Annotated in this window: 197 protein-coding genes, 1 tRNA gene, 1 pseudogene and 1 riboswitch (2 of these 200 only partly in view); of the genes and pseudogenes, 118 read left to right on the top strand and 81 right to left on the bottom strand. The window is 65.3% G+C overall.

Features of this window, described 5'->3' with window-relative positions:
• Both BLT40_RS10620 and BLT40_RS10615 read left to right on the top strand, forming a co-directional pair.
• Positions 1-2,603, top strand: the 3' portion of a protein-coding gene (locus BLT40_RS10620) for a M16 family metallopeptidase (RefSeq protein ID WP_090352939.1). It extends 292 nt beyond the left edge of the window; 2,603 of the gene's 2,895 nt are visible here — the last part of the coding sequence; its start codon lies off the left edge, out of view; it ends in the stop codon at positions 2,601-2,603.
• Between the two features lie 87 nt (positions 2,604-2,690).
• Complete coding sequence (locus BLT40_RS10615) at positions 2,691-3,107, top strand: DUF4156 domain-containing protein (RefSeq protein ID WP_036109595.1); 417 nt, start codon at positions 2,691-2,693, stop codon at positions 3,105-3,107.
• Between the two features lie 7 nt (positions 3,108-3,114).
• Here BLT40_RS10615 and BLT40_RS10610 read toward each other — a convergent pair whose 3' ends face one another.
• Positions 3,115-4,029 carry a LysR family transcriptional regulator gene (locus BLT40_RS10610; protein ID WP_090353875.1) on the bottom strand — a complete coding sequence of 305 codons (915 nt, stop codon included), beginning with the start codon at positions 4,027-4,029 and terminating at the stop codon, positions 3,115-3,117.
• 117 nt (positions 4,030-4,146) lie between these two features.
• Between BLT40_RS10610 and BLT40_RS10605 the strand changes: the two genes are divergently transcribed.
• The 4 genes from BLT40_RS10605 to BLT40_RS10590 all read left to right on the top strand — a co-directional run bounded on the left by BLT40_RS10605 (position 4,147) and on the right by BLT40_RS10590 (position 8,560).
• Positions 4,147-4,887, top strand: a complete 741-nt coding sequence (locus BLT40_RS10605) for an SDR family oxidoreductase (protein WP_090352937.1) — start codon at positions 4,147-4,149, stop codon at positions 4,885-4,887.
• Position 4,888: 1 nt separating this feature from the next.
• Positions 4,889-5,785 carry an SDR family oxidoreductase gene (locus BLT40_RS10600; protein ID WP_090352935.1) on the top strand — a complete coding sequence of 299 codons (897 nt, stop codon included), beginning with the start codon at positions 4,889-4,891 and terminating at the stop codon, positions 5,783-5,785.
• Positions 5,786-6,014: 229 nt separating this feature from the next.
• Entirely contained in the window at positions 6,015-7,334 is a 1,320-nt protein-coding gene (locus tag BLT40_RS10595) for an ABC transporter permease (RefSeq protein WP_090352933.1), read from the top strand.
• 11 nt (positions 7,335-7,345) lie between these two features.
• Positions 7,346-8,560 (top strand): ABC transporter permease, encoded by a 1,215-nt coding sequence (locus BLT40_RS10590; protein WP_090352931.1) that lies wholly within the window; start codon positions 7,346-7,348, stop codon positions 8,558-8,560.
• 15 nt (positions 8,561-8,575) lie between these two features.
• On the opposite strand, the gene BLT40_RS10585 is transcribed toward BLT40_RS10590, so the two are convergent.
• Positions 8,576-8,953: a VOC family protein gene (locus BLT40_RS10585; protein WP_090352929.1), complete on the bottom strand. Its 378-nt coding sequence runs from the start codon at positions 8,951-8,953 to the stop codon at positions 8,576-8,578.
• Positions 8,954-9,048: 95 nt separating this feature from the next.
• On the opposite strand from BLT40_RS10585, the gene BLT40_RS10580 reads away from it, so the two are divergent.
• From BLT40_RS10580 to BLT40_RS10560, 5 genes are all read left to right on the top strand, one after another.
• Entirely contained in the window at positions 9,049-9,471 is a 423-nt protein-coding gene (locus BLT40_RS10580; RefSeq protein WP_090352926.1) for a MarR family winged helix-turn-helix transcriptional regulator, read from the top strand.
• Between the two features lie 221 nt (positions 9,472-9,692).
• Positions 9,693-10,184, top strand: coding sequence for a MarR family winged helix-turn-helix transcriptional regulator (locus BLT40_RS10575; RefSeq protein WP_036109649.1), 492 nt, complete (start codon positions 9,693-9,695; stop codon positions 10,182-10,184).
• A 12-nt stretch (positions 10,185-10,196) separates the two neighbouring features.
• Positions 10,197-12,323: an FUSC family protein gene (locus BLT40_RS10570; protein ID WP_090352924.1), complete on the top strand. Its 2,127-nt coding sequence runs from the start codon at positions 10,197-10,199 to the stop codon at positions 12,321-12,323.
• Positions 12,313-12,510, top strand: a complete 198-nt coding sequence (locus BLT40_RS10565; protein ID WP_036109654.1) for a DUF1656 domain-containing protein — start codon at positions 12,313-12,315, stop codon at positions 12,508-12,510. The genes BLT40_RS10570 and BLT40_RS10565 overlap by 11 nt, the downstream gene beginning before the upstream one ends.
• 11 nt (positions 12,511-12,521) lie before the next feature.
• Positions 12,522-13,541, top strand: a complete 1,020-nt coding sequence (locus BLT40_RS10560) for an HlyD family secretion protein (RefSeq protein ID WP_036109656.1) — start codon at positions 12,522-12,524, stop codon at positions 13,539-13,541.
• 13 nt (positions 13,542-13,554) lie between these two features.
• Here the strand turns inward: BLT40_RS10560 and BLT40_RS10555 are convergent, their stop codons facing one another.
• Together BLT40_RS10555 and BLT40_RS10550 are read right to left on the bottom strand one after the other, a co-directional pair.
• Positions 13,555-14,151: a GNAT family N-acetyltransferase gene (locus tag BLT40_RS10555; RefSeq protein ID WP_079522325.1), complete on the bottom strand. Its 597-nt coding sequence runs from the start codon at positions 14,149-14,151 to the stop codon at positions 13,555-13,557.
• Positions 14,152-14,160: 9 nt separating this feature from the next.
• Positions 14,161-14,367, bottom strand: coding sequence for a YdcH family protein (locus BLT40_RS10550; protein ID WP_036109662.1), 207 nt, complete (start codon positions 14,365-14,367; stop codon positions 14,161-14,163).
• Positions 14,368-14,469: 102 nt separating this feature from the next.
• Between BLT40_RS10550 and ttcA the strand changes: the two genes are divergently transcribed.
• The 4 genes from ttcA (at position 14,470) to BLT40_RS10530 (ending at position 18,389) form a co-directional block, all read left to right on the top strand.
• Positions 14,470-15,342 carry a tRNA 2-thiocytidine(32) synthetase TtcA gene (gene ttcA, locus BLT40_RS10545; RefSeq protein ID WP_036109665.1) on the top strand — a complete coding sequence of 291 codons (873 nt, stop codon included), beginning with the start codon at positions 14,470-14,472 and terminating at the stop codon, positions 15,340-15,342.
• Positions 15,343-15,376: 34 nt separating this feature from the next.
• Positions 15,377-16,564: an amino acid aminotransferase gene (locus tag BLT40_RS10540; protein WP_090352923.1), complete on the top strand. Its 1,188-nt coding sequence runs from the start codon at positions 15,377-15,379 to the stop codon at positions 16,562-16,564.
• 76 nt (positions 16,565-16,640) lie between these two features.
• A complete protein-coding gene (locus tag BLT40_RS10535; protein ID WP_090352919.1) occupies positions 16,641-17,549 on the top strand; it encodes a recombination-associated protein RdgC in 909 nt (302 codons plus the stop codon).
• A gap of 72 nt (positions 17,550-17,621) precedes the next feature.
• The gene (locus BLT40_RS10530) at positions 17,622-18,389 is read left to right on the top strand and encodes a M48 family metallopeptidase (RefSeq protein WP_090352916.1); all 768 of its coding nucleotides are present in this window, start codon (positions 17,622-17,624) and stop codon (positions 18,387-18,389) included.
• A gap of 32 nt (positions 18,390-18,421) precedes the next feature.
• Here the strand turns inward: BLT40_RS10530 and BLT40_RS10525 are convergent, their stop codons facing one another.
• From BLT40_RS10525 to BLT40_RS10490, 8 genes are all read right to left on the bottom strand, one after another.
• A complete protein-coding gene (locus BLT40_RS10525) occupies positions 18,422-19,420 on the bottom strand; it encodes an alpha/beta fold hydrolase (protein ID WP_239709125.1) in 999 nt (332 codons plus the stop codon).
• 100 nt (positions 19,421-19,520) lie between these two features.
• Positions 19,521-21,371, bottom strand: a complete 1,851-nt coding sequence (locus tag BLT40_RS10520) for a M1 family metallopeptidase (RefSeq protein WP_090352915.1) — start codon at positions 21,369-21,371, stop codon at positions 19,521-19,523.
• An 88-nt stretch (positions 21,372-21,459) separates the two neighbouring features.
• A complete protein-coding gene (locus BLT40_RS10515; protein WP_143025870.1) occupies positions 21,460-24,723 on the bottom strand; it encodes a dermonecrotic toxin domain-containing protein in 3,264 nt (1,087 codons plus the stop codon).
• A 145-nt stretch (positions 24,724-24,868) separates the two neighbouring features.
• Entirely contained in the window at positions 24,869-25,618 is a 750-nt protein-coding gene (gene ubiE / locus BLT40_RS10510) for a bifunctional demethylmenaquinone methyltransferase/2-methoxy-6-polyprenyl-1,4-benzoquinol methylase UbiE (RefSeq protein WP_090352911.1), read from the bottom strand.
• Between the two features lie 67 nt (positions 25,619-25,685).
• Positions 25,686-28,895, bottom strand: a complete 3,210-nt coding sequence (locus BLT40_RS10505) for a dermonecrotic toxin domain-containing protein (RefSeq protein ID WP_090352908.1) — start codon at positions 28,893-28,895, stop codon at positions 25,686-25,688.
• A gap of 91 nt (positions 28,896-28,986) precedes the next feature.
• Positions 28,987-31,587 carry a glycerol-3-phosphate 1-O-acyltransferase PlsB gene (gene plsB, locus BLT40_RS10500; RefSeq protein ID WP_051943221.1) on the bottom strand — a complete coding sequence of 867 codons (2,601 nt, stop codon included), beginning with the start codon at positions 31,585-31,587 and terminating at the stop codon, positions 28,987-28,989.
• A gap of 32 nt (positions 31,588-31,619) precedes the next feature.
• Positions 31,620-32,591, bottom strand: a complete 972-nt coding sequence (locus BLT40_RS10495; RefSeq protein WP_090352906.1) for a hypothetical protein — start codon at positions 32,589-32,591, stop codon at positions 31,620-31,622.
• A 218-nt stretch (positions 32,592-32,809) separates the two neighbouring features.
• On the bottom strand, positions 32,810-33,727 hold the full coding sequence (locus tag BLT40_RS10490) for a 5'-nucleotidase, lipoprotein e(P4) family (RefSeq protein ID WP_090352904.1): 918 nt from the start codon (positions 33,725-33,727) through the stop codon (positions 32,810-32,812).
• Positions 33,728-33,873: 146 nt separating this feature from the next.
• Here BLT40_RS10490 and BLT40_RS10485 point away from each other — a divergent pair, with 146 nt between their 5' ends.
• Positions 33,874-34,893 carry an AI-2E family transporter gene (locus BLT40_RS10485; protein ID WP_036109691.1) on the top strand — a complete coding sequence of 340 codons (1,020 nt, stop codon included), beginning with the start codon at positions 33,874-33,876 and terminating at the stop codon, positions 34,891-34,893.
• A gap of 48 nt (positions 34,894-34,941) precedes the next feature.
• Positions 34,942-35,961 (top strand): AI-2E family transporter, encoded by a 1,020-nt coding sequence (locus BLT40_RS10480; protein WP_079522308.1) that lies wholly within the window; start codon positions 34,942-34,944, stop codon positions 35,959-35,961.
• A 28-nt stretch (positions 35,962-35,989) separates the two neighbouring features.
• On the opposite strand, the gene BLT40_RS10475 is transcribed toward BLT40_RS10480, so the two are convergent.
• Positions 35,990-36,433, bottom strand: coding sequence for a lysozyme inhibitor LprI family protein (locus BLT40_RS10475; RefSeq protein ID WP_079522306.1), 444 nt, complete (start codon positions 36,431-36,433; stop codon positions 35,990-35,992).
• Positions 36,434-36,531: 98 nt separating this feature from the next.
• The gene (locus BLT40_RS10470; RefSeq protein ID WP_036109700.1) at positions 36,532-38,526 is read right to left on the bottom strand and encodes a UvrD-helicase domain-containing protein; all 1,995 of its coding nucleotides are present in this window, start codon (positions 38,524-38,526) and stop codon (positions 36,532-36,534) included.
• A 156-nt stretch (positions 38,527-38,682) separates the two neighbouring features.
• Here BLT40_RS10470 and BLT40_RS10465 point away from each other — a divergent pair, with 156 nt between their 5' ends.
• Together BLT40_RS10465 and BLT40_RS10460 are read left to right on the top strand one after the other, a co-directional pair.
• Positions 38,683-39,336, top strand: a complete 654-nt coding sequence (locus BLT40_RS10465; RefSeq protein WP_079522304.1) for a thymidine kinase — start codon at positions 38,683-38,685, stop codon at positions 39,334-39,336.
• Positions 39,333-40,106 (top strand): hypothetical protein, encoded by a 774-nt coding sequence (locus BLT40_RS10460; RefSeq protein ID WP_043696310.1) that lies wholly within the window; start codon positions 39,333-39,335, stop codon positions 40,104-40,106. Before BLT40_RS10465 ends, BLT40_RS10460 begins: the two co-directional genes overlap by 4 nt.
• 11 nt (positions 40,107-40,117) lie before the next feature.
• Here the strand turns inward: BLT40_RS10460 and BLT40_RS10455 are convergent, their stop codons facing one another.
• The 6 genes from BLT40_RS10455 to BLT40_RS10430 all read right to left on the bottom strand — a co-directional run bounded on the left by BLT40_RS10455 (position 40,118) and on the right by BLT40_RS10430 (position 45,305).
• The gene (locus BLT40_RS10455; protein WP_090352901.1) at positions 40,118-41,032 is read right to left on the bottom strand and encodes a PI-PLC domain-containing protein; all 915 of its coding nucleotides are present in this window, start codon (positions 41,030-41,032) and stop codon (positions 40,118-40,120) included.
• Between the two features lie 95 nt (positions 41,033-41,127).
• Complete coding sequence (mutM, locus tag BLT40_RS10450) at positions 41,128-41,940, bottom strand: bifunctional DNA-formamidopyrimidine glycosylase/DNA-(apurinic or apyrimidinic site) lyase (protein ID WP_090352899.1); 813 nt, start codon at positions 41,938-41,940, stop codon at positions 41,128-41,130.
• A 45-nt stretch (positions 41,941-41,985) separates the two neighbouring features.
• Positions 41,986-42,477: a hypothetical protein gene (locus BLT40_RS10445; protein ID WP_090352897.1), complete on the bottom strand. Its 492-nt coding sequence runs from the start codon at positions 42,475-42,477 to the stop codon at positions 41,986-41,988.
• 1 nt (position 42,478) lies between these two features.
• Positions 42,479-43,825 (bottom strand): GldG family protein, encoded by a 1,347-nt coding sequence (locus BLT40_RS10440; RefSeq protein ID WP_090352895.1) that lies wholly within the window; start codon positions 43,823-43,825, stop codon positions 42,479-42,481.
• Complete coding sequence (locus tag BLT40_RS10435; protein WP_036109718.1) at positions 43,825-44,580, bottom strand: ABC transporter permease; 756 nt, start codon at positions 44,578-44,580, stop codon at positions 43,825-43,827. Before BLT40_RS10435 ends, BLT40_RS10440 begins: the two co-directional genes overlap by 1 nt.
• Positions 44,577-45,305, bottom strand: a complete 729-nt coding sequence (locus tag BLT40_RS10430) for an ABC transporter ATP-binding protein (RefSeq protein WP_090352893.1) — start codon at positions 45,303-45,305, stop codon at positions 44,577-44,579. Before BLT40_RS10430 ends, BLT40_RS10435 begins: the two co-directional genes overlap by 4 nt.
• Before the next feature lie 235 nt (positions 45,306-45,540).
• Between BLT40_RS10430 and BLT40_RS10425 the strand changes: the two genes are divergently transcribed.
• Complete coding sequence (locus BLT40_RS10425) at positions 45,541-46,734, top strand: DesA family fatty acid desaturase (RefSeq protein WP_036109723.1); 1,194 nt, start codon at positions 45,541-45,543, stop codon at positions 46,732-46,734.
• A 226-nt stretch (positions 46,735-46,960) separates the two neighbouring features.
• Here the strand turns inward: BLT40_RS10425 and rpmG are convergent, their stop codons facing one another.
• Entirely contained in the window at positions 46,961-47,125 is a 165-nt protein-coding gene (rpmG, locus tag BLT40_RS10420; protein ID WP_036109728.1) for a 50S ribosomal protein L33, read from the bottom strand.
• 11 nt (positions 47,126-47,136) lie between these two features.
• Positions 47,137-47,373, bottom strand: coding sequence for a 50S ribosomal protein L28 (gene rpmB, locus BLT40_RS10415; protein WP_036109731.1), 237 nt, complete (start codon positions 47,371-47,373; stop codon positions 47,137-47,139).
• 305 nt (positions 47,374-47,678) lie between these two features.
• On the opposite strand from rpmB, the gene secB reads away from it, so the two are divergent.
• The 3 genes from secB (at position 47,679) to BLT40_RS10400 (ending at position 52,346) form a co-directional block, all read left to right on the top strand.
• Positions 47,679-48,173, top strand: coding sequence for a protein-export chaperone SecB (gene secB, locus BLT40_RS10410; protein WP_036109736.1), 495 nt, complete (start codon positions 47,679-47,681; stop codon positions 48,171-48,173).
• 3 nt (positions 48,174-48,176) lie between these two features.
• Positions 48,177-49,214, top strand: a complete 1,038-nt coding sequence (locus tag BLT40_RS10405) for an NAD(P)H-dependent glycerol-3-phosphate dehydrogenase (RefSeq protein WP_090352890.1) — start codon at positions 48,177-48,179, stop codon at positions 49,212-49,214.
• Positions 49,215-49,373: 159 nt separating this feature from the next.
• Entirely contained in the window at positions 49,374-52,346 is a 2,973-nt protein-coding gene (locus BLT40_RS10400) for a DEAD/DEAH box helicase (protein WP_255363990.1), read from the top strand.
• 151 nt (positions 52,347-52,497) lie between these two features.
• Here the strand turns inward: BLT40_RS10400 and glk are convergent, their stop codons facing one another.
• Entirely contained in the window at positions 52,498-53,538 is a 1,041-nt protein-coding gene (gene glk, locus BLT40_RS10395) for a glucokinase (RefSeq protein ID WP_036109744.1), read from the bottom strand.
• Positions 53,539-53,763: 225 nt separating this feature from the next.
• Here glk and ugpC point away from each other — a divergent pair, with 225 nt between their 5' ends.
• The 3 genes from ugpC (at position 53,764) to BLT40_RS10380 (ending at position 57,880) form a co-directional block, all read left to right on the top strand.
• The gene (gene ugpC, locus BLT40_RS10390) at positions 53,764-54,858 is read left to right on the top strand and encodes an ABC transporter ATP-binding protein (RefSeq protein WP_090352886.1); all 1,095 of its coding nucleotides are present in this window, start codon (positions 53,764-53,766) and stop codon (positions 54,856-54,858) included.
• Between the two features lie 158 nt (positions 54,859-55,016).
• Positions 55,017-56,006 carry a porphobilinogen synthase gene (hemB, locus tag BLT40_RS10385; RefSeq protein ID WP_090352883.1) on the top strand — a complete coding sequence of 330 codons (990 nt, stop codon included), beginning with the start codon at positions 55,017-55,019 and terminating at the stop codon, positions 56,004-56,006.
• A 71-nt stretch (positions 56,007-56,077) separates the two neighbouring features.
• On the top strand, positions 56,078-57,880 hold the full coding sequence (locus BLT40_RS10380) for a monovalent cation:proton antiporter-2 (CPA2) family protein (RefSeq protein WP_043696286.1): 1,803 nt from the start codon (positions 56,078-56,080) through the stop codon (positions 57,878-57,880).
• 84 nt (positions 57,881-57,964) lie between these two features.
• Here the strand turns inward: BLT40_RS10380 and BLT40_RS10375 are convergent, their stop codons facing one another.
• Positions 57,965-61,420: an ankyrin repeat domain-containing protein gene (locus tag BLT40_RS10375; RefSeq protein WP_308846448.1), complete on the bottom strand. Its 3,456-nt coding sequence runs from the start codon at positions 61,418-61,420 to the stop codon at positions 57,965-57,967.
• A 65-nt stretch (positions 61,421-61,485) separates the two neighbouring features.
• The gene (locus BLT40_RS10370; protein WP_036109757.1) at positions 61,486-61,788 is read right to left on the bottom strand and encodes a YcgL domain-containing protein; all 303 of its coding nucleotides are present in this window, start codon (positions 61,786-61,788) and stop codon (positions 61,486-61,488) included.
• 231 nt (positions 61,789-62,019) lie between these two features.
• Here BLT40_RS10370 and BLT40_RS10365 point away from each other — a divergent pair, with 231 nt between their 5' ends.
• Positions 62,020-63,444 (top strand): OmpP1/FadL family transporter, encoded by a 1,425-nt coding sequence (locus tag BLT40_RS10365; protein ID WP_090352880.1) that lies wholly within the window; start codon positions 62,020-62,022, stop codon positions 63,442-63,444.
• A 114-nt stretch (positions 63,445-63,558) separates the two neighbouring features.
• Here the strand turns inward: BLT40_RS10365 and BLT40_RS10360 are convergent, their stop codons facing one another.
• Together BLT40_RS10360 and BLT40_RS10355 are read right to left on the bottom strand one after the other, a co-directional pair.
• Complete coding sequence (locus BLT40_RS10360) at positions 63,559-64,257, bottom strand: YecA/YgfB family protein (protein ID WP_090352879.1); 699 nt, start codon at positions 64,255-64,257, stop codon at positions 63,559-63,561.
• A 9-nt stretch (positions 64,258-64,266) separates the two neighbouring features.
• The gene (locus BLT40_RS10355) at positions 64,267-65,637 is read right to left on the bottom strand and encodes a glutamate--cysteine ligase (RefSeq protein ID WP_036109768.1); all 1,371 of its coding nucleotides are present in this window, start codon (positions 65,635-65,637) and stop codon (positions 64,267-64,269) included.
• 248 nt (positions 65,638-65,885) lie between these two features.
• On the opposite strand from BLT40_RS10355, the gene BLT40_RS20445 reads away from it, so the two are divergent.
• The 4 genes and pseudogenes from BLT40_RS20445 to BLT40_RS10335 all read left to right on the top strand — a co-directional run bounded on the left by BLT40_RS20445 (position 65,886) and on the right by BLT40_RS10335 (position 67,995).
• The gene (locus BLT40_RS20445) at positions 65,886-66,224 is read left to right on the top strand and encodes a DUF3800 domain-containing protein (RefSeq protein ID WP_218124545.1); all 339 of its coding nucleotides are present in this window, start codon (positions 65,886-65,888) and stop codon (positions 66,222-66,224) included.
• Between the two features lie 39 nt (positions 66,225-66,263).
• Positions 66,264-66,568: pseudogene (locus BLT40_RS10345) on the top strand (DUF1153 domain-containing protein).
• A gap of 20 nt (positions 66,569-66,588) precedes the next feature.
• On the top strand, positions 66,589-67,386 hold the full coding sequence (locus BLT40_RS10340) for an IS3 family transposase (RefSeq protein ID WP_143025869.1): 798 nt from the start codon (positions 66,589-66,591) through the stop codon (positions 67,384-67,386).
• A 15-nt stretch (positions 67,387-67,401) separates the two neighbouring features.
• Entirely contained in the window at positions 67,402-67,995 is a 594-nt protein-coding gene (locus BLT40_RS10335; protein WP_218124544.1) for a DUF3800 domain-containing protein, read from the top strand.
• Positions 67,996-68,217: 222 nt separating this feature from the next.
• Here the strand turns inward: BLT40_RS10335 and rho are convergent, their stop codons facing one another.
• Together rho and trxA are read right to left on the bottom strand one after the other, a co-directional pair.
• A complete protein-coding gene (gene rho, locus BLT40_RS10330) occupies positions 68,218-70,089 on the bottom strand; it encodes a transcription termination factor Rho (RefSeq protein ID WP_090352872.1) in 1,872 nt (623 codons plus the stop codon).
• Between the two features lie 151 nt (positions 70,090-70,240).
• Positions 70,241-70,567 (bottom strand): thioredoxin TrxA, encoded by a 327-nt coding sequence (trxA, locus tag BLT40_RS10325; protein ID WP_043696284.1) that lies wholly within the window; start codon positions 70,565-70,567, stop codon positions 70,241-70,243.
• A 431-nt stretch (positions 70,568-70,998) separates the two neighbouring features.
• Between trxA and BLT40_RS10320 the strand changes: the two genes are divergently transcribed.
• The 12 genes from BLT40_RS10320 to BLT40_RS10265 all read left to right on the top strand — a co-directional run bounded on the left by BLT40_RS10320 (position 70,999) and on the right by BLT40_RS10265 (position 86,843).
• Entirely contained in the window at positions 70,999-72,762 is a 1,764-nt protein-coding gene (locus BLT40_RS10320; RefSeq protein WP_090352870.1) for a DEAD/DEAH box helicase, read from the top strand.
• A 200-nt stretch (positions 72,763-72,962) separates the two neighbouring features.
• Positions 72,963-73,640 carry a cell division ATP-binding protein FtsE gene (ftsE, locus tag BLT40_RS10315; RefSeq protein ID WP_036109778.1) on the top strand — a complete coding sequence of 226 codons (678 nt, stop codon included), beginning with the start codon at positions 72,963-72,965 and terminating at the stop codon, positions 73,638-73,640.
• On the top strand, positions 73,637-74,617 hold the full coding sequence (ftsX, locus tag BLT40_RS10310) for a permease-like cell division protein FtsX (protein WP_043696277.1): 981 nt from the start codon (positions 73,637-73,639) through the stop codon (positions 74,615-74,617). The genes ftsE and ftsX overlap by 4 nt, the downstream gene beginning before the upstream one ends.
• 15 nt (positions 74,618-74,632) lie before the next feature.
• Entirely contained in the window at positions 74,633-75,472 is an 840-nt protein-coding gene (locus BLT40_RS10305) for a response regulator (RefSeq protein WP_051943227.1), read from the top strand.
• Positions 75,469-76,176 (top strand): uracil-DNA glycosylase, encoded by a 708-nt coding sequence (gene ung, locus BLT40_RS10300; RefSeq protein WP_090352868.1) that lies wholly within the window; start codon positions 75,469-75,471, stop codon positions 76,174-76,176. The genes BLT40_RS10305 and ung overlap by 4 nt, the downstream gene beginning before the upstream one ends.
• 241 nt (positions 76,177-76,417) lie before the next feature.
• On the top strand, positions 76,418-77,278 hold the full coding sequence (gene rpoH / locus BLT40_RS10295; RefSeq protein ID WP_036109786.1) for an RNA polymerase sigma factor RpoH: 861 nt from the start codon (positions 76,418-76,420) through the stop codon (positions 77,276-77,278).
• A gap of 82 nt (positions 77,279-77,360) precedes the next feature.
• Positions 77,361-78,041: a response regulator transcription factor gene (locus tag BLT40_RS10290; RefSeq protein ID WP_079522281.1), complete on the top strand. Its 681-nt coding sequence runs from the start codon at positions 77,361-77,363 to the stop codon at positions 78,039-78,041.
• Positions 78,025-79,398 (top strand): sensor histidine kinase, encoded by a 1,374-nt coding sequence (locus BLT40_RS10285; protein WP_255363988.1) that lies wholly within the window; start codon positions 78,025-78,027, stop codon positions 79,396-79,398. The genes BLT40_RS10290 and BLT40_RS10285 overlap by 17 nt, the downstream gene beginning before the upstream one ends.
• Before the next feature lie 80 nt (positions 79,399-79,478).
• Positions 79,479-82,679 carry an efflux RND transporter permease subunit gene (locus tag BLT40_RS10280; protein WP_036109790.1) on the top strand — a complete coding sequence of 1,067 codons (3,201 nt, stop codon included), beginning with the start codon at positions 79,479-79,481 and terminating at the stop codon, positions 82,677-82,679.
• Complete coding sequence (locus tag BLT40_RS10275; RefSeq protein ID WP_090352866.1) at positions 82,669-83,844, top strand: efflux RND transporter periplasmic adaptor subunit; 1,176 nt, start codon at positions 82,669-82,671, stop codon at positions 83,842-83,844. Before BLT40_RS10280 ends, BLT40_RS10275 begins: the two co-directional genes overlap by 11 nt.
• Positions 83,831-85,324: an efflux transporter outer membrane subunit gene (locus BLT40_RS10270; protein WP_254857302.1), complete on the top strand. Its 1,494-nt coding sequence runs from the start codon at positions 83,831-83,833 to the stop codon at positions 85,322-85,324. The genes BLT40_RS10275 and BLT40_RS10270 overlap by 14 nt, the downstream gene beginning before the upstream one ends.
• Before the next feature lie 97 nt (positions 85,325-85,421).
• On the top strand, positions 85,422-86,843 hold the full coding sequence (locus tag BLT40_RS10265) for a coniferyl aldehyde dehydrogenase (protein ID WP_090352864.1): 1,422 nt from the start codon (positions 85,422-85,424) through the stop codon (positions 86,841-86,843).
• A gap of 68 nt (positions 86,844-86,911) precedes the next feature.
• Here the strand turns inward: BLT40_RS10265 and tal are convergent, their stop codons facing one another.
• From tal to BLT40_RS10250, 3 genes are all read right to left on the bottom strand, one after another.
• Positions 86,912-87,865: a transaldolase gene (gene tal, locus BLT40_RS10260; protein WP_036109799.1), complete on the bottom strand. Its 954-nt coding sequence runs from the start codon at positions 87,863-87,865 to the stop codon at positions 86,912-86,914.
• A gap of 88 nt (positions 87,866-87,953) precedes the next feature.
• A complete protein-coding gene (locus tag BLT40_RS10255; RefSeq protein WP_090352861.1) occupies positions 87,954-90,128 on the bottom strand; it encodes a primosomal protein N' in 2,175 nt (724 codons plus the stop codon).
• A 371-nt stretch (positions 90,129-90,499) separates the two neighbouring features.
• Entirely contained in the window at positions 90,500-91,672 is a 1,173-nt protein-coding gene (locus BLT40_RS10250; RefSeq protein ID WP_079522271.1) for a DUF3667 domain-containing protein, read from the bottom strand.
• An 87-nt stretch (positions 91,673-91,759) separates the two neighbouring features.
• Here BLT40_RS10250 and BLT40_RS10245 point away from each other — a divergent pair, with 87 nt between their 5' ends.
• Together BLT40_RS10245 and sppA are read left to right on the top strand one after the other, a co-directional pair.
• Positions 91,760-93,148: an MATE family efflux transporter gene (locus tag BLT40_RS10245; protein WP_079522269.1), complete on the top strand. Its 1,389-nt coding sequence runs from the start codon at positions 91,760-91,762 to the stop codon at positions 93,146-93,148.
• A 146-nt stretch (positions 93,149-93,294) separates the two neighbouring features.
• On the top strand, positions 93,295-95,121 hold the full coding sequence (gene sppA, locus BLT40_RS10240; RefSeq protein WP_255364013.1) for a signal peptide peptidase SppA: 1,827 nt from the start codon (positions 93,295-93,297) through the stop codon (positions 95,119-95,121).
• A 71-nt stretch (positions 95,122-95,192) separates the two neighbouring features.
• Here the strand turns inward: sppA and BLT40_RS10235 are convergent, their stop codons facing one another.
• Positions 95,193-95,408 carry a hypothetical protein gene (locus BLT40_RS10235; RefSeq protein ID WP_036117012.1) on the bottom strand — a complete coding sequence of 72 codons (216 nt, stop codon included), beginning with the start codon at positions 95,406-95,408 and terminating at the stop codon, positions 95,193-95,195.
• Between the two features lie 47 nt (positions 95,409-95,455).
• On the bottom strand, positions 95,456-96,256 hold the full coding sequence (locus tag BLT40_RS10230; RefSeq protein WP_079523092.1) for an ABC transporter ATP-binding protein: 801 nt from the start codon (positions 96,254-96,256) through the stop codon (positions 95,456-95,458).
• A gap of 46 nt (positions 96,257-96,302) precedes the next feature.
• On the opposite strand from BLT40_RS10230, the gene BLT40_RS10225 reads away from it, so the two are divergent.
• Positions 96,303-97,085: an SDR family oxidoreductase gene (locus BLT40_RS10225; RefSeq protein WP_043696263.1), complete on the top strand. Its 783-nt coding sequence runs from the start codon at positions 96,303-96,305 to the stop codon at positions 97,083-97,085.
• 12 nt (positions 97,086-97,097) lie between these two features.
• Here BLT40_RS10225 and BLT40_RS10220 read toward each other — a convergent pair whose 3' ends face one another.
• The gene (locus BLT40_RS10220) at positions 97,098-97,742 is read right to left on the bottom strand and encodes a DUF4124 domain-containing protein (RefSeq protein ID WP_090352856.1); all 645 of its coding nucleotides are present in this window, start codon (positions 97,740-97,742) and stop codon (positions 97,098-97,100) included.
• 2 nt (positions 97,743-97,744) lie between these two features.
• On the bottom strand, positions 97,745-98,689 hold the full coding sequence (locus BLT40_RS10215) for a DegV family protein (protein ID WP_176809146.1): 945 nt from the start codon (positions 98,687-98,689) through the stop codon (positions 97,745-97,747).
• A 164-nt stretch (positions 98,690-98,853) separates the two neighbouring features.
• Here BLT40_RS10215 and BLT40_RS10210 point away from each other — a divergent pair, with 164 nt between their 5' ends.
• From BLT40_RS10210 to BLT40_RS10200, 3 genes are all read left to right on the top strand, one after another.
• Complete coding sequence (locus tag BLT40_RS10210) at positions 98,854-99,639, top strand: AMP nucleosidase (protein ID WP_036109821.1); 786 nt, start codon at positions 98,854-98,856, stop codon at positions 99,637-99,639.
• A gap of 129 nt (positions 99,640-99,768) precedes the next feature.
• Positions 99,769-100,668: an EamA family transporter gene (locus BLT40_RS10205; RefSeq protein ID WP_176809145.1), complete on the top strand. Its 900-nt coding sequence runs from the start codon at positions 99,769-99,771 to the stop codon at positions 100,666-100,668.
• Positions 100,669-101,098: 430 nt separating this feature from the next.
• Positions 101,099-101,449 (top strand): hypothetical protein, encoded by a 351-nt coding sequence (locus tag BLT40_RS10200; protein WP_090352852.1) that lies wholly within the window; start codon positions 101,099-101,101, stop codon positions 101,447-101,449.
• Positions 101,450-101,894: 445 nt separating this feature from the next.
• Here the strand turns inward: BLT40_RS10200 and BLT40_RS10195 are convergent, their stop codons facing one another.
• Both BLT40_RS10195 and BLT40_RS10190 read right to left on the bottom strand, forming a co-directional pair.
• Positions 101,895-105,008 carry a TonB-dependent receptor gene (locus tag BLT40_RS10195; RefSeq protein ID WP_143025868.1) on the bottom strand — a complete coding sequence of 1,038 codons (3,114 nt, stop codon included), beginning with the start codon at positions 105,006-105,008 and terminating at the stop codon, positions 101,895-101,897.
• 510 nt (positions 105,009-105,518) lie between these two features.
• Complete coding sequence (locus BLT40_RS10190) at positions 105,519-108,575, bottom strand: TonB-dependent receptor (RefSeq protein WP_176809144.1); 3,057 nt, start codon at positions 108,573-108,575, stop codon at positions 105,519-105,521.
• Positions 108,576-109,114: 539 nt separating this feature from the next.
• On the opposite strand from BLT40_RS10190, the gene BLT40_RS10185 reads away from it, so the two are divergent.
• Entirely contained in the window at positions 109,115-110,773 is a 1,659-nt protein-coding gene (locus tag BLT40_RS10185; RefSeq protein ID WP_090352844.1) for a Na+/H+ antiporter, read from the top strand.
• Between the two features lie 19 nt (positions 110,774-110,792).
• Here the strand turns inward: BLT40_RS10185 and BLT40_RS10180 are convergent, their stop codons facing one another.
• Entirely contained in the window at positions 110,793-111,578 is a 786-nt protein-coding gene (locus BLT40_RS10180; protein ID WP_079522770.1) for a TatD family hydrolase, read from the bottom strand.
• A 335-nt stretch (positions 111,579-111,913) separates the two neighbouring features.
• Between BLT40_RS10180 and BLT40_RS10175 the strand changes: the two genes are divergently transcribed.
• The 20 genes from BLT40_RS10175 (at position 111,914) to BLT40_RS10080 (ending at position 141,227) form a co-directional block, all read left to right on the top strand.
• Positions 111,914-113,878: a S8 family serine peptidase gene (locus BLT40_RS10175; RefSeq protein WP_090352842.1), complete on the top strand. Its 1,965-nt coding sequence runs from the start codon at positions 111,914-111,916 to the stop codon at positions 113,876-113,878.
• Between the two features lie 149 nt (positions 113,879-114,027).
• Positions 114,028-114,471, top strand: coding sequence for a post-PEP-CTERM-1 domain-containing protein (locus BLT40_RS10170; protein WP_079522768.1), 444 nt, complete (start codon positions 114,028-114,030; stop codon positions 114,469-114,471).
• A complete protein-coding gene (locus BLT40_RS10165) occupies positions 114,468-116,447 on the top strand; it encodes a PA domain-containing protein (protein WP_090352840.1) in 1,980 nt (659 codons plus the stop codon). The genes BLT40_RS10170 and BLT40_RS10165 overlap by 4 nt, the downstream gene beginning before the upstream one ends.
• A 197-nt stretch (positions 116,448-116,644) precedes the next feature.
• Positions 116,645-123,580 carry an ESPR-type extended signal peptide-containing protein gene (locus BLT40_RS20440; RefSeq protein WP_218124543.1) on the top strand — a complete coding sequence of 2,312 codons (6,936 nt, stop codon included), beginning with the start codon at positions 116,645-116,647 and terminating at the stop codon, positions 123,578-123,580.
• 207 nt (positions 123,581-123,787) lie between these two features.
• Complete coding sequence (gene gspE / locus BLT40_RS10155; protein ID WP_254857329.1) at positions 123,788-125,503, top strand: type II secretion system ATPase GspE; 1,716 nt, start codon at positions 123,788-123,790, stop codon at positions 125,501-125,503.
• Positions 125,504-125,513: 10 nt separating this feature from the next.
• A complete protein-coding gene (gene gspF / locus BLT40_RS10150; RefSeq protein WP_036109846.1) occupies positions 125,514-126,731 on the top strand; it encodes a type II secretion system inner membrane protein GspF in 1,218 nt (405 codons plus the stop codon).
• 27 nt (positions 126,732-126,758) lie between these two features.
• Positions 126,759-127,184, top strand: a complete 426-nt coding sequence (gene gspG / locus BLT40_RS10145; protein WP_081907331.1) for a type II secretion system major pseudopilin GspG — start codon at positions 126,759-126,761, stop codon at positions 127,182-127,184.
• 26 nt (positions 127,185-127,210) lie between these two features.
• On the top strand, positions 127,211-127,651 hold the full coding sequence (locus tag BLT40_RS10140) for a GspH/FimT family pseudopilin (RefSeq protein WP_079522763.1): 441 nt from the start codon (positions 127,211-127,213) through the stop codon (positions 127,649-127,651).
• Complete coding sequence (locus BLT40_RS10135) at positions 127,648-128,070, top strand: prepilin-type N-terminal cleavage/methylation domain-containing protein (RefSeq protein WP_090352838.1); 423 nt, start codon at positions 127,648-127,650, stop codon at positions 128,068-128,070. Before BLT40_RS10140 ends, BLT40_RS10135 begins: the two co-directional genes overlap by 4 nt.
• Positions 128,067-128,732: a prepilin-type N-terminal cleavage/methylation domain-containing protein gene (locus BLT40_RS10130; RefSeq protein ID WP_079522761.1), complete on the top strand. Its 666-nt coding sequence runs from the start codon at positions 128,067-128,069 to the stop codon at positions 128,730-128,732. The genes BLT40_RS10135 and BLT40_RS10130 overlap by 4 nt, the downstream gene beginning before the upstream one ends.
• A complete protein-coding gene (locus BLT40_RS10125; RefSeq protein WP_090352837.1) occupies positions 128,729-129,583 on the top strand; it encodes a type II secretion system minor pseudopilin in 855 nt (284 codons plus the stop codon). The genes BLT40_RS10130 and BLT40_RS10125 overlap by 4 nt, the downstream gene beginning before the upstream one ends.
• Complete coding sequence (locus tag BLT40_RS10120) at positions 129,580-130,824, top strand: PilN domain-containing protein (protein WP_090352836.1); 1,245 nt, start codon at positions 129,580-129,582, stop codon at positions 130,822-130,824. The genes BLT40_RS10125 and BLT40_RS10120 overlap by 4 nt, the downstream gene beginning before the upstream one ends.
• A complete protein-coding gene (gspM, locus tag BLT40_RS10115; RefSeq protein ID WP_090353862.1) occupies positions 130,811-131,407 on the top strand; it encodes a type II secretion system protein GspM in 597 nt (198 codons plus the stop codon). Before BLT40_RS10120 ends, gspM begins: the two co-directional genes overlap by 14 nt.
• Positions 131,404-132,174 (top strand): hypothetical protein, encoded by a 771-nt coding sequence (locus tag BLT40_RS10110; protein ID WP_090352835.1) that lies wholly within the window; start codon positions 131,404-131,406, stop codon positions 132,172-132,174. The genes gspM and BLT40_RS10110 overlap by 4 nt, the downstream gene beginning before the upstream one ends.
• Positions 132,175-132,213: 39 nt before the next feature.
• Positions 132,214-134,388: a type II secretion system secretin GspD gene (gene gspD, locus BLT40_RS10105; protein ID WP_090352834.1), complete on the top strand. Its 2,175-nt coding sequence runs from the start codon at positions 132,214-132,216 to the stop codon at positions 134,386-134,388.
• Between the two features lie 44 nt (positions 134,389-134,432).
• Entirely contained in the window at positions 134,433-136,943 is a 2,511-nt protein-coding gene (hrpB, locus tag BLT40_RS10100; protein ID WP_090352833.1) for an ATP-dependent helicase HrpB, read from the top strand.
• 111 nt (positions 136,944-137,054) lie between these two features.
• A complete protein-coding gene (locus tag BLT40_RS10095) occupies positions 137,055-138,362 on the top strand; it encodes a hypothetical protein (protein WP_143025867.1) in 1,308 nt (435 codons plus the stop codon).
• A complete protein-coding gene (locus BLT40_RS10090; protein WP_079522755.1) occupies positions 138,359-139,153 on the top strand; it encodes a hypothetical protein in 795 nt (264 codons plus the stop codon). Before BLT40_RS10095 ends, BLT40_RS10090 begins: the two co-directional genes overlap by 4 nt.
• Complete coding sequence (locus tag BLT40_RS10085) at positions 139,150-140,379, top strand: hypothetical protein (RefSeq protein ID WP_090352831.1); 1,230 nt, start codon at positions 139,150-139,152, stop codon at positions 140,377-140,379. Before BLT40_RS10090 ends, BLT40_RS10085 begins: the two co-directional genes overlap by 4 nt.
• Positions 140,376-141,227, top strand: coding sequence for a hypothetical protein (locus BLT40_RS10080; protein ID WP_090352830.1), 852 nt, complete (start codon positions 140,376-140,378; stop codon positions 141,225-141,227). Before BLT40_RS10085 ends, BLT40_RS10080 begins: the two co-directional genes overlap by 4 nt.
• Before the next feature lie 9 nt (positions 141,228-141,236).
• Here the strand turns inward: BLT40_RS10080 and dbpA are convergent, their stop codons facing one another.
• The 8 genes from dbpA to BLT40_RS10040 form a co-directional block, all read right to left on the bottom strand.
• Positions 141,237-142,613, bottom strand: a complete 1,377-nt coding sequence (gene dbpA / locus BLT40_RS10075) for an ATP-dependent RNA helicase DbpA (RefSeq protein ID WP_090353860.1) — start codon at positions 142,611-142,613, stop codon at positions 141,237-141,239.
• 40 nt (positions 142,614-142,653) lie between these two features.
• Positions 142,654-143,730: a hypothetical protein gene (locus BLT40_RS10070; protein WP_090352829.1), complete on the bottom strand. Its 1,077-nt coding sequence runs from the start codon at positions 143,728-143,730 to the stop codon at positions 142,654-142,656.
• Positions 143,731-143,735: 5 nt separating this feature from the next.
• Positions 143,736-144,839 carry a hypothetical protein gene (locus BLT40_RS10065; RefSeq protein WP_090352828.1) on the bottom strand — a complete coding sequence of 368 codons (1,104 nt, stop codon included), beginning with the start codon at positions 144,837-144,839 and terminating at the stop codon, positions 143,736-143,738.
• 8 nt (positions 144,840-144,847) lie between these two features.
• On the bottom strand, positions 144,848-145,840 hold the full coding sequence (locus BLT40_RS10060) for a hypothetical protein (RefSeq protein ID WP_079522750.1): 993 nt from the start codon (positions 145,838-145,840) through the stop codon (positions 144,848-144,850).
• On the bottom strand, positions 145,837-146,934 hold the full coding sequence (locus tag BLT40_RS10055) for a hypothetical protein (protein ID WP_143025866.1): 1,098 nt from the start codon (positions 146,932-146,934) through the stop codon (positions 145,837-145,839). Before BLT40_RS10055 ends, BLT40_RS10060 begins: the two co-directional genes overlap by 4 nt.
• A gap of 172 nt (positions 146,935-147,106) precedes the next feature.
• Positions 147,107-147,826: a pseudouridine synthase gene (locus BLT40_RS10050; protein WP_036109873.1), complete on the bottom strand. Its 720-nt coding sequence runs from the start codon at positions 147,824-147,826 to the stop codon at positions 147,107-147,109.
• A 4-nt stretch (positions 147,827-147,830) separates the two neighbouring features.
• Positions 147,831-148,604 (bottom strand): ABC transporter permease, encoded by a 774-nt coding sequence (locus tag BLT40_RS10045; protein ID WP_079522748.1) that lies wholly within the window; start codon positions 148,602-148,604, stop codon positions 147,831-147,833.
• Positions 148,601-149,533, bottom strand: coding sequence for an ABC transporter ATP-binding protein (locus BLT40_RS10040; RefSeq protein WP_090352826.1), 933 nt, complete (start codon positions 149,531-149,533; stop codon positions 148,601-148,603). Before BLT40_RS10040 ends, BLT40_RS10045 begins: the two co-directional genes overlap by 4 nt.
• A gap of 82 nt (positions 149,534-149,615) precedes the next feature.
• Here BLT40_RS10040 and BLT40_RS10035 point away from each other — a divergent pair, with 82 nt between their 5' ends.
• Together BLT40_RS10035 and BLT40_RS10030 are read left to right on the top strand one after the other, a co-directional pair.
• Positions 149,616-150,362, top strand: a complete 747-nt coding sequence (locus BLT40_RS10035) for an FAD-binding oxidoreductase (RefSeq protein ID WP_079522746.1) — start codon at positions 149,616-149,618, stop codon at positions 150,360-150,362.
• A gap of 65 nt (positions 150,363-150,427) precedes the next feature.
• Positions 150,428-151,654, top strand: coding sequence for a flavohemoglobin expression-modulating QEGLA motif protein (locus BLT40_RS10030; RefSeq protein WP_255363986.1), 1,227 nt, complete (start codon positions 150,428-150,430; stop codon positions 151,652-151,654).
• Between the two features lie 10 nt (positions 151,655-151,664).
• On the opposite strand, the gene BLT40_RS10025 is transcribed toward BLT40_RS10030, so the two are convergent.
• Together BLT40_RS10025 and BLT40_RS10020 are read right to left on the bottom strand one after the other, a co-directional pair.
• Positions 151,665-153,761, bottom strand: coding sequence for a reprolysin-like metallopeptidase (locus BLT40_RS10025; RefSeq protein WP_176809143.1), 2,097 nt, complete (start codon positions 153,759-153,761; stop codon positions 151,665-151,667).
• A gap of 128 nt (positions 153,762-153,889) precedes the next feature.
• On the bottom strand, positions 153,890-155,776 hold the full coding sequence (locus BLT40_RS10020; protein ID WP_090352823.1) for a reprolysin-like metallopeptidase: 1,887 nt from the start codon (positions 155,774-155,776) through the stop codon (positions 153,890-153,892).
• A gap of 196 nt (positions 155,777-155,972) precedes the next feature.
• On the opposite strand from BLT40_RS10020, the gene BLT40_RS10015 reads away from it, so the two are divergent.
• The 3 genes from BLT40_RS10015 to BLT40_RS10005 all read left to right on the top strand — a co-directional run bounded on the left by BLT40_RS10015 (position 155,973) and on the right by BLT40_RS10005 (position 161,569).
• The gene (locus tag BLT40_RS10015) at positions 155,973-158,273 is read left to right on the top strand and encodes an NADP-dependent malic enzyme (RefSeq protein ID WP_090352822.1); all 2,301 of its coding nucleotides are present in this window, start codon (positions 155,973-155,975) and stop codon (positions 158,271-158,273) included.
• A gap of 136 nt (positions 158,274-158,409) precedes the next feature.
• Complete coding sequence (aceE, locus tag BLT40_RS10010; protein ID WP_036109892.1) at positions 158,410-161,103, top strand: pyruvate dehydrogenase (acetyl-transferring), homodimeric type; 2,694 nt, start codon at positions 158,410-158,412, stop codon at positions 161,101-161,103.
• Positions 161,104-161,224: 121 nt separating this feature from the next.
• Positions 161,225-161,569: a DUF4377 domain-containing protein gene (locus tag BLT40_RS10005; RefSeq protein ID WP_176809142.1), complete on the top strand. Its 345-nt coding sequence runs from the start codon at positions 161,225-161,227 to the stop codon at positions 161,567-161,569.
• A 96-nt stretch (positions 161,570-161,665) separates the two neighbouring features.
• Here BLT40_RS10005 and BLT40_RS10000 read toward each other — a convergent pair whose 3' ends face one another.
• Entirely contained in the window at positions 161,666-161,989 is a 324-nt protein-coding gene (locus BLT40_RS10000) for a hypothetical protein (protein ID WP_036109896.1), read from the bottom strand.
• A gap of 95 nt (positions 161,990-162,084) precedes the next feature.
• Positions 162,085-162,768 carry a glutathione S-transferase gene (locus BLT40_RS09995; RefSeq protein WP_090352820.1) on the bottom strand — a complete coding sequence of 228 codons (684 nt, stop codon included), beginning with the start codon at positions 162,766-162,768 and terminating at the stop codon, positions 162,085-162,087.
• Positions 162,769-162,875: 107 nt separating this feature from the next.
• Between BLT40_RS09995 and BLT40_RS09990 the strand changes: the two genes are divergently transcribed.
• The gene (locus tag BLT40_RS09990; protein WP_036109904.1) at positions 162,876-163,184 is read left to right on the top strand and encodes a DUF3247 family protein; all 309 of its coding nucleotides are present in this window, start codon (positions 162,876-162,878) and stop codon (positions 163,182-163,184) included.
• A gap of 58 nt (positions 163,185-163,242) precedes the next feature.
• Here BLT40_RS09990 and BLT40_RS09985 read toward each other — a convergent pair whose 3' ends face one another.
• Positions 163,243-164,547: a thioredoxin family protein gene (locus tag BLT40_RS09985; RefSeq protein ID WP_090352819.1), complete on the bottom strand. Its 1,305-nt coding sequence runs from the start codon at positions 164,545-164,547 to the stop codon at positions 163,243-163,245.
• Positions 164,548-164,609: 62 nt separating this feature from the next.
• Positions 164,610-165,869 (bottom strand): MFS transporter, encoded by a 1,260-nt coding sequence (locus BLT40_RS09980; RefSeq protein WP_218124542.1) that lies wholly within the window; start codon positions 165,867-165,869, stop codon positions 164,610-164,612.
• Between the two features lie 100 nt (positions 165,870-165,969).
• Between BLT40_RS09980 and BLT40_RS09975 the strand changes: the two genes are divergently transcribed.
• Positions 165,970-166,677 carry a hypothetical protein gene (locus BLT40_RS09975; RefSeq protein ID WP_090352818.1) on the top strand — a complete coding sequence of 236 codons (708 nt, stop codon included), beginning with the start codon at positions 165,970-165,972 and terminating at the stop codon, positions 166,675-166,677.
• On the opposite strand, the gene BLT40_RS09970 is transcribed toward BLT40_RS09975, so the two are convergent.
• Together BLT40_RS09970 and BLT40_RS09965 are read right to left on the bottom strand one after the other, a co-directional pair.
• Positions 166,678-167,499, bottom strand: coding sequence for a ferritin-like domain-containing protein (locus BLT40_RS09970; protein WP_090352817.1), 822 nt, complete (start codon positions 167,497-167,499; stop codon positions 166,678-166,680).
• 70 nt (positions 167,500-167,569) lie between these two features.
• On the bottom strand, positions 167,570-167,983 hold the full coding sequence (locus BLT40_RS09965) for a universal stress protein (RefSeq protein WP_090352816.1): 414 nt from the start codon (positions 167,981-167,983) through the stop codon (positions 167,570-167,572).
• 199 nt (positions 167,984-168,182) lie between these two features.
• Between BLT40_RS09965 and BLT40_RS09960 the strand changes: the two genes are divergently transcribed.
• The 5 genes from BLT40_RS09960 (at position 168,183) to BLT40_RS09940 (ending at position 171,147) form a co-directional block, all read left to right on the top strand.
• Positions 168,183-168,644 (top strand): hypothetical protein, encoded by a 462-nt coding sequence (locus tag BLT40_RS09960; protein WP_036109922.1) that lies wholly within the window; start codon positions 168,183-168,185, stop codon positions 168,642-168,644.
• 130 nt (positions 168,645-168,774) lie between these two features.
• Entirely contained in the window at positions 168,775-169,299 is a 525-nt protein-coding gene (locus BLT40_RS09955; protein WP_043696203.1) for a peroxiredoxin, read from the top strand.
• Between the two features lie 2 nt (positions 169,300-169,301).
• Complete coding sequence (locus tag BLT40_RS09950) at positions 169,302-169,832, top strand: hypothetical protein (protein ID WP_090352815.1); 531 nt, start codon at positions 169,302-169,304, stop codon at positions 169,830-169,832.
• A 61-nt stretch (positions 169,833-169,893) separates the two neighbouring features.
• Positions 169,894-170,646: a DUF2884 family protein gene (locus tag BLT40_RS09945; protein ID WP_090352814.1), complete on the top strand. Its 753-nt coding sequence runs from the start codon at positions 169,894-169,896 to the stop codon at positions 170,644-170,646.
• 66 nt (positions 170,647-170,712) lie between these two features.
• A complete protein-coding gene (locus BLT40_RS09940) occupies positions 170,713-171,147 on the top strand; it encodes a PA2169 family four-helix-bundle protein (protein WP_090352813.1) in 435 nt (144 codons plus the stop codon).
• Positions 171,148-171,150: 3 nt separating this feature from the next.
• Here BLT40_RS09940 and BLT40_RS09935 read toward each other — a convergent pair whose 3' ends face one another.
• The gene (locus tag BLT40_RS09935) at positions 171,151-171,372 is read right to left on the bottom strand and encodes a hypothetical protein (RefSeq protein WP_090352812.1); all 222 of its coding nucleotides are present in this window, start codon (positions 171,370-171,372) and stop codon (positions 171,151-171,153) included.
• Positions 171,373-171,480: 108 nt separating this feature from the next.
• Positions 171,481-174,372, bottom strand: coding sequence for an ATP-binding protein (locus tag BLT40_RS09930; protein ID WP_090352811.1), 2,892 nt, complete (start codon positions 174,370-174,372; stop codon positions 171,481-171,483).
• 107 nt (positions 174,373-174,479) lie between these two features.
• Here BLT40_RS09930 and BLT40_RS09925 point away from each other — a divergent pair, with 107 nt between their 5' ends.
• Both BLT40_RS09925 and BLT40_RS09920 read left to right on the top strand, forming a co-directional pair.
• A complete protein-coding gene (locus BLT40_RS09925; RefSeq protein WP_036109944.1) occupies positions 174,480-175,118 on the top strand; it encodes a response regulator in 639 nt (212 codons plus the stop codon).
• A 116-nt stretch (positions 175,119-175,234) separates the two neighbouring features.
• The gene (locus BLT40_RS09920; RefSeq protein WP_176167880.1) at positions 175,235-176,071 is read left to right on the top strand and encodes a DUF2884 family protein; all 837 of its coding nucleotides are present in this window, start codon (positions 175,235-175,237) and stop codon (positions 176,069-176,071) included.
• 7 nt (positions 176,072-176,078) lie between these two features.
• On the opposite strand, the gene BLT40_RS09915 is transcribed toward BLT40_RS09920, so the two are convergent.
• Both BLT40_RS09915 and BLT40_RS09910 read right to left on the bottom strand, forming a co-directional pair.
• On the bottom strand, positions 176,079-177,023 hold the full coding sequence (locus BLT40_RS09915; RefSeq protein ID WP_218124541.1) for a D-2-hydroxyacid dehydrogenase family protein: 945 nt from the start codon (positions 177,021-177,023) through the stop codon (positions 176,079-176,081).
• A 12-nt stretch (positions 177,024-177,035) separates the two neighbouring features.
• Complete coding sequence (locus BLT40_RS09910; protein WP_079522727.1) at positions 177,036-177,425, bottom strand: VOC family protein; 390 nt, start codon at positions 177,423-177,425, stop codon at positions 177,036-177,038.
• A gap of 147 nt (positions 177,426-177,572) precedes the next feature.
• On the opposite strand from BLT40_RS09910, the gene BLT40_RS09905 reads away from it, so the two are divergent.
• Both BLT40_RS09905 and BLT40_RS09900 read left to right on the top strand, forming a co-directional pair.
• A complete protein-coding gene (locus BLT40_RS09905; protein WP_079522726.1) occupies positions 177,573-178,034 on the top strand; it encodes a MarR family winged helix-turn-helix transcriptional regulator in 462 nt (153 codons plus the stop codon).
• Positions 178,035-178,150: 116 nt separating this feature from the next.
• The gene (locus BLT40_RS09900) at positions 178,151-178,702 is read left to right on the top strand and encodes an isochorismatase family protein (RefSeq protein WP_090352809.1); all 552 of its coding nucleotides are present in this window, start codon (positions 178,151-178,153) and stop codon (positions 178,700-178,702) included.
• Between the two features lie 3 nt (positions 178,703-178,705).
• Here the strand turns inward: BLT40_RS09900 and BLT40_RS09895 are convergent, their stop codons facing one another.
• The 3 genes from BLT40_RS09895 to BLT40_RS09880 form a co-directional block, all read right to left on the bottom strand.
• A complete protein-coding gene (locus BLT40_RS09895; protein ID WP_090352808.1) occupies positions 178,706-179,236 on the bottom strand; it encodes a cupin in 531 nt (176 codons plus the stop codon).
• A 17-nt stretch (positions 179,237-179,253) separates the two neighbouring features.
• Positions 179,254-179,961 (bottom strand): hypothetical protein, encoded by a 708-nt coding sequence (locus tag BLT40_RS20280; protein WP_090352807.1) that lies wholly within the window; start codon positions 179,959-179,961, stop codon positions 179,254-179,256.
• A gap of 427 nt (positions 179,962-180,388) precedes the next feature.
• Entirely contained in the window at positions 180,389-181,048 is a 660-nt protein-coding gene (locus BLT40_RS09880; protein WP_176809141.1) for a transcriptional regulator, read from the bottom strand.
• 191 nt (positions 181,049-181,239) lie between these two features.
• Between BLT40_RS09880 and BLT40_RS09875 the strand changes: the two genes are divergently transcribed.
• From BLT40_RS09875 to BLT40_RS09860, 4 genes are read left to right on the top strand one after another with little or no spacing between them, the layout of a single operon-like run.
• The gene (locus BLT40_RS09875; RefSeq protein WP_090352806.1) at positions 181,240-181,836 is read left to right on the top strand and encodes an anthranilate synthase component II; all 597 of its coding nucleotides are present in this window, start codon (positions 181,240-181,242) and stop codon (positions 181,834-181,836) included.
• A 23-nt stretch (positions 181,837-181,859) separates the two neighbouring features.
• Entirely contained in the window at positions 181,860-182,891 is a 1,032-nt protein-coding gene (gene trpD / locus BLT40_RS09870) for an anthranilate phosphoribosyltransferase (protein WP_090352805.1), read from the top strand.
• A gap of 48 nt (positions 182,892-182,939) precedes the next feature.
• Positions 182,940-183,779: an indole-3-glycerol phosphate synthase TrpC gene (gene trpC, locus BLT40_RS09865; protein ID WP_079522721.1), complete on the top strand. Its 840-nt coding sequence runs from the start codon at positions 182,940-182,942 to the stop codon at positions 183,777-183,779.
• A gap of 7 nt (positions 183,780-183,786) precedes the next feature.
• Complete coding sequence (locus BLT40_RS09860) at positions 183,787-184,497, top strand: haloacid dehalogenase-like hydrolase (protein WP_079522720.1); 711 nt, start codon at positions 183,787-183,789, stop codon at positions 184,495-184,497.
• A gap of 9 nt (positions 184,498-184,506) precedes the next feature.
• On the opposite strand, the gene BLT40_RS09855 is transcribed toward BLT40_RS09860, so the two are convergent.
• Positions 184,507-185,253, bottom strand: coding sequence for a sulfite exporter TauE/SafE family protein (locus tag BLT40_RS09855; RefSeq protein ID WP_079522719.1), 747 nt, complete (start codon positions 185,251-185,253; stop codon positions 184,507-184,509).
• A 135-nt stretch (positions 185,254-185,388) separates the two neighbouring features.
• Between BLT40_RS09855 and BLT40_RS09850 the strand changes: the two genes are divergently transcribed.
• Positions 185,389-186,336 (top strand): bifunctional helix-turn-helix transcriptional regulator/GNAT family N-acetyltransferase, encoded by a 948-nt coding sequence (locus tag BLT40_RS09850; RefSeq protein ID WP_090352804.1) that lies wholly within the window; start codon positions 185,389-185,391, stop codon positions 186,334-186,336.
• A 45-nt stretch (positions 186,337-186,381) separates the two neighbouring features.
• Here BLT40_RS09850 and crp read toward each other — a convergent pair whose 3' ends face one another.
• Positions 186,382-187,077, bottom strand: a complete 696-nt coding sequence (gene crp, locus BLT40_RS09845; protein WP_036109985.1) for a cAMP-activated global transcriptional regulator CRP — start codon at positions 187,075-187,077, stop codon at positions 186,382-186,384.
• A 336-nt stretch (positions 187,078-187,413) separates the two neighbouring features.
• Between crp and speD the strand changes: the two genes are divergently transcribed.
• On the top strand, positions 187,414-188,199 hold the full coding sequence (speD, locus tag BLT40_RS09840; protein WP_036109987.1) for an adenosylmethionine decarboxylase: 786 nt from the start codon (positions 187,414-187,416) through the stop codon (positions 188,197-188,199).
• Positions 188,200-188,239: 40 nt separating this feature from the next.
• Here speD and BLT40_RS09835 read toward each other — a convergent pair whose 3' ends face one another.
• Entirely contained in the window at positions 188,240-189,124 is an 885-nt protein-coding gene (locus BLT40_RS09835; RefSeq protein WP_197056647.1) for a LysR family transcriptional regulator, read from the bottom strand.
• A gap of 141 nt (positions 189,125-189,265) precedes the next feature.
• Here BLT40_RS09835 and BLT40_RS09830 point away from each other — a divergent pair, with 141 nt between their 5' ends.
• Positions 189,266-190,138 carry an aldo/keto reductase family oxidoreductase gene (locus BLT40_RS09830; protein ID WP_090352803.1) on the top strand — a complete coding sequence of 291 codons (873 nt, stop codon included), beginning with the start codon at positions 189,266-189,268 and terminating at the stop codon, positions 190,136-190,138.
• A 77-nt stretch (positions 190,139-190,215) separates the two neighbouring features.
• Here BLT40_RS09830 and coq7 read toward each other — a convergent pair whose 3' ends face one another.
• Positions 190,216-190,857 carry a 2-polyprenyl-3-methyl-6-methoxy-1,4-benzoquinone monooxygenase gene (coq7, locus tag BLT40_RS09825; protein WP_090352802.1) on the bottom strand — a complete coding sequence of 214 codons (642 nt, stop codon included), beginning with the start codon at positions 190,855-190,857 and terminating at the stop codon, positions 190,216-190,218.
• 269 nt (positions 190,858-191,126) lie between these two features.
• On the opposite strand from coq7, the gene rplM reads away from it, so the two are divergent.
• The 11 genes from rplM to BLT40_RS09770 all read left to right on the top strand — a co-directional run bounded on the left by rplM (position 191,127) and on the right by BLT40_RS09770 (position 203,165).
• On the top strand, positions 191,127-191,555 hold the full coding sequence (gene rplM, locus BLT40_RS09820; protein ID WP_036109995.1) for a 50S ribosomal protein L13: 429 nt from the start codon (positions 191,127-191,129) through the stop codon (positions 191,553-191,555).
• A gap of 9 nt (positions 191,556-191,564) precedes the next feature.
• Positions 191,565-191,957, top strand: coding sequence for a 30S ribosomal protein S9 (rpsI, locus tag BLT40_RS09815; protein WP_036109997.1), 393 nt, complete (start codon positions 191,565-191,567; stop codon positions 191,955-191,957).
• 60 nt (positions 191,958-192,017) lie between these two features.
• Positions 192,018-192,091: transfer RNA gene (locus BLT40_RS09810), tRNA-Gln, on the top strand.
• Positions 192,092-192,171: 80 nt separating this feature from the next.
• On the top strand, positions 192,172-193,599 hold the full coding sequence (locus tag BLT40_RS09805) for a site-specific integrase (RefSeq protein ID WP_090352801.1): 1,428 nt from the start codon (positions 192,172-192,174) through the stop codon (positions 193,597-193,599).
• A gap of 57 nt (positions 193,600-193,656) precedes the next feature.
• Positions 193,657-194,799 carry a DNA phosphorothioation system sulfurtransferase DndC gene (dndC, locus tag BLT40_RS09800; protein WP_090352800.1) on the top strand — a complete coding sequence of 381 codons (1,143 nt, stop codon included), beginning with the start codon at positions 193,657-193,659 and terminating at the stop codon, positions 194,797-194,799.
• 28 nt (positions 194,800-194,827) lie between these two features.
• Positions 194,828-195,019: a DNA modification system-associated small protein gene (locus BLT40_RS09795; protein ID WP_255363985.1), complete on the top strand. Its 192-nt coding sequence runs from the start codon at positions 194,828-194,830 to the stop codon at positions 195,017-195,019.
• Complete coding sequence (gene dndD, locus BLT40_RS09790; RefSeq protein WP_090352798.1) at positions 195,019-197,100, top strand: DNA sulfur modification protein DndD; 2,082 nt, start codon at positions 195,019-195,021, stop codon at positions 197,098-197,100. Before BLT40_RS09795 ends, dndD begins: the two co-directional genes overlap by 1 nt.
• On the top strand, positions 197,100-198,647 hold the full coding sequence (locus BLT40_RS09785; RefSeq protein WP_255363984.1) for a DndE family protein: 1,548 nt from the start codon (positions 197,100-197,102) through the stop codon (positions 198,645-198,647). The genes dndD and BLT40_RS09785 overlap by 1 nt, the downstream gene beginning before the upstream one ends.
• A 417-nt stretch (positions 198,648-199,064) precedes the next feature.
• A complete protein-coding gene (locus BLT40_RS09780; protein ID WP_090352797.1) occupies positions 199,065-199,553 on the top strand; it encodes a hypothetical protein in 489 nt (162 codons plus the stop codon).
• 291 nt (positions 199,554-199,844) lie between these two features.
• Entirely contained in the window at positions 199,845-201,551 is a 1,707-nt protein-coding gene (locus BLT40_RS09775; protein WP_176809140.1) for a MobA/MobL family protein, read from the top strand.
• A 105-nt stretch (positions 201,552-201,656) separates the two neighbouring features.
• Entirely contained in the window at positions 201,657-203,165 is a 1,509-nt protein-coding gene (locus BLT40_RS09770; protein WP_090352795.1) for an RES family NAD+ phosphorylase, read from the top strand.
• 52 nt (positions 203,166-203,217) lie between these two features.
• Here BLT40_RS09770 and BLT40_RS09765 read toward each other — a convergent pair whose 3' ends face one another.
• Positions 203,218-204,762, bottom strand: a complete 1,545-nt coding sequence (locus tag BLT40_RS09765) for a site-specific integrase (RefSeq protein WP_090352794.1) — start codon at positions 204,760-204,762, stop codon at positions 203,218-203,220.
• Between the two features lie 541 nt (positions 204,763-205,303).
• Here BLT40_RS09765 and BLT40_RS09760 point away from each other — a divergent pair.
• From BLT40_RS09760 to BLT40_RS09745, 4 genes are all read left to right on the top strand, one after another.
• Positions 205,304-206,950, top strand: a complete 1,647-nt coding sequence (locus BLT40_RS09760; RefSeq protein WP_143025865.1) for a DUF6119 family protein — start codon at positions 205,304-205,306, stop codon at positions 206,948-206,950.
• A 124-nt stretch (positions 206,951-207,074) separates the two neighbouring features.
• Positions 207,075-208,637 (top strand): recombinase family protein, encoded by a 1,563-nt coding sequence (locus tag BLT40_RS09755; RefSeq protein WP_090352792.1) that lies wholly within the window; start codon positions 207,075-207,077, stop codon positions 208,635-208,637.
• Entirely contained in the window at positions 208,634-209,542 is a 909-nt protein-coding gene (locus tag BLT40_RS09750) for a plasmid partitioning protein RepB C-terminal domain-containing protein (protein WP_090352791.1), read from the top strand. The genes BLT40_RS09755 and BLT40_RS09750 overlap by 4 nt, the downstream gene beginning before the upstream one ends.
• Positions 209,539-210,453 carry a plasmid partitioning protein RepB C-terminal domain-containing protein gene (locus BLT40_RS09745; RefSeq protein ID WP_090352790.1) on the top strand — a complete coding sequence of 305 codons (915 nt, stop codon included), beginning with the start codon at positions 209,539-209,541 and terminating at the stop codon, positions 210,451-210,453. The genes BLT40_RS09750 and BLT40_RS09745 overlap by 4 nt, the downstream gene beginning before the upstream one ends.
• A gap of 184 nt (positions 210,454-210,637) precedes the next feature.
• On the opposite strand, the gene BLT40_RS09740 is transcribed toward BLT40_RS09745, so the two are convergent.
• Genes BLT40_RS09740 through bamE form a run of 3 tightly spaced genes read right to left on the bottom strand, consistent with a single transcriptional unit; the run spans position 210,638 to position 211,895 of the window.
• A complete protein-coding gene (locus tag BLT40_RS09740; RefSeq protein ID WP_090352789.1) occupies positions 210,638-210,931 on the bottom strand; it encodes a hypothetical protein in 294 nt (97 codons plus the stop codon).
• 59 nt (positions 210,932-210,990) lie between these two features.
• Positions 210,991-211,536, bottom strand: a complete 546-nt coding sequence (locus BLT40_RS09735; protein WP_090352788.1) for a hypothetical protein — start codon at positions 211,534-211,536, stop codon at positions 210,991-210,993.
• Positions 211,537-211,550: 14 nt separating this feature from the next.
• A complete protein-coding gene (gene bamE, locus BLT40_RS09730; RefSeq protein ID WP_090352787.1) occupies positions 211,551-211,895 on the bottom strand; it encodes a YgdI/YgdR family lipoprotein in 345 nt (114 codons plus the stop codon).
• A gap of 161 nt (positions 211,896-212,056) precedes the next feature.
• Between bamE and BLT40_RS09725 the strand changes: the two genes are divergently transcribed.
• The 4 genes from BLT40_RS09725 (at position 212,057) to BLT40_RS09715 (ending at position 214,785) form a co-directional block, all read left to right on the top strand.
• Complete coding sequence (locus tag BLT40_RS09725) at positions 212,057-212,368, top strand: helix-turn-helix domain-containing protein (protein ID WP_090352786.1); 312 nt, start codon at positions 212,057-212,059, stop codon at positions 212,366-212,368.
• Between the two features lie 67 nt (positions 212,369-212,435).
• Positions 212,436-212,867, top strand: coding sequence for a hypothetical protein (locus BLT40_RS19965; protein WP_143025864.1), 432 nt, complete (start codon positions 212,436-212,438; stop codon positions 212,865-212,867).
• A 69-nt stretch (positions 212,868-212,936) separates the two neighbouring features.
• Complete coding sequence (locus BLT40_RS09720; protein WP_143025863.1) at positions 212,937-213,923, top strand: hypothetical protein; 987 nt, start codon at positions 212,937-212,939, stop codon at positions 213,921-213,923.
• A 412-nt stretch (positions 213,924-214,335) separates the two neighbouring features.
• Positions 214,336-214,785 carry a hypothetical protein gene (locus BLT40_RS09715; protein WP_079520348.1) on the top strand — a complete coding sequence of 150 codons (450 nt, stop codon included), beginning with the start codon at positions 214,336-214,338 and terminating at the stop codon, positions 214,783-214,785.
• A gap of 49 nt (positions 214,786-214,834) precedes the next feature.
• Here BLT40_RS09715 and BLT40_RS09710 read toward each other — a convergent pair whose 3' ends face one another.
• Positions 214,835-215,788, bottom strand: a complete 954-nt coding sequence (locus BLT40_RS09710) for an MASE1 domain-containing protein (RefSeq protein ID WP_176809139.1) — start codon at positions 215,786-215,788, stop codon at positions 214,835-214,837.
• A 182-nt stretch (positions 215,789-215,970) separates the two neighbouring features.
• Between BLT40_RS09710 and BLT40_RS09705 the strand changes: the two genes are divergently transcribed.
• From BLT40_RS09705 to pnuC, 3 genes are all read left to right on the top strand, one after another.
• Positions 215,971-217,104 carry a phosphotransferase gene (locus BLT40_RS09705; RefSeq protein WP_090352783.1) on the top strand — a complete coding sequence of 378 codons (1,134 nt, stop codon included), beginning with the start codon at positions 215,971-215,973 and terminating at the stop codon, positions 217,102-217,104.
• A gap of 21 nt (positions 217,105-217,125) precedes the next feature.
• Positions 217,126-217,222, top strand: a riboswitch (TPP riboswitch).
• Between the two features lie 56 nt (positions 217,223-217,278).
• A complete protein-coding gene (locus BLT40_RS09700; RefSeq protein WP_090352782.1) occupies positions 217,279-219,462 on the top strand; it encodes a TonB-dependent siderophore receptor in 2,184 nt (727 codons plus the stop codon).
• A gap of 1 nt (position 219,463) precedes the next feature.
• Complete coding sequence (pnuC, locus tag BLT40_RS09695; RefSeq protein WP_036117052.1) at positions 219,464-220,033, top strand: nicotinamide riboside transporter PnuC; 570 nt, start codon at positions 219,464-219,466, stop codon at positions 220,031-220,033.
• 21 nt (positions 220,034-220,054) lie between these two features.
• Here pnuC and pssA read toward each other — a convergent pair whose 3' ends face one another.
• The 7 genes from pssA to BLT40_RS09660 form a co-directional block, all read right to left on the bottom strand.
• On the bottom strand, positions 220,055-220,675 hold the full coding sequence (gene pssA, locus BLT40_RS09690) for a CDP-diacylglycerol--serine O-phosphatidyltransferase (RefSeq protein WP_079520352.1): 621 nt from the start codon (positions 220,673-220,675) through the stop codon (positions 220,055-220,057).
• A gap of 239 nt (positions 220,676-220,914) precedes the next feature.
• Entirely contained in the window at positions 220,915-221,835 is a 921-nt protein-coding gene (locus BLT40_RS09685) for a hypothetical protein (RefSeq protein ID WP_079520353.1), read from the bottom strand.
• Positions 221,836-221,900: 65 nt separating this feature from the next.
• Positions 221,901-222,983: a DNA topoisomerase IB gene (locus BLT40_RS09680; RefSeq protein WP_090352780.1), complete on the bottom strand. Its 1,083-nt coding sequence runs from the start codon at positions 222,981-222,983 to the stop codon at positions 221,901-221,903.
• Between the two features lie 48 nt (positions 222,984-223,031).
• Positions 223,032-224,201, bottom strand: coding sequence for a class I SAM-dependent rRNA methyltransferase (locus BLT40_RS09675; RefSeq protein ID WP_090352779.1), 1,170 nt, complete (start codon positions 224,199-224,201; stop codon positions 223,032-223,034).
• Between the two features lie 19 nt (positions 224,202-224,220).
• Complete coding sequence (locus tag BLT40_RS09670) at positions 224,221-224,664, bottom strand: hypothetical protein (RefSeq protein WP_090352778.1); 444 nt, start codon at positions 224,662-224,664, stop codon at positions 224,221-224,223.
• Positions 224,665-224,696: 32 nt separating this feature from the next.
• On the bottom strand, positions 224,697-225,641 hold the full coding sequence (locus tag BLT40_RS09665; RefSeq protein WP_079520356.1) for a serine/threonine protein kinase: 945 nt from the start codon (positions 225,639-225,641) through the stop codon (positions 224,697-224,699).
• The gene (locus BLT40_RS09660) at positions 225,638-226,090 is read right to left on the bottom strand and encodes a hotdog fold thioesterase (protein WP_090352777.1); all 453 of its coding nucleotides are present in this window, start codon (positions 226,088-226,090) and stop codon (positions 225,638-225,640) included. The genes BLT40_RS09665 and BLT40_RS09660 overlap by 4 nt, the downstream gene beginning before the upstream one ends.
• Positions 226,091-226,105: 15 nt before the next feature.
• Between BLT40_RS09660 and BLT40_RS09655 the strand changes: the two genes are divergently transcribed.
• Positions 226,106-227,194: a 2Fe-2S iron-sulfur cluster-binding protein gene (locus BLT40_RS09655; RefSeq protein ID WP_090352776.1), complete on the top strand. Its 1,089-nt coding sequence runs from the start codon at positions 226,106-226,108 to the stop codon at positions 227,192-227,194.
• Between the two features lie 65 nt (positions 227,195-227,259).
• Here the strand turns inward: BLT40_RS09655 and BLT40_RS09650 are convergent, their stop codons facing one another.
• From BLT40_RS09650 to BLT40_RS09640, 3 genes are read right to left on the bottom strand one after another with little or no spacing between them, the layout of a single operon-like run.
• Positions 227,260-227,706, bottom strand: coding sequence for a rhodanese-like domain-containing protein (locus BLT40_RS09650; protein WP_036110059.1), 447 nt, complete (start codon positions 227,704-227,706; stop codon positions 227,260-227,262).
• Positions 227,707-227,753: 47 nt separating this feature from the next.
• Positions 227,754-228,167: a hypothetical protein gene (locus BLT40_RS09645; protein WP_079520359.1), complete on the bottom strand. Its 414-nt coding sequence runs from the start codon at positions 228,165-228,167 to the stop codon at positions 227,754-227,756.
• Between the two features lie 29 nt (positions 228,168-228,196).
• Positions 228,197-228,661, bottom strand: coding sequence for a YiiD C-terminal domain-containing protein (locus tag BLT40_RS09640; RefSeq protein ID WP_079520360.1), 465 nt, complete (start codon positions 228,659-228,661; stop codon positions 228,197-228,199).
• Positions 228,662-228,782: 121 nt separating this feature from the next.
• Here BLT40_RS09640 and BLT40_RS09635 point away from each other — a divergent pair, with 121 nt between their 5' ends.
• On the top strand, positions 228,783-229,553 hold the full coding sequence (locus tag BLT40_RS09635) for a uroporphyrinogen-III synthase (protein WP_036110068.1): 771 nt from the start codon (positions 228,783-228,785) through the stop codon (positions 229,551-229,553).
• A 46-nt stretch (positions 229,554-229,599) separates the two neighbouring features.
• Positions 229,600-230,686 carry the 5' portion of a uroporphyrinogen-III C-methyltransferase gene (locus BLT40_RS09630; RefSeq protein WP_090353852.1) on the top strand. Its footprint extends 86 nt past the window's final position, so 1,087 of the gene's 1,173 nt are visible here — the first part of the coding sequence; it begins with the start codon at positions 229,600-229,602; its stop codon lies beyond the right edge, outside the window.

Raw genomic sequence — 230,686 nt, 5'->3', positions numbered from 1 at the left:
CCTTCGAACGTGCCGGCGCCACGGATATGAACGGCACCACCTGGTTCGATCGCACCAACTATTTCGAGACCGTCCCAACCACCGCCGTCGACATGGCGCTGTGGATGGAATCCGACCGCATGGGCCACCTGCTCGGCGCCATCGGCCAGAAGGAGCTGGATACCCAGCGCGGTGTCGTCCAGAACGAAAAGCGCCAGGGCGAAAACCGCCCCTACGGCCGCGTCGACGAAAACGTCCTCGTCAACACCTTCCCGGCCAATCATCCGTATCACCACGACACCATCGGCTCGATGGCCGACCTCGACGCGGCCTCGCTCGCGGACGTCAAGCAGTGGTTCCACGATTACTACGGCGCGTCCAACACCACCCTCGTGCTCGCCGGCGACATCACGGTGGCACAGGCGAAGGCCAAGGCCGAGAAGTACTTCGGCGACATCCCGGCGGGCCCGCCGGTTCCTCGTCAGCAGGCGTGGATCACCCCGGTGCAGACATCCTCCCGGGGCACGCAGCATGACCAGGTCGCGCAGACGCGCATCGTGCGTACGTGGATCGTGCCGCAGCTGGGCACCGACGACGCCGTGCAGCTCGACCTTGCCACGACCGTGCTCGGTGGCGGCAAGACCTCACGGCTGTACCAACGCCTCGTCTACCAGGACAAGATCGCGGACGACGTGAGCCTGGGTATTTCGCCTTTCGCCCTGGCCAGTCAGGTGCAGCTGACGGTCGACGTGAAAAACGGCGTCGATCCGGCGAAGGTCGAAGCGGCGGTCGCCGACGTCTGGAAGGACTACCTGGCCAAGGGGCCGACCGACGACGAACTGCTCCGGGCCAAGGTCGCCAATCGTGCCGGCTTCGTGCGCGGCCTTGAAAAGGTGGGCGGTTTCGGTGGCAAGGCGGTCATCCTTGCCGAGGGCCAGGTCTACCGGAATGATCCCGAAGCCTATAAGAAGGATCTCGAGCGCGCGCAGAAAGCCACGACGGCCTCCGTGCTGGCGGCGTCGAAAACCTGGCTGGCCAAGGGCGACTACACGCTGACCGTGCTGCCTGCCGCGCCGGGTTTCGATCCCGCGGCCGAAGACAAGGCCGTGGTGGGTCTCGGCGACGCGCAAGGTCGTCCGGCCGCCGTCACTCCCCCCGCGAAGACGTATACCGTCGGCAAGTCCGAGGTGGACCGCAGCACGGGTGTACCCGCCGTCGACACGTTCCCCGACTTGTCCTTCCCGAAGCTGCAGCGCGGCAAGCTGAAGAACGGCATCGAAGTCGTGCTTGCCGAGCGCCACACGGTGCCGGTCACTCAGGTGCAGCTTCTGTTCAATGCCGGCTACGCGGCGGATCAGGGCCGTAAGCTGGGCACGGCGAGCTTCACCTCCGCCCTGCTGGAAGAGAGCACGAAGTCGCTCGATTCCGTGGAGGTCGCGCGCCGCAAGGAGCGTCTCGGCGCCATCGTGTCGTCCAGCTGCTCGCTCGATAACTGCAGCGTCGGCCTCAACGCGCTGAACACCGACCTCACGCCGTCGCTGGCGCTGTTCGCCGACATCACGCGCAATCCGGCGTTCAAGGCGGATGACATCGAGCGCGTGCGCGGCCAGTGGATCGCGGGCATCGCGCAGGAGAAAACCGAGCCGACCGGGCTCGCACTGCGCACCCTGCCGCCGCTGCTTTACGGCAAGGATCACGCGTACGGTATTCCGTTCACCGGTAGCGGCACCGAAAAGGCCATCGCTTCGCTCACCGCCGACGATCTCGCCGCGTTCCAGCGCGACTACCTGCGCCCCGACAACGTGCGCATCGTCGTCGCCGGCGACACGACGCTTGCCGACATCCTGCCAAAACTCGATGCTGTCTTTGGCGACTGGCAGGCGCCGTCCACCGCGCTGCCGAAGAAGAACATCGGCGAAGTCGCCGCGCAGCCCAGGCCGCGCGTCTTCCTGATCAACCGGACCGACGCCCCACAGTCGCTGATCCTGGCGGGTCTGCTGGCGCCGTCGACCAAGGCGAAGAACGCGCTCGACCTCGGCATCGCCAATGGTGCCTTCGGTGGCACGTTCACCTCGCGCCTCAACATGAACCTGCGTGAGGAGAAGCGTTGGGCTTATGGTGCGGGCAGCATGCTTTCCGACGCTCAGGGTCAGCGCCCGCTGTTGTTCTACGCGCCGGTGCAGACCGATAAGACCGCCGAGTCCGCTGCGGAAATCCTCAAGGAGGCAAAGGCCGTTATCGGACCGAAGCCGCTGACCGACGAGGAAATCGAGAAGATCCGCGCGCAGCGTGTTCGTGCGCTGCCCGGTAGCTTCGAGACCACCTCGGCCGTTCTGGGGGCGATCACGGGCATCCTGATTTACGACCGTCCGGACGACTACGTGCAGACGCTGAAGTCGCGTATCGAAGGCGTCGACCGCAAGGACGCCGAAGACGCCTTGTCAGCCGTGATCCATCCGGACGCGCTGACCTGGGTGATCGTCGGCGATCTGCGCAAGATCGAGGCCCCGGTGCGTGCGCTGAACCTCGGCGAAGTGCACGTGATCGATGCCGATGGCGCGCCCGCGAAGGACACCGTGCCTGCCAGGGCGGCCAAGGCCAAACCGGCCCCCTCGAAAAAGTGACCGGGCGCGAGGGCGCGATCGAAGAAGATCGCGCCCTCGCTTCCATCCGGCTAGCATACCCATCGAACGATCTTCCGGAGCTCTACCATGCGCAAGGCCCTTGTCCTCCTCATCCCGCTCGCCCTTTCGGCCTGCACGTGGGGCATCAAGCTCGATGACAGCGCGCGCAATGTCCGCACCGCCTGGAACGGCGACGTGTCCAGCTGCCGCGATCAGGGCAAGGTCACCGTCTCCGTACAGAGTCGTGTCGGCCCCATCGATCGCAACGACCTGAAGGTCCGCGACGAACTCGAAGTGCTCGCACGCAACGAAGCCGCGAAGATGGGCGCGGATACCGTCAAGCCGCTCGGCGATCCGAACGGTGGTTCGCAGGAGTGGGGCGCGTATTCGTGTGGGCCTCGCGGTGCCGGTCCGGGCCGTGCCAACAACCCGCCGCCGCCTCCGCCGCAGAACAACAACACGGCGCCGCAGGCTGGGTTCGAAACCGTCCCGCTGAAGAACTGAGCCTGGCTCAGATCGGTCTCACCCCTTCGCCCGCGTGCCGGGCGAAGGTCGCCGCCAGCCAGTCGATGAACACGCGCACCCGCGGCGACAGCTGCCGGTTGTGCGGGTAGAGCAGAGATACCGGCGACGGTGTCGGCGGAAACGCTTTCAGTACTTCGACGAGCGTGCCGGCCGCGAGGTCAGCGGCCACGTGGTATCTCGGCACCTGAATCAGGCCCAGCCCCAGCCGCGCGAGTGTCAGATTCGTCTCCGCGCCCGTCACCGTGACCGTCGATGGCAAAGTGACGTGCCGCACGTCGTCGCCGACGACGAATTCCAGGGGCAGCGTTCCTCCCGTCGACGTCGACAGGAAGCCGATGGCCTCATGCCCGTCAAGATCGTCCGGAGACGAGGGCATGCCACCGTGTCTTTCGAGATATCCGGGGCTGGCGCACGTCACCTCGTCCAGCCAGGCGATGCGGCGTCCCACCATCGTGCTGTCGCTGAGATCGCCGACACGTAACACGCAGTCCACCCCTTCGCGAACGAGATCCACCCACCGGTCGCCTTCGCCCACGTGGATATTCAGTGCGGGATAACGGGCCAGGAACTCCGGCAGCGACGGAAGAACGAAGTGGCGGGCGAGGGTGCCGTGTACGTCCACGCGCAATAAACCGGCCGGGCGAGCGTCCACGAACGCAGCCTCCGCATCCTCCACGTCGGCGAGGATTGATACGCAGCGGCGATGGTAAGCCTCCCCATCCAGCGTCGGACTGACATGTCGGGTGGTTCGCTGGAGCAGGCGGACGCCGAGCCTGGCCTCGAGTCGCTTGATCGCCTGCGTAACCGTCGACCGCGGCAGGTCGAGGTCCGTTGCGGCGAGCGTGAAGCTTCTCCGTTCCACGATGCGGACGAACAATCGCATGGTGTCGAAACGATCCAGGGCCATCCTTTGTTCCGTTGCAAGGAATAGTGAAGCCCAATATAGGTGGATTATCCGCCGACAGCCAACGCCCATCATGGTCTCGCCCGGCAATCGCGCCGGTAGCGGAGAACCGAGATGAACGTGAAAAACAGCAGGATCGCCATCGTGACGGGTGCCTCGCGCGGCATCGGTGCCGCGGTTGCCAAACGGCTCGCCAGCGACGGCTTTACCGTTCTCGTGAACTATTCGGGGAGCGCGCAGGCGGCGGAGGCGGTCGTCCGGGAGATCGAAACGGCCGGTGGCCGGGCGATCAGTGCGCAGGCGGATGTCGCGAACGCCGCGGATGTGCGTCGCCTGTTCGACACGGCCGAGGAGGTTTACGGCGGCGTGGATGTCCTGGTGAACAACGCGGGCGTGATGGCGCTGGCCCCGGTGGCCGAGTTGAAGGACGAGGACTTCGATCGCCTCTTCGCGATCAACGTCAAAGGCAGCTACAACACCATGCGCGAAGCGGCGACGCGCCTTCGCGAAGGCGGCCGCATCGTCAATTTCTCTTCCAGCGTGGTTGCCCTGTTGCAGCCGGGCTATGCCGCCTACGCCGCGACCAAGGCGGCCATCGAAGCCACCACGATGGTGCTGGCGCGCGAACTGCGTGGCCGCTATATCACGGTGAACGCGATCGCCCCCGGCCCGACCGGCACCGACCTGTTCCTCGACGGCAAGTCGCCCGAGCTGGTCGACCGACTGGCCAAGCTGTCACCGCTGGAGCGCCTGGGCACGCCGGACGACATCGCCGCTGCCGTGGCATTCCTCGCGGGGCCGGACGGCGGCTGGATCAACGGTCAGGTGCTGCGCGCCAACGGCGGGGTGGTCTGACATGAAGCAGATCATCCTCATTACCGGGGCATCCAGCGGTTTCGGCCTGCTCACGGCGCGCGCACTCGCGGCGGCGGGACACACGGTCTATGCCAGCATGCGCGATGTCGCGGGTCGCAATGCCGCCAACGCCGAAGCGGTCCTGAAAGAAGCGGCTGAACGCCAGGTCGATCTTCGCGTCGTCGAGCTCGATGTCACCTCCGAGGCATCCGCAGAGGCGGCCGTGAAAACCATCGTGGATCGCGATGGCCGTCTGGACGTCCTCGTGCACAACGCGGGTCATATGGTGTTCGGTCCCGCTGAAGCCTTTACGGCGGAGCAGTACGCCCAGCTCTACGACGTCAATGTCCTCGGCACGCAAAGGGTGAACCGCGCCGCGTTACCGGTGATGCGTGCGCAGGGCAGGGGCCTGCTGCTCTGGGTCTCATCGAGCAGCACGCGCGGTGGCACGCCGCCGTTTCTCGCTCCGTACTTCGCCGCGAAAGCCGCCATGGACTCTCTCGCGGTCAGCTATGCCGGCGAGCTGACCCGCTTCGGTATCGAGACTTCGATCATGGTGCCGGGCGCCTTCACCAGAGGAACCAACCACTTCGCTCATGCGGGCAAGCCCTCCGATGAGCCGCGCGCGGCCGCCTATATGGATGGTCCGTACAAGGGCATGCCGGACACGATCCTGAAGGGGTTGGCTGCGCTCGAACCGGCCGATGCCGACGCGGGTGAGGTGGCAACGAAGATCGTCGAGGTGGTCGGGTTGCCCTTCGGCAAGCGGCCGTTCCGGGTGCATGTCGATCCGTCCCAGGACGGTGCGGAAATCGTCAGTGGCATCGCGGACCGCATGCGTCGCGAGTTGTTCTGGCGCGCGGGCATCGAGGATCTGTTGGCGGTCAGGGTGGGCTGATCGCCAGCGTGCGGCTGACCCGATCAGGGAAGGCACCGGCACGGATAGGGCACGTGACCGTCAGCCCGGTCGGACACAGTCGCGGACACGGACACTGTCCGCGGACACCGGGCCGGCGTGTCACGCGGTGCCGTAACTCGCTGAGCCAGCGCGAGTTAGCGTCCTTTTGTTGGTTTGGCCCGTCTCTTGCTCTTTCGGGTATGCGAACAAGGGCAGGGGACCGACCGGGATGTTTGGCTATTACGTGGAACTAGCCGTGCGCAGCCTCAGGCGCAATCCCGTACTGACGGGCCTGATGGTGCTGGCCATCGCGGTGGGTATCGGCACCAGCATGACCACGCTGACCGTGATGCATCTGCTCTCAGGGGATCCGCTTCCGGGTCGAAGCGAGCATCTCCATTACGTGCAGGTCACGCCGTATCCCCAGGATGCAACGCCCACGCATCCCAGCGAAGTGATGGACGACCGCTCCGCGATGGATCTGTGGAAGGCGAAGCGCGCGGATCAGCAGGCACTTCTGGTCGGAAGCACGATCAAGGTCCATGTCCCGGCGTCGACATCGCCGCCACTGCTGCTGAGCATGCTGTCGACTCATGCGGACTTCTTCACCATGTTCGCGGCGCCCTTTGAATATGGTGGCGCCTGGACGGCGGAGGATGACGAGAAGCACGCTCGGGTCGCCGTGATCTCGTCCGATCTGAACCACAGGCTCTTCCGAGGCGAAAACAGTATCGGCAAGATCATCCGCCTGCGCGACAGCGACGTTCGCATCGTGGGTGTGCTGAAACCCTGGCGTCCGTCGCCGCTCTTTTACGACGTCTATGGCGGCCGCATGGCGCATGGCGACACAGCCGACTTCTACGGGAAGATCGAGGACGTAATGACGCCCTTCCAGTCCGGCCTCGAAATCAACGACGGCAATTTCGTCCAGTTCACGTGCTGGCAACTTCCTCCGTCACCGGGCCATCTGCAGAATGCGCCGTGTCTTTGGGTGAGGTTGTGGGTGCGGCTGCAGGACGATGCGAAAGTCGCGGCGTATCGCCGCTTCGTGGCCGACTATGCCGCGCAACAGAAGGCGCAAGGTCGCTTCCGTCACGACCTGACAGCCGTGCCATCGCTGATGGAATGGATGACGAGCAATCGTGTCGTACCCGGTGACGTACGCTTGCAGGTATGGCTTGCGTTCGCCTTCCTCGCCATCTGCCTGTGCAACACGGTCGGCCTGTTGCTCGCGAAGTTCCTTCGCCGTGGCGCGGACTTCAGTGTGCGTCGGGCGCTGGGGGCCACGCGCGGGGCGGTCGTCATGCAGTGCCTCGTCGAGACCGGCGTCATCGGCATCGCCGGCGGTCTGCTCGGCTGGTTGTTCACCCTGGCCGGCCTGTGGCTCGTGCGCCAGCAACCTGTGCCATATGCGGATATGGTCCGACTCGATGCATCGATGTTCATGACGACGTTCGTTCTCGCCGTGACGACCAGCTTGCTGGCGGGCGCGCTACCCGCCATCCGTGCCGGTCGGGTCGCCCCCGCGCTGCACCTGAAGACGCTGTAAGGACGATCGCCATGCGGACGCACCCCATCTTCGCCGCACTCCGGCATCACCGCCTCGCCACCACGCTCATCGTGCTGCAGATCGCGCTTGCCTGCGCCGTCATGTGCAATGCGTGCTCGCTGATCGCGGCACGCTGGCAAGCCATGCAGCTGGTGACCGGTATCGACGAGGCTTCGCTCGGCACGTTGTATCTGTCGGGTTTCGAACCGGGACGCGCCAATGACCTCAACGCGCGGATGGTGGCCGGGCTTCGTGCCATCCCCGGGGTGACGGCGGTCAACGTGGTGAACACGGTGCCCTTCAGTCACGGCGCGGGAACCGTAGGCGTGACGCTGGACGCCGCGGGGCAGCGCGAGGGTGGCGTCGTCGACGTTTATCTGGGCACCCCCGGCACGCTGGAGGCACTGGGGATACGCATCGTCGAAGGACGCGCGCCCGGCGCCGAGGACTACCGCCCGGTGGGCGACTTCTTTCCCTCCCAGGCGAATGTGCTGATTACACGCGCCGCCGCCGATCACATGTGGCCTGGGGTGAGTCCCTTGGGCAAGGAGATCTTCGTCGACAAGAACCACTTCCGTGTCATCGGCGTCATGGAACACCTCTCCATCGCCAGGCCCGGTTCCACGGGGCCGGAGGAAACGGACTGGTCGGTGTTCGCGCCGTCGCTTGCCGGGCCCACGCTGGCCGGCACTTACGTGATTCGCGCGAAGCCGGGCGATCTACCCGCCGTGATGCATAAGGCGCGCGAGGCGGTGACCGCACTGGCGCCGGATGCCGTGCTGATCCGCGAGAACAGCGACTCGCTGCCGGCGTTGCGCGCCGCCCACTTCGCCAACGACAGGGCGATGATGAGTCTCCTCGTCGGTATCATCGTGACTCTTTTGCTGGTGACGGCGCTGGGCATCGTCGGCCTGGCGAGCTTCTGGGTGCAGCGGCGACGCAAGCAGATCGGCATCCGCCGGGCGATCGGCGCGTCCCGTCGCGACATCGTCCAGTACTTCCAGCTGGAAAACTTCTTCATCGTAAGCATGGGCATCGGCGCAGGCGTGCTGCTGGCTTACGCTGCCAGCCTCACGCTCATGCACTTCTACGAAGTGCCCTTGTTGCCGCCGTGGTACCTGGCGGTGGGTGGCGCGACGCTTTGGCTGCTCGGGCAGTTGGCCGTGTTGGGCCCGGCCCTGCGCGCGGCGGCGGTCCCGCCTGTGGTGGCGACACGGGCGGGATGAGGGCGTCGCTCTTGCTCAGCCGCCGGAGTGCGCGACGGTATGCGCCGTGATCGTGTAACCGAACGGATCGACAAAGGCGAAGTAGCGGCCGAAAGGGCCATCTTTCGGTGCGAACACAATGGGCGTCCCGTGCCCGACGAGATGATCGTGCAGCGCATCGGCATCGTCGCATCCGAACCAGAGAGCGACGCCCTCACCGAGGTTGTCGTTTCGGCTGAGCTCGGCGACAGGCGTGCGCACGGCGAACGGAATGGGTCGGGTATCGAAGACCACGGCGCCGGGAGGGCTTTGGGCTGCGACCTTCAGCCCCACGACATCGGTGTAGAAAGCCCGTGCCGCATCGAGATCATGGGTTTGAATGCCGACGAAGTCGGGGCCGGTCAGATGGGGCATGACAATCTCTCCTGTGCCTGAGTTGGGTTAAGATATCAGTGTGCTGATACTAATGTAAGGGCCCTGATATGACTAGCCGTGCATCGCGACCCGACATGAGCGATCCCTACGCGACCGTCGGCTACGCGTTGAAAATGGCCCAGCAGTCGCTGCGAACGAGGATGGATGCCGGTCTGCGGGAGATCGGACTGACGACGCCGCAATACGCCGTGCTTACCTATCTGAAGAACGAAGCGGGTGCGTCGAACGCGACGCTCGCACGGCGCGCCTTTGTGACGCCACAGACGATGCAAGGCATCCTGGTCGCGCTGGAACGCGCGGACCTCATCGTGCGCACGGCCGATCCCGACCACGGACGGGTGCAGAAAACCGAGCTCACCGCCGCGGGACTCGATGCACTGGACGCCGCGTCGGGCATCGTGGCCGACGCGGAAAGACGTTTGCGCGATGCGTCGGCACCGGAGGATCCCCAGGCGGTCGCGGCGCTGTTGTTGCGGCTCGCCGAGGCATTGCGTTGAGCGTAGACGTTTCTTTGCCGATCGATGCAGCCTTCTGCGTGCAAAGTTGTCGACCCGCTCCATCCTTGCCGATGTCGTCCGTCCATCCGCCCGGCAGCAGCGAGCCGCAGCGAGTCCGCCACCTGTCGGTACGCACCGCGATTTCTTCCGGATAAATTACACCTATTGATAATACAGAAATGAACTATATACTTATGGGGTAACCGAAGACGGGACACCCCATGAGCGATTTCGCCCCCACCGAAGCACGCCTCGACGTCACCCGCGCCAAGTATCCGGCGTTTCCGCGGGAGCCGGCCGTGCTCGTTCGCCTCATCAAGCACATCTACAAGGAAGTGCACGACGAGGCCAACGCCGTGACGAAGCCGTTCGGGCTGAACCATCCCGAGTACAACATCCTGATGATGCTCTACGGTTCGCCGGACAGCGCGATGAATCCGTCGCAGCTGGCCGAGGCCGCCGGGGAGAAGTCGGCCAACATCACCCGGCTGACGACCCAGCTCTGCGACAAGGGCTACATCGTGCGGACTGGCAGCGACGAGGATCGCCGCAAGGTGACCCTGACCCTGACGCCCGAGGGCCTCGAACTGATCGAGAGCTTCCTGCCGGATATCGTCACGCTGCTTCATCGGCAGACCCGTAATCTGCAGCCATCGGAACAGGCGCTGCTGGAAGGCCTGCTGAAGAAGATGCTGGCTGGATTCGGGGAATAACCAGGGCGCGCCATGTCTGCCACCGGCCTACAAAACGCCACCCCCGGCACCCGCCAGATCGTCGTCGAGACGCTGCGCGAGGAGGTCAACGTCTGGCTGTTCGTGGTCAAGACGCTGATCGCCTTTTTCCTGACGGGCTGGCTCGCCATGCGACTCGACCTGCCGGCGCCTTCGACAGCGATGCTGACCACGGTCATCGTCGCCAACCGCCAGTCGGGCATGGTGCTGGCCAAGAGCTTCTATCGTGCGATCGGCACCCTCGCGGGCGCCACGGCGGCGATCGCCATCGTGGCCGCCTTCCCGCAGGAGCGCGACCTCTTCCTTCTCGCGCTGTCGCTGTGGATCGGCGTCTGTGCCGGCGGTGCCACGCTGTACCGTAACTTCAAGTCGTACGCGTTCGTACTGGGCGGTTACACGGCGGCCATCGTCGCCATTCCCGTCATCGACAATCCGCCCGGCGTCTTCGACTCTTCGTGGGCTCGGATCAGCGAGGTGCTGCTCGGCCTGATGGTCAGTGGCCTGGTCAACGACATCGTTTTTCCGAGTCGCATGCGTGACGTCCTGCGTCGCGCGGCCCGCGAGCAGTTCGCGAGCTTCGTCGGCTTCGTCCGCGACAGCACGGGGGGAAGCATCGCCCGTGACACCATGGAGAAAGCGCACCTGCGTTTCGTGCGCGCCGCCGTGACGCTCGAAGACCTGCGCAGCTCGGTGATTTTCGAGGACGCCGAAGCGCGTGCGCGCAGCAATCACCTGCGTCTTTTCAACCAGCGCTTCATGGCCGCGTCGACCAGCTTCCAGTCGCTGCATCACCTGATCAACCGGCTGAAGCGCGCGCAGCGCGATCTCGCCGCGGATACGCTCATCCGGCTTTACGCGCCCATCGGTGAGGCACTCGATGCACCCATCGAGGCCGGCGCCGCCGCCCGTGTCCTGCTGCCCAGGCTGGTGTCGGCGCGTGACACGATGCGCGCATCGGTTCCGGGCCTGCGCGCGTCCTTGTCCGACTCACAGGACGTGCGTGACTTCGATACGGGCGCCTCGCTGCTGACCCGCTTCGTCGATGAGCTGCACGGTTACGTCGACGCCGCGGCGTCGCTGCAGACGCCGCGGGTGATCGCCGGCTCCGCCGAGCGCGTGCGCTTCGATCGCGGCAACGACTTCCTCGGTGCGGGCCTTGCCACGTTTCGCACGACGCTGACGATGCTCGTGCTCGGTGCGTTCTGGATCTACAGCGCATGGCCGCTGGGCTCGAGCGCGATGCTGCTGGCGACGGTCTTCGCGGGCCTCTTCGCCACGATTCCCAATCCGACGCGCGTGACCTGGCAGGTCATGCTCGGCTATCTGTCGGGAATGGCGGTCGGATTTATCTGCGAGTTTCTCCTGCTGACCCAGGTCGACGGGTATGGGCTGCTCGTCGTGTGCGTCGCACCTTTCCTGGCCCTCGGGCTGGTCATGATGATGACGCAGCGTCTCGCGTTCTATGGACTCGGCTGGGCGATGGGCTTCGCCTACATCCTCTCGCTGAAGAACGTGCAGGTTTACGATCCCGCTCACTTCATCAATGACGCCATCGCCCAGGTCGTGGGACTTGGCGCCGCCGCCGTCTCGTTCGTCGTGATTCCGCCGGCCATCGGCAGCGCGTGGCTGCGCCGGCGCCAGCTGGCCCGTCTGCGCGGGCAGGTCGCGCTTGCCGCCGAAGCGCCGCTGCCGGGCCTTCGCCATCGGTTCGAAAGCGTCAACTACGATCTGGTCAGCCAGGTCGTCGCGCAGACCCAGCCGGGCAGTGCGGACTCGCGGTCCCTGATCGCCTGGGCCCTCGCGGTCCACGAGACCGGTCGCGCGCTGATCGAACTCCGTCACGACATGGCGCGCGGGGATGTGCCGCCGACGCTTCGTCCTTATCTCGACGACGCCTTGCGCACGCTGGCGCGCTTCTACGAGAAGCCCGATGCGGCCGGCTACCTGCTGGCGCGCGACGCCGTCGCGACCGCCATCGCCAGCGTGGGTGAGCATGAGGGTGTCGCTCATCTGCTCGAACACCTCCATCTCGTCCGCATGGCGCTGCTCGATGGCGAATCCGTCCTCGCCGCCTATATGCCAGACGCCCCGCTCACCAAGGACATCGCTCATGCCTCGTGAAATCGCACTCGGCGACGCGCTCGTTCCCGGCCTGCTCGTCTTCTTCGTCCTGGCGCTGCTGCTGTTGTGGCTGCTGGACGGTATTGCGGGTCGCCTGGGGTTGTACCGGCTCGTGTGGCACCCGCCGCTGTTTCGTCTCGCTGTCTTCGTCTGTGTCTTCGGCGCCTTCGCGCTGTTCATGTTCTGAGTGGAACCCTCATGAAACTCGCCAGCATCATTCGTTTCGCCGTTACCGCGGTCGTCGTGGTCATCGCCGCCTTCGTCGGACATGCCATGTGGAAGCACTACATGTATTCGCCATGGACGCGTGACGGGCGCGTGCGGGCGGAGATCGTCCGTATCGCTCCCGACGTCGCCGGACTGGTGACGGACGTCAAGGTCATCGACAACCAGACGGTGAAGAAGGGCGACCTGCTCTTCGTCGTCGACAAGGCGCGCTACCTCAACGCTGTCGCGCAGGCCGAGGCCAACCTCAATGCCGCCGAGGCGGCGGCGCGCGCCGCGGGGGCGAGCATCAACGCGGCCCAGGCTGGCGCGTTGCAGAGCCGCTCCAATTTCGAGATGTACGAGGCGCAGTCCGAGCGCCGCCAGAAACTGATCAACAACGTGATCTCGGCGGAAGACAAGGCTAACGCCATGGCCGCCGCCAATGCCGCGAAGGCAGGCTGGCAGCAGGCGCAGGCCAGCACGAAGCAGGCCAGTGCGGCGCAGCAGCAGTCACTGGCCGCCGTTGCGCAGGCTCAGGTCGAACTCGCTTCCGCACAGCTCAATCTCGACCGCACGGAGGTGCGCGCGCCGGTGGATGGCTTCGTCACCAATCTCGACGTCCGCGTCGGCGACTACGCCAGTGCCGGCACGGCCCGCCTCGCCCTGATCGACAGCCATTCCTACTGGATCTACGGCTACTTCGAAGAAACCAAGTTGCCGGGCCTGCGCATCGGCGATCCGGTGGATATCCGCCTGATGAGCGGTGGTGCGCGCCTGAAGGGCACCGTCGAGAGCATCGCCCGCGGCATCACCGACGCCGACAACCCGACCGGAAGCGACCTGCTGGCCGATGTGAATCCGACCTTCAACTGGGTGCGCCTGGCGCAGCGCGTGCCGGTCCGGGTGCGGATCGACAGCGACCACCTGCCGGCGGGCGTGGTGTTGTCGGCGGGCATGACGGCGACGCTGATCGTGCGGCCGTCGCACCCGGAGGCGGTGGCGGCGCGCTGAGCGCCGCGGTCCCTCAGGCCTGCGGCGGAGCCAGCCGCGCGAGCCGCAACTGCAGCCACTTGTCCACATCCGGCCACTCGGTGGCGAGGATGCTGTAGCAGACGGTGTCACGCAGCGATCCGTCGGGACGACGCTTATGGGCCCGAAGCACGCCCTCACGCCTGGCCCCCAGCTTCTCGATAGCTCGCTGAGAATCCTGGTTGTAGGCATCCGTGTGGAATTCGACGGCCACGGCGCCGACGTTCTGGAAGGCGTTGGACAGCAGGAGGTGCTTGCTTGCCGTGTTCACATGGCTGCGCTGCCAGCGCCGGGCGTACCAGGTGTAGCCGATGGCCAGCCGGGACGGATCGTTCACGATGTCGTAGTAGCGCGTGCTGCCGACGATCTCGCCGGAGGCATTCTCGCGGATCGCCCAGGGAGACATCCGGCCTTCTTCCTGGCCGCGCAGCGCCGCTTCGACGTAGTCGGTCATCCGGCCCGGGGCGGGCACCGAGGTGAACCAGAGGTTCCAGAGGTCACCGTCCGCCGCCGCGCGCTCCAGCGGCTCGATATGGGCCAGTTGCAGCGGCTCGAGGCTGACGTAGGGGTTTTCCAGGCGAACGGGGTCCATCGGCGTCCTTCAGGCGTCCAGATCCGGGATGAGCCGGCTTTCGATACGGGAAATGGTGTCCTTCAGCAGCAACTTACGCTTTTTCAGGCGGGTCAGCTGGAGCTCGTCGCGGCTGATGGCGGCGGCCAGATGGTCGATGGCGGCGTCGAGGTCGCGATGCTCGACCTTCAGTTCGGCGAGGCGCTGCTGGAGCTCGTGAGGATCCTGGACCTGCATGGCGTTGGGCCGGGCGAGGAGGGGAGCGACGATTGTAACCCCGGGCGCGGGGTCCCGCAGCGGCTACAATAGGGGGCCGTCCCCTCCGAATACCGCCTGAGCATGTCCGCCACGCCCGACGCCACACGCAAGCAGAGCTACGAAGCCGGCAAGCTGGCCAAACGCCTGCGTCGCCAGGTCGGCCAGGCGATCGCCGACTTCGGCATGATCGAGGACGGCGACCGCATCATGGTCTGCCTCTCCGGCGGCAAGGACTCCTACACGATGCTGGACATGCTGCTGTCGCTGCAGGCGAAGGCACCCGTCCGGTTCGAACTGATCGCGGTCAATCTCGACCAGAAGCAGCCGGATTTTCCCGCGCACGTGCTGCCGGAGTACCTGACAGGGCGGGGCGTGCCGTTCCACGTCATCGAGCAGGACACGTACAGCGTCGTCACCCGTGTGATTCCGCAGGGCAAGACCATGTGCAGCCTCTGCTCGCGCATGCGGCGGGGAGCGCTGTACCAGTGGGCGTCGGACAACGGGATCACCAAGATCGCGCTCGGTCACCATCGCGACGACATCCTGGGGACGTTCTTCCTGAACATGTTCTACCAGGGCAGCCTCAAGGCCATGCCGCCGAAGCTCCTCTCGGACGACGGTCGCCATGTCGTCATCCGCCCGCTTGCGTACTGCCGCGAGGATGACATCGAGACTTACGCCGAGGCCCGCGCGTTTCCCATCATTCCCTGCAACCTGTGCGGTTCGCAGGAGAACATGCAGCGTAAGGTGGTCAAACGCATGCTGCAGGAATGGGAGAAGTCCCATCCCGGCCGCAGCGAAACGATTTTCCGGGCGATGGGCAATATCGCGCCCTCACAGCTGACGGACCGTAGCCTGTTCGACTTCGCGGCGCTGGGCGCACGCGAAGGCGCGGCACGCGCCGACGCACATGCCTGGCTGACCGGCGGCGACGCCGGTGACGATAACGACTGATCATTTCCTCTACCCGCTTCAAGGCCTGCCGACCATGACTCTCTTCTCTTCTGTCGAACTCGCACCGCGCGATCCGATCCTCGGCCTCAACGAAGCGTTCGGCGCAGACACCCGCACCGACAAGGTCAACCTTGGCGTTGGCGTGTACTACGACGCCAACGGCCATGTGCCGCTCCTGCGCGCCGTGCGTGAGGCCGAAAAAGCCCGCCTCGAGGCGCAGTTGCCGCGCGGTTACCTGCCCATCGACGGCATCGCCCTCTACGACAGCGCCGTACAGAACCTTCTGTTCGGTGCCGCCTCCCCGCTGCTTGCCGATCGCCGCGTCGTCACGGCCCAGGCTTTGGGCGGCACCGGCGCTCTGAAAGTCGGCGCCGACTTCCTCAAGCGCCTGAACCCGTCGGTGCCCGTGGCCATCAGCAACCCCAGCTGGGAAAACCACCGCGCGCTGTTCGAAGGAGCGGGCTTTGAGGTCGTCGACTACCCGTATTACGACGCCGCGACGCACGGTGTCGACGTCGACGCCATGCTCGGCGGCCTCGCGAAGCTGCCCAGGGGCGCCATCGTCGTCCTGCACGCCTGCTGCCACAACCCGACCGGTGTGGACCTCGTTGAGGCGGACTGGGTGCGCGTGATCGAGGCCGTGCGCAAGCACGACCTCGTGCCGTTCCTCGACATCGCCTATCAGGGCTTCGGCGACGGTATCGAAGCCGACGCCATCGCGGTGCGCCTCTTCGCCGATGCCGGCCTGCCGTTCTTCGTTGCGAGCTCGTTTTCGAAGTCGTTCTCGCTGTACGGCGAACGCGTGGGTGCCTTGTCCATCGTGACCGGTTCGCATGACGAAGCCGTTCGCGTGCAGTCGCAGCTCAAGCGCGTCATCCGCACCAACTATTCCAACCCCCCGACCCACGGTGCCGCCGTCGTCTCGGCGGTGCTCAACCACGCCGAGCTGCGCGCGCAGTGGGAAACCGAGCTGGGCGAGATGCGCGATCGCATCCGCGCCATGCGTCGTGGCCTGGTCGAGCGACTGGCGAAGCACGGCGACTTCGGCTTCATCGAAGCACAGCGCGGCATGTTCTCCTATTCCGGTCTTTCGTCGGCACAGGTCGATCGCCTGCGCATCGAGTTCGGCATCTACGCCGTCGGTACCGGCCGTATCTGCGTCGCCGCGCTCAACGACGGCAATCTGGACCGCGTCGCTTCCGCGATCGCCCAGGTCGTCTGACCGTCATTCCGCGCTCCTACGCCGGCGGCGCCTCGCGCCCGCCGCGGTCCCTCATTCGCAAGAGAATCGTCGATCCATGTTCTATCGCAACCTGACACTGTTCCGTTTCTCCGAGCCGGTCGCCGCCGACCTCCAGCGCCTCGACGAGGTGCTGCCCGAGCACCGCCTTCGTTCCGTGGGTCCGATGGAAATGTCGACGCGCGGCTTTATCTCCCCGCTCGGCCGCAAGGAAGAAGCACTGACCCATTCCGTCGCCAGCAACACGATGGTCACCGTCGCCGGCGAAGACAAGCTCCTGCCGACGTCCGTGGTGAACGACGAGCTGGCCAACCGCGTGCAGAAGATCGTCGACGAAGAGGGCCGCAAGGTCAGCGGTCGCGAGCGTAAGCGCATGAAAGACGACGTCATGAACGAGCTGCTGCCGCGCGCCTTCGTGCGTACGTCGCGTATGTCCGCTTATGCCGACAAGAAGCACGGCTGGCTGGTCATGGACACCTCCAGTCGCAAGTCGGCTGAGAACACGCTCAGCCAGATCCGTGAGGCGCTGGGCAGCTTTCCGGCCGTGACGCTGGCGCCGGAGGAATCGCCGCGCATCCTCATGACTCACTGGGTGGCCACCGGAGAATTGCCGGCAGGTCTGGCTCTTGGCGACGAATGCGAACTGCGCGACCCGGCCACCGCCTCCGGCGCCATCGCGCGCTGCCGGCGACAGGATCTCGACACCGATGAGATCCGTGAGCATCTGCGTACGGGTAAGCAGGTGTTTCAGCTCGGCCTGGTCTTCGACGACCGTATATCGTTCGTGCTCGGTGAAGACCTGATTCTGCGTAAGATCAAGTTCACGGATGTGGTGCTGGACGAGCAGGGCGACAGCCCTGAATCGGCTGCCGCGGAGATGGACGCGAATTTCGCCCTGATGGCAGGCGAGTACGCGCGACTCCTCGGCAAGCTGGAAGAATGGTTCAAGTTGCCGCGCCCCGAGTGATTCAGGCGCCGCGTCGCAGGAATTGATATGGGTTGGTGGGATGTTCGTCGGGATCGAAAAGAGACTCGCGACATGGCATCGGAAGAAAGTGAGTGGCTGGAGCTGTCGACGCCGACCGGAGGCACGATCCGCGTGCTCAAGTCGGCGCACCCGCGCGCGCGTCGGCTGCGCCTGACCGTCACCCCCAAGGGTGCCCGCCTCACCTATCCCAACGGTACGCACACGGCGCAGATGACGGCCTTTCTCCGTCATCATGCCGACTGGCTCGAGCAGAAACTCGGCGAGTTTCACCTCGATGCCGAGCCGCTTCCGCGCCTGAAAGTCGGTGTGCCGACGACGTTCCCGTTCCGCGGCGAAGAAATCGCGCTTGACTGGGCCGAGGGTCCCTATCCCCGCGTGGATCAGACGGCGGACGGCCTCACCCTTGTCATTCCACGTCCGCACACGCGGGCGTTGCTCGTGGCTCGCGGCCTGCTTGCCACCCACTTCGAAGCACAGATCCGAAAGGACGTCTCGCGCTGGCTGCCGGCCTATATCCCGATGATCAACGCGGCGCCCACCGCCTTGAAGATCCGCCCGTTGAAAAGTCTCTGGGGCAGTCTGGATACGCGCGATCGCATCAATCTGGATCTCGCCCTCGCGCTGGCGCCACCCGCGGCACTACGCTATGTGCTCGTCCATGAATTGTGTCATCTGAAGGTGCGCAATCACTCGCCGCGCTTCTGGCACTGGGTCGAAGGCATTTTCCCGGACTGGAAGGAACAGCGGAACTGGCTCCGCGCGCATGGCAGCGGATTGAAGATGCAGCTGGACCGGTTGGTGGCCGACGTCGCGGACTGAATCGCCAGGCTCGCTGGCGATGACAAGCCACCTCAATGCGCCAGCGCGAAACCCGTGATGACCCGCGCCGTCTCATCGGGTTTTTCGAGCATCGGCATGTGCCCGCAACCATTCATGATCGTCACGCTGATGGCTGGCGAGCTCTTCAGACCGTTGCGCAGCGTATCCAGTGCGGAGACGTCGATGATCTTGTCGTCCCGGCACCACATGCCGAGCACCGGCATGGGCAATGTGCCGATGACGGGATCGAGCGCGTAGGCCTGCGCGGGGTCTTTCAGCTGGGCGAACGTACGTGCGATGAACTCGTGGTCCTTCGCGTTACGGTCCAGTATCGCGTCCTCGAGACGCCCCGGAATATGCGGTGGCTTGAGGAAAATCCGCGCGAGGAGGGCTTCGAGGTCGGCACGGTCCTTGAGCAGGAACGGATTCTTGCCGGCCTTCACGTCACGAACGAAGTCGTTGTCCTTGAAGGTCAGTCCGAGCGAACTCATCAGCACGAGGCTCGCGACCCGGTCCGGGTGTTCGCTTGCGTAGACACCGGCGATCGCGCCGCCCATCGACTGGCCAACCAGCAGGAAATGCTGCAGTCCCGTCGCCGCCGCGAACGCTTCGATACGTGCCGCCTGTGCGGGAATGCCGTAGTCGCCGTTGTCGTTGCGCGACGATTCGCCCCAGCCGGGCAGGTCCGGTGCGACGACATGGAAGTGATCGGTCAGGCCCTTGGCCATTTCCAGCCAGGTTTCCTTGTTGGCGGCGAAGCCGTGCAGCAGCACGATGGTGGGGCCGGTTCCCCCCTCGTAGTAAGACCAGGTCGTATCGCCCGCCACGACCTGCTTCTCCTCCATGTGTGCCGCCATCGCGAGACGCGCGGCGTCCGCCTTCAGCAACAGGGATGGCGCGAACAGGTAGACGCCTCCGGCCCCTACGCCCAGCACCGCCGCGACGACGATGAGGAACTTGAGTCGCCGCAGCAACAGGCGCTGCCAGAGGGGGCGCGACGTGGTGGTGGCCGGGATGGGGGTCTTTGCCATGAAATCGGAAGCCTGGAACGAAGGACGCCCCGCAAGATGCGGGGCGTGGGAGCAGGATGCAAGCCCCGCGGCCGCCGGAGCGGCGCGCAGGAACCTGCGGTCAGTTCTTTTTCGACGTCCCGGCGAGGATGCGCTCCACCGCCTGCTGCGTCATCGGGTGGTAGCCGCTCTTCGCCCTGGCGTAGGTTGCCTTCGCGTATGCGAGACCCTCCGGCGTCCGCGCGAACGCCCGATAGACCGGCGTCGTCAGGTACAGGCGGCCAATCCGGGTCATGTGTTCGGCCGCGGCGGTCCAGACGTCCTTGTCGCCGGCGGCGATCGCATGGGCATACCAGCGCATGCCGATTTCGGCATTGGGCGTACCGGTGAGATGCCAGGCGGCGTCCAGCTCCTTCATCTTCGCCAGCGGCGGGACGTCCGGCATGCGATCCAGGAAGTACATCCATTCCTGGGTATTCCAGGTTTTCGCCTCGAGCTTGTCCGCCGCCAGGGTGCCGCCCAGGAAAGCGTCCCGCTGCTTGTCGATGCCGTCGAAGCGTGCGGAGGTCGGCAGCGGTGCGTTCTTCGGAATGCCCGGCTGCCAGATCCACGCGCGTGCCTCGGCTTCGCTCATCTTGCCCGGGTACTTGTCGAGCAGGTTGGCCTTCAGATACGCGAACATCGTGTCGGTGTCGATGCTCTGGAAAGCGAAGTGCGCGAAGTAACCCTTCAGATAGGCATCGAAGGTGTCGCGGCCGAAACGCTGTTCCAGGGTGCGGAGGAACCACGACCCCTTGTCGTAGGCGACCGAGGAAAGGGAGTCGTCCGCGCCGACGCCACGTACGTCCGGCGTGAGCTTCTGGGTGTTGGCGGGCATGGCGCCGATCGTCTTTTCGAGTTCGCGAGCGGAAAGCAGGGCTTCCTCGTCGGCCTGCGACTTGCCGTAAACGGCCTCGGTGATGCGTCCCTGTACGTAGGTGGTGAAACCTTCGTTGAGCCAGATGTCGCGCCACGCGGCGCTGGTCACCAGGTTGCCCGACCACGAATGGGCCAGCTCATGCGACACCAGCGAGACGAGACTCTTGTCACCGACGAGCACCGTCGGCGTGGCGAAGGTCATGTTCGGGTTTTCCATGCCGCCGAAGGGGAAGGACGGCGGCAACACGAGGATATCGTAGCGACCCCACGCATACGGCCCGTACAGCTTCTCCGTCGTGGCGATCAGTTTCTCGGTGTCTTCGAATTCGTGCGCGGCCTTCCCGACGATGCTGGGTTCGGCATAAACGGCGCTGCGTGGTCCGGTTTCCTTCACCGCGATGTCGCCCGCCGCGATGGCCAGCAGGTACGAGGGGATCGGATGCGGCTGGTCGAACCGGAAGTCGCCGTTCAGCGGGTGCTTCGCGTCGTTGATCGCGCTCATCACCACGCGCACGTCCTTCGGTGCGCTGATGTGCGCGTCGTAGGTGAAGCGAATGGCGGGAGAGTCCTGTAGCGGTACCCAGGAGCGGGCGTGGATGGACTCCGACTGCGAGAACATGAAGGGCTGCTTCTTGTCCGCGGTCTGCTCGGGCGTCAGCCACTGCAGGCCCGAGGCCTCCGGCACGGTCGTATACGCGATACGCACGCTGGCGGGGTGCGCCGGTGCCTGGATCGTCAGCTTCGACCCCAGTTCCTTGTCGCGCGGTGCGAGGGCGAACTTCAGCGAAGAGGTCTTGCCGTTCGCATCGACGGCGTCGACCCTGGCGATCTTGAGGTCGCGCGTGTCGAGTACGAGATCCTTCGCCCTGGCATCTTTCCAGTCCAGGTCGAGCGTGGCGTCGCCGGCCAGTTCGCGCTTGCCGAAGTCGAGCTTCAGGTCGAGATTCAGGTGGGTGACGCGGACGGCGTCGGGCTGGGCGTACGAGTGCGGGTCGGCCGCGAAAGCCACGACGGGAAACGTCATGGTCAGGGCAAGGACGGGAAGCAGGCGCATTGCGGGATTCCGGTGGAAGGAAGCACCCAGTATGCCATTCATGCCCGGATCGATCCGGCGCGTACGCACCGGATCGACGGGTTGGCCTTCAGCGCGGAAGGCGCGGCCAGGTGCCGAGTTCGAACTCGTTCCCCCATAGCCATACGTTCGGCGGGGCCGCCCGCGGCGCGCCGGTCGGCAGTCTCGGCCGGATCGTGAGGGTTCCGGGATCGCCGATACCGTACCGCAGCAGGTCGAACGGGGGCAGCAACGACCCGGTCTGCCGTGTGGCGATCACGCGCAGGTCGATGCGCAGCCACGCTCCCTTGAGCGACCCGTACGTGGCCCCGGCGATCCCGGGAAACGCGGTGTGGGGCGAGTGTGAATAGACGGGAATCCCGGTGTGCGTGAACAGCCGATGCTGGCGTATCGAGACGGCGGCGCCCCGGAACAGGTCCGCCTGATCGCGCGGCAGGTAATACCACACGGTTGCCGGCCACTCGGACGGCGGAACGACCACCATGTTCGCGGGTGCTGTGCCCACGCTGAGGTCGTGCACGAGTTGGGATGACGCCACGAGCGAGCGGTTGATGGGGGCTCCGGGAAGGTGACGGGCAAGACGCAGCGCTTCGCGCCAGGTCGATGCGTGGGCGCCTGTCGGCACTGCGGCGGTTCCCGTACCGCGAAGCACCTGGACCGCCTCGTCCGAGCCGCCGGCCAGCCGCGACAGCTCGCGCAGGAGGATATCGCGCTGGGCCAGGTTGAGTGCGCCGACCTCCGGATCGGTAAGACCTCGGTTGCGCAGCAGCACGTGCATCTCCGGGGTGACCGCATGCGGTGCGCCGCCGAGCAGGCCGACGTCGCGCCGATACGTCCACACACCGTCCGGCGAGCGGGCGATCGCCGGCCCCGTGAAGTTCGCATCGGGTGCGCCCGCACGCGTGAGACGCCAGGTCGCGTGTTCGCGGTCGTAGCGGACGCCGTAGACCTTGTCATGCTGGCGCAGGTAATGCCGCCCGCCCGTCACGTGGAAACCTTCCGAACTGCGCGTCGCTCCCGCCAGATCGACGGTGACCTCGAAGCGTGATTCGAACACGGCGTCGGCCCGGGTGATGCTTCGCCGCGTCGGCGTAAGCAGGGTGGACGAAGCCCGTGCGCGTACCATCGCACCGGCGACGCGTGGCAGCACCGGACGAAGGCCGATGACGTTCAGCGCCGAGGTATAGCCATCGACGATGTCGAGGTAAGCCTGCGAGTAGTCGCCCGCCTTGACGTTGTCATAGAAGCGCCAGGACGCCTGGAACGTGCGCGGTACCGACTGCACGACGCTGGACACGGTGTGCGCGACGGCGCGTTCCTGCCAGCCGATGACGGACATGAGCGACGCGAGTACGGCCTGGCGCCCCTCGGCATCGGCCTCGCCGGTCGTCCGGGACCCCGCGCGCACATCGTGCAGCATGTGATCGACGGAGGCGTCGTACATGGCCTTGAGGAAATCGTCGTGAATCTCACGCTCTTCGAAGGGACTGTCCATGCGCGACTGGCCCGTATTTCCCTGCTGCGACAAGACCCAGTTCGCCAGACGCGAACCGTCGCTCATGCGGAACCGCCGGCTGCCGTTCTGCTCGGTCTGCGCGAATTCCGCGGGAAGCCGGTCGAGCAGGTAGCTTTCGAAAGTGGGATTGAGCAGGAATTCCCGTGCCGCTTCGGCGCGCGAAGCGAACTCGCGATACGTGCGACCATCCGGCGCGTCGGGTGTATAGAAAACCACACGCGACGAGGCACGGCTGTCACGCGCGGCGACGAAGACCATGTCCGATAGAGGTACGCCCTTGAACGTGAGCTGGTGAACGACGACGTCGTGACCGAGTACCTTCGCGCGCCGTCCTGGCGTGGGCGCATCGAGCGCGGCGGCGAGCAGCCGGTAGCCGAACTCGCCCTGATCGTCGTAGAAGCTTCGCGGCTCGTCCCGGCGGTAATAGGCGATCCGCGCGTCGGCGGCTTCGAACCGCATCCGCGCCTGCTGCAACGCGATCGCGAAATCGCGCGACGTCGCTCCGGCCGGTGTCGAACGCAGTCGCGATTCGAGGTACTCCGCGTAGCGCCGCCCCGCGTCGAGCTCGCGGATCATTGTCGCGAGCGCCGCACCGTTCAGGGGTACGGACAGTGGCTGCCCGTCGTCGCGCGAGACCGCGCCCACGGACAGGCCATGCGACGCGATATTGCGCAACGCCAGCGCGACCAGCGGCACCTTCCGCCCCTGCGTTCCGCCGAACAGCATGGACAGCGTGGCGATCGGATCGCCGGTCGGCATGTCCGCCATGGTGACCGAGAGGATGGATGGATCGTCCGTGATGCCCAGCGGTACGAGCCGCGCCGCGAGCTGCGCGCGAACGAAGGCGTCGAGCGAGAGGGTCTCGGTCATGCCTTCACCGCGCCTCGCTTCGCCCATGCCCTGCATCGTGTTCCGGTAATCGGCGCGGGCGCGATACCAGTCGTCGCGCACGGCGGCGGGAACGTCGCGCAGCCGTGCCTCGTCGATCGCTCCCGCGAGCCGTACGTCCCGCTGAGCGAGCACAGCGTGAACATCGACGTAGGACGACAGGCGCAAGGCCGCGGTGACATGGTCCACCAGACCGGCGACGTCGCAGTCGCCCGCGGCGAACCGATCCCATGCGCTGCCGATCTTCCCGGCCTGGGTCGCGACGATGCGTTCCGCGAGGCGCGCGAAGGGTTGTTCGCCCAGGGGACGTTCGCTTACCGCCACGCCCTCGCCGAGCACGAGCGGCGAGGCGTCGTCGACGGCGACCAGGCCATGACCCGACGCGAGTGCCTGGCGCAAGCGATGGTCGAGCACCTGCCGGAGCGATTCCACACCGTCGAAGCGTTCCCATCCACGGTCGGGCGTGAAGGCGAGCACGAGGTCGGGCCGGCTGCCGTCTTCTACGACGAAGGCGCCCGCATAGGCGCTGCCCCCGACGAGCAGCTCGCTCATCGTCACAGAGGCGGGCAGCGGGGCTCCGCCTGCGCGCGAGGCGATCATGGCGAGGTCCGCCGCCGCGGCGTCCAGGGTGCCGTCGTCGCGTAGCAGGGCGCCGTCGTCGCGAGCCACGTCGGCCATGCGCTGCGCAAGAGCGCTCACGCGCGTTCCCGGAGCCATGGCGGGCGCACCATCGACCGGGGCCTGCCAGTGCGCATGCAAGGCACCGAGAAACGCGGCCTTGCCATCCACGTCGGGAGCGTCGGGAAGTACGGGCAGGGAATCCTGCTGCGCGATCAGCCAGGCCTGCATTGCGTCGAGGCGGGCGACGGTGTCGATGCTCGCCTGCGAGGCGTCGCTGACGATCGCAGGGGGTGCCTGCGGCGGGGTCATGTCCATGTGCGTCCTTTGCGTGGGATATCACGCAAAGGTTAGGCAGTCGCCCTACGGAGATATGTCCCCGTGCTCACCGACTTCCGGTCAGTGCTGCGACAGCGACCGCGTCGGGATAAACCTCGTCAGAACGAGCCCCGCGCTTTCAGAGCTTATAAGCGCGATGGATGGCGACGATGCCGTTCGTCAGGTTGCGAACTTCCACGTGGCCGAAGCCGGCCTTCAGCATCATGCCTTTCAGGGTTTCCTGGTCGGGATGTTTGCGAATCGACTCCGCCAGGTACTGATAGCTGTCGGCATCGTTGGCGAACAGCTTGCCCAGGCGGGGCAGGATGCGGAACGAATGCACGTCGTAGAGTTTCGAGAGGACGGGACTCTGCACCCTGGAAAATTCCAGCACGAGCGCGCGGCCGCCGGGCTTGAGAATACGATGCATGTCCGCTAGCGCCTTGTCCTTGTCGGTGACATTGCGCAGGCCGAAAGCGATCGTCACCGCATCGAAGCTGTTGTCGGGAAACGGCAGCGCCTCGGCATTCATTTGCGCCCAGCGCAAGCCGGAGACGAGTCCGCGATCGGTGAGGCGATCGCGGCCGACGCCGAGCATCGCCGCATTGATGTCGCCGACCACCACCTCACCATCGTCGCCCACGACGGGTTTCAGCAGGGCGGCGATATCCCCCGTGCCACCCGCGAGATCGAGCACGCGGTCACCACGACGCACGCCGCTCACCGCCACGAAATGGCGCTTCCACAGGCGGTGGATGCCGAACGACATGAGGTCGTTCATCAGGTCGTAGTTTCGGGCGACCGAGGTGAACACCTGGCCGACGAGCCTCTGCTTGTCGGCGACAGGGACGTCGCGGAAACCAAAGTGGGTGGTATCGGTCTTTTCCATGCGGCGATGGTACCCCGGTTGCCGCCCCCCGGCGAGCGCAGGGCTCGTCGGGAAGCGGCGGGCGCGGTCACGGCAAGGCCTGGCGTCCCGCGGTGAAGTCGCCCGGCTCAAGGCCGAGGAAGTTGATGGAGAACCCCGTGTCGGGCTGGATCACATAGGTGATTTCCGCCCCACGACGATCCTCGATCACCCGGATGGCCGGCCCGCCGTTCGGTCCCGGACGGTGCCGGTAGCGGTCCAGGTGCACTTCCACCCACTCCTGTGACCGCGCACCCGGCACGTTGCCCGTGGCCATCCCGGCGACGCGTGCCGCGGGCGGTGTGCGTGTCGCCGGCAGGCCGCGCAGCCCGGTGCCCGGCGACACCTGCAGCGGAATCACCTGCGAGCCGTTGCCGAGGGCGCCGTAAAAGCCCGCCGGGTAGTGAAACAGTGAGTTCGGCCATTCGCCCGGATTCAGCACGCGCCACGAGGCGCCGGGGCCCGGTTGCGCGCCGAGGGGCAGGGGCTCGGTCGGTGCGCCGCGGGCCGTGCGGAGCGCGTCGTTCCACGCCGTCCGCTGGCGCAGCGTGACGAAGCGGGGGTGCGGCTGCGACGTGACATCCCAGACGATCAGATTGGCTTCTCCCGCGCTGCGCAGCCGTTGTGCGAACGACTGCTCGAACGTCCAGCGCTGGAAGTCGCTCAGACCGGCAAGTTCCTGGCCGGTCACGCCGCGCGAGGCGGGTTGCGGGAATGCCGCGTCGTCCACCCAGCCGCCCCGTAGCCCCATGCCCGTGCGCAGGCGCCAGCCGCCGTAGGCCAGAGGCTCGATGGCCGGGCCTGCGAACGCCGCGTCGAGGGCATTCGGGCGGGCGAGCCGCCACGTACCGGAGGCCGCGTCATGGCGAATTTCGAAGACGGACTCCTGCTGGCGGATGTAGCGCCGGCCGTGTAGCCGGTGCACGCCGAGAGCGTCGGACGGTATGCCGGAGAGATCGATATCCCGGGTCGCATAACGAGGATCGAGCCGCTGACGCGTGTCCGTCAGGCGGAGGCCGGCATCCAGGCTGCGCAGCCCGCCTGCTGGCGGACGCAGCGACAGGCGTGGACGCAGCGCCTTGCCGAATCCCGCTCCCCAGCCGGCGACATGCAGCGATGCGGTATAGGCTTCCGTAAAATCGACGAATGCCTGGTGGCGGTCGCCCGCCTTGACGTTATCGTAGAAACGCCAGGTGGCGCGCAGCGCCTGGCCGACAGCGCTGAGCGAGTCCTCGACCAGTGCTTCCGGGCCGCGAAACGCACGCAGAACGACCGCCAGCGTGTCGGTGATCGACTCCCTGTCCGCCTGGTCCGTGCTGCGACCGATCCAGGCGACGTCACGGGCCTGGCGTTCCACCTCCGCGTCGAAGAGTGCGGTACGGACGTCGCCGTCGACGTCGCGTTCCTCGAACCGGGCCTCGGTAAGGGTGCCACGGCCGTCACCGGCGGCCGAAAGCACCCAGTGCGAACGGCGGGTCGTTTCCGAGATGCGGAACCGACGTCCGCCCCCCTGGGGCACGGGCTCGCTGAATTCCGCCGGCAGCCGCTGCAACAGGTATTGCTCGAACGCCTTGGCATAGAACAGCTGCCGTCCCGCCGTCGCACGGTCGCTGAATTCGTGAAAAGGCCGGCCATCGGGTGCATCGGGGGTGTAGATCACGACGCGCGGTGAACTTGCCGGATCGTGGACGCCGATGATGAGCACATCGCTGACAGCGGCGCCGCGATAGACCAGCTGTCGCACCGTGACACGGTGACCGCCGACGCGACGGCGCGCCGCCGCGGAGGGAGCGTCCAGTACGGCTTCCACCAGGCGATAGCCGCGTTCCTCGTGGTCGTCGAGGAAGACCGGTGTCTCGCCGCGAAGGTAGGTCGCCATGCGCGCGGACGCCGCTTCGACACGTATCCGCGCCTGCTGCAGACGCATGGTCGACTGGCGGAACGCGCGTCCGGCGGGATCGCTCATGCGCGCGCGCAGATAAGCCTCATAACGCGGAGCGAGATCGAGACGGCGGGCGATATCCCTGATGGTGGCGATGTCGGGCGCTCGCACCCCGTCGGGTAAGGCGGTCGAGACGACACGAAGGCGCCGTGCATCGATGTGGCCGGTGTTGCGCAAGGCGAAAGCGGCCAGGCTCATGCGCGTAACGGGGGCGGCTGGCGCGGTCCCCAGCGCGGGGACCGTGAGCGCTTCGCTTCCGGAGGCTTCGATCCCGATATCGTCGGGGTCGATCGGGAAGCCGCGGGAAGCCAGCGCGGACGCGAGCTCCGTCCGCGTCCACGTGGCCAGCGTCGACGGTGCTTCGCCATCCTGTCGCGTGGCGTCACCGGAGAGCGTGCTGGCGTGGCGGTAGGCGCTGACGGCGTCACGCCAGCCCTGTGCCACGTCCGCCGGCACACGGGCGAGGCGCTCCTCGTTCAGCGCCACCGCGAGGCGCGTTTCGCGCTGGCCGAGGATGGCGAAGACGTCGACCGTTACCGACAGATCGAGCGCGGACGAGGTTTCGTCGGCCACCGCCGCCGGCGTGGGAGCATCGGTCGACGATGGCCACGCGTCCGTGAGTTCACTTTTCTGCAGGGCTACTAGCGATTGCGCCATCGCATCGAACACGGGACCCTCGATGGGGGCCGATCCGACGAACCGCCCGTTGGCGATCACGCGCTGCGTGTCGTCGGCGCGCAATCCCGGAAGTTTTCGCTGGGCGGCAAGCCGCTCGCGCATCATCGTCTCGGTCTGCGCGTGCAGTTGCTCGAGGCTGGTGAAGGCGTCCCACCCGCGATCGGGCAGGAAGCGAAGAACGGTGTCGGGATGGTTGCTGTCGAGCAGGACAACCGCACCGGCACAGGCGACATCGCCGATGAGCAGCGAGCGCGCCTCCATGCCGGGCGGCGGCAGGCCGTCGGCCGAGCGCGCGAAGCGCGTGGCGAGCTCGACGGCGAGCGCTCCCAGCGTGTCGTCGCTACGGCGAACGATGGCTTCGTCGCGCATGATCGCCGCAAGCCGGGTGGCGAGTGCGGCGACACGCGTCACGGGAGCCGTTCCCGGCGCATCGTCGACGGCTTGTCGCCAGTAAGCGTCCAGCCCGACGAGGTAGGCGTCGCGGCTCTCGGTCGTGAGAGACGTGGGCAGTGCCGGCAGCGCATCCTGCTGCCGGCCTAGCCATGTCTGGGCGTCTGTCATGCGCTGGAGGGCATCGATGGCCTCCTGCTGGGTGCTGCTGACGACGGCAGGCGGCGCCTGCGGCGGAGTCGTATCCATGGTGCGTCCTTTGCGTGGGGAATCCCGAGCAAAGGTTAAGCAGACCGCCCGCCGACATCTGTCCCCATTGAGAGCGACAGCGTGTCGGCGCTTACTCCGCTGGATGTTCCCGGTGGCGGATCGTTTCGTTCGCCACGTGCCGCTCGTGCAGCGACTCGGCGGTGGTTTCGCCGGGATCGCTCGGCGGGCGGGCGTCCAGATCGCGGTCGTTTTCGCCGCCGGGGGTGATCTTCAGGATCGAATGGCGCACCTCGCGAGCGAGGATGACGCGTGCGTCACGCACCATGTCTTCCAGCGCGTCGCTGAAGTCGAGTTTGCCGGCGTTGTCGGTCCATACGACCTTGACCTCGCGCAGCTTCTGGATGAATCCACGGAACAACGCCTTGTCGAAGAACTCCGGCGCGGACAGCTCATTGAGCAGGCCGAGGCGCTGAGCGGTAAGCGTACACGCGGTTTCGAGTTCGCCCGAGCTCATCGTGTGCGGACCGTTCTTCACCAGCGCGGCGATGGCGATGTAGTAACGCTCGAAGGCCTGCAACATGCTGCGTGCGATGACACGCAGCTGATAGGAGCCGTCGTCCTGGCCGGGCCCGCGTTCGAGCACGCGGCCTTCGGCGCTGGACTCGAGGATGCCGCGGCGCACGAAGAACTCGATCGTTTCCTGGATCTGCGTGGCGAAACCGTCCTGATCCCAGGGCAAGAAAAGCTCGCCCTGGATGAACGGATAAATGATCCGGCCCAGCCGGATGACCGACGAACGGGACATGCGGCGGTTGTTGAGGAAGCACGCCGCCACCCAGGCGGCGGCCGCATTGAGGTGAAGAACGTTGTTGCGGAAGTAGGAGAGCAGCACCGCCTGCTCGTCGTCGGTGACCAGCACGTCGCCAAGCGGGTGCCTGACGCGACGGATCCAGCCCATCTGCTCGCCGTACGCGATGATGCCCTGTGGATTCATGGGCGTGATCGTGACGCGATCCGAATAAGGCAGTTCGATGAACATCGCCTTGGTCAGCTCGAGCTGCGCGAGCAGGTCGTTTTCCGCCATCGCGTGCTTGGGCGTCGCCAGCAAGGCGAGCGCAAGCAGGTTGATCGGGTTGACGTCCGCTGCGCGGTTGATGTTGATCTGGATGCGGTCGGCGAGATCGTCGACCACGCTGTTCATCCATTCCGGTTTGACATCCGGATCCGCGGTCGTCGCGCGCCAGTCGGGCGCGACGGCATCGAGCATCGGGGTGAGTTCGATGGGCTCACCGAAGTTAAGCGTGACGTGGCCATAGCGCTGACGCAGCACCTTGAGTCCGCGGATCAGTCCGAGCAGCGATTCCTTTTCCTTGGGCTTGCCGGACAGTTCGCCGATGTACGACTTGCCCTCCATCAGCTTCTCGTAACCGATATAGACCGGCTGGAACAGCACGGGGCGGCGCGGCGCACGAAGGAACGCCCGCAGCGTCATCACCAGCATGCCCGCGCGCGGGGCAAGCAGCCGTCCGGTACGCGAGCGGCCGCCTTCGATGAAGTATTCCAGCGGAACGCCGCGATCGACCAGTTGCGCGAGGTATTCGTTGAACACCACGGAATAAAGTGCGTTTCCCTTGAAGCTGCGACGCAGGAAGAACGCGCCGCCGCGACGCAGTATCGGTCCGACCACGGGCAGGTTGAGATTGACGCCGGCAGCGATGTGCGGCGGCACGACGCCGGAGTGATGCAGCTGGTACGAAAGCAGCAGGTAGTCGGTGTGACTGCGATGGCAGGGCACGTAGATCACTTCATGACCCGGCGCGGCGGCGCGTGCCTTGTCGAAGTGGTGCATGGCGATGCCGTCGTAGAGCTTGTTCCAGAAGTTCGCGAGCAGGAACGAGGACGAACGCACGACGGGATGCGAGTAGTCGGCCGAGATCTCCAGGGCGAAATCCCGCGCGCGGCGCTGCGCTTTCGCCAGCGTGATGTTTTCCTTGCTCGCTGTGGCGGCGATGGCGTCGCGCACCGGCTCGGTGTTGAGCACGGCGTCGACGACGGTGCGTCGATGCGACAGATCGGGGCCGATGACCGCCGCGCGGATGCGACGGAAGTGCGTACGCAGCACGCGGGCGATCTTGCGCGTCAGACGTTCCGGCGTGAGACCGCGCGATTCGTCGAGCACCGAGCGCAGCGATACGGGCGCCGAAAAGTGCACCACCGTATCGCGTCCGTTGAGCAGCAGCGCCAGCATGCGCCGGAAACGTCCCACGACCAGCCAGTTCTCGGCGAAAAGCACGCTGAACCAGCCGCTCTCACGGTTGGGCGCGCGACCGACGTAGATGGAGACGGGGACGATCTGGATGTCGCGCGAGGGATCGTCTTCGATCGCCCGGATGAGCTGACCGATGGGCTCCTTCGGACCACGGGCATCCGTACGACCGAACAGCCAGCCATGACGGCGACTGAGCGAGAACACCGAGCGACGGCGGCGCCCCGGCAGATCGAGCAATTGCATCGGGCTCGGCAAGCCGGCCTCGCGGCACGCGCGCTCCAGGATCAGCGCGTCCGAGGTGCCATCGCGCTCGATGGCGTAACACACGGCCGCCCCGCTCCTGAGTAACACGGCGGGTTCGGCGGGCTCGCGTTTGATCCGCACCCAGGGTTCGAGAAGCCGCCCCAGCAGCTTGAACCACCAGGGCGAACGGGCGACATGGACGTGCGGATCCGCACTCATCGGAATTTCTGACATCGTGGGATTGTACGGCTTCAGCGGCCCCGGGCGACCGCGACGGGTGCGCCTGGGCTTCGCGTGGGAGGAGCGGCCGTGCTCGCCGGGGCAGGCGCGGTGGCCGATGGCGCTGGCGGCGCAAGGCGCGCGTGGTCGTCGCGGACGCGCTGCAGCAGATCGCTGTCGTACCACCGCCCATCGAGCAGAACGAGGGTCGCGTCGGTCTGGATCGGCTTGTCGAGCAAGGTGTAAGTGATCGTGACGTGCGCCGATCCACCGCTGTTTTCCAGCGTATCGATGCTAACGGAGTCGAAGCTCTTGTCGACCGACAGGCCATAGACATCGAGCAGGCGTTTGAAGCCGAACCAGGCGGTCGACCATGTCGCCATGGATTGCTCGAACGTCATCTGGTGCAGCGCGTCAGGCGTGGACAGGCCAGCCTTGCGAGCCGTGTCGACCAACACGCCGATGGCTTCCTTCGCGCGGGCCTGATCGCCCCAGGCCACCGTCTGCGTCCACGGGGCGATGACGTTGACCGCCTCCCGGAGCTGCCGCTTCTGCGGCACGGTGAGGTCCTTGGCCTGATCGATCGCCGTGAGCGCCATCGACTGGCCCACACCGGAAATCAGGGGCATCTGGTCTTTATAGTCGCGATCGAAGCGTACGAGGGTCGGACGCAGGTCGGCGAACAGTTTCTTCTCCGCGTCCGGATCGGTCAGGCGTTTCACACCGGCCTCGAACTTGGCGCGGTCGTCCGGATCCATCGGCGCCTCCGCTTCGTTTCGACGCGGCCAGTCCTTGCGCAGATTTTCGAAGTCGGCCGGCGGGAGTGCGTGCTTCCAGAACAGGTCGAACTTGCCGTCGCGGATCAGGGCGAGCGACTCGCGTGTGGCGTCTTCGGGTGAGCCACCGCCGGGCGTGCCGGCCGTTTCCGCTTTTTTCTTGTCGCAGGCGGCGACAAGCGCAAGCAGGGCCAGAAGGACCGGTACGAGCAGGAGGGGGCGGCGCATAGGGGAGGGCTTCTCGCGTCTCGGCACAGCGGGGACGGGGAGCGTACAAGAAAAAACCCCGGAGACTCATCGTCTCACGGGGTTATCCAGCCCGAAGCCGGAAAGGGAAATGGCCTTGCCCGCATTGCTTTTGGCGCCACGGGTTTCGGCAAGAGGGATGATAGTTGGACGACATTGCTAAAGCAATACGTCACAAACATCTATCTAAGTGCCTGATTTTACTTGATGCGAAGCGCGTCGATCTTCTTCTGGCGGCGCTCGGCACGGGGCAGATCGTAGTCGTTGTCGAACAAAGCGGGCTCCCACGAGCCATAGGTCGGGTTCGGCAAGACGAACCAGCGTTCGCCGATCCATGCCGTGTAGGGTGCCATGGCCCTGGTCCGGCCTTCGTCGTTGTTGCCGGGGATGCTGGTGAAATCGCCGATCTGATCGCCGAACTGCATCAGCACGCGATAGTTCTTTGCCACCAGCTGACGGCGGCAGCTCTTCTCGCTGCCGGCCTGCTCGCAGCCTTCGACGAACGTCCCGAGGCCCAGGAACGATGCCTTGCCGGCCACCGGGAAGCCGGCCGAGCGCAGGTTGGCCAGGGTCGCCTCGTCCAGATCCTTGGCACGGTTGGACACGTAGAAGACGGCGACGCCGTGGTCCGCGGCGAAACGGGTGAACTCCACGGCGCCGGGCAGCGCACGGGCGGCCGCTTCTCTGCACCAGTCGGCCCAGGCGGCCTCGTTGAATTCACCGCCGGAGCGGATGAGACGCGCCTGATAGGGTGAGTTGTCCAGCACGGTCTCGTCGATGTCGAGGATCACGGCCGGCTTCAGGCCCTTGAGCGAGGGGTGCACCGCGCGGTCGTCCCGGGGCAGGGCGTCCCAGTTTGGATCCTGCTTCGCTTTGAGAATTTTCTCTTGTGCATTGCGGAACGTCTGCACGTAGATGAAGTCGTGCTCGCTGGCGCGCTGGGACCAGGCCACCGCGTTGAGATTGTCGTCGGCGGCGACGCCGGCCGTGGCCGGTGCCTCGACGGCGGCGGCAGGCGCCGACACCGCCGTCGGTGTGGACGCGGCGGGACGCTGCGCCTGCGCGCAGCCCGCGAGAGCGAGAGCGGCCGCGAGCGCGACCGGAGCGAACTTCATCATGAAAACCCCTTGTGGATCGGGTATCGGCACCCGAGGGGCGGCGATTCTCCACGGAGTTTACGACAGCCTGACGACGAGGCGCACGCCTCTGGCGCTGTGGCCCCGCGTACTGACAGACTGCGGTCTCACACACGACGAGGTCGTCCATGGACGCTTCCACCCCACGGACCCGCGCCGTGCGCATCGCCAGTTACGTCGCCGCCGCGGTCGGGCTGTTGCTCATTCTCCTGCTGCGTCTCTTGCCGGCGTTGCTTGCCGGCCTGCTCGTCTACGAAATGGTCGTATCCACGGCGCCGCTCATGGGACGTCGCCTTCCCGGCGACCGTGCGCGCGTGCTCGCCGTCGCGGTGATAGGCGTGGTCGTGGTGGGGTTGCTCACATTGCTGATCCTGGGCGGCATCAGTTTCTTCCGCAACGAGATCGGCAACCCGCAGGAGCTCTGGCAGGATCGCCTGATGCCGCTCGTCGAACGGGCGCGCCAGCAGTTGCCGGCGGCCATCGTCGATCGTCTTCCCGACAGCGTCGAAGCGCTGCGCTTCACGGCGATGGACTGGGCGCGCTCCCACGCCGTGACACTGCAGCTGGCAGGGAAGGAGGCGGCGCGCGTACTCGTGCATATCCTCATCGGCCTGATCCTCGGCGCCATCGTCGCGCTGAGCCGCACCCGCCCCACGCATCAGGTGGGGCCGTTCGCCGCCGAACTGTCGCTCCGCAGCGCGCGCCTGGCGGACGCGTTCCACAACATCGTGTTTGCGCAGATCAAGATATCCCTGGTCAACACCGCGTTCACGGCGATCTACCTGCTCTGCATCCTGCCGTTGTGCGGTGTGCACCTGCCGCTGACCAAGACCCTGATCATCGTCACCTTCATCGTCGGCCTGCTGCCGGTGATCGGCAACCTGCTGTCCAACACGGCGATCACCATCGTCGGCCTGTCCGTGTCCCTTTACGTCGGCCTGGGTGCCCTGGTCTTCCTGATCGTCATCCACAAGCTGGAGTACTTCCTCAACGCGCGTATCGTCGGCACCCAGATCCGGGCCCGCGCCTGGGAGCTGCTGGTGGCCATGCTGATGTTCGAGGCCGCCTTCGGCCTGCCCGGCGTGGTCGCGGCCCCCATCTTCTATGCCTACCTCAAGTCTGAACTCGAAGCGGAACGCTTGATCTGACGTTCATCTCCTTGCTGGTGGAATCGCCGCCAGTTCAAGGAGTTCCGTATGATCCGCACGCCTGGAGATTCCCGCGCCGTCCGCATCGCCACCTACGTCCTCGCGGCGCTGGCGTTGTGGGGCGTGCTGATGCTGCACCTGGTTTCGGCCCTCCTGGCCGGCCTGCTGGTCTATGAGGTCGTCGAGGCGCTGACGCCGTTGATCCGACGGGTGATCCCCGGCGAGCGTGCGCGCCCGATCGCCGTGGGTGTCGTCACGATCATCGTGGTGGGGGCGATCATCCTGCTGGTGTTCGCGGCGCTCAGCTTCTACCGGCGCGATATCGGCGATCCCCAGGAACTGTGGGACAGCAAGCTGGTGCCCTTGCTCGACAAGGCGCACGAGCAGCTGCCGGCCTGGCTGACCACCCGCCTGCCGGACAGCTTCAACGATTTCCGATCGCAAGGCATGGGATGGGCGCATGAGCACGCGGGCGACCTGAAGCTCGTGGGCACGACCGCGGCGCGTGTCATGGCGCATATCCTGATCGGTCTCGTGCTGGGTGCGATCGTTGCCGTATCGCACGGGGCCGGTGGCCGTCCGGCCAAACCCCTGGCCTTCGAACTCTCGACGCGCACGATGCGCCTGGCTCAGGCCTTCCACAACATCATCTTCGCCCAGCTGAAGATCTCGGCGATCAACACGGCGCTCGCGGCGTTGTTCCTGCTGGTGGCGTTGCCGATTCTCGGCATCCATGTGCCGCTGGCGAAAACGCTGGTGGCGGTGACCTTCGTCGTCGGGTTGCTGCCCGTCGCGGGCAACCTGATTTCGAATACGCTGATCGTCGTCGCGGCGCTCTCCGTCGGACTCTGGGTGGGCGTCGCGGCGCTGGTCTTCCTCGTGGTCGTCCACAAGCTCGAATATTTCCTCAACGCGAAGATCGTCGGCGGGCAGATTCGTGCGCGGACGTGGGAGTTGCTGATCGCGATGCTGGTGTTCGAGGCGGCGTTCGGCATTCCGGGTCTTGTGGCGGCTCCTATTTACTACGCCTACCTGAAGAGCGAGCTGGAGGCGGAGCGGCTTATCTGATCCGCTCCTTCCCTGAAACCGAGGCTAGCTAGTCGCCGATGGAAAATAAATAATTTTCCAGAACGTTCGCGCGCTCGCAGTACCTGAATAGCTCGGCATTGGCTACGTCAACATTGGCGACCTGATTGGTGCCGCCGATGGCAGTCTCGGCAGCTACCGTTTTGACGTTGAAATCCAGCCATGCACGCTCGGCTACCTTGACGGCCTCCCTGGTTCTGTCGTCCAGCTTCCTCATCAACTGCCCGTAGGCCTTGTTGAGACGAGCGTCCTGGATACTTCGCTCCGATGCGAGGCATTTTCCAAGCAGTGCCTGGTCGAGGCCGGCGTTATCAACGCACGCATAGAGCGCTTCTGTGATTCCTTTCGGCGCACTGCGGCGCATTGCCTGAGCCGTACGACTTTCAGCGTCGAAGGCGGAGGTCCCAAACGTAAGAACCGTCATGCACAGGGCTAGCAAAATACCTGTCTTCATCTTTCGTTTCTTCCATGCGTTCGCCGGTTAACGTTATCTGGCAGCCATCCACGCGGTACATCGGCTTCGCCTCGAACGACCTGCCGGATTCGCAGTTGTTATCCACCGCCCGCCAGCATCGCCCTGATGCGCGCGATATGCGTATCGGCCGCTTCTTTTTTCACCTCGGCATCCGCATCCGGGTCCTTGCCATCCCAGTGCAGATCGTCCTGGGGCAGTTCGTCGAGGAAGCGGCTCGGATCGTTCGACAGCACCTCGCCGTACTTGCGCGAGCGTGCCGAGAACGACAGCGTCAGCATTTCCTTGGCGCGTGTGATGCCTACATACATCAACCGTCGTTCCTCATCGAGACGGCCTTCGTCGATCGCGCCTTCGTGAGGCAGCGTGCCGTCTTCGCAGCCGACGATGAAGACGAAACGGAACTCGAGGCCTTTCGCCGAATGCAGCGTCATCATGCGCAACGCATTGCCCGGGTCGTCGCGATCCGCGTGGCTGAGCAGTGCGAGCTGCGCGGCGATATCGCCGGTGCGGCCGCCGTCCTTGCCCATCGCGCGGAACCAGTCGACCAGTTCGCGAAGGTTGCCGAGGCGGCGCTCGCGCAGCACTTCGTCCGTGGTGGATGCCGCGATCTGCGCGCCGTAACCCGTCTTTTCGATGACGGTGTTGACGAGGTCGGCCGCGCTTTCGTGCACGGCGTGGCTGCGTAACTCGTCCATCAGGCGGGCGAAGCTGGCCAGTGCCGAAGCGGGGCGGGCCGCGATGTTCTTCAGTGCGCTGTCACTGCGCGCGGCGTCCAGCAGCGAGGCATTGCGTGCCTGCGCCATCTGGCCGAGCTTTTCGAGCGACGTGGCGCCGATCTCGCGCTTGGGTACGTTGACCACGCGCAGAAACGCGGCGTCGTCGGTCGGGTTGGTCAGCAGGCGGAGGTAGCACAGGATATCCTTCACTTCCGCGCGATCGAGGAAGGACAGTGCGCCGCTCAGGTGATACGGGACGCGCGCGAGACGCAGCGCCTTCTCGATCACGCGCGCCTGAAAGTTGCCGCGGTACAGGATGCAGAAGTCATCCCAGCGGATGCCTTTGTCTTTGTACTTTTCATGCAGGCTGGCGGCGATCGAGGCGATGCGTTCCGCTTCGTGGTCGTTGTCCTTGCATTCCAGTACCCGGATGGGCGGGCCTTCGACGTGGTCGCTCCACAGTTTCTTTTCGTGGACGTGCGGGTTGTTGGCGATCAGCTGGTTGGCCGCGCGCAGGATGCGCTTGGCGCAGCGGTAGTTCTGTTCGAGCTTGATCACGCGCAGGTTGGTAAAATCGCGCCCGAGCTGGTCGATGTTTTCGGGGTTCGCGCCGCGCCACGCGTAGATGCTCTGGTCGTCGTCGCCCACGCAGGTGAAGCGTGCCTTGGGACCGGCGATGGCCTTGAGCAGACGATACTGCGCGTCGTTGGTGTCCTGGTATTCGTCGACCAGCAGGTAGCGCAGGCGCTCCTGCCAGATCGCGCGCGCCTCGTCGTCCGTCTCGAGGATGCGAAGAGGCAAGCGGATCAGGTCGTCGAAGTCCACCGCGTTGAAGGCGGCCAGGCGCTGCTGGTACAGGTCGTAGATGGTCGCCGCTTCGATCTCGCGCGGGCTGCGCGCCGAGGCCATGGCTTCTTCGGGTGTCAGGCCACCGTTCTTGGCCTTGCCCACCAGGTTGCGGATGCCCTGGATCACCTCGGGCTTGACGCCCTTGGGCGAAAGCTCCTTGATCATGTTGGCGCTGTCGTCGGCGTCGAGCACGGAGAAGCCGCGACGCAGCTGCGCGCGATCGTGCTCGATCTGCAGGAACTTCAGCCCCAGTGCGTGGAACGTGCACACGGTGAGCGCCTTCGCCGACTGTTCGGAGATCAGCCTGCCTACGCGCTCGCGCATTTCCTTCGCCGCCTTGTTGGTAAAGGTGATGGCGGCGATCTTCTCGGCCGCCAGGTGGCGTCGCGAGATCAGGTGCGAGATTTTTTCGGTGATGACGCGTGTCTTGCCCGAGCCGGCACCGGCCAGCACGAGAAGGGGACCGTCGCAGTACTCGACGGCCGCGTGTTGTTGCGGATTGAGCATCGGGATTCGGGCCGGAGAGGACAGGCGAACGAGGACGGGGATGGTATCAGGTGCGGAGGTCGGCGGACCCCGGACTCGTCACTCTCAACGGCGGCGAGACTGCCGTGGCGGGCACTTGGCGGTACCATGGCCGGTCACGTTCCGGACCGATCCCGTATGGCCAAGCTGTATTTCTACTATTCGGCAATGAATGCCGGCAAGACCACGACGCTGCTGCAGAGCGCGCACAATTACCACGAGCGCGGAATGCGCACGCTGATCCTGACCCCGGCGCTGGACAACCGTTACGGCGAGGGCATCGTCGCCTCGCGGATCGGCCTGCAGGCGCGGGCGCTGCGTTTCGCCGGCGAAGAGGACATCTTCGCCATGGTCGAGCGCGATATCGCCGCGCGTGGACCCTTGCACTGCGTGCTGGTGGACGAGGCCCAGTTCATGAGCAGGAACCAGGTCTGGCAGCTGTCCGACGTGGTCGACCGCCTCGGCATTCCCGTGCTGGCGTACGGGCTGCGCACCGACTTCCGGGGTGAGCTGTTCGAGGGCAGCCGGTATCTGCTGGCCTGGGCGGACAACCTGGAAGAGATCAAGACGATTTGCCATTCCGGTAAGAAGGCGACGATGGTGGTGCGCGTGGATGAACACGGCCGCGCCGTCACCCAGGGGCCGCAGGTTGAGATCGGCGGCAACGACCGCTATGTCTCCGTCAGCCGCGCCGAGTTCAAGAGCATTACCGGTGGTGAAGGCCGTATCGAGCTGCAGCAATCCGTGCTGCCGCTCGGCGAATCCGATTCCGACGAAGGAAAGCCCGCGTGACCGAGACGACGACCACCGCCGCCAGCTGGCCGCGCCCCCATTGGCAGCCGAGTAACGAGGAGGCGGTCCTGCTCTTCTTCGTCTTCGGCGCTTTCCCGCAGGATCTCGCCATCCCCGCTGCCCGCTATGGCAGCCCGGGCCTGCCCGAAGGTGTGGAGTTGCAGCGTTTTCAGAACGCCGTGCTGTCGCGCTGGGAGGGCTATCCGCTGTCCGGCGCTCTCGGCGACCTGCTGCGCGAAGATAGCCCCGAGGCCTTTGCCGCCGCCAAGGCGGCGCCGCATGTGGTGGCGATCCGCGGCCGCTTCCCGGACCGCGACAATCTCGACTACCTGCGTGACACCCTCGGCGTCGTCGCCGCGCTGACCGACATCGGTGGCAAGGCCGTCGTCGATCCGCAGATCCTGACCCTTTTCGATGCCGCCGGCTGGCGCGAGCACTACCTGGTCCAGGGTGGCGCGCCGACGCGGAATCACGTGCTGATTCTCTGCAGCCCTGAGGAAACCAAGGGGCGTTCGTGGATCCGTACGCGTGGCATGCGCAAGTTCGGTCGTCCGGATATCAGCCTGACCAACGTGCCCGATCGCGACATCGACCGCGCGGGCGCCTTGTCCGAGCGCTTCGTCGACCTCGGGGCGCTGGGCGCGCATTTCGAGCAGGATCAGACCGTCGAGGTCGATGGGGTGAAAGGTGGCCTGACCGTGGCTCTCTCCGGTGACGAGAGCGATCCGCTGTTCAACAACTCGCATGCGGCGATGCGCTGGCCTGACTGAGTCAGCGTGGTTCAGCGCGCGTCAGGTAGCCGATTGAGCCAGTCGACGAACGCCTGCGCATCGCCTTCGTCGTGGAAGTCGACGGCGACGTAGTTGGGCTTGCGCTTCGCTGCCGGAAGGCAGTAGTCGAGGTAACGGCGACGCAGCTCTTCAAAGGCGTTGTCGTGACCTGCGTGGTGTGCGACCGGTAAACCGTGGAAGTGATTCATGGTGAACAGCGGTCGCCAGCCCGGTTTGCCAGGGATGGACGTGCGGTCGAGGGGCTGTACGTCCGCATCCCACCGGCTGCGGCAGCTGCGGTCGTGGGTCAGCATCGTCATGCCCAGGCTCCAGTAGTTCTCAACGGTGTAGCGGACGGTCGGCATGATGTGTACGGTCCCGTGCGCGGTGAAGATCGCACCGCTGTTCGCTTCGTTGAGGCTGAAGATCAACAGGCGCTGGCCGCGGCTGATCAGCTCGCGATAGGTCGGCCATCGTTCGGTATCCCAGGTCGTGGGATCGAAGGTGACGCTCCCCAGGCGGGGAACACGTCGCAGCTCGGCTTTGAGTTGTGCCAGCGTGCTGAAATCCTCGAGCTGGAGCGTGATGACCGCCTCCGGATGGGTATCCAGGTAGGGCAGGATGGTCGCCTCCAGCAGCGTGGCGAACCGCTCGGTGCCGGGGCCGTAGGTGCACTTCGCATGACACAGTGCCACGCGTCCCTCGAACGGATGCAGGTCGAGCATGAACGCGCGTACGCCAGCCTCGAGTTGCTCGGCGATCGTGGTCCGCTGATTCCGAATCAGTCCGTTGCTGGTGAAGGCGTTGTGCGCGGTCAGCCACGTGTAGCGGTCGAACGGTTCGTCCAGGCCGAGGGTTTCCGTCGGGCCCGCAAGGGCCATCGGTGTAGCGATCGATGTCGCCACGGCGAACAGCAGTTTTTTCATGAGGGCATTCCCTGCCGCAGTAGGATAACTGTCAGCCTAGTGGCGTGCCCACGCGCTTCGGAGTCCGCGAAACGCTCGAAACGTTGTCGTCTTTTCTAATGCTGGCATGTAGGGCAATAGAACGACGCTCGCTGTCCGAGCGTCACGACCTTGATCGGCGTCGCGCAGGTTCGGCACGGCTCGCCGGCGCGTCCGTAAGCGAACAACTCCTGAAAGAAGTATCCGGGGGCGCCATCCGGCGCGAGAAAATCGCGCAGGGTGGTGCCCCCTCGTGTGATGGCGTACGCGAGAATCCGTTTGATCTCACTGGCGAGCTTCGCGTAGCGCTCGCGTGACACCTTGCCGGCGGCGCGGCGCGGATCGATTCCCGCAGCGAACAACGCCTCGCTGGCGTAGATGTTGCCGACGCCGACCACGACCGCGTTGTCCATGATGAAGGTCTTTACCGCGGCGCTGCGGCCGCGGGACAGTCGCCACAACACGTCACCGTCGAACGCGTCGGTCAGAGGTTCCGGACCGATACCTTCGAGCAAGGCGTGCGTCTCGCCGGGCATCTGCCACAGCAGCGCACCAAACCGGCGGGGGTCGGTAAAGCGCAGCACGCGATCGGATTCGAGCATCAGGTCGACGTGGTCGTGTTTGCCCACGGGCGTGTCGGGAGGAAGCACGCGCAGCATGCCGGACATGCCCAGATGGAACAGGGCGGTCCCCGCCTGTGTTCGCAGCAACAGGTATTTGGCGCGTCGGTCCACCGCTTCGATGACCTGCCCGGGCAGCAACGAGGAGATTTCCGGTGGAATCGGCCAGCGCAGGTCGGGTCGACGCAGCACGACGCCCGTCACGCGACGCCCTTCCAGGTGAGGTGCGATACCGCGACGGGTGGTTTCGACTTCGGGAAGTTCTGGCATGGGCCGAAGATGGGGGCTGTCGCGGCGGCTGGCAACCGCTGCCGGTCAGGGTGCCGGTGAGTCGTGGGTCGGCAGCGAGGCCGTGCGTGGTGCGCGCGGCAGGGCCTGAGCGGGTACGAAGGCGATCCGGTCGCCGACTTTCGCGTAGCGCTGCTTACCCAGGGCGGCCATGTCGCCGAACTCGACGCGGACGCCGTCGAGCACCAGCACGGCGACCGGCGGTGCCAGCCCGATTTTTGCCTCATCGAACGTCGAGGCTGGATTCCACGTTGCGACCGGCGTGGCGGCCAGTGAGGCGAGTTCGTCGGCACGGCCCTGATCGGCGATCCGGGTGCCATCGGTCAGCCACTGACCGTCGTGCCGTTCGAAACGCTGGGCAGGCGACCCCTTCAGGGTCAGCTCGACATGGCTCACCGTGTCCGGATCCAGCGCGGTAAGCAGGTGCGCGCGCGCATCGCTTTCATCCGCGCGCCATTGCCAGGCCACCGCGACGATCAGCGCGAGGACGGCGAGCAGGCCGATCAGTCGCGTGCGCACGTCAGCGTCTCCGTCTGCGCCAGGCGATGCCGACGCCGAGGCCGAGCAGCGTCACCGGCAACGCGATGAGGAAGCCGAAGCTGATGGCGTTGAGCCCTTCCTGCGACAACGAGATCACCCGGTCCGGTGCACCGCGCGTCGGCAGGTCGACCAGTACGTCGTCGCCGAGGAGCCAGTCGAGCACGCGTTCGCCGAGCGCGCGATTGCCGCCATTGCCGATGTACGTGTTGGACAGGAAGTCGCCATCGCCGATCACGACGGCGCGCTGCTCATTGCGATCGGGGCTGGGTGACAGTCGGTTCAGGGCGAAGCCGAAATCCAGCGGACCCTTGAGTTCACCCGCTTCCGGGTGGAAGGCGATCGTCGACGGTCTGGCGTTATCGATACCGCCGAAGGCCGTCCAGCTGCGCTCGCCCGAACGCAGGAAAGGCACCACGGCCCAGTCGTGGTCGGAGACCTGGGCCAGTCCCGATACCTGCGGGAAAAGGGTGCTTTCCCGGAACCCGCGAGTGATGGCGTGGAACGGGTAGTCGCCGAGCACGACCATCCGGGGATCGTTGACGTTGAGGGTGCTTCCCTGACCGTCGACGAGGACGCCCGGAAGCACACGCACGCCGAGCACGTCGGCCAGCGGACCGGTGCCGAGGTCTTCGTTACCCGGCTCGGTGAGCCAGAGCAGGTTGCCGCCGCCATGCACGTAGTCGACCAGCGCGGCGACGCTGTCCGCCGGAAGAGAACTCGTGGGGCTGGCGAGCACGACCAGGTCGGTGTGATCCGGCACCCCGCGCGTCTGGCTGAAGTTGAGCGGTACGGCACGAATGCCGCGGCGCTCCACCTGGGTCATGAACGTGCCCAGGTCCGCATTGGCGCGACCGTCGGGCTGGCGTTCGCCGTCGCCGGTGACGAACGCGACCACGCGTTCGCCGCCCCGGGCCAGCCGCTCCAGGGCATTCGACAGGTTGCGTTCGTTGATCGGGCTTTCGACCCGCTGCTCGCGGCCCTGATAGCGCACCAGCAGGGCGCCGTCGCCGGCGATACCGAGCTGGCGCGAGGCCGCCGGGTCGAGGTCGGGGTCGACGAAGGACAGCGTCAGATCTTTCTTTTCACGCGTATAGCGCTCGATGACGGCGGCGATCTGCTCGCGCAGTGGCCCGGTGGGCGAGAGGTAGCCGACCACCTCGACCGGGCCGTGCAGTGTGTCGAGCACGGCCACACTTTCCGGCGCGAGGCTGGCGCGCGCGCCTCGCGACCAGTCGGCCGTCCACGTGTGACGAGTGCTGAGGAAACCGATGCAACCGATGGCGACCAGCAGGCCGAGCAGGACGAGCCAGCGATCGAGGCGGCGCATTACTGGCGCTCCCGGTCGGCGCCGAGTCGGCGGATGGCGAGGATCAGTGACAGGGCGATGGCCAGTGCGAACCAGATGAGATCGCTGGAGACCACCAGCCCGCGAAGCAGGTTCTGCAGATGCGTGGCCATGGTCAGCCAGCCGAGGAAGCCGCCACTCAGGCCTGCCGCCTGAGCGCCCCGATCGATCGTCCAGAGGACGAGCGTCACGATGAGTGCCATCGCCGCGGCAATGGCAGGGAACGACGTCGCCGCGGAGCAGGCGAGGCCGATCGCGGCCAGTGTCGCCAGGAGCAGGGCCGTGCCCAGTGTCGCCGCGGCGAGCTTGCCCCAGTCGGCGGTGGATTCGGCACCAACCAGCAGGGGCATCGCCAGCGTGGCAAGCAGCCAAAGTGCCAGCCATCCGAGCACGGCGATGTATTTGCCCAGCACGATGCGTGTCGGTGACAGGCCCGTGGAGGCCAGCAGGGCGAGGGTGCCCGCGCGGCGTTCACCGGCGAGCTGGGTCATCGTCATCAGCGGGACCACCAGAAACGCGAGCTTGACCAGTTCCGCCAGCAGCGGAATGGCGACCAGATCCGTGAAGCCCGGCGCGTCGGCGATCCCCGCCAGCTTCACCTGCGCACCGAGAAATTGCCCGAGGCCCAGGACGAAGGTCCAGGCCAGCCAGGCGATGGTGAGTGCGGCGAGCGCCCATGCAAGCGGGCGGACAGCGAGGCGGCGCCATTCCAGGCGGGCGACGGCGGCGATGCTCATGCGCCGGCTCCCGTGGCGATGCCGAAGAAGATGGATTCGATATCGCCGCCGTGGTCGTCGTGCAGCGGAGCATCGTGGCGCAGGCGCCCTTCGTGAAGGATCGCCACGCGGTCGCACACGGCGACCACCTCACCGAGGACATGAGTCGACAGGATCACAGCGGCACCGGCGGCGGCCCGCTCGCGGATCAGTCGGCGCAGCTCGCCCACCTGCACCGGATCCAGTGCGTTGGCGGGTTCGTCGAGAATGATCAGCGCCGGGTCGTGGACGAGGGCGCAGGCGAGCCCGAGTCGCTGGCGCTGGCCCTGCGACAGGACCCCCGCGAGGCGCCTGCGAAGGTCGCCGAGCTGCAGGCGGGCGACGATCGTGTCCGCCGCGCGCTTTGCCACGGCCCGGCTGGCGCCGCGGAGCTGGGAAAACGCGATCAGGTGCTCGTCGACGGACAGCTCCGGCCACAGCGGGGCGCTTTCAGGCAGCCAGCCGAGCAGACGTCGCGCCATGGCCGGTTGCCGAACGAAATCCATGCCGTCCAGCTCGATATGTCCGCTGTCAGGGCGAAGGGCACCGGCGAGCATCGAAAGCGTGGTGGACTTGCCCGCGCCATTGACGCCGAGGAGGCCCAGGACTTCACCACGGTTCAGGCAAAACGACACCCCCTCGACGGCCAGGCGCCCGGCACGGCGTCTCGTAACGTCTGCGACATTCAGCAAACGGGCCGCGCTCATGCGGCTACGTCGCCGAACACCGCGTAACGCGCACTATCTTGCGAGCAAAAAGACGCAGGGGAGTGATCATGCTGAACGAGCGAGGGGGCGGTCATCCCGCGATTGTGCGGAAAGGGGTTCGGAAACCACAACAGTGGGCTTCACATTTCGCCGAATTCCGTGCTGGTGGGTATGGAATCGGCTCGTTAGACTGGTACCTGTACGACCCCTTCACTTCCCGCGCGGTACCGACCTGATGCTCGACACCCTGCTCGATTTCCTGGCCAACGGCCTCACCCACGCAAGCTGGGGCGAGATCGCTGTCTATGTGCTCGTGGTCACCCAGCTCACCATTTTCACGGTGACGCTGTACTACCACCGCAGCGCGACCCATCGTGGTGTGGATTTCCACTGGACCCTCAACGGCTTCTTCCGTTTCTGGGGCTGGCTGACCACGGGTATGGTCGTCAAGGAATGGGTAGCGATCCATCGCAAGCATCACGCCAAGGTCGAGACCGAGGAAGATCCGCACAGCCCGCAGGTCTTCGGTATCAAGAAGGTCTTCCTGGACGGTGTGTCGCTCTATCGTGAGGCCAGCTACAACAAGGCCGACATGGAGAAGTACGGCCGTGGCACCCCCGACGACTGGTTCGAGCGCAAGCTGTTCGGCGCGCACCCGTACTGGGGCCCGGTGCTGATGGCCTTTATCGATGTCGCGCTGTTCGGCGTGATCGGCATGGCCATCTGGGCCGTGCAGATGATCTGGATTCCGTTCTGGGCCGCCGGTTTCGTCAACGGCATCGGCCACTGGTGGGGTTACCGCAACTTCGAAAGCTCCGACACCGCGACCAACATCTCGCCGTGGGGCTTCTGGATCGGCGGCGAAGAGCTGCACAACAATCATCACGCCTTCCCGAGCTCGGCCAAGTTCGCCTTGCGCAAGTGGGAGTTCGATATCGGCTGGGCGGTGATCTGCAGCCTGCGCTTCTTCCGTCTGGCCAAGGTGCTGCGTGTCGCGCCGACGCTGAACATCCGTCCGAACGTGCACCTGCCGGATGCCGAAACGCTCAAGGGTGTCCTCGCACTGCGTTTCCAGGCCACGACGGACTACTACCGCAACGTCATCCTTCCGACCATGCGCGAAGAAGTCAGTCAGGCCGGAGACAATCTGAAAGCCGTGCCGCGTCGCGTTCGTCGTGCGCTGGCCGACGGTGGTCGCTGGCTCGACAACGATGCGCGTGAGCGCATGCATGCCGCGCTGGCCAATCGCCCGGCGCTCACCACGGTGTGCGAGTTCCGCGCGCGCCTGGTCGCCCTGATGGAAGAGCGCGGTGCCGACAAGGCGCTGAAGTCTCTGCAGCAGTGGATCGTCGAGGCGGAAGAAAGCGGCATCCGTTCGTTGCAGCAGTTTGCCCAGCGGCTGAAGGGTTACTCGGCGGTCGGCGCGTAACACGATCAAGCCGATTCGAAAAAAGGGCCCGCCATCTGGCGGGCCCTTTTTTTGTCTGGCCATGCGTAAGAGCCGCAAAGCCGCTTCGTAGCCGGGACATCGGGCTCGAGGTGGCGTAAGGCCTCATTCGCACGAATGTTGTGCTGAGGGTTCGCGCACGAAGTGCGCTCCTACGCGCGGCTTGCGCCGCGTAAATAAAAAAAGGCCGCCATTCGGCGGCCAATTTTTATTTGATCTTACCTTCCTTGTATTCCACATGCTTGCGGACGACAGGATCGTACTTCATGAACACCATCTTTTCCGGCGTGTTCTTCTTGTTCTTCGTGGTCGTGTAGAAGTGACCGGTGCCCGCGGTGGAAATCAGGCGGTGCTTATCGCGCTTGCTTGCCATGGTTGATCTCCTTAGATCTTTTCGCCGCGGGAACGGAGGTCGGCCAGCACGGCTTCGATGCCGTTCTTGTCGATGGTGCGCAGCGCGTGGTTGGAAACGCGGAGCTTCACCCAGCGGTTCTCGCTGGCGACCCAGAAGCGGCGCTCGTGCAGGTTCGGCAACCAGCGGCGACGGGTCTTGTTGTTTGCGTGCGAGACGTTGTTGCCGCTCTGCACGCCCTTATTGGTGACTTGGCATCTACGGGCCATGATGACCTCCTTTAGATTCGTTGGACCGCCCTTTGGCCAGGGTGGCGACGGCCCAGCCACGACCCGGTTACGGGGCGCCATGCGATGGCTGGAGGGGGTGGAACATCCCTGACAATGAGGCCCGCATCGCATGACGGGCGTTCCCGACGGATCGGGTTGGCATAGGGAAGCCGGGCATTCTCTCAGAATCCTACGTCGTCGCGCAAGCCGGACTGTGCGGGGCGCCGGGTTGTGTGAAACAATCCCGGCTTTCGTGCCAGCGGCACGTATCCCGCCCACACGACGCCTTCTCGAGGACTTACGCAATGGCAGAAATCACCGCCAACGGCCAGGCCGGCCAGCCGCAGCTCGTGCTGCAGAAGATCTACGTCAAGGATGCTTCCTTCGAAGCGCCGAACGCTCCGCAGGTGTTCCAGGAAATGGGCGAGACCGAGGCGCAGCCGCAGGTCCAGCTCAACCTCGGCCACAAGGCCGTCGACCTCGGCAACGACCTGTTCGAAGTCGTGCTCAGCCTCACCCTCACCTGCAACCTCGGCGAGCGCACCGCTTACCTCGCCGAAGTGCACCAGGCCGGCATCTTCGGCATCGGTGGTTTCACCGATGACGACCGCGACGGCATCCTCGGTTCGTACTGCCCGAACCTGCTGTTCCCTTACGCCCGTCAGATGGTCTCGGCGATGATCCAGGAAGGTGGCTTCCCGCCGTTCCTGCTGCAGCCGATCAACTTCGACGCCCTCTACGCCGAGCAGCAGCGTCAGCAGGTCGAAGGCGGCGCCGGTACCCATACGCTCAACAGCTGAGCGATGACCTCCGCCTCCCGACCCACCGTCGCCGTTCTCGGCGCCGGTTCCTGGGGTACCGCGCTGGCTGCGCTTCTGGCGCGCAACGACGTCCCCACCCGGTTGTGGGGGCGCGACGCCGACGCGCTCGCGGAAATGGCCGCGGCGCGTCGCAACCTGCGTTACCTGCCCGACCTCGACCTGCCGCCGGAACTCGCCTACGACGGCGACCAGGCCAGCGTGCTGCGGGGGGCGGACATCGTTCTGCTCGTGGTGCCGAGCCACGCGTTCGCCGCGCTGCTCGACCAGATCGTGCCCATGCTCGAACCCGGTGTCCGCATCTCGTGGGCTACCAAGGGTTTCGAGACGGGTACGGGGCGTTTCCTGCACGAACTGGTCAACGAAAAGCTTCCCGGCAGGCCTGCCGCGGTCGTCACCGGCCCCTCGTTCGCCCGCGAGGTGACCGCCGGCCTGCCCAGTGCCGTCACGGTCCACGCCACGGACGACGCCTTCGGCAAGGAACTCGCCGTGCTGCTGCACGCGCCCAACTTCCGCGCCTACACGGGTAACGACATCCTGGGGGCCGAGCTCGGCGGTGCGATGAAGAACGTGCTGGCTGTCGCCACCGGCGTCGCCGACGGTATGGAGCTGGGGCTCAACGCCCGCGCGGGCCTCATCACCCGCGGCATGAACGAGATGCTTCGCCTCGGTGTCGCGCTTGGGGCGCGTGCCGAGACGCTCATGGGCCTTGCCGGCCTGGGCGATCTCGTCCTGACCTGCACCGGCGACCTGTCACGAAACCGCCGCCTGGGTCTGGCCCTGGGCAGGGGCATTCCGTTGACGGAAGCGGTTCGCCAGATCGGTCAGGTGGTCGAGAGCGTCGTGACGGCCGACGAAGTCGCCCGCCTCGCCGGCTTCCATGGACTGGACCTGCCCATCTCGGCCGCCGTCCGGTCGGTGCTGCATGGCGAAGTCACCCCGGAAGAGGGTCTGCGCACCCTCATGGGGCGCGAGCAGAAGGCGGAATATCCCGTCGATTTGTTCCCCCACCGCCGCGACTGACGCCGCGGCGCGTCTCCCGTCTGGCTGAACCGGGCCGGTCCGCCGGGTAAAAAGTCCTACGGGCACGTCATCCCGCCTTTGCTAAGCTTCCTGTTTTGGTCGCGCTGACAGGCTCGCATACGGATGCATCAACCGGACGACAAGCGCAGGCGTCACGCCATGGCAGAAGTGCTGCCTCTGGCGTGGCAGCGCGCATTCGACGAGCCGGCCGCTCCTCCGCTGGCCGAGCGCAGTGTGCTGGGCTTCTTCCTCGAGGGCGTCAACGACGACCACGAGCCGGCGGCCCGGCTGGATGTCGCTCCGGTCCTGCTCACGCTGAGTGCGGAGGGCCGTTACTCCCGCCCCCTGCCGCTGGATAGCCGCCACCTGCCCGAAGCCGCGCTCACGGTGGCCGAGAAGCGTCTGGCGGCCACGGTGCTCGGCCTGCCGCAGACCTTGCGCAAGAGTCGCAGCTACGCGCGTTTCGCCGGTGCGCTGGGCGACCAGCTCCTGGCTGAAGTGCTCGATGGCGCACCGTGTTTCTTCGGCGGCGTTGCCGGTCTGAAGCTGTCGCGCGGGCAGGCTCATCCCCTGAGCTGGCGCTGGAACCTCGAAAAGGACGGCAGCCAGAAGCTGGTGCCGGCGCTTCCGACCAGTCAGCGTCTTTTTCGTGTGGGCTCGCTCTGGTTCCTCGACGCGGAGCATGCCGAGATCGGTCCGCTGGAAGGTTCCCCTGACGAAGGCGCCTGGCTCGATCTTCCGCCTCTGCCGCCCGAAAGCACGGCCGCGTTCCTCGCCCGGATGGAAGGCACGCGCATGGGGCCGCGCGTCCCGCCGCCGCAGGTGTTCGGTGACATGCGTCGGGCCGAAGTCTCCCCGCGCCCGGTGCTCGTACTCCACGCCCTGACCCGGCATGCGCGGCTCGCCGCGGGTACGCCCCCCCTGGCCTATGGAAGGCTTGCCTTCGACTACGCAGGCGAGCGCCTGCCCGGGCGCGGCGGTGAGCCGCTGGTCCGACGCGTGCGCAACGGCGCGCTGCTTGAAATCACGCGACGCCGTGCTGAAGAACTCGCCTCGATGGAAACGCTGGAAGGCGCAGGCCTCAATCCCGCGGTCGATACCGAGGGCTTGCCCTGGGACATGGCCGACACGCTGCCCGATGACGCGTGGATGTTCCCGGGCAAGGGCTATGCCGGTGCGTTGGAGGTCAATACACCGGCCCGATGGCTTGCCTTGCGTCCCCGGCTCGAAGGCGATGGCTTCGTGCTGGAGTACGACCGCAGCTTCCCCTTCGAAGTGCTCGAGGGTCCCGTGCACTGGTACGGGAAGGCGCACGAAGACGACGCGGACCGTGCGTTCGATCTGGAAATCGGCATCGAAGTCGAGGGCAAGCGCGTCAACCTGCTGCCTGCCGTCGCGCAGGCGCTGGCCGAGCACCAGCTCAGTCTGAGCCCGACGCCCGGTGAGGCTGAAGACTCGGTCTGGTACGCGCCCGTCGACGAACGCCGTCGCGTCCCGGTGCGTCTGAAAGAATTGCGAGGCTTGCTCGCTCCGCTCGCCGAATACCTCGAGAAGCCGCGTCAGCAACTGCATCTGCCTCGCGTACAGGCCGGTCGTCTCGAAGAGCTCGCGCAGGCCTTGCCCAGTGGCGGCTCGTTCGAAGCGCCCGAGCGGCTGCGTGGTTTCACCAGGCGTCTGCGTGAAGCGGCCGAGCGCGCCAGCGACGTGGTTCCCGAGGCGTTGCAGGCGGAGCTTCGCGGCTATCAGCGCGATGGCCTGCGCTGGATGAACGCCCTGGCCGAAGCCGGCACCGGTGGCGTACTCGCCGATGACATGGGTCTGGGCAAGACGCTCCAGCTCATCACGCATCTGCTGGCGCTGAAGGAAAACGGCAATCTCGAGTCGCCCGCGCTCGTCGTCGTGCCGACCAGCCTCGTGCCGAACTGGTCGTCCGAACTCGCGCGCTTCGCACCGAGTCTGCGTGTGCTGGCGCTGCATGGTCCCCAACGCGCGGAAACGTTCGCGCACATCGGCGAGAACGATGTCATCCTCACGACGTACGCATTGCTTCCGCGCGACGTCGAAACGCTGAAGAAGCAGGCGTTCTCCCTTGTGGTGCTCGACGAAGCGCAGCAGGTGAAGAACCCGCGCACGCAGGCGCGCCGCGCGTTGCTCGCGTTGAAGGTGCCGCGTTGCCTCTGCCTCACCGGCACGCCGCTGGAAAATCACCTCGGCGAATTGTGGTCGCAGATCGATCTCGCCGTGCCCGGCTTGCTGGGTGACGAAGGTGCGTTCCGTCGCCACTACCGTGCGCCGATCGAGAAGCACCAGGACATCGAGTGCCAGGACCGTCTGAACCGTCGCATTGCGCCGTTCATCCTTCGTCGCACCAAAGCCCAGGTCGCGTCGGAGTTGCCGGCGAAGACCGAGATCACACGTCGTGTGGTGATGGAGCCGCGTCAGCGCGATCTCTACGAAAGCCTGCGCCTCTCGCTGGCGGAGGAATTGCGCGAGGTCATCGCGCAGCGCGGCATCGCCCATAGCGGCATCGTGGTCCTCGATGCGCTGCTCAAGCTGCGTCAGGTCTGCTGCGATCCGCGGCTGGTGAAGCTCGAGGCCGCCCGTGGCGTGCGCGAGTCCGCCAAGTTCGAACTGTTGATGGACATGCTTCCCGCGCTGCTGGCCGAAGGCCGCCGTGTCCTGTTGTTCAGTCAGTTCACGGAAATGCTCAAGCTGATCGCGGTCGAGCTCGATCGACGGCGCATCAGTTACGTGACGCTGACGGGCGAAACGCGCGATCGCGCGGAGCCGGTGCAGCGCTTTCAGGACGGCGAGGTGCCGTTGTTCCTGCTCTCGCTCAAGGCGGGCGGCGTGGGCCTGAACCTGACCAGCGCCGATACCGTCATCCACTACGACCCGTGGTGGAATCCGGCGGCCGAGGCACAGGCCAGCGACCGTGCGCATCGCATCGGTCAGGACAAGCCCGTGTTCGTTTACCGGCTGATCACAGCGGGCACCGTCGAAGAACGCATCGAGGAACTCAAAGCCCGCAAGGCCGAGCTTGCCGACGCCGTGCTCGAAGGTGGCGGAAGCCGTGAGCGACTGAGCTTCGACGAAAGCGATCTCGACGCGCTGCTCGCTCCGCCGGCCTGAACCACTCGGTCTGCGGGCTCTCCCGCCGTGCCGCGTAGGAGCGATCGCGCACTCCCGGCGGACGGGAATCCCGGGTTCTCAACGGTCATGCGCGTCATCCGCGCGCCAGGCCTTCACCTGCGCGCGCCATGACGTTTACCACTCGGCTGGCTTAACGGCGCAGCGGCGTGCCGCCGGCTTCGACGATCGCCAGCGCCGCACCACCGATGAGGCCCGGCTCCGGGTTCATGATGGCCTGGGTCGGTACCTGCTCCATGGTGTCGCGGAAGCGGCCCTTGGCTTCGAAGCGTTCGCGGAACTTGCCCTTCTGGATCCACGGCAGCAGGATCGGCGTCATGCCGCCTGTGAGGTACACGCCGTCCCACGCGCCCAGCGTGAGCACGAGGTCACCGGCCACGCTGCCGAAGATGCCCGCGAACGTTTCGACCGCGCGTGCGCACATGGGGCAGGTTTCGTCGGTGGCGCGCTTGGTGATCTCTTCCGGGGTGATGTCGGCCTGCGGCTTCTGACCGGAGATTTCGCAAATCGCCTCGTAGAGATTCACCAGACCCTGGCCACAGATCAGGCGTTCGTTGGACACGCGGCCGTAGCGAAGATTGAGCACCTTGAGGATCTCGATGTCCTCGGCGCTGTGCGCCGCGAAGCCGGCATGGCCGCCTTCGGTCTGCAGCACGCTGACCTTGTCGCCACGAATGAGCAGGCCGCCCACGCCAAGCCCGGTGCCCGGACCGACGACGACGAAGGTCTGCTCTTCCTTGGCGCCGATTTTCGGCACGGGCAGGGTGCCGACTTCCACCAGATCCTGGTGGCCCTGGGCGTCCTTGTCCGCGCTCATCAGCATCACGGCCATCGACTGCGCCGCGAAGTCGTTCACCAGGTGAACCCACTCCAGATCCAGCTCCGCGGCGAGATTCTTCGCCGAGATGGCCCAGGGGTTGTTGGTGACCTTCACCGTCTCGCCGTTATCGATGCGACCGGCGGCGGCGATGATGGCGCGCTGCGCCTCGTGGCCGGTTTCCTTGAAGTACTGCTTGGCGGCATCGCCCAGCGAAGCGTAGTCCTTGACGTGGTAACGCCGGATGCTTTCCTGGATAAGCGGTTGATCTGCTTCCGGATGCGCAATGCCGAAGCGCACGTTGGTGCCGCCGAGGTCGGCGAGCAGGGTCGGCGCCGCGGCGCTAACTTTGGACATGTTTTAAGGACCTGTCAGATCACGGAAGCCCGCAAGGTTGCCTCGCGCGGGCGCTGGCGTCTAGTGACGGTTTGCTCTGCGCCGTCTTGACATACGCAGAGCCTCCCGGTGTGACGGTGGGGACCGGCACTTTGACGTAAACGTTTACGTCGGCAGAATACCCCATCGCCCGGGTCAATGGCAGGCAGTTGCCTGCCAGGCACGGGTACAACGGGAGAGTATGTGATGGCAGTGGTTCGCCTCGAGAAGGTGCGCAAGGTTTATCCGAACGGGCATGTGGCCCTGAAGGAGGCGAGCTTCGAAATCGCCGATGGCGAACTGCTGGTGCTGGTCGGGCCTTCGGGTTGCGGCAAGACCACGCTGCTCCGGATGATCGCCGGACTCGAGTCCATCTCGGGTGGCACGCTGAGCATCGGCGACCGCGTCGTCAACGACGTGCCGCCGAAGGATCGCGACATCGCGATGGTTTTCCAGAACTACGCGCTGTACCCGCACATGACCGTTCGCGAGAACCTCGGCTTCGGCCTGCGCCTGCGCGGCGTGGACAAGGCGGAGATCGATCGCCGTGTCGCCGGCGCCTCGGAGATGCTCGGCCTCGACGAACGCCTCGATCATCGTCCCGCCGCGCTGTCTGGCGGTCAGCGGCAGCGCGTGGCGCTGGGGCGTGCGATGGTGCGCGATCCCTCCGTTTTCCTGCTCGACGAACCGCTGTCGAATCTGGATGCGAAGCTGCGCCTGTCCACACGCGTGGAGATCGCGCGTATTCACCGCCGCGTGGGCGCCACGATGGTGTACGTGACGCACGACCAGATCGAAGCGATGACGCTGGGTCAGCGCATCGTGGTGTTGAACGGCGGTGTGATCCAGCAGCTGGATACGCCGATGAATCTCTACAACAAGCCGGCGAATCTTTTCGTCGCGGGTTTCCTCGGCAGCCCCGCCATGAATCTTTTCCACGGGACGCTGCGTCGCGCCGACGGGCTTCGTCTGGAGATGAAGGATGGCTCGCTCGCGCTCGCCACCGAGGCGGCCGCACTCGACCCCTACATCGATAAGCCGCTGATCGTCGGGGTACGCCCGGAGGACCTGCTCACGGTCAGCGACCATCCCGGTGTCGACGCACGCCTGCAGGCGCATGTCGACGTGGTGGAGCCCGTGGGTAACGAAGTGTTCCTCAACATGCGTCACGGTAGCGAAGAGCTCGTCTCGCGCGTACCGCCCCATTCGACGGTGCAGCCGGACAGCGACGTCGCGCTGGGCTTCCATCTGGAGCGGGTCCACTTCTTCGATCCGGAAACCACGCTGCGAATCGACGTGTAAGCGTGGGGCGGGGCGGCCCCATGGCGGCGTTCCGCCGATGCGCTATACCCCCCGGCCGTCGTATCGGTGGGCGTGAGACGCCTGCGACGCCTTGCCACCACCGGCGCGTCGGCCGAGGCGTAAAATGGGGCGATCGCCAACCAACAGGCCGCCGTCCCATGACTTTTCCCGCCGTCCGCATGCGCCGCATGCGCCGCGACGCTTTCTCCCGCGCCCTCATGCGCGAGAACGTGCTCACCGTGTCCGACCTGATCATGGTCGCTTTCGTGGTCGATGGCGAAGGCGTGCGCGAGCCGGTCTCGTCCATGCCGGGTGTCGACCGGCTGTCGATCGATGAACTGCTGAAGCTCGCCGAGGAGTGCGTCGCCCTGGGTATACCGGCGCTGGCGCTGTTCCCGTCCGTCGGCGACGGGGTGAAAAGCGAAGACGCCCGTGAGGCGTGGAATCCCGATGCCCTGTTCCAGCGCGCCACGCGCGAGCTGAAGAAGCGCTTTCCGGAACTGGGTCTCATCGGTGACGTGGCACTCGATCCGTACACCACGCACGGTCAGGACGGCCTGATCGACGCCGACGGTTACGTCATGAACGAGCCGACCGTCGAGGCGCTGATCAAGATGTCGCTGGCCCAGGCCGAAGCGGGCATGGACTTCGTGGCTCCTTCGGACATGATGGACGGCCGCATCGGCGCGATTCGCGACGCGCTCGAAGACGCCGGCTACATCCACACCCGCATCCTTGCGTATTCGGCGAAGTACGCGTCGAGTTTCTACGGCCCGTTCCGCGACGCGGTCGGCTCGTCGGCCAATCTGGGCAAGGGCAACAAGCACACCTATCAGATGGACGTCGGCAACAGCGACGAGGCCCTGCGCGAGGTCGAACTGGATCTCGCCGAAGGCGCCGATGCCGTGATGGTGAAGCCGGGCCTGCCTTATCTGGACATCGTACGGCGGGTGAAAGACGCCTTCGGCGCGCCCACGTTCGTCTATCAGGTCAGCGGGGAGTACGCCATGATCAAGGCGGCCTCGCAGAACGGCTGGCTGGACGAGAAGGCCGTCGTCATGGAATCGCTGCTGGCGATGAAACGGGCGGGCGCCGATGCGATCCTGACCTACTTCGCGGTGGACGTGGCGCGCTGGCTGAAGGGTTGAGCGGCATTTCGTCCAAAACGGCAGCGGGATCCGCATGACATAATCCGGGACGATTTCCCGGGAGCCGCAGCATGGATGGACATCACTTTCTAGAGACGGCCGTCGTCTTCCTGCTGGCGACGGTGGTTGCCGTGCCTCTCACCAAACGCTTCCGTCTGGGTGCCGTGCTGGGTTACCTGCTGGCGGGCGTCGTGATCGGGCCGTCCGTCCTCGGCCTGGTCAGCGACACCGAGGGCGTTGCGACGATCTCCGATTTCGGCGTCGTGCTGATGCTGTTCGTGATCGGTCTCGAGCTGTCGCCGTCTCGCCTGTGGGTGATGCGCCGTGCGGTGTTCGGCAGCGGCAGCCTGCAGGTGATCACCTGTGCGCTCGCTCTCGGTGCTATCGGCTACTTCCTGTTCGGCCTGACCTGGAAGGCGGGCGTGATCGTCGGTGGCAGCCTTGCGCTGTCGTCCACCGCGTTCGGCCTTCAGATCCTCGCTGAGCGCAAAGAGGCCGGCGCCGCCTACGGTCGCCAGGCCTTCGCCATCCTGCTCTTCCAGGATCTCGCCGCCATTCCATTGATCGCCGCGGTGCCGTTGCTGGGGGGCGCGGTCGCCCACGGCGCGCACGGTCCCGACACGATGAGCGTGGTCCGGGTCGTCGGCACCATCTTCGCCGTGATCCTCGGCGGCCGGCTGCTGCTGCGCCATGTGTTCCGCTTCGTCGCCCGCGCCAAGAGCACCGAGGTGTTCACCGCGACGGCGCTGCTGGTGGTCATGGGCACGGCATGGCTGATGGAGCTGGCGGGCATCTCCGTGACGCTCGGCGCCTTCCTCGCCGGTCTGCTGCTGGCGGATTCGGAGTATCGCCACGAACTCGAGTCGAATATCGAACCCTTCAAGGGGCTGCTGCTCGGCCTGTTCTTCGTCAGCGTGGGCATGTCGGTCGACCTCGCGTTGCTGGTCGCCAAGCCGCTGCTCGTGCTGGGCATGGTGGCGCTGCTGCTCACGGTCAAGGCCTTGCTGATCGTTCCGCTGGGCCGGCTGGTCGGCTCGCTGACCACCGCCGATTCGGTGCGCCTGGCGGCCGTGCTGGCGAGCGGCGGCGAATTCGCCTTCGTCATCCTCAACCTCGCACAGCAGAATCGCCTGATCGACGACAGCCAGCGTGGCCTCATGGTCATGGCGATCTCGCTGTCGATGGCGCTGACGCCGCTGCTCGTGCTTGCCGCGTCGCGTCTCGTGCACGAGCGTGTGCGCAAGCCGGACCGTGCATTCGACACCATCGAGGCCGATACGCCCCGCGTCATCATCGCCGGCTTCGGGCGCATGGGCCAGATCGTCGCTCGCGTGCTGCGTGCGCAGGGCATCCAGTTCGTCGCATTGGAGAGCTCGGTGGAGCAGGTGGAAACCTCGCGCCGCTTCGGCGGCACATCACTGTTTTTCGGCGATCCCGGGCGTCCGGAAATGCTGCGTGCCGCGCAGGCGGACAAGGCCGAGGTGTTCGTCATCGCCACCGACGATCCCGAAGCCAACATCCGCACCGCGCGGCTGGTGAAGCGCCAGTACCCGCACCTCAAGATCGTCGCCCGCGCGCGCAACCGTCAGCATGCGTTCCGTCTCATGGATATCGGCATCGAAGATCCCGTGCGCGAGACCTTCTACTCCAGCCTGGAGATGACCCGCCACGTGCTCCAGTCGCTGGACATGTCGGCCGACGTCGTCGACAGCCGTATCGCGCGGTTCCGCAAGCACGACGAGCAGGTGCTGCGCGCGCAGTACCTGGTGTATGACGACGATGCCGCCCTCATGCAGTCCTCGAAAGAAGCCCTGCACGACCTGCAGCAGCTCTTCGAGGCCGATGCGGTGGAAGAGCGCGAAAAGGAAGCCTGACCCTGAAGAGGCGAGCGCGCTCGCTGTAGGAGCGAGCCCCGCTCGCGACAGCCCGTCGCGAGGGAGCCACAGGCGGCCGTGGTCTTAGTCCGGCTGCGCCGGCTGCCGCAACGTCTGCCTCACGCTCGGAATCGCGCCGACACGCGTTCCGAGCTCGTGCGCGATGTCCACGTAACCCAGATGCCGGGCGACATCGCCGGCGGTCCGGCCGAACGCATCGGCCGCCTGACGGTTCGCACCGCGATGGATCAGGACGCGGGCCGGGCCCAGCAGCGCATGCATCGCACTTGCGTGCAGCGCGCTGACGCCGCGATGGTCGGCGTGTTCGATCTTCGCGCCCGCGTCGAGCAGGACGGGTACCAGCGCGCCAAGGTGGGTGGCATCCGCCTCGGTACCGGGGCGCAGATGCGCACCCAGCAGCATCAGCAGCGGGGTCACGCCGTCCTTGTCCGCCTTGTTCACATCGGCACCCTTGCCGATGACCGTATCGAGCAGGCGACGTGCGCGCAGGCTGTCGCTGCTGCCGAAGCAGTATTGCGCGGCGGCATGCAGCGCCGTGTGTCCGTGCGCGTCCTCGGCGCGGGCATCGGCGCCTGCCGCGAGCAGCATCTCGGCGATCTCGGGGTAGCCGAGGGCGGCGGCGATCATCAGGGCGGTCGTATCGCCCGGCAGTCGCTGGTCCGCCGCCACGCCGCGCGCGAGCAACGCTTCGACGATCGTGTCGCGACGCGCGTTCACCGCGGCGGCGAGTGGCGTGATGCCTGAAGCGGCGGCGAGCGTGGGATCGGCGCCCGCTTCGATGAGGTGTTCGGCCACATCCCGCCTTCCGGCGCCGGCGGCACGAAGCAGGGCGGTGGCGCCTTGCGCATCGCGCGTGTCCACGGCGAAACCGAGTTCGAGCAGCCGGTCGACCGCCTGTATGTCGCCCGCGGCGGCGGCGGCGGGTAAGTCATCGGCACGCAGCGGACGGCGCGGCAGTGGCCACGCGGTCCAGCTCAGCCAGCGCTCGACATCGCCATGGCCGATGCCGAGGCCGTACGGCGTCTCGCCATTGACGTCCGCCGCTTCCGGGTCCGCGCCATGAGCGACCAGCAGGCGGACGAGGGGCAGGCTCTCGCCGCCCTGTTCCAGCGCGGCATGCAGGGGCGTACGGCCTCCCGCGTCGCGCACGTTCGGGTCCATGCCCCGGGCGAGCAAGGCACCGAGCAACGCGCTGCGGCCGGTGGCCGCCGCCATGTGTACCGGCGTGCGACCGCGCGCGTCGGCGCCGAAGGGGTCGGCACCGGCTTCGAGCATCGCGAGCGTCAGGCGTTCGTCGGCACCGTCCAGGCGGCACACCGCCTGACCGAGGAGGCCCGCACCCGCGGGGGTGGCGCCCGCGCGCATCAGCTGCAGCAGCGCGTCGGCCGACTGGGGAAGCTGGGGGAGCAGGGCGTCGAACAGCCGGCGACCGGTCGTGTCGGTTCCGTCGGCCGGGGGCGCCAGCCGCGCCTCGGCATGAAGGCCATGGTCCAGCAGCCACGCGCGTGCCGCGTCGAAGCCCGTGCCAGCCAGATCGACATACAGCGCGGCGAGTTCTTCCGCGGGCCAGGCGCGAACCTTGGCGGTGAACGTGGAAGCGACGGCCCAGTGTCCGAAGCGCAAGGCATCGTAGAGATGCATCGGCGAATCCGCCCCCGCCTCCGGTACGACCGATTCGCTCAGCGATGTCGGCAGTGGCGTCTCCGGGTCGAGCAGGGCGACGAAGTCCCAGCGGCCCGTACCGGCCGCGTGGTCGAGCGCGCTGCGTCCATCCGCGCCGGCTTCCTTCGGCTGGGCTCCCAGCGCGAGCAGCGCGCGTACCGTGGCGGCCTGGGCGCGCGGCGACTGGCAGGCCAGCGTCAGCGCGTCGCGTCCGTGGCTGTCGCGCGGCGAGGCATTGGCCTGGGCGTCGGCCAGCAACTGGACGATGCCGTGAGCGCCGGCACGCGCGGCCTCCATGAGGGCGGTGGTGCCATGCCGGTCGGCGAGGTTCGGCTGGGCGTGGGCCTGAAGCAGGGCGCGGGCGATCTGCTCATGACCTTCCGCGGAGGCGGCGATCAGGGCCGAGCGCCCGTGGGCGTCGGTGGCGTTCACCGGCGCCTTGTAGCGCAGCAGCACCTTCACGCCTTCCGCGTCGTCGTCGGCGATACCGGCGGCGGCGACCAGGGCGGGCTCGCCGCCGACGGGAGCGGGTTTGGCACCGTGCTCGAGAAGGAAACGCACGAGTGCCCAGTTGGCCGCGCGGCACGCGATGGCCAGCGGCGTGTCGCCGGCGGCGTTGACGGCGTCGACCGGCGCGCCTGCATCGAGCAGCATGGCGGCGACGGTCGGCTCGGCGCTGAGCACCGCCCCGTGCAGTGCGGTGTTGCCCTCGGCATCGGTGGCGGCGGCGTTCGCGCCGTTGGTCAGCAGGGTGAGGACGGCTTCAGGGCGACCGTGCCAGCTGTCGCGCGTCGCGGCGTGCAACGCGGTCACGCCCTGATGGGCACGGCTGACCTGCGCGCCACGCGCGATCAGCGCACGCAGCAGGCGGATGTCGGGGGAAAGGGCGGCGAGCGTCAGCACGGGGCGCTGGTCGCGATCGCCCGCTTCCGCGGCGGTGTTGGGGTCGGCACCCGCTTCGACGAGCGCCACGGCCCGTGCGATGTCGCCTTCGCGGGCCGCTGCCAGGAGCGCGTGCTCGCGTACGCCGGGCTGACTTTCTTCGGTGCTGAGTACGGGAATGGGGGGAGGCGGCGCAGCCACGTCCGGCTCGATGCCCGGCTCACGCCGGGGCTCGGCGCGGGCCGTACGGATATGCCCGCGGCGCTCGCAGAGCAGCGCACGCAGGGTGCGGTTCGCGATCACCATGCCGGCGACGGGCAGCAGCACCACGCCATAGATCGCCAGCGCGGCGATCCGCATCTCCGGGGGAAAGACGCCGTACAGGCCGGAGAGGGCCACGGCGCAAAAGGCGAGTACGAGCAGGCTGAAGGCGGCGGGCAGGAAATGCGAGAAGAAACGTTCCTCGGCGGAAAGGTGACGGCCGAAGCTGACCGAGCGGGCCACCGCGGTGAAGATCCACGAGCCGTTACCGCTGTCCTCGGGGTAGGCATCGTCCCAGAGGAAAAGAAGCCCGAACGCCGGCCACATGCGCCACAGCGCCGCCAGCGCGACCACGAGCGTCGCTGCCAGCAGCAGCGCGACGCCCAGGCTGGGCGCCTGCGTCAGCTTGAGCAGCGGCCAGGCGACGAGCACGAACACGACGAAGGTGTAGGCCGTGAAGATCACGACGTGCGCCGAACCGCGGCGCAAAGCCGTACGCAGGAAGCTCGTTTCGGGATCGAAACCGATCGCGTGACAGACGGCGGCCATCACCAGGGCGTTAGCGAGCAGCAGCGGAATCAGCGCAAGCGGCGACGCCGTGAGACCCGCGCAGGCGACAGCGGCGAGGGCGGGAAGGAACCAGGGCAGCGCCTTGATCAGCGATGGTCGACGACGTTTGGGATTGGCCATGCGCGCGAGTATACGGACGCGCATGGCATCACGCGGTAACGACGTGTTAACCCACGCCGCACAGTCTGCCTGTGCGCGGATTCGGCCGATCAGACGCGCACGAGCGTCCGGTCGGGGTCGATCTCGCGATTGTGGTTGGGCTGGTTGCAGACGGTGAGCGTGTCGCCGGGAGGCGTCTGCAGATGCCAGCCGCAACCCGCGAGGTTGATGAGCACCTGCTCAGTGTCGTTGTGCGGGAGCTTGCGCTGCGGCGTGAGTTCGAACTCCAGCACGAAGCGGAGCTCACCCAGCAGGAGGACGAGCGGCTCGGGAAGCATGTCGAAGCCGTCCCGGCGGGTCATCCAGACGTAAGTATCGGGCTTGCGAAGGCTTGCGTAGACGTAGCAGTGCATGACGGCGGTCTCGCTTGCGGATCGGCAGCATACGTTAGCAAAAGAGTGACGGCGCAAGTGTGCATAAACGTCGGATGTTTCGACTTTGTTGCACATGCACTTGCAAATTATTCGTCAAGTCGTCCAGAGTCCCACCCCAGATTGTTAAACGCGCGTATGAAAACGGCTAACTTTTCCGTTCCGCGCACGTGACATCGACCCAGAACAGAACAAAAGCAGGAGCCACCACGCATGCAGAAGTTGACCCATACCCGTTCGCTGGCCGTCGCCGCCCTTTCGCTGGCCATCGCCGGCGCGCTGGTGGCTCCGCAGGCCGCTCACGCCAGCGCCTTCCAGCTGAAGGAAAACAGCGCCGCCGCCCTCGGTCGCGCTTTCGCCGGTTCCGCCGCCGCGGGTGACGACGCCTCGGTGATCGTGAACAACCCGGCCGCCATGAGCCTGCTCAAGGGCACCACGTTCCAGGCCGACGTCACCGGCATCAACTTCAGCACCAAGTTCCACGGCACCGCGACCGACGCTCAGGGTCGTCCCATCTCGGGCGGCAACGGCGGCGACGCCGGCACCACGATCCCGGTTCCGGCGTTCTACGTCGCGACCCAGGTCAGCGATCGCTGGCACATCGGCCTCGGCCTGACCGCCCCGTTCGGTTTCAAGACCGAATACGACTCCGACTGGAAGGGTCGTTACAACGCCATCAAGTCCGACTTCAAGTCGTATGACGCGACGCTGTCGGCGTCGTTCGACGTGACGGACGACTTCGCCCTCGGCGCAAGCTTCATCGCGCAGAAGACGACCGCGGAACTGACCAGTGCGATCAACTACAACACGGTCGGCCTCGGCCTGATCCAGCGCGCCGCCGCCGCCGGTCAGCTGCCGCCCGCCACCGCCCGCGCGCTGGCCGCACAGTACGCCGCCGTGGTTCCGCCGGGTAGCGACGGCGTCGCCAAGATCAAGGGTGACGACTGGGCTTACGGCTGGCAGATCGGTGGCCTGTGGAAGCTGACCCAGAACGACCGCATCGCCCTGAACTACCGCAGCAAGATCAGCCACAAGCTGGAAGGCACCGGTAACTTCACGATGCCGAGCAACGTGACGGCCGTGCTGTCCAACCCGACCGTCGGTGCGCTGCTCGGTTCGGGCCAGCCGCCGTTCACCCACACCAACGGTACGGCTGACTTCACCACGCCGTCCGTCGCCACCGCGAGCTTCTGGCACCAGGACGTGAAGTTCGGCCTGGGCTTCGATCTGTCGTGGACCAAGTGGAACGAGTTCAAGGACCTCACGGTCAATTACTCGAACCCGAACCAGCCGTCCACCAGCGAAGACTACAGCTGGCGCAACAGCTACTTCCTGTCCGCCGGTGGCGAGTACTACCCGACCGACAAGCTGACGCTGCGCGCCGGTGTCGCCGTCGACACGACGCCGACCTACGACGATACCCGCTCCCCGCGCGTGCCGGACTCGACCCGCAAGTGGCTGGCCTTCGGTATCGGCTACAAGGCCACCGACCGTTTCGAAGTCAACGCGGGTTACGCCCACATCTTCGTTAACAAAGCACACATCGCTGGCGTCACCAATGCCACCAACGACCGTCTGGTCGGCCAGAACGACGACAAGGGCAACCTGCTGAGCGTCTCGGCCAAGTACCAGTTCTGATCGTCTCCCCGATCGGCTGATATGAGCCAGTAAAAAAACCTCCCCGGTGACGGGGAGGTTTTTTTGTGGGTGACCTTCAGGCCAGTCGAACGGGATCGTGCGTGGGGCGCGCTCCTACAGGCCTTCGGCGCCGTGGCATTTTTTGAATTTCTTGCCGCTGCCGCATGGGCAGACGTCGTTGCGGCCGACTTTCGACTCGTCGCGCTGTACGGGCTTGCCGTGCCGCGGATGGCGGCGACGGTAGAGCTGGGCGAGCTGGAACGGGATCTCGTTGAGCAGATTCATCCGCTCCTCGAACGACGGCAGGGCCACCGTCGGTGTGCCCGGGTCCGGATCGGTCTGATCCGCCGTCAAGGTCAGCAGCATGCCGACGAACGGATAGGTCTTTTCATCCAGCCACTCGGACCATTCCTCCTCCCACTCGCTGAGGGCGAAGCGAAAGCCGAGCGCCCAGTCGCTCGCGAGCGGGAAGTCGCCATCGTACGAAGCGACGTCCTCGATCTCGTCGAATTCCTCGGGCGAGTCGATGAAGGGCAGGGCGTCTTCCGCCAGTACCTTGGGATCGCCCGACACGCGTGCCTCGATCACCGCCCAGAATTCCTTGAGCAGCGTGGCGACCTCCGCGTGCACGGCCTCGGACTCCCAGGGCGTCGCCTCGTCGGTGTCGAGGATCGCCATGCAGTCGTCGATGTCGACGTCGGCCGGGCCCACGATCGCCGCCGAGAAGAGCCCGTCCAGCGTCTCCAGCGAATAGCGGTTGGTCGAGATCAGGAGGTCGTCGAGACGGCCCAGGCGCGTTTCATTCATCTGCATGGCAATGACTCAGTAAGCGTAGTCGCGGAACACGGGGTCGACGCTGCCGTTCCATTCGCTCTGGAAGAGCTCGAGCTTGGTGTCGGCCTGGGTTTTGCCGGAGAGGGCGATCTCTTCCAGCGGTTCGAGGTAGACGGATTCGTCGACGCCGCGGTGACCGGTGCGGTTGCGCCGCTTGAGGCCTTCCCGGGCGATCTTCACCGCCTCCAGTGACAGCTCGCGCACGCTGTGGTCGCGGAAGCGAAGCGCGAGCGCCTCCTTCGGTACGCCGTCACGCAGCGCATGGCGCTCGGCCTTCGTGAAGTCCTTCACGAGGTCCCATGCGGCGTCCAGCGCGGTGTCGTCGTACAGCAGGCCCACCCAGAACGCGGGCAGTGCGCACAGCGAGTTCCACGTGCTGGTATCGGCGCCGCGCATCTCGAGGTACTGCTTCAGGCGCACCTCGGGGAAGGCGGTGGTCAGGTGATCGGCCCAGTCGCGCATGTTGGCCTTCTCGCCCGGCAAGGCGGCCAGCTCACCACGCATGAACTTCTTGAAGTCCTGGCCGGACAGGTCGACATACTTGCCGTCGCGATAGCTGAAGTACATCGGCACGTCGAGGATGTAGTCGACGTAGCGCTCGTAGCCGAAACCGTCTTCGAAAACGAAGTCGAGCATGCCCGTGCGATCGGCGTCGGTATCGGTCCAGACGTGCGAACGATACGACTTGTAACCGTTGGGCTTGCCTTCGGTGAAGGGGGAGTTGGCGAACAGCGCCGTGGCGATCGGCTGCAGCGCGAGGCCCACGCGGAACTTCTTCACCATGTCCGCCTCGGTCGCGTAGTCGAGGTTGACCTGCACCGTGCAGGTGCGCGTCATCATGTCGAGGCCGAGCGAACCGACCTTGGGCATGTACTCGCGCATGATCTTGTAGCGGCCCTTGGGCATCCACGGCATCTGGTCGCGACGCCACTTGGGCTGGAAGCCCATTCCCAGGAAGCCGATGCCGAGTTCCTCGGCCACCGAGCGGACTTCCTTCAGGTGGTTGGTGACTTCGTCGCAGGTCTCGTGAATCGTCTCCAGCGGCGCACCGGAGAGCTCCAGCTGCCCGGCCGGTTCGAGGGTGATGTTCGCCATGCCCTTGGTCAGCGCGACCGGGGTGTCGCCTTCACGGGCCACGTCCCAGCCGAAGCGCGTCGCCAGGGTCTCCAGTAGCTGGCGGATGCCCGGACGGTCCCCGTCGAACGGTGGCGGGGTGAGGTCGTCGCTGTAGAAGCCGAATTTCTCGTGCTCCGTTCCGATGCGCCAGGCTTCACGCGGCTTCTCGCCCCTGGCGAGATAGGCGACCAGATCGTCACGGTCGCCGATGGGCGTGCTCTTGGCGGCGCTGGGGATGGACACGGGGCTTTCCTTGAAGAGGGGGCTTTTTGGCCGGATGCGGCCCAGATGGGGGCGCATGCCCGCCGGGAAAAGGTGGCATGCCGGCGGCGCAGGGTAGCAAATGCGTCGGCGAGTCGGTGAAAACGAGGAGGTCGGGACCTTCTGCCCTTGCCGACCCTGGCGCTCGTCAGTCGCGCAGCTATCCAGGCATGCGTCGATGCTTCCTATACTCTGGCGGCAATATGCATCGACAAGGGAGTCATGAGGCGATGACCGTCAAGCGAAGGTCAAGCAAGGAGCAAGAGCCTGAGGCGTTGCCGACCGGCCAATGGGTGCTGCCGTTGTCGCCCGGGGTCGATCACGCGGTCGATGAGGCTCTGGCCGTGGCGCCAGCAGGCCGGTTCAGTAACTACGTCGTTTACGTTGACGAGAGCGGCGATCATGGTCTTGAAACCGTAGACCCGAACTATCCTGTTTTCGTGCTGGCATTTTGTGTCTTTCACAAAGGGCATTATGCGGATGCCATCGTCCCCGCGATCGAGTCATTCAAGTTCAGGCACTTCGGGCATGACATCGTCGTGCTTCACGAACATGTAATGACCCACTGAAATCCTGCTCAGGTGTTACTTTCCCAAGGGAGCACCCCCATGAGCATCGTGATGGAAGAAGAAATTAAGCGCTGGACGGCCCGCCGCAAGTCGGCATTGGTCCTGGAAGTGATCCAGGGCAAGACGTCCATATCCGAAGCCAGTCGCCAGTTTGATCTGCCGCCTTCGGAGATCGAAGGGTGGGTTGAAGATGCGAAGCGCGGCATGGAAAACGCCTTGCGGGCCAAGCCGGAAAACAGTACGAGCGTCAATTGAAAGACCTCCAGGAAGCCTACGGCGAGGCCATGCTGGAGCTGCGCGCACGAAAAAAATTGAGCTCCCTGCTGGGCAAGGACGAGACCTGATGGTCTCCCTTCAGCAGGGATTGCTTGCCGATGGTTTCGAGGTCTCCATGGTCAAGCTATGCCACTGGTTTGGCGTGGCGAGGCGGACGGTCTATTACCGTTCGGTCAAGGCGCCTCCGAAGATCCAGGAGGCGATCGCTGCGCCGGTGAAAGCCCTTATCGAAGCGGAGCCGTCGTTCGGCTATCGTACCGTCGCCGGCCTGCTTGGCATGAACAAGAACACGGTCCAGCGCATCTTTCAGCTCAAGGGCTGGCAGGTGCGCAAACGGCCGATTGGCCAGCGTCCACGTATCCAGGCACTGCCCTCGGTCGCCACGCGGCCGGACGAGCGCTGGTCGACGGATCTGTGCCGGGTCTGGGGTGGCAAGGACGGCTGGCTCAGCTTGGCGTTGGTCATCGATTGCCATACCCGCGAACTTCTTGGCTGGCATTTGTCGCGCAGTGGCAAGGCCAGCACCGCCACCGGCGCGCTGGAGCAGGCCTTAATCAGTCGCTTCGGCACGCTGGGAAGGGTCAATGCGCCGTTCTTGCTTCGATCCGACAACGGCCTGGTCTTTACCAGTCGCAAGTACACCAGCCTGGTACGTAGCTACGGGCTGCAACAGGAGTTCATCACGCCGCATTGCCCGCAGCAAAACGGCATGGTCGAGCGGGTCATCCGCACCTTGAAGGAGCAGTGCGTGCACCGGCATCGCTTCGAAAGCCTGACCCATGCGATGCGCACGATCGGCGACTGGATCCACTTCTACAACCATCAGCGACCCCATCAGGCGCTGAAGATGAAAACACCCGCTCAAGCGTATGCTTTAGCGGCCTGACCTGTGCAGGAAGTGGTGGGTCATTACAAACACGACATACGGAAGGAAAAGGGAATCTTCCGCTTCAACAATCGCCTGGAAAAGGAAGTTTTTCTTGACGAGCTCACTGGGTTGATCGACACGAGCAACTTTATTCTGATCAGCTGCGTCATCAGCAAGGCGAGGCTCAGGGAGCGTGCTCAGCTTGAAAGCAATCCATACCATCTGGCTCTCGGATTCTGTCTCGAGACGCTGTTTGAGCTTGTTGAGGAGAAAGAACAGGGCGATCGTCCGACTCACGTCGTCGTTGAGTGCCGAGGTAAAAAAGAAGATCGTGATCTGGAGCTGGAATTCCGGAGAATTTGTGACGGCGCTAACAGGTGGGGGCGCCAGCTGCCATTCGCCATTAAATTCGCCGACAAGAAGACCAACTCCTCCGGACTGCAACTCGCCGATCTCGTAGCCCGGCCCATCGGTCTGTCGGTCCTTCGACCGCAAAGCCCTAATCGGGCATTTGAGGTGCTCAAGCGTAAGTTCTTCTGCAAAGGAGGGCGCAAAAAGCTTGGCGTCGACTTCGAAGGGTGGGGGCTCAAGCTTTTCCCTGACGCAGAAAGCGAAAAGCCCCGGTGAACTCACCGAGGCTATGACGCCGACCGGGAACCCCCAGTCCACTTAGGCGTGAAGTTTAGAACGGGGGCCGCCAGTGGCACAAGGCACCCCCCCCTTCGCCGTCGATACGTTGCAAATTCTCGCGCGAGCCTCTCACTTGCCTGACCGGCGCGTGTGCTGGCACTCCAAAGACGAAGAGGCCGCCCGATGGGCGGCCTCTTCGCAAGATCCGGTGCGGCGCGATCAGCGCTTCATCGAATTGAAGAACTCGTCGTTGGACTTCGTGTTCTTCATCTTGTCGAGCATGAACTCCATCGCGGCGAGCTCATCCATCGGGTGCAGCAGCTTGCGCAGGATCCAGATCTTGGCGAGCAGGTCCGGATCGATGAGCAGATCTTCGCGGCGGGTGCCCGAGCGGTTGATATCGATGGCCGGATAGACGCGCTTCTCGGAGATACGACGGGACAGGTGCACTTCCATGTTGCCGGTGCCCTTGAACTCTTCGTAGATCACCTCGTCCATCTTGGAGCCCGTGTCGGTCAGCGCGGTGGCGATGATCGTCAGGCTGCCGCCTTCCTCGACGTTACGCGCCGCGCCGAAGAAGCGCTTGGGGCGCTGCAGGGCATTGGCGTCGACACCGCCGGTGAGGACCTTGCCGGAGCTCGGTACCACGGTGTTGTAGGCACGGGCCAGGCGGGTGATCGAGTCGAGCAGGATCACCACGTCCTTCTTGTGCTCGACCAGACGCTTGGCGCGCTCGATCACCATTTCGGCGACCTGCACGTGGCGAACGGCCGGCTCGTCGAAGGTCGAGCTGATGACTTCGGCGCGAACCGTGCGCGCGATTTCCGTGACTTCCTCAGGGCGCTCATCGATCAGCAGCATGATCAGATGGACGTCCGGATGGTTGTACTGGATAGCCTGCGCGATGTTCTGCAACATCATCGTCTTACCGGATTTCGGCTGGGAGACGATGAGGCCACGCTGGCCGCGGCCGATGGGTGCGACCAGATCGAGAATGCGGCCCGTGATGTCCTCGGTGGACCCGTTGCCGCGCTCGAGCTTGAACGACTTGCGCGGGAACAGCGGGGTGAGGTTCTCGAACAGCAGCTTGTTCTTCGACGCCTCCGGCGGATCGCCGTTGATGTCGTCGACCTTGAGCATCGCGAAGTAACGCTCGCCTTCCTTGGGATGGCGGACGCGTCCGGTGATGTAATCGCCCGTGCGCAGGTTGAAGCGGCGGATCTGGCTGGGGGAGACGTAGATGTCGTCCGGGCCGGCCAGGTACGACTCGTCGGCCGAGCGCAGGAAGCCGAAGCCGTCCTGGAGGATTTCCAGCACGCCCTCCGCCCAGATGCCGCCGCCCGAACGGGCGTGGGCCTTCAGGATATTGAAGACGACGTCCTGCTTGCGCTGGCGGGCCACGCCCTCGCGGACACCGAGCGACTCGGCGAACTCGAGCAGTTGGATGGCGTTCTTGCGCTTGAGTTCGGTCAGGTTGATCAGGCGATCGTTGCTGCCGGCGTCGGCGTTCTCGTCATCGTCGACGGGATAACCGTTGTTGTTGTTGCGCGGGTGCTGGTAGTTGCCGCCGTTGCCGGGGTTACCGCCACCTGGGCGCTGCTGGTTGTTCCGGTCGCCACGGTCGCCGCGGTCGTTGCGTTCGTTCCGGCGACGACGGCCCCGGCCCTCGCGCTCGTTGTTCGGGTTATTCGGGTTGTTCGGGTTGTTACGGTCGTTGCGATTCGGCTGCTGGTTGGGGTTGTCGCCCCGGGCCTGCTGCTGACCGCCCTGACCCTGACCGCCGCCCTGCGAAGGGGCAGGCTGGCCGCCATCGCGCGTTTCATTCGACGGGGACGCAGGACGCGGCTCCGCCGGTGACGCCGGCGCGTTGCTCAACTGCAACTCGGCCTGCGGCGCCGGTGTCGGTACCGGAGGCAGCGGCGGCGGAGACTTGACCGCCGGCGGCGCGACGGGAGCCGGCGCGGGTGCGCTCGTCTCTACCGCGGGTGCGGCGGCTGGCGCCTTTCGGCGCGTACGGGGACGCGGTTCGGTCGCAGGCTGATCGCCGGCGCCCTTGGCGTCGATGGAATCTTTAGTTTCGATATCGGACACGGGCAAACCTCACGGGGCGCCGTTAAAAGAAGAAGGGAGAGGGTTCGCGACTGGAGGGGACAAGCGGTGTCCCGGCGAACTCCTAGAGCCTAGCATCGCGTGAGGCGCGGCGTAAAGCGCCTCACGCGGCGGCGTGGGTGAAACGGGGAATTCAGAGGGACTTTTCGATGAACTGGGTCAGCTGACCCTTGCCGACGGCGCCGATCTGGGTGCCGGCGACCTTGCCGTCCTTGAAGATCATCAGGGTCGGGATGCCGCGGACGCCGAACTGGCGGGGCGTCTGCTGGTTTTCGTCGATGTTGATCTTGACGATTTTCAGTTTGCCTTCGTACTCGCCGGCCAGTTCATCGAGCACCGGAGCGATCGACTTGCACGGGCCGCACCACTCGGCCCAGAAATCGAGCAGGACCGGGGTGTCGGAATCGAGGACTTCCTGCTGGAAGGCAGAGTCGCTCGTATGGGTGATCTTTTCGCTCACCGTGATCTCCAGAATGGGGGTAATAGGGGGTTGACGACCGTGACGCCTGCATCGGCTACACTAAGGAGCCTCATGTCGCGGGTCCAACCGGAACCGAAGGTCTTGGCCATTGCAGCCGCTGGCCCTCATTCCAACGCAACTAGGGGCGCGATTCAAGCGATTCAAGGGCGCCGACGGGATGGTTTCCGTTGACATAGGTGAAAAGGTTAATCGTTTCAAGCCTCTTCACCTATGCCAGCGGGAACCCTCGGGTCGCGCGCCGCCGCCTCCGGCCATCGTGCGCCGGGCGCGTCGTCTGGCCGCCGGACTGACACCTGGCCGCCCCCGACTCTCCCGTGACGCCGGCCGGATCACCCACCGTCCCGAGGCCCGCCCGGCCGCCGGGATGCCGTCGCGCCTCCGCGCGACGAGACGCCAGGCCATTCATACCTATGTCCCAAACCGTTCTCACCGATGTCTTCTACGAAAACCTCGACCTTCATCCGCTTCTCCATCAGGGCCTTGCCGCCGCCGGCATCACCCGCTGCACGCCCATCCAGGCGCTGACCCTGCCGCTCGCCCTGACGGGCCGTGACGTAGCGGGTCAGGCGCAGACGGGCACGGGCAAGACCTTCGCCTTCCTGGTCGCCCTGATGGACCGCCTGCTGAAGCATCCGGCCGCGCCCAACCGCCGCGACGCGGATCCGCGCGCCCTGATCATCGCGCCGACGCGCGAACTGGCCATCCAGATCGAGAAGGACTTCCAGACCATCGGCAAGGCCACCGGTCTGCGCAGCGCGCTCATCTACGGCGGCGTCGATTACGACAAGCAGCGCCAGCAGCTGCGCGACGGCTGCGACATCATCATCGCCACGCCGGGTCGCCTGCTCGACTACCACAAGCAGGACGTGTTCGGCTTCGGCTCGGTCGAAGTCATGGTCATCGACGAAGCCGACCGCATGTTCGACCTTGGTTTCATCAAGGACGTCCGCTTCATCTTCCGCCGCCTGCCGGCCCGCGAGCAGCGTCAGGTGCTGCTGTTTTCCGCCACGCTGAGCCATCGCGTGCTGGAGCTGGCCTACGAGCACATGCACGAGGCCGAAAAGCTGGTCGTCGAGACGGAAAACGTCACCGCCGACCGCGTCCGCCAGGTCGTCTACTTCCCGTCCAAGGAAGAGAAGATGCCGCTGCTGCTCAACCTGCTCGAAGAGACCAAGGCCGAGCGCAGCATCATCTTCGTCAACACCAAGGCCGCCGCCGAGCGCATCACCGATCGTCTCAAGCGCCACAACTTCCGTGTCGGCGCCATCTCGGGCGACGTGCCGCAGGTCAAGCGCCAGAAGCTGCTGCAGCGTTTCCAGGACGGCCAGATCGACATGCTCGTGGCGACCGACGTCGCCGCGCGCGGTCTGCATATTCCCGCCGTCAGTCACGTCTTCAATTACGACCTGCCGCAGGATGCCGAGGACTACGTGCACCGCATCGGCCGTACGGCCCGCCTGGGCGCTGAAGGCGACGCGATCAGCTTCGCCTGCGACCTCTACGCGATGGGCCTTCCGGACATCGAGACGTACATCAACCAGAAGATTCCGACCGCCTCGATCGAAGCGAAGATGCTGGTGATGCCGGCGCCGCGCCCGCGCGCCGACGGCGTGCAGGACGAAGTCGAGGATCCGAACGATACGGGCGGTCACATCCCGACGCGCGGCGCACCGCCGGAGAAGGGCGGTCGTGGCGGTCGGGAGGGTGGTCGTGGCGGTTCCCGCTCGGGCGAGCGCTCCGGCAGCCGCGAGCGTCGCCCGCGCCCGCCGCGCGAGGACACCCCGGTCGGTGGCTTCACCGCCGCCTCCACGGAGGTCCCGGTAAAGACCGTGATCGTTGCCGAGTCGGTCGAGGAGCTGCCGCCCGCTGCCGAGGCCATCGCTGCCGATGGCGCCCCGAAGAAGCGTCGCCGCCGTCGCGGTGGTCGTGGCCGCGGCGCGCGCGAAGGCGTGGAGAACGTCGAGGGTAGCGGCGCCACCGATCAGGCCGCAGGCCCGAAGGCAGCCGCCCCGTCGCGTCACGCGGATGGTCAGTCGCGTCAGGGCAGCCGCCCGTCGCGTCAGGTCGCAGCGAACCGCCCGACCGCTGCCGCTGCCGCTCCGGCGCCTGCACCGCATACGCATGAGAAGGTCGGTTTCTTCCGCCGCATCGGCCGGCTGTTCGGCGGTCGGTAAACCCACGACCGGTAGGAGCGCGCCCCGCGCGCGAAAAGCCAACGAAGCAATGAAGCGGCACCCCATCACCGCTTCGTAGGCCTTTCGCGCCCCGCGCGCGCTCCTGCATCCCGTCCGGCACATGCCCGGCACGTTCCACCCCGCACAACCCACCCGACATCCCTTATCCTCTGGGGTCCAACGGGCCAACAGGTAATGCGGTGATCGGTTTCGATCTGGTGAGCAAACGATACGAGGGCGGTCACCAGGCCCTTACCGATGTATCGTTCCAGGTCGCGGCCGGTGAAATGGCCTTCGTTACCGGGCATTCCGGCGCCGGCAAGAGCACCCTGCTCAAGTTGCTGGCTATGATCGAACGGCCGACCAACGGCGTCGTCACCCTCGACGGCCAGAAACTCAATACGGTCCGCTCGTCGGATATCCCGCGCATCCGCCGCAAGCTGGGCATGGTCTTTCAGGATCACCGCCTGCTCCTGGATCGCACGGTCTTCGCCAATGTCGAACTGCCGCTGGTGATCGCCGGCGTGGCGCCGGCCGACCGGTCGCGTCGCGTGCGCGCCGCTCTGGAAAAGGTCGGCCTGCTCAGCTACGAAAAACAGCTGCCCGAGGCGCTGTCCACGGGTGAGCAGCAGCGCGTCGGTATCGCGCGCGCGATCGTCGCGAAGCCGGCGGTCCTGATTGCCGACGAACCGACGGGCAACCTCGATCCACAGCTGGCCATGGAAATCATGACCCTCTTTGCGGAATTCCAGCAGGTCGGCACGGCCGTCCTCGTGGCCAGCCACGACCTCATGCTGATCAAGCGAATGAAGAAGCGGGTGGTCGTACTCGATCACGGCAAGCTGGTGGCCGACGTGCCTGCGACGGAGGTCGTATGAATACCGTTCGCGAATCCCGTCGTCCGCCGGAGCCGCCGAAGACCCAGCGCAGCGAAGGGCGCAAGGTCGGCGCCTGGCGCGAGCATCACGCCTGGAGCCTGTCGATCAGCTGGCGCCGTCTGGCGGCCCGGCCGCTCAGCACGTTGCTGACCGTCGCCGTCATGGGCGTGGCCCTGGCTCTGCCGCTCGCGTTCTACCTCCTGCTCGGCAACGTCGAGCGTATGGGCGACGCGCTGGGCCGCAACCAGTCGATCAGCGCCTTCATGAAGCCGGGCCAGAACGCGGCCATGGCGGAAACCGCCGCCTCCGCGCTGCGCGGGCGCCCGGAAGTGGCGGACGTCGTCGTTCGCACGCCCAAAGACGGGCTCGATGAGCTCGCCGAAGTCCAGGGGTTTTCCGGCTCCCTGCAGTCCCTCGACGTCAATCCGCTCCCATACGTCCTCTCGGTCCAGCCCCGGCCGGGTCTGGCGGCTGACGATGCCGGACGCCTGGTCGATGCGATGAAGGCCACGCCGGGCGTCGACATGGTTCAGGACACCGGCGCATGGCGACAGCGTCTCGATGCGCTGCTTGGCGTGGGTACACGGGCGGTGAGTCTGCTGGCGGCCTTACTGGGTATCGCGGCCCTTCTGGTGGTCGGCAACACCATTCGTGTCGATATCCAGAGCCGCAGCGCGGAGATCGGTGTGCTGCTGCTTATCGGTGCCAGCCGTCCCTTCGTTCGCCGTCCTTATCTCTACGCGGGCATCTGGCTCGGGTTTCTTGCCGGCGTTCTGGCCGTGGTGCTGGCTGTCGTGCTCGAACTTGCGATGGCCGGCCCGGTGGGACGTCTTGCGGCCGCGTACGATGGCAGTGTGAGCTTCGGCGGGTTGCCCGCGTGGTTGTTGCTTTCGGTACCCGTCGCCGCCGCGTTGCTCGGCTGGCTGGGTGCCCGTCTGGTGAGTGCACGACAGATCCGTCGCGCCGCGGCGGTCTAGACAAGGGGATTTGGGGTGGCGACTCACATCGGTTCAGGCGTTGCCGGCGCGGCGCCGCGGATTCTCCTGGTCGACGGCTCCAAGGTCGTCCGCCAGCTGATTTCGCGCGTGGTCAGCGCCGAGGTGCCGGGCGTCGAGATCGTGGGCGTCTCCACCGGCGCGGAGGCGCAAGCCGAACTGCAGCGAGGGGTCTTCGACTTCGTCACCGTGGCGCTGCGGCTGCCCGACATGGACGGGCTGGACATCGCACGCTTCGTGCGCGAATCCGCGCCGCAGATCTACATGCCGATCGTCGTCGTCTCCGGTGACGTGGAAGAGCGTCTTCATCGCCGGGAACTCGGCGAGTTCGTCACCGACTACTTCGACAAGTCACTGGGCTTCGGCGCGCTGGCCGAATTCATCCGTGGCTACGTGCGCCCGGAAGGCGGTGCCGAGGGCGAGGTGCTGTACGTCGAGGACAGTCGTGTGGTCGCCCTGGCCACGCGCCGCATGATGGAAAAGTACGGCCTGACGGTGCACCACGTGATCAGTGCCGAAGACGCCATCGTATACCTGCACGAGGCGAAGGCCCGCGGCGACATGGGCGCCGACATCGTTCTTACCGACGTCAGCCTCAAGGGTGAACTCACCGGTGGCGATCTCGTGGAACGTATCCGCAACGAGTTCGGCTACGGCAAGGGGCAGCTGCCCACGCTGATCATGACCGGCGACGAAAACCCCGCGAACCAGGCCGCGTTGCTGCGCGCCGGCGCGAACGATCTCGTCGAGAAGCCGGTGGAAGAAAAGTTGCTGATCACGAAGCTGTTGTTCCAGTTGCGGGTGGCGCTACACCTGCGCGAAAGGGCGGAAGGTTGAACGAGCGGGTCAAGCTGGAAACATCGTGGAAGGAGCGGATCGGCGATTACCTCGATCGTCCGGAGATGCTGGCGCTGTCGGCATTTCTGCGCGACGAGAAGGCGGCGGGGAAGGTCATCTACCCGCCCGGTCCCGAGATCTTCAATGCGTTCGCGCACACGCCTTTCGATCGCGTACGCGTCGTGATCCTCGGCCAGGATCCGTACCACGGTCCCGGACAGGCGCACGGCCTGAGCTTTTCGGTGCGGCCCGGCGTCCGCGTGCCGCCCTCGCTGCAAAACATGTTCAAGGAGATCGAGGCCAGCTTCGGTATACCGCGCCCCGACCACGGATGCCTCACACCCTGGGCCGATCAGGGTGTGCTGTTGCTCAACGCCGTGCTTACGGTGGAAGCGGGACAGGCCGCATCGCACCAGGGCAAGGGATGGGAAGGATTTACCGATGCGGCGATCGACGCCCTCAACCGCGAGCGCGAGGGCCTGGTCTTCCTGCTTTGGGGTAGCCATGCCCAGAAGAAGGGCCAGCTGATCGACGCCAGGCGCCACAAGATTCTGCGCAGCGTGCATCCGTCGCCGCTGTCGGCGCATCGCGGTTTTCTGGGCTGCGGGCACTTCGCCGACACGAACGCGTACCTCGAATCACGCGGGGAGGCGCCGATCGACTGGTCGCTGCCGCCAAAGGCCGCTTTGGTCTCCGCCCTTTAAAGTCAGCTTCAAGCCCCAACAACTGTAGCAACGGCGGACACATAGCCGCCGTCGACGCCTTCGGCGCCGCGTTTTCGCGGCCGGGGAGCCGTCTGCCTCCTGAACACCCCGGCACCGACTCTGGACAGGCCGGGGGTATTTCTGTACCATAGCGTACAGTTAACCGATGAACTTCGGGCTGACTTAGCACTCTCACATCGGGACTGCTAATCTGCATACAGACTTTCAGGAGGTTCCACACATGTCCCAAGCACTCGTTACCCGTAACTACGGGCTCCCGAGCGTCGTCGGCAGTCTGGATTCCTACATCTCGGCGGTTCATCGCATCCCGGTGCTCAGCCTTGACGAGGAGCAGTCGCTGGCGCGCCGCTTCCGTGACGACGCCGATCTTGACGCCGCCAAGCAGCTCGTTATGTCCCACCTGCGTTTCGTGGTCCATGTGGCCCGCGGCTATAACGGCTACGGCCTGCAGCTGTCGGACCTCATCCAGGAAGGCAACATCGGCCTGATGAAGGCGGTCAAGCGTTTCGACCCGGATCAGGGCGTTCGCCTGGTGAGCTTCGCGGTGCACTGGATCCGTGCCGAGATGCACGAGTTCATCCTGCGCAACTGGCGCATCGTGAAGGTCGCCACGACCAAGGCGCAGCGCAAGCTGTTCTTCAACCTGCGCAAGAGCAAGAAGCGCCTGGGCTGGATGAATGCCGAAGAAGTCCGTGTCGTCGCTCACGACCTGGGTGTCCCGGAAGCCACCGTCCGCGAGATGGAATCGCGTCTGTCGGGTCGTGACGTGGGCTTCGAAGCCCCGGCCGATGCCGATGACGACGACAAGCCGGCACCGGCCGCCTTCCTCGTCGACGAAGGCGCCGACCCGTACGACAACCTCGCCGAGGAAGACGCGAGCAACAACCAGATGGGCGCGCTGTCGTCGGCGCTCGGCAACCTGGATGCCCGCTCGCGCGACATCATCCAGCGTCGCTGGCTGGCGGAAGACAACAAGGCCACGCTGCAGGATCTTGCGGACGAGTACGGTGTTTCCGCCGAGCGTATCCGTCAGATCGAAGCGAATGCCATGAAGAAGATGCGCGTCGCCATCGCGGCCTGAGTGCCCCGTTCGGCGTAAGATCCGGAGCGGCCCCCTCGTGGGGCCGTTTTCCGTTGCCCCTTTGAGTCAGGAGTCGAAGCGGATGCCCAGGGCACTGGTCATCGAAGACGATGAAGTCACCGCCCGCGACATCGTCGCGGAGCTGAGCGCGCACGGCCTGACGGCCGAGTGGGTGGCCAATGGCCGCGACGGGCTGACCCGCGCGCTGGCCGATGGCTACGACATCATCACTCTCGACCGCATGCTTCCCGGCATGGACGGTATCGACATCGTGTCCGCGCTGCGTGAGCGACGTATCGATACGCCTGTGCTGATGATCAGCGCGCTGTCCGATGTCGACGAACGCGTGCGCGGTCTGCGCGCCGGCGGCGACGATTATCTGACCAAGCCGTTTTCACCGGACGAACTGGCCGCGCGAGCGGAAGTGCTGCTGCGTCGTCGCCGGCCCGCCGCCAACGAAACCCGCCTGCGTGTCGCCGACCTCGAACTCGACCTGGTCAGGCACAACGCGCTGCGCGGCGGTCAGCCGCTCACGCTGCTGCCCACCGAGTTTCGCCTGCTCGAATTCCTCATGCGCAATGCCGGTCAGGTCGTCACGCGGCAGATGATTTTCGAGCACGTCTGGGGATTCCATTTCGATCCGGGCACCAACGTGATCGACGTCCATATCGGACGCCTGCGCCGCAAGATTGACGGCACGGGGCAGGCGCCTCTGATTCGTACCGTTCGTGGATCGGGGTATCTCCTTGCGCCCGCTGACTGACGCCTGGCGTTCCGCCACCTCACGACTGATCCTCATCTACGGGGCACTGTTCGCGATCTGGTGCGTCGTGTTGCTTGGCGTGGTGCAGTGGGAGGCGTCACGCTACCTGTCGCGCGTGGTCGACCAGATGCTGGTCGCACGCATCCATTATCTGGAAGGCACCGACGCGCGGAACCTTCCAGACACGGTGGCGACGGCCAGTGCGGTCGACGTCCAGGGCTTCATGCGCGTGGGCCTGTTCGATGCCCATGGCCGGCGCGTCGCCGGCAACATCGCCCGCGTACCGGATGAACTGAGCGAGGACGGCACCGTGACCTCGGTGAAGGCCATGCTGGTGGATGCCTCGCGCGATACGCCGATGCGGGCACGCGGCATCACGCGGGAGCTCCCCGACGGACGCCGCCTGGTCGTGATCAAGGACAGCACCACGATCGACGGCCTCGGTGCGATCATCCGGCGCGGCCTGCTCTGGGGTCTGTCGCTCACGTTGATCCCGGGCGTACTGGGCGGCGTGCTCATCGCACGAGGGCCAGCCCGCCGCATCCGTGCGATTCAGCAAGCCATGGAGCCCATCCGCGAAGGCGACCTAAGCGTGCGTCTGCCCGTGAGCCGCGGCGGCGACGAGGTCGACCTGCTCGCCGCGACGGTCAACACCACGCTGGGCGAAATCGAGCGCCTCCTGGGTGAGGTCAAGGGCGTCAGCGACAACATCGCCCACGACCTTCGCACACCGCTGACGCGCATGCGCACGCGGCTGTACCGTCTGCAGCAACAGTTCGCCGACACGCCCGAAGGCGATCAGCTGGAAGCGTGCGTCGCCGAGATCGATACGGTGCTGGGACGCTTCCGCGCGCTGCTGCGCGTGTCCGAGCTGGAAGATCGCCAGCGCAGCGCCTGCTTCGAGGACCTGGACATCGGCGCGGTCCTGCGCAATGTTCATGACTTCTATGCGCCGCTCGCCGAGGACCGCGGGCAGGCTTTCGAGATCCGGCTGGACAAACTGCCGCCGCTGCGAGGCGATCCGCAACTGATGTTCGAGGCGTTCGCCAACCTCGTCGGCAACGCGATCAAGTTCACTCCGGACGGCGGGGCGGTTCGCCTCGTCGCGACCACCGACGCCGCCGGCGACGCGCGGATCGATATCGCCGATACCGGCCCCGGTATTCCCGAGGGCGAGCGCGAGGCGGTGTTCCGTCGTTTCTACCGCGGGGACGAAACCCGTACCAAGCCCGGTTGCGGTCTGGGGCTGGCCATCGTCAGCGCGATCGTTCGTCTGCACGGGTACTCGCTGTCGGTCGGTGGGGACGAAAAAGGCGCTGTGTTTTCAGTCATCTGCCCCCCGGTCGTTAGCTCATAAACAAATCTTAACTACGACGACGATCGTCATGGGCGCAAAATTCGCCGCGACGCAACATTCGCGCACGGAATCCGTCCCTCATGATTGGCATCGTCCGGATCGCACTCTCGCGACCGTATACCTTCGTCGTCCTCGCCCTGCTGATCCTCATCGTGGGTCCGCTGGCCGCGCTGCGCACGCCGACGGATATCTTTCCCGACATCAAGATTCCCGTCATCGCGGTGGTCTGGCAGTACACCGGCCTGCCGCCGGATCAGATGGTCGGCCGCGTGTCGTCGCCCTTCGAGCGGGTGCTCACCACCACGGTCAATGACGTCGAGCACATCGAGGCCAACTCGATCCAGGGCTTCGGCATTGTCAAGATCTTCTTCCAGCCGACGGTGGACATCCGCACGGCGAACGCGCAGGTCACCGCCGTGGCCCAGACGCTGCTGCGCCAGCTGCCCGCGGGCACGACACCACCGCTGATCCTCAATTACAACGCCTCGACGGTGCCGATCATCCAGCTGGCGCTCTCCGGTGACGGCCTGACCGAGCAGAACCTGGCCGATCTGGGCCTCAATATCATCCGACCCCAGCTGACCTCGGTGGCCGGCGCCGCCATTCCGTATCCGTTCGGCGGCAAGACCCGCCAGGTGCAGATCGACATCGATCCGCCGGCTTTGCAGGCCCGCGGACTGTCGGCGCAGGACGTGGCCAACGCCCTCGCGGCGCAGAACCTGATCACGCCGGTGGGTACGCAGAAGATCGGTAAGTACGAATACACCCTGCAGCTCAACAACTCGCCCTCGGTGATCGACGAACTGGGCAACCTGCCGGTGAAGACGGTCAACGGTGCCACCGTGTTTATCCGCGACGTCGCCAATGTGCGCGACGGATCGCCGCCGCAGACCAACATCGTCCACGTCGACGGCAACCGCTCGGTGCTGATGACGGTGCTGAAGAACGGTTCCGCTTCCACGCTGGCGATCATCGCCGGCATCAAGGAGCGCGTGGCGGCAATGAAGGACGGTCTTCCGGCCAATCTCAAGATCGCACCGATCGGCGACCAGTCCCTGTTCGTCAGCGGGGCTATCGAGGGCGTGGCCCGCGAGGGCATCATCGCGGCGGCGCTCACGAGTCTGATGATCCTGCTGTTCCTCGGCAGCTGGCGCTCGACGGTCATCATCGCCACATCGATTCCGCTGGCGATCCTCGGCTCGATCGCCGCGCTCTCGGCGATCGGCGAGACCATGAACATCATGACCCTGGGTGGCCTGGCGCTCGCCGTCGGCATCCTGGTGGACGACGCGACGGTGACCATCGAGAACATCAACTGGCATCTCGAGCAGGGCAAGGACGTGGAGACCGCGATCCTCGACGGCGCGGCGCAGATCGTCACCCCGGCCTTCGTCTCGTTGCTGTGCATCTGCATCGTCTTCGTGCCGATGTTCTTCCTCAACGGCGTCGCCCGCTTCCTCTTCGTGCCGATGGCCGAGGCGGTGATGTTCGCGATGATCGCCTCGTTCATTCTCTCGCGCACGCTGGTGCCGACGATGGCGAAGTATCTGCTTCATCCGCACGATCACGACGACCCCCACGGCGAGGGCAAGGCGCCGTCGCGCAATCCCCTGGTGCGTTTCCAGCGTCGCTTCGAAGCGCGCTTCGAGAAGATCCGCGAGAGCTACCACGGACTGCTGCGGCTGGCCCTGGATCATCGCAAGGCGTTCGTGATCGGATTCATGGGTTTCGTCGTGTTGTCTTTCGCGCTGGTGCCGATGCTCGGTCGCAACTTCTTCCCTTCGGTGGATTCGGGGCAGATCCTCATGCACGTCCGTGCGCCGATCGGTACGCGCGTGGAGGAGAGCGCACGTCTGTTCGCCGAAGTGACCGACGCCGTACGCCGCATCGTACCCAGGGAAGAGCTCGGCACCGTCGTCGACAACATCGGCCTGTCCTCGTCGGGCATCAACAACACGTACAACAACACCGGTACGGTCGGTTCGCAGGACGGCGACATCCAGATCGCGCTCAACGAGGGGCACGCGCCAACCGCCGACTACGTGCGCGAGATGCGCGAGAAGCTGCCGCGTGAGTTTCCGGGCGTGACCTTCTCCTTCCCGCCGGCGGACATCATCAGTCAGATCCTGAACTTCGGCTCGCCCGCACCGATCGACCTGCAGGTGCGTGGTCCGAACCTCGACGCCAATTTCGGTTACGCCAGCCGGCTGCTGCGCGATATCCGCAAGATTCCGGGCGTGGCGGATGCGCGCATCCAGCAATCGAACGCCAGTCCGACGCTGAAGGTCGACGTCGACCGCAGTCGTGCGCAGCAGGTCGGTATCACCGAGCGTGACGTCACCAGCAGCCTGGGCGTCAACCTGGCCGGCTCCAGTCAGATCGCACCAACGTTCTGGCTCAATCCGCAGAACGGTGTGTCCTATCCGATCGTGATGCAGACGCCTCAGTACAGCATCGACTCGCTGCCGGACCTCGAGAACGTTCCGATCAGCCCGAGCACGGGCAGTGGCGGCTCGCAGGTCCTCGGCGGCCTGGCCACGGTCTCGCGCACGACGTCGAGTTCGGTGGTCAGCCAGTACAACATTCAGTCGATGGTGGAGATCTTCGCGACGACGCAGGACCGCGATCTGGGTGCGGTCGCCGCGGACATCCAGAAAGTGATCGACGCGAACAAGAAGTTCCTGCCGAAAGCGTCCAGCACCGCCTTGCTCGGTCAGGTGCAGACGATGAACAGCGCCTTCTCCGGCCTGATCTTCGGTCTGCTCGGCGCGATCGTGCTGATCTACCTGCTGATCGTGGTGAACTTCCAGTCGTGGAGCGATCCTTTCGTGATCGTCACGGCGCTGCCGGCCGCTATCGCGGGCATCATCTGGATGCTGTTCGCCACGCATACGACCTTGTCGGTGCCCGCGCTTACCGGCGCGATCATGTGCATGGGTGTGGCCACAGCCAACTCCATCCTGGTCGTGAGCTTCTGTCGCGAGCGGCTCGCCGAACTCGGCGACGCGACCGCCGCGGCGCTCGAGGGCGGCTTCGTCCGCTTCCGTCCCGTCCTCATGACCGCGCTGGCGATGATCATCGGCATGGCGCCGATGGCACTCGGCATGGGCGAAGGCGGTGAGCAGAACGCGCCGCTCGGTCGCGCCGTCATCGGTGGCCTGATCTTCGCCACCACCGCCACGCTGTTCTTCGTCCCCGTCGTCTTCAGCATGATCCACGCGCGCCGTGGTCACCCGTCCCCCACCCCGGCGAATTCCGGAGAGCCCGTCCATGTCGCCTGATACCTTGCACACCCCTCCGCCGCGCCGTCTCCGTCTCGCGGGCATCATCGCCGCGATCGTGGTTCTCGCCATCGTCGTCGCCGGCGTCGCCACACGCGCCAACGACTCGCATAAGTTGCGCGAGTGGACCGACGATCAGGCCGTGCCCACGGTGAACGTGGTCAGCCCGGAAGGCGGGCAGGGCGGCGGAGACCTCAACCTTCCCGGCCGGCTGCAGGCCTATGCCCGTGCGCCCATCTACGCGCGTACCAGCGGCTACCTGAAATACTGGAAGGCCGACATCGGCCAGAAGGTGAAAGCGGGCGACGTGCTCGCCGAGATCGAGACCCCCGATCTCGACCAGCAGCTGCTCCAGGCGAAAGCCGATCTCGCCAGTGCGCGTGCCAACGAGGCGCTGGCGCAGACCACGGCGAAGCGCTGGAAGTCCATGCGCGACTCGGATTCGGTCTCCAAACAGGAAGTCGACGAGAAGACCGGTGACTACGACGCCAAGCACGCGCTGGCGACCGCGGCGCAGGCGAACCTCGAACGCATTCAGGCACTCAAGGGCTTCGCGAAGCTGACCGCACCCTTCGACGGTACGGTGACCGCGCGCGAGACCGACGTCGGCGCGTTGATCAACGCCGGTGGCGGTGGCCAGGAACTGTTCGTCGTGTCGGACACGCGCAAGCTGCGCATGTACGTCAACGTGCCGCAGAACTACGCGCCGTCGATCAGACAGGGCGCCACGGTAAAGCTCACTGTGCCGGAATACCCCGGCCAGACCTTCACCGGTACGGTCGAATCGTCGTCGTCGTCGATCAGCGCGGCGACCGGCACCACGCTCGTGCAGGTATCCGTCGACAACCAGGACGGCAAGTTGCTGCCGGGTGCGTACGCGAGCGTCACCTTCGACCTTCCCGGCAACGTGGCACTCTTCAACGTGCCGGCAAGCGCGCTCGTCTTCGACGAGAAGGGCCTGCGCGTGGCGGTGCTCGATGCGCAGAACAAGGTGAAGTTCAAGGACGTCACCATCTCGCGCGATATGGGCAAGACCGTGCAGCTCGGCTCGGGCATCGCGAAGGGTGACCGGCTGATCGAGAGTCCGCCCGACGGCCTCGCCGATGGCGACACGGTCCGCGTCAACGCGCCGAAGAAAGCGGAAGCCGACCATGCCAAGGCGTGATTCCACACGGCAGCGGACCGGCCTGGCCATGCGGGCCGTGATGGGAGCCAATCCTTTCGGTGAAGGCTCCCCGACACGATCGATCCTCGCCGGCCTCGTGGTCTCACTGGGCCTGTCAGCCTGCTCCCTCGCACCCGCGTACAAGACCCCCGACGTCCCCGTCGCCCCGCAATACGCCAACGCGGAATCGCCGTGGACCGAAGCCAGGCCCGCCGATCACCTCGATCGCGACGGCTGGTGGAAGCTCTACGGCGACAGCCGCCTGAATGACCTGCAGACAAAGCTCGTCGCGAATAACGCGTCACTCGCGGCCGCACTCGCCCACTACGAACAGTCCGAGGCGTTCACGCGCCAGGTCCGTGCGGGGCTGTTCCCGCAGATCGGCCTGAACGGTAACGGCACGCGTAACCGCGAGTCGGACACGCGTCCGCTTCGCGGCGCCACGTCGCCGACTTACTACAACTCGTACACCATCGGCGCGCAGCTCGACTACGAGATCGACCTGTGGGGTCGCGTGCGTGACACCGTCACCGCGGGCACGGCGGAGCAGGCGGCATCCGCGGCGGATCTCGCCTCCGCACGCCTCAGTCTTCAGGCGCAGCTGGCTGACAGCTACCTCCAGCTCAATGGCTTCGATCGTCAAATCAAGGTGCTGAACGAAAGCATCGACGCCTTCGCGAAGGCGCTCAACCTGACGCAATCGCGCCATGAAGGGGGTATCGCTTCCGGTCTCGACGTCGCGCGTGCGCAGACGCAGTTGTCCAGCGCTAAATCGCAGCTGACCCAGGCGCAGGCACAGCGTTCGCTGGTGTTGCACGCCATCGCCGTCCTCGTCGGTGACTCGGCGTCGAGCTTCCAGCTCGCCACCGACGATGAGCAGGTCAAGGTACCGACGATTCCGGTCGAGGTGCCGTCGGTGATCCTGCAGCGTCGTCCCGACATCGCCGCGGCGGAACGTCGTACCGCCGCCGCCAATGCGCGTATCGGTGTGGCCAGGTCGGCGTTCTACCCGCAGCTGACGCTGGACGCACAGGGCGGTTGGCAAAGCTCGGCGTGGGGCAGCATCGCCACCGCACCGAACCGTTTCTGGGCGATCGGCCCCACGCTCGCGCTCAACCTGTTCGACGGCGGTCGCCGCAAGGCGGTCGTGGCGCAGGCACAGGCAGCGACCGATGAAGCTGGCGCGCGCTATCGCGATGTCGTACTGAATGCGTTCGCGCAGGTGGAAGACAACCTGACGCTGTTGCGCGATCTCGGCTCGGCGCTGAACGACCAGCGCGCCGCCGCCGATGCGGCGCAGCGTTCGGTCGACCTGTCGCTGAACCGGTACCGTGAAGGCGCGGTGGGCTACCTCGACGTGGTGCAGGCGCAGACGACCGCGCTGGACGCACGGCGTAGCGTGATCGATCTGGAGACGCGTCAGCTCCGGGCCAGTGTGCAGCTGATCCGTGCGCTGGGTGGTGGCTGGTCGACGACCTGAGGTTGTCGGTCGGCCTGTAGGAACGCGCCCCGCGCGCGAAAAGCCTACGCAGCGGTGAAGCCGCACATCTTCATCGCTGCGCAGGCTTTTCGCGCGCATGGCGCGCTCCTACACTAGGCTGATGCACGATACCTTGCAGCGCCAGAAAGCCGCCCAGCTCGCCGAAGGCCCTCCCTCGGCGTCGGTACGCATCGATCGCCTCGATCGCGCGATCGGCTTGCTCGTCGACCACGCCAGCGACATCACCGACGCGCTCCGCGAGGACTTCGGTCATCGCAGTGTCGACGCATCGATGTTCACCGACGTCGCCGCGTCCATCGAGCCGCTGAAGCACGCGAAGCGCCATCTGCGTCGGTGGATGCGGCGCGAACGACGTCCTGTCTCGCCCGCGCCGCTGGCGCTGATCGGCGCGCGTGCCTGGATCGACTATCAGCCCAAGGGCGTCGTCGGCGTCATCTCGCCGTGGAATTTTCCGTTCAATCTCACCTTTGCGCCTCTCGCAGGCATCCTCGCAGCGGGTAACCGCGCGATGATCAAACCTTCCGAATTCACACCGCGTTCGTCGGCACTGATGCAGCGAATGATCGGCAAGGCCTTCAATGAGACGGAGGTCGCGGTGTTCACGGGCGGCTCCGACGTCGGCGAAGCGTTTTCGCGTCTGCCCTTCGATCACCTGCTGTTTACCGGCGCGACATCGGTGGCGAAGCACATCATGCGCGCCGCGGCGGAAAACCTCGTACCGGTGACGCTGGAGCTTGGCGGAAAATCTCCCGCTATCGTAGGACGCGACGCCGATCTCGAACTCGCCGCGAGGCGACTTCTGTTCGGCAAGACACTCAATGCAGGTCAGGTCTGCGTCTCGCCCGATTACGCGCTGGTGCCGCGCAAGCACGTCGATGCCTTCGTCGATGCGCTGTCACGCTCGGTCGCATCGATGTTTCCGACGCTGCGAGACAATCCGGACTACACGTCCATCGTCAACGAGCGTCACCATGGCCGCCTGCTCGGGTACCTCGACGACGCGCGTGCGAAAGGCGCGACATTGAGGGTGCTCGGCAAGGGCGACGAACGTTTCGACGATCGCCGCATCGCGCCAACGGTGGTTCTGGGCGCCGACGATTCGATGGACATCATGCGTGACGAGATCTTCGGGCCGCTGCTCCCGATTCTCCCCTATGACGATATCGATGGTGCGGTCGACTACATCAATGCGCATGCGCGACCGCTGGCCCTGTACTACTTCGGCAACGACACCGGGGAGCAGGAGCGCGTGCTGGCGAAGACGGTCGCGGGAGGCGTCACGATCAACGACACCGTCATGCACCTGGCGATGGACGATCTGCCCTTCGGCGGCATCGGTCCTTCGGGCATGGGTGCCTACCACGGGCACGACGGGTTTCTCACCTTCAGCCACGCGCGGTCGGTGTACCGACAGGCCCGCTTCGACGTGACGGCCATGCTCAGGCCGCCGTATGGCACGACGATAAAGCGGCTGCTCTCTCTCAAGATCCGCCGGTAGATACCGGGCGACGGGCAAAAAGAAGGGGCCTCGCGGCCCCTTCGTCTTACACCCGGTCGCGCGTGGCTTTACAGCTTCGCGCCCAGCAGTGCCTCGAGCTTGCGCTGGTCGACCGCGAACTTGCGGATACCTTCCGCGAGCTTGTCGGTGGCCATCGCGTTTTCGTTGTGGCCCCAGCGGAATTTGGCCTCGTCGAGCCTGGCCGGCTTGTCTTCCCTGCGGCCGCTATCCTTCAGCGCGACCGGCAGGTCGTCGTTGTTCTCTTCCAGTTCCTTCAGCAGGTTGGGCGAGATGGTCAGGCGGTCGCAACCGGCGAGGGCCTGGATCTGGCCGATATTACGGAAGCTGGCGCCCATGACGACGGTCTCGTAGCCATGCAGCTTGTACCAGTCGTAGATGCGACGGACCGACTGCACGCCCGGGTCTTCGGCCGGCTCGTAGGTCTTCTTGTCGGTATTGGCGACGTACCAGTCGAAGATGCGGCCAACGAACGGCGAGATGAGGAACGCGCCGGCTTCGGCGCAGGCCACGGCCTGCTCGAAGCTGAAGAGAAGCGTCAGGTTGCAGTTGATGCCGTCCTTCTGGAGCTTCTCCGCCGCGCGGATGCCTTCCCACGTCGAGGCGAGCTTGATCAGGATGCGTTCTTTGTCGATGCCGATGTCTTCGTAGAAGCCGATCAGGCGCTTGGCCTTCTCGATCGAGGCGTTCGTGTCGAAGGAGAGGCGGGCATCGACTTCCGTGGAAACGCGGCCCGGGACGATCTTGAGGATCTCGCGGCCCACGAGCACGGCCAGGCGATCGCTGGCATCGGTCAGCTGCTGGTCGCGGCTGTTGCTCTGGCTCTTGGCCCACTGCACGGCTTCGTCGATGTAACCCGAGTAGGTCGGGATACCGGCGGCGGCCAGCAGCAGCGACGGATTGGTGGTCGCGTCTTCCGGCTTGTACTTGGCGATGGCGGTGATGTCGCCGGTGTCGGCCACGACGGTGGTGATTTTGCGCAGTTGCTCGAGCTGAGTGGTCACGTTGAGAGTTCCGTTACCTGATGAGACCCCTATTGTCGCGCCGTTCGATGTGAAGTGACAGGCATCCGAAGGTATCGATTCAGTAATCTCAGTACAGATCGATCGGATCGACGTCCAGCGACCAGCGCACCTTGCGTGCCGCGGGCAGCGCGGTGAGCGCCTGCTGCCACGGCCGCAGAAACGCGTGAAGGCGCGCGCGTGTGCCTGCCTCGACCAGCAGCTGGCCGCGATGACGACCGGCTCTGAGCGGCATGGGGGCCGGCATGGGGCCCGCCACACGCAGGTCGCCCGGATCGCCCAGCACGGCGTTGGCCTGGCCGAGGAACTCGTCGACCTCCGCGCGGCCGTGCGCGTCGGCGCGCAGCAGCACCTGATGGGCGAACGGTGGCAGCTCGAGCAGCCGGCGCTCCTCCAGCAACTCCGTCGCCACCGCGCCGTAGCCGCCGCGAAGAAGCGCATGGAGCATCGGATGATCGGGATGGTGGGTCTGCAGCAGGACGCTGCCCGGCTTGCTTGCCCGGCCGGCCCGGCCGGCGACCTGTACCACCAGCTGTGCCAGCCGCTCGCTCGCACGGAAATCCACGCTGTGCAGGCCCTCATCCACACCGACGATGGCGACGAGCGTCAGGTTGGGCAGGTCGTGGCCCTTGGCCAGCATCTGCGTGCCGACGAGGATCGCGGGCTTGTCCTCGCGCAGGCCGTCGAGGATGTCGCCGAAGGCATCTTTGCGCCGTGTGGTCTCGCGATCGATGCGAACCACGGGCACCTCGGGAAACCGTTCGGTGAGGGCTTCTTCCAGTCGCTCGGTGCCCTGGCCCTGCGGGCTGATGTTGGCCGATCCGCAGGACGGACACACCGCCGGCACCGGCACGGTGTTGTCGCAGTGGTGGCAGATCAGGCGCCGACGGCCCGCGTGCAGCGTCATCGGTCGGTCGCAGCGCGGACAGTCCGCGTGCCAGCCACAGTCGTAGCAGAGCAGCACCGGCGCGTAGCCGCGGCGATTGCGGAACACGAGCGCCTGCTCGCCACGACCGACACAGGCGGCGACGGCGTTGATCAACGTGGGCGACATGCCGTGGTCGAGCCGCTGGGCGCGCATGTCGACGATCTGCACCCGGGTCGATTGCGTGGCGCCGGGGCGGCCGCGCAGCACCAGGCGCCTGTAGCGACCCGCGGCGACGTTGCCGAGCGTTTCCAGGGAGGGCGTCGCCGAGCCGAGCACCACCGGCACCCCGTGGGCACGGGCGCGCACCAGGGCCAGGTCGCGGGCGTGGTAACGGAAACCTTCCTGCTGCTTATAGGAGGCGTCGTGCTCTTCGTCGACGATGATCAGTCCGGCCGACGGCAACGGTGTGAACACCGCCGATCGGGTGCCCAGCACCACACGTGCGCTGCCGTTGCGGGCGCGCAGCCAGGCGCGCGCGCGCTCACCCTCGGCCAGGTTCGAATGCAGTACTTCGATAGCGACGCCCAGTCGCTCGCGCAGTCGGCGCACCGTCTGCGGCGCCAGGCCGATTTCGGGAACGAGCAGTAGGGTCTGCCTGCCCTCCGCCAGCGCGCGTTCGATCAGCGCGAGGTACACCTCGGTCTTGCCGCTGCCGGTCACGCCGTCGAGGAGGTAAGGCTGGAAGCCGCCAAAGCCCTCGCCAATGGCGGCGACGGCGGCGGTTTGTTCCTCGCTGAGGGCCGGGCCGGGGGCGGGGCTGTTCGGAGCGACGGCTTCCTCGATCTCCTGCCGTTCGACCAGATTGGCCTCGGCGAGCCGACGCGCGGCGGCCCGCCAGTCGGGCAGCGCCAGTCCCAGCTCGTCGGCGGCACGCGGGCCCCCGGCGAGGGCGTCCAGCAAAGCGGCGGAGCCACCCTTGCGCCGCTTCGCCTCGCGCGCCGCCTGCCCGTCCGGGGTCAGCGACCAGACTTCACGCCCGGTCGCGGGAAGGGCGCGCGGCTCGCGCAGGGCGAGGGGCAGGGCATTGGAAAAGGCCTCTCCCGGCGCGGCGGCCCAGTAATCCGCCGCCCAGGCCAGGGTGGCCATGAGCTCGGCATCGAGCAGAGGCGCATCGTCCAGTACCTCGCTGACCCGCTTGAGCCGTTTCACACCCACGGCGGCTTCGGCGGCCGGGTCCACCACGATGCCCACCATCTCGCCCTTACCGAAAGGCAGCCGCACGCGCGATCCCGCCCGCGCATCGCCCACCGCCGGCGGCAGGTAGTCGAACAGGGTGAGCAAAGGGACGGGTAAGGCGACGCGGAGAACGAGTGTCATGCCGGCCCTAGTTTACCGGGGTGTACCGATTTTGCTGGTCAATGATTGACCACGGCGCCATGGGTTTGGGACCTATTGAGACCTCCGGGAAGAGGAATCGCGAGTAAGTGCCCGCCGTCGGGAGGGTTTCGAGGTTATCCACAGGCTCTGTGGATAACTCTGTGGATGAGCTTCGGATGGAGGGGGTCCAAGGCGCATGGTTGGGCCCTCCGGGTTAGCTTGCGTACATTTTAACCAAGCTGAAATGTACTTATGAATCAATTAGTTGCAAATTGCTTGTCACGATCGTTCAGCGGGCGTCCGCAAAACCTTGACAAATGCGAAGGCGCCACTCCGCCTGTGCACAACCCTTCTCTGCTTAGGAAATAGTCCTAATGCGTCATGCCGATAACGAAGGCGACGGTGATGACGAAGAGCAGTAGCCAGAAATAGACGCTGCCTATCAGCCAGTACTTTACGATCGTCATGGGCCATCCCTGTCGATAGACGCGCTTTTGCATGATCAGCAGGTACAGCGGCATCCACACCCAGATGGCGAACTGGACCAGCCCGATCGCGCTGCCGCCGATCGCCAGATGCGACCGGACCGGCTCCTTCGCGAGCCCCAGCAGCGTCAGCGCAATGAGGGAGAGGAACAGGAAAGCGTGGCTGTGCAGGGCCACGATCACGTGTTCCATGTATAGCCGGCGGCGAAACGCGTAGAACACCTTCAGGATCAGGGCGAACAGCGGGACCATGACGAACATGGCCTGAGGCAGGACCGAAAAGAATCCCTCGAGGATGCGATGCATGGCCTCCTGACGCTGCGCACCGCCGTTGAGAACAGGGATCAGGTTGGCTTTGAAGTGGCTGAAGGCGGCGTCGAGGCGCCGGTTGACGGCACCGGGCAGCCAGGCGACGTCGATCTTCGCGTGGTTGCCGAACCAGCTGTCGACCCGCTCCTCGCCACTCCGTCGCACATCGGACGCCGGCTCGTCGGCCTGCCGTTCGATCGGAGGTGCTTTCAGTTCGGTCAGGCGCGTGTTGGCGGCGTTGCGAACGACGCCGTAGAGGGCGCTCATGCCCGCCCTGGCCGCGGCCGGGGTCTCCGGGTCATCCAGCGACTCATGGAGTTCGCGGACCTGATCCTTGTAGATCGCGTGCACCTCGTCCGGCGTTTTCGCCGCGGCGAAGGCGTCCATCGAATCCGCCGCGACGGGCTTGCCGTCGTTACTGCCGAACTTCGTGTCGCCGATGGCCAGGTGTAGCAGGAAAAAAGCCAGCAGGCAGAACACGAACATCAGCCGGAACGGCGCGATATAGCGCACCCGCCGCCCGGAGAAATACTCCAGGGTCAGGAAGCCGGGCTTCGTAAACAGCGGTGGCAGCGTATGGACGATGCGCTCGTCGAGGTGGAAGAAGATGTCCCCGGCATCCTCCAGCATGTGCGAGACCGGCTGGAGCACGCTTTTGATCGACTGGCCACAGTCGTGACAGAACGCGCCCCGCAGCGGCGCGGAGCAGTTCGCGCACAGCAGCGCGGGCGACGGCTCGAGCTCTTTCATTCCGTGAGTTCCCCATTGTCCCCTGACGGGGTCGGATCATCGCACGCGGCCCGGTACAATGGGCGGCCCACACGCCATTGCCCTCCCATGTCCTTCGACCGCGCCCGCGCCCGCCGCGAGATCGGCGCCACCGTCCGGTTGGCGCTGCCGATGATCGCCGCGCAGCTTTCCGCCATCGGCACCAATGTGGTCGATGCCGTGCTCGCCGGGCACCAGGGCGCGCATACGCAGGCCTCGGTGGTCACGGGTGCCAACATCTGGGTCCTGGCCATCGTCACCGGCATCGGCACCATGATGGCCGTGCCGCCCACCGTGGCCCAGCTGGACGGCGCCGGTCGCCGGGGTGAGGTCGGCGCGGTGTTCCACCAGGCGTTGTATATCGCGTGGGGTCTTGGATTGCTGCTGGGCATCGCGGTCTGGAACGCCTCGCCTTTGATGGACCTGTTCGGCGTGGTCGAATCCATGCGGGCCGACGTGCGGGCTTTCCTGCACGCCATCTGCTGGGCCGCCCCGGCCCTCACCACGTACTTCGCGTTGCGCGGACTCTCCGAGGGCCTGTCGATGCCCCGACCCTCGATGTACTTCAGCTTCGGCGGACTGCTCGTGCTGGCGCCGCTGGGCTACGTACTGATGTACGGCAAGCTGGGTTTTCCGCCGATGGGTGCGCGTGGCAGCGGTATCGCCACGGCGATCGTGCTCTGGCTGGAGATGCTTGGTTTCGGCATCTACGTCTGGCGTCACCGCAATTACCGCGACCTCAACCTGCGTCAGCGGATGGCGCCGCCCAGCGCGAAACAGATCGGCCAGCTGCTGCACATCGGCGTGCCCATGGCCGTGACCTTGCTGATGGAGGCGGGTCTGTTCGTCGCGGTGGCTTTGCTGATCGGACGGCTTGGCGAGACGGTTACCGCCGGCCATCATGTCGCGCTCAACGTGGCCTCGGTGGCCTTCATGATTCCGCTCGGCCTGTCCATGGCGATCACGGTGCGCGTCGGCAACGCGGCCGGCCGCCGTGACGCCGCGGGCGTGCGCTATGCCGGCATGTCCGGCATCACGCTGGTGCTCGTCACGCAGTTCATCTCCTCCGGCATCATGCTGTCGCTGCCCGGCCCGATCGCCCGCCTGTACACGAGCGACGCCGCGGTCATCGCCATGGCGTCCCAGCTGTTGATCCTCGCCGGGTTCTTCCAGTTCTCCGACGGTATCCAGGTGGCCTCCAACGGCGCCTTGCGTGGACTGAAGGACACCCGGGTGCCGATGGGCATCACGCTGTTCGCCTACTGGGGCGTCGGCATGCCGATCGGCTGGTGGCTCGCCTTTCCGCAGGGGCTGGGCGCGCGCGGCATGTGGATGGGGCTGATCGCGGGCCTGAGCATGGCAGCGATCCTGCTCTTCGCGCGGTTCTGGCGCAGCAGCGCGAGCGGCCGCTGGCGCGACGATCCCGACAACGCCACGCCTGTGCCAATCCACACGTGATGCAGGCCCTGCGACGCGCTACGCTGCACTCAATCATCAAGGAAATCGCTTAGATGTCGGATCGCTACGACGCCGTGCCGCCGCCCCTGCCGGATCACTCCCGTCCCGCGCCGTCGCCGCGTCGCGGTGGTGGCTTCGGTCGTTTCATGCGCGGCCTCGGCCGCGGCATCAACGTCACCCGCCTGATCATCATCAACGTGCTCTTTTTCGGTCTGCTGGCGGTGTTCCTGCTGGCGCTCTTCCTTGGCGGCCGGAACGCCAGGGTGGACGACAAGACGGTGCTGGTGATCGCGCCCGAGGGCGCGCTGGTCGAGCAGTACAGCGCCGATCCGCTGTCACGCGCGCTCAGCCGCATGTCCGGCGACGGCGTGAAGCAGGTGCAGGTGCGCGACATGGTCCGCGCCATCGACGCGGCCGCCACGGACGATCACGTCAGCCGTATCGTCCTGCGTCCGGACCGCATCCAGGCCGGCGGTTTCGCCGCGCTGCGCGAAGTCGGCGCCGCGCTCGACCGTTTCCGTGCGTCGGGCAAGCCCGTGCTGGTCTGGGCCGCCAATCTCGATCAGGGCCAGTACTACCTGGCGTCGCACGCCGACAAGGTCTACATCGACCCGCAGGGCGGCGTGATGGCCACGGGCCTGGCGAACTACCGGTTGTTCTACAAGGACCTGCTCGACCGCCTCGGCGTGCAGGTGCACCTGTTCCGCGTCGGCCAGTTCAAGAGCGCGGCGGAGCCGTTCATCCTCGATCACGCGTCGCCCGAATCGAAAGAAGCGGATGCGTTCTGGCTGGGCGGCCTCTGGTCCACCTGGATCGACGAAGTCGCCGCGCGTCGCCACCTCGACCCCGCCACGCTGCGCGATGACGTGGACGGGCTGGCTGAGCGCGTCCGCGACGCCAGGGGCAGCCTTGCCGATCTCGCCGTCGAGGAAAAACTCGTCGACGGCATCGCCACCGAGCAGCAGTTCGTGGACATGCTGCGCAAGCAGGGCGTGCCGGCCGGCAAGAAAGAGCAAGGTTTCCGCCAGGTCGACCTGGGTGGCTATCTCGCCGATCGCGGCCTGTCCAATATCGACGTGCTGCAGACCGGCGATGGCGTGACCGTGGTCGTCGCCGAGGGCGAGATCAGTGGCGGCAAGCAGGCGCAGGGCACCATCGGCGGCGATTCCACCGCGGCGCTCATTCGCAGCGTGCGCAACGACCGTCGCACCAAGGCGCTGGTCCTGCGCGTGAATTCGCCGGGCGGTGAGGTGTATGCGGCGGAGCAGATCCGCCGCGAAGTCGAACTCACGCGCGAAGCCGGTATTCCGGTGGTCGTCTCGATGGGCGACGTCGCCGCGAGTGGCGGCTACTGGATCTCGATGAACGCGAACCGGATCTATGCCGAGCCCAACACCATTACCGGTTCGATCGGCATCTTCGGCATGTTCTTCACCGTACCCGACACACTGGCGAAGATCGGCGTGAAGAGCGATGGCGTCGCCACGGGCCCGCTGGCGGGCGCGTTCGACGTGACGCGTCCGCTCGATCCCAAGGTCGGCGTACTTATCCAGAGCATCATCGACAAGGGTTACCGCGACTTCGTCGGCAACGTGGCGAAGGCGCGCGGCAAGGATTTCGCCGCGATCGACGCGATTGCGCAGGGACGTGTCTGGACGGGCCAGCAGGCAATGGATCGCGGTCTCGTCGACAAGCTCGGCAGCCTGGAGGACGCCATCAACGATGCCGCGCAGGAAGCTCATCTGGGCAAGGACTTCAACGTGCGTTACGCCGAGAAGCCCATGGGCGCGGTCGAGCGTTTCCTCACCAATGTCGGCGACAGCGCCGAAACGCGTGTCGCCCTTTCGTGGGGCATGCGCCTGCCGTCCTGGGTGGCCATGCTGCCGAAGCTGGCGCCGGAGTTCGCGTTGTTCCGCACGGCGGAGGCGGGCAAGCCTAACGTTTACGCTTACTGCTTCTGTTCGCCACGGTGATGGCACGGCGATAAGGGCATCGCGCGCAAGGCGCGCTCCTACCCGTAGGAGCGCGCCTTGCGCGCGATGTTTTATTGTTCCTGCGCCTTCAGCGCCGCATCCTGCGCCTTGGCCTGATCGTCGACCGTCTTCTGCACGTCCTGCGCCTTCTTCTTCTGCGCCTCGAGGGAATCCCACGGGGTTTCGACGCGCGCCTGGGGTGCGGGCGGGGTCGGTGCCGGCTGCGGCGGTTTCGAGCAGGCCGCGCAGGCAAGAACGAGCAGAACGGGCAGGGCGCGATGTGTCATGACGGGCATGTCCTCAGGGTCGGGCCGAGTCTCGCGCTCCGTGCGCTTCAGCGCAATCGCGCGCCGTAGAAATCGTTCACCCGGTCGACGTCCATACGCCAGCCGAACAGCTCGGACAGCCGGTCGGCTGCCAGCAGCTCGTCCTTCGGGCCCTCCCCGAACAAGGTGCCGTCACGCAGCATGACGATATGGCCGATCTCAGGGACGATTTCCTCGACATGGTGGGTAACCAGCAGCAGCGTCGTTCCATCCTGAGCGAGTTCGCGCAGCAGGTCGAGGAAGCGCCGACGCGTACCCGGATCCAGTCCCGCACACGGTTCGTCGAGCAGGAGCGCGCGGGGCCGGTGCACGAGCGCGCGTGCGATCAGGACGCGCCGGGCTTCGCCCGTCGACAGCGTCGATACGTCGCGCGATGCCAGGTGCGCCGCGCCGACACGCTGCAACGCCTGTCCGGCGCGCGAACGCATGTCGTCGGTCACGTCATGGTCGAGACCGAGCGTCATCGACGCGAAGAAGCCGGAGAGCACCGCGTTCAGTGCGGTCTCGCCGGATGCCTCGAACTCGCGCCGAAGGTCCGCCGAGACCACGCCGAGCAGCGAGCGAAGTTCCGCGACGTTCCAGCGGTCGCGGCCGAAGACGCGGATCACGGGCGACGCGTCGTCATGCACGAGCGGGTACAGGCGCCGCTCGATCAGCTTGACCAGCGTGGACTTGCCCGAGCCGTTGGGCCCGAGAATGGCGGTGTGCTGGCCCGGCGCGATCGTCAGCGACACGGCGTCGAGCAGCGCACGACCTTCGCGGATCACGGTGGCCCGGTCGATGCCGAGCAGGGGAGTCTGGACGTCCATCGTCCGAGCATACCTTGTAGGATGCCGACATCGAAGGAGACCACTCATGCATCCACGACTTCCCAGCTGGCGCCTCGACGGCCGCACCGCACTCGTCACCGGCGCGAGTAAAGGCATCGGCTATGCCTGTGCGCGCGAACTCGCGGCCCTCGGTGCCGACGTGCTGCTCGTCGCGCGCGATGAACTGGTCTTGCAGGAAGTCCGCGACGAGCTGGCCGAGGAGTGTCCCGAGGTGGAAATCCTGGGCATGGCCGCCGATCTTTCCGACCAGGAAGACCGACTCGCCGTCTTCGACTGGGTAGTCGACCTCGACGTTGACCTGTCGATCCTCGTGAATAACGTCGGCGGCAACACGCCGCGTCCGACACTCGACTATTCGCCCGACGAATACCGTGCGCTCTTCGAGCTCAACGTGTTTTCGGCTTACGAGATGAGCCGCGCGGCGTACCCGCATCTGATCCAGCACGCGAATGCCGCGATCGTCAACGTCGGCTCGGTCTCGGGCATCACGCACGTGCGCACGGGCTCGCCGTATGGCATGACCAAGGCCGCGCTGCACCAGATGACGCGCAACCTTGCGGTGGAATGGGCTGAAGACGGCATTCGCGTCAACGCGGTGGCCCCGTGGTACATCCGGACACAGCGCAGCGAGCCCGCGCTGGCCGACCCGGAATACCTCGAGGAAGTGCTCGACCGCACGCCGATGGGACGTATCGGTGAGCCGGAAGAAGTAGCCGGCGCCGTCGCCTTTCTCTGCCTGCCCGCGTCCAGTTATGTCACGGGCGAGATCATCGCGGTGGACGGAGGATTTCTGCGCTACGGCTTCTGACGTTCGCCGGGCTCAGCCGCAGGCCTGAAGCTGCCGGCGAAGCGATGCGTCCTTCGCTTCGAGCGGCGGCTTGTCGCTCTTGAACGCGTTGCGGATCGCCTTCTGGTTGGCATCGGCATCGTCGCGCAACACGCGGCAGGTCTCGTCGGGGCTCAGTGCACGGCACTGGTCCTGCACCCAGATGTAGTTGTTGTTGACGAGCGCGCCGACGCTGCCCTTGCCGCGGTTGAGCTCCGGTGCGGACGCGACCGCCGCGCGGCTGTTTCCGTAGGTATCACTCAATGTCCCCCCGAAATCGCCCACCACACCCGACGGTGCCAGATAAGGCTCCGGGTGGCCGTTGTGGCTGGTATATGGCTTGCCATCCGTCGCGCGGACGCAGCCGTACATGCGCGGCGGCAACGCAGCCGGCGGCGCCGGCGGTTCCGGGCTGTCGACGTCGTCGCGGGGCGGCGGTGCGCCGGGCATGGGAGCGACCTTGCCGTCAGCGGGAGCGGAGTCCACCAGCTGGATCGTCTCCTGACGCTGCGCTTTGGCGCACGGCGTCTGTTGGTAGATCGTCTGCCCGGCGGCGACACACTTGTATACCGTCTCCGCATGAAGCGCGGGGCCGGTCACCAGAGCGAGCATGGCGAGTGCGACGCGGGCAGGGCGCATGGTCAGAACTCGGCGATGTGGTCTTCGCCAGCCAGACCGATCGTCATCGCCCCTTCGCCGACGTTGACCATGCCCGTGATGCTCATGGGGCTCTCGAGGATTTCGACACCGGCGTCGCCGCAGATGCGCGTGAGTGGGTGATATCCCGGCAGGTTGCGCATGTCGTCCAGGTCACCGCCGTAGCTGAGTGACAGCGAGGGCACGAGCAGCCCGGCCTGGACCCGCTTGGCGGCGTATTCGAACAGCACCTGCGCTCCGTGCTCGAAACCACGGACCTTGCCGACCGGTCCGGTTTCGCCGCGGTGCGCGCGGAGGATCGGTTTGATATCGAGCGCGGTGCCGAGCATCGAGCTGAGAAAGCTGACGCTGCGATCGCCCTTGCTCCGGGCGCGCGAGCGCAGGTAATTCAGATCGCGCGGAAGCATGTAGCCGTACGAGCAATCGGCGACATGAGCGGCGCGTTCACGCACTTCGGCGGGTGACTTGCCCGCCTGGATCATCCGCACGGTCTCCGCGATGGCCGGGCCGGAGCCGGCGAAGATGTTGCGTGTATCGACCACCCGCATCAGGAAAGGCCCCGTGTGGCCCATGGCTTCACGGACCGGCCGGTAATTCTTCAGGATGGCGAAGCTGGCCTTGATCACGTTGTCGTGGATCGGGCTGCGCGTGGCCATGATCGTCAGGCAGACGACGCAGTCGAAGTCGCGGACCATGCGGTCGAGGAAAAGGTCCTGCACATCTTCAACCGAGCTTGCCTCGGTCTCCGCCGAATGACTGCGGCTACCCAGCTTCTGGTCGCGGAAGCGCTGGATTTCGGCAGGGTCGCGGTCGTCCTTGAACTTCTGGTCGTCGACCTTGACGGTGATCGGCATGACCGCGATGCCGTTGCGCTCCAGGAAGTCATGCGGCAGGTCACAGGCCGCGTCGATCGCCACTCCGATTCGCATCGGCACCACTCCCATTCACGGCTCGAGGCCTCGCGGCGCCCGAAACGCCCGCTGCGTTCCACTTCGCTCCGCTGGACCGGATGCTACACTTCGCCGAATGAATTTGGCATCTCCGCCGGCGTGGCGTCGCCGGTAACCGCGCCACCGGATTGTGAAGATCCCCCATGAAAACCAAGAACGAGATCGTCTCCAACTGGCTGCCCCGCTACACGGGCACCCCCCTGGAGGGCTTTGGCCGGCACATCCTGCTGACCAACTTCGGCCACTACGTCGAGCGCTTCGCCGCCGACCACGGCGTGGAAGTACGCGGACGCGACCGTGCCATGCCCAACGCCACCGCCGACGGCATCACCCTGATCAACTTCGGCATGGGCAGCCCCAACGCCGCGACCATCATGGACCTGCTCAGCGTGATCGAGCCGGAAGCCGTGCTGTTTCTCGGCAAGTGCGGCGGCCTCAAGCGGAAGAACGCCATCGGCGACCTGATCCTGCCGATCGCCGCGATTCGCGGCGAGGGCACGTCCAACGATTACCTGCTGCCCGAGGTCCCGGCGCTGCCGGCCTTCCAACTGCAGCGCGCCGTGTCCACCATGATCCGCGACCTCGGCCACGACTACTGGACCGGTACGGTCTACACGACCAACCGACGCGTCTGGGAGCATGACGAAGGCTTCAAGGACTACCTGCGTCGCACCCGCAGCATGGCCATCGACATGGAGACGGCCACGATCTTCGCCGCCGGCTTCGCCAATCACATCCCATGCGGCGCATTGCTGCTGGTCTCCGATCAGCCGATGATTCCCGAGGGCGTCAAGACGGAGTTCAGCGACGCGGCGGTCACGGCCAACTTCGTGGAGCGGCACATCAAGGTCGGCATCGAGGCACTGAAGCTGGTGCGGCGGCACGGGCGCAGCGTGAAGCACCTGCGCTTCGAGGACGAGCAGGACTGACGTCGTCGGAAGAAAAGGACGAGGCGATCACGCTAGACGATCCCGGGGCGAAATTTCAGAATAATCGTATTCCGGTCGTCGATCGCCTCCTTTAGGGTCGGCTTCCCCACCTCAGAAGGAATGACGGCCATGCGCGTGCGCGATCTGATGCTCGGCGCGCTGGTGACGGTGATCTGGGGCAGTAACTTTTCGGTGATCGAAGCCGGCCTGCGTGACCTCGACCCGTTTCTCCTCACCGCGCTGCGATTTCTGATGACGGCGTTGCCGTTGGCGTTCTTCATCCGTCGGCCGGTCGATGTTCCCTTGAGCGCCGTCGCCATCTACGGCGTTTTGTTCGGCGTGGGGCTATGGTTCGTGGTCAACCTCGCGATGTCGCAGGGCATGTCACCGGGGCTGTCGTCCCTCGTGCTGCAGTTCAGTGCGTTCTTTACGCTGTTGCTCAGCGCCGCAGTGCTTGGGGAACGAATTCGCGCACCGCAAGTCGCGGGCATGGTGCTGGCCGGTGGCGGCTTGCTGCTCGTAGTCGGCTATACGAAAGGCGCGGCGACGACGCGTGGCGTGCTGCTGGTATTACTCGCCGCAGTCAGCTGGAGCGTCTGTAATCTGATCGTGAAACGACATAAACCCGCCGATATGCTCGCCTTCATCGTCTGGTCGAGCGCATTCTCCGCCCCGGCACTGCTCCTGCTGACATGGCTCGTGCGTGGCTCGGCTCCGTTCGTCGTGCTGAGTCACGGCATTACCTTTCCCGCCGTAGGATCCATTCTCTTTCAGGCATACGTCACGACGATCTTCGGCTACTTCATCTGGAACACGTTGATGAAGACCTATCCAGCAGCGACGGTGGCTCCGCTGTCGCTACTGGTGCCGGTCTCCGGCATCGCCACGTCGTGGCTGGTCTTCGACGAGCACTTCGCATCCGGCGTATGGCTCGGCATCGCGGTGATGCTCGCAGGTGTCGTCGTCTTCGTCCTCAGTCCACGCTGGGCACGCGCCCCGGTGATAGCCAACCCCGTTGGCGAACGCTGACGATTGCGAAATCGGTCCAGATTCTCAAGACAACCGGCAATCGTTTTTGCTAGCTTGTATCCGTTGCCTGCGGAGTAGCGATCCACGCGTCGCAGGCAACCATCGCTCAAAGCGGTGAGAAGCGCGGACCAGGGGTGTTGACGCACCACAAGGTCCGCTGACCCTAATCAACAACACAGGTTGACCATGGCTATGCCAAATACTAAGGCATTCTCACGCGTGCCGCTTCCCGGCGGCACTCCCCTCAACGGTTACCGAGCCGTCTGCCGATCTCGCAAACACGGTTGAAGAACCGCGGCGCTGGCCGTTGTCAGTTGAGTTTTTTCTTGCCGTAGCTATCCGGCACGTTGCCGTGTGGGCGGAAGACAGCGACTGCCGCTGCGAACCACTTCTTGAACACACCGCCCGGCGTCCGGTCACGGACAGGCCGATGAGGCTCATCGTGCGAGCGATGGTGGCACGCCTTTGCGTTTTGGCGTGCCACAACTCGGGGCTGCGTGCGGCACGCATGGAGATGACTATGGAAAAGTTTGGAACGGTTGGCGAAGGGAGTTTTTGTATCGACCCCGATGTGGGCGTCAATGCGTTGTTGAATGACGCTAACGAGTTGTTGCAATACGCGCGGGGCATCACGGATCTGGTTGTCGAATCTCTGCAGGAAGACGAAATTCCCGAGCGTCAGCGCACGTTGCTTGCGCTGGGTGGTGTCGGTGCGCTGATTACGATGGGTGTGCAGTGTGTGGCGCGGGCGCACGCGAAGATGGAATGGGATAAGGTTTGATGTTGGTGCACCGCTGGCATGGACGGACGAAATGCATCGTTCGAGATGTCGACCGCTGAGGGTTCGCGAGCAGGCTCGCTCCTACATGAGCCAGGTGGCGTCAGCGTTCGGGGGGCGTCGGCGTCTGCCGTTCCTGGAGCGATTCCGCACGGAGGCGAAGGCCGGAGGAGGACTTAGCGACAGGAATGGCAGACGGCGACGCCCCTTGCCGCAAGGCCAGGCTTTGAAGCGACCGCGAAGGCGAAGCCGAGCCAGCCCGAAGGCACCCTCTTCGTCGCTTCGTTGGCTTTCGCCCGCAAGACGGGCTCCTACAGGAGCGGTGTCCGCAGCCACTCCTGCCGCGAGGCGAAAAAAAGCCGCCCGTGGGAGCGGGCGGCGATTCCGGGGAGATTTGCAAGGCGGCGCGTCCGGGAGGAACGCGCGCCCTGTCTTCTTGTGGTGGAGCTTAAAGCGAGAAGTCGTACTCGGCCGACAGCTGCACGTAACGCGGCTGCTGGAAGCTGGTCGGGATCTTGTACGTGGTGTCGGACAGCGAATTGCCGTTGTTGTCCTCACCCACTTCGTTGATCGAGGTGGTGTGCTGCTTGTTGAAGATGTTGAACACGTTGGCCGAGATCGTCACGCCCTTCGCCCATTCCGGCTTATAGGTCGCGTTGAGGTCGATGTTCCAGTACGTCGGCGTGCGACCCACCGAGCCGCGCTTCACGACCATGCCGCTGCAGTAGAGGTAAGCGCCGCCGCCGTAGCCACCGATGGTGCCGTCGATCGGGTTCAGGCCGTAGCAGTTTTCCGGACGACCGGTCTGCACGATGCCGTTCGCGCCGACGAGCCACTGGTTGTTGATCTGCCAGGCGCCATAGATCTTGAAGGTGTGCTTGCGATCGTTCGGGAGGTAACCGTTCGAGCCGGCCATGATCTCCGGATAGTCGAACAGCTCGGTCGTGCCGGTGTCGGCCTGGCCGTTGGACGAGTCGACGCCACCTTCCGAGTTGCCACGGGTGTGCGACCACACGTACGAGGCCTTCATGTACCAGGTGTTGTCGAAGTTGCGCTCGGCGGTCAGCTGCATCGCCATGTACGAGCGCTTGTAGCTCGGCTCGCCCACGGCCGAGCCCGGCAGGTGGATGTCGTACAGCGTACCGGTCGCATCGACCGGCGTGCGCAGAGTCACCGAGCTGCCCGGGTTGAAGATGTAGCACCCCGGTACGTTCGCAGCGGCCGGCGAGAGGCTGGTCGTGTCGAGGTTCAGTCCGTACTGCGCATTGGCGGCCGCGGCGATCGGACGGAAGTCGCAGGAGTCGTCGATACCCGTGAGGATCTTCCGGTAGATCGCCTTGGCGCCGAACGTCCAGTCGGCCACCTGCTGTTCGGCACCGAGGATGAACTCGCGCTGCTTGAACGGCTTCAGGTCCTTGGTGGCGACGGCGCCTGGGTTGGGTACGACGCCGGCTTCCCCATTGGAGTACTGGGTCACGGCACGCGCAGGATTGGCGGCTGCGTAGGCATCCGACACCGGTCCCAAACCCGTCGGCGCGCCGGTGACCGGATCGATACCCGTGTAGCTGAAGTAGCGGATCTGGTACAGCGAGGCGGCGGCGCCACGCAGGGCCACATTGCCGTCCAGCGGCAGCGAGTAATCGCCAGCGCTGCCGTAGACCTTCAGCGTGGAGTCGCCATGGACGTCCCACGAGAAGCCGAGTCGCGGCTGCCAGCTGTGCACCTGGCTGACATAGGTCTGGCCGAGGCTGTTGGTGTTGTTGAAGCCATCGTTACGCACGCCGATGCGGGCGACGAAGTTGTCCGTGATGTGCCAGTTGTCCTGCAGGTAGTAGGACTTCTGCGTGATGCCGACCTTCGCGCCCGTGGCGAACACCGCCTGCTTGACCACGTTGTCCGCCGGGTCGATGCCCGGGGTATGACCCAGGATGTCTTCGGGGATCGGCTGGTAGGTGTAGACCGAGCCACCCTCGTACGCCGTGCCGGTGTCGGTGGTGAAATGGTCGCGTGCCCAGCCGGCCTTCAGCTCGTGATCGCCGATGTGGTATTCGAAGTCGATACGACCGGCATTGCGCTTGTCTTCGCCGTTAGGCGTGGTGAGTTCGCCCGCGGAGGTGAACGAGCAGTGCGGCGCGGCAGGCACCGAGCCGGCCACGACCGGCGAGCGCTGGTCGACGATCGTCGGGCAGCCCGGCGAGTTCACGGCGTTGAAGATGTCGCCATCGTACTCTTCGACCGTGCCATCGGCTGTCGTCGCGCGCTCGACGCGCTTGTTGGTGCTCTTGCCGTACTGCGCCGAGATCGTGAAGTCATCCGTGATGTAGCTGGTGTACTTCAGGATGTTGTTCATGCCGCCGGTCTTGTCGTACTGCTGACCGAGGTAGTCGCCACGATGCGGCTGACCGTTTTCGTCGTAGTTGTAGCCGTAGATGCTCTGCTGCGTGGTGCTCGTGTCGCTGAAGCCGGTGTATTCGAGGATGTTGCTCTCGTTGATGTTCCAGTCCAGCTTGACCAGGTAGCGCGGATCCTTGATCGTGGTCTTGTTGAAGCTGCCGCCACCGGTGGCGTCGCCATAATGCTCGTCCGCCGTGCGCGTACCGCCGACGAGGGCGAACATGAACAGCTTGTCCTTGATCAGTGGGCCGCCGAGCCAGGCATTCCAGCGCTGGCCGAAGTCGGTCGCGTTGCCGCTGCCGTTGTTACCGATCACGTAGTTGCTGTTGTGACGGTTGTTCTGGTTGAGCGCGCCGTTCTGCAGGTAGATGTTCGGTTGGTTGGCCTGCAGCTGGTACGGGTTCCAGGTGAAGTCGATACCGCCCTTCCACTCGTTGGTACCGCGCTTGGTGTTGACCGAGATCACGCCGCCGGTGGAGTTGCCGTACTCGGCGCCGTAGCCGCCGTCCTGGATCTCTTCCTGGTCGATGGCCTCGAACGGCACCTGCGCGTAGGTCAGGCTCTGGAAGAAGTTGGTGACGTTGAAACCGTTGACGTAATAGCTGTTCTCGGCAACCGAAGCGCCGCCGAACGAGGCCAGGTTACCGAAGGCGCTGTCGCCCTTGGTCGCGCCCGGGGCGAGAAGCGCCACGGCGGTCTGGTTACGTGCGAGCGGCAGCTGCTTGATCTGTTCGGCCGTCATCACCGTGTTGGTCTGACTGGACGTGATGTCGATCGGCGGCAGCGCGTTGGCGGTCACCGAGACGGTGGTCAGGTCCTGTGCGCCAGCGGCGGCAGCGGGTGCGGCGAGGTTGAGGTTGAAGCCCTGGCCCGCGACGATGGTGATCGTGCGCGTCGTGCTCTGACCGCCGGTGGTCGAGGTGATTTTGTAATCGCCCGGCGGCAGCGACGAAATGTTGAAGCGGCCGTCGCTACCGACGGTGGCGCTGCGGCTGAGGCCGCTGCCGTTGTTGACGGCGGTGACCTGGGCACCGGCGTCCGCCGTGCCGTAGACACCGCCGACGGTGCTCTGTGCGAACGACGCGGCGCTGACGATGCCGAGCCCGACCGCGATGGCGAGCGAAAGCGAACGCCGCCGTGAGCGGTCCGATGAATGACGCAGCTGCATGTAGATCTCCCCGGCCACTGGCCAAATGCTTCAAGCCGCGCCGCCGTCGGCAGAGGGCGGTCGCGGAGTCGTGACTCAATCGAAATGGCCGTCCGGGCCCCTTGGTGGTGTCGACATCCTCCGCATCGAAACACCGCCTGTGCGACTTAACGAAACCGCAACAAGCATGGCGAAGCTAAGGCGCGGCGAGGGATGCACTCAAGGGGAGTTGCATGAACGAAATACCTTGCCCCGCTTGCGCGCGGTCGAATCGCAAGGGTCTTGCGCGTGCGCAAAGACATGCATCCGCGTCCAGGCGGGCGTTCGTCCGTGTATGCGCGTAAGAACACGTCGACGACGTTATCGCGTGGATGAAATAAGTTTCATCAAAGCAGAATTCTGCGTAAGCGTTGCGAGGCGTTTTCAGCTTTCAACCGGCTTTCAGTCAGCTTCCATATAAAAAAAGGCCGCTCAGGGAGAGCGGCCAATATCCGGGGAAACTGCTTCTTTTGTTGTTATGTCGTTATCGAATCAGAGCGTGAAGTCGTAGCGCGCGCCGAGGCGGACGTAACGCGGGTCCTGGAAGGAACGTGCGCGCTTGTACTGCGGGTTGGGATCGCCGGAGGGCAATTCGCCGACTTCGTAGTACTGCGTGACCTGCTGCTTGCCGAGCAGATTGAACACGTCGACCGTGAAGGACAGCTTGTGGTCGGCGAACAACGGCTTCCAGGCCGCGCTCACGTCCATGGTGTACGTCCAGGGGGTGCGGCCTTTCGATCCACGCGGCGACGGCTCGCCGTTGCACCAGAAATACGCGTTGCCGTAGCCGTAGGGATCGCCACCGGCCGAGGCCGGGCGGGTACCGATACAGCTGACGGGCGCGCCGGAGCTGATGCGCGTGACGGTCGAGAACTGCCATTCGTCGGACAGGACATACGTGCCATATACACGGAGCTGATGCTTGTGATCGTTCGGCAGGTCGCCGTTGGTGTTCTCCATGATGGCCGGGAAGTCCCAGCTCTCGGTGGTGGACACGTCCGCCTGCACGATGTCCGAATCCAGCTGGCCCTCCGAGTTGCCGTAGCTGCGAGAGAACGTGTAGTCGATCTTGCCGTACCACTTGTCGGCAAACTGATGCTCGGCGTACAGGTCCAGCATGTAGTACGAGCGCTTCGGCTTTGGCTCACCAATATCTTTCGCCGATAGCGGAATATCGATGTACTGGCCGTTTGCGGGCGAAACGACAAACGTGTTTGCGCGCCCGGGGTTGTACAACCAGCAGCCGGTGCTACGTCCGATACCTGCCTTTACCTCGTCGCTCAGCCCGTTCGCGTCGCCCCACGCCTGCAGCGGTGCCGAGTCGCACGTGTCGTCGATCAGGCTACGAAGCTTGCGGTACATGCCTTTGGCGCCGACCACCCACGAATCGCCCAGCTGTTTGTCGAAACCGGCGATGTATTCGTCCTGATAGTAGGAATGCAGCTGCTTCGACGACACCGTTTTGGCGTCCGGCGGTGTGCCGTTGGCTCCGTTGAGATAGTACGTGCCGGAATAGGCGCCACTGATGAGGCCGGTCGGCGTGCCGTTGGTCGGGTCGATGCCGGTGAAGCCATAGTAGTTCGACGGATACGTGGACGGGCCGGCGCCGCGGACGGCGACCGACGTCGGCAGGCCGAGATGGTAGCGGCCCGCGTTCGCGTAGACCTTCAGCGAGCTGTCACCGTAAACGTCCCATGAAACGCCCAGGCGCGGATCGAGCTGATGGCGCGAACGTGCATACGCCTGGCCCAGACCGTTGTAGTTGGAGAACTGCTCGTTACGCAGGCCTACGTACGAATGCCAGCGGTCGGTGATCTGCCAGTTGTCTTCGACGAACTGCGAACGCTGGTTCGTGCGAGCCGACGCACCCGTCGACAACGCCGACGACTCGACATAGTAACCATTCGGGAAGTCCGCGGGGTTGTACAGCGCGGGGTCGAGACCGAGGTTGGTCAAGCGCTGCTGGATGGAGCTTCCGTCGCCGATGTCGTTATAGGTGTAGTTCGTGCCACCGACAGGAATCGCGCCCCACGTCGCGCGCAGTACGTAGTTATCGACGCCGGCGCGCAGATCGTGATCTCCGATGCGCCATTCGATATTTGCGCTCCAGCCCTTGGTGCTGTCCTTTGCGCCGGGATACAACGTGGTGGTGGCGCCGACGGTGCAACCGGTCTGGTTGTTGCCGGAGAAGGCTGCGCGCTGGTCGAGAATGGACGGACAGGTGACACCCGTAGCGCTGCCGACCGTCTGTTCATGATCGGAATGTGCGCGGCCATACATGCCGTTGATCGTGAGGTCGTCGGTCAGGTAGCCGGTGTAGTGCGCGATGTAGGTATCGCCACCCGGTGTCCCGTTGGTCTGGGTGCCGTTGTAATTCTTGGTGTACTGGTGGCCGAGATACGCGCCCTGGCCCGTTTGGTAGCTGTAGCCGAAGATCGATGAATCCGTCGTTTCGCTGTCGCCGATGCCGGTCAGTTCGAGGATGTTGTTGTCAGTGATGTTCCAGTCGAGCTTGGTCAGCCAGCGGGTGGTTTTGGCGGTGTCACGTTCCTGATCGCTGACCGTGCTGGGGCCGGTGTAGTCGCCGGTCTGCTTGATCCAGTCCGCGGCGGCAAAAATGAACAGCTTGTCCTTGATCAGCGCGCCGCCGAGAGAGCCGGAATACTGCAGATTGTCCTGATTGCGCTGTGCGTATGCATTACCTTTTTGAAACAGGGTTCCATCTTTCAGATAGATATTCCGCGGGGTCTGCTGAAGCGAAGACGGGGACCAGAGAACCTGGACATCTCCCTTCCAGTCGTTCGAGCCACGCTTGGTGACGACGTTGATCACGCCACCGGTCGAGCGGCCGTACTCCGCACCGTAACCACCGATCAGCACCTGCTCCTGATCGATCGCGTCGTAGGGCAGCTGGCGCGAGCTGACTCCGGTCAGCGGATTGGTGACCTGAAAACCGTTGATGTAGTAAGCGTTCTCGGAAGCGGACGAGCCGCCGAACGAGAGCGCGTTGCCGTAGCCGCGTGCCGCGGGCGTGGTGCCCGGTGCGAGCAGAGCGACCGAGCTGATCGACGTGCGCGCGATGGGCAGCTTGGACAGCTGATCGGCGGTGAGCACCGTGCGCGAGTCGACCGAGCTGACGTCGATGCTCGGCAGCGCGTTGGCGGTGACCTGCACGCCGCCGAGGCTGGTCGCATCGCTGCCCGCCGGCGCGGCTGAGAATGAAATGTCGGTACCCTGGCTGATCTGGGTCTGTACGCCCTTGTGCGAATCGACGGTCGTGCCAGCGTGTATCAGGGTGACGTCGTAAGTGCCGATCGGCAGCGAGTTGGCGCGATAGCGACCGCCCGAATCGACGGTGATATCGCGGCGCAGGCCGGTGTCCTTGCTTTCGATATGGACGACATCGCCAGGTGTGGCGGAACCGAAAATCGAGCCGGTGGCGTTGCTCTGTGCGAGCGCGCCACCGGCGGCTCCGGCGGTGACCGCGAAGGCGACGGCAAGGGCGAGCTTGCGGCGTGCCGGGGCGGTGGAACGGGTGTGGTGCTGCATGAAAACGACCCTCCTGATGTAACGCATGACGAAAACCGGGACAAGGAACCCCTTACCCACGCGGCACGTGGGCAGGCCGCCTTTTCGAGGCGGTGGAATCACCGGAATGGAAAGAATGGTTGTTCGGCCGTACGCCTCTTAGCGGGCGCGCGGCGTCACGTCGTCAATCGAAAAGGGGTGCGAGCGAGCGCGTGTGGTGCATGTCGGTTCTCCCCAAAGAACTGCAAATGTCGTCCCTTACCGCAAATCGCCGCCGCCCGTTACGTCCCCACGAGTCGGCCGGTCGATGGCCCTGATCCCAGTGCGTGAAAATAACGTAAACCCCTAATAACTATGGGAACAATAGGAATAAATCCTAAGCAGGTATTTGCGGGATAAGGTGTTTTTTTGCGCCTTTCTTCGGCCTTTCTTCGGCCTTTCCGGCGTCTTTCGACGGCCGCTGTTCAAGCGGGCGGAAAAGGGTCGGAGAAGGCCTTCGGTTCATCGCCCGTTAGACGATGACGCTTGCCTGAAATCCGCGCCATCGCTAGCTTTCCCTGATGTCTTTAGTCATCACGATCCTCATCCTCCTTCTCGTCATCGCGCTCTCCGGCGCGATCGTTCGTGTCCTTCCGATCCGCTTGCCGCTACCGCTGATCCAGATCGCGTTAGGGGCGCTGCTCGCACGTCCTTTCGGCCTGCATGTGGAGTTCGACCACGAGCTGTTCTTCCTGCTGTTCATTCCGCCGCTTCTGTTCGCCGACGGGTGGCGCATTCCCAAACGCGAACTGTTCCTCCTGCGCGGCCCGATTCTCGCCCTGGCGATCGGTCTGGTCTTCTTCACCATCGTCGGGGTCGGCTATTTCGTCCACTGGATGATTCCGACGGTGCCGCTGGCGGTGGCGTTCGCGCTGGCCGCCGTGCTGTCGCCCACCGATGCCGTCGCCGTTTCCTCGATCAGCGGTGAGTCGCCGATTCCGCCGCGCCTGATGCATATCCTCTCCGGTGAAGCCCTGCTCAACGACGCGTCCGGTCTGGTGGCGCTGCAGTTCGCTGTCGCCGCCGAGATGACCGGCAAGTTCTCGCTGGTATCCGCCACGGGCGATTTCGTGGTGATGGCCCTGGGTGGCCTCGCGGCGGGCGTGCTCGTGGGCCTCGGCTTCGGCCTGTTCCGTCGCCGGCTGGTGCGCTGGAGCGGCGAAGTGGACCCGGCGGCTCAGGTGGCGCTACTGCTGTTGCTGCCTTTCGCGGCTTATCTGCTCGCCGAGCACTTCGGTGTTTCAGGTATCCTCGCCGCCGTGGCGGCGGGCATGAGCATGAACTACACCGACGTGATGAAGGGTGGCTACGTCGCCACGCGCATGCAGAGCCGGGCCGTCTGGGAGATGGTGGAGTTCACCTTCAACGGCATCATCTTCCTGCTGCTGGGATTGCAGCTTCCCGCCATCGTCGACGGGGCGAAGGTCGATATGGCGCAGGCGGGCGGTGGCCCGCTGTGGCATCTCGCCGCCTATGTCGTGGCGATCACCCTGGCGCTGGTATTGCTTCGTTTCATCTGGGTGTGGGTGTCGTTGCGCTTCGTGTTCATGCGCGCGCTGCACCGTGGCGAGAAGCGCCCCCCGGTGGGCACGCGGCTGGTATGGACGACGGCGCTGGCCGGCGTGCGCGGCGCGATCACACTGGCGGGTGTGCTCTCCCTGCCACTGATGAAGAGCGAGAACATCCCGTTCCCGACGCGCGACCTGATGATCTTTCTCGCCTCGGGCGTGATTCTCTGCACGCTGGTGTTCGGCGCGATCGGGCTCCCGCTCTCGGTCAAGGGTCTGAAACTGCCTGGCGAGGATCCGCGCGTGCGGGAAGAGCGCAAGGCGCGTGCCCTGGCGGCGGAGGCGGCGATTCGCAGCATCGAGAAGGAGCAGCAGCGTGTGCAGGAGGGTGGCGACGAGAACGCCATCGCGCTGGCCTCACGCATCGCGGCACGCGTCATGGGCGATTACCAGCAGCGCCTCGAAGCGGCGGGCGAGGAAGGCGACGTCCCGGAGAAGGCCCGTGCGGAGGCGGGTACCGAGCGCGTGATGCGTCTGGCCGCACTGCGTGCCGAACGGCGCGAGCTCCACGAGCTGCGCCGCAAGCACACGATCAACGACGAAACGCTGCGCAATCTGGTCCGCGAGGTGGACCTGGCCGAGGCGTCGCTCACCGGGCTGCATTCCGGTTGAGCGGACGCCGGCTCGCGTTTCAGAGGCCGAAGAACAGCTCGCTGGTCCTGACGCTGGATGCGGTCAGGGCCTCCTTCGACTCGCCCCGGTCTTTCGCTACCTCGTCGCGGATATGCGCAAGGTACATCGGTTCGTTACGGCGGTCCTTCGGCATGGGGCGGATGGTCCGCGGCAGCAGGTAGGGCGAGTCGGTCTCGAGCATGAGCCGGTCCGCCGGAATCAGCTTGACCAGCTCGCGCAGGTGCGCGCCGCGGCGTTCATCGCAGATCCATCCCGTGATGCCGATATGGCAGTCGAGTTCGAGGTAGTCGCGCAGCGCGTCGCCGGTGTCGGTGAAGCAATGGACGACGGCGGCCGGGACCCGGTCTCGGTAGCGCTTCAGGATGGCGAGGAAGTCGTGGTGGGCATCGCGCTGGTGCAGGAAGAGCGGCTTGCCGACCTCCACGGCGATGGCGAGCTGCCGCTCGAATACCTCGCGCTGGACCTCGCGCGGTGAGTAGTTGCGGTTGTAGTCGAGCCCCGTCTCGCCGACCGCCCGAACTTCGGGCTCGCGTGCCCATTGGCGGATGAGGGCATCGGTCGCGTCGTCATAGTCGATGGCGTGATGCGGGTGCACGCCGGCGGTGGCGAAAAGCCGGCCGCCGCTGGCCTTCGCCATGGCCAGGGCGTGCTCGCTTCCCTCTCGCGACGCACCCGTTACCACCATCCGGCCGACGCCATGGGCGCTGGCACGGGCCAGCATGTCATCGAAATCCTGCCGGAACGATTCGTGGGTGAGGTTGGCGCCGATGTCGATCAAGTCCATGAATTGGTTCGCTTTGGTGCATGTGTTTGAATGCGCCGCGCGCGTGTTATTCCCGCGCAAGGCCATGAATTGAAAAGCATATGGACGTCCGATCCTGGCTATCCCGGGATTTCCCGCCTAGGCCGTTCGGATGATGTCCGTCATCGCGTCAAATTATTGACGTTCGTATTTTCCTACTGCTAGGTTCCCCAGACGGTCCTCATGAAGAGGGCGCAGAGGGAGTTCAGAAGGATCTCAAAAAAACCTTTTTTCAGGGGACGTCCCGGAGACGTCAAAAAGGAAGGGGACCGGCAAGCGGTCGCCTGCAGCAATACCACGGGCAGAGGGTAGTGCAGATGGTAAATCGGATCGCCGCGGGGACGTTCGTCGCCTCGCTCCTCCTGGGCGTCGCGCCCGGGATCTTCGCAACCGGGGCGGATGCGCCCAAAGCGACTTTCGACGTCAGCAGCCTGCGTGCGCCTGGCGGCTACGACCGTTTCATCGTCACCTACCGTGACGGCACCACCGAACGCGTCAGCGCTTCCGCGGCGGCACAGTCCGTCGGCGCGGCGCTCTCGCGCACCGCAGGGACATTCAGCCAGCTGCGTGCCGGCAAGGTCGCCGCGATCCAGGCCGTCTACGGCCGCAAACTGGCCACCGGTTCCGACCTGATACGCACGTCGCGCAAGCTGACGCGCACCGAGGCGGACACGCTGATCCGGCAGATCGCCGCCGACCCGGCGGTGAAGCACGTCGAGCCCGACGCGATGATGCAGAAGATCGATGACATTCGTGCGACGGATGTCACCCCGGTCGTCGTCAACGACCCGTACTACGCCGGCTACCAGTGGCATTTCCGGCCGCCGACCGGCACCGCCGAGAAGATCGGTTCCGACGCGACCAGTTACGCCAATCGCGGCGGCAGCAACGTGGCCAATGCGTGGAACCTCGCGGATGGCACGGGCGTGACCGTCGCCGTGCTGGACACCGGCATCACGCAGCATCCCGACATCGACCTGTCGCTCGCCGACGCGGGTTACGACTTCATTTCCGACGGCTTCGTCTCCGGACGCAGCACGGATGCACGTGCGCCCGGTGGCTGGGACACCGGCGACTGGACCAGCGAGGACAAGTACCTGCTGGCCAACGGCGGGTGCATCGATCCGTCGGCGGGCGACGAGCAGGAGGATTCCAGCTGGCACGGCACGCACGTGTCCGGAACGATCGCCGAGCTCAGCAACAACGCCACCGGCATGGCCGGCGTCGCGTACAAGGCGAAAGTCCTGCCGGTCCGCGTCCTCGGCCACTGCGGCGGCTACACCTCCGACATCGCCGATGCGATCGTCTGGGCGTCGGGCGGCCACGTCGACGGCGTGCCGGACAATACGCATCCCGCGCAGGTCATCAACATGAGCCTGGGCGGCGGCGGTTCCTGCGCGGACGACGCGGTGACCTCGGATGCCATCGCCTCGGCGATCTCGCGTGGTACGACCGTGGTGGTCGCGGCGGGTAACTCGGGTGCGGACGCGACGAACTACTCGCCCGCCAGCTGCCCCGGTGCGCTCACCGTGGCTTCCAACGGCATCGCGGGCAAGCGCGCCTACTACTCGAACTACGGCAGCAAGGTCGCCCTGTCGGCACCGGGTGGCGGCATCTACGCCAACGACGGCACGGCGGGTTCGCCGGTACAGGCCGGTCTCATCTGGTCGGCGATCAACAACGGCACGCATGAGCCGACCACCGCCGCTTACGGCGGCATGGCTGGCACGTCGCAGGCCACTCCGCACGTCGCGGGCTCCGTCGCGCTGATCCTGTCGGCGACCAGGGCCGCCGGTGTGGCGACGCCGACGCCGGCCGAGATCCGCACGCTGCTGACCTCGACCGCAATGCCGTTCCCGGTTACGCCGGACAAGGCGATCGGTGCCGGCATCCTCGATGCCTACGCCGCCGTCAACAAGGCGCTGGGCAATGACGCGCCTGGCGAGCCGGGCGACGGCGATGCCACCGCGCTCAGCAACGGCGTCGCGCTGACCGGTCAGACCGGCCGCGCGAACGGCACGCTGGTCTATCGCATCGATGTCCCGGTGGGTGCGCGGTCGCTGGCGCTGCGCAGCTTCGGCGGCAGCGGCGATGTGTCGCTCTACGTGAAAAACGGCGAAGCCGCTTCGTCGACCGCGTACGACTACCGGTCGGTGAAGCCGTCCACGAACAACGAAGCGGTGACGGTCGCCCGTCCCGCGGCGGGTACCTGGTACGTGACCGTGGTGGGGGTGAAGGATTTCGCCAACGTCACGGTGCAAGCGAGTTTCACCGCGCCATGAGTAACGACCCACCGACGCGCGATGCGTCGGTGGGTCCGGATTGGCGTTGAGGGGAACGTCGAATCCTGAGGTGTTTACGCCGGCGAGGGGGTCTTCGCCGGTGGGCGTGCAGGGAGGGGTCCCGGCGCCGCACTAGGGAGGTATCGGTAATGAATTCACGAACACTGGCACAGGCTCTGGGCCTGGTGCTGACGGGCATCTTCACCGTGGCGACAGCGGCGCAGGCCGCTGAAACGCCGCAGGCCACCGCGCCGCAGACCGTCATGGTCCAGGGCGTGCAGGTGGCCATCGATCCTTCGACGGGTCGCCTCCGCGAGCCCACCGCCGCCGAGCGCGCGGCGTTGTCGAAGGCCTTCCAGGTCAACGCGGGCAAGTCGGCATCGCTCAGCGCGCGACCGCGCACCGCCGCCGATGCGAAGTCGACGTTCCGTACGGTCAGCCTCGGTAATGGCGTGCACGCCAGGGCCGTGCGCGTTCCGCAGGAGCTGATGAGCAGCGTCGTCGCCGAGCGCCAGCCCGACGGCAGCGTATCGATCCACCATGACGACCACGGCGTACAGGCTGCGCCGAAGGCACCGGAGGTCACACGATGATTCGCCGCAGCCTTCTCTTCACCGCGCTCGCCGCCGCCGGACTGTTCACCGCCGTGAGCACCCAGGCCGCCGAGATCAAGATCGTCAATCAGGACGTCGGCACCGGCAAGGGTCTCGACGATCCGACCCCGGCCACACCGGTCGGCGGTAATCCGGGCACCACGGTCGGCAAGCAGGCGCTGAACGTCTACCAGTTCGCCGCGGATATCTGGGGCGCCGTACTGCAGAGCGACGTCACCATCTCCAACGGCGCGACGTTCGAGCCGCTCTCGTGCGATGCCACCTCGGGTGTGCTCGGATCGTCCGGTACGACGTACATCTTCTACTTCGACGACACCAGCACCTTGCCCGCGGGCGCGCTGCGCAACACGTGGTATCACTCCGCGCTGTTCGACGCGCTGACCCATGAAGACGGCGCGCCGGGCGAAGACGATATCCAGAGCCAGTTCAACGGTGCGCTGGGTTCCACGGGATGCCTCGAAGGATCGAAGTGGTACTTCGGTCTCGACGGCAAGACGCCAGCGGGTTCGATCAACTTCCTCAACGTCGTGCTGCACGAAATGGCGCACGGTCTCGGCTTCTCGGGCTTCAACAGCCTGACCACCGGGTCGCCGTACGTCGGCGACGATGGCGTGGCTCGTCCCGACATCTACTCCACCTTCGTCTACAACGACACGCAGCAGAAGAAGTGGTACGACCTCACCGCCGCGCAGCGCGTCACGGCGGCGCTGGACGACGGCAAGCTCGTCTTCACGGGGCCGACGGTGAAGGCCGAAGCACCGCTGGCGCTCGGTACGCCGGACGTCTTCCACGTCACCGCGCCGGCTGCGGCCGTGGGTGATTACACCTTCTCGCAGGCCTCGTTCGGCCCGCTGGCGACGGCCTCCAATTTCACCGGCAGCGTCGTCCAGGCAAGCCCCGCGGACGGCTGCACGGCCATCACCAACGGCTCGGCACTCGCCGGCAAGATCGCCCTGATCGACCGTGGCACCTGCGATTTCACCGTGAAAACGCTGAACGCACAGAGCGCGGGCGCCAAGGCGGTGCTCATCGCCAACAACCAGGCCGGCGCGATCACGCCGGGAGGCACCCCCGCCTCGCCGGTCACCATTCCGGTGATCGCGATCAGCCAGGCGGACGGCAGCAAGCTCAAGGCGAACCTGACCGGTCTCACCGGCGCGGTCGGCAAGGGCACGGGTCTGGCCGGTGCGGATGCGCAGGGTAGCGTGCAGTTGTATGCGCCGACGGTCCTCGCTCAGGGCTCGTCGTTCTCGCATTACGACACGCGCCTGACGCCGAACGCGATCATGGAATACGCGATCAACCAGGACCTCGTCGGACAGATCGACGTCGACCTCACGCCCGCGCTGTTCCAGGACATCGGCTGGGGTCTCAACCGCACCTCGCAGAAGCTGCTCACGTGCGACACCGGCATTCCGACCCTCGTCCCGGGCGGCGTGATCATCGGTGCGAACGTGATCTCCAACGCGAAGATCCTCGCCGGTGCGGCTGCCACGGTCGGTGACTACCGCTCCGCGGTGCACGCGTATGCGACGCAGCTGGCGACCGACGGCCTGGTCACGGCGGCGCAGGCGTCGAGCCTCAACGCCTGCCTGTCCGATACGCAGACGCAGGCGCAGTACGACGCCTGGGGTCCGCCGGCCGCGCCGCCCGCGATCGTGCTCGCCAACAACACCGCCCTGAACGGCCAGAAGGGCGCGGCCGGTGCTACGACCGCGTACCAGCTGACGGTGCCGGCCAACGCGAAGACGCTGACCCTGCGCACCTACGGTGGCTCGGGCGACGTGTCGATCTCGGTGACCGATCCGAAGGGTGTGGTCAAGGCGCAGCCGAACCGACCGGGCAACAGCGAGCCGTTCACGGCCGCCAAGCCTGCGGCCGGTGTGTGGACGCTGACGGTGAAGGGGGAAGCGGCGTATTCGGGCGTGAGTGTCCTGGGTGCGTACACGCTGTGACGCGATGGAACAGATCCCGGTATGCCGGGATCTGTTTCCAGGGGATTGACGAATAGACGTATGGATGGCCGGACGACGACGCGTCGTCCGGCCTTATGGACACTTTGTCCGCCGCGGTCGCGACGGACAGGCGACGGGCAGCGCAAAGCGCGCCCGCGCATCGATCGCTCATGGCGGACATCTGGGAGGAAGGTTACATGAACACCATCTACAGCAAGGTCTGGAACAAATCGCTTGGCATCCTGGTCGTGGCATCGGAGCTGGCTCGGGCAAACGGCAAGGGCGGCGCCTCCCGACGCCTTCGCGCCGCCATGGCGGCACTGCCGCTGGCGGCCGGTGCGATGCTGGCGCTGGCCAGTGCGCCTGTACAGGCGAAAGACAACGGCACGGTATGCGGTGGCTTCCTCTTCGGTCTGCAGGGCAAGGCACCGAGCGCGAAGGGCGACGACGCCTTTGCGTGCGGTCAGGCCGCGAAGGCGATGGGCGATTTCAGCATCGCCATCGGCACCGACGCGAAGGCGAGCGGCAATTCCAGTTCGGCGGTAGGCCAGGACGCGCAGGCGACAGGCGATTTCTCGTCGGCGATCGGCCAGGGTACGCGCGCCACGGGTGCGGACAGCACGGCGATCGGGCAGGGCGCGAATGCCGCCTCCGTATCGAGCACGGCGATCGGCCGCGGCGCACGCGCCATCGCGAAGAACGCGGTTGCGATCGGCAGCGACTCCATTGCCAACCGCGCCGATACCGTCTCGGTCGGCCGCGCCGGCGCCGAACGCCAGGTGGTCAATGTCGCGGCGGGCACGCAGGCGACGGACGCGGTAAACAAGGGTCAGCTCGACCAGGTGTCGACAACCGTGACCGGTGTATCGAAGCGCGTGGACACGTTGTCGAAGCGCGTCGATGGCGTGCAGGGCGATGTGACCGCGCTGGCCGACAGCGTCAGCGACGCGGCGCACTACTACAAGGCTAACGGCGCCGGTGACGGCAGCGACGACGCGCAGGCGACCGGCGATTACGCGACGGCGTCGGGCTCCGGCGCCTTCGCTAACGGCACCGGTGCGAGCGCGACCGGTGCGGGCGCCGTCGCCAACGGACAGTTCGCGACGGCAACGGGCTACGGCTCGGTCGCCGCGGGACAGAACAGTTCCGCTTACGGGTCGGGTGCGCAGGCATCGGCCAACAGCGCCACGGCCATCGGCGGCCAGGCGCTCGACGCCGACGGCAAACCGCTGATCACCTATAACGCGACCGGTGAGGCGGTGGGTCCGGCAACAGCCTCGGGTCTCGCTTCCACGGCCATCGGTGCAAGTGCACAGGCGGAAGGTGAATTCGCCACCGCGCTGGGTACGGCCGCGTTCGCTCAGGGCGAGCAATCGACGGCGAGCGGTTTCCTTGCCCAGGCGTCCGGCGCCGGTTCGACGGCGACCGGTTCGCAGGCCTTCGCCGATGGCGACCTCTCGGTCGCGAACGGCTACGGTTCGGCCGCATACAGCGCGGGCGCGACGGCTGTCGGCGGCGGTGCCAGCGCGTCCGGTGCGGGAAGCGTCGCGATCGGTCGGTACGCCGAAACGGGTTTTGGCCTGTTCGGTCTCGAAGCCGAGAATGCGGTAGCACTCGGTACCAACAGCTGGGCACTCGGCAACAACGCGACAGCGCTGGGCGCCAACGCGTGGGCGCTGGGCGAAAATTCCGTGGCGCTGGGCGCCGGTTCGACAGCGGATCGCGATAACACCGTCTCCGTCGGCGATGTCGGCAGCGAGCGCCAGATCGCCAACGTCGCGGCTGGTACCGAGGGTACCGACGCGGTGAACAAGGCGCAGCTCGACACGTCCGTGAGCGACGCGACGCGCTACTTCAAGGCGACTGGCAATGGTGACGGGTCGGACGACGCGCTCGCCACAGGAAACTACGCGACCGCTTCCGGTGCCGGTGCGTTTGCCGGTGCTGACGGTGCCAGCGCGTTCGGTAGCGGAGCTGTAGCCACGGGTTCGAATGCCACGGCGACAGGCTATGGCAGCGTGGCGACGGGACAGAACAGCGCGGCCTACGGTGCGGGTTCGCAGGCGACCGGTCCAGGCAGTGTCGCCGTGGGTGGTGTGGCCGTGGACGAAGACGGCAATCCGTTGATCACCAACGCGGGTCTGCCGGTCGATACGGGTGCGACCAGCGCCGGTGTCGGTGGCACCGCGGTCGGTGCCAGTGCCCAGGCAAGTGGCTTCGCGGCCTCGTCGTTTGGCGTGGGTGCGTATGCCAGTGGCGCGCAGGGTCTCGCCCTCGGCGCCGTGGCCAACGCCACCGGCGACTATTCCACGGCGGTGGGCACACAGAGCGCGGCGACGGGCGCGAGCAGCGTCGCGGTGGGTGAAAGTGCGCAGGCCACGGGCGACGAGAGTGTCGCGGTCGGTGGCAGTACCTTCTTCGGCTTCATTCCGGCACAGGCGACGGGTACGGGCGCGGCGGCCTTCGGTGCCGGTGCCTGGGCGACGGCGGATTACGCGACGGCGCTGGGCTGGAACACGTACGCCGCCGCCGAAAGCAGCACGGCGGTCGGCGAACGCGCGAGCGCGCAGGATCTCGGTTCCAGCGCACTCGGTGCGCAGTCGCTGGCCAGTGGCGTGCAGTCCACGGCGGTCGGCGCGGTGGCGACGACGACGGGCGACTTCGCATCCGCGATCGGTAGCGGAAGCTACGCGGCGGCGAACAACGCCACAGCCGTCGGTGGGCTCGCGTCGGCGACGGGCGAGAATTCGACCGCTACGGGCGCCAATGCGGAAGCATCCGGGACGGGTTCCACCGCGACCGGCGAGAGCAGCGCGGCGTTCGGCGATGAATCGCTTGCACACGGCCATGGAGCGATTGCCGACGGCACGGGTGCGTCGAGCGTCGGCTCGGGTAGTTTCGCCAGCGGCGACTACACGACGGCGGTCGGTCAGGGCGCGATCGCGCAGGGCAACGGATCGTCGGCCATCGGCAGCGGGGCGAGCACCAACGCGTCGTTCGCCACCGCCGGCGGCTATGGATCCGTTGCATCGGGTCAGAACAGCTCGGCCTACGGTTCCGGCGCGCAGGCCTCGGCGAACGGCGCGACAGCGATCGGTGCGCAAGCCCTCGATGCCGACGGCAATCCGTTGATTACCTACAACGCGACCGGCGAAGCCGTCGGTCCGGCAACGGCCTCCGGTCTCGCCGCCACCGCCGTTGGCGCCAGCGCGCAGGCCGAAGGTGCTTACGCGACGGCACTGGGCACGGCGGCATTCGCGCAGGGTGAGCAATCCACGGCCAGCGGCTTCCTCGCTCAGGCCTCTGGCGCAGGCTCGACCGCCACCGGTTCGCAGTCCTTTGCCGATGGCAGTCTCTCTGTAGCGAACGGTTATGGTTCGTCGGCGTACAGCGCCGGTGCGACGGCCGTCGGTGGCGGTGCCAGCGCATCGGGTGTCGGCAGTGTCGCGATCGGTCAGTACGCGGAAACCGGTTTCGGGCTGTTCGGGCTCGAGGCTGAGAATGCGATCGCGCTCGGCACGAATAGCTGGGCACTCGGCAACAACGCAACGGCCCTCGGCGCCAACGCATGGGCGTTGGGAGAGAACTCCATCGCACTGGGCGCAGGCTCAACGGCCGATCGCGATAACTCCGTGTCGGTGGGTGACGTCGGCAGCGAACGGCAGATTACGAACGTCGCGGCAGGTACCGAGGCGACGGACGCGGTGAACAAGGGACAGCTGGACGCGGTATCCAGTGCGACCAGCGATGCGAGCCATTACTTCAAGGCTAACGGCATCGGCGACGGATCGGATGATGCGCTGGCTTCGGGTAACTACGCGACCGCCGCGGGTTCCGGTGCATTCGCCGCGGCCGACGGTGCCAGTGCGTTCGGCAGCGGTGCGGTGGCGACGGGTACGAATGCCACGGCAACGGGCTACGGCAGCGTCGCCACCGGCCAGAACAGCGCGGCGTACGGTGCGGGCTCGCAGGCCAATGGTCCCGGAAGCGTCGCCGTCGGCGGCGTGGCGGTCGATGCCGATGGCAATCCGCTGATCACGAGCGGCGGTGTGCCTGTCGACACGGGCGCCACGAGCGCGGATGTCGGTGGAACGGCGGTCGGCGCCAGCGCGCAGGCCAGCGGCTTTGCCGCTTCGTCGCTGGGTGTCGGTGCGTACGCGAGCGGTGCTCAGGCCACGGCGCTTGGCGCGGTGGCCAACGCGACAGGCGATCTCTCCACGGCCGTCGGCACCCAAAGCGCGGCGAGTGGTGCCAGCAGCATCGCCGTCGGTGAAAGTGCGCAGGCCACGGGTGACGAGAGCGTCGCCGTCGGCGGAAGCACCTTCTTCGGCTTCATTCCGGCACAGGCCGCGGGCACGGGTGCCTCCGCCTTCGGTGCGGGCGCCTGGGCGACGGCGGACTACGCGACCGCGCTGGGCTGGAACAGCTGGGCGGATGGCGTGAGCAGCACGGCGATCGGCGAATCCGCCATCGCCGGTGCGGCGAATTCGGTCGCACTCGGTGCGGGCTCGTATTCCGACCGCGCGAATACCGTCTCGGTGGGCGATGTCGGCAGCGAGCGGCAGATCACCAACGTCGCCGCGGGTACCGAAGCGACGGACGCGGTGAACAAGGGTCAGCTGGATGCCGTGTCGAGCGCGACCAGCGATGCGAGCCATTACTTCCGCGCCAATGGTGCGGGCGATGGCAGCGACGATGCGCAGGCGGTCGGTGACTATGCCAGCGCGTCCGGCTCGGGTGCCTTCGCGGCCGGTACGGGAGCGACGGCGACCGGTGCGGGTGCGGTTGCCGCGAACGACTTCGCTACGGCCAACGGGTATGGCAGCGTCGCCAGTGGCAGGAACGCCGCGGCGTTCGGTGCCGGCGCGCAGGCGACCGGCGCGGGAAGCGTCGCGGTGGGTGGCAATGCCATCGATGAAGACGGCAACGCGCTGATCTCCGATGCCAACGGCAATCCGGTCGATACCGGTGCGACGAGTGCCGGCGTCGGCGGTACCGCGGTCGGTGCGAGCTCGCAGGCGAGCGGTTTCGCCGCGACATCGGCCGGTGTCGGCGCTTACGCCAGCGGCGCGCAGTCGACGGCGCTGGGTGCGGTCGCCAATGCCACCGGCGACTACTCGACGGCGGTCGGTACGTCGACCACGGCGTCGGGCGCGGGCTCGGTCGCCGTGGGTGGCCCGAGCAACCTGGCGGGCTTCGGCCTCATCTACACCGGTGCCACGGGTGACAGCGCGGCCGCCTTCGGTGCGGGGGCGCAGGCGACGGCGGATTATGCGACGGCCCTCGGTGGTGTCGCGGCGGCGGAAGGTGTCGGGAGCACGGCACTCGGCTACTTCGCATATGCGCCGGGCGGCAACGCGACGGCACTGGGCATCAACAGCTGGGCCTCGGGTGCGAGCAGCGTTTCCGTGGGTGACTTCTCCACGGCGCGCGGCGCAGGCAGTGTCGCCCTCGGCGCCAACAGCCTCGTCACGACGCCGGCGACCAACGCCGTCGCCATTGGCAACGGCGCGACGGCCACGACGGCCAACAGTGTGGCGCTCGGGTCCAACGCCAATGCCGACCGCGTCAACACGGTGTCCGTGGGCGCGCGCGGCAGCGAGCGTCAGGTCACCAACGTCGCCGCAGGCACGCAGGGCACGGACGCGGCGAACGTCCAGCAGCTGACGGACCTTGCGGACAGCGTGAGCTCCGCGGCGCACTACGTGTCCGCCACGGGTGCGGGCGATGGCTCCGACGACGCCAGTGCGACGGGTGCCTATGCCACGGCCACCGGTGCGGGAAGCAGCGCCGGCGGCGATCTGTCGACGGCACAGGGTGCGTTCGCCACGGCCAGCAAAACCTCGACGACGGCGATCGGTGCATCCGCCAACGCCGGTGCGGCCAGCGCCACGGCGATCGGTGACAGCGCTCGCGCCCTCGGGGTGAATTCCGTCGCCCTCGGTGCGGGATCGGTGGCAACCCGCGCGAACACCGTGTCGGTGGGCAGCGCGTCGGGCAACCGGCAGATCACCAACGTGGCGGCGGGTACTCAGACCACCGATGCGGTGAACCTGGGGCAGCTGAACACGGCACTCTCGAGCGCCTTCTCGGGCACCTCGAACGCGGCGGGTAACGCCGTGGCGATGGCGCTCGGCGGCGGCGCGACGATGGGCGCGAGTGGATTCGTCGGCCCGGTATACCGGGTGCAGGGAAGCTCGTACGGGACGGTAGGCGATGCGGTCGGTGCGCTGGACGGCGCGTTGTCGTCCCTCGATACGCGGGTCGGTCAGCTCGAGTCGAAGTCGGGTGGAACCACGATTCCGGGCGGGACGCCCGTGCGGCGCAATTCGGTGATATCGCCGACGGTGGTCGGCGCGTCCGCACCGGTCACGGCCGATGCCGTGGTTGCCGCGCCGGTGGCCGCCGCGCCGGTTGTTGCCGCGGCGCCCGCGGCCGCCGCCGCCGCCGTCGTCGAGGGCACCGGTAACGGCACCGCCATCGGCGCGGGCAGCTACGCCAAGGATCCTACCGATCTCGCGGTGGGTACCAATGCCAGCGTCGGCGCCGAGAACGGCACCGCCGTGGGTACGGGAGCCACCGTGACGGCGGCCGCGACCAACAGCGTGGCGCTGGGTGCCAACTCGGTCGCCGATCAGGCCAATACCGTATCGGTCGGCAGCGCGGGCGCGGAGCGTCGCGTGACGAACGTCGCGGCTGGAACGGCACCGACCGACGCCGCCAATCTCGGCCAGGTCGATCAGGCCGTTGCCACCGCCAAGTCGTACGCCGATCAGGGCGACGCGACGACGCTGAGCAGCGCCAAGGCCTACACCGACCAGAAGTTCGGCGATGTGGTCAGCGGCGGCGCCTTCGATGACTACAAGCGCACGGTGGACCGTCGCTTCAGCAACCTCAACGACCGCCTGAACAAGGTGGGCGCGATGGGCGCGGCGATGTCGCAGATGGCCTTCAGCACGCAGGGGGTCAGCGGTGACAACCGTATGGGTGTGGGCGTCGGCGGCTACAAGGGGCAGGGAGCCCTGTCAGTCGGCTACTCGCGCGCCCTGTCGCCCCGTGCCAGCCTGACCTTCGGCGCATCGATCAGCGGAGGCGAGTCGTCGGGTGGCGTGGGTGTAGGCGTGGGCTGGTAATTATGCCCGGCGGCGCCTACACGGCGCCGCCAAGTCCTTGAAAGCCGGCGGCAACGCCGGCTTTCGCTTGTTGAGCCCTGTCGCGAATCGGAGGTTTCCCGGTCGCCCCCGACACACGGTCTGTGCTACCAATAGCGGCCCGCGCGGTCAGGAACGACCGCCTGGCAAGACGTAACCTACGGACCGTGTGGAGTTGGCATGTCTGCGATGACCGAATATAAGGACATGCTCACCGGGGAACCCGGCGAAGCCCAGGTTTGCGCGCATCTGGTCGCGCACGGCCGCCTGAAGGACACCGATCTCGCGCGGGCGCGCCGCCTGCACGATGAGACCCCGGATGGCACGCTGACCTCGCTCATGGCGCGGCTTGGCCTGGTCTCCGAGCGCGATCTTGCCGACGCCTGGGCCGATCTGCTGCGGCTGGACCTGCTCGCCGCCAAGGACGCTCCCGAGCTGCCGCCGGCCGACGTCGAACTCTCCGTAAGATTTCTCAAGCAATATCATGTCGTGCCGGTGCGCGAGGGCGACGAAGGCCTCGGCCTGCTCGTGGCCGACCCCGCCGATCCTTACCCGTTGCAGGCGGTGCGCCTGGCGACGGGCCGTGAGGTCCGGTTGCGCGTGGGCCTGCGCTCGGAAATCGACGATCTGATCGAGCGTTATTACGGCCAGGGTCGTTCCGCCATGGGCAGCATCGTCGAAAGTCTCGACGGCACCGCGGCGGTCGAAGACGACGTCGAGCACCTGCGCGATCTCGCTTCCGAAGCGCCGGTCATCCGCCTGGTCAACCTGATTCTCCAGCGTGCGGTCGAGCAGCGCGCGTCGGACGTGCACATCGAGCCGTTCGAGAACCGCCTGAAGGTCCGCTATCGCATCGATGGCGTGCTGCACGAGGTCGAAGCGCCGCCGTCCAGTTCGACGGCGGCTGTCATATCCCGTGTAAAGATCATGGCGCGGCTCAACATCGCCGAGCGTCGCCTGCCGCAGGATGGTCGTATTCAGCTCCGCGTACAGGGCAAGGAGCTCGACCTTCGCGTCTCCACCGTGCCGACCAGCTTCGGCGAGTCGGTGGTCATGCGTATCCTCGACCGCGAATCGGTCGTGTTCGATTTTGAATCGCTGGGCTTCACGGGCCATTTCCGCGACCGCTTCGTGGAGGTGCTCGACCGGCCGCACGGCATCCTGCTCGTCACCGGGCCTACCGGTTCGGGTAAGACGACCACGCTGTACACCGCGCTGTCGCAGATCAATACGCCCGACGTGAAGATCATCACCGTCGAGGACCCGGTCGAATACCAGATCGAGGGCATCAACCAGATTCAGGTGAAACCGCAGATCGGACTGGACTTCACCGGTGCGCTGCGCTCGATCGTCCGTCAGGATCCGGACGTCATCATGATCGGCGAAATGCGCGATCTGGAAACCTGCCGGATCGCGATCCAGTCGGCGCTCACGGGCCATCTGGTGTTGTCGACGCTGCATACCAACAGCGCATCGGGTGGCATCACCCGCATGCTCGACATGGGCGTGGAGGATTACCTCCTGGGCTCCACCGTCAACGGCATCCTGGCCCAGCGTCTGGTTCGCCGGCTCGATCCCGAGACGGCCGTCCCGTACGAGGCCCTGCCGGAAGTCATCGAGCAGTTCGAACTGCACAAATACACCGACGAGCGCCCCATCCGTCTGTGGAAGCCCGGCACCAGCGCGGCCAATCCGACGGGCTACCGCGGACGTCGGGCGATCATGGAGTTCCTCATCATGAGCGATCCGCTGCGCCGCCTGGTCATGCAGCGCGCGGATGCCGGTGAGATCGAACGGCTGGCTCGCGCCGAGGGCATGCGCACGATGTACGAGGACGGTCTCGCGAAGGCGGTGGCTGGGATCACCACGATCGAGGAAGTCCTGCGCGTGACGCAGGAATCCTAGGCCCACACTCATGAGCATGTTCCGTTACCGCGCGATCAGTGCCGCAGGCGAAGCCCTTACCGGTCGGATGGAAGCTTCTTCCGTCGCGGACGTGGTGGCGCGCCTCCAGGACCAGGGCCACACGCCGCTGGAGGCCGCGCCCGCGGACGGTGCCGCGTCGGGAGGCGGCATCGCCGCGCTGTTCCGCAAGGGACCTTTCACGGGCGATCAGCTGGCGCAGTTCACGCATCAGCTCGCCACCTTGCTGGGTGCCGGACAACCGCTGGACCGCGCGCTGGGTATCCTGCTCGACCTTCCGGAAGGCGATCGCGCGAAGAATCTGGTCGAGCGCGTGCGCGATCGCGTGCGCGGCGGAACGACCCTGTCCACGGCGCTGGATGAAGAGAACGGTGTCTTTCCGCGTCTCTACGTGAGCCTGGTGCGTGCGGGCGAAGCCGGTGGCTCGCTCGACGAAACGCTGCGGCGCCTGGCCGATTACCTCGAGCGTGCGCAGGCCTTGCGCGGCAGCATCATCAATGCCCTGATCTATCCGGCTTTCCTGATGGTCGGCGTGCTCGGCTCGCTCGTGCTGCTGCTCGCCTACGTGGTGCCGCAGTTCGTGCCGATCTTCGCCGACATGCAGGTCCCGATCCCGCTGATCACGCAGGTCGTGCTGGCGCTCGGCACGGTGATCAGCGACTGGTGGTGGGCCATCGTTCTGGTCATGGTCGTGCTCGGCGCCTTCCTGCGTCTGCGTTTGCGCGACCCCGATACCAAGCTCGCTTTCCACGGCCGTCTGTTGACCATGCGTGTCGCCGGCCCCTTGCTTCTGAAGGTCGAGACGGCACGCATCGCCCGTACGCTGGGTACCCTGCTCAAGAACGGCGTGCCCTTGTTGTCGTCGCTGGCGATCGCGCGTCAGGTCACCGGCAACCGCGCGCTCGACCAGGCACTCGAACAGGCCGCCGAGCGGGTCAAGGGTGGTGCGGGGCTCGGCACTTCCCTCGCCCAGACCGAGCGCTTCCCACGGCTGGCGCTGCAGATGATTCAGGTCGGCGAGGAAGCCGGCGCGCTCGACACCATGCTGCTCAAGGTCGCCGACACCTTCGACGTCGAGGCCAAGCGCGCCATCGACCGCCTGCTGGCGGCGCTGGTGCCGGCACTGACCATCGTCATGACCGTGATGGTCGCTTTCATCATGGCGGCAATCCTGCTGCCGTTGCTCAGTCTTACCAGCAACATCAACTGATCGAACCCGTTTCAAGGAGCTTGTCCCATGCGCGTGAACCGTACCCTCCGTCACAGCCACGCCCGCGGCTTCACGCTGCTGGAAATGCTCGCCGTGATCGTGCTGATCGGCATCATCGGTGCCATCGTGGTGACCCAGGTCGGCAAGAACGTCGATAAGGGCAAGTACGGTGCCGGCAAGGCCCAGGTGACCACGCTGGGCCAGAAGATCGAAAACTACGCCCTCGACAACGGCAGCCCGCCGCACAGCCTCGACGACCTCACCACCAAGCCGGCCGATGCACAAAACTGGCAAGGTCCGTATGCCAAGGAATCCGATCTGAAGGATCCCTGGGGCCATCCGTTCGGCTACCGCTACCCGGGTGAGCACGGCAGCTTCGACCTCGTGTTCTATGGGCAGGACGGCAAGGCGGGCGGCGACGGCTACTCGGCCGACTACGGCAACTGGCAGTAATCCGGCAGGACGGACGGATAACGGCCATGCGCACGCGCGGATTCACGCTGTTCGAGATGCTGGCCGTGATCCTCCTGATCGGGATCGCGGCGGCGGCCGTCTCGATCCCGGTGACCCAGGGGCTTGCCAGCGCCCGCGTCAACGCGGCCAGCGGTGAACTCGCGGCGGCGCTGCGCTGGACGCGGGCGCAGTCGATCGTGAAAGGCGAAAGCCTTGCGCTCGAAGTCGACACATCGGCGGCCACCTATCGTGCGCCCGGCAAAGGCGATGTGCGGCTACCAAGGGACATGCGCGTGTCGATCACCAGCGCCCGCGAAGACCAGGCCAACGCGACCACCGGGCGTATCCGCTTCTTTCCCGACGGCAGTTCCACCGGCGGTCGCATCACGCTCAAGCGTGGCGCACGCGAGTGGCACGTCAACGTCGCGTGGCTGACCGGCGCCATCCAGGTCGTGGACACGCGATGAAGCGCATCGCCCGACAGAATGGTTTCAGCCTGCTCGAAGTCATCGCCGCCATCGCCGTGCTTGCCATCGCCTTCGCGGCGCTGATGCAGGTGGCGGGCAGTTCGATGAGCCTGACGGCACGCGCCAACGAGCGAACCCAGGCCGCGCTGCGTGCCCGTTCGCTGCTCGACGGCGCGTTCGTCATGGACCCGATACGCGAGGGTGACAGCGAGGGCCGCATCGACGACACCTATCGCTGGCGGATGAACGTCAGCCGTTATCAGGTCCCCGGTGCCCGTCCGGTGCCGGATGGCTCCATGGCCGCGGCCGTGATCTATCGCATCGACCTCGACGTCATGTGGGGGCCGGAGGGCAGTGAGCGGCACGCGCGGTTCTCCACGCTGCGCATGGGCGGCTCGGGGCAGGAGGGACAGCCATGACGCGGCAGCGTGGCTTCAGTCTCATGGAAGTATTGGCGGCGCTCGCGCTGCTGACCATCGTCCTGCTGGGTGTGTATTCGGGCATCAGTACGGCGTCGCGTATCGTCCGCAGCGGTAGCGAAGCCATCCAGCGCATGGACGAGATCCGTTCCGCCCAGGGCTACCTGCGCACCGAGATCGCCCAGGCGCTGATCGTTCCCTTTGCTGAAACCGACGACGGCGATCCGATCGTCTTTTCCGGCGACGCGACGACGCTGCGCTTCGTCGCACCGATGCCGGGATACCTTTCACGACTCGGACCGCAACTGCAGGCCGTGTCGCTGGTGCGCGACGGCAACGATGGCTATCGCCTCGAAGTCGCGCTTTCGCTCCTGCCGCCCAACGGTGGTGAGCCCAGGCCGATCGGCGAACCCGAAGTACTGCTGCGCGGCATTCGCAAGGGCGCCTTCAGTTACCGCGGCATGGACGACAAGAACCAGCCAGGCGACTGGCAGGAAAGCTGGGACGATACCCGGCGTACGCCTTCCCTTATCCGTCTGGCGCTCGACGTCGGCGGCAACGTTGCCTTTCCCACGCTGGTCGCGCCCATCCGTCTCGATCCGACGGCGTCGCGCAACGGCTTTTCCCTGACGCGCGGAACGCGCGGACCGGTGATCCGATGATGGGCGTACGGCAACGCGGCGTCGCGCTGCTCATCGTGCTGTGGGGCTGTACGCTCCTGGCCATCATGCTTGGCGGCTTTGCGGCGCTGGCCCGTACCGAGGGCCTGCAGGCCCGCTATCAGTTCGCTCAGACGCGCGCGCACTACGCGGCGGAGGCCGGTGTGATCCGGGCCATTCAGGCGCTGCAGTCCACGGACATCGATGCGCGGTGGGTGGCGGACGGTCGTCCTTACCTCTTCGAATTCGACGACGCGAAGGTCACCCTCACCATCGTCGACGAAGATGGGAAGGTCGATCTCAACGCGGCTTCCGATGACGTCCTGACAGGCTTGTTCAAAGCGGCGGGTGCGAACGACGACAAGGCGAGCCACCTCTCGGCGGCCATCCAGGACTGGCGCCGCGCGGGCGATGCGGCGCTGCCCAACGGCGCGAAGCAACCACAATATGAAGCGGCGGGCCTGGGCTACGGCCCTCGCAACGGGCCCTTCGCGACGGTGGAAGAGGGGCGCATGGTGCTCGGTATGGATGCGCAGCTCTGGGCGCAGGTCGCCCCGGTTCTGACCATCTGGTCGGGTCGCGAACGGCCCAACACCGAACACGCGCAGCCACTCGCTCTGGCGGCGATCCCCGGTCTCGGCAGCGCCGGTGCGACGGCGATCCTCTCGGCGCGAGGGCAGGCCACGGGTGCGGCCGCGGCGGGTGGCAACGGTGTCACGCACACGATACGTGCGCAGGCGATCCTTGACGACGGAACCAGGAGTTCCCTTACATCGACGATCCGACTGCGTGGGATAAGATCGGGAAATCAGCCCTACGCCGTACTGCGTTGGCGCGAAGGAGACGAGGAATGACCGCTTTGCAGGACGCCTCCCAGTTGCAGATCGAGCGACTTCGCCGCGCCTGGCGAGGCAGCGCGCTGCCAGGGTTCCTGCGCTGGTGGGGTGGCGAGTTGTCGGCGCTGATGCCCGCGCGCTGGCGCGATACCTTCGCCGGTGGCGAACGCTGGTATGCGGTCGAACGACACGATGACGGCTGGTCGTTGCGTCGTGCCGGCGAGGGTTCCGCCGTGGCCGAGGCGGCCGACCTGGATACGACCGAGCATCGGACCGCCCTTCTGGCGAAGGCGCTGGCCGAAGCCGATCCCGCCGACCGGCGCGTTGCCCTCGTCCTGCCCGCGGCGCACGTCCTGCGCCGCCGCCTCGTCCTGCCGATCGCGGCGCGCGACAACCTGCGTCAGGTGGTCGGTTTCGATCTCGACAGGCAGACCCCTTTCCGGGCGGAGGAGATCCATTTCGGCGTGCGCGATCTCGGCGCGGCCGGCGCGGAGGGCCGCTTCGTGGCCGAGCTCGCCGCCACGCCTCGCAGCGCGCTGGATCCCCTGCTGGACGAACTCGCCGTGCTCGGCATCGCGCCGGACCGCGTCGATGTCGCGGACGGATACGATCTGGCCGGTGTCGATCTTCTCCCACCGGCACGCGCTCCGCGCCGCGTCGATCGCCGTGGCCGTCTCAATCTCTTTCTCGTCGCGGCCATCGCTCTGCTGACGCTCGGCGTCATGGCGATGTGGCTGCACAACCGTCATCTCTCGCTCGAGGCGATGCGTGCCGAAGTCGAAGGAATGGAAAGCGATGCGCAGCGGGTGAAGGCCTTGCGCCAGAAACTCACGGACAGCGCGGGCGCCTCGGGTTTCCTGGCCCGTCGCAAGACGGAGACGGCCGCGGTGCTCCCCGTGCTCGAGGAGCTGACCCAGCGCCTGCCGGACGACACCTGGCTCGAACGCTTTACGCTCAATGCCAGCGGTCAGCTGGGCTTCCAGGGTCAGAGTCCTCAGGCGGCGCGGCTCATCGATGCCCTCAAGGGTGCGCGCAGCATCGGCGACCCGAGTTTCCAGGGAACCATCCAGGCCGACCCCACCTCCGGCAAGGAGCGCTTCTACATGCAGGCGAAGGCACTGATTCCGAAACCGGAAACAGTCCCCGCCGTGGCTCACCCCGCGCGTGCAGGCAGCGCATCCGCGCCGGCCGGCGGCACAACCGTCGCAGCGGCTTCGACCAGCGCGAAGGAGGCACCCCGTGCGCATGAAGCCCGCTGAATCCCGCGTCGCCGCCATCCTTCTCGCTATCGTGGTCCTGGCGATCGCGTATTTCCTTTTCATCCACTGGTGGTTCGTGGCGCCGCAGTCCGCCATGGCCGACGAAATGGACGACCTGCGTGACACGCAGAGGCGTTACGCGGCGGCCATCGCCGAGCGCCCGCAGCTCGAAAAGCGTCTGGCCTCGCTCGAGCAGGGACAGACGCGCAGCGATGCCTTCCTGCCCGGCGACGACACCAACGCCGCCGCCGCCGGGTTGATGCAGCGCATCGTCGACGTCGCCGCGGCGCACAAGGAAGACGGTGCCTGCGACGTGGTCCAGAAAATGCCGGTTCCGAGTCAGGAAAAAGCGAGCGATCCCTACCGCAAGGTCACCGTGAACATCAGCCTTCGCTGCCAGATGCAGCCCATGACGGCCGTGATCCACGACATCGAAAACGCCACGCCGTATCTCTTCATCGAGGACTTCAGCATCTACCGGAACCCGGTCGCGGCACGCGCCGGCGGCGCGGCGCCCATGGAAGTTCAGTTCACCGTATCCGGTTACATCCATGCCGCCCGCACGGCAAAGGCGGCGACATGAATGCGGCCGGCCAGCGTCGTCTGACACCCGTGCTGGGTGGTGTCGTCATCGTCCTCGTGGGCGCACTTTGTGTCCTCGCGGCAGGCGTGGGTCGTGGCGTTCGCTGGGACGATCCCGCCGGCCCGCAGCCGCTGCCCGCGACCCGCCCGGTGGCGATGCCCACGCCCGTGCCGCTCGCACGGTTTGCCGAGGTCTGGCAGCGTCCTTTGTTCATGGCCGATCGCAAGCCGGTCGCCGCCGCGGGTGACGACGACAACGCCAGCAACATCGGCGACCTCGAACTCACGGGCATCATCGTGACGCCCGGCTTGCGCATGGCGCTGCTGCGCGACAAGGGCAAGGATGTCACCGTCCGCGTAAAAGAGGGCTCACCGCTGGCCGAAGGCCACTGGACGCTCGCGTCGCTCACGCCGCGCAGCGCCATATTCGACAACGGTGGCGAGCATCGCGAACTCACGCTCAAGGTGAGCGCGCCGGATGCGCTCGCCAAGGACGCCAGGCGACCCGGAAACGGCCCCGGTCAGCCGCCGCAGGCGACGCCGCTTCAGCCCTTGCCGCCGGGGGCGATGCGTGTGGAACCATCCCAGTCGTCGGGCATGACCGGTCCGGCGCTTCCGCACCCGGTCGATGCCGGTGCACGACAGTCGCCGCCGCGACAGGATGACGACGCCTTGCAGCGTGCACGCATCGAAGCACTGAAGCAGGCGGTGCAGAAGCGCCGCATGGAACAGCAACAACAGCGCCAGCAGGCACAGGACTCGCAGTAGCGGGCGCACCACGCGCCCCCAAGGAAGGAGCAGCAGCACATGAAACCATCCACATTCGGCGCGGCCACCTTATCGGCCCTGCTGATGGTCGGCTGCGCCTCGCATTCGTCGCGCATGGCTTCGGTCGCGCTTGAACGCGAAGCGATGGCGGGAACCGACAAGCCGGTGCCCGCGCCGTTGCCACTCGACGACGCCAACCAGACGGATGGCACCGCCGGCAGCGCGGCGTCGACGGAAATCCACGCGGGCAGCGGTCGCTTCGTTCACCCGCAGGCGCTGCGCTCGCCACGCGCGGCGGCAAAGGGCAGCGGTGCGGTGACGTTCAATTTCGAGGATCAACCCGTCGAGGCCGTGGTCAAGGCGATTCTCGGCGATCTGCTCGAGGCGAACTACGCGGTGCTCCCCGGCGTAAGAGGCACGATCTCGTTCTCCACCGCGCAACCGGTCGCGCGTGACGAAGCCCTGCCCATTCTCGAAACCCTCCTGTCCTGGACGGGGAATGCCCTCGTTCATGAGCATGGACGCTACAACGTTCTTCCGGTGGGGCAGGCGGTGGCGGGCCATCTGGTGCCCCGTCTGAAAGCGGGTGCGCCCGCTGCGGGCATGTCCGCCCGCCTGTATGCCCTGCGTTATGTCTCCGCTCCCGAAATGGCCAAGCTGCTTGCGCCGTTCGTGCTGCCGGAGGCCGTCCTGCTTGCCGACCCGGCACGCAATGTCCTCGTCCTGTCGGGCACGCCGGACGAACTCGCCAACTATCAGGCGACCATAGACACCTTCGACGTCGACTGGGTCGGCGGCATGTCGGTCGGCGTGTTCAGCCTGAAGAACGCGTCGGTCAACGAGCTGCTGCCTGCACTCGAATCCGTGTTCGGCGCCAGCAGCGGCGCCCCCGTGGCCGGGCTCATCCGCTTCATTCCCGTCGCGCGCACGGGTAGTCTCGTCGTGATCGGTACGCGCGAGGAACACGTGGCCCGCGTGGGCGAATGGATTGCGCGCATCGACGGCGGTGGTGGCAACGAGCCGCGTCTGTTCGTCTACGATCTTCGCAACCTGCCCGCGTCCGATGTCGCCCGGTACATTGCCGGTGTCTTCGGTGCCGCGGTCGACGGCGATGCGGGAGGGCGGGTCGCTCCGGGTCTGGGTACGGGTGCATTGGGCGACGACAGCGGCGATACGTCGGATGCGTTCGGCGGAACGGGCGCCGACGACAAGGACTTCTACCAGCCGCCGTCCGTGCCTTCGCCATCCTCGGCGGCGGGTCCCACGGCGAACGGTATTCGCGTGACCGCGATCGACGCGAACAATCAGCTGATGGTCCGCGCCCGTCCCTCGGAATGGGCCGATGTGCGCAAGGCGATCGAGCGCCTCGATGCGGTCCCGCTTCAGGTGCAGATCGAGACGAGAATCCTCGAAGTGGCGTTGAATGACGAGTTCCGCTTCGGCGTCCAGTGGTACCTCGAAGGGCTGGCGGGTGGAAACGGTGCCGTGAGCCAACCGGGTAACAAGCAGCAATGGGCGCTGGGAGGCGCGCTCGACGCCATGCAGGCGCGACCGGATGCGCTCTTCTATTCGTTCGTCAACAACGAACTGAGCGTGAAGCTCCGGGCCATGGAGCAGTCCGGCAAGACCAAGATCCTGTCCGCTCCCTCGCTGGTCGTCGTCAACAATCGCAAGGCGCGCATCCAGGTGGGCGACCAGCTGCCGGTCACGCAGACGTACGTCAATACCGCCGCCGGCAGCGGCAACATGGTCGGCCAGGTGGAATACAAGGACACGGGCGTGATTCTCGACGTGCGGCCCCGGATCAATCCCGGTGGTCTGGTGTACATGGACGTGCAACAGGAGGTCAGCCGCGCGGACCGCACGGCAACCGGTCCCAATCTTCCCATCATGAAGCGCAAACTGACCACACAGGTCGCCGTGCAGAGCGGACAGACCGTCCTCCTCGGTGGCCTCATTCGGGAGCTGGACACGCAGTCGACCGTGGGCGTGCCGGGCCTGTCACGCATCCCCCTGCTGGGTGCACTGTTTCGCAACAAGGAAACCACCGGTCGGCGGACGGAACTGGTCGTGCTGATCACCCCCCGGGTGATCGCGAACGGCATGGAAGCCAGGCGGGTGCTCGACGATTACCGGCGGTCGTTCCGCGCGTTGCGACCCCTGGAAGCCTCCGCCACCGCGCCTGCGGGAACGCGTACCGTCGAAGGCGGCTGACGAAACGCACGATCCGGCGCCGGCTTGCGTACCATAGCCGGCGCATGACTTCTTCGTTTCCCATTTCGCCGCTGCTGCCCGAGATCGTCGCCTCGCTCGATCAGCGGCCCCGGCTCGTGCTCGAGGCGCCTCCCGGCGCCGGTAAGACCACGCAGGTGCCCCTTGCGCTGCTGCATGCGCCATGGCTGGCGGGGCAGCGCATCATCATGCTGGAGCCGCGCCGTATCGCGGCGCGCGCGGCGGCATCGTTCATGGCGGCCCAGCTGGGCGAAGACGTGGGCGGTACCGTCGGATACCGGATCCGCTTCGAGTCCCGTACGGGCCCCCGGACGCGGATCGAAGTGGTGACCGAGGGCATCCTCAGTCGCATGATTCAGGACGATCCCTCGCTCGACGGCATCGGCGCCATTCTGTTCGACGAATTCCACGAGCGTCATCTGGCGGGCGACCTCGGCGCGGCGCTCGCGCTGGACGTGCAGGCCGGGCTTCGTCCGGATCTGCGCCTGATGGTGATGTCGGCCACGCTGGACGGCGAGCGGATCGCGCAATGGTTCGATGCGCCGAGGATCAGCAGCCCGGGCCGGAGTTTTCCTGTCCGTATCGAGCACGTCGCCGCACGCGCGCAGGAGACGACGGAGCAGCACCTCGCACGCGCCGTGATGCAGGCGCTCGCGGAAAATGATGGCGACGTGCTCGCGTTTCTCCCGGGCCGTCGCGAGATCGAGCGAGCCCGGGGCCTGATCGAGCGGCGCGACGAACACGTCGAAGTGGTCGCCCTGCATGGTGAGCTCTCGCTCGCGGAGCAGCAGCTCGCTCTGACGCCTGCGGATCCCGGCACACGCCGGGTCGTGCTGGCGACGAACGTCGCCGAATCGAGCGTCACGCTGCCGGGTATCCGCGCGGTCGTGGATGCCGGTCTCGCGCGTGAGCCCCGCTTCGATCCGAACTCCGGCTTCGCCCGCCTGGAGACGGTCAACATTTCGCAGGCATCGGCCGACCAGCGCGCGGGTCGCGCCGGTCGTGTAGCCGAAGGCACCGCTTACCGGCTATGGCCGCAGAGTCGCCGCCTCGAGCCCTCGCGCTCGGCCGAGATCGAACATACGGAATTGTCCGGCCTGGCGCTGGAGCTTGCCGGATGGGGCAGCGACGCCTTGCCGTGGCTGGATGCGCCGCCGGTGGGGGCCATGAGTCAGGCCCGCGACCTTCTCCGGCGGCTTGGCGCGCTCGATGACGCGTCGGCGATGACGCGGCTTGGGCGCGACATGCTGGCCCTTGGAGCCACGCCCCGGCTCGCCGCGGCGGCCTTGCGCGCGCCCACGGCGTTGCGGTCGCTGGTGGCCGATCTGCTCGCGCTGGTGGAAGCGCGCTCGCCGTTGCGCGGCGAGCAGGCTCGCAGCGACGATTTCCGTCACCGTGTCGCGGCCCTGCACCTGTGGCGCGATGCGGGCGCGCGGGGTGCGCGCGCCGGCTCGGCGGATATCGGCGCGTTGGCAGCGATTGAGAAGGCGGCCTCGGGTTGGCGACGCCGGCTCGACGTGCGTACCGCGGCGAGCGGTGTGCCCGACACGCATACGGTCGGCGATCTGCTCGTGCATGCCTTTCCCGACCGGGTCGCCCGGAGAGAGGAGTCGCAGGCGTCACGCTACCTCCTTGCCAACGGGCGCGGCGCACGGCTGCACGAAAACAGTGCGCTGCACGGCGAACCATGGATCGTCGTCCTCGACCTGCGGCTCGAAGCGCGTGACAGCCTGATCTACGCGGGCGCACCGTTCGACCCCGACGTTCTCGAGCGCGACCATGCCGGGCGCTTCGTCACCGAGCGCGTGCTGCGCTGGGACGATACGCGGCAGATCGCCGAAGCGTTCGAGGAGCGCCGCTTCGACGCATTGCCGATATCGCGAAAGCCCCTGCCGATGCGTGCCGACGATGCCATCCCCGCACTGCTCGCCGCGATACGCTCGCGAGGTATCTCCTCGCTGCCGTGGAGCGACGCCGCGCGCCGCCTTCGTGCACGTATCGGTGCCTTGCGCGCATGGCGACCCGAGCTGGGTCTGCCCGACGTCGACGATGACGCCTTGCTGGCTTCGATGGATACCTGGCTGTCACCGTATCTCTCCGGCAAGCGCCGTCTGGATGCGCTCCAGGCGGCGGAACTGTCGGGGGCGCTCGGCGCGATGCTCGACTACGAACAACGCCGCGCGCTTGACGCACATGCACCGGAAGAACTGAAAGTGCCCAGTGGCATGACGCGGCGACTGGAATACGGTGAACGCGATGACGAGCCTGGCGCTCCGCCCGTGCTCGCGGTCAAGCTGCAGGAGCTGTTCGGCCTTGCCGACACGCCGCGCGTTGGCGATGGGCGTATCGCCGTGATGCTTCATCTGCTTTCGCCAGCAGGCCGACCCATCCAGGTGACGCAGGATCTGGCGGGTTTCTGGAATCGTACGTATCCGGAAGTTAAGAAAGAACTGAAGGGCCGGTATCCCCGCCATCCGTGGCCGGATGATCCGTGGACGGCCACGGCGACGCATCGGGCGAAGCCGCGGGGTACCTAGTTCCCAACCACGTTGGTTGCACCGTCGTGCCTACACTTTTGCGCGGGCTCGCCCGATGGTCTGTTCGCACGAAAATCGATGGAATGACCGCCTCTACCAGGGAGGTCATTTATGCGCTCGACCATGAAGGTCGTCACAGCGGCGAAAGCCTGCGTACCTCTGCTTGCTCTGTTGGCGGCGTCCGTCGCGGATGCCCGGAGTCAGGGGCTCATCCACGAGGAATTCATCCGCGGCGATCACCACGCCCGGTGGACCCTGCTTTCATTGAAACGCGCGGGGCAGGGCGGTCCGACAACGAGATCACCGTTTCACTCCGATGAAGTCTGGCGTAGTGAATACCTGGAGACGCCCGACTCGATCTACAGCGACCTCGCCGCTCCTGTCGCTCTGGCGGCGAACGAGTACATCCCCCGGACAGGAAACCCGCGCGAGGGGTTGGCTTATAGCGAAGGCACGGGATCGCATCCAACCCTTGTCTGGCCCCGAAGTCCCCGGGTGCAGAGTGATGAGTCCGGATCTTTCCCGATCGACGCCGGTGTCAATCGAATGATCGCCTGGAATCTCGGGCTGTATAAGGCGCTTCCCACCGATCTGCGCAAGGTCACCTCGCAGCCGTTCGGCTGGTATCACGTCGAACCGTTTGACGATAACGCGCGCTTCAACCTGTTCAAGGCGGATATCGGGCCGGACATACTCGAAAAGGCGATGGCCTTGAGTGGCCCCGAACTGTCGACGCTCGGCGCACAGCTGGCGCTCTCCATCGCAACGCTCAGCCGATGGTCGGACTCGATGGATGATCCGGAGCGGTACGGCATTCGCCGGGCCACGCTCGCGCACTTCTGGTCCGCGACCACGCTGGCCGATCTCACCGAACAAGACCTTTCCTACCTGGCAGACATCCTGCGAATGGAACTCACAGTGGCCCAACTGGGCGTTCCCCCGGGTGACATCAATGGCGCCATCGCCATTCCGACGCCGCTACGCGTAGCGCGAACCGCGGCAGCCTGGCATGGCAGCCGACCCGGTTATTCCGCATGCCATGCCGACGGTAGCCATGATCCGGAGCAAGCGGGCCTCATACCGGAACGACTCGATCGGCCCATCTGCTTTATGGGTGCAACGGATCGTGCCGTGTACCGCTGGTATCGCGCAAGGCGTGCCACCGAGCTTGCGACGTCTTCCGACGACTTTGCCCATTTCGACCAGGCTGCGCGATTGATCGCGCACTTCGCCGATGTTCGTCCTGTCTGGGCCGGTGCCTATGCCGACGAGGCGGCTGACTGGGCGGTCCACGCCGAAATCATCGAGGCGCAACTGGTCGCGACTCAGACGCTTGGCTCAATGGCGTCTGACGAGGCCGGTTTTTTGCGCATGACAACCCGCGCCAATCAGCGCATCTGCCGGAGTCGTGAGCCATGACCTTTCGTCGGCGAAACCTCGTCATCGGCGGCTTGTTTCTTGCTTTGGTTTCCGTGGCTGATTCGTCCGGAGCGGCGGAAGTGATCAAAGAGCCGCTCAAGGATGACTTTCTCAGGTCAGGTGTCATGGCCAGGCTCCTGGCGTCTTTCGACGCGCATGCCGATGCGGCCCGGAAATGGTACGTCGATGCCTTTCATGGGCGACCCGTGGCTCGCGAAACGTTCGATCGCTTTGGCCAGTCGCTGGAGACCGATCGCATCGTCAGTTTTACCTACGAATACAACCGGGACGGAAACGCCATGACGCACGTCTACCATGGTCGTTCCGGCGCCAATAACCCGTGGAGTGCCCTGCCTTCTTCACGACGCGCCGCGCCCTACGCGTCGTACTTTTCCCGTGTGTCCGCAGACACGGTAGTGTGGAATCGCGAGAGGCTTCCTGCGGGCCGCGATGCCGAACGTAAGATTGCCCGCCAGATCGAGCGCGATATTCGTGACGGTCTGGTGTCTTCGGGCGGAACATTGCGCGGATTCAGCAGCGCAGCCCTTTGCGGGACCTGCGAAAGCGCCTTGCGCACGCTCTCGGACAGATGGGGGATATCGGTCAGAGTCACTCATTATGTCGAGGGCGGTTCCGCTCATCGACGCTTTCAGAACTTTCGCAAGCAGTATATCGAGTCGATTTATGCGGCGCTGAATGGCACTTCGTTGAACCGCCCGTACGCTGCTTCTTCCGGGGCGTCGCCAGTGCCGACGTGTATGCGAACGTCGCAGGTGGAGGTCGCCGAATGAAACGACACCTCAAAGCACCGCGGCGCGTTCATCGTTACCACGGGAGGACGATCGTCTTTTTGCTGCTGGCGTCCGCCCATGCCGTCGCTACGCCAACGGCGGAGCGATTCCACGCGCCCCCGTCACTCGGTGACGCGTTTCAGGCGTGGACGTTTCACTCGCTCGCCAGGATGGACGCGCATAGTCTCGGCGACTTTCATCCTCTCCAGGCGGATGTCGCCTGGCGTAGCGAGTATCTGAAAGACCCGGGCTCCATATACAGCGACCTGCATCCGCATCTCTTCTCCAGGATCGCCGGCGAGCCGCCACGCCCCGATGTCTTCCCCGCCGATGTTTCCAGCGGACGAAAGATCGCATGGGACCTGGGCTTCGATAAGGCCCTCATCGGATATCAGGTCCTTCCTGGGTATCCGCAACGACTTCCGGTCACCGCACATCATCCCCTGGTCTCCGCCAGCCTGGAAAAAGCGGGTGTGCGGCGGCGTTATTTCGATCTCGCATACAAGCTCAGCGGCACGGAGCTCTCCATGATCACGGCGGAGATGGCCGTGGCTCTGGAAGTGCTCCGGCATTGGGTCGACACCACACCGGTCGACGACCGCGGCATGTTGGGCGTCAACGCGCATGCGCTTGGACGGTTCGAGGCTGCCGATAATCTTACGGATATCCCGGACGCCGATCTCGCCTACCTCGCGGATGTCCTGCGTCTGGAACTGTCGCTATGGAATGCGGGCCGGGCAAATGCCGAAGGCTCGAATGCGGTACCTCAGCGAGAACTGCCGACTCCCCTGCGCATCGCCCGGGTGGCGGCCGCCTATCGCACGTCGCAACCGCCCCTCTACACGGCATGTCTGGCCGACGGGCAGCGAGATCCGGCGACATCGGGCGACAATCCCGAGGACTTGTCGCGCCCCATCTGCTTTACCGACGCAACCGACCGGGCCGTCTATCGGTGGTATCGCGCCGCTCGCGCACACCAGTTGGCGCAGGCGCCCGAAGCATTCTCCCGCTTCGACGTCGCGGCGCGCCTGATCGACACCTTTGCCGACGTCCGTCCCGCCTGGGCGGGCGCGTACACGAACCAGGCGCTGGACTGGTCGAACCATGTCGAGGTAGTCGAGGCACAGATGGCGCTCGCTGGGGACGCCTCGGGCAGTCACGACATCACCTTCTACCGTCTCGTCGAACGAGCCAATCTGCTCATCTGCCGGAGGTCCCTGCCATGAAACATCGTTACGGGCTTTTCGGGGCTTATCTTCTTGCCATCGGCTTGCTGTTCGCGTCGGCCTGGTCCGTAGCGGGACCCGTATTGAAACGTCGCGTAGACGTGGTAGGTACGGGCAGCGTCAACGCACGAATCCTCGCATCGTTCCAGACGCACATACGACCCGCTCAGGAATGGTATGTAACGGTGCTCGACGGCGGCACACCCAGCACCGCTCAGTTCGCGGCATTCTCGCGGCAGTTCGCGACGGCCACCTTCGTCAGTTTCACCTACGAGTACACAGTCAACGGCCGGTCGATGCAGCGCGTGTATCACGCACGCTCGGGGCATAACGAGCCGAACACGGGCATGGCCGGTGTTCGTGCGCCCAGGTCCTACCGGAGTTTCTTCACGCATCAGGGCGCCGACATCGTCGCCTGGCACGATGCACGGCCCAACACGAGTACGGTGACCGTGTCTCCCGTTCCCGGCGACAACTTTCCGCAGCAGCGTAAGCGCGACGCGGAGCTGAAGGTCGCCCAGCGCATCGAGCGCGACATTCTGGCGGGTCGCGTTCCGGCGGGAGGTCAGCTCTATGGGTTCTCGAGTCAGGAGCCTTGTGCGTCCTGCGAAGCGGCACTACAGGCACTGTCGGACCGCCGTAACATCACCGTGAGGGTCTCGTTTCTCGGTTTTGGCAGCGCGGCATATACGGCGTTCGACCGTCTCCGGCACCAGCATCTGACGTCCATTGAGGTGGCGGTCAACGGGGGGCAGCTGAACCTGTTGAACCAGTCGGCCGAGTCGCCGGCTGCCCGGGTTGGGGTCGCATGCATCGACACACCGGGGGATGGCGAGGTGGCCGACTGAGCGAGCCGCTCAACCTAAGGGGCGTACGCGAAACGTGCGCCCCTTGATCTTCCCGGCGCGCAAGCGCTCGAGCGCCCGGTTGGCGAGATCCCGTCGGATCGCCACGTATGCGCGCGTCGCAAACACGTCGATCTTGCCGATGTCCTTGCCGTCCAGGCCCGCGTCGCCGGTCAGCGCACCGAGGATGTCACCGGGGCGCATCTTGTCTTTACGGCCACCGTCGATGACCAGGGTCTTCATCGGCGCGAGGTTGAGGACTTTCTTCCCTTCGGGTTGCGCGCGGGCCGGATGCCGCGGGATCGTGCCGCCGAGACGCTCTTCGATCGCCTTGATCTTCGGCAACTCGCGGGAGCTCGCCAGCGAGATGGCCATGCCGTTGGCACCGGCGCGACCGGTGCGCCCGATCCGATGCGTGTGCGTATCCACGTCGTGCGCGATGTCGAAGCTCACCACCAGCGGCAGCGCGGCGATGTCGAGTCCTCGCGCGGCGACGTCGGTCGCCACGAGGATCGAGCAGCTGTGGTTGGCGAAGCGCACCAGCACCTCGTCACGATCGCGTTGTTCGAGATCGCCATGCAGGGCGAGCGCCGTGAAGCCACGCCGGTCGAGCTCAGCGGCCAGACTCTCGGTGTCCTTGCGCATGTTGCAGAAGACCAGGGCGGCCTCGGGCTTTTCGTGCGACAGGATGCGTGCGAGAACATCGGCCTTCTGCGCCGGCTCGACCTCGACCACGCGTTGCTCGATGGTCGGGACGTCGTGCGGTTCATCGGCGGTCACCGTGACGGGGTTGCGCTGGACGCGACCGCTCATGGTGCGGATGTCGTCCGGATACGTGGCGGAGAACAGCAGCGTCTGGTGGTGCTTCGAGATCCGCTTGACGATGTCGTCGATGGCCTCTTCGAAACCCATGTCGAGCATCCGGTCCGCCTCGTCCAGCACCAGCATCTTGATGCCGCCACCGTGCAGGCTCTCGCGTTTGAGGTGCTCCTGCACCCGGCCCGGCGTGCCGACGACGATGTGCGGATCGTGTTCCAGCGACGCCAGCTGCGGGCCGAGCGGCATGCCGCCGCAGAGCGTCAGCAGCTTCACGTTCGGGATGTTCACGGCCAGCCGTCGCAGCGCCTTGCTGACCTGGTCGGCCAGTTCACGGGTGGGGCACAGCACGAGTGCCTGCAGGCGGATTTCTTCGGGGTCGAGCTGCTGTAGCAGCCCCAGCCCGAACGCCGCCGTCTTGCCACTACCGGTGCGGGCCTGGGCGATGACGTCGCGGCCCTCGAGAATCGGCGGCAGACTGTCCCGCTGGATGGGCGTCATCGACGTGTAGCCGATGCCCTCGACGGCGGAGAGCAGGGCGGCCTTTAGGGGCAGGGAAGCAAAGGTATCCATGGCGGCATGATCGCACATCGTCCCCCGGTACCCCTCCCTGTCAGCATCCGGGCGCGGCCGACGGTTCCGCGGAGACGGCGGTGTCTTCCGTGGACGACCCCTCCGAGACCCGGGGCAGGCGCGGTGGACCCAGGCGAAACGACCGCCGCCGCCACGAAAAGCCCTTGAACGTCCGATCGAGAGCGCGCGGACTCAGGTCGCGGCGAATCTGGGCGGCGCGCGCGCTGTCCAGCACGTCGCGGGCCAGTAGCGGCTCACCCTCGGAGCCGACCAGCATGCGACCTTTGAGACGGGCGCTGCCGGACTCGATCAGGGCGCGCTGCTCGCCGCTGGGAATGGAGCCGAACATGTGGCTGACCCTGACCTCGACACCGTATTCGTCCGACAGCCTGCGCATGGCATCCTCACAGGAGCCGCACGTCGCGCCGCCGATTGCACCGCGTATGCGTCCACCACGAGGGATCACACCCGCACGGATGTCATTTTCGATCGTGCGCATGGCCTTGAACTCGGCATCGAGGCCGCCTTGCGCGCCGGGGGCCGTGTAGCTTGCCAGTACCGAACCGGACGAGGGGAGGACGCGCGCACGCACGTTCATGCTGTCGAACTCATCGAACAGCAGGTCGTCGGCGATATCCGCGTCGACGAGATCGCTCGCTGCGCCGAAGGTCTCCGTGGCGCTCGTCTCCTCGATGTCGCTGCCCGATGATCCGTCGAGGCTGCCCGGCGACTGCGGTGGAGTAGGTGATCCCCGTGGCGTGGTGCCGCCGAAGGCATCGTCGGCGATGACGCTCAGGGGTAGGCCATCCATCGCGTGGTAGACCCTGACCTGCTCGACCCCGTTCAGCGTGAAACGGTATTCGAAACGGGCGACCCGCGATCTGGTCATCGTCTCCTCGAGACCTTCCCAGCGGATCGCGCGGTACTGCTCGCGATAGCTCTGCACGATGAGCTTACGCATCGCGTTGACGAAGTACTGGCTGCTGCGTTCGAGCTGGGCCGTGACATTGCCTTTGTCGAGGCCGACCGACTCGATCACGACGGGTGCCGCGCGCGCGTGGACGACGACGAGGGCGGCAACGCCTGCCCCCAGGGAAACGATCAGGTGGCGATGCATGGGCTTCACTCCGGAATGGGGCACGAAAGCAGGTCGGCGCGCGCGAACGATGCCTCGGCCTCGGCATCGCCGATGGCTTCCGAGGTGACCAGGCTCTCCGCCACGGTGGCCTCGACGAACTCGAGAACGCCGGCCAGGTCCACCAGCGTCAGAACCAGGCCGGCGAACCTGGCCAGACGGCTGAGGCCGTCATCATGGTGTTCCGGGACGTAGGTGGCCTGGCGCGTGTACTCCGCCAGGTACCAGGCATGCACTGCGCGGTCGGTGGCAGCGGCGAAGCACAGGGGCCGGTCGTCATCGCCACCTGTGCCCGCCGATGACGCGCGAGGTGTGCCATCGCGGGTGCAGGGGGAACTGCCCACATATCCCTGGGCATCGCGGTAGGCGGCCGCAGTGCGCGCTACACGGTAAACGACTGGCAGGCTTCGATGCCCCGACGAGCTTTCCGCGCCCGCTTTCCAGTGGATCAGACGGTACTGCACGAGCGTAGAAAGGTACTCCAGATCGTAGGGACGCAGCTGGTCCATATGCTGCGCACGCATCACACGCGTAAATACGTCTGGGTCGATCGCGTTGGCTATCCACACGTCAGAAGGAACCGCGATCGCCTGCGCACGGAGAATCTGCATGCCGACCGCGTACACCGCGGCCTTGGTGGAGTGACGATAACCCGTCAGATCGAGCATATGCCAGAACACGTCGGCATCGACGTCGGCCTTGATCGCGCTGGCGGCGACGAAGTCATCGCGAAAGCCCGCCTTCACTTTGATATCCATCCGGGGACGCGCTCTCGTCATGCCGAGATCCCACTGCAACGCGGCGAGCGCACCCGCGGCAGTGAGGCCGCGGGCCGAGAACGCGTCGACGGTGGCCACCCAGTCCACGTCATTGGTGAACTCGGGCTGGGCGATCAGGTCGCTGTACGGAGAGCCCGGGTTCGAGAGCATTTGCCGGGCGATGTCCTGCGTGGCCAACGATGCCTGCTCTCCGCCAAGGCGCGCGATGCGCGTCCGTTGCCAGCGGGCGAGGACGTCCGCACCCGTGACGCGGGTGGCTTGTACCTCGGCAGGGCCGGCGAGTGCGACGAACGCGACGACGATAAAACGCATGCGTTTTGTCACGAGTTGCAGGCCTCGGCTTCTTCGGCGGTGGCGGTCGTTGTCTCGGCGCGTTCGATGGCGCCGGCCGCTCTCAAGGCTGAACGGGTTCGACCCAGGTTCTCCTTCGTGATCTGCTCGTTGGTGTACGCGTTGCGGCTCGATCGGAGCTCGATAGAGGCTCTACGGCTTTTCGCGATCGGATCGTCGCCGACGGGCTTGATCGTGACGACGCGGTTACCGACCACCATCTTCTCCGGCTCGATCATCTGGTGAATCGACCCGTTGATATCGTAGCGGCTCGCAAGCTCATTGAATGCCGCTTTGCATGACGCGCAGACTGTCTTGCTGACGAAGCCATCGACCGTTCCGCCTGCGCTTACGGCGCCCTCCCGGATGTCGACATCCATGCGGCGAACGATCTTCAGTTCGGCGTCGTTCGCATGCGATGCGACATCGCCGAAGTTGGTTTCCTCGATACCTCCCTCTACATCCGGCAGGGACGTTGCACGCACATCCCCCGGTGCGTCGTTCGTGTAGAAGACGGTTTCTTTCGCCTCCTGTCCCGGGAGCTCATCGATGGAGGCATTGCCTGTCGACGCATCGGTATCGTTGGTGTCGGATGCCGAGGAACCGCTGCCCTTTTCCTTCTTGGAAATGCCGACATCGGCAATGGTTTTCATAGAACGACCGCTTCGGGCGTGGTAGACGGTTCTGTAAGTTCTGCCGTTTTTTTCGTAGGTATATTCAATGCGTGCGACAGTGGCCCCGACGAGTTCGCGCCGGATGTAGCTGATCGTGTTTCGATTGGCGCTGGCGGCCATGCCCGGATAGTCAGTGGCCAGCATCGAGCGCATCGCATCGACGTGCGAACGGCCTTCCGCGGCTAGCTCACTGACTGCGTTGCCGTCGGCCATATCGATCGTGATAGTGCCGGCAGACGTGCTCCATGGCGCGACCGCCAGGGTGAGCGCGAGGAGTATGGCGTGCGGAGCCATAACGAAAGTCTTCATGGGGAAATCCTGCAGCTGAGTCGGGTGGAGCGCTCGGACGCGACCTGCGCGTCGGCCTCATCGATATCGCCATGGGTGGCAAGGCGCTCGGTGACGAATGCGTCCGCGGTTTCGATGAACGAGGCCATATCCATGAACACCAGAACCACGCCGATAAGGCGCGCCAGGTTGGCGAGGCCATGGTGCGGGTTCTCATGCATCGGAATTCCCGACATGTCGAGCCGCAGTTGTCGACGGAACCACGCGAGTACGCCACGGTCCGTCGCGGCGATAAAGCAAAGTGGCCGGTCGTTCTCCAGCGCTTCGGGGCCCGTCGGCTCGCCGGGGCGCGCGGCGTTTCCCTGGCAATAGCCTTTGGAGGTGAAGTAGCCGCTGGCATCGGCGTAGGCTGCCGCAACGCGCGCCAGTCGATACGCCGCAGGAAGGCGTTGTGCGGCTGTACCCTTCATCTGTGCGCCCCGTAGATCGAGCGATCCACGTAACCAGGTGGTCAGATAGCGCAGATCCGCGTCGGGAATGTTGTCGGGGTACCTTTGGTTCATGTATCGCGCGAGAACGTCTGGCTTGATCGCCATGCGCGCGTAGTCTTCGGGCGGGTTGGCGGCGGCTGCGTCGCGCAGCATTTGCAAGGCGAGCGCATAGCCAGCGGCGGCGGTGATCGCCGAGCCGCTCATGTCCCGCGCCTTCCAGAAGATATCGGGGTCGATGCCTGCTTTGATCGCATTGGCGGCCGCCTCGCGGCCGCGGTAGTCGCGCGCGGCGGTAGGTTCCAGCGTGACTTCCTCACCGGGTCGGGCCTTGGTGAGGCCTGTCTGCAGGCGCAGCGCGTTCAGCGCGGCGTCGCCATCGGCCGCGCCCGCCGGCTGCATGGCGGCCAGGTATTCGTTCCATGCAGGCGTATTCGTGACGACTGGCTGCTCAACCAGGTCGCTATAGGGCGAAGCAGGCGTCTGCAGGAACTGAGCGAGGAAGGTGGCCGTATCGGGCTCGATCGCCCGTGTCGTACCCATGATACGGATACGTGCGGCGAGGTATTCGTTGTAGGCGTCGACGGGTGCGGCGGCGCTTGCCGCGGTTGACGCGCTGAACAGCACGGCGACGATGGCCGGCCGGAGGGGTGACTTCATGTCGGGATCGTCCTTGATGTGGTGCGCGCTGCCACTCCGGCAGGCGGGCACCATTGTCCATCAAGGATTCGTTTGCGCGTGTCGGCGCAACCGGTATCGCTTAGTCAACCTTACGCTGATGCGTCGTAGGCGAATCTACCTACCATTGGGTCCGCGAAGGCAGGAGGCCCTTCAGTTCGGCTTCGGTCAGGTTGCGCCACTGGCCGGGCTTCAGGTGCCCCAGCTTCACGTTGACGACGCGCACGCGCCGCAACTGGGTCACCCGGTAGCCGAACTCGGCGGCCATCAGGCGGATCTGCCGGTTCAGACCCTGCGTGAGGATGATGGCGAAACCGAACTTCGCGATCTTCCTCACCTTGCACGGCCGGGTCATCTGGCCGTGGATGCGCACGCCCCTGGCCATGCCCCGAAGGAACTCGTCGGTCACGGATTTGTTCACCGCCACGAGGTATTCCTTCTCGTGGTTGTTCTCCGCCCGCAGGATCTCGTTGACGATGTCCCCGTTGCTGGTCATCAGGATGAGGCCTTCGGAGTCCTTGTCCAACCGACCGATCGGAAAGATGCGCTGCGGATGGTCGACGAAGTCGACGATGTTGCCGTCGACGGTCTGGTCCGTCGTGCAGGTGATACCGACCGGCTTGTTCAGTGCGATGTACACGCCGCGGCTTCTGGACGGGCTTGCGATCAGCGTGCGCGCGACCACCACCTCGCCATCGACCTTGACCACGTCGCCGTCGAGCGCCTTGGCGCCCGTGCTCACGACTTCGTCGTTGATCGTGACGCGGCCGGCGATGAGCAGCTCGTCGGCCTCGCGTCGCGAGCAGAGTCCCGCCTCGCTGATGTACTTGTTGACGCGCATCGGCTTACGAACGCATTCCGACGCCGCGGCTGAGCAGGCGCAGCGCCACGGCCGACAGGCCGACCACGAAGACGATCATCACGATGAACGCGGTGACGATGGGCACGTCGCTGACGCCGAGCACGCCGAAGCGGAACGCGTTGACCATGTACAGGATCGGGTTGACCAGCGAGATCGAGCGCCACGGCTGGCCGAGCAGGTCGACCGAGTAGAACACGCCGCCCAGGTAGGTCAGCGGAGTGAGCACGAAGGTCGGGACCAGCGCGATGTCGTCGAACTTCTTCGCGAATACGGCATTGACGAAGCCGGCCAGCGAAAACACCGTGGCACCCAGCACGACCGACAGGAAGGTGATGACCGGATGGGACACGTGCAGGTCGGTGAAGAACAGCGCGATCAGCAGTACCAGTGCGCCGACGACCACGCCACGCACGACGGCGCCGATGACGTAGCCGAGCAGGATCACCCAGTTGGGCATCGGCGACACCAGCATTTCTTCCACGTAACGGCCGAACTTGGCGCCGAAGAAGGATGACGAGATGTTGCCGTAGCTGTTGGTGATGATGCTCATCATGACCAGACCCGGCACGATGTACTGCATGTACGTGAAACCATGCATCTCACCGATGCGGCTGCCGATCAGCTTGCCGAAGATGACGAAGTACAGCGTCATCGTGATGGCCGGCGGGATCAGAGTCTGCGTCCAGATACGCATGATGCGCATGATCTCGCGACGGACGAGAGTGCCCAGCGCGACGAGGTTGGTGGAGGCGCTCATGCCGCGTTCTCCCGGCCGTGCTCGACCAGGCGGACGAAGAGTTCCTCCAGCCGGTTGGACTTGTTGCGCATCGAGGTCACGGTGACGCCGTGACCGGAGAGCGTGGCGAACAGGGAGTTGAGGTCGTGCGAGCGGGACATCTCGGCTTCGATGGTGTGGTCGTCCAGGACGCGCAGAACCACGCCGGCCGGGGTCGGCAGGTTGGCCGGCACGCTGGCCACGTCGAGCACGAAGGTCTCGACGTCGAGGGTGGCGAGGAGGCTCTTCATCGACGTGTTCTGGACGATGCGGCCCTGGTCGATGATGGCGATGTTGCGGCAGAGCTGTTCCGCTTCCTCGAGGTAATGCGTGGTGAGGATCACCGTCGTGCCGGCCTCGTTGATGCCCGAGACGAACTGCCACATCGAGCGCCGGATCTCGATATCGACGCCGGCCGTCGGTTCGTCGAGGATCAGCAGCTTCGGTTCGTTCATCATCGCGCGGGCGATCATGAGGCGGCGCTTCATGCCGCCGGACAGGGTGCGCGCCTGCAGGTGCGCCTTGTCCCACAGGCGCAGCTCCTTCAGGTACTTCTCGGCGCGGACCCGGGCTTCCGCCCGGCCGACGCCATAGAAACCGGCCTGGTTCACGCAGATGTCGAAGGGCTTCTCGAACTGGTTGAAGTTGATCTCCTGGGGGACCAGGCCGATCAGGCGCATCGCGTCGCTGCGGTGCTTGTGGATCGATACCCCGAAGATCTCGGCGTCGCCCGAGGTCGAGTTGACCAGGGAGGACAGGATGCCGATGAGGGTGGATTTGCCGGCACCGTTGGGGCCGAGCAGGGCGAAGAAATCCCCCGGCTGGACGGTCAGGGAGATGCCCTTGAGGGCCTCCACGCCGTTGCCGTAGGTTTTCCGGAGATTCGTGACGTGCAGAGCGGGGATGGTCATGGGCTGCGCCGGGATGACAAGCCGCCTATTATACCGGGCTTTGCCGGGTCCCCTCGTTCCCTGGCGTCAACAGAGACTTTCCATGGCCGAACAATTCGAGCTCCGTCTGACCGACAGCTTCATGCTTGCCCCCTCGGTCCGGCACCTGTCGTTCGAGCGGGTGGACGGTCAGCCGCTGGCCTTTGCCCCGGGCCAGTTCCTGCAGGTCCACTTCCACTACGACGACGGCAAGGCGACCAAGCGCAGCTACTCGGTCGGCAGCGTGGGTGACGGCAGCGGCCCGGTCCAGCGGATCGAGATCGCCGTGAGCTATGTCGAGGGCGGGGCAGCGACGAAGCTGCTGGGCGACCTGGAACACGGCCAGACCGTGGACGCCAGCGGCCCTTACGGCCGCTTCTGCCTGATGGACGGCGACCGGAACACGCGTTACATCCTGATCGCCACGGGCACCGGCGTGACCCCGTACCGGGCCATGCTGCCGCAGATCGAGGCCCTGATCGCCAGTCGCGGCTGCCGTTTCGTGCTGCTTTACGGCGCCCGCAACGAGGGTGAACTGCTCTACGGCGAGGAGTTCGAGGCCTTCGCGCGTAAACATGAGGGCTTCACCTTTCACGCCTGCCTGTCCCGCGGCGCCCGTCCCAGCCCGCGTCCGCATGACCGCCTGGGTTACGTTCAGGACATGCTGGCGGAGCTGGAGCCCAGCGCCGAGGGGGATATCGCCTACCTCTGCGGCAATCCCAACATGGTCGATGCCGCGTTTTCGGCACTGAAAGACCATGGTCTGCCCGTCCAGCATATTCGCCGGGAGAAATACATCTCCTCGCGCTAAACTCGCCCCCCATGCACGCCTACGCCGCCCCGTCTGACCTCTCTGCCGAGATGCGGCGGTACGCGATGCTCGACCAGCGCCTGCTCGCTGCCGTCCGCGCCATCCGTATCCTGCCCACGGTCTCCTGGCCCGCCTCGGTCGAAGAACGCCTGATCGCGGAGTTTGGCGCCGGTCGGCTCTCGATCCCGACCATCGCGTACCACCCGCCGCAACTGGGCGACACGCGCGCCGAGCTGGAAGCGATCGAGACCGAAGCGTCCGAGGATCATCCGATCGCCGACTACCTGCGGCGCACGGCCGAGTCGTGGCGGATCGCCACGCAGATGCTCGAGTCCGCCGGCACCGACGGCGTCACGCAGGCATCCGTCGCGCTTTACGGTCGCCCCGGCGATGCCATACCCGGCAGCAACCGCAGCAACCTCGATGCCGCCCGCTATTTCGTGGACCTGGCCGACGAACTGGGCGCGGATCTGGAAACCGAAGACGCCACCGGCAACATCCCCGCGGAAGAGCTGCGCCGCGACATGGCCTCCCAGCTGGACGCGTTCTTCTCGCCAGGCACCATCTCCGTCGAGGTGGATCCGGAGCTGACCGCGAAGGCGGCGGCCGGCGCGACCCGCATCCGTCTGCGCGGTGGTATCCGTTTTACCGAATACGATCGTCACCAGTTGCTGGCCCATGAGGCCTTCGTCCATTCGCTCACCGCGTTGAATGGTCGCGAGCAGCCGGTCCTGGCATCGCTGGCGCGCACGTCGCCACGTGTCACCGCGACGCAGGAGGGCCTGGCGGTGTTCGCCGAGCTGATGTCCGGCGCCATCGATATCTCGCGGCTGAAGCGAATCAGCCTGCGCATCCTGGCGATCGACAAGGCCCTGAACGGTGCCGATTTCGTCGAGGTGTTCCGGTACTTCCGTGAGTGCGGGCAGAACGTCGCCGACAGTTTCCACTCGGCGCAGCGCGTCTTTCGTGGCGTGCCGCTCAGCGGCGGCTCGGCGTTTGCGAAGGACAACGTCTACCTTACCGGCCTGCTCGCGGTGCACACCTTTTTCCGCTGGGCGTTGCGTCAGCGCCGCCTCGACCTGCTGCGCAACCTCTTTGCAGGCAAACTGGCACTGCACGACGTCATGAGCCTCGAAGCGCACTTCGCGAACGGCGATATCGCGGCCCCTCGCTATCTCCCGCCGTGGATGCAGCACGTGCACGGGCTGGCGGGGAAGCTGGCCTTCTCGCTGTTCGTGAATCACATCCACATGGCGGGCGTCGAGGCCGAGGAAATCTCGCTCGGCCTCTGAGCGGCTCCGATCAACGGATACGGAAGTCGCCGGGCGACAGGGCGAAGAACGGTGTGCTCGTGTCGCTACAGGCAACCGCCACCCGGCCGCGCATGGTGGGCGCGACGGTTCCGGGGATGGTGAAGCGTGCCGTTCCGCTGTTCCTCACACCGGTGAGCAGGTTCTCTTCGAGCCAGCTTTCGCCGCCATCCACCGACAGCCTGACGTCCATACTCGTGCAGGAAAGCGGGGGCTTGTCGGTGCCGGCGACGCGCCATTTCACGGCGATCGCCTTGCCGCGGCTGAGCGTTGCGCTTTTCCGCGGAGCGACGACCTCGAATGCGGCGCCCGTGTCGACGACGTCGACCGTGATATCGCGGCTGACGACGTGCGCCAGCTGGTCGAGGTTGTCGCGTGCGGTGAGCCGGAAGTTCAGCGTGCGATCGCGCATGGGGAAGGCGTCGCCGCGACCGATCGGCTCCTTGCCAAGCAGCACCCCGGTCGCCGGGAAGGTCTGGCTTCCGCTGGCAGTGGGGCGGCGCGACCGGAACAGCGGCCCGTTCCCGGTATCCGTGAGGGCGGCCGTGGTCTGAGCGCGGCCGCGATCGATCTGCTCGAACGTGTACGTAGGTGTGGCACCGGCGTGCACGTAGCTGAGTGCCCCCGTCAGTTCGAACGGTGTCCGCGCGGGGACCGCCACATAGGACGGGTAGCTGGTGTCGACCATCGGGGTGCGGATCGGGTTGACGCGGGTGGCGGCACACGATCCGCCTTCGGAATCCAGCCACGCGCGGATCTCTCCGATGCTGCGGCCGTGGAAGTAATCGTCCGAGCGCGTCTGCAGGTTGGCGGACGTGATGCCGGCGTAGCCCATGATCGTGGAGCCGCCGCCGGGCTCTACCGCTGCATCGGGCTCACGCTGATCCGACCCGGGGTCGGCGATGTTGAAGGTGTGTTGTCCGCCGAACTGGTGGCCCAGTTCATGGGCGACGTAATCCACATGGAAGGTGTCACTGAAGGGATCGGCGCTGCCTGTCATGCCTGCCGCCTTATCCGCGCCACCGTCTTCGTAGTCCTGATCGGTGACTTTCGTTCCCGGCCGTATGTCGATCGTGCGTGTTGCGTTAAGACATGTGTTGCCGATGCGTCCCGCCAGTCCCGCGGTGCCGGAAGCGACAGCATGCACGAGATGGCCGACGTCATAGTTCTCGCGGCCCAGTGTCTGCGCGGCGACGGCGGCGTTGCGCAGGACGAGCTGGTCGTCGTCCCCGAGACCTTTGAAAGGGTCCGTGTCCTTATCCGCGAAGATGAGTCGGTCGTTGTTCTCCGCCAGCTGGAAATGCACGCCCAGGTCGTTCTCGTAGATCGCGTTCAGCCGGTTGACGACCTTCGCCACGCCGGCCAGGCCATCCTCGACAGTGCCGCCCATCTTCGCGACGTAGTCGCTGCTGGCGCTCATGGCGATGCGAAACGTTCGCAGGAGCTGGCCGCTGCCGGTGCGTGCCTTGCCTGCCCGCGTTCCCGGCGCGGCGGTGGGAAGGCCGCCGCCGTGCGGCGTTGTCTCGCGCAAAGCGGGACCTGCGGGTGCATCCGCTCGCCGGAATACGACGTGGATGGCCGGGGAATGTCGCGAGCGAGCCCCGGGGGCGCGTTTTACCGGCGTTTCGGGCTGAACGATCCAGTCGCCGGCGCGATCGGTCACACGAGCATGCACCGCGCCGGCCGCATCGATGTCGATACGCGCGGTGCGCCCTTCGGCATCGCGGCCGATCATGCTGCGGAGCCCGGGAAAGCGCGCGGCCAGCCCGGGAGGAAGTACACCCGAGTCCTCGAGGGTGAAGCGAGTGGCGCCGCTAACGGGCAAAGGAAGCTCGATGGTCTGCGCGGTCTGGCTGCTGCGCCCGACCGCCCGCGCTTGCCCGAAGGGGGCCAGACCGTCGGCGCGCAGTGCGACACGTCGCTGATGAACGGGAGAGCTGGTCGTCGCCGCTGTCCGGGCACTTGCGCCAGGACGCGTCACGTCCGACCAGAGCGCCTGAGGATTGGCATAGGCGACCGGGACACCGGATAGCAGCGCGACCAGGGCCGTGGAGAGTACGAGACGTCGGGGAGGGGAGTACAGGGACACGATGGAATTCCTTTTCGCGTGGGGACGCGTCGAGATGCGATGTGGGTGGACGTGCTCCATGACGCCATAGGTGCGTGGTCAACATCTGTAGGGGAATACCGATAGACCGCTAAGCGATGGCCTTCGCGTCACGGCGCGCGGATCACAAAAGGGCCTGGCGATACCGCGAAAAAAGGTCGCCAGTCGCAACGAAGACGAAGACGGGCGACATCGCTCTTCACTTCCGTGGGAAGCCGCACTGTCGCCGAGCCGTTATTCGGCACGTCCGTGGCCAGCGGCGTTTCAAGCCAGTGCGAGCCGGCATCCACCGAGAGGTCGACATGCAGGAAGTGACAGGAAATCGGCTTCTCCGTGGTGCCCGCCACGTCCCAGCGGATGTCGAGCGCGCCACCGGCGACGGCAACGATCCCGGCGGCCGGTGCCGCCATCGCAAAAGCGCGCCCCGTATCCACGACCCGCACCCGCCTGTCCGCGCTGGCGAGCGTGGCCGTCGCGCCGGCGTTGTCACGCACCGTCAGGCGGAAATGCAGGTCGCGCGATGTGGTTGGCAAGGTTTCTCCCGGACTCGCCCGCTCGTCACCGAGCAGCACCGGAAGACGAGGGAAGGTGCGTTGCGGCGTCGATGATGGGGCGAAGGAGCGAAACAAGGGCCCCTTCCCGTCGTCGACGAGCGGCCCCCGCTGCCCTGTCCCCGCATCCATCTGCTCCCAGGTATAGGTCAGGCGATCGCCGGGGGATGCCGCTTCCACGGCGGCGTCGAGGGTAAACGGCGTACGCGCCGGAATCACGGTGGTTTCGGCCAGCGGCACGGGATCGATCCAGGGTGCGACGGCGGATGTCAGGCGTCGCCCGGCGCAACGCCCGCCGCGCGATCCGAGCCACGCCTGGATCTGCTCGATGCTTCGGGCGTGAAAGTACAGGCCCGGGCGCGGCTGGAGCCAGTGGTCTTCCGTGCCGCAGCCCGACGTGGCGTAGCCCATGATCGTGCTGCCGCCACCCGGTTCCACGGCGCTGTCGTCGAGTGTGATGCGCCGGCACGCATCGGCGGTCGGCCATGCGCCGAGCTGGCGTCCGAGGACGTGCATGAAATAGCCGAAGGCATGCGATGACCCGGCCGGGTCTCCATGTCCGCTCCACGCGGCGGCCTTGTGCGTGGCGAAGAAGTCCGCATCGCGTGCGTCGCTGCACGATGTGCCGACATGACTGTCGCCGCCCTCGAACGTGCTGAAGGCATGGCCGATGTCGTAGTGACGCGACCCGATTTCCCGGTCGATCAGCGTGACGGCCGCCGGGCCGGGTTCATGCGTTTCGAACAGGTCGCCACGCGCGTTTGCGACGACGATGCGATGGTTGCGATCCACCAGGGTGAGATGGACACCCAGGTCGGTTTCGAGCACCTCGTTGGCGCGGTTGACCAGATGGACGATCTCCGCGAGCGCGCTGGCGACGGTACCGCCGTTCCTGGCGACGTAACGGCTGCTCGCGGCGACGGCGAGGCGGAAGTCGTAGCGCACGATGCCCGACGGGCGCGCGCTCCGCCGACGTTTCAGGGATGTGACCGCCTCGGCGGGTGCCTGCCGCGTCTCGGCGGCGCCACGCGTCTCGGCGACCGGCGTACTCGCGTTGCCGAGGGCAAGGAAGTCTTCCGGCTCCCTCTTCCATGTGTCGCCGGGGCGGATGAGCCACTCCGTACTGCCCGACCGGACGCTCGCCCGGATACCGTGCGGGGAGAGGTCGAGACGAAGCGTGCGGCCTTCGTCATCCTCGCCACGGAAGCTGCGAAGGCCGGGAAATCGCTTCACCAGCCCGCGCGGCAACGTGCCGGAATCGCGGACATGAAAGACGTGCGCGCGACCGTCCGCCAGTGGGAGGACGACATCGGTGCCGGGGCGCGGTGCCAGCGGGAGCCGAAGAAGCCGCTGACGGAGGGCCGTTTCGTCGACGGTGACCGCGGCAGCGAAGGCCCAGCCCGGGGCGAGAAGAAGCGCGAGAACCGAAGGAGCGATAAAACGCATGAGGACGGCCGGGAGACGGGAAGGGCCGACCACGTTAGGTAGCAGGGCGCCCCGGTTCTGCCGGATTCCGCAAGGCAGAAATGTAGGTTTTTCATATCACTGGATGTCGCAATGCAACACACCGCGACGCGGGAGAACCGCGGTCGCGGTGCTAACATCGCGGGCTACTTTCCCACCTAAGCTCCCACAGGACTCCATGGCCATCTCCGAGGAACTGAGGCAAGCCGCTCTCGAATATCACCGTCTTCCGCGCCCCGGCAAGATCAAGGTCACGCCGACGACGTCGCTGCTCACGCAGCGCGATCTTTCGCTCGCGTACTCGCCGGGTGTCGCCGCCGCCTGCGATGAAATCGTCGCGAATCCGACCTCCGCCGCCGACCTCACCGCGCGCTCCAACCTGGTGGCGGTGATCACCAACGGCACGGCGGTGCTCGGTCTGGGCAATATCGGTGCGCTGGCCAGCAAGCCGGTGATGGAAGGCAAGGGCGTGCTGTTCCAGAAGTTCGCCGGGATCGACGTGTTCGACATCGAGATCGACGAGACCGATCCGGACAAGCTGGTCGATATCATCGCCAGTCTCGAGCCGACGTTCGGTGGCATCAACCTCGAAGACATCAAGGCACCGGAGTGCTTCATCGTCGAGCGCAAGCTGCGCGAGCGGATGAAGATTCCCGTGTTCCACGACGACCAGCACGGCACCGCGATCATCGTCGGCGCGGCGGTCATCAATGCGCTGCTGGTCACGGGCAAGAAGATCGAAGACGTGAAGCTCGCCACCACCGGCATGGGCGCCGCGGGCATCTCCTGCGTCGACATGCTGGTGACGCTGGGCCTCAAGCGCGAAAACATCCTCGCCTTCGATCGTGACGGCGTGCTGCACAGCGGTCGCACCGATCTGGATCCGGACAAGCAGCGTTACGCGCGTGATACGGACAAGCGCACGCTGGCCGAGATCGTCAAAGGCGCGGATATTTTTCTGGGTCTTTCCGCCGGCGGTATTCTCAAGCCGGAAATGGTCGCCACGATGGCCGACCGCCCCATCATCTTCGCGCTGGCCAATCCGAATCCGGAAATCCTGCCGGAAGACGCCAAGGCCGTGCGTCCCGACTGCATCATGGCGACGGGCCGCTCGGATTACCCGAACCAGGTCAACAACGCGCTGTGCTTCCCCTACCTGTTTCGCGGCGCGCTCGACGTCGGTGCCTCCGTCATCAACGAGCCGATGAAGGTGGCCTGCGTCAAGGCCATCGCCGAGCTCGCACGTCGCGAAGCGTCCGACGTGAGTGCGCGCGCCTACGGTGGCAAGCCGCCGAGTTTCGGTCCCGAATACCTGATTCCGCAGCCGTTCGATCCGCGTCTGCTGATTCAGCTGCCGCCGGCGATCGCCAGGGCGGCGATGGATTCCGGCGTGGCCGAGCGTCCCATCGAAGACTTCCCGGCGTACATCGAAACGCTGACCAGCTTCGTCTTCCGTACCGGCCTGCTGATGAAGCCGGTGTTCGAGCGGGCGAAGGCCGATCCCAAGCGCGTCGTCTACGCTGAAGGCGAAGAAGAAACGACGCTGCGCGCCGTGCAGACGGTGGTCGACGAAGGCCTGGCCAAGCCGATTCTGGTCGGTCGCCCCGACGTCATCGAAAAGCGTATCGCGCGCGCGGGCCTGCGTCTGAAACCCGGCATCGACTTCGAGATGTGCAACATCCATTCGGATCCGCGTTTCGAAGACTACTGGCGTCTGTACCACTCGATCATGGAGCGCCGCGGGGTCACTCCCGCGTCGGCCAAGGCGGTGGTGCGTTCGCGTCCGACGGTCATCGCGGCGCTGATGGTGGAGCGTGGCGAGGCCGACGCGATGATCTGCGGCCTGGTCGGCACCTACCAGAGCAAGCTCGAATACATCGCCGACATCATCGGCCTGGACGAGGGCGTTTCGGAGGCCTCGGCCATGGCCGCGGTGGCGACTGAGAAAGGCACGTTCTTCTTCCTCGACACCTACGTGCAGGAAGATCCCAGTGCCGAGCAGATCGCCGAGGCCACGCTGCAGGCCTCCATCCGCCTGAAGCTGTTCGGCATCCAGCCCAAGATCGCCCTGCTGTCCAGTTCCAACTTCGGCAGCCGCGAGACCCGCAACTCGCGCAAGATGCGCGAGGCGCTCAGCCTGATCCGCAAGAGCGTCCCCAAGCTGGAAGTCGAGGGTGAGATGCAGGCGGACGTGGCGCTCAACCCCGAACTGCGCGAGCGGATCTTCCCGAACTCGCGGCTGGAAGGTAAGGCCAACGTCTTCGTCTTCCCGAACCTGGATGCCGCCAACACGGCCTACAACATGGTCCGCACTCTGTGCGACGGCGTCGTCATCGGCCCGATTCTCATGGGCGTAGCCAAGCCGGCGCACATCCTGACGCCCCAGGCGACGGTCCGCCGTGTGGTCAACATGACCTCCGTGGCCTGCGTCGAGGCGCAGATCCGTGCGGGTAAGCCCAGGACGGTCGTAAACGACTGATTGCCGGGTTTATCACGAGGCAAATCCCCATACCGCCGCGTATGCGAATACGTTGCGGTATCATGTGAAGGTTTTCCCGCCACCCGCGGGCTTCTTCAGACCCCATGAGCGCGCGGCCAGCGCGAGCGGAGCATCCATGGACCAGATCGACGATATCCTGAACCAGGACCTCGACCCTACCGAAACCCGGGAATGGGTCGAGTCGCTCAACGCCGTCATCAATCACGACGGTACCGAGCGCGCGCATTACCTGCTGGAGCGCATGGTCGATTCGACCCGTCGCGCGGGCGGCTACCTGCCGTTCGATCCGACGACGGAGTACGTGAACACCATCCCGCCGCACATGGAAGCGCGCAGCCCGGGCGACGCCGCCATCGAGTGGCGCATCCGTTCGCTGGTCCGCTGGAACGCCCTCGCCACCGTCGTGCGCGCCAACCGCAAGCCGGGCGACCTCGGCGGCCACATCTCCAGCTTCGCCTCCTCGGCGACCCTGTACGACGTCGGCTTCAATCACTTCTGGCGCGCCCCCAGCGCGGACCACCCGGGCGACTTGGTGTTCCATCAGGGCCATTCGGCGCCGGGCGTCTACGCCCGCTCGTTTCTCGAAGGCCGCATCGGCGAAGAACAGCTCGACCTGTTCCGCATGGAAGTGGAAGGCAAGGGCCGTGGCCTGTCCTCCTACCCGCATCCCTGGCTCATGCCCGACTACTGGCAGGTGCCGACCGTCTCGATGGGTCTCGGCCCGATCCAGGCGATCTACCAGGCGCAGTTCTGGAAATACCTCGAACATCGCGGCCTCATTCCGAAGTCCGATCGCAAGATCTGGTGCTTCATGGGTGACGGCGAGTCGGACGAGCCGGAGTCGCTGGGTGCGATCTCGCTGGCCGGCCGGGAGGGCCTCGACAACCTGATCTTCGTCATCAACTGCAACCTGCAGCGCCTCGACGGCCCGGTTCGCGGCAACGGCAAGATCATCCAGGAACTGGAAGGTGTGTTCCGTGGCGCCGGCTGGAACGCCATCAAGGTCGCCTGGGGCAGCTACTGGGATCCGCTTCTCGCCCGCGACACCTCGGGCAAGCTGCGTCAGCTGATGATGGAAACCGTCGACGGCGAGTACCAGGCCTGCAAGGCCTTCGGTGGCGCCTACACGCGCGAGAAATTCTTCGGCAAGTACCCGGAAACCGCCGCGCTGGTCGCCAACATGTCCGACGACGACATCTGGCGCCTGAACCGCGGTGGCCACGATCCGCACAAGGTCTATGCGGCCTACCACGCGGCCGTGAACACCAGGGGCATGCCGACCGTCGTCCTCGCCAAGACGGTGAAGGGCTACGGCATGGGCGCCGCGGGTGAGTCGCAGAATCCGGCGCACAACCAGAAGAAGATGGACACCGACGCGATCCGCGCCTTCCGCGACCGCTTTAACATTCCCATTCCCGACGACAAGCTCGACGAAGTGCCGTACTACCATCCGGGCAAGGACTCGGAAGAGGTGCAGTACATGCTCGAGCGTCGTCGCGCGCTCGGCGGTTCGCTGCCGCAGCGTCGCCGCAAGTCCGACCAGTCGTTCAAGGCACCGACGATCGAGTCGTTCGAGCAGATCACCAAGGGCACCGGCGATCGCGAGATCTCCACCACCATGGCCCTCGTGCGTGGCATGAACCTCATGCTGCGTGACAAGGAGCTGGGCCCGCGCATCGTGCCGATCGTGGCCGACGAAGCCCGCACCTTCGGTATGGAAGGCATGTTCCGCCAGATCGGTATCTATGCGCCGTTCGGCCAGAAGTACCGGCCGCAGGACGCCGACCAGCTGCTGTATTACCGCGAGGACCAGAAGGGTCAGGTCCTGCAGGAAGGCATCAGCGAGGCCGGCGGCATGAGTGCCTGGCTGGCCGCGGCCACCAGCTACAGCATCAGCAACGTGCCGATGCTGCCGTTCTTCATCTACTACTCGATGTTCGGTTTCCAGCGCATCGGCGACCTCTGCTGGGCCGCCGGCGACATGCGCGCGCGTGGCTTCCTCATCGGCGGTACCTCGGGCCGCACCACGCTCAATGGCGAAGGCCTCCAGCACGAAGACGGTCACTCGCACCTGCTCTCCGGCGCGATCCCGAACGTGGTGTCGTACGACCCGACCTTCTCCTACGAGCTGGCCGTCATCATGCAGGACGGCACGCGCCGGATGATGCAGGAGCAGGAAGACGTCTACTACTACATCACCGTGATGAACGAGAACTACGCCCACCCCGATCTGCCGAAGGGCAGCGAGGAAGGTATCGTCAAGGGTATGTACCTGTTCAAGGACGGCGGCAAGGCGAAGAAGAACGAGCCGCGCGTACAGCTGATGGGTTCGGGCACGATCCTGCGCGAAGTCATCGCGGCCGCCGAACTGCTCGAGAAGGACTTCGGTGTCTCGTCCGACATCTGGTCGGTGCCGAGCTTCTCGGAAGTCCGTCGCGAAGGTTTCGACGCCGAGCGCTGGAACCGTCTGCATCCGGAATCGCCGCAGCGCGTGCCGTACATCACCGGTCTGCTCGCCGACCGTCAGGGTCCGGCGATCGCCGCGACAGACTACGTGCGTGAGTTCGCCGATCAGGTCCGCGCCTTCATGCCGGACGGCATGCGTTACACGGTGCTGGGCACGGACGGCTACGGCCGCAGCGATACGCGTGCGCACCTGCGCAGCCACTTCGAGGTCGATCGCTACTGGATCGCCCAGGCCGCCCTGGCTGCGCTGGCGAAGGAAGGCAAGGTCAACGCCAAGGACGTCAGCCGCGCGATCAAGGAATACAAGCTCGACATGGATAAGCCGAACCCGATGACGGTCTGACAGCCGTCATGTGCGACGCGTAAAAAGGGCCGGAGCGATCCGGCCCTTTCTTTTTTGGCGTCACGTCATGTCGATGGCGGGGCTGTTATCCATGAACGCAACCGACTGCGGAATTCCTGCCATGCGCCTTCCTTTGCTCACTGTTGCCGTCGTCACGCTCGCTGCATGCGCGACCTCGCCCCAGCAGGGCTCGGCATCGCGGCTGCTGTATATCGCCGGCAGCAAGGTGCCATGCACCGCCGGCGTTATGAAGACCGAATGTCTTCAGTACCGCGAGGAGCCGAGCAAACCGTGGCAGGTGACATACGTGCCGGTCGAGGGCCTCGACTGGAAGCCAGGTAACGAGTACCTGCTGAAGATCACCGAGGTTCATTCGAAGAACGCGCCAATGGATGCGTCGCGCGTTACCTGGCACGTCGACAAGATTGTCGAACAGCACGCCGAGTCGATGCCGCCGACACCGTGATCGATGGCTGAACCCGATCGCTGGGATATTAAAAACCTCGTGCAATAAAAAAGGCCGGAAGCGATTCCGGCCTTTCATCGGGCAGTTCGACGTCGATCAGTCGTCGTCGCGCAGCGCGTGGCGGATCAGCAGGAAGGTGCCGATAGCGGCCGCGGCGATGCCGATGGTGACGCCCGGGTTGCGACGGACCTGCTTGCGCAGCTTGCGATACTGATAGGTCGCCTCGTCGGCGAAATCCTCAGCCAGGTAGCGCGCACGACGACCGGTGCTGCGGCTGGCGAACTTGTTGGTGACGCGACGGGTGCGATCGAGCAGATCGTTGCCCGAGCTCTGGGCCTCATCGGCGTAGTGACGGACGCGCCCCGATACACCGTTGACGGCGCTCTCGACCTGACGCGCGAATTCACGATTTCTGCTCATGGTGACTCCCTCTCAAGTGATGCGGACGGGGATCGACTTTGCGATCCCCGCCGTGAGCACGGTGTAAACAGCCGAGGGTGCGATTGAACGGCGATTCAGCGGGGCGGCTTCGGCGCCAGGTCGTAATCGCCGCCACGTTTCAGGGCCGCCTGATAGGCCGGACGTGCGTGGATGCTTTCCAGGAAAGCGGTCAGGCGAGGGCGTGACGCATCCAGTCCGCCCCGGCTTGCGGCGGCTTCCAGCGGGAAACTCATCTGGATGTCGGCGGCCGTGAACTCGTCACCGGCGAACCAGCCTGACTGGCCGATTTCGCCTTCCAGGTAGTCCAGATGCAGCTTGAGCTGCGGATCGATGAACGTTTTCTGCCCGCCCTTCGCCATCATTCGTGCCACCGGCTTCGCGAAGAACGGCACCGGGGCGCTCTCCATGCGGACGAACACCAGTTTGAGCAGGAGTGGTGGCATGGCCGAGCCTTCCGCGTAGTGCAGAAAATAGGTGTAACGCCGCGCATCGGCGGTATCCGCGGGTGGTTTCAGTCGTCCGTTGCCGTAGCGACCGACCAGGTATTCGATGATGGCGCCCGACTCCGCCACGGTGATGTCGCCGTCGACCACTACCGGCGATTTGCCCAGCGGGTGGATGGCGCGAAGCGACCTGGGCGCCAGCATCGTCTTCGGGTCGCGCTCGTAGCGGACGATCTCGTACGGCAGGCCGAGTTCCTCCAGCAGCCACAGGACGCGCTGTGAGCGCGAGTTGTTCAGGTGATGGACCGTGATCATGGCTGACTCGCGCGTGGAGGGAGGCGCAGGTTAGCAGCGTGCCACGTAGACATTCCATCGACGGGCGGAGAGTAGCGTCTGGGATCTTGTTCACGAGGAGCGATGCCATGAGCCGCGAAGCCGAGACGATTCACACTGGCCCCGGATCCATCGAGCGCCTTCAGGCGCTTATCGGGGATCTGAGGGATAACGCGAAGGTCGTGCTGCATCTGCGGGACGGCTCGCGGATGGAGGGCGTCGTGGCGGTGGTGCCGACGGTGCAGAATTTTGTGGACCCAGCCGGCACCGAAGGCGTCAACGGCGTGGTCAAGCTGATCGACCCCGCCCGCCCCGAGTGGTCGGCGACGGTTTCGCTCGACACGATTGCGAAGGTGGAACATCTGGACTCGGTGGTGTACGGGACGTCGCAGAGCTGAGTGACGTCGCGGAACCGGGGCCCGCTGCCGGCTCGCCCCGGTGTCCGGCGGCTCGGCCTCAGCCGGCAGCCGCCAACGACTCCTGCAGCTTCTTGCTCTGCTCCGGAAAGGCCTTGCCTTCCGCCGCGATGGTCTCCGCGACGACCTTCTTCGCCTCGCCATCGCGATGGAGTGCACGAAGTGCCTTTACCCGGAACGTCGCCACCGTAAAGCGATTCGCGCCATAGGCCTTCGTGGCCGCCGCGTCCAGATACGGGAGCCCACCGGCCGCATCGCCCTTCTCCACGAGGCGGCGTCCATAGCGATAGCTGTACACGTAATCGTCCGGGTACGCCGCGATGAGCTGCTTTTCCAGCGTGTCGAGCTCATCGCCCGCCTTCGCCCGCATGAGGTAGACGCGCAGGTTGTCGGCGAGATTGCGATCGCTCCTGAGGTCGCCGTGCAGCTTCTCGCGGCTGAGATCGATCGCCTTGCGCAGGACGGCCTGCTCACCCTCGTGATCGCCGAGCGCGGCGTCAAGGTCGGCAGCCGTCAGTACGGCGCTTCGCTGATCGGCACATGCGGGAGCCGCGGTGAAGACCTGCGTCGCGATGAACTGCTCGTACGGCGCCTTCTGCGGGCGCAGTGCGGCAGTGCGCGAGTCGGGATGTCGCGCTTCGGTGGCACCGATCAGATCGTCGAGTACGTACGGACGATCGCAGCCGATATTGCCGTCGAGAATCTTGGTCGCCGCGGCGACGATCGCGGCATCGTCCTTCTTCTCCTTCGCCTGGAGCAGAAGCAGGCGCTGCTTGGCGAGCGCGACGCGTTTGTCCTTGTCGGACACGTTGCGGACCATCGGTGGCAGCGTGTCGAACCATGCCATGCCTTCGGTGCCCTGATAGCGCAGCTGGTAGGTGTCGAGTACGTCGGCCACCGAGGCGAGCGAGCCCTTCGCGGCATCCGCTTTCTGCTTCGACAGGCGTGCATCGCCGGAGAGCAGTCCGGCGACTTCTTTATAGAACGTGTCGCGGGGACGTTCGGCGAGGATGCGTCCGAGCTCCTCGCCGTCCGGGCCGATGGCCACGTACGTGGGCAGGAAGTGCACGTTCCACTTCGTCATCCAGGCCTTGTCCGCCGGTTGGTCGGCGTCTGCCTCATAGAAGATCACCTTGGCATTGAGATCCGTCCACTCCTTGCCGTTGAGCACGTGACTGGCCATGAAGTAGCACGAGTAACACCATACCGCCTGAAAATCGACGAGCACCGGCTTGTGCTCGCGCTTGCCCTGGGCGAGGGCGGCATCGAGACTGGCCGGACCCTCATGGGCGGCGAAAGCCGGCGCGGCGAGGGCGACAAGGGTGGCGGCGAGCAGGCGCTTCATGGTGGACGTCCCCTTTTTGGCGGTATAGACGTCCACCCTAATAACACGTTTTGACGGGTGTGTCAGATCGTGTCGCTGGCGCCTTCGACGGGCTCCGGCTCGGATACCAGCCCCTGGCGGTGGCGCAGGGACGGGAACCACCACATCCAGAGCCCGACCACGACCAGTGTGCCGATGCCGCCGATAAGCGTCGCGTTGACCGCGCCAAGTGCCGCGGCGAGTATCCCCGACTCGAATTCGCCCAGCTGGTTGGAGGTGTTGATGAAGATGGCATTGACGGCGCTGACGCGGCCGCGCATGTCGTCGGGTGTCTCCAGCTGCACCAGCGCGCCGCGGATCACCATGCTGACCATGTCGAACGCGCCCAGCGCGAAAAGCGCGACGATGGACAGCCAGAGCGAGGTGGACAGGGCGAAGACCAGCGTCGCGATACCGAATCCGGCCACCGAGGCGAACATGATCGGCCCGACCCGGCGCTCGAGCGTGTGCCGTGACAGCCAGATCGACATCAGCAGCGCGCCCACCGCCGGAGCGCCACGCAGCATGCCCAGGCCCCAGGGCCCCGTGTGCAGGATGTCCTTGGCAAAGATGGGGAGCAGCGCGGTAGCGCCACCCAGCAGCACCGCGAACAGGTCCAGCGAAATCACGCCGAACACCGCCGGCCGACGACGAATGAAGTGCACGCCCGCGAACAGGGTTTTCAGGGTCGCCGGCTCACGGCGGGGCGGCGCGTGGTCGTACGACAGGCGCGACATCAGCGTGAACGCGACGAGGTAGAGCGCGGCGGACACGCCGTACACCGCGGCGGGGCCCGCGATATACAACAGGCCACCAAGCGCCGGACCGGCGATCATCGCGGCCTGTCCGGCGGCGGAGGTGGACGCCATCGCCCGTGGAAGCACATGCGCGGGAACGATGGCCGGGAGCATCGCCGACAACGCCGGAAACTCGAACGCCTTGCCGACGCCGATCACGAAGACCAGCGCGAGAATGCCCGCTTCGTTCAGATGGCCGGTGAAGCTGAAGACCGCCAGCGCCGCGATGGCGAGCCACTCGATCGCCTGGCACAGCGTAACGATCCGCCGACGGTCGAACTGGTCCGCGACATGTCCTGCCGGCAGCGCCAGCAATACCGAGGGCACGAACTGCACGAGGCCGATAAGGCCGAGATCCAGGGCGCGCCCGGTGATCTCATAGATCTGCCAGCCCACCGCGACCGACATCATCTGGAAGCCGAAGCTCGACGCGTTCCTGGCGAACCAGAACTGCAGGAAGGCGCGATGGCGCATCAGGAAAACGGGCGCCGGGGGCATGGACGACATGAGGACTTCCTTGGGAGCGTGCGCGCATTTTACGCGTCGCCTTGCCAATCGCGTCGTCGAAGGGCGAAGCTACGGCTTTCCATGCCGGAATCGCAAGATCATGCGCAGACTCGCCACGCTCATCGCCGTCACCGCGCTCACCGCCGCCTGTTCGTCACCGCAGGATCAGCCGGCCGCGCAGGCGCCCGTCGCCAACAATCAGGCCGACGAAGCGGCGAAGAAGCTCGAGACCTACCAGCAGTTGCTTAAGCTGCACACCGATGGCCCGGCCGTGCAGCTGGGACATGAGATCGTCGACAAATATCCGGATACGCCAGCCGCCGCCGAGGTGAAAAAGACGCTTGCCGATCTGGAAACCAACTACAAGGCCGCCAGCGAGAAGGCGCGCCTGTCCGCGTTGTGGCTCTACCAGACCTCACCCATGCAGGGCGGCACGCAGAGCACGGCCACGATCCAGACCACGCGCCCCACGGGCGAAGAGACGGTGCGCCTGATCCTGCGGCGGCATACCGCCTGGGGCCAGAGCGTGTTTCTCTACGCGACCGGCGGCAAGGGCTTCGTCTGCAAGGGCGACTGCGATCTCAAGGCTACCTTCGACGGAAAGCCGAAAACCATCAAGGCCTTCCGCCCGCCCACCGGGGAACCCGCACTGCTGTTCCGCAACGACGCCGCCTTCCTCAAGGATCTTGCGAAGACGAAGCGGCTCACGATCGACGTCGTGACGATCACCCGTGGTGAAACCACCCTTACCTTCGAGACCGGCGGCTTCGACAACGACAAATGGACGCCGTTGCCGAAGAAGAAATGATCAGTGCAGGAACAGCTTCTCGGTGATCCGCGTCAGCGGCCATTCGAGCATGGCGTTCATCTTCGCGGGAAGATCCAGCGGGCGGAGCAGCATTTTTACGGTCATTTCCGCGGGAATATGCCGTTTGAGGAGGCCTTCCGCCTTGCTGGTGACACGCCGGAATTCCGCGTCGTCGTGCGCTTTCTCCGGATACCGCACGTTGAAGACGTGGCGCAGCGCGATGTCGCTGTCCTCGTTCTTGATCTCGCTCAGGCGCTTGACCAGCACGCGCAACGTGCTGAAACGACCGATACCGTCGCGCTTTCGATAGATCCGGAAGTGCTGGTAGAAGTGCTTGTAATGACGCACTTCGTCGCTCTTGATGTGGTTGGTCAGTTCGCGCAGCACCGGCTCATCGGTGACGTCGTTGAGCGCGCGATAGAGGCTGGCGGTGCCTGTTTCGACGACGCAGCGCGCCGCCAGTTCGAGGCCACGGTTAGGCTCGAGTTCTTCGGCGGTGCAGACGGAACCGTAGTGCGCGAAGAAGTTCCTGAAGCCTTCGTCCCAGTCGAACTCGGGCCATACATGGCGAACGTAAGCCGCCAGTGCGCGGCCATGCTGCATTTCCTCGTGCTCCCAGTGATCGCGGAGCCAGGCCTGCAGATCGTCGTCACCGGCAAAATGATCGACGAGGTTGTGCGTGTACAGGTCCGAACCGCTCTCGACGAACGACGAGCTGCACAGCAGGAGGAACAGGTCTTCGTTGTGCCTGACCTTCTCGACGTCGATGCGCGAGAGGTCCAGTTGTTCGAGCGTCCATGGCAAGGTGGCGGCGTAGCTCACTTAAGGTGTTCCTCGATCGCTTGACGTGTTGCCCCCCGGGGCGTTGCCGAATTGTGACAAAGCCAGGCGATTAGCGCACCACGGTCACGGGAACATGCGCCTTGGCCAGCACGTCGGTCGAGGTCGAACCGACCAGCCAGCGGGCCAGGGCGCCCCGCTCGGTGTGTCCGATGACGATATGGTCGACCCCATGCTGAGCCACGTACGAGAGCAGGGCGTCGCCCGGGCTGCCGTGAACCATGCCCACCTCCACCTGGATACCCGGCGCGGCCTGGAGCGCGGCGATTTCGGCCCGCAGGGCATCGAGGCGGTCGCGGCCGTTGTCGCTCATCATCAGCGCCGACGTGTCGGCGCCGTTGTCGAGCTGCCAGACGGAGACCACGTGCACGCTGGCCTGGGCGCAGGCGGCTAGTTCGATGGCGAACAGGTAGGCGCGACGGGCGGTTTCCGAGCCGTCGTAGCCGACGAGGATGTTCCTGGGCATGGCAGTTCTCTCCACCTTCTCTGACGAACGGGTTCGATAGTAGATCGGCCATGTCGACGCGGCGAGATGGGTTCACCGGGCGTCCACGTAGCCTGCAGCTTCCTGAACGGCCACGGCGGGACTCCGCATTTCTTCACATTCGTGAGTGGAGAATCCGCCCACACACAGTCCCTGCCACTCACTCTTACGGAGAATCAACATGATCAAGCGCATCGCGGGTATGGCCATTATCGCAGTGGCCGCGGCAGGTGCTTTCACGGTGCAGCCGGCGAAGGCCGAGTCGACCGCCGCAACGAAGTGCCACATGACCTTCAGCACCACCGGCTGGGCCGCCATCTACAAGAAGGCTGACGGCCGCGGCCACGTCCGTTGCGACAACGGCCAGAGCGCCGACGTGCTCATCCACGTTCGTGGCGGCGGTCTGACGGCTGGCAAGTTCAGCATCGAAGGCGGCAAGGGCGAGTTCACCAACGTCAAGGGCATCAGCGAAATCTACGGCGAATACGCTTCGGGCGGCGCCAACGCGGGTGTCGTGAAGAGCGCCGAGAGCGCCGCCATGACCAAGGGCGAAGTCTCGCTTGCCGTCACCGGCACCGGCCGTGGCTTCAACCTCGGCGTGGACCTGAGCAAGTTCGAAATCGAGCGTCTCGGCAGCAAGTAATCGCGACCGCGGTGAGTTTCGAAGGGCGCCCCCTCGGGCGCCCTTTTTTTTCGGCCGGCTGACCGAGGTGAGGCCACCCCGCGAGGCCGGCGAGTACACTTACGGTATCCCACCCCTTCGAGGTTTCCCCATGCGCCGCCTCCTCAGCGTCATCGCCCTGTCCCTCGTCACCGCCGCCGCCTGGGCCGCGACCCCGGTCGCCGGCGAGAAGGCCCCGGATTTCCGCCTGCAGGATCAGAAGGGTGACTGGCACACTCTCGACACCCACAAAGGCAAGTGGCTGGTGATGTACTTCTATCCGAAGGACTTCACGGCCGGTTGCACCACCGAGGTCTGCACCTTCCGCGACGACATCGCCAAGCTGCACAAGGCCGGCGCGGACGTGGTCGGCGTCAGCCTCGACGACGTCAAGTCGCACGCCGAGTTCGCCGAGAAGTATCACGTGCCGTTCCCGCTCCTGTCGGACGCCGATGGCGCCACGGCCGTGAAGTACGACGTGCTCAACAACAAGCTCGGCATGAAGTATGCCCGCCGCGAAACCTTCCTGATCGACCCGGCCGGCAAGATCGTCAAGGTTTACAAGGACGTCGACCCGGAGAAGAACTCCGGCCAGGTGTTGTCCGATCTCGACCAGTTCAAGAAGGCGGGTGCCTGAGCGTGCTCCAGGCATCCCGCAATGCGCGCCCCTTCGCGCCGTGGCGCATCGTCGTATGGCTGGTCATGCTGCTCGCCGCGGCGGGCTTCGTCATCAATGCCTATGCGTCCGTGGTCGTCGCGCATGCCGCGGGGGCGCTGACGGAGGAAGCCGCTGCCGGCGGCCCCAGTCCCCGCATCGCCCTGGCCTGGTCGGTGGGTTACACGCTGGCCGCGTTCGGCATCATGGTCGTCGCGCTGTCCACACTGCGCTGGCGTGCATGGGCTCGGGATGCGATGCGCCTCGTCGCCCTGTTGCTCACGGTCTGGGCGGCATACACGGCCTGGTTCGCCTACGGTCAGTGGCAACAGATCGGCGTTGTGCTCGGTCAGCCGGGCCTGCCGCCGGATCTGGTGGCGGTCGCGAGCAGGCAGCACACCATCATGCTGGTGAGCGTGATTCTCAAGGTCGTGTCGGTGCCCCTGCTGGGCTGGCTGGCGTGGGCGCTCGGCAGCGTGCGTGTCCGGCAGCAGTTTCTGGCATCGGGTCTGTGAGAACGGTTCAGCGAGGATTAGTCCGGCGGAAGGTATCGAGTCACTTTCGCCGGGATCCTTCATGACCGCTCGCCTGACCGCATTCGTACTGGCCTTCTGCTTCGCGGGCGGTGCCGCAGCCCAGGATCTCGATCACAGCTGCCGCATCGCAAGCAGCTACGATCTGACCGTACGGCCTGATGCGCTGCTGTTCGAGCGGCCGGAGGTCGCTCCCCGCACCGTGCGAATGCACGACGGATCGCTGTCCACGGACGGTCGTGACGTCAGCCTCAGGCCCGACGAGCAGGACCGCGTCGCGTTGTTCGAACGAAGCGTCCGTGCGTTGTTACCCAAAGCGAAGGCCCTGGCGAGCGATGGGGTCGACATCGCTGCCCAGGCGGTACGCGATGAGGCGGCGACGGCGGCTCCGGGTGCGGCGGCGAGCGGCGATCTCGATCGCGCCCTGAATGCGCGGGTGGCCGACATCAAGCGCCGTATTGCCGCCAGCCAGAGCACCCGCGACTGGCAGGAAGACGCGATGCGCGCCTACGCGCAGGAAATCGTGTCCGATATCACGCCCATCCTGACCGAGGACGTGGGAGGCGAAGCGATGCAGCTTGCGATGAACGGCGATCTTCAGGGGGCGGCCGCGCTGCGTGACCGGGTCGCGTCGGTGTCCAGTGGCGGGCAGGCGCGCGTCATGACCCGCGTGGAAAACGCACTGAGGCCCCGTGTACAGGCCCTGTGCCCGTCCATCCGCCAGTTGCTCGACCTCCAGTCAGGGCTGCGCGATGCGAGCGGGAACCCGCTGCTTCTGCTCGAGAGCGGCGAATGACCGCTGGCTGACCGGGACGGGCCGCATTTAGGGGGCGCTAAGTCCCGGGGGTCTAACGTCCGCCCCATGGAACGTACTTCGATCCGTGTCGTGAATGGGCTGATCCGCCGCGTCATCGCGGATCGGGATCTCTATCGTCAGGCGGCCCGTAGCGTCCGCGAGCCGGGGCTCCGCGCGATCCTTGAAGAGTCCGCCGACTCCCTGACCGCCATTGCGGGCGATCTGCAGGGTCAGGTGAGCGCCACCGGTGGCAAGCCCGCGCTGGTCGGTAGCGCCATGAGTGGCGTTCGTCGGACGATGATGGAAGCCACGGTAAAGCTGTCTCACGATCCCGACGTGACCTGGATACGCACTCTCGAACAGATGGAACATCGCCTGCTTGAGGCGTTTCTTCGTCTCGAGGCGTCATCCGGTGACCGTGCGGCGGTGGGCCGGCACATCGCGCGGCTGCGCCTGCTGCACCTGGACATGACCAACCTCGGCGGCGCGACCGGGCGCTGACCCTCAGGCGGCTCTGCGCAGGTCGCGCAGGGTTCGATGTAGCACCCTGTCAGCCGATACGTGCACACGTTGCCGGCCCATGAGCGTCTCGCGATCGGCGAAGAAGTTGGCGAAAGCGATGGCGTCCGCCGGATCGGTGCGGACAGCGATCTGCATGCCATCGCGGAAAATGCCCCAGGCATTCCCTACGTCGGCGATGTGGTACTCGATGATGTGTCCGCTCATGCTTGCCTCCGTCCCCGCGCGATCGCGTTCCCGGACAGGATGGACTTGAGACACTGGGACAAAGAATCAGACGATTCTGAAAAACCGACTTTTCTTTTGAGAAAGTCCTCAAGTCAGAGGCCCGTGCTGCACGGCGTCCCGCAGCCGGGCCACGAAGCGATCCAGTAAAGAGGGCACGTCGGCTAGCCGTGCCATGGCGTCCTCCGCTCCCGTCCCTGATACGAGTGCGCGCTGGAGGGCTTCGACGCTGGCCGCCTCCGGCGACACGCCGAAAATGCGCATGCCGCCGAGTATCCGATGCAGCCGTTCGCCTGCGGCGCCTGGCGTCGCCGCGGCACGCAGTTCGTGGACGTCGTGGCGAAGGCCCGCGGCGAAGCGATCGACCATCGCGGGAAGTGCCGTCAGATCCCCGAAGGTTTCGCGCCACAGGTCGAAGTCCCACGAATCGCTGGTCGTCCGCGGCTCGTCTGCCGGCGGGACGATCGCGTCGCGCAGGGTCGCCAGTCGCAGCGGCTTGGTGACGAACGCATCCACGCCATCGGCCAGGCAACGATCCCGTTCCGTCGCCATGACGTCCGCCGTCATGGCGACGATGCGCATCGTTTCGCCGCGCTCGCGAAGTGCGCGTATGAGTTCATGTCCGTCCATGACGGGCATGTGGATGTCGGTGAGGAGCACGTCGACACGCCACTGCCCGGCGATGGCCAGCGCTTCAGCGCCGTCGTTGGCGATTCGGTAGGGATGGCCGAGGCGTTCGAGTTGCGCGGCGACGAGCTCGCGGTTGATCGCGTGGTCCTCGGCGACCAGCACATGGCACGTACGCGCCACGGTGCCGGTTGGCCCGGGCACGGTGTGGGTGGGACTCGTCGCCTCGCAGACGGGAAGGCTGAGGTCCACGGTGACCCGCGTCCCCTGGCCTGGCGAACCGCTCATGGCGATCTGCCCATGCAGGAGCTCGACGAGGCTGCGACTGATGGTCAGGCCCAGTCCACTACCGCCGAAACGTCGTGCGGTCGACGCTTCGGCCTGACTGAACGGAGAAAACAGCCGCTCGATATCGCCGGCCGCAACCCCTATCCCCGTGTCGCCGATGCAGAAGCGCACCGCCTGGACTTCAGCTGTGTCCTCGACGACGTCGACCGTCAGCTCGACGCCGCCTTCCTCCGTGAATTTCACCGCGTTGCTGACCAGGTTCAGGAGAATCTGGCGGAGACGGCTGCTATCCACAAGAAGGCATGCCGCAAGACGGGGATCGATGCGAGTGCCCAGTCGCAGGCCCTTCTTGCCCGCCTGCCAGCGATGAAGGTCGATGACTCCGGATACCAGTGAGCGGATGTCCACGGGCGAGGGATCGAGCAGGACGCGGCCCGCCTCGATCCGCGAAAAATCCAGCACATCGTCCAGGATCTGCAGGAGAGCCTCGGCCGAACTCTCGGCCGTGGTCAGCAGTCGCCTCTGTGCCTCGTCGAGTCCGGTTTCACCCAGGATTTCGAGCGTGCCGAGGACTCCATGCATCGGCGTGCGGATTTCGTGACTCATGGTGGCCAGAAAGCGGCTCTTCGCCTGAGTGGCGGATTCGGCCGCGAGCTTTGCGGAGGCCAGCTGGCTCGACTGCCGATGGCGTTCCGACACATCGATCCAGTACCCGGTAAATTCGATGGCGTCGTCGACGCGTCGCGGCAAGGCGTGGGACGCCACCCAGCGCTCCGGTACGACATCCCTGACACGAAGCTCCGCATGCAGGGGCTGCAACGTCGCGGCACTCTGCGCCAGCGCAGCCAGCAGCGACGACTGATCGCGCTCGTCCACCCGTTCGAAGGCGCGACGTTCGTCGCGAAGGATCGTTTCCGCGTCGATGCCGAACATGGGCTCCGGGTTGCCGCCGACGTAGATGAAGGTGATGGGACCATCGGTCCGGTACATGAACCGATAGACGACGGCCGGCATATGGCGTGTGACATCGGCCAGCTGCGCTTCGCTGCGCACGCGCCTTCGCGTTTCCCTGCGTAGCTGGAGGTAGGCGTACGACACGGCCATCAGCAACAGCAGTGCGAGCACGCCCGCTGGCCCGACCTTGCGTGCGATCTCCGTCCAGGACCCACCCCACGTGTAGTGCGAACGCAGCCACGTATTGCGGATCGACTGCGAGCGGCGTTCCGGCAAGCGGGCCAGAGCCCGGTCGATCAACGGGACCAGGGGGGCGTAGCGAGCCGACACGGCGACGGTGAGTTCAGCGCGCTCGTTCGTCGGGGCGGCCAGCTTGAGTTTCGCCGGATAATCGCGCCGGATCAGCGCCTCCGCGGTGGCGATGTCACCGACGTAAGCCTCCGCCGTGCCCGTGGCCACGGCCTGCAATCCATCCGCTGTGGTCCGGACATCGATGACGCCGACGCCAGGTATCGCCTTGACCGCTGCGGCCACGGCGCCCTGGGACAGGTTGGCCGCGACATGCCGTCCCGCGAGGTCGTGACTGTCGCCGATGGTGGCGAAATCCTCCCGGGTGACGATCATCACCGGAAATTCGGCGTAGGGCGCCGAAAAGATGAAATGCCTGCCGAGTTCCGCGTTACGCGCCGACGCGGCCGGGAGTACATCGATGTCGCCGGCTGACGCGGCGCGTACCGCCTCATGCCAGTCCGTTGTCGGTACCGTCCGCGTTCGGAGGCCGAGTGCGTGCAGCGCGGCATCCAGATAATCGATCGACAAACCCTCGGCTTCGCCATCCCGGCCGATCATCGATAGCGGTGCCGCTGTCGGATCGATGCCGATGCGCAATACCGGAAGCGTCGCGAGCCAGCGTCGTTCGTCCTCGCTCAGCGGGACATCGGCTTCCGACGATGATGGTAACGCCCACGCGTGATCGTCCGCCGTGCGCCCATCGCTCTGCCAGAGCGATGCCGATGCAAACGGTGGGTGATCACCCGCGTACGCCGTGTCGAGGGCCGCGCCCCAAGCGATGGCGAGACATCCCAATTTGACCAATTTTCTCAATAGCTTCATGGCGTTCCTTCGACCACGAACGGAGCTTTACTGTAATCTCCGCGATGCGAACAGAAGTAACATATTGCATGGAAAGCGGCTGCGCATTTCCGCCGCTGAGGGAAAACATGGTTCTGCGAACGATCATTGCCGACGATCATCCGGTAGTCCTGATGGGTACGCGCGCCGCGCTCGAGGCTACCGGTGACATCGAGGTGGTCGGTGAGGCAGCCAACGGCGATCGCTTGCTCGACGTACTCGCCGCGTGTCCGTGCGATGTCGTGGTCACCGACTTTTCGATGCCGGGCGGCCGTCACGGCGACGGGCTCGGCCTGATCGATCTCATCCGTCGTCGTTACCCCAGGTTGCCCGTCGTCGTGCTTACGATGGTCAACAACGCCGCCGTGCTGCAGGCCATGCGAGCGCGCGGCGCGCTCGGGCTATGCGACAAGCGCGCACCCCTCAGGGAAGTGGCTGTCGCCGTCAGGCAGGCCGCCAATGGCCGTCCGTTTCTCAGCGATACGATCCGCCGGCAGTTCGACGAGGCGGGCGTACAGGCGCCCAGCGACGCGTCGCGTCTGTCGGCGCGGGAGATGGAGGTCGTGCGGCTCTATGTCGGCGGGATGTCGATCTCGCAGATCGCGGAGCGCCTCAGTCGCAGTGTCAAGACGGTGAGCCGGCAAAAGCGCGACGCGATGCGAAAGCTGGGGCTCGACCACGACAGTCGTCTGTCCGAGTACGCCCGCGAACGCGGCATCGCTTCCTGACCGTGCCGAACGTCATCCCGTGACCTGCAGCCCATGCGTCGTTCATCGCATCGGTTTAAACCATGAGCGAGCCGGCCGCATCTGAGTCGGCGTCATCCATCTCAGGGAGCAGGGCCATGCGCCGTTCAACGATCACCGGCACGCTCGCCGCCGTAGCGGTGCTTACCGCCAGCGCCGTCGGTGCGCGGACGATCAACTTCAGCACCGACACCTGCAAGAGCGATTACTCCACGCCTTACGATGTCGACGTCACGAGTTCGGGCCTGTCTTTCCATCGCAAGGACGGCACGCCGGCCCAGATCTTTCTTCATGACGGTACGGTGCGCGTGGATGGCAAGCAGGTTGCCGTCTCCCAGACCGATGCCGAGGCGCTGCGCCGTTACGAGGATGGCGTCCGCAAGCTCGTGCCCCAAGTCGCGACGATCGCCCGTGAGGGCATCCAGCTTGGTTTTGCGGCGATGACCACGGTGACACTGTCGTTCGCCGACGGCGACCAGCGGGCCGCCATGCTGGAGAAGCTGAAGCGTAAGCAGGCCCAGGCCTTGCGTGAGATCGACGAAGGTCTGGGTGCCGGCCACTGGTCCGGCGACCGGATGGAGGAGACGATCGGCGGTTCGATTTCCGACAGCGTTGGCGAACTGGTCGGGTCGGTCACGTCCAGCGCCGTGACAGCGGCTCTGTCCGGCGACTCCAGCAAGGTAGCCGCTTTGCAGGCGCGTGCGGAATCGCTGGAAAAATCCCTCGACGGCGAGATGAACAAGCGCTCGAAGGCGCTGGAGAAGCGTACCGACCTGATCTGCCCACAGCTCAACGATCTCGCCGAGCTGCAGCATGGCTGGTCGATACGCCAGCCCGATGGCAAGCCGCTGGAACTGATGACGGTCAAGCCCAAGGGCAGCGACGATCATGAAGACGAGGCCGCGAAGGGCGGCAGGAAAGTCGCGTCCTTCTGAGTTCTTTTCAGGTCCGCCTGCCCAGCCACTCCACGATGTTTCTGACCGAGTCGCCGTAGAACGTCCGGTACATTTCCTCCGTGACATAGCCGATGTGTGGCGTGGCCAGCACGTTGGGCAGGTCGCGGAACGGGTGGTCCGCAGGCAGGGGTTCGGTCTCGTACACGTCGACCGCGGCCCCGGCGATGCGCCCGCTGATCAATGCGTCGACCAGGGCGGCCTCGTCGACGATCGGGCCGCGGGAGCTGTTGATCAGGCGCGCCCCCGGCTTCATCGTGGCAAGTTCGGGAGCGCCGATGATGCCGCGCGTGCGCTCGCTGAGACGCGTGTGAATCGTGAGAAAGTCGGACTGTGAGAGCAGCGCCTGCTTGCTGACCCGGCGTACACCCAGCGCACTGGCCGTTTCCTCCTGCAGGTTCTCGCTCCAGGCGATCACCTGCATGCCGAAGACCTGCCCGATCCGCGCCACCTTCGACCCGATCCGACCCAGCCCGAGAATGCCCAGCGTCTTGCCGCCCAGCTCGGTGCCCAGGCCCGTCTGCCATCCTCCCGAGCGGACGGACGCGGCTTCACCCGCAATGTCGCGCGCCAGGCCCAGGATCGCCGACCACGTGAACTCGATGGTGGGTGTCGACGAGTAGTCCGTATTGACCACCTCGACGCCATGCTCCGCGGCGGCTTTCAGGTCGATCGACGCATTGGCCAGCCCCGTGGAGGCGATGAGACGCAGACGGGGCAGGGCGGCGATCAGATCCGCCGTGAGCGCGGTGCGTTCGCGCATGACGCAGAGCACGTCGAACGGGGCCAGTCGCCGGACGAGGGCGTCGTGATCGTGGAGGTGGTCGTGGAAGATCGTGAGTTCCGCCCGTTCTTCCACGGGCGACCAGTCCGCCATGGTGCGGGCGACCTGCTGATAATCGTCGAGTACCGCGACGCGAATGCGATCGTTCATGGTCATTTCCGGTCAGAGGGTGGGCTGGATGAGATCCCAGGCGTTGCCGTAGAGATCTTCGAATACCACGACCGTCCCGTAGGGCTCATGCCGCGGCTCCTCGCGAAAGCGCACACCATGCCGGGTCATACGCGCATGGTCGGACGCAAAATCGTCGGTCTGCAGGAAGAGGAAGACGCGGCCTCCGCCTTGCTTGCCCACGTGCGCACGTTGCTCTTCCGTGACCGCGCGAGCCAGCAGGAGCTTCGTCCCCTCGGCGCCGCGTGGCGCGACCGTGACCCAGCGCTTGTCGGGACCCTGAGGCGTATCCTCGATCAGCGCGAAGCCCAGCGCGCCGGTAAAAAACGCGATGGCCTCGTCGTAGTCGCGGACGAGATAGGCGATGGCGCCGAGGGACTGCATGACGTTGTTCCTTGGGGATGGGGACGACCAAGCATCCAAGCTGACAGCGTTCGCCGCAAGCCCATCGTGGCACGACCGCAAGAAGTTTCGAAGGCAAACTTGCAAGTTAGACTTGCAAGTTTGCCTTGCGGACCCTAGGCTGTTCGTATGCCGACGAAACGCCCTGCGAAGCCACCATCCGCCGAAGCGGCCGCCGCCGATCTGCTCACCGCCTGCGGCCAGCTGATCCGTCGCCTGCGCGCGGAATCCAACAACCTCGAGCTGACCTGGTCGCAGATCGCGGCGCTATCGCGACTCGAGGGTGGAGCCATGTCCACGGCGGAGTTGGCACGCGCCGAAGCGGTCAAGCCGCAGTCGATGGGTGCGACGCTCGGCGTGCTTGAGGAAGAGGGGCTGGTGGAGCGAACCCCTCACCCGAGCGATGGGCGCCAGTTCCTCGTTCGCCTGACGCGAAAAGGTGTCGAAGCACGCCAGCGTACGCGCGACGCCAAGCAGGCCTGGCTCACGGGCGCCGTCGCGCGGCTGACGTCGGACGAGCAGGCGGACCTTATCGCCGCGGCCGCCGTCATGCGGCGCCTTGCGGACATGAGTCAACGGGACGCGTCGTGAAGCAGGTCGCCGATGCCCTGATCGCGATCGCACCGGTGTCCACCTCGCGCGAGTCTCCGATCGCACGCTCCCGCGTGTGACGTCTTCTTCCACCCACCCATCCCGAGGTTGTTAACATGCCGCTGAGCCAACTCGAAAAGAACGCCGCCCTCGTCGTCATCGACCTGCAGCACGGCATCGTCGCGCTGCCGACGGTTCATCCGTCCGCCGACATCGTTGCAAAGTGCGCGGCGCTTGCCCGCGCCTTCCGTGCGAAGCGTCACCCGGTGGTGCTCGTCAATGTGGTCGAGGCCGCACCGGGTCGTACCGACGCGCCGAAACATCCTTTCCCTACCGATCCCAGATTCGCCGAGCTCGTGCCCGAGCTTGAAGCGGCGCCGAGCGACATGCGCGTGAGCAAGCAGCGCTGGGGAGCCTTCCAGACGACGGATCTCGATGCGCAGCTGCGCGCGAAGGGCATCACGCAGATCGTGCTTGTCGGTATCGCTACGAGCATCGGTATCGAGTCGACGGCGCGCTACGCCAGCGAACTGGGTTACGACGTTGTGCTGGTCACCGATGCGATGACCGACCTCGTTGCGTCGGCGCATGAGAACAGCATCAACACGATCTTCCCGCGCATCGGCGAAACGACGTCGACCGACGAGCTGCTGAAGGCGGTCGGCTGACGATCAGCGTTCGCCCTGGGCGTTCCGATGCCAATGTGCGGTCAGCGGCGGCGTGCCGCCGTTGACTGGATCCGCTGACGGAAAGGGAAGGGTGCGGATGCGCTCGATCATCTCTGTGGTCGGCGCTTCACGACAGATGTCCCATGACTGTCCCTTGGGATAGGCACCGACGACAAGGAAGTCGTCACTCGCATCGAGCCGGCAGTGGCCGGTACCCGCAGGTAGCAAAATCACGTCGCCCTCGTTTGCGGTCACCTCGTGACCGCCGGGGCCGCCCAGCAGCAGTCGCGCGGAACCTGCGGCGAAGCCCAGCACCTCGTGCGCGGTCGAGTGATAGTGGTGGTAGTTGAAGACACCATCGCGCCAGTCCGCCGGCCACGTATTGCTCCCGAACAGGTTTTCCATGGCCGGTGCGAGGTCATGTCCGCGAACCACGTTGCGGTAGATCAGGACGGGCAGGGTCTCGTTGTTCGGTACCCAGTCGTTTCGGGTGAGTTGCAGAGCCTCGGGAAGAATGCCGGGTTGCGTCGCCATGCGGTGTCTCCTGTCAGTCAGCCGTGATGCTCATGGGTGTCGTCGGCCGCGAGTCCGCCGCCGAGGCCGAGTCCCGCGCCGGCCGCCATGCCGCCGCCCATTCCGCCACCGCCACTGCCACCGCCTTTGCCGCCCCCGGCGCCGCCTCCTTCGGATCTGGTCCCGCCGTCACCCTTGCCCTTCGCGGCCACGACGCGGGCAGGGCCCTGTCTGGGGATGGCTATCTTGCCGGACACGGGCTCGAGGTCGAGCACCTTCCTGATAAACGTGCGGAGCGAGACCACCAGTTCATGCATGTGGACGGGACGGCCCTCGACCATCTCCGTGGCGGCGCGCGCCGCCAGCGCCACCTGTTCCTCCGTGCCGAGAAGGATGATGTCCGATAGCGCGGCTTCTACCGCGTCGCGTACACGACGCGCGCGATCCGAGCCGCTGGACATGTCGGTCGGGCCGCTCTCGGCAGCCGCAGCGGCCGCACGCAGACGCAGGTCGCGCATGTGGCTCGGATCGACCGCCAGGTTGCCGGTGAAGGATCCGCCCAGCGTCTTGTAGGCAGCGATAAGCGTGCGCAGGCGTTCGTTGATCTGCCGGTTCTCACGCTCGCGTCGCTGCTGCACGGTCTGTTGCGCGAGGAGGCGGATACCCACGCCGATCAGGGTGATGACCGCCAGCCCGAAGAGGGTGGAGAAGAGGCCTTGCCAGGAGCTGAAGTCGAGGTTGCGCATCGAAAGCCCGTTTCGCTGAGGTTTGGCGTTGAATTCACGCTAACTGGTCTTTCGTGTGCCCGATGTCTTTCCCTTGGCGCAACGATGCACCGGGCCGAGCGCCGTCACACCATTCAATACGAGTTGAGCTGATCGAATCAGAGCATCCAGCAAGGCCCCGTCGACATCGAGCCCGCCCTCGTACTCGGCGAGGTTCCGTTTGTTATGAGCCTGACTCAGTGCGCGCCATTGCAGTGGCTCAAGCTTAAGCGTGTGTGCGAGGCACTGGAAAACCTGATAGCGGTTCTCGGACCGGTATCCATGCCAGCGAAGTGCAGCCAGCGACAAAGCATGCGCTGCGTTGTACGCCAGGTCGAAGCGGCTCTCCATGCATAGCGATGTAAGTTGCGAATCTTGCAGGCGAACCGTTCCCGAATGGATTAATCCATCAAGCTCGGCCTGTGCTGGTGGCTCGGCCTTGAGTTGGCCGACGCGAACCAGATTGTCCAGTGGCGATGAGGTCATCCATGCCTCCCAATAGCGTTATGAAATCACCCGCCAGCACCTTCGTCAGGAACGGCTGACTGGCCTCGACGCGGCGACGAAGCTCGGCGCTTGAGTACAGCATCGGACTGATTGCCCGACCAAGACGTTTCTCGGCGGACGCCACGCTGCCATACACGTCTTCCAGTGTCAGCGAGTCCGATACCACGAGCACGTCGATGTCGCCCGATGCGGCTGCTCGGCCTTTCGCGATGGAGCCATACAGCATCGCCCAATGAATCTTGTCGGCCAGGGGCGTGAGGGATTCCACGAGAATGCCTGGAACGCCAAGGAGTTTGTCAACGAGGCTTTTCAACTCGTAGAAAACCGGGCTTTCTCCGTTAGCGCGGTAGTGTTTCTGATTCCCGACAAGCGACTGGACAACTAGTCCACTGCGAAGCATTCGGCTTAGTTCGCGTTGCACCGCGCCTGATCCAACCCCCGCCAGATCGATAAGTTCCTTGGTAAAAAAGCTTCGATCGGCTTGGCCATAGAGAAGCGCCAGCACTCGCTGTTGCGTGCCGGTAAGAAGCGCGTCAGCCACACTGATCGACGGGTTGGACATGGCAAAAGTACCTCGGGGAGCAGAGTCTGGGTTACCCACTTAAGGTATTAGATTACCCTTTATGGGTAATTGAGTGTCTTCTTATTCCTGTGAAGTGGCCGCCCGTGTCCCCTTCCATGGATAATGGCCGACACGCCGCCGTCCAAACATACGGCTTCGGCTCATCCCATCCCCACCTTACGGGTGCTCCCTTGCTGTTAATGATCGACAACTACGACAGCTTCACCTTCAACCTCGTCCAGTACCTCGGCGAGCTGGGGCAGGAGGTCAAGGTCGTGCGCAACGATGCGCTCACCGTCGCCGATATCCGTGCGCTGGCGCCATCGCGCATCATGATTTCGCCCGGCCCCGGTACGCCGGACGACTCCGGCGTGTCGATCGACATCCTGCGTGAGATGGCCGGCGAGCTGCCGATCTTCGGGGTCTGCCTCGGTCATCAGGCCATCGGCCAGGTGTTCGGCGGCAAGGTCATCCGTGCGCGCGAGATCATGCACGGCAAGACGTCGCCGGTGAAGCACAAGGGCTTCGGCGTCTTCGCCGGCCTGCCGAATCCCTTCGAGGCCACGCGGTATCACTCGCTGGTGGTCGAAAAGCATTCGATCCCCGATTGCCTCGAGGTGACCGCCTGGACGGAGCGCGAGGACGGTTCGCTCGACGAAATCATGGGCCTGCGCCACCGCACCCTCGACATCGAAGGCGTGCAGTTCCACCCGGAGTCGATCCTCACCCAGCACGGCCACGACCTGCTGCGCAATTTCCTCGGCATGCCGTTGCCGCTCGCTGCCTGACGAAGAACAAGGATTCATGCTCCATGCCGATGACTCCCTCCGAGGCGCTCCAGCGCACGATCGAGCACCGCGAGATCTTCCACGACGAGATGATCGAGCTGATGCACCAGATCATGCGCGGCGACGTCAGCCCGCTGATGACGGCCGCGATTCTTATCGGGCTGCGCGTGAAGAAGGAGACGGTCGGTGAGATCACCGGCGCGGCGACGGTCATGCGCGACCTCTCCGCCAAGGTCGACGCCGGCACGCATCCGCATTTCATCGACATCGTGGGAACCGGCGGCGACGGCGCATCGACGTTCAACATCTCCACGGCGTCGATGTTCGTTGCTGCCGCCGCGGGCGCCCGTGTGGCCAAGCATGGTGGCCGCAGTGTGTCGTCCAAATCCGGCAGTGCCGATGTGCTCGAAGCGCTCGGCGCGCGGATCGACCTGCTGCCGGCCCAGGTGGCGGTGTGCATGAGCGAGGTCGATATCGGCTTCATGTTCGCCCCGAATCATCACCCCGCGATGAAGGTGGTCTCCCCGGTCCGTCGCGAGATGGGCGTGCGCACGATCTTCAACATCCTCGGGCCGCTGACCAATCCGGCGGGCGCGCCGAATATCCTGATGGGCGTGTTCCATCCCGACCTCGTCGGCATCCAGGTGCGTGCCCTGCAGGCGCTGGGCGCGAAGCACGCGATGGTGGTCTGGGGGCGCGACGGGATGGACGAGATCTCGCTGGGCGCCGCCACCCTGGTGGGCGAACTGCGCGACGGTGTGGTGCGTGAATACGAGATCGAGCCGGAGGACTTCGGTCTGTCGATGGCGTCGAGCCGTAACCTCCGCGTGGAAGACGCGACGGAGTCCAAGGCCATGCTGATCGACGCCATTTCCGGCGTGTCCGGCGTGCCCCACGACATCGTCTGCCTGAACGCGGGCGCGGCCCTTTACACGGCCGACGTGGCGCCGACGATCCAGGACGGCATCGATCTGGCACGCAAGACCATCGCAAGCGGCGCCGCACGTGCAAAAATGGACGCGTTCGTGGCCGCGACCCAGCGGCTCGGCGCCTGAGATCGCCGGGGTTCCCCCTTGCCCGGCCTTACCCTAGGAACCGCTTAGATGCCCGACATTCTCCATCGCATTCTCGACCGCAAGGCGGAAGAAGTGGCCGAGCGTAAGCGCAAGCGGTCGCTCGACGACCTCGCGGCGCGCATCGCCGGACTCGAGCCGACCCGCGGCTTCGTCGCCGCCATCGATGCCAAGCTGCACGACGGCCATCCGGCGGTTATCGCGGAAATCAAGAAAGCCAGTCCCAGCAAGGGGCTGATCCGCGCCGACTTCAACCCGGCCGAGATCGCGCGCAGCTACGAGAACGGCGGCGCCGCCTGCCTCTCCGTGCTGACCGACGCGGATTTTTTCCAGGGACATGAGGACTTCGTGCGCGAAGCGCGCGACGCCTGCTCGCTGCCGATCCTGCGCAAGGACTTCATCGTCGACGAGTACCAGGTCTACGAAGCGCGCGTCATCGGTGCCGACTGCATCCTGCTGATCGTCGCCGCCTTTGCCAGCAAGGAAAACGGGGACGTCACCTACGACGACAAAGCCCTGCTCGAACTGTCCATGCTGGCCGCCGAGCTTGATCTCGATGTCCTCGTCGAGGTCCACAACGAGGACGAGCTCGAGATCGCGCTCGATCTTCCGGTGCCGCTCATCGGTGTGAACAACCGCAATCTGCGGACGTTCGAGACCTCGCTCGGCACGTCGCTCCGGCTTAAGGATCGTGTCGGTGACGGCACGCTGGTCGCCGAGTCCGGCATCCACACGCCGGAAGACGTGAAGATCCTGCGCGACAAGGGCATCGACTGTTTCCTCGTCGGCGAGGCATTCATGCGCGCGGCGGATCCGGGTGCGGAACTGCGCAAGCTCTTCGGTACGGCCAGCCAGACGCACAAGCAGTAGAGCCGATATGAATCAGGGGCATGAGGCGGCGGTGTCCGGGGACACCACCGCCGTCGACGCACGTCGCGTCGTGCTGTTCGACTTCGACGGTGTGATCGTCCGTCACCAGACGCTCGAACTGTTCTTCCGGGAGCGTCTGTCCGGAATGGGGCGCTGGCGGTTGTTACTCGCCCTCCCCGTGGTCCCTTTCGTGCCACTGCTGCTGCCCACGGTAGCCGGTAGCCGATTCCTTGGCAGGACCTTCCTCCGCGTGGTGACCTTCGGCCGTCGCGAAGCGGCCTATCGTCGGCAGGTCGGCGCGTTCGCCCGTGCCTACGCGCGGCGTCCGGGCGTCTTCCTCCGCGACGCCGTGGCCACGCTGCGGCGGCACGTGGATGCCGGCGACAGGGTGGTCATCGTCAGCGGCAACGACCTGACCGTCGTCGAAGCGATTCTCGATGAGGTCAACCTGACCGGCTACGAGCTGATCGGTTCGACGACGCGTGGCGGTCCGATCGGCGTGCATTTCACCGTCCACAACGTCGAGGGCATGAAAGTCCGGACGCTCGACAAGGCGGGCGTCGCGCGCCCCTGGGCCATTGCATATAGCGATTCCCTGTCCGATCTCGCCCTGCTGCGCGCCGCTGACCGGGCCGTTCTGGTCAATCCGTCGCCGAAGGTCGAGAAGAGGGCGCGTCGCGCTTTGGCGGATAAGCTCGAGGTCGTGCACTGGTTCTGACGGCACGACTCAGCGAAGCAACCGCGCTCCCAGCTGGAAGAGGCTGATTCCCACGACCAGGCAGCCCACGGCGCCCATCACGTAGCGCGGCGGGAGGTGCTTCACCAGCCACGCGGCAAACGGCGCGGCGATAATGCCCCCCGTCAGCAGGCCGAGCACGATAGGCCAGTGCTGGATGCCCATGTGGAAGATCAGCGTCGTCGAGATCGCGATCGTGACCACGAACTCGGCGGCATTCACCGTGCCGATCGTTTGCCTGACGGCGCCGCCGCGTGCCAGCAACGTGGAGGTGGCGATCGGGCCCCAGCCGCCACCGCCAATGGCGTCGAGCAGGCCGGCGGAGAAACCAAGCGCCCCCTTGTGGCGAACCCGATGGTGAGACACCCCGCGGCCGGCGGCGCGCAGAAGCACGACCGTGCCCAGGACAAGCAGATAGACGTAGACGAAGGGCTTCAGCATCTCGCCATCCACGCTGGCGAGAAACCAGGCGCCAAGGATGCCGCCGGCCATGCCCGGGATGGCCAGGCGCCGGAACATCTTCCAGTCGACATTGCCGAAGAAGGCGTGCGCACCACCCGACACGCCGGTGGTGAAGACCTCGGCCGTATGCACGGTCGCACTGGCGACCGCCGGGGGCAGGCCGAGCGCAAGCAGCACGGCATTGGACACCAGTCCATAAGCCATGCCGAGCGCGCCGTCGACCAGCTGTGCCAACAGCCCGACGCCCGCGAATAGGAGGAACTGGCTCCAGTCCATGCCGGTCCGTGTCGTGAGTGGTGGTCTCACCATAACCAATGGGGGCGCGTACCCGACATGAAGAGGGGGTATCGCTTGCGTGCGGCATCCCGCCGCCGCTAGCCTCGCTTCTCGTCCCCACGACATGGATCCCCGATGTACCTCTCGTCCCTGCGCGAACTCGCGCTTGGCAGTCGCCTGAAAGCGCTCAGCGATCACTTCTATCAGGCCGTGGATGAGGTTTACCGGGCCTGCGGTGCCGGTATCGAGTCGCGCTGGTTTCCGGTCCTTCGCTTTCTTCGCGACGTCGGCCCGACCACGGTCACCGACGTCGCCCTGGCGATCGGCCAGACGCACTCCGCCGTCAGTCAGCTCGCCGACCGCCTCGTCGATGCCGGTATGGTGGTCCGTCAGCGCGATCCTCAGGACGGGCGCCGCAGTGTCCTGGCACTCACGGACGCGGGCGAGCGCGCGCTGGGGGCTCTTGGCCCGGTATGGCTGGCGATCCGCCGGGGCATGGCGGAGTCGATGGGGCCGCGCGGACTGGCGCTGCTCGACGCCATCGACGGTTGCGAGCAGGCGTTGTCGAGCCGTCCCCTCGTCGCGGCGATCCTCGATCAGCGGGCGGCACTGACCCGCGAAGCCGTCCAGGTGGTGCCCTTCGAGCCCGCCCTGAGCGAGCACTTCCGTCGCCTCAACCAGCAATGGCTGGAGCGTTACTTCCGGGTCGAGGACGTCGACCGGGCACTGTTTGCCGATCCCGAGGGGATGGTGCTGGCGCAGGGTGGCGCGATCTTCTTCGCGTTGTACGCGGGCGAAGTCGTCGGTACGTGCGCGCTCATCCATGAGGGGGAGGGCGTCTTCGAGTTATCGAAGATGGGTGTGGACGAGAACTATCGGGGTCTGGGCGCCGGCCGGGCCTTACTGGACGCGGCGATCGCCGACTATCGCGCCCGTGGGGGCAAGGAGTTGTTCCTGGAATCGAACAGCAAACTGACCAAGGCGCTGGGCATGTACCAGCGCGCGGGATTCGTCCTGCAGCCCGCGCTTCGTCCGGGCTCGCACTACGAGCGCGCGGATGTCTACATGGTGTACCAGGGCTAGCCGGGACGGCGGGACGGCCCAAGGCCGGTCCCGCGTACATCGTGGTCAGCGGGTGCCGCGCACCACGATGGTCTTGCCGGCCACGTCGATCATCCGCTCTTCTTCGAGCTGCTTGAGCACGCGACCGACCATCTCACGGGAGCAACCGACGATGCGGCTGACTTCCTGGCGGGAGATGCGGATCTGCGTCCCGTCGGGATGGGTCATGGCATCCGGCTCCTGGCAGAGATCGAGCAGGGTCCGCGAGACCCGGTTCGTCACGTCCATGAAGGCCATGCGGCTGACCTGACGCGAGGTGCGCAGCAGGCGGTGGGTCAGCTGGGAGCCGATGGCGAAGAGCAGCTTCGGGCATTCGGCGGACAGCGGTCCCTCGAGCAACTGGAACAGGCGTTCGTAGCTGATCTCGGCCATTTCGACGGCGGTACGGGTGCGAACGAGGGATTCCCGCTGCGCCTGCTCCACGAAGAGGCCCATCTCGCCGATGAACTGGCCCCGGTTGATGTAGGCCAGGATCAGCTCGCGGCCCTCCTCATCCTCGGTGCAGACCGCCAGCGAGCCTTCCACGACGTAATAGAGCGTGTTGGCCGGATCGCCGGGACGGATGATCGCGGTCTTGCCCGGATACCGGCGGCGGTGGCAGGCGTCGAGGAAGCGGCCCATGGCGGCAGGGTCCGGCGCGAAGCTGGTCGGAGCCTGCGAGCGCTCGAAAGCCTGTTGGAGCAGATATTTGAGTTGAGCCACAGCTGATTCCGTTGAGCCTCAATGGCATGGCGTCCCCCAATTTCGTCACGCCGCCGCCGGGATTCCGTCGGGCGACGTCGACTTGCCATGTCCCCGGGGCGATTATTGCAGACAACCGGGTGTCAAAATCCACAAATTAAATCGATCCAGCCCCTGCTGGTTCAAATCCGGGCCATCTTGCCCCATAATTTCACCCCCTCGGCGTCGGGACCCCTTGTCTCACGCCGTACACAAGCGCCGGGCACACTGTCGGCCTGTCGCTTACATCGCTGCGGGGACCCTAGCTGCTAACCCGCGTCTGCTGCTGGCCGTTATTCCCGGCCTCGGAGAGTCGCTGTGGTCAAACCGCTTCCCCGCCTTCGCCTGCAAGGTTTCAACAACCTTACCAAGGCGTTGAGCTTCAATATTTACGACATCTGCTATGCCGTTTCGGAACAGCAGCGTCAGAACTACATCGAGTACATCGATGAGCAGTACGACGCCGACCGCCTGACCCAGATCCTGACGGATGTGGCCGAGATCATCGGCGCCAACATCCTGAATATCGCCCGGCAGGATTACGATCCCCAGGGCGCCTCGGTCACGATCCTCATCTCCGAGGAGCCGGTCGTCGAGAAGCTCGGCCGCGACACCATCTCCGGTGCCGTCGTCGCGCACATGGACAAGAGCCACATCACGGTCCACACCTATCCGGAAACGCATCCGCACAACGGCATCGCGACCTTCCGCGCGGACATCGACGTGGCCACCTGCGGCGTCATCTCGCCGCTGAAGGCGCTGAACTACCTGATCGACAGCTTCGAGTCGGACATCGTCATCGCCGACTACCGCGTCCGCGGCTTCACGCGCGACGTGAAGGGCAAGAAGCACTTCATCGATCACAAGATCAATTCGGTGCAGGATTACCTGGCCAAGCACATCCGTCAGAAGTACGAGATGTTCGACGTCAACGTCTACCAGGAAAACATCTTCCACACGAAGATGCACATCAAGGACTTCGACCTCGACACCTATCTGTTCGAGGCCCAGGCCGACGATCTCTCCTTCAAGGAGCGTCAGCGCATCGAGTCGCTGCTCCGTCGCGAGATCGAGGAACTGTTCCACGGCCGCAACCTGATGTGACCCCGAAGCCCCGCGAAAGCGGGGCTTCCGCTATCCGGCCCTACGCGGTCGCGGCGCTCCTGATGAAGTCGATGAAAGCGCGCAGCGGTGCCGGTACCAGACGCCTGCCGGGGTAGTAGAGGAAGGGGCCCGGGAAGGCCAGCCACCAGTCCTCGAGGACGGGTTCCAGGGCTCCGCTGTCCAGCTGCGGGCGAATCCAGTCCTCGAACAGAAACACGATGCCGGTGCCGGCCACGGCCGCCTCCACGGCGAGGTCGGAGGCGCCGCCCGCGCGGACGATCAGCGGCCCCGTGGGCTCGACCATCACGGTCTCCCCGTCCTTTTCGAATTCCCAGGCGGGCATGTTGCCGCTGGCGAAGCGACCGCGCAGGCAGGCGTGGTCGAGCAGGTCGCGGGGATGGGACGGGCGGCCGTGGCGCGCAAGGTAGGCCGGTGAGGCCGCCGCCGCGTAGCGCTGGACCCGGGGTCCGATCGGCACGGCGATCATGTCCTGCTCGAGCCGTTCGTCATAGCGAATACCCGCATCGCAGCCTTCGGCAAGAACGTCGACGAAGTTTTCGTCGGTCAGGACCTCGAGACGAATGTCGGGATACGCGGCCAGGAAGGGCGGCACGATCGCGGGCAGCGCCAGCCGCGAGGCGCTCATCGGTACGTTGAGACGCAGCGTGCCCGCCGGGCGATCCCGGAAGTGATTGACGACATCCAGCGCGTCGTCGACCTCGGCCAGGGCAGGGGCGAGACGGTCCAGCAGGCCCTTACCGGCGTCGGTGGGAGAGACGCTGCGCGTCGTGCGATTGAGCAGGCGGACACCGAGCTGGGCCTCCAGCCTGCGGACCGCTTCGCTCAGGGCCGAGGCGCTGCCGCCGCTGAGGCGGGCTCCCTCGCGGAAGCCGCCGGCCGAGGCGACCGTCACAAAGGCGTTCAGATCGGCGAGGTCGGCTTTCACGGGCATATTCCCTGGTCGGGCGCATTGTGCGGATTGCGGTACAAGCCGTCCCGATTGTGCCCGCTTATCGCCTTATCCGGCAGCCCCTACCTTTGTAGCTCACCTTCCAGGAGCTCTCCCATGTCCCCGATCCAGAAGTCCGGCACGTTTCATCTTGGCGATCGTCCCGTCCATCGGCTGGGTTACGGCGCGATGCAGCTCGCGGGCCCGGGTGTGTTCGGTCCCCCGAAAGATCGCGACGCGGCGCTGGCCGTGCTGCGCGCCGCGGTGGAAAGCGGCGTCGACCACATCGACACCAGCGATTTCTACGGCCCGCACGTCACCAATCAGCTGATTCGTGAGGCGCTTCATCCGTACCGCGACGACCTCGTCATCGTGACCAAGATCGGTGCGCGCCGCGACGACAAGGGCGGCTGGCTGCCGGCGTTCTCCGCCGACGAGCTGACCGGCGCGGTGCACGACAACCTGCGCAACCTCGGTCTCGACGTGCTCGACGTGGTCAATCTGCGTGTGATGTTCGATACGCACGGCCCGGCCGAGGGATCGATCGCCGACATGGTCGAGGCGGTCGCCGAACTGCAGCGGAAAGGGCTCGTGCGGCACGTCGGCCTCAGCAACGTGACGCCGGCGCAGGTGGCGGAGGGTCGTGGGATCTGCGACATCGTCTGCGTGCAGAACATGTACAACCTCGCGAAGCGGGACGACGACGCGGTCGTCGATGCACTGGCAAAGGATGGCATCGCCTATGTGCCGTTCTTCCCGCTGGGTGGTTTCAGTCCGCTGCAGTCGGACACGCTCAACGAGATCGCGACACGCCTCGACGCGACACCGATGCAGGTCGCGCTCGCGTGGTTGCTGCACCGCTCGCCCAACATCCTGCTGATCCCGGGTACGTCGTCCGTAGCCCACCTTCGTGAGAACCTCGCCGCCGGCGATCTCGTCCTGAGCGATGAAGTGCTGCGTGAACTCGACAGCGTCGGCAAGGCGGCCTGACGCGCCATCACCCGTCCCAAAAAGGAAGGCCCGCAGATGCGGGCCTTCTCGTATGGAACGTCGAATCGCTTCCGCCTTCAGAAGCGATAAGCGACCGTCTTCATCACCGCGGATGCCGCGTGCATGAGGCCGGGAACCGGCCAGGGCAGGTCGATGCCACCGCGTGCCTGCGCCGCATCCGCGTGACGAATTTCATCGGCCTGCATCTGCGTGAGGATGGCGCGCGAACGATCGTCCTGCGCGGGCAGTCGCTCGAGATGCTCGGCCAGATGCGCTTCCACCTGGCGCTCCGTCTCGACCACGAAGCCGAGACTGATCGGATCGCCGATGGCGGCCGCGGCGACGCCGATGGCGTAGCTTCCCGCATACCACAGCGGATTGAGAAGGCTGGGGCGGCTGTCGAGCTGCTTCAGTCGCTCGGCGCACCAGGCGAGATGGTCGGTCTCTTCCTGCGCGGCATGCATCAGGTGCGCTCGCGTTTCTTCGGTGCGGGCCAGGGCGGCCTGGCCGACATAGAGCGCCTGCGCGCAGACTTCGCCGACGTGATTGATCCGCATGAGTCCCGCGGCGTGGCGGCGTTCCGCGTCAGTCATCGGCGCGTCCGCTATCGCATCGCCAGGCGATCGCCGGACGGCCTCCGGCGAGCCCGCGACGGCTTCCATGGCGCGCTCCACGCCAGCCAGCAAACGGTCGAAAGGACTGAGGGTGCGAACGGGCATGGAAGAAACTCCTGACGAACGGGGATGACACACGTTACAATGCTCGGCTCCCGGAGAAAGGTGAAGTTGCTGCGGCTGCTTGTCGCGCACGTCGGCCTCGTCATCCGGGAGGCTTGTGAAACGGCCCGCTCATCATGTTATGATTGTCGGCCCGAAGCTCACCTGCACGGTGGGCTTGCGCGATGAGGGAAAAGTCAGCTATTCTCTCGCGCCTTTGCTTTCACCGATTCCGTGTTCCGCCCTGCAAGGCGGCAAACCAGGTATTTGAAATGAAAACGTTCACCGCCAAGCCGGAAAGCGTCAAGCGTGATTGGTTCGTGGTTGATGCCACGAACAAGACGCTCGGTCGTCTGTCGACCGAGATTGCGCGTCGCCTCCGCGGCAAGCACAAGCCCGAGTTCACCCCCCACGTCGATACCGGCGATTACATCGTCGTGATCAACGCCGAGAAGGTGGCTGTGACCGGTGCCAAGCTGGACGACAAGATGTACCACCGCTTCACCGGCTACGTCGGCAACCTGAAGACCACGAGTCTCAAGGATCTGCTCGCCACGCATCCGGAGCGAGTCATCGAAATCGCCGTCAAGGGCATGCTTCCGAAGAACCCGCTGGGTCGCGCTATGTACCGTAAGCTCAAGGTATACGGCGGCGCCGAGCATCCGCATACCGCTCAGCTGCCCCAGGCGCTGGAAATCTAAGGAACTATGATGGCTATCCAGCAGAATTACGGTACCGGCCGCCGCAAGACCTCCGCCGCCCGCGTGTTCCTCCGCAAGGGCACCGGTGGCATCGTGGTCAACGGCAAGCCGCTCGACCAGTTCTTCGGCCGCGAGACCTCGCGCATGATCGTGCGTCAGCCGCTCGAACTGACCGAAAATGTCGAAAAGTTTGATATCATGGTCACCGTCGCTGGTGGCGGCATCACGGGTCAGGCCGGCGCCATCCGCCTCGGCATCGCCCGCGCCCTCGTCGAATACGACGAAGCGCTGAAGTCGCCGCTGCGTAAGGCTGGTTTCATGACCCGCGACGCTCGTGAAGTCGAGCGTAAGAAGGTCGGTCTCCACAAGGCCCGCCGCGCAACGCAGTTCTCGAAGCGCTAATTGGTTTAGTGCTTCAAAGTTCGACGCTTCAAGGTCAGAGCGCGTCGAAACCCGGTTTATTGGGAGATCGTCTAACGGTAGGACCGCAGCCTCTGACGCTGCTTATCTAGGTTCGAATCCTAGTCTCCCAGCCACCCCCGGAAAGGCCCTGTTTTTACGGGGCCTTTTCTTTTGCCTGTGGTTTGGCGGGTGGGACAAGTCGCTGGGTCAAACTATGCGTCTTGCACATCATTTGGTTCGCCGCTCGAGCGGCCTCTACGCCTTCCGCCTGGTCGTGCCCGCAGACCTCCGTGCCGCGGTGGGATTGGGCGTCGTCAAGCGGTCGCTGGGCACGCGCGACATCGCCCTGGCGAAGCTCTACGCCTACGCCCTCGGCACACGGTATGCTGCGGCCTTCGCGATGCTGCGGGGGAGCGCCATGCCGAAGGCACCGGACGTTGACAGGTTGCTGGCGGGGATGGACCCCGCTGCCATCCGACGCTTGGAAATCGACACGGTGGACCCCCGCACGCTTCAGCCACTGCGGGTGAAGACCGATGGCAGCGCGGGCGACAACGCTGCAGCCCTGGAGGCCCTTCGGGTCATCTTCGCGAGCCCGTTGCCGGCGGTCCCCGCTGCGACGCCCCCACCCCAGGCCACGGGCCCTTCGCTCAAAGTGGCCATCAAGACCTATGGCGAAACCGAGGGCCGCGGCATGAAGGCGGACACCTGGGATGCCCGACGCCGGGCCTTGCAAAGCTTCGCGGATTATCTGAACGAGGCCACCCCGGTGGGGGTCATCAGCCGCGCGAAAGCCTCGGAGTGGACTGATGCCCTGCTTCGGGATGGCAAGAGCAAGCAAACGGTCCGCAACTATGTGACCCATACGGCGGCGCTGTTCGACAGCTTGGTGCAAAAAGGTCAGGCGCAGAGCAATCCCGTCGCCGGCCTGATCAAAATCAAGACCCGTGAAAAGAAGGCGCGGCGCCAGGAAGGCTTCGGTTGGGAGCCGTTCGATGAGGCGACGCTCCGGCGCATCTACGACCCCGAGAGCCTGGCGAAGGCGCGCACCGACCATGTGCGCTGGGGCGCGGTGATTGGCCTCTACACCGGGGCGCGTGTCGGGGAAGTGGCGCAATTGGCGCTTCGCGACTTCGAAATCGTCGGAGGCCTGCAATGCGTGCGCATCCAGGCCGAACTCGACGGGCAGCGGGTCAAATCCGATGCTGGCCATCGACTTTTGCCACTGCACCCCGACCTCCTCGAGCTGGGTCTAATGGACCGGGTGGAGCGACTGCGGGCCGCAGGGGAGGAGTGGCTCTTCCCTGGGCTGAAGTTAGACGGAGCCGCAGGCGTAGGCAATGCGCTGTCCAAAGGATTCTCTTATTACCTTAAGAATCTTGGGGTGAAACCGCGTCGTATGAACGGCCGGGTGGGCTTTCATAGCCTTCGAAAAAACGTCACTCAGCAACTCCAGGCATCGGCCGTAACCGAGGAGCGCAGGCGGGCCTATATGGGGCACGAGCCCGGGGAGGACACGCACGCGGTGGTTTACATGCGCCCGTGGAACCCACCGGAATTGACAGCTGTTACCGACGGCCTCGCATGGCGCCAACTGATTGATTTGACCGGGCTACGGCACGAGTTGCTTGCAAAGGGGTAAGCGACTTGTCGGGACGAATCTCCGGTTGAGCGACAGCACACGTGCCATAATCATTTCATGAGCCGTCCACGCCCCCAACCAAAAATCGACCCGGCCCTAGTGGCCAAGGTCCAAGACATCCGCGCTGAGATTCGCGCCGAGTATCTGTCCGACCACGAGCACCCCTGGATTGTGGGCTTCTCCGGAGGTAAGGATAGTACGCTGGTGGCGCACTTGGTCTTTGACGTGCTGCTCTCCCTGGCGCCCCACGAGCGACGGCGGGAGGTGCACATTGTCTCCAATGACACTCTGGTTGAAAGCCCCCTCGTCATTTCGCACATCGCGACTTTGCATGCCGAAATCGACCATGCGGCCGACGCTTGGCGCCTTCCCATCCGGGTGGTCACGACCAGGCCCGACGGGGACGCCACCTTCTGGGTCAACCTAATTGGACGGGGCTACCCGCCGCCTAACCGTTCGTTCCGTTGGTGCACCGACCGAATGAAGATTCAGCCGACGAGTCGGTATATCAAGAATCTGGCCGACACCTCGGGGCAGGCCATCCTGCTGCTGGGGGTGCGTCGCTCCGAATCTTCAACTCGCGCAGCCACCGTGGCGCGCTACGACAATGGCGAACGGCTTAACCGCCACAACGATTTGCTCAACTGCATGGTGTTTCGGCCGATAGTAGAGTTGTCGACCGATGAGGTATGGGAGTATCTGGCGTTCAACCCGCCCCCTTGGGGTGGGTCACACCACGCACTTTTCCAGCTTTACATGGACGCGGGTGCTGCCGAATGTCCCACGGTGATGTCGCAAGATGACACTCCCTCTTGCGGGTCGTCCTCATCACGATTTGGGTGCTGGACCTGCACCGTGGTCGACAAGGACAAAAGTTTGGCGGGGTTCGTGGAGGCTGGCTTCGCCGAATTCACGCCCTTAGTAGAGTTCCGTGATTGGTTGGCCAGCATTCGTGATGTGCCGGAGCGGCGTATGGCCCGCCGACGCAACGGCAAGCTGACGATCACGTCGGAGGGCGTCTTCATTCCAGGTCCGTTTACATTGGATACGCGCCGCGAAATTCTCGCGCGGGTGCATGCGATGGAGACAGAAATGGGACGGACGTTGATTGAGGATGCGGAGGTAGCGCGCATCCGTGAGATTTGGGCCGATGACGCCAGCCAGGTGGCCGCGTGGTCAGCGGCGGTGGCAAACGGCTAACAGGGGAGCAACGATGCCAAGGGATGTAGTGACACTGTTTGCCCAAGAAAAGGGCAGCAAGCTCATCAAGAAACATTGCCGGGCGATTGGGTTGCCTTATGGCGACCTGAAGCGCCTGGTCGAAGAAGTCGTCGATAAGAGCACGATGGGTCGTCGTCACGGCCTATGGCAGGCCTTCGACGAGGTGTTGGGTGAGTCTCTGGAGGAGACCGAAGACTAATGTATCTAAAATCCATCACCCTTCGCGATTGGAAAGCCTACGAGACGGCGAAGTTCGACTTTCCGGCGCCGGGCAAGACCAAAAATATTGTGCTGATAGGCGGTCGGAACGGATTTGGCAAAACGACCCTCTTCGAGGCGCTAGCCCTAGGCATCTTCGGGCGCGACGGTTTGCATCTGGTGCAGCGTGCTGGCCGCGCCGCGGATGACCTGGGTCGCGCCCAATCGTTCAAAGAGTTCATCGAGCGCGCGCTGTTCGGCGATGCGCTTGCGCACGGGCGTAACTCGTGCCGTATCGAGTTGGAATTCGTTGACGATGCGGATGAACCCATTTCCATCGAGCGCACCTGGCATTTCACCGACACCGGCAAACTTCGCCCAGGCGACGGCGGCGAGTCCTTGCGCGTTTTCCAAGGAGTGGGCCGTAAAGTAGTTGGCCCTGGCCGCTCGGAGCAGGACCCGGATGGTTGGTATCGCGATTGGATTTCGCGAACCTTCTTGCCGACATCGTTGGCAGCTTTCTTTCTGTTTGACGGCGAACTGGCGTCTGAATACGCCGAACGGGACATGGGCCAGCAGGTGCGCGAAGGCATAGAAGGCCTGCTCGGTTTGAACTGGCTCCGCACCTTGAGTGAAGACCTGCGCACCTATGCGCGCAACAAGCGCACACTTGTGCCCAAGGGTGTTTCGACCGAAGCCATCACCGAATTGGACCATGCCATCGCCGGCATGGAGCAGGACCTTGCTCAGGCACAACAGCGCCATCAGGCAGTCGAAGTGGATTTGCGCGACAGCGAGAGCCTCCGAGATAGCCTCACGCGAGAATTGTCAGGCTACGGCACGGGCACGCGCGCCCAGCTCGAGGAGCTGATTCGCGAACAGGCTGAGCACGAGAAACAATATCAGATGGCTCAAACAGAGCTTGTGGCTAAGTCGGAGATGGACTTGCCGTTAGCCCTGGTTGGTCCCGCACTGCTTGGCAGGACCGGGGAGCGGCTTGAGGCAGAGCGCCGTCGAGAGCAATGGGAGGCAGCGACCTCTCAGCGCGATGAGCGAACGGCTCAAGTCGTTTCGCACCTCGAAGCGCAGCTGCCGACCATCGCGCCGCCTCTGACGCAGGGCCAGGACACCGCTGTTCGCGCTGCGGTTGAGAAAGCCTTGGAGGCGCTGTGGTATCCGCCACCCAAGGATGTTGCCGATGGATTCAATCATCCGCACGCCCGTGGGCCTATGTTTCAGCGAGTTATGGACCGCTTGCATAGCGCGCGCGGTCTTTCGTCGGGCAATTTGCTGACGATTCTCGAGGCGATGGGCAAGCATGCCGCGAAAGTTCGCGAGGTGTCGGCCGAGATTCGCTCCACGGAGGTGGCTGCGCCGCAGTTGAACGAAAAGCGTGCCAAGGTTGTGGAACTCAATGCCAAGGTGGGAGCGCTGCGCGAAGAGCGCGGTCAGCTCGACAACCGCATCGCGTCCCGCAGCGAAGACCTGGAGCAGAAGAAGAAGGAGCGCGGCCGTCTGACGGGCAAGCTAGACATGTCGCTGAAGCCGGCCCAGCTCGCTAGCCGTGCCGAGGAAGTTGCCGAAATGCTGGTGGAACTCAACGCCGAGGCTTGGCCGCTCCAGGCCGAGTCGGTCTCCGAGGAGATGACGCGAGGCATCCAGGCTATGGCGCATCGCAATGACTACCTCAGTCGCGTCGAAATCGATGAAGAGGGCGCTGTGGAGTTGCTGGCACCCGATGGCCGCGATCTTCGGAAGTTCGATTTGTCAGCCGGCGAAAAACAGATCTTCACCCAAGCATTGTTCTCAGCCATCGCCGAAGTGTCGGGCCGTAGTTTTCCCCTGGTCATCGATACGCCGTTGGGTCGTTTGGATGAACACCATCGCCTCAATGTCCTGCGGCACCTGTCCAGCCGCCAGGGCCAGGTCATCCTGATTTCAACTGATACCGAAGTGGTCGGCCCATTTTTGAAGGCCATCAAGCCGAAAATTGCCCGAACCTATCTCATTAAAAATGAGTTGGTGGGCGGCACGGCTCGCAGTTGGGCCGAGGAAGGGTATTTCGAGGGGCAGGAGATTTGATGATGTCGACGGAAACTCAGCATCCCTCGTTGGATTACCTTACCCTGGACACCATTGCCGGCGCGGGCTTTCGTGCCACCGGTGACGTGGACGAATTGGCGCAATATGTCAAAGATAGCCTGGGCTTTGGCGCCTTCAACATTCCCGCGCGGCTGGCAATAGCCCGCTCGTTGGCGGTGGCTGAGACCCCGCCGAAGTTGTCGGGCGATTTGGGCCGGTCTATCAAGGGTGAGACTCTCTTTGGTACCGGCCCGGACCTCGCCAGCTGGATTTCGCTGCTAATTGAACGCCATGGCGGTGCTCCGACATCGCTCAAAGAGTTTCAGGCGCTGGTGAGCGCGCATTGGGCGCGCGGCATGAGCATTCTGGCGGCTGAGCTGAAGGCGGCCGACAATGACTCCGGTGAATTTTGGCGCCGTTTGGCCGAGTCCGCCTTGCCCAAAGGTTCAGCCTCGTCGGGCGGTAGCACCGAGGGTTTCACTGGCACCGTCATGGTCGGAGCCGTCCGAGTCAAGTTGGGCGAGGTGGGTACGGATGTCGCTTCCGGCGAAGAGGTCCATTGGGACCTCAACGCTCCCGGAGGTAGCCCCCACTCTGCCTTCATGGGTGGCGTGGGTAGCGGTAAGACGCGCACGGCCGCCTATGTGTTGCGGTCCATCGCCGAACAATCGGGGGTGCCCCTGCTGGCCTTTGACTTCAAAGGTGATATGGCTGACCGCAACAACGCGCTTGATGCGGCTTTTGCTGCCACTGTGCTCTCCCCACCCAAATCCCCCATTCCGCTCGATGTGTTTGCGCTCAGCGGTACGGGGTCGCACAAAGTGGTCACCACGGCACAACGCCTGCGCGATAGTCTGAGCAACCTGAAGCAGACAAAGTTTGGCGACCAGCAGCGTCGCCGACTGAACGATGCACTGGAAATGGCGCTCAAGCAGTGTCACCCGTGTACCTTGGCCGACATCAGGAGTACGTTAGAGGGCATCTATGCCGACCAGGGCATCAAAGAAGATGGTGCTGTCTCCGCATTGGTCGACCTCTGCCGCCTGCCGCTTTTCGAACCCACGATGTCGCCCGAGGAGTTCTTTTCGCGGTCGTGGATTGTCTCGCTGCCGGCCGACGTGCCCGAATTGGTGCGCGTCGCCGTGGTATCGCTGCTAACAGACTCACTTGAGCGTTACATCAATGCTCTGCCGGATGCGCCCACCGACGATGAGGGCAACCGAGCGCTGCGCGTGATGTGTGTCATCGATGAGGCGCACCGCATTTTGGGGGCGAAGCTGCCAGGATTGCTTAATCTCATTCGTCTAGGACGCTCTAAGGGTGTGGCTGTGATGCTTATCTCGCAAAAGCCAGACGATTTTGAAGGTGAGGACGATGACTTCCTGTCCGAGATGGGGCTCATCACCTGTTTCGGCACCAATGCCAAAGAAAATGCAGTCAAACGCATTTTGGGCGCCGGTGCATCGCTCACCTCCCTAAAGAAGGGCGAGGCCTATGTGAAACAGCGTGGCGACGCGCGAGCCAAAAAAGTCATTTGTTGGAAATAAAGTCACTTCGAGGTCTGGTATGCCAACCCCGCCGAGGAACTACGCCAAGCGTGTGACAAACGAGTTTTACTATTGCAATCACTGCGGCAAAAGGCGAAGCGATGCCGGCGTGGATGGCGACTGGCGTTGTCTTATTTGTGGACGTTCGATTGGAATTTACGGTGGCACGGTTAACTCTCAGAAGGCCTTCGCGCGCAAGCGCGCGAAGGAAATTAGGATTGGTGACCTATTCGTTTTTTCCAACTACTCGGACAGCGAGCCCAACCGCGTGGATGAAATAAGGTACGGGAAGGATGTCACGGAACTTATGCTTAAGAAGCATGGCCGCACAACCGTTTCACCCGACCAGTTCGTGACGTTGCGAGAGGGAGGACGCTGGCCTGACGGAGTTAACCTCGAAACTGTCGCGGATGACGATTGAATCACCTCGAGCAGCTGGTCTCAGAATGGTATGAATTCCGCGGCTACTTCGTGCGCCGCAATGTCCAGGTTGGGCGTCGGGCCAATGGCGGCTACGACTGCGAGCTGGATGTGGTGGCATTTTGCCCGACGCGGCATCACCTCATTCACTTGGAACCGTCGATGGATGCGCACGCCTGGGCGGTGCGCGAAGCGCGCTACGCCAAGAAGTTTGCCGCGGGCCGCGCGCACATCCCGAGCCTGTTTGGCACGATGGTTCTGCCCGAGGCCATCGATCAGGTGGCCGTCTTGGGCTTTGCCAGCAACGCCAACGTCAAATCCGTAGGCGGCGGGCGCATCCAGACCACGGCCGAACTATTGGCGGAGATCACGGAGGCCTTGCGCACCCGTACCATCGCGTCAGCCGCAGTGCCCGAGCAGTTTCCGTTGTTGCGTACGGTGCAGTTTGCTTGGCAACACCGAAAGTTGGCCGGATGGTCGGCCTGAGGTCTCCTGAAGCCTTGAGAACGTTGGACTGCAACATCGCAACTGCAAAAACAAGGGCGCGTCTCAGAGTTGTTCCAACTCGCCGCTCAAAGCCAAAGTCCAAGCCACATCAAGAGCCGCCGACGCCTCAGCGTTGGCGCAAAACATGCCCTTGCGTCTGAAGTTCTTGTGTCAAGGAGACTTGACACAAGCTGGCAAACTGCTTAACTGGGTTGCAGGGCGGGCATGTGCCACCGCCTCACTTTGGGCATGACGCCCAGCCGGCCCACCGGTTCGCACACGGAGATCTCCATGAGCCATGCCCGCCCCCATTTGTCGACGCACGCGCGCGGCAAAGGCCATTCGGCCATTGCAGGCGTTGCATATCGCCTGGGGTTGCGTCTCCTCGACAAACGGACCGGCGAATGGCACGACTACCGCCACAGAGCCTTAGGCGATGAAGTGGTGGCTGCCTTCACGTTGGCGCCAGAGGGCGCCCCCGCCTGGGCGACCGACCCCTTCTTAGTCTGGAACGCCGTTGAAGCCGCCGAGCTGCGTAAAGACAGCCAGGTTGGCCATGATTTTCGCATCCCCATTCCCTTTGGGCTGACTGACAGTCAAGCCGAAGCCATGGCGCGCAGCATGGGCCAGCACATTGTTGCGGACTGGCACACGGTGGTCTCGGTCGGATTGCACCGGGATTCTCCCGTTGACGCCATGGGCCTGCCCAAGCCGCCCGGCAAGCAGGGTTTCCATGCCCATGTCTATTTCCCAACCCGTGCTCTGGCGTTCGACGCAGAAGCGGTGCGTGACCCGGACGAGAGCGGGCAGGGCGGTTCAGACGGATGGGCGTTTGGCGAAAAGCTGCACGCGTTCTCAAAAAAGAAGGCCGCCGCGGTCGTCATCGCGGAGCTAAACGCCCAGTGGGCAGTCCTTGCGAATACGCATGTCGCCGCCCTAGGCGGCGTGCCGGACTTCACACATCTCAGTTACAAACGCCTGGGGCTCGACCGAGTTCCCCAGCTCCGGATGGGTCCGCAAGCGACTGCGTTGGAGCGCAAGGGCATAGCCACGCGCAAGGGCGACGCGCTGCGCGCGCAGTTGAACGTCGAATCGGCCGGTGGTGTGCTCGCCGCGGAGGCTGTGCTGGCGCGTGCACACGAAGCGGAATTGGCGTCGTCCGTCCAGGCCCAGGTATCAATGGCGACCGCCATTGTCCGGCCTGCTCCGGTCGCCGCCGTGGACGCCTGCGCTTCTTCGGACGCATCGCGCACCTGGCTCCATCCGGGCGGCCCCATCGTGTTCCGCCAAGCGCCTGCGCCCGTGGCCAATCCAAAGGGTTTGGCCGAGCGCTTTATGGCCGAGCTGGCCGAAAAACCTGAACTCCTTCAGCCATCGGCAGCGGAACGCACCGGGCTGATTGAGTGGTTGCAACGCATCGAGAAAGCATTGCGCTCGCTGGCGGCCCTTGCGCTACGCCTGGCCGACCTGCGCGAGCGCCGTCAGCGCGACGACACGGCCAGGGCAACCTTTCTTGTTGAGGGCGATGACCGGCGCCGCCGTCGCGCCCAAGCCCGCCAGTCTGTCGCGGACTGGCTGAAGGCGCATCCGTGGCAGGTGCGTCTGTCTCGCATGGTAGGTGGCGTCGACCGTAAGCCCACAGAGCTTGCCGCGCTTGAGGCCACCGTGGCGTCATTCGATGCCGAGGTGCAGCAGTTCAAACGTGGCGCAGCAGACGCTGCGGGTCGCATCGCTACGCTGGATGCGCACATAGCGAGGGCCGAGACCGACCATGACCGCGCCAACGAGACTTTGACCGCCGCGGTCCAATCGGTGACGGCCCTGGAGCCGCTATATGGCCTTGTGCTGCTGAGCGCTGCCGACCCCGACCACGTCGCCCGCGTTACCGCAGTGTTGCCGCCCGCACCTCAACCGTCCGGCGAATCGGGCGTTGCAGTCACCTTGCGCACGCCTTCTGCGGAACTGACAGTGCCAGCTGCTCGCCCTCGACTGATGTGACCATGCGCCAATTGACCACAGCCCGCCGCGCCCGTGCAGCAGGGTCTTGCTTCGAAACGGGGCTGCACTAATCTTTGCGTCGACTCCCAATTTTTTCTAAGCACGATGACCAACGAAGCGGATGACCAGGTTAAGCGGATTTGTGCCGATTGCGTGGGCGAATCGTTTCTATCGAGGCTGATACGTGCAACTGGAACCCCCTCGACCTGCAGCTACTGCGGGTTTCGCCGTCGGAGAAGCTGGGAAATTGATGCACTCGCCGATAAAGTGGAGACGGCGTTTCAGCAGCATTTCGAAAGGACGTCCGACCAGCCAGATGTTTATGAGGAGATGTTGCTACGAGACAAGGAATCTTCTTACAACTGGTATCGCTCAGGAGAGCCCATTGCGGACGCGATTGAGTCGACAGCGGGGGTGCCAGGAGATGCAGCAAAAGACATCGTTGAAATCCTCGCCGAGCGCCATGCTGACTGGGACCGTGACCTGATAGGGGAAGAAACAGACTTTTCGGACGACTCCCATTACCGTGAGCGTACGGACCACGGGTCCATGCTTCGGACAATGTGGTTTCCTTTCGAGCATTCAATTAAGACTCAGGCGCGGTTCTTCAATAGCATCGCCTCGGAATACCTCTCCGATGTTTTCAAGAATCTCGACTCGCTGCGAACGCAGACCGGTCAGCGGGTAATCATCAAAGCTGGTTCCGATTCTTCTCTCAAGAGCTTATTCCGGGCTAGAGTGATTTTCGACCAGTCCTCCCTTGAGAGCGTCCTCGCGCGGCCGGACCACAACCTTGGGCCTCCTCCTTCAAGGCTCGCTACCGCGGGGCGTATGAATGCGCGTGGCGTTGCAGCGTTCTACTCTGCGACGAACCCGGAAACGGCGATAGCCGAAGTGCGCCCGCCAGTTGGAAGTGACGTTGTTGTCGCTCGATTCAAAGTCACGCGTCCACTTCGCATTCTTGACCTTACACGTTTGGAACGCGCGACCGCGACGGGAAGTGTGTTCGACCCAGAGTTCAGCAATCGATTGGAGCGTGTGAGCTTCCTGCAAACATTGAATCACTTGATGACTCGCCCAGTCATGCCCGGCGACGAATCTTTGGAGTACGTAACGACGCAAGCGGTGGCCGATTACCTGGCTACCGCATATAGGCCCGCAATCGACGGCATCGCCTATCGCTCCGCTCAAGTGAAAGTTGGGAAGAACGTGGTGTTATTCAACCATGCAGCGCGGGTCGAGGAACTCGATCTCCCTGAAGGCACAAGCATCGAAGTGAGCTTTGGACATGGCTCGGACGAAGGATGGGAGACAGATTTTGACGTGACCGAGCGAATTCCGCCGCCGGTAGAGGTGAAAGCGAAGGAAACAGACCCTTTCATTTTGTCCTTCGATGATCTCCCTGCACCTCCAGTTCTGCCCGCAGCACCCCCGTACATCATGGATTGGGACCAACGGGTGCCGGCCCTTGCGGTCGATACGGAGACTGTCGTTGTGCACCACATCGACTGGGTGCGCTTCGGCAGTTCGAATGAGAAAGTTGGTCGTCAGAGGGTTGTGTCGAAACCAGACCGCGCTGCTATCGGGAATAGGCCGCGCGGGCTCCACAAGTGAGGCCGGCATCCACATTTCACGGTGTAGTCCTGGCGCTCAGGGTTCGGCTATATCAGGGCGGCGTCAGGGGCCTTGCAGGCGCTGAAGACTCCGAGCACTTGGTCGGCCGCCCGCGCTTTCGAGCCACCGGCTTGCCCGCCTTGCGTTGATTGGTCTCGTGCTCGGCGGCGCTTAAGGCGTGCTTTAAGTAGGCATCGTATTGGCCCGTCTTGTATCTCGGCACAGCGAGGGTAGGAAAGGGCAGGCTTTCGATGGCGGTTTGGCACTCCACTAAGGTGGCACGCGCCACATACGTGCGGGCTCGCACACCTTCCCCGTCGGCGTGCCCGTTCAAGCTGGTCATGATGCTGTCCGGGATGGAGCAGCGGTCGGCCAGCGTGTTGATGGTGTGGCGAAAGCAATGCAGGGTTTTCGTCGGCACATCGATGCCTGCTTCTTGCCGGCGATGTTTAGCGTTGAACCACTGCGTCATGGCGCGGCCTGGGCCATCGCCGGACCAATTGAGCCCAGGAAACAGGTGGACAGCCTCTAGCCTGTCCAAATCTTCCAAATAGTCTTGAAAGCCTAGCTTGAGCAGCATCGAATGGACGGGGATGAGCCGTTGTGCGTAAGGTGTTTTGAGGCGCTGATTCTTCCGATGGGGAGTCACTTCGAAGCAGAGAATGGCGTGCTCAACTCCTTTCGTGTCGCGCACCCGTTCAACCCGGACATCTTTTCGGAACAACTGACAAATCTCGTTGACGCGCATACCCGTCAGCATCGCGATGAGCGGCACCCAGAATTTGTGCGGCCGGTCGCACGCGGCAATGCGCTTGGTCGAAAACAGAGCCTTGATATCCTCCTCCGTGAACGGCTCTTTTTTTCGCGGCATCAGCTCGCGATACCGAGACATTTGGATGAACCGAAACGGGTTTTGGGTCAGCAGTCCTGCTTCGATGCACCACGCAAAAAAGGCATTGATGGCTTTGATGTGTTTGGCCTGCGTGCTGCGCTGAATGGTAGGCAGTTCCAGTTCTTCCGTGCGCTTCACAATGGCCGCAGGCGACATGTGCGCGAAGTCTGCATGGTTGTGCCGATACGCGGGCCACTGGGATAGGGTGTCGGCGAACATCTCAGCGTCGGCGGCGGTAACGGCCGTTACCGGCTTGTCGCCAATGATTTGTTCGAGCAGTCCAAGAATGTATCGCCGCTCACGAACGGACGAGCGGTTCTTCAATCCGCCGCGGTCCATGTTGCTCAGATGCATAGTGGTCAGGCGCGAAAGGGATGCGTCGTCATCGATGGCTACTTCGGGCACGGCCGCCGCAGCGACCGGCGCAGCCGCTGGTTTCACCAACGCGGCCCGTGGCGGTGCCGAGTTCACCACAGCAGCGAGGGAGGGAGCAGTAGTCGCTGGCGCAGCGCTAACCGTGGGCTGGGGAGGCACCCCAGTCATCGGTGCGCTGGACTCTGCGAAGAGTCCCAGCCGTGCCATCAGTTCGACGACCAGTTCATGGCCGCGCTCGCAGTTCGGAGACAGGCGGACGCCCGAAGGGGTGGCTACGACATCGTAGAGGTGCTCCTGCACCGGCGATGTGCCGCCATACTCGCTAAACATTGAAACTCCGTGGCAATTCAGGGAGTGTCCTTCTAGGGCAGACTGCCCGGCTGTCAATGGCGCAAAAGCGGAAAGAATGATGCGTTTGGCATCCGTATTTGCGTAATCACTGACGCGACCACCCGCATTCGATGAGCAACCGAGAAACTGTGACGTGCGTTGCTGCGATTGCTCGCCCAAGCCGTTGACATGCCTTGCTTAAACGGTAGGTTGAGGCTTATCTCTCACGCGAGTCACGCCATGTGCCCGCCACGCCTCAATTTTTCTGCTTCGGTTTTTTCCCTTTAGCAGGCAAGGCGAAATAGCAGAGTCCTAAAGAGTGTTCTCTAAAGGTTGCGCAACCTGCAGCAACGTCTGACGTTTCCGCTCGCGAGACTCAATCGGGGACCCTGCAACAACTACCCCGGAGCATCCGATAAATTTGCCGATAACGCGCATCGATTGCGGGCGCTGCTGTTGCGGCATGTATTACATGTAATCAGCGCAGCTGTCAGGGGCTACGCGGGATGCTGCCCGTGTGCACAGTCTGCGGGGGAGCGGCGTGAACACTTATACCATCTACTTGATGCGCGACTCCGTGCAGTCGGCCAAGGATGCTGTCATCGACGGTGCAGAAACACACACCATTGCTGACGGCATGTCCCAATACGGCGTGTTGTTCGTCAAGCCTACCTATGCGGATTCTCCGAAATGGGCAGACCTCTTCGCGCCCTATGTTGAGAAGGAGAGGCTGGGTAAGGTTCAATCCTCGTCCTCAGTGTTCATGGTATGCGTCAACGAACGCTGGTTTGCCATCACCTTCGGCCAAGGCCGCTTCTTGCTCCATCCCGACCGCTACGAAGAGCGATTTGGGCTGATTGTAACCATCAACTCCATTGCTCCGGATGCCTTGCGCAGCGTTGACAAGCGGCGGTTCGTCGACGACCAAAACAGCCGAGTCCAGACCAACCAAGCGAGCGCCGTATTGAGCTTCGGCGTGGACATCGAGCGAGACCTCATCCGCGGACTAGTCGGGCAACCGTTGGACGAGGATTTGGGGCGGCGCATGGCGGGAGCAGACGCATTGACCGTGGTGACCACGGCGAACATCGCGGACCTGCCAGGGCTGCTGTGCCGCTACCTCCAGCAATTTGGCTCAAAGGCATATCAGGAGAATTTCCCCTGGGTCGACCAGGTGCGTCAGCTCGATGCCCGCGGGCACCAGGCTACCGAATTGGACAACGCATTGGTTGAGAAGCTTTCGAAGGCGTGGGCGGCGGGAGCCGAGGTCGACGACTGCTGGATGGCGATGCCTGACATCGTGGATTGGGCCACCGTTGATGGGTTTAAGTTCAATCTATCTAAACGTGCTGGAGTGTTACCCGACCTCCGGCTCGCAGACGCCATGCGTGCGTTCGCGGGAGAGGTGCCTTCCCTTGAGTTTTTGCGTTCGCATTATGCGTTCGCTGTCGACGCGGACGAGCGTGCTCTCGAGCGCTGGCCGCTCTACCGGTGCCTGCACTGCGAGTTGAAATCCGACGAGGGTTCATTTGTCCTCTCTGCCGGTCGCTGGTTCCGCGTTGACACGAACTTCGTGCAATCTGTCGACGCTGCTGTGGCGCAAATCCCTGCTTATGAGAAGGCCTTCCCGGTCTACCGGCACAAGAATGAAGGCGACTACAACGAGGAGGTCGCCGAAGCCGACCCCGCGCGGTGGGCCCTCATGGACCAGAAGCTTCTCCACGTGGGAGGTGTCCACGGCCGCATCGAGTTCTGCGACCTTTACGGACAAGGCGAGTTGATTCACGTCAAGCGATACGGCAGTTCAGCTGTGCTTGGGCATTGCTTCAATCAAGGTTTGGTATCCGGCGAGTTGCTGCACTCCAGCGAGGCCTACTTCGATTTGGCGAATGAAAAGCTCGCAGACGCACACCAACTGTGTTGTGAAGGTGCCTCTACAAAGGTGCCGAGGACGCTGGCAGATTACCGGGTAGTCTTCGCCATCATCGATGCCCGAGAGAGGCCGGGCGTGCGGCTGCCATTCTTTGCGAAGGTTGTGTTGAAGACCGTGACCGCCCGGTTGCTGGAGCGCGGCTTCAAGAGCGTTAGTCTGGCTAAGATTGATGCTGACGCCCAAGAAGCTGTAGTTGAGCGCTTGCCCTACCGCCCGCCTCGGAGGCGGCGGTCTAGCGCGCGGCTCGGTCAATAGCATGGGGCTTCTTCGCAATGCGAGGTCATCGGATGAACAACTGCCAAATTGAGACCTGTATCACACAGTGAGTCCTGACTCGGCGTAGCTTCGGCAGCTCAAGTTGCAGCAGTTGAGGTGCCTTATGGCACCCGCGTCATTCAGCAGTGCCGCCGAAGATCCGCCGACCGTTAGCGCGGCCGAGTATGTCCGCATGTCGACGGACCACCAAAAATATTCTACGGCCAACCAGGCCGCGGCCATCCGCGAGTATGCCGCGCAACACGGCATGACCATCGTTCGGTCGTATGAGGACGAGGGCAAGAGTGGGCTGGAGATTGGCCGCCGACTTGGCCTTCAGGCTCTCCTTGCCGATGTCCAAGCCGGCCGCGTCGACTTCGAGGTCATTCTGGTGTTCGATGTGAGCCGGTGGGGCCGGTTCCAGAATTCGGACGAAGCGGCCCACTACGAGTACCTATGCACCAAGGCTGGCGTGCGAGTGGTGTATTGCGCGGAGCCGTTTGAAAACGACGGCAGTCCGTTGGCCACCATTGTGAAAGGCGTAAAAAGGTCAATGGCCGCTGAGTACAGCCGCGAGCTATCGGCCAAAGTGTTCGCCGGGCAGTGCCGGCTCGTGCAGATGGGGTTTCACCAGGGTGGGTCCGCTGGAATCGGGCTGCGCCGTGCCCTGGTCAACGAGCGGCGAGAGTTCAAAGATATCCTGACGCGAGGCCAGCACAAGAGCATCCAAACCGACCGCGTGGTGCTCGTAGCCGGGCCGCCGGATGAGGTCGCGGTGGTACACCGGATTTACGAGGCCTTCTTGCGCGAAGACAAATCCGAGAAGGTCATCGCGGACGAGTTGAATGCGGAGGGTCTAAACACCGATTGGGACCGCCCGTGGACCCGTGGCACCGTGCATCAGGTGCTCACGAATGAGAAGTACCTGGGCAACAATGTGTATGCGCGAACATCGGGCAAGCTTAAAAAACCTTCGACCAAGAACCCGCCCGAGCGCTGGGTGCGGTGCGATGGAGCCTTCGAAGGGCTCGTGTCGCCGGCCGCGTTCCTCCGCGTCCGGGAAATCATCGCCGAGCGGTCGGTGCGCCTCGATGATGCTCAGATGCTGGACTTGCTGCGGCGGCTCTTGGACCGCGTCGGCATGCTATCGGGGCTCGTCATCGACGAGCAGGAAGACATGCCATCCAGCACGGCCTATCGCGCGCGGTTCTCGGGCCTTGTTCGCGCGTATGCGCTCATCGGCTATGACTCCGGGCGCGACTACGAATATCTCGAGGTTAACCGGCGTCTGCGTCAGTGGCGGCCGCACTTGGTCGACGACGTTGTTGCCGCCTTGATTGACCACGGCGGAACGACGCGTCGCGACCCGAACACGGACCTTATCAAGGTCAACGACGAATGGACCGCCTCGGTGGTGGTCTCGCGAAGCTCCATCACGCCTAGTGGCAGCTTGCGGTGGCATGTGCGGTTTGACACGAGCCTGCGCCCCGACTTGACCGTTGCCGTGCGCATGGACGAGCAAAACGAAGCGGCACGGGACTACTACCTGATTCCGCGCCTGGATACGGCCGCGTGGCCCCAGCACCTGACCTATGAGAATTCGCCCTTCATCGACGGCTATTGCTTTGAAGACCTGAGCATCCTGAGCGCCTTAGCTGCTCGGGTGCGGTTACGGGAGGTTGCATGAGCGCGGACATCAGTTCCATCTCGGATGCACCGACGGTCGAGCACATCTTGATTCGACACATCCATGTGCTGAACCCGCGCAGCCGCAGCAAGCGCTTGCAGCGCGAACTCATCGAAAACATCCAGCGCGTGGGCCTCAAGCGCCCCGTCACGGTCGCCCGTCATCAGGGTCTGGACCGCGTCGAGCCGTATGACCTGGTGTGCGGGCAGGGCCGGCTTGAGGCGCTGACGGCCTTGGGGCATACCACGGTCCCCGCCATGGTGGTCAATGCGTCTGAGGAGGACTGCCTGGTCATGAGCCTGGTCGAGAATGTCGCGCGGAGGCAGCACCATGGTATCGACTTCATGCGTGAAGTCGGGCGGCTGCGTGAGCGCGGGCATTCTGACCAGCACATTGCCGACATCATCGGGGTCAGCTCGGCCTGGGTGAACATGATTGGCAATCTGCTGGACAAAGGCGAAGAAAAGCTCTTGGCGGCGGTGGAGGGTGACTTTATTCCGCTGAGTATGGCCACCGACATTGCCCGCAGCAGCTCCGGCGAGATTCAGACCATGCTGGCGGACGCGTACGAACAGGGTTTTCGGGGAAAGAAGCTGTCTCGTCTACGGCGGCTGCTTGAGACCCGGGCGCGCCGCAGCCCGAAACTCCGGGTGAATAAGCCGGGCGGCCCCCGCGAACGCAAGCCGATGTCCGCGGCAGACATCCGTCGACTGTTCGAGAAAGAGGCCGAGCGGCAGCGACTGGTGGTGAAGAAAGCGGCTTTTGTAAGCGAGCGCTTGGTGTTCGCGACGCATGCCATCAAAGAGCTGCTCGACAACCCTGATTTTGTGGCACTGCTGTCGACGGAAAAGATGGATTCGTTGCCCAAAATTCTGGTTGAACGCATCAACGGAGTGGCCTCATGAACCAAGTCACGGGAAGGGGAGAGGAGCCGATTGCGGTCCGGACGGCATTTGCCGAAGCATGTGTGCGAGTTGCACTCGCCAACATTCTGCCGTTGAAAGTCGTGCGGCCGAGCATCAAGGACACGCTGAAGTATCAGCAAATCTTGGCGTCCATCGAAGAAATCGGACTGGTCGAGGCGCCGGTGGTCACCCGGGCCCCCAAACAACCTGGACAGTTTTACCTGGTCGACGGTCACCTGCGGCTGGTCGCGATTCGTGACCTGGGGTGGGCCGAGGTGGATTGCCTCGTGTCGTCCGACGACGACACCTACACGTACAACAAGCGGGTAAGTCGGCTGTCAGCAGTTCAAGACCACCGCATGATTGTGAGAGCAATGGAGCGCGGGGTGTCCGCGGAGCGCTTGGCCAAGTCGCTGGCCCTGTCGCCGGAGACCATCCGGCAAAAGTTTCGGCTGCTCAATGGCGTGTGCGAGGACGCCGTGGTGCTGTTGGCCGACAGTCCCTGCCCAGGCACGGTATTCGGCATCCTGCGGCAAATGAAGCCAGTTCGGCAGATCGAGGCGGCCGAGCTGATGGTGGGCAACCGGAACTACACCGTCCAATTTGCCAACGCCATGCTTGCCGCGACCCCTCCAGCCATGCTGGCGGCCGAAACGAAGTCGGGCAGTCAGAATGCGGCCACCGCAGGAAGCATTGCGCGCATTGAGCGCGAGCTGGCAGCGCTGCAACTCCAAACCAGCGCTGTCGAAGATTCCTATGGTCCCGATGTGCTGCATCTGACCGTCATCAAGGGCCACCTTGCAAAATGGCTGAGCAACGCTGCCGTGCTACGGTGGCTTGCAAAACACCGACCCGAGTACCTCAAAGAGTTCCAACGCATCGCGGATACGGAAGACATCGCGACAGCTTGAAACCGCAACTCAGAGTTCCAAAATTGGCCAGGTCGAGCGACATGAAAAAGCCCGCAGAGGGGGCTGCGGGCTTGGGGTGGAATCCATCGACGGCAGAAGAGCGGGGGGAGCCGCCGTCTGCTACGGGAGGGGCGCCTCACGGCAGCCTCGGAAATCACGATACCGGTCAGTGCGTGAATCGCTTTTAAGCGGGCTGTCCGTCAGCATCGTCGAGTGCGCGGTCAATCGCTCCGTTTAGATGGTTGAGCCGGGCCCGCCATGCGGTTGCTTCGGGATGAATCGAGGCGTCCAGCGTCGCGAGCAAGTCAAGGGCGGCCGTGCGGATTTCCGGGTGTCCCGTGTGGGGTGCCCGGGTGGCGAGCATGCGCACGAAGTGCCGAGCCTGCGGCCACCGCTGCGCTCCAAGTGCGCCGTTTAATGCCACGGCGTCGGAGAGGAGTGCAGCGAAGGCCAGCTCGGCGGGGGACTGGGACATCATGGGGAAGCTTCCTTGCGGCGGTATGAGTGAATGGTTCCACGCAGGGGATCGGCAGAGGGTCAGCGGTCCAGAAACGCGCCCAGGCGCCCGAGCCACTCTTCCGCTTCCGCGGCGTTGCGGGGGGCACCCCAGATGGTCGCCGGGTGGCGCTCGAACCGTGCCGTCAGCACCGGGGTATCCAGTCGCGTGGTTTGCAATTGAAGCCGATTCTTTGCCTTGTAGCCCCGGTCCGGCACCCACAAATGCGTCCAGTTGCGAATTTCCCTCGCCTCCAGGACGACCTCCCGCCCTTGCTCATCACGCACCCACACCTGAGCCTTATGCTCGTTCAGCGCAATGTTGTCGTGAACGTGGGTGGCATCAAAGTTCATCCGTGACGGCTTTGGAGGCGCGTGGTGCAAGGAGCGGAGGAATCCGGCCACCGCCCCAAACGCCAAGCCGACTCCGACGCCCGTCAAACCAAACAACGGTAGCAGACCCGTGGCGCTGACCAAGCCACCGACCCCGGCACCGCCGACGGCCCAGGTCGCCACCTGTTTGGGCGACTTCTTGGCTGCCATCGCCAGGGCCAGCGCAATCACCAAAACCAGCAATCCAATCGCCATGTCGGTCTCCTTACTTAGTCTTGGCTTTGGGCCGAGGTATGGCTTTCCAAGATGCCGCGGCGGTCAAACACCAAGCTGAGCATCTGACGGCGAGGGTGGTTGTCACCGCCAGCGAACGGGATGAAGTCCCGAGCCGATGCTTTGGATTCCGAGTAGGAGTAGAGCCACAGGCTGCTCCCATCCCCTCGGTCTTGTTTCGTTTCAGGCTCGCCGAGAGCAGTGCGGACCTCGGTTTGGGTGGTCCTGCCGTCGGCGAAACGGCTGGCCGCTTCCTGGTCGAAAGCGCGACCAGTTGTGGTGGCGCAGCCGGCGAGCCCGGTTGCAACCGCCAGACTGGCCATAAGGATGAATGCTTTCATGGATTGCCCCTGTTCGTGCCGACGCGAAGAAGGCGGTCGGCGTGCCTGGAGCAAACGCTAACGTAAACCCAATAGCTATATTTGAACAAGCGATAAACCCGTTAGGTTTACCTCCAGCAGGTGTATAGCTTGTTGACCCGCCACCTTAGCGGGTTTCGCCGATGTCACGCCTGCCACCCAAGCCGCCCAAGACGACGGCCAAGAAGTCCCACGCCCGGCCGGAGTACGCGGTCATTGGCGAGACGCTGCGTGCGTTCAGGGTCGAGGCAGGGCTGACCCAAGTTGACTTGGCTGGCCGGTTGGGCCGGTCTCAGAACTATGTGAGCCAGGCGGAGACGGGACAAAAACGGCTGGATGGGCTCCAACTGCTGGACTGGAGCAGGGCGTGTGGGCACTCACTCACATCGTTCGGGGCGCGCGTCGACGCACAGCTCGGCAGTGCCGGCGAAGAAGAGAACGGCGGCGCCCGTTAGGACCTTGCCAAGCGCCAAGGGTACGGTATGGATCGAGTCCAGTAGGACTTAGGACTCGGATCCCCCCATGAACGCCGCCGCCAGCATTTGCTTCTTCGGTTCGCTTGGTTTGACTCTCGCCCGCTTCGACGGCGGGGCTTCACGCGGCTGGCTACTGACCAGCGGATTCCATTGCTACGAGACCACCTACTTTTCTTCCCTGGCAGAGCTTTGGCGTTTTTGGCGTCACCTCTCAAACCGCATTCTCATGGAGCGTGAGTTAGCACGTTGCATAGCCCTGCAACGAGATGGAGTCAGCAGAGCGGAGGCCGACCATGTTCGAGCTTGGATTGACGGGGAATCGGTTGGATACCCTTACGTCATTGACAGGCTCAGCGCCCAAATTTTCAAATCGTGGAAGCAGCCCGTGTGCTGGAGAATGGCCATGTCACGAATTGTGGAACCCGCCGTTAATTTAAACTTCGGGTCAAACTTCGCCCACTTTTTTCGCAAAAGCTAGCCATGATTTGAGTGCTTGCCCTTTAGGACATATTATCCGGGTCCTAACCAACAAGGAATGCATATGGGAATGCGCGAGGCGCTAGAGAGAGAGCTAAGCAGCCTAAACCCTGATGGCGTTCCATCCATGTTGCAAATGATTTTACAGTCAGCCTGCCTGGACCTCTCCTGCGGGGTTCTTATTGCGCAGGCGGACGAAGAAACGGTCACGGGCGCCTTGTTAGGGGCGATTGCTGCCAATGCGGCATGGGCTAGTCGAATCGAGTCCGAAGGCGGCCAAGAAATCACTTGGCTGCGCTACCGTAAAACCAAGGGATATTTTGACTCAGAGTCGCGCACCGGAGTCGACTTCGGACTGATGATAAGCATCGGCTCTAACAATCATCGGCTTGCGGTGTTTCAAGCAAAGCGACCAGAGGCGTTGACTCCAGAAGTTCTTAATGTGCATCGCGTCGCCCCAGCGGATGGGAATTTATCGGAGGAGTCTCAGTTTGAGCGGCTTGTGCGTTATGGTCACGAGGTTTTGAATGCAATTGGCCGCCCCGCTGCGCCTGACGACACTCAGTGTCTTGATTGGATGCATTATCTAACCTATGTTGAAGACGGCCTCCCGACCTATACCGTCGCGCAGCTTGATGAAATTAGAAAAGCGTATGCCGGAGAGCAAGCCCAAGGCGTTTCTGGCAGGGCATCGATGCAGTTGGAGATCCTGACCAAGGCTGAGCTGGCATTCCTTCTAACCTCCGGGGCATCAGAAGTGCTAAGCCCCCAATTTGGCTGGCTTTCTCTCAGCGATAGGGACTCTGAAGCGGCAACCGGAAAGCTTTCGAGGCGAATGCCGATGCTTGAAGTCGCTTTGCCAGGTGCCCCTCGGCCTAGGAATGGCAGAATCCCCAAAGACATGGTGCAAGAAGAATTTGTGAAGCGCGGGCGGGCCCGACAGGCTTTGGCGGAAGATTGGACCAAGATGCGGATGCCAAAGCAGCAAGCAAGCGAGGATACTGACGCCTCGAACGACTCGGGCGCGATACTCACGAAAAAACGGAAGCCTAAGTAATGAAGTGTTTCAGAGTGACAGCAGGCTGCGCCGTGAACTTAACCTGCTAACATTACCGTGGGTCAACTCACTGGGACAAATCCTGGACGGCTGCCCCCTCCGCAGAGCCAGCAGGGCCGCGGGATGTGGCAGGTGACGTAAGTTCCTAGTCTCCCAGCCACCACTGAAAAGCCCCCGAGAAATCGGGGGCTTTTCTTTTTCTGCGCGCGCGTGATCCTCACGATGGTGAACCCCAGGCGTGCCAGGGAGCCCGGCGAAGGTACAGCTGTGAGCGTAATCGGCAGCCGCCCGACAGGGGCCTCTGGCGATGGGCGAAAGTGGATAAATCGGTCATGGCACTGCCCTGACCGAGTCGCAGGATCTGTAGCGCACAGCGCCCAGACTTGCTCCACACAGCCCAGGAGGATCCACCATGCGCAGCTTTGCCCGCTCTACGCTCGCTTGCCTCGTCGTCGCTTCGCTCGGCCTCGGGGCCGCTCACGCACAGACCGCTCTGTCGGGACTGGGTCAGTCCTGGCCGAACACGACCGACGTCAGCGCCAGCCCCAACTACCACGTCTATGTCTTCCAGCGCGGAACGACCCGGTATATCCAGGTCAACGACGCGAGCGGGAAGGTGCGCGGTGCGGTCGCCCGCACGCCTTACGCGCTGGTGGGTACGCCGGTCGGTTCCGACGCGTCCGGCGTCTCCACGCCGGACGAACCGTTGAACACCCCGGCCAGTGGCACGTCGGAGACCGTCTATAACGACGGCACGGTCGAGGTGAAGGCCGCCACGCAGCCGGATGGAACCGTGCGTATTACGGCTCGTCTTGCCGGCGAATGCCCCACGGTGCGCGACTGCAATGGTCACGGTCCGTGATCGAGCACGAGGGAAAGACCGGGGCGTCGTTCCGCCTGGGACCTTTCGGTCAGCGCTGACTGGGTTCCCGGCAGGCGCCTTTCAGTACCACCGGGTGGTTCGCCGCGATGCGGCGAGCCACTCGTACACCGAACAGCAGGGACGTGAAGATCACCAGCGACAGCACGACCTGCGCCTGGATCATCAGCGGCTCCGTCAGGAACGACGATGTCGATGCGAGAGCGATGCTCGCGAGCATGCCGGCCACCGCGCTGCCGTGCCAGCCGTGCCGCCAGGTCAGCAGGATGACGGGAACCGCCATCGCCATGCGTACGCTCTGCAGCGCGGCGGTACCTTCGACGACCTGTGACGCGAGGAAGATCAGGATCGCGAGCGAGGGTACGACGATCAGCAACGTATCGCGTGCCAGCGGGCTGGACCGCACGGCTTGCCAGGTGACGATGCCACCGGGCAGGGCAGCCATGCGCTCGCGCATCGCCATGATGGTCGGCGTCAGCGTAAGCGCGCCCAGGTATTGACCCAGGAAATAAATCAGGAAGTCCTGGACTTCGACCACGGGATTGGGCGACCCGTCGCCCATCTGCACGATCGACAGCGTAAAGGTGCTGGCACCGCCGCCAATGAGGGCGCAGGCAAGCGTCGCCACCATGATCATGTTCATGTTGATCTGGCCGTCGGCGCGACGCAGGTCCGCATGACGCCGGATCCACATCACCGCGGGCATGCACAGGCCGATCGTCGGGATCGAGACGAGGCAGGCCCAGAGCACGCCGAACGCGTGCGCATGCAGCGCAGCCATTTCAGCGACGGGCAGGGTTTCGCCGACCGCGAGCGCGGGCCAGAAGCGACGGGGAACAAGCAGCAGGCAGGCCAGGCGCAGGCCGGCAGGAAGCATCCAGTGCGAAAATGAAAAGTTGCGCGTGAGCTCGTAGCAGGCGGCATACGCGCCCGCGACGGCGACATAGCGCCCCCAGACCAACGGATCCTTGTTCAGTGCACGCACATTCGACCCCTTTTGCCTCCCGGGTGGCCGATCGGAGCAGTCGGTAGCGACGCTTTCCGCTCTCGGCATGCTTAGTTTGAAGGGTTATCGGCCCGCTCGCCATCGAATAAACGGCGAATTGGTAAATTTGCCGATTTCGCGCGCGGGTGAGACGAGCATGGCGGGTTCGATACACTGGCGGAATGAGCGACGAAGTCCACTTTTCCCACGGCCTCGCGGGCGACCAGCAGGCGCCGGACTGGCCGCCGCTGGCGGAAAACGAGGTGGCGTCGCTGCTCGACGGCTATCCCTCGCTGAAGGGGCCGTACGCCATCGTCTGGCACAGCCCGCGTCCGCTCTCGGCAGCGGCACGCGTCACCACCGCAGGTGGCGAGGTCTTCGTCAAACGGCACCACATGAGCCTGCGCGACGAGCGGACGCTGGCCGAAGAACATCGCTTCGCGGCGCACCTGCGGGCCGGCGGTATCCCTGTGCCGCACATCCTCGCTGACGCGACCGGCCGCTCCTCGGTGTCCAGGGGCGACTGGGTCTACGAAGTGCATCGCTCCGCGACCGGGAACGATGTCTACCGCGACGCGTTTTCGTGGTCGCCCGCGGGCGGCGCCGCGCATGCGCATGCCGCGGGTGCGATGCTCGCGCGGCTGCACCTTGCGGCGGAAGGCTACGATGCGCCGCAGCGGGGAACCCACCTGCTGGTCGCCCGTGCCGAGATGCTCTCGGCGTCCGACCCCGTCTCGGTACTGGCCGGACAGCTGCCCGGACGGCCGGCGCTCGCCGCCTATCTGAGCGAGCGCGACTGGCGCGACGACGTGGGTACGGTTCTCGGCCCTTGGACGCAGGCTGCGACCCTGGCCGTAGCGCGACAAACGCCTTTGTGGACTCACGGCGACTGGCACGTTTCCAATCTCTGCTGGAGCGACGCGAGCGATGCGGGACGAATCACCGACGTGCTGGACTTCGGCCTGTCCGCGCGCACGTTCGCACTGTTCGACCTGGCTACGGCGATCGAGCGGAACGCCATCGCGTGGCTCGACATCGAACGGGGCGGGATTGCCCGTATCGATCTGGCTCTCGGCCTGCTCGACGGCTATCGGTCCGTCCGGCCGCTTGCTCCGGCGGACCTGGCCGCGCTTGCCGATGTCCTGCCCGTCGTCCACGTGGATTTCGCGCTCTCCGAGGTGCAGTATTTCGAAGGCATCACGCGGCGCCGCGATCACGCCGACGTGGCCTATCGGACCTTCCTGCTGGGCCATGCCCGCTGGTTCGCCGGGACCGAAGGGCAGGGACTGCTCGACGCCCTCCGTCACGCGCGCTGACATTTCGTGCTTCAATAGGCGTTCTAGAAGCGGGGGTGCCCGGCATACGCCGGGCTGAGAGAGTCCCTTGGAACCTGACCCGGTTAGTACCGGCGTAGGGAGCTTGCAGAACCACAAACGCCCTGTCGGGCGGCGTGGTTCGCCGTCGCTTCGTCCGTGAACCCGAAGACGACGATGACTCTTGCCCGTACCCCGCTCGCCCTGGCCCTGCTCGCCCTCGCTCCGCTGGCCCAGGCCTCGGACGACCATGCCGCCCCGCAGCAGCAGGCCCGCACCCTGCCGACCATCGACGTGCACGCGTCGGCGACCGACGGCTACCACGCCGCGGACTCGCAGCTGGACACCTTCGGCAGCTTCGGCAGCGCGGCGCTGCACGACACGCCGGCTGCCATCACCGTGATCACCCGCGCACAGATCGACGATCGCCAGCCGCGCACGCTCAGCGAGCTGGTGCGCGGAGACGCGGCGATCAACGACAACTACGCGCCGGCGGGTTACTACCAGGACGTATCCATCCGCGGTTTTCCGCTGGATCTCGCGACAGGCTTTCGCTTCAACGGCATGATGATGTCCGCGGAGCAGCTGCAGGCGCTGGAGGGTAAGGAGCGCGTCGAAGTACTGAAGGGTCTCGGCGGTCTCGAGGCGGGCGTGGTCGAGCCGGGTGGCCTGGTCAATTACGTCAGCAAGCGTCCAGCCGAGGTGCACAACCTCACGCTCGGCACCGACTCGCACGGCTCGAGCTACGAAGCGCTCGACCTTGGCACATGGTTTACCCCGTCGTTCGGCGTGCGGGTGAATGCCGCCAACGAAAAGACGCACGGTGCCATCGAACACACCGACGGGCGTCGCAGCTTTTTGTCGCTCGGCGCGGACTGGAAAATCAACGAACAGGCGACCTTGCTCCTCGACACCGACTATCAGACCAGCGGTGGCAATTCCGCATCGGGTTATCAGCTGCTCGGTGGAACGGCGATTCCGGCGCACCCGAGTCGCACCCGACTGCTCGGCTACCAGCCCTGGCAACGACCGGTAGGTATCCATTCGAGCAACACCTCGCTGCGCTTCAACTACCGCTTCAGCGACACATGGAACGCGCAGGTGTCGGTGGGTCACAGCCATACGGTGATCGACGACAACGTCGCGTTCGCCTATGGGTGCTTCTACGCCGAGTCGTGCGCATCGGGTGCCACACCCGGTTACTTCTTCGCACCGAACGGTGACTACGACGTCTATGACTACCGCAGCCCCGATGACACGCGTCAGAACGACGAGGTGCGTGGCGTGGTCACGGGCAGCTTCGCCACCGGTGCGCTCGATCACGAGATCAACCTCGGCGCCAGCGCGTTCCGTCGCACGGTCGACCAGCGTCCTTACGTCTACGACTATGTCGGCACGGCCAACATCGATGATCGCGTCGTGCCCGTTTTCGACCCGTCGCCGAACCAGCCCGGCGCGTCCGTGCGTCGCCTGACCAGCTGGCAGCGCACGTTGTTCGCGATCGATCGCATCCACATGGGTGAGCAGTGGCAGGTTCTGGCCGGCGCGCGCCTGGTCAAGCTGGACGAGCGCGCTTACGACGACACCGGCGCACTCGAGCGCGACACACGTGAGACGAAGACGCTGCCGCAGGCAGCGGTGCTGTGGCAGCCGACAACGCCGCTGACGACGTACCTGAGTTACGGCGAAGGCATCTCGCTCGGTCGAGAAGCGCCTTACTGGACCTCCAACGGCGGCACGACGCTCGCACCGCTGCATTCGCGCCAGGTCGAGGCGGGTGTGAAATATGCCGTGAGCGATGTGCTCGACCTGCAGGCCGCCTTGTATCGCATCCGTCAGTCGTATCAGTTTGCACGTGCGGATGACACAGCCGAAGGCTTCACCTTTGTCCAGCAGGGACAGGAGGTGCATACGGGCGTCGAGTTGAACGTTGCCGGGCAGGTCACCGACCGGCTGCGTATCACGGCGAGCGCCAATGCGATCCGCGCGCGTGCGGAAAATACCGGCGCGCCGTCTTATGAAGACCACCAGGTAGTCAACGTGCCGCGCTGGCGTACCGCCGTCTATGCCGACTACAGCCTGCCCTTCGTTCAGGGACTCGCCGTGCTGGGCGGCTGGCGTTACGCGAGCAGCAATGTGGCGACGCCGGACGGCGCCACGCGCGTGCCCGGCTACCATGTGTTCGATGCCGGGCTTCGTTACGCGACCACCGTGAGCGGCCATGCGATGACATGGCGTCTGAATGTCGATAACGTCTTCAATCGCTTCTACTGGCGCGACACGGGTACCTCGGGCGGCGACGCCTACCTGTTCCCCGGCATGCCGCGCCTGGCCCGCCTTTCGGTGACCTATGAACTTTGAGCTGTCGTGGTTCGAACTGGCGGCCGCGCTGGTGAGCGCAGCCGCCGTGTGGCTCACGGCGCGACGCAGTCCGTGGTGCTGGCCGGTGGGGCTGGTTTCCGTCATCGCCTACGCGTGGATCTTCGTCGACGCCAGGCTCTATTCCGACACGCTGCTACAGATCGCTTTCGCCCTGTTGATCCTCTACGGCTGGCATCGCTGGCGACGCAATCTGGATGGGAGCGGTCACGTCCGCGTCGCCGATCTGGATGGTCGGAGTGCGTTTACACACCTCGCGGTCGGCGCGGCGGCGGCACTGGCCCTCGGTTACGCGATGCATCGCTGGACCGACGCCTCCCTGCCGTGGCTCGATGCCGGGCTCACCGCGTTCAGCCTCGTCGCGCAATGGTGGCAGGCAAGACGACACGTCGCTGCGTGGTGGCTCTGGATCGTCGTCGACGTGCTCTACGTCGGTGAATACATCTACAAGGCACTGCCGGTCACGGCCGTGTTGTACGCGGGATTCGTGGTGCTGGCGGTGATCGGCCTGCGCGCGTGGCGCCGTCAACCGGCGCGGCCGGTCACGGCCTGAGCAAGGTTGGCGCCTGCCCGCTCAAAGCTTCGGAATGCGGGTGCGGCTGACCATCAGCGCGCCGGAGACCGCGAACATCAGGGCCAGCGGATGCAGGCCCAGCGTGGCGATCTGGACGCTGCCGAGCCACATCCGTTCGTGCAGGGCGCCGGTGGCCGACGCGGCGCAGAGCACCGCGACCAGGACGATCGAGGTCGGAATGGGCGTGCCCTCGAAGTGCGTCACCTTGCCTTCCTCGTTCGCGTGGGCTTCGGCGGTGACGTTGTAGCGGGCCAGGCGGGACACGCCGCAACAGACGAACATCAGCAGGATGGCGCGGTCCAGTCCGCCCTGCATACCGCAGCCGTAGCCGATGACGGCGGGGGCGACGCCGAACGAGATGACGTCCGCCAGCGAGTCCAGTTCGCGACCCATGAGCGACGCGCGCTGGCGCCAGCGCGCGATCCGTCCGTCCAGCACGTCGAAAATCAGTGCCAGCAACACCAGCCCCGATGCCATGTAGAGGTGCCAGACGCCACCTTCCTGCAGGTAGGTCATGGTCGAGAACAGGGCGCCCACGCCGCTGGCGGCGTTGCCCAGCGTGAACCAGTCGGCCAGCGCGAAGTCGCGGATCATGGAAAACGGTCGCGGTTTCGTGGTCATCGGCTCGCTCGGCGGGGTGAAGACGACAGTTTACAAGGCACGACAGTCGGGGCGACGTGGAGAGGCGGTCGCTTGCGATCCGCGCGATTTTTCAGAATTCTTCTATATGCCAAAGCGGCAACGACCGTCATGCTGTCTGTGTCGCCGCCGGTGGCGGGTCGGCTCAAGGATTTGAGAACGACTCGCCACGGTGACCGACAGCGGCCGGGCGTGGGACGCGTCCCGGCCGCTTCTTCCGATCAGTGTCGCGGCGCGGCACCCCAGTCCTCGGGCCCGAAGCGTAAGTGCAGCACCGCGCGCACACTGTCGTCACCCGGCGGCTTGTAGTTGAGTGACGTGCAGCCCGTGGCGAGCTGCCGACGCGCGGCAACCGCCATCGCCCTGGTCATCTGCGTGGCGTACGTGGCACCACCCGCCTTCGACATGCTGATGGCGATGCCGAAACCGTCCGGGCTCACGCTGTCGGTGAAATCCGCCGGGGCGGTCTGCCCGCTCGGCAGCGCCATGATGTCCATCTTCTTGCCGCAGCCGCCCACACTGACGATATCGACGCCGTCGAGCAGGTTGCCGATGAACTTGTCGGCGCGCTCTGCCAGGGAATCGACCGCGTCCACCGTCGTGCTCAGACGAATCTTGACGAAGTACAGCTTGCGGTAGAACAGGTAGGCGCGCGAGGTCAGCATGTCCTGCTGCGCATCGAATACGATCGGCAGGAACCGCCCCTCGAGTTTCTTCCCACCCGCCAGCGACGCCGTATAGGGAGCCTCGTCTCCCCACCACACGTTGCGGTAGATCTGCTGGCGCTCGGCGAAGTCGACCGATTCGCGGAAGTCGTCCGCGGCCTGTTTCAGCATCTTCGACGAATCGCCTTCGCCGGCGGGGTAGATGAACACGTCGGCGATGATCCAGTCCGCGCCATCGATGTGATAGCGCAGCGAGACGCCGGCGGCGATGTCACCTTCATCCGCGTAGTTCTTCACCGCCGCGAGCGTCGCGCCTGGGAGTCGTTTCGGCGCGACGATCCACGTGTCGTCGACGACGCCACGGTGGCTCTGCGCATCGGGGAGGGCGAAAGGGGGCGCGGCGGGCGCCTCCTGGGCCAGCGCACCGGACACGGTCGCCAGACCGAACATGACGGGAAACACCTTCCACCGCGACATCGTCAAACCAACCTCTGGAAAATGGAACGCGAACCCCGTGTGCGCACTATAGCCATCCGCATGCGTCAGCGGGAGCGGGCGGACGCACGAAGGCGCCGTCGCAGAAAAGCCAGGGTCAGCGCTTCCAACTTGCGCGGTGCATGGAGGCCGGTAGGTGGCACATGCCGATGAAGTTCGCCGACGAGCCACCCCTCGAACACCTCGGGGTGAATGTAAGACGCGCGGCAGACCGCAGGCGTATTGCCGAGCACGGAAGCTACCTGTTTTACGGCACCCGCCAGCGTCGCGCGTAAAGCCGCTTGTCCGCCCTTGTCCGGTAACGGCGTTGCCGCCAGGGTAGCTACGGCATGCACAGTACCGCCCCAGGTACGGAAATCCTTGGCGGTGAATTCCCCGCCCGTCACCCTGCGCAGGTAGTCGTTGACCATCCCGGAATCCACCGGCTGCCGGTTGCCCTCGTCGTCGAGGTACTGAAAGACGCGCTGGCCGGGCAGCTCCTGCACGCGGCGCACGATCTTCACCAGCCGACGGTCGTCCAGCTCCACGTCGCGCCACTGGCCACTCTTGCCGCGGAAGTGGAACTCGATGCGCCCCTTATGGACGGCTACATGCCGCGAGCGAAGGGTGGTCAGGCCGAACGAGTTGTTCTGTTTCGCGTAGGTGTCGTTGCCCACGCGGATCATCGTTTCCTCGAGCAGGCTGACGATCAGAGCCAGCACCTTGTCGCGTGGCAATCCCGGCAGAGCCAGGTCCTTGCTAAGGCGACGTCGCAGGGCCGGAAGCACCTTGCCAAACTCCATGACGCGCTCGAACTTGCCGCGATCGCGGACGTTGCGCCACTTCGCGTGATAACGGTACTGCTTGCGTGCGCGAGCGTCGCGTCCCGTGGCCTGCAGGTGGCCGCGTTCGTTCGGGCAGATCCAGACGCGGGTGTACGCCGGGGGGATGGCCAGGGCACGGATCCTGGCAAGCACATCCTCGTCGGTGATCCGTTTGCCTTCGGCGTCGAGGTAAGAAAACGCCCGCCCGCGCTTGCATCGGGTGATGCCCGCGTCGGTGTCGCAGACATACACCAGGCCCGCCGCTTTCGCGTGGGCCTGTTCGGCGGTGACGACCACGAGGGCGTCGGTGGGCGGCTTCCTGGACATGGCCCGGAGTGTGGGCCAGCGGGCGATCAAGGCCCGGTGAACGCCTCGTCAGCCCACGCGGCAGAACACCGCCTTGAGGTAGCGGTTCTCGGGGACGTTGCTGGCTACGGGATGGTCCGCGCCGGTACCGTCGACGTGAAGGACCTGCAGTTCGCGGCCCGCGTTGAGGGCGACGCGGCGGATCATCTCGAGGAAATCGTCCTCGCCGACCAGGCCCGTGCACGAGCAGGTGAGCAGGATGCCGCCCGGCGCGAGCACGTCGAGCGCCGTGCGGTTCATCGCGAAGTACTTCTTCAGCGCGTTGATGACCTGGTTGCGGTCGCGGGTGAGCTTGGGTGGATCGAGCACGATCGCGTCCCAGGTGTCGCCACGGTCGATCGCGGCGCGCAGCCATTCGAAGACGTCGCCCTGCTCGAACGTCGCCTCGACGCCGTTCATGCGCGCGTTTTCACGGGCGACCTCCAGGATGGCGGCGTCCGCGTCCACACCGGTGGCCTCGCGGGCGCCGGCCTTCATCGCGTGCACGGCGAAGCCGCCGGCGTTGCAGCACAGGTCGAGCACGCGGCGGCCACGCGCCAGCTGCGCGAAGCGGCGACGGTTGTCGCGCTGGTCGGCGAAGAAGCCGGTTTTGTGACCCAGGCCCGGCGCCGCATGGAAGGACAGGCCGTGCTCGTGCACGTCGACCGCGGCCGGCGCCTCGTTGGAGCGGACGTCGAAGGACTCCTGGCGCTGCACGTGCTGCTCGGCGAACCAGTACAGCGACGCGCCCGGGAAGTGCTTCTGCAGTTCGGCGTGGATGGCGTCGCGGAAGCGCCACATGCCGGCGGCGAAATACTCGACCACGAGGTGATTGGCGTAGCGGTCGACGACGAGGCCGGAGAGGCCGTCGCCCTCGCTGTGCACGACACGCCAGGCGTCGCTGACCTCGTCAAGACGGAGCAGCTCGCGACGCAGTTCGACGGCACGCGCGATGCGGGCGGCAATCCAGCCCTCGTCGATCGACTGGTCCGCGTCCGTGGTGAGCAGGCGCAGGGCCACGCGGGCGTGGCCATTCCAGAAACCCCGCCCGACAAAGCGACCCCGGGCATCGTGGACGTCGACGACGGTGCCGGGCGGCAGGCGGTCGTCGGGTTTGACGATCTGGGCCGACCAGACCCACGGGTGGCCGGGGACGCGGTCGTTTTTGAGGCGGATGGCGGGCAGGGCTGGCGTATTCATCCGCCCATGATACCGGGGCTCAGCGGCCGAAGCGCAGGACCAGCCAGGAAACGAGGGCGAGCAGGTTGATTCCCAGATGCGCGGCGGACGGGCCACCGAGGGCGAGCAACCACCCGTGCTCCGCGATCGCCCAGTCGAAACCCAGGTGCGGCGAGCGCTGCAGGGTGACCGAAAGGTTGGCGAAGGCGCCGCTGGACAGCGCATAGCTGAACATCGGGGTGGCGATCAGCGGCGCCTGAAGGAACTGGGCCCAGATCGACATCTGCGTGCCGCGACCGTCGTTGCTGGCCAGCAACACGCCGGCGATCAGGATGAAGCCGAAAAGCAGCACGCCGAGGACGGCGACGATGGCATCGACACCGCTGAAGCGTCCGTTGAGCAGACGCTCGAACTGATGGACCAGACCGAACAGGCCGCCGGCGATTTCGAACACGGCGATGATGCGGGTGAAGAAGGAATTCAAAGCGGTCTCCACGAGAAAACAGGAAGGTGTGATTAAAGGTCGTCGGCGATGTCGTGCAGGTCGGCGATGTGCTGTTCCCACCAGCGAGGCTCGGCCGCGAAGGGAAACGCGGCGGGAAAGGCCGGGTCGTGCCAGCGCTCGGCGATCCAGCCGGCGTAATGCACCTGGCGCATCGCGCGCAGCGCGGGCACCAGCGCCAGCTCCGTCGGGTCGAAGTCGCGAAACTGGCCGTAGCCTTCGAGCAAGGCATCCATCATGGCGTCGTCGCCCGCCAGCATCCACAGATCCTGCACGGCCGGTCCCATGCGCGCGTCGTCCAGGTCGACGAAGTGCGGGCCGGCGTCGGTCCACAGGACGTTGCCCGGATGGCAGTCGCCGTGCAGGCGGATGCGGTGAACCGGTCCGACCGCTTCGATGCGGTTCGCCACGGCGTCGTCCACGCGCGACGCGGCGTTGCGATACGCATCGAAAAGATGCGCGGGCAGCAGGTCGGAACCCAGCGCGGCGCGCATCGGCGTGTCGATCATCGTCGCCCGGTCGAGCGTGGTACGGGCACGAAACGGCTGGCGCGCACCGATCGCATGCATGCGACCGAGCAACCGTCCCAGCCATTCGAGCTGGTCCGCCGATTCGAGCGATGGCGCGCGGCCACCCCGGCGCGGATACACGGCGTAGCGATAACCCTCATGGCGCAGCATCGTCCGGCCATCGAAGGCGAGAGGCGCGACCATCGGCAGTTCCGCCGCCGCGAGTTCGAGCGCGAACGCATGCTCTTCCTCGATAGCCGCGTCGGTCCAGCGGCCCGGGCGATAGAACTTGGCCACCACGAAACCACCGTCGTCCAGGCCGACCTGAAACACGCGGTTCTCGTAGCTGTTGAGCGTCAACAGCCGGCCATCGCTCCAGGTGCCGGTGGCGTCCACAGCGGCCAGCACGACATCCGGCGACAGGGCGGCGTACGGCGCGCTTTCGCTCACGAGCGCAGGTTCCCCGGCGCGCCACCCGGCGATGGAATCACCGCCATGGTCAGGCGCGAGAGGCAGACCAGCTTGCCCTGTTCCTCTTCGATGCGGATTTCCCAGACCTGTGTGGTGCGACCCAGATGCAGGGCTTTGGCTGTGCCCGTGACGATGCCGCCGCGCACGCCGCGGATATGGTTGGCATTGATGTCGAGGCCGACGGCGACTTCTTTCTCGACGTCCAGCGTCAGCAGGGCGGCGGAGCTGCCGAGCGTCTCGGCCAGCACGACGGAGGCACCGCCGTGCAGGAGACCGAACGGTTGCTGCGTGCGGTGATCGACAGGCATGGTGCCGCGCAGCCAGTCGTCGCCGAAGTCGGTGAAGCGGATGTCGAGGGTCTCCATCATCGTGCCCCGGCTCCAGCCGTTGACGCGAGCGAGGTCGATGGGGTCTTTCCAGATGGCCATACGTGGGGTCGTCCCATGAGCAAGCCATCATTGTCCTACAATGCGCAGGTGCCCACCGTAACCCTGACATCGTCCGGCAAGCGATTCGACGCCGAGACCGACGAAACCGTACTCGAAGCCGCCCAGCGGGCGGGTATCGCGCTGCCGTACTCCTGCCGTGGCGGTGTGTGCGGCAGCTGCAAGGCCACCCTGGTCGAAGGCGACTGCGCCTACCCGCGCAATCCGCCCATGGCGTTGTCGGCGTCGGAGAGCGAGCACCACGCGATCCTGCTCTGCCAGGCCGTGCCGCAAGGCGACATCGCCATTCGCGCCCGCGAGATCGCCTCCGTCGAGGACATTCCGCATCGTCGCGTCGAAACCGAAGTGGTCGAGCGTCGCCTCCTCGCGCCCGATGTCGTAGGCATCTGGTTGCGTCCTTTACAGGGCGACCGGCTGAACTGGCTGCCGGGTCAGTACCTGGATGTGATCCTCGAGGACGGCAAGCATCGCCCGTTCTCGATCGCCAGTGGCCCTCGCCGCGACGGGCTCATCGAACTGCACGTGCGTCACGTCCCCGGCGGCGGCTTCACGTCGTGGGTGTACGAGTCGCTGAAAGTCGGCGATCGCCTCGCGATCGAAGCGCCCCTGGGGACCTTCGTGCCGCGCGAGGATTCCGAGCGCCCCATGCTGTTCATGGCCGGCGGTACGGGCTTCGCGCCCGTGAAGGCCATCGTCGAACACTTCATCGCGCTGGGTACGCGCCGTCCCATGCATATCTACTGGGGCGCGCGGATCGCCGCGGATCTGTACCTGCTCGACCTTGCGCGCTCATGGGCCAGCAAGGTGCCGAACATTACCTTCACGCCGGTGCTGTCCGATCCGGACGAAGCGAAGGCTGGCGGGTTGCGCGAGGGACTGGTCCACAACGCGTTGCTGGCGGACCATCCGGACCTGACGGGCGTGGAGCTCTACATGAGCGGGCCGCCGGCCATGATCGCGGCGGGCCGGGACTTCTTTGTCGAGGCCGGTCTTCCGGAAGACCGGCTGTATTTCGACTCGTTCGATCTGGCGCCGGATGTGCTCGATGCGATCCTGCGCGGGCGCGCGGGGATCCACGGTCTCTAGCGCCCCGGGGGGCGCCAGGGACTTCTGGCGCTTTCGTGTGGCGGGATCGCGCGCGGCGCGCGCTCCTACCGTTTGCCTTTCGCTGTCGGCAACTGGGCTGCCTGCCAGCCGTAGGTGCCGCCTTCGAGCACGAACACCCTGGCGAAGCCCGCCTTGATCAGGCGGTTGGCCGCCTTGCCGACGCCACGCCCGTCCTTGTCGACCAGCACGACCGGAAGCTCCTTCGCCTTGCTCAGGTCCTTCTGGGTTTCAGGGTCGAACTGGCTCATCGCGACGTTCTTTGCGCCCGGAATGTGGGCCTTCTCGAAGTCGGCGCTGGCCGACAGGTCGACGATGAGCGGGGTGTCGCGGTTGATCAGCTGGGTGAGCCCGGCCGGCGTCAGGCTCTTCCACTTGCGGAACAGCACGCTGACTTCGCCCGCGATCAGGGCGATCAGGATGACCACGAAAAGCGCGACCAGCGCGCCATGGTTGCTCACGAACTGGGGCAACTTCTGCAAAACGTCGTTCATCGGGTCTTCCGCGTGCCAGTAGGGCTAAACGCTCGATTATAGCGGCTTCACTGCGGTGTGAAGTTCGGCAGGCCAGTCATCAGGCGCCACTTCTTCTTTTCGCGGTCGTAGTGCCAGCGCTGGCGGTCGAGGACGGTCCGCTCCGCCTGCGTGTTGATGTTGACCACGCTGATCTGGACCAGCTGGACGACATCGTCCGGGCCGTCGGGCCGCGGGCCGCCGCCCTCGTCGTAGCCGGTCACCCGCAGCTGGGCCAGCCGGCTCATTTCGACCTGGCTGACCGGGTGCTCCTCGGCGTAATCCGGATCGATATAGATCTGCGCGCCGGTGAAATCGCCCCAGCGGATCGAGCCCGCGTAGTTCATCAGGGTGCTGTTGAGCGCCTGGTTACGAATGTCCGTGGCGCAGCCGGTGAGGGTCGCGAGCACGAGCACGAGGGAGGACAGGGCGAGTCGGCGCATGGCAGGGTCCGTTGAGGCGTCGGCGGGCATTATGCCCGGCGTTTCGCCACGAAGCGCGCGTCCATGCTGGCAAGCGGTTTGCCGTTGCCGCCGGGGACGACGCAGGTGAAGTCGGCGCGGGCCCTGCCGCGGCCGTCGAGCATCGCGAAAAAGGAGCTCCAGCGTGCGCCGGGCGCCAGACTGGCCTCCGCGCGCAGGTCGGTCCAGACCGGATCCAGGTAGCGCACCGTCGAATCCGCCACGAAGACATCGCAGTCGCTGCCACGACGGCGCAGCATGGCCTCGACCAGGCTCCAGCAGGCCAGGGTCATCAGGGTGACCAGGCTGCCGCCGAACGCACAGGCCTTGTCGTTGATGTTGGGGGCGAGCGGGGCGGTCATGACGAGGCGTTCGCCATCGAACTCGGCGAGGTGCACCCGCATGGCCTGCGCGAGGGGGATGCCGTCGAGGATGAAGCGCTCGAGGCTGGCGAGATCGTCGGGTATCGAAGTCATAAGCGGTCAAGTCTACGAGGCGAGGTAATCCGTTCGCATCCGTATGGCGCCCCAACCTTCGGCATTGGTGACGCGGCCCGCATCTTTCTATGCTGGCGTATCACTCGCAGGATGCTTTCACGTGAGCCGTACCCACCCGCTTCGCAACGTCACGGTCGTGATCACCCGGCCCGCAGGCACGGCTGGCCCGATGAGCCGTCGTGTACGCAAGCTCGGCGGCATTCCGGTGAGCGTGCCCGGCCTTTCGTTGCGCGCCACGGAGGATGCGAGCGCCGTCGATGCCGATCTGCGCCGTGCGCTCGAGGGCGATATCCTGATTTTCACCAGTCCTGCCGCCGTGCGTTTCGCCGCCGACGTGCTGCCGCTGGCCACGCGCGCCGTGGTGATCGCCGTCGGGCGCGGCACGGCGCGTGCCCTGCGTACCGCGAACCTGCCCGATGCGCGCTTCCCAGAAACGTCTCAGAACAGCGAGGGTGTGCTCGATCTTCCCGAGCTGGCGGACATCCGTGGCCGCCGTGTGGCCCTGATCGGCGCCGCAGGGGGGCGCGGGCTGCTCCGTGAGCAACTCGTGGCACGGGGCGCCCTCCTTGCGGAGATCCACGTCTATCACCGGGTAGCGCCCCGGCTGGATCGTCGGCACATCGACCCGCTCCTCAAGCTCACGCGGCGCTCCGCCGTCCTGCTTTCCAGCGCCGAGGCGCTCGACCATCTGCACCGCGCCCTGATCGCTCCCGCGTGGCGCCGCCTGATCCAGGCGGTGGCCGTCGTCAGCAGTGAGCGGCTGCGCGATATCGCCGTGCAGGTCGGTTTCGAACGCGTGGTGGTGGCTGCTTCGGCGCTACCGGGCGACCTCCTCGCGGCAGCAAGCCAAGTGTCGTTCACGCGCCGTTGAGGGATGTGTTCCATGCGTTGGCGTACGGCCTGCTAGCATGCGGCCCATGACGACCGAGACCCCACCGACCGATTCCGTCCCGGCACAGCCGGCCCCGGCCGCCGCGCCTCCGACCGCCCGTGCGCAACGGTCGCGCGACCCCGCTCCACGCCGTGGGGGTGGCGCGCTTGCCGTTGCCATCCTGCTTTCGCTGGCCGCGCTCGGCGCGGCGGGTTACACCGGCTGGACCGTCTGGAACATGCGCCAGGATCTGGGCGCGGCGAACGGTCTGCGCGGGCAGGTGGACACGCTGCAGGCCGCCGTCGACGGTCTGCGCGACGACAGCGCCAATCTTCGTCGCCGGGTCGGTGACGCCGATGGCGTGAATCGTTCCGCACGCGAAGAGATGCTAGGCGTGTCCGAGCGTACGAAGAACCTCGAGGATGCGGTAGCCAATCTGTCCGAGCGCAGCCTGAGCGGTCATGACGCGATGTTGCTCGACGAAGCCGAATCGCTGCTGCGCATGGCGAAGGAACGCTTCGCCCTGTTCGGCGACGCCAATGGCGCGCTGTCTGCTTACGACCTCGCCGACAAGACGCTGGCGTCGGTTAACGACAGTGCGTTCTCCGCGGTACGGCAGAACGTGGCCGCCGAACGCGAAGCGCTCAACGGCATCGCTCCGCCTGCACGGGCCAGCGATCTGGCGGCACTGGCCGACCTGCGTGCTCAGATTCCGACGCTGCCGCTGACGAGCACCGACGCGAAGAACGACACGGCTCAGGATCGCGATTTCTGGCAGCGTGCCGGCGACGCGCTGGGCAGCATCGTCAAGGTCAGTCACGACGACGGCACCCCGCTGGGTCTGGCCGACGACCGCATCGCACGCGAACTGGCCGCGCTGGATGTGGCTCATGCGGAATCGGCCGTGCTTGCCTACGACGATGTCGGCCGCCATGCCGCGCTCAAGCGCGTGGATGCCACGCTGGCCGCCCGCTTCGATCCGGCTTCGCCCGCCGTGCAGGCTGCGCGTTCGCGCATCGCCGCGCTGCTGGCCAGTCAGGCGAAGGGGCAGGAGCCTAAGCTCGGCGCCGCGCTCGCGGAACTGCGCAACCTGCGTTCCGTGCATGCGCTGAAGGGTGGCGACACCAACAGTG

The organism is Dyella sp. 333MFSha (assembly GCF_900102405.1).
In the GTDB taxonomy this organism is placed as follows: Bacteria; Pseudomonadota; Gammaproteobacteria; order Xanthomonadales; family Rhodanobacteraceae; genus Luteibacter; species Luteibacter mycovicinus.
Note: the sequence above shows the minus strand (reverse complement) of the source record. Positions and strands in the feature narration are given on the sequence as shown.

What these genes read in the sequence shown, in the direction of transcription:
- BLT40_RS10615 (WP_036109595.1), top strand. Translation starts at nt 2,691, where the DNA reads ATGCGCAAGGCCCTTGTCCTCCTCATCCCGCTCGCCCTTTCGGCCTGC.
- BLT40_RS10605 (WP_090352937.1), top strand. Translation starts at nt 4,147, where the DNA reads ATGAACGTGAAAAACAGCAGGATCGCCATCGTGACGGGTGCCTCGCGC.
- BLT40_RS10600 (WP_090352935.1), top strand. Translation starts at nt 4,889, where the DNA reads ATGAAGCAGATCATCCTCATTACCGGGGCATCCAGCGGTTTCGGCCTG.
- BLT40_RS10595 (WP_090352933.1), top strand. Translation starts at nt 6,015, where the DNA reads ATGTTTGGCTATTACGTGGAACTAGCCGTGCGCAGCCTCAGGCGCAAT.
- BLT40_RS10590 (WP_090352931.1), top strand. Translation starts at nt 7,346, where the DNA reads ATGCGGACGCACCCCATCTTCGCCGCACTCCGGCATCACCGCCTCGCC.
- BLT40_RS10585 (WP_090352929.1), bottom strand. Translation starts at nt 8,953, where the DNA reads ATGCCCCATCTGACCGGCCCCGACTTCGTCGGCATTCAAACCCATGAT.
- BLT40_RS10580 (WP_090352926.1), top strand. Translation starts at nt 9,049, where the DNA reads ATGAGCGATCCCTACGCGACCGTCGGCTACGCGTTGAAAATGGCCCAG.
- BLT40_RS10575 (WP_036109649.1), top strand. Translation starts at nt 9,693, where the DNA reads ATGAGCGATTTCGCCCCCACCGAAGCACGCCTCGACGTCACCCGCGCC.
- BLT40_RS10570 (WP_090352924.1), top strand. Translation starts at nt 10,197, where the DNA reads ATGTCTGCCACCGGCCTACAAAACGCCACCCCCGGCACCCGCCAGATC.
- BLT40_RS10565 (WP_036109654.1), top strand. Translation starts at nt 12,313, where the DNA reads ATGCCTCGTGAAATCGCACTCGGCGACGCGCTCGTTCCCGGCCTGCTC.
- BLT40_RS10560 (WP_036109656.1), top strand. Translation starts at nt 12,522, where the DNA reads ATGAAACTCGCCAGCATCATTCGTTTCGCCGTTACCGCGGTCGTCGTG.
- BLT40_RS10555 (WP_079522325.1), bottom strand. Translation starts at nt 14,151, where the DNA reads ATGGACCCCGTTCGCCTGGAAAACCCCTACGTCAGCCTCGAGCCGCTG.
- BLT40_RS10550 (WP_036109662.1), bottom strand. Translation starts at nt 14,367, where the DNA reads ATGCAGGTCCAGGATCCTCACGAGCTCCAGCAGCGCCTCGCCGAACTG.
- ttcA (WP_036109665.1), top strand. Translation starts at nt 14,470, where the DNA reads ATGTCCGCCACGCCCGACGCCACACGCAAGCAGAGCTACGAAGCCGGC.
- BLT40_RS10540 (WP_090352923.1), top strand. Translation starts at nt 15,377, where the DNA reads ATGACTCTCTTCTCTTCTGTCGAACTCGCACCGCGCGATCCGATCCTC.
- BLT40_RS10535 (WP_090352919.1), top strand. Translation starts at nt 16,641, where the DNA reads ATGTTCTATCGCAACCTGACACTGTTCCGTTTCTCCGAGCCGGTCGCC.
- BLT40_RS10530 (WP_090352916.1), top strand. Translation starts at nt 17,622, where the DNA reads ATGGCATCGGAAGAAAGTGAGTGGCTGGAGCTGTCGACGCCGACCGGA.
- BLT40_RS10525 (WP_239709125.1), bottom strand. Translation starts at nt 19,420, where the DNA reads ATGGCAAAGACCCCCATCCCGGCCACCACCACGTCGCGCCCCCTCTGG.
- BLT40_RS10520 (WP_090352915.1), bottom strand. Translation starts at nt 21,371, where the DNA reads ATGCGCCTGCTTCCCGTCCTTGCCCTGACCATGACGTTTCCCGTCGTG.
- BLT40_RS10515 (WP_143025870.1), bottom strand. Translation starts at nt 24,723, where the DNA reads ATGACCCCGCCGCAGGCACCCCCTGCGATCGTCAGCGACGCCTCGCAG.
- ubiE (WP_090352911.1), bottom strand. Translation starts at nt 25,618, where the DNA reads ATGGAAAAGACCGATACCACCCACTTTGGTTTCCGCGACGTCCCTGTC.
- BLT40_RS10505 (WP_090352908.1), bottom strand. Translation starts at nt 28,895, where the DNA reads ATGGATACGACTCCGCCGCAGGCGCCGCCTGCCGTCGTCAGCAGCACC.
- plsB (WP_051943221.1), bottom strand. Translation starts at nt 31,587, where the DNA reads ATGAGTGCGGATCCGCACGTCCATGTCGCCCGTTCGCCCTGGTGGTTC.
- BLT40_RS10495 (WP_090352906.1), bottom strand. Translation starts at nt 32,591, where the DNA reads ATGCGCCGCCCCCTCCTGCTCGTACCGGTCCTTCTGGCCCTGCTTGCG.
- BLT40_RS10490 (WP_090352904.1), bottom strand. Translation starts at nt 33,727, where the DNA reads ATGATGAAGTTCGCTCCGGTCGCGCTCGCGGCCGCTCTCGCTCTCGCG.
- BLT40_RS10485 (WP_036109691.1), top strand. Translation starts at nt 33,874, where the DNA reads ATGGACGCTTCCACCCCACGGACCCGCGCCGTGCGCATCGCCAGTTAC.
- BLT40_RS10480 (WP_079522308.1), top strand. Translation starts at nt 34,942, where the DNA reads ATGATCCGCACGCCTGGAGATTCCCGCGCCGTCCGCATCGCCACCTAC.
- BLT40_RS10475 (WP_079522306.1), bottom strand. Translation starts at nt 36,433, where the DNA reads ATGAAGACAGGTATTTTGCTAGCCCTGTGCATGACGGTTCTTACGTTT.
- BLT40_RS10470 (WP_036109700.1), bottom strand. Translation starts at nt 38,526, where the DNA reads ATGCTCAATCCGCAACAACACGCGGCCGTCGAGTACTGCGACGGTCCC.
- BLT40_RS10465 (WP_079522304.1), top strand. Translation starts at nt 38,683, where the DNA reads ATGGCCAAGCTGTATTTCTACTATTCGGCAATGAATGCCGGCAAGACC.
- BLT40_RS10455 (WP_090352901.1), bottom strand. Translation starts at nt 41,032, where the DNA reads ATGAAAAAACTGCTGTTCGCCGTGGCGACATCGATCGCTACACCGATG.
- mutM (WP_090352899.1), bottom strand. Translation starts at nt 41,940, where the DNA reads ATGCCAGAACTTCCCGAAGTCGAAACCACCCGTCGCGGTATCGCACCT.
- BLT40_RS10440 (WP_090352895.1), bottom strand. Translation starts at nt 43,825, where the DNA reads ATGCGCCGCCTCGATCGCTGGCTCGTCCTGCTCGGCCTGCTGGTCGCC.
- BLT40_RS10435 (WP_036109718.1), bottom strand. Translation starts at nt 44,580, where the DNA reads ATGAGCATCGCCGCCGTCGCCCGCCTGGAATGGCGCCGCCTCGCTGTC.
- BLT40_RS10430 (WP_090352893.1), bottom strand. Translation starts at nt 45,305, where the DNA reads ATGAGCGCGGCCCGTTTGCTGAATGTCGCAGACGTTACGAGACGCCGT.
- BLT40_RS10425 (WP_036109723.1), top strand. Translation starts at nt 45,541, where the DNA reads ATGCTCGACACCCTGCTCGATTTCCTGGCCAACGGCCTCACCCACGCA.
- rpmG (WP_036109728.1), bottom strand. Translation starts at nt 47,125, where the DNA reads ATGGCAAGCAAGCGCGATAAGCACCGCCTGATTTCCACCGCGGGCACC.
- rpmB (WP_036109731.1), bottom strand. Translation starts at nt 47,373, where the DNA reads ATGGCCCGTAGATGCCAAGTCACCAATAAGGGCGTGCAGAGCGGCAAC.
- secB (WP_036109736.1), top strand. Translation starts at nt 47,679, where the DNA reads ATGGCAGAAATCACCGCCAACGGCCAGGCCGGCCAGCCGCAGCTCGTG.
- BLT40_RS10405 (WP_090352890.1), top strand. Translation starts at nt 48,177, where the DNA reads ATGACCTCCGCCTCCCGACCCACCGTCGCCGTTCTCGGCGCCGGTTCC.
- BLT40_RS10400 (WP_255363990.1), top strand. Translation starts at nt 49,374, where the DNA reads ATGGCAGAAGTGCTGCCTCTGGCGTGGCAGCGCGCATTCGACGAGCCG.
- glk (WP_036109744.1), bottom strand. Translation starts at nt 53,538, where the DNA reads ATGTCCAAAGTTAGCGCCGCGGCGCCGACCCTGCTCGCCGACCTCGGC.
- ugpC (WP_090352886.1), top strand. Translation starts at nt 53,764, where the DNA reads ATGGCAGTGGTTCGCCTCGAGAAGGTGCGCAAGGTTTATCCGAACGGG.
- hemB (WP_090352883.1), top strand. Translation starts at nt 55,017, where the DNA reads ATGACTTTTCCCGCCGTCCGCATGCGCCGCATGCGCCGCGACGCTTTC.
- BLT40_RS10380 (WP_043696286.1), top strand. Translation starts at nt 56,078, where the DNA reads ATGGATGGACATCACTTTCTAGAGACGGCCGTCGTCTTCCTGCTGGCG.
- BLT40_RS10375 (WP_308846448.1), bottom strand. Translation starts at nt 61,420, where the DNA reads ATGCGCGTCCGTATACTCGCGCGCATGGCCAATCCCAAACGTCGTCGA.
- BLT40_RS10370 (WP_036109757.1), bottom strand. Translation starts at nt 61,788, where the DNA reads ATGCACTGCTACGTCTACGCAAGCCTTCGCAAGCCCGATACTTACGTC.
- BLT40_RS10365 (WP_090352880.1), top strand. Translation starts at nt 62,020, where the DNA reads ATGCAGAAGTTGACCCATACCCGTTCGCTGGCCGTCGCCGCCCTTTCG.
- BLT40_RS10360 (WP_090352879.1), bottom strand. Translation starts at nt 64,257, where the DNA reads ATGCAGATGAATGAAACGCGCCTGGGCCGTCTCGACGACCTCCTGATC.
- BLT40_RS20445 (WP_218124545.1), top strand. Translation starts at nt 65,886, where the DNA reads ATGACCGTCAAGCGAAGGTCAAGCAAGGAGCAAGAGCCTGAGGCGTTG.
- BLT40_RS10320 (WP_090352870.1), top strand. Translation starts at nt 70,999, where the DNA reads ATGTCCCAAACCGTTCTCACCGATGTCTTCTACGAAAACCTCGACCTT.
- ftsX (WP_043696277.1), top strand. Translation starts at nt 73,637, where the DNA reads ATGAATACCGTTCGCGAATCCCGTCGTCCGCCGGAGCCGCCGAAGACC.
- rpoH (WP_036109786.1), top strand. Translation starts at nt 76,418, where the DNA reads ATGTCCCAAGCACTCGTTACCCGTAACTACGGGCTCCCGAGCGTCGTC.
- BLT40_RS10290 (WP_079522281.1), top strand. Translation starts at nt 77,361, where the DNA reads ATGCCCAGGGCACTGGTCATCGAAGACGATGAAGTCACCGCCCGCGAC.
- BLT40_RS10280 (WP_036109790.1), top strand. Translation starts at nt 79,479, where the DNA reads ATGATTGGCATCGTCCGGATCGCACTCTCGCGACCGTATACCTTCGTC.
- BLT40_RS10275 (WP_090352866.1), top strand. Translation starts at nt 82,669, where the DNA reads ATGTCGCCTGATACCTTGCACACCCCTCCGCCGCGCCGTCTCCGTCTC.
- BLT40_RS10270 (WP_254857302.1), top strand. Translation starts at nt 83,831, where the DNA reads ATGCCAAGGCGTGATTCCACACGGCAGCGGACCGGCCTGGCCATGCGG.
- BLT40_RS10265 (WP_090352864.1), top strand. Translation starts at nt 85,422, where the DNA reads ATGGCGCGCTCCTACACTAGGCTGATGCACGATACCTTGCAGCGCCAG.
- BLT40_RS10255 (WP_090352861.1), bottom strand. Translation starts at nt 90,128, where the DNA reads ATGACACTCGTTCTCCGCGTCGCCTTACCCGTCCCTTTGCTCACCCTG.
- BLT40_RS10250 (WP_079522271.1), bottom strand. Translation starts at nt 91,672, where the DNA reads ATGAAAGAGCTCGAGCCGTCGCCCGCGCTGCTGTGCGCGAACTGCTCC.
- BLT40_RS10245 (WP_079522269.1), top strand. Translation starts at nt 91,760, where the DNA reads ATGTCCTTCGACCGCGCCCGCGCCCGCCGCGAGATCGGCGCCACCGTC.
- sppA (WP_255364013.1), top strand. Translation starts at nt 93,295, where the DNA reads ATGCGCGGCCTCGGCCGCGGCATCAACGTCACCCGCCTGATCATCATC.
- BLT40_RS10235 (WP_036117012.1), bottom strand. Translation starts at nt 95,408, where the DNA reads ATGACACATCGCGCCCTGCCCGTTCTGCTCGTTCTTGCCTGCGCGGCC.
- BLT40_RS10230 (WP_079523092.1), bottom strand. Translation starts at nt 96,256, where the DNA reads ATGGACGTCCAGACTCCCCTGCTCGGCATCGACCGGGCCACCGTGATC.
- BLT40_RS10225 (WP_043696263.1), top strand. Translation starts at nt 96,303, where the DNA reads ATGCATCCACGACTTCCCAGCTGGCGCCTCGACGGCCGCACCGCACTC.
- BLT40_RS10220 (WP_090352856.1), bottom strand. Translation starts at nt 97,742, where the DNA reads ATGCGCCCTGCCCGCGTCGCACTCGCCATGCTCGCTCTGGTGACCGGC.
- BLT40_RS10215 (WP_176809146.1), bottom strand. Translation starts at nt 98,689, where the DNA reads ATGCGAATCGGAGTGGCGATCGACGCGGCCTGTGACCTGCCGCATGAC.
- BLT40_RS10210 (WP_036109821.1), top strand. Translation starts at nt 98,854, where the DNA reads ATGAAAACCAAGAACGAGATCGTCTCCAACTGGCTGCCCCGCTACACG.
- BLT40_RS10205 (WP_176809145.1), top strand. Translation starts at nt 99,769, where the DNA reads ATGCGCGTGCGCGATCTGATGCTCGGCGCGCTGGTGACGGTGATCTGG.
- BLT40_RS10200 (WP_090352852.1), top strand. Translation starts at nt 101,099, where the DNA reads ATGAGGCTCATCGTGCGAGCGATGGTGGCACGCCTTTGCGTTTTGGCG.
- BLT40_RS10195 (WP_143025868.1), bottom strand. Translation starts at nt 105,008, where the DNA reads ATGCAGCTGCGTCATTCATCGGACCGCTCACGGCGGCGTTCGCTTTCG.
- BLT40_RS10190 (WP_176809144.1), bottom strand. Translation starts at nt 108,575, where the DNA reads ATGCAGCACCACACCCGTTCCACCGCCCCGGCACGCCGCAAGCTCGCC.
- BLT40_RS10185 (WP_090352844.1), top strand. Translation starts at nt 109,115, where the DNA reads ATGTCTTTAGTCATCACGATCCTCATCCTCCTTCTCGTCATCGCGCTC.
- BLT40_RS10180 (WP_079522770.1), bottom strand. Translation starts at nt 111,578, where the DNA reads ATGGACTTGATCGACATCGGCGCCAACCTCACCCACGAATCGTTCCGG.
- BLT40_RS10175 (WP_090352842.1), top strand. Translation starts at nt 111,914, where the DNA reads ATGGTAAATCGGATCGCCGCGGGGACGTTCGTCGCCTCGCTCCTCCTG.
- BLT40_RS10170 (WP_079522768.1), top strand. Translation starts at nt 114,028, where the DNA reads ATGAATTCACGAACACTGGCACAGGCTCTGGGCCTGGTGCTGACGGGC.
- BLT40_RS10165 (WP_090352840.1), top strand. Translation starts at nt 114,468, where the DNA reads ATGATTCGCCGCAGCCTTCTCTTCACCGCGCTCGCCGCCGCCGGACTG.
- BLT40_RS20440 (WP_218124543.1), top strand. Translation starts at nt 116,645, where the DNA reads ATGAACACCATCTACAGCAAGGTCTGGAACAAATCGCTTGGCATCCTG.
- gspE (WP_254857329.1), top strand. Translation starts at nt 123,788, where the DNA reads ATGACCGAATATAAGGACATGCTCACCGGGGAACCCGGCGAAGCCCAG.
- gspF (WP_036109846.1), top strand. Translation starts at nt 125,514, where the DNA reads ATGAGCATGTTCCGTTACCGCGCGATCAGTGCCGCAGGCGAAGCCCTT.
- gspG (WP_081907331.1), top strand. Translation starts at nt 126,759, where the DNA reads ATGCGCGTGAACCGTACCCTCCGTCACAGCCACGCCCGCGGCTTCACG.
- BLT40_RS10140 (WP_079522763.1), top strand. Translation starts at nt 127,211, where the DNA reads ATGCGCACGCGCGGATTCACGCTGTTCGAGATGCTGGCCGTGATCCTC.
- BLT40_RS10135 (WP_090352838.1), top strand. Translation starts at nt 127,648, where the DNA reads ATGAAGCGCATCGCCCGACAGAATGGTTTCAGCCTGCTCGAAGTCATC.
- BLT40_RS10130 (WP_079522761.1), top strand. Translation starts at nt 128,067, where the DNA reads ATGACGCGGCAGCGTGGCTTCAGTCTCATGGAAGTATTGGCGGCGCTC.
- BLT40_RS10125 (WP_090352837.1), top strand. Translation starts at nt 128,729, where the DNA reads ATGATGGGCGTACGGCAACGCGGCGTCGCGCTGCTCATCGTGCTGTGG.
- BLT40_RS10120 (WP_090352836.1), top strand. Translation starts at nt 129,580, where the DNA reads ATGACCGCTTTGCAGGACGCCTCCCAGTTGCAGATCGAGCGACTTCGC.
- gspM (WP_090353862.1), top strand. Translation starts at nt 130,811, where the DNA reads ATGAAGCCCGCTGAATCCCGCGTCGCCGCCATCCTTCTCGCTATCGTG.
- BLT40_RS10110 (WP_090352835.1), top strand. Translation starts at nt 131,404, where the DNA reads ATGAATGCGGCCGGCCAGCGTCGTCTGACACCCGTGCTGGGTGGTGTC.
- gspD (WP_090352834.1), top strand. Translation starts at nt 132,214, where the DNA reads ATGAAACCATCCACATTCGGCGCGGCCACCTTATCGGCCCTGCTGATG.
- hrpB (WP_090352833.1), top strand. Translation starts at nt 134,433, where the DNA reads ATGACTTCTTCGTTTCCCATTTCGCCGCTGCTGCCCGAGATCGTCGCC.
- BLT40_RS10095 (WP_143025867.1), top strand. Translation starts at nt 137,055, where the DNA reads ATGCGCTCGACCATGAAGGTCGTCACAGCGGCGAAAGCCTGCGTACCT.
- BLT40_RS10090 (WP_079522755.1), top strand. Translation starts at nt 138,359, where the DNA reads ATGACCTTTCGTCGGCGAAACCTCGTCATCGGCGGCTTGTTTCTTGCT.
- BLT40_RS10085 (WP_090352831.1), top strand. Translation starts at nt 139,150, where the DNA reads ATGAAACGACACCTCAAAGCACCGCGGCGCGTTCATCGTTACCACGGG.
- BLT40_RS10080 (WP_090352830.1), top strand. Translation starts at nt 140,376, where the DNA reads ATGAAACATCGTTACGGGCTTTTCGGGGCTTATCTTCTTGCCATCGGC.
- dbpA (WP_090353860.1), bottom strand. Translation starts at nt 142,613, where the DNA reads ATGGATACCTTTGCTTCCCTGCCCCTAAAGGCCGCCCTGCTCTCCGCC.
- BLT40_RS10070 (WP_090352829.1), bottom strand. Translation starts at nt 143,730, where the DNA reads ATGCATCGCCACCTGATCGTTTCCCTGGGGGCAGGCGTTGCCGCCCTC.
- BLT40_RS10065 (WP_090352828.1), bottom strand. Translation starts at nt 144,839, where the DNA reads ATGCGTTTTATCGTCGTCGCGTTCGTCGCACTCGCCGGCCCTGCCGAG.
- BLT40_RS10060 (WP_079522750.1), bottom strand. Translation starts at nt 145,840, where the DNA reads ATGAAGACTTTCGTTATGGCTCCGCACGCCATACTCCTCGCGCTCACC.
- BLT40_RS10050 (WP_036109873.1), bottom strand. Translation starts at nt 147,826, where the DNA reads ATGCGCGTCAACAAGTACATCAGCGAGGCGGGACTCTGCTCGCGACGC.
- BLT40_RS10045 (WP_079522748.1), bottom strand. Translation starts at nt 148,604, where the DNA reads ATGAGCGCCTCCACCAACCTCGTCGCGCTGGGCACTCTCGTCCGTCGC.
- BLT40_RS10040 (WP_090352826.1), bottom strand. Translation starts at nt 149,533, where the DNA reads ATGACCATCCCCGCTCTGCACGTCACGAATCTCCGGAAAACCTACGGC.
- BLT40_RS10035 (WP_079522746.1), top strand. Translation starts at nt 149,616, where the DNA reads ATGGCCGAACAATTCGAGCTCCGTCTGACCGACAGCTTCATGCTTGCC.
- BLT40_RS10030 (WP_255363986.1), top strand. Translation starts at nt 150,428, where the DNA reads ATGCTCGACCAGCGCCTGCTCGCTGCCGTCCGCGCCATCCGTATCCTG.
- BLT40_RS10020 (WP_090352823.1), bottom strand. Translation starts at nt 155,776, where the DNA reads ATGCGTTTTATCGCTCCTTCGGTTCTCGCGCTTCTTCTCGCCCCGGGC.
- BLT40_RS10015 (WP_090352822.1), top strand. Translation starts at nt 155,973, where the DNA reads ATGGCCATCTCCGAGGAACTGAGGCAAGCCGCTCTCGAATATCACCGT.
- aceE (WP_036109892.1), top strand. Translation starts at nt 158,410, where the DNA reads ATGGACCAGATCGACGATATCCTGAACCAGGACCTCGACCCTACCGAA.
- BLT40_RS10005 (WP_176809142.1), top strand. Translation starts at nt 161,225, where the DNA reads ATGCGCCTTCCTTTGCTCACTGTTGCCGTCGTCACGCTCGCTGCATGC.
- BLT40_RS10000 (WP_036109896.1), bottom strand. Translation starts at nt 161,989, where the DNA reads ATGAGCAGAAATCGTGAATTCGCGCGTCAGGTCGAGAGCGCCGTCAAC.
- BLT40_RS09995 (WP_090352820.1), bottom strand. Translation starts at nt 162,768, where the DNA reads ATGATCACGGTCCATCACCTGAACAACTCGCGCTCACAGCGCGTCCTG.
- BLT40_RS09990 (WP_036109904.1), top strand. Translation starts at nt 162,876, where the DNA reads ATGAGCCGCGAAGCCGAGACGATTCACACTGGCCCCGGATCCATCGAG.
- BLT40_RS09985 (WP_090352819.1), bottom strand. Translation starts at nt 164,547, where the DNA reads ATGAAGCGCCTGCTCGCCGCCACCCTTGTCGCCCTCGCCGCGCCGGCT.
- BLT40_RS09980 (WP_218124542.1), bottom strand. Translation starts at nt 165,869, where the DNA reads ATGTCGTCCATGCCCCCGGCGCCCGTTTTCCTGATGCGCCATCGCGCC.
- BLT40_RS09975 (WP_090352818.1), top strand. Translation starts at nt 165,970, where the DNA reads ATGCGCAGACTCGCCACGCTCATCGCCGTCACCGCGCTCACCGCCGCC.
- BLT40_RS09965 (WP_090352816.1), bottom strand. Translation starts at nt 167,983, where the DNA reads ATGCCCAGGAACATCCTCGTCGGCTACGACGGCTCGGAAACCGCCCGT.
- BLT40_RS09960 (WP_036109922.1), top strand. Translation starts at nt 168,183, where the DNA reads ATGATCAAGCGCATCGCGGGTATGGCCATTATCGCAGTGGCCGCGGCA.
- BLT40_RS09955 (WP_043696203.1), top strand. Translation starts at nt 168,775, where the DNA reads ATGCGCCGCCTCCTCAGCGTCATCGCCCTGTCCCTCGTCACCGCCGCC.
- BLT40_RS09945 (WP_090352814.1), top strand. Translation starts at nt 169,894, where the DNA reads ATGACCGCTCGCCTGACCGCATTCGTACTGGCCTTCTGCTTCGCGGGC.
- BLT40_RS09940 (WP_090352813.1), top strand. Translation starts at nt 170,713, where the DNA reads ATGGAACGTACTTCGATCCGTGTCGTGAATGGGCTGATCCGCCGCGTC.
- BLT40_RS09935 (WP_090352812.1), bottom strand. Translation starts at nt 171,372, where the DNA reads ATGAGCGGACACATCATCGAGTACCACATCGCCGACGTAGGGAATGCC.
- BLT40_RS09930 (WP_090352811.1), bottom strand. Translation starts at nt 174,372, where the DNA reads ATGAAGCTATTGAGAAAATTGGTCAAATTGGGATGTCTCGCCATCGCT.
- BLT40_RS09925 (WP_036109944.1), top strand. Translation starts at nt 174,480, where the DNA reads ATGGTTCTGCGAACGATCATTGCCGACGATCATCCGGTAGTCCTGATG.
- BLT40_RS09920 (WP_176167880.1), top strand. Translation starts at nt 175,235, where the DNA reads ATGCGCCGTTCAACGATCACCGGCACGCTCGCCGCCGTAGCGGTGCTT.
- BLT40_RS09915 (WP_218124541.1), bottom strand. Translation starts at nt 177,023, where the DNA reads ATGAACGATCGCATTCGCGTCGCGGTACTCGACGATTATCAGCAGGTC.
- BLT40_RS09910 (WP_079522727.1), bottom strand. Translation starts at nt 177,425, where the DNA reads ATGCAGTCCCTCGGCGCCATCGCCTATCTCGTCCGCGACTACGACGAG.
- BLT40_RS09905 (WP_079522726.1), top strand. Translation starts at nt 177,573, where the DNA reads ATGCCGACGAAACGCCCTGCGAAGCCACCATCCGCCGAAGCGGCCGCC.
- BLT40_RS09900 (WP_090352809.1), top strand. Translation starts at nt 178,151, where the DNA reads ATGCCGCTGAGCCAACTCGAAAAGAACGCCGCCCTCGTCGTCATCGAC.
- BLT40_RS09895 (WP_090352808.1), bottom strand. Translation starts at nt 179,236, where the DNA reads ATGGCGACGCAACCCGGCATTCTTCCCGAGGCTCTGCAACTCACCCGA.
- BLT40_RS20280 (WP_090352807.1), bottom strand. Translation starts at nt 179,961, where the DNA reads ATGCGCAACCTCGACTTCAGCTCCTGGCAAGGCCTCTTCTCCACCCTC.
- BLT40_RS09880 (WP_176809141.1), bottom strand. Translation starts at nt 181,048, where the DNA reads ATGTCCAACCCGTCGATCAGTGTGGCTGACGCGCTTCTTACCGGCACG.
- trpD (WP_090352805.1), top strand. Translation starts at nt 181,860, where the DNA reads ATGCCGATGACTCCCTCCGAGGCGCTCCAGCGCACGATCGAGCACCGC.
- trpC (WP_079522721.1), top strand. Translation starts at nt 182,940, where the DNA reads ATGCCCGACATTCTCCATCGCATTCTCGACCGCAAGGCGGAAGAAGTG.
- BLT40_RS09860 (WP_079522720.1), top strand. Translation starts at nt 183,787, where the DNA reads ATGAATCAGGGGCATGAGGCGGCGGTGTCCGGGGACACCACCGCCGTC.
- BLT40_RS09855 (WP_079522719.1), bottom strand. Translation starts at nt 185,253, where the DNA reads ATGGACTGGAGCCAGTTCCTCCTATTCGCGGGCGTCGGGCTGTTGGCA.
- BLT40_RS09850 (WP_090352804.1), top strand. Translation starts at nt 185,389, where the DNA reads ATGTACCTCTCGTCCCTGCGCGAACTCGCGCTTGGCAGTCGCCTGAAA.
- BLT40_RS09830 (WP_090352803.1), top strand. Translation starts at nt 189,266, where the DNA reads ATGTCCCCGATCCAGAAGTCCGGCACGTTTCATCTTGGCGATCGTCCC.
- coq7 (WP_090352802.1), bottom strand. Translation starts at nt 190,857, where the DNA reads ATGCCCGTTCGCACCCTCAGTCCTTTCGACCGTTTGCTGGCTGGCGTG.
- rplM (WP_036109995.1), top strand. Translation starts at nt 191,127, where the DNA reads ATGAAAACGTTCACCGCCAAGCCGGAAAGCGTCAAGCGTGATTGGTTC.
- rpsI (WP_036109997.1), top strand. Translation starts at nt 191,565, where the DNA reads ATGGCTATCCAGCAGAATTACGGTACCGGCCGCCGCAAGACCTCCGCC.
- BLT40_RS09805 (WP_090352801.1), top strand. Translation starts at nt 192,172, where the DNA reads ATGCGTCTTGCACATCATTTGGTTCGCCGCTCGAGCGGCCTCTACGCC.
- dndC (WP_090352800.1), top strand. Translation starts at nt 193,657, where the DNA reads ATGAGCCGTCCACGCCCCCAACCAAAAATCGACCCGGCCCTAGTGGCC.
- dndD (WP_090352798.1), top strand. Translation starts at nt 195,019, where the DNA reads ATGTATCTAAAATCCATCACCCTTCGCGATTGGAAAGCCTACGAGACG.
- BLT40_RS09785 (WP_255363984.1), top strand. Translation starts at nt 197,100, where the DNA reads ATGATGTCGACGGAAACTCAGCATCCCTCGTTGGATTACCTTACCCTG.
- BLT40_RS09775 (WP_176809140.1), top strand. Translation starts at nt 199,845, where the DNA reads ATGAGCCATGCCCGCCCCCATTTGTCGACGCACGCGCGCGGCAAAGGC.
- BLT40_RS09770 (WP_090352795.1), top strand. Translation starts at nt 201,657, where the DNA reads ATGACCAACGAAGCGGATGACCAGGTTAAGCGGATTTGTGCCGATTGC.
- BLT40_RS09765 (WP_090352794.1), bottom strand. Translation starts at nt 204,762, where the DNA reads ATGTTTAGCGAGTATGGCGGCACATCGCCGGTGCAGGAGCACCTCTAC.
- BLT40_RS09755 (WP_090352792.1), top strand. Translation starts at nt 207,075, where the DNA reads ATGGCACCCGCGTCATTCAGCAGTGCCGCCGAAGATCCGCCGACCGTT.
- BLT40_RS09750 (WP_090352791.1), top strand. Translation starts at nt 208,634, where the DNA reads ATGAGCGCGGACATCAGTTCCATCTCGGATGCACCGACGGTCGAGCAC.
- BLT40_RS09745 (WP_090352790.1), top strand. Translation starts at nt 209,539, where the DNA reads ATGAACCAAGTCACGGGAAGGGGAGAGGAGCCGATTGCGGTCCGGACG.
- BLT40_RS09740 (WP_090352789.1), bottom strand. Translation starts at nt 210,931, where the DNA reads ATGATGTCCCAGTCCCCCGCCGAGCTGGCCTTCGCTGCACTCCTCTCC.
- BLT40_RS09735 (WP_090352788.1), bottom strand. Translation starts at nt 211,536, where the DNA reads ATGGCGATTGGATTGCTGGTTTTGGTGATTGCGCTGGCCCTGGCGATG.
- bamE (WP_090352787.1), bottom strand. Translation starts at nt 211,895, where the DNA reads ATGAAAGCATTCATCCTTATGGCCAGTCTGGCGGTTGCAACCGGGCTC.
- BLT40_RS09725 (WP_090352786.1), top strand. Translation starts at nt 212,057, where the DNA reads ATGTCACGCCTGCCACCCAAGCCGCCCAAGACGACGGCCAAGAAGTCC.
- BLT40_RS19965 (WP_143025864.1), top strand. Translation starts at nt 212,436, where the DNA reads ATGAACGCCGCCGCCAGCATTTGCTTCTTCGGTTCGCTTGGTTTGACT.
- BLT40_RS09720 (WP_143025863.1), top strand. Translation starts at nt 212,937, where the DNA reads ATGCGCGAGGCGCTAGAGAGAGAGCTAAGCAGCCTAAACCCTGATGGC.
- BLT40_RS09715 (WP_079520348.1), top strand. Translation starts at nt 214,336, where the DNA reads ATGCGCAGCTTTGCCCGCTCTACGCTCGCTTGCCTCGTCGTCGCTTCG.
- BLT40_RS09705 (WP_090352783.1), top strand. Translation starts at nt 215,971, where the DNA reads ATGAGCGACGAAGTCCACTTTTCCCACGGCCTCGCGGGCGACCAGCAG.
- BLT40_RS09700 (WP_090352782.1), top strand. Translation starts at nt 217,279, where the DNA reads ATGACTCTTGCCCGTACCCCGCTCGCCCTGGCCCTGCTCGCCCTCGCT.
- pssA (WP_079520352.1), bottom strand. Translation starts at nt 220,675, where the DNA reads ATGACCACGAAACCGCGACCGTTTTCCATGATCCGCGACTTCGCGCTG.
- BLT40_RS09685 (WP_079520353.1), bottom strand. Translation starts at nt 221,835, where the DNA reads ATGTCGCGGTGGAAGGTGTTTCCCGTCATGTTCGGTCTGGCGACCGTG.
- BLT40_RS09680 (WP_090352780.1), bottom strand. Translation starts at nt 222,983, where the DNA reads ATGTCCAGGAAGCCGCCCACCGACGCCCTCGTGGTCGTCACCGCCGAA.
- BLT40_RS09675 (WP_090352779.1), bottom strand. Translation starts at nt 224,201, where the DNA reads ATGAATACGCCAGCCCTGCCCGCCATCCGCCTCAAAAACGACCGCGTC.
- BLT40_RS09660 (WP_090352777.1), bottom strand. Translation starts at nt 226,090, where the DNA reads ATGGCCATCTGGAAAGACCCCATCGACCTCGCTCGCGTCAACGGCTGG.
- BLT40_RS09655 (WP_090352776.1), top strand. Translation starts at nt 226,106, where the DNA reads ATGAGCAAGCCATCATTGTCCTACAATGCGCAGGTGCCCACCGTAACC.
- BLT40_RS09650 (WP_036110059.1), bottom strand. Translation starts at nt 227,706, where the DNA reads ATGAACGACGTTTTGCAGAAGTTGCCCCAGTTCGTGAGCAACCATGGC.
- BLT40_RS09645 (WP_079520359.1), bottom strand. Translation starts at nt 228,167, where the DNA reads ATGCGCCGACTCGCCCTGTCCTCCCTCGTGCTCGTGCTCGCGACCCTC.
- BLT40_RS09640 (WP_079520360.1), bottom strand. Translation starts at nt 228,661, where the DNA reads ATGACTTCGATACCCGACGATCTCGCCAGCCTCGAGCGCTTCATCCTC.